The sequence below is a fragment of the Marinococcus sp. LNSP9103-4 genome (assembly GCF_056034345.1).
Genome location: NZ_JBQLIA010000002.1, coordinates 56,303 through 248,947, shown reverse-complemented (window position 1 = coordinate 248,947; position 192,645 = coordinate 56,303). Strand labels below are relative to the sequence as shown.

196 protein-coding genes, 17 tRNA genes, 1 other RNA gene and 2 other annotated features are annotated in these 192,645 nt (G+C 47.7%); of the genes, 164 read left to right on the top strand and 50 right to left on the bottom strand.

Features of this window, described 5'->3' with window-relative positions:
* Positions 1-86 precede the first annotated feature (86 nt).
* The 23 genes from ACTRXG_RS02775 to ACTRXG_RS02665 all read left to right on the top strand — a co-directional run bounded on the left by ACTRXG_RS02775 (position 87) and on the right by ACTRXG_RS02665 (position 14,334).
* Positions 87-163 (top strand) — tRNA-Met (locus ACTRXG_RS02775).
* A 3-nt stretch (positions 164-166) separates the two neighbouring features.
* Positions 167-242: transfer RNA gene (locus tag ACTRXG_RS02770), tRNA-Asp, on the top strand.
* Between the two features lie 91 nt (positions 243-333).
* A tRNA-Phe gene (locus ACTRXG_RS02765) sits at positions 334-409 on the top strand.
* A 10-nt stretch (positions 410-419) separates the two neighbouring features.
* Positions 420-495: transfer RNA gene (locus tag ACTRXG_RS02760), tRNA-Thr, on the top strand.
* Between the two features lie 3 nt (positions 496-498).
* Positions 499-583: transfer RNA gene (locus ACTRXG_RS02755), tRNA-Tyr, on the top strand.
* 7 nt (positions 584-590) lie between these two features.
* A tRNA-Trp gene (locus tag ACTRXG_RS02750) sits at positions 591-664 on the top strand.
* Positions 665-688: 24 nt separating this feature from the next.
* Positions 689-764, top strand: a tRNA-His gene (locus tag ACTRXG_RS02745).
* A gap of 10 nt (positions 765-774) precedes the next feature.
* Positions 775-849: transfer RNA gene (locus ACTRXG_RS02740), tRNA-Gln, on the top strand.
* 3 nt (positions 850-852) lie between these two features.
* A tRNA-Gly gene (locus ACTRXG_RS02735) sits at positions 853-927 on the top strand.
* A 34-nt stretch (positions 928-961) separates the two neighbouring features.
* Positions 962-1,036 (top strand) — tRNA-Cys (locus ACTRXG_RS02730).
* A 23-nt stretch (positions 1,037-1,059) separates the two neighbouring features.
* Positions 1,060-1,149 (top strand) — tRNA-Leu (locus ACTRXG_RS02725).
* 229 nt (positions 1,150-1,378) lie between these two features.
* Entirely contained in the window at positions 1,379-2,329 is a 951-nt protein-coding gene (locus ACTRXG_RS02720) for a tyrosine-type recombinase/integrase (protein ID WP_474283986.1), read from the top strand.
* 125 nt (positions 2,330-2,454) lie between these two features.
* Positions 2,455-3,081, top strand: coding sequence for a sigma-70 family RNA polymerase sigma factor (locus tag ACTRXG_RS02715; protein WP_474283984.1), 627 nt, complete (start codon positions 2,455-2,457; stop codon positions 3,079-3,081).
* A 170-nt stretch (positions 3,082-3,251) separates the two neighbouring features.
* Positions 3,252-3,680 carry a hypothetical protein gene (locus ACTRXG_RS02710; RefSeq protein WP_474283982.1) on the top strand — a complete coding sequence of 143 codons (429 nt, stop codon included), beginning with the start codon at positions 3,252-3,254 and terminating at the stop codon, positions 3,678-3,680.
* A 1,543-nt stretch (positions 3,681-5,223) separates the two neighbouring features.
* Complete coding sequence (locus ACTRXG_RS02705) at positions 5,224-5,706, top strand: GIY-YIG nuclease family protein (protein ID WP_474283980.1); 483 nt, start codon at positions 5,224-5,226, stop codon at positions 5,704-5,706.
* A 294-nt stretch (positions 5,707-6,000) separates the two neighbouring features.
* Positions 6,001-6,312: a helix-turn-helix domain-containing protein gene (locus tag ACTRXG_RS02700; protein WP_474283978.1), complete on the top strand. Its 312-nt coding sequence runs from the start codon at positions 6,001-6,003 to the stop codon at positions 6,310-6,312.
* A 276-nt stretch (positions 6,313-6,588) separates the two neighbouring features.
* Complete coding sequence (locus ACTRXG_RS02695) at positions 6,589-7,113, top strand: hypothetical protein (protein ID WP_474283976.1); 525 nt, start codon at positions 6,589-6,591, stop codon at positions 7,111-7,113.
* A 445-nt stretch (positions 7,114-7,558) separates the two neighbouring features.
* Entirely contained in the window at positions 7,559-7,855 is a 297-nt protein-coding gene (locus ACTRXG_RS02690; protein WP_474283974.1) for a hypothetical protein, read from the top strand.
* Positions 7,856-7,874: 19 nt separating this feature from the next.
* Positions 7,875-8,609 (top strand): hypothetical protein, encoded by a 735-nt coding sequence (locus ACTRXG_RS02685; RefSeq protein ID WP_474283972.1) that lies wholly within the window; start codon positions 7,875-7,877, stop codon positions 8,607-8,609.
* 1 nt (position 8,610) lies between these two features.
* Positions 8,611-8,862, top strand: coding sequence for a hypothetical protein (locus ACTRXG_RS02680; RefSeq protein WP_474283970.1), 252 nt, complete (start codon positions 8,611-8,613; stop codon positions 8,860-8,862).
* Positions 8,863-9,027: 165 nt separating this feature from the next.
* On the top strand, positions 9,028-9,450 hold the full coding sequence (locus ACTRXG_RS02675; RefSeq protein WP_474283968.1) for a hypothetical protein: 423 nt from the start codon (positions 9,028-9,030) through the stop codon (positions 9,448-9,450).
* 100 nt (positions 9,451-9,550) lie between these two features.
* Positions 9,551-9,928: a hypothetical protein gene (locus tag ACTRXG_RS02670; protein ID WP_474283966.1), complete on the top strand. Its 378-nt coding sequence runs from the start codon at positions 9,551-9,553 to the stop codon at positions 9,926-9,928.
* A gap of 95 nt (positions 9,929-10,023) precedes the next feature.
* Positions 10,024-14,334, top strand: a complete 4,311-nt coding sequence (locus ACTRXG_RS02665; RefSeq protein WP_474283964.1) for a phage tail tape measure protein — start codon at positions 10,024-10,026, stop codon at positions 14,332-14,334.
* Positions 14,335-14,379: 45 nt separating this feature from the next.
* Here ACTRXG_RS02665 and ACTRXG_RS02660 read toward each other — a convergent pair whose 3' ends face one another.
* Positions 14,380-14,604 carry a helix-turn-helix domain-containing protein gene (locus tag ACTRXG_RS02660; protein WP_474283962.1) on the bottom strand — a complete coding sequence of 75 codons (225 nt, stop codon included), beginning with the start codon at positions 14,602-14,604 and terminating at the stop codon, positions 14,380-14,382.
* 116 nt (positions 14,605-14,720) lie between these two features.
* Here ACTRXG_RS02660 and ACTRXG_RS02655 point away from each other — a divergent pair, with 116 nt between their 5' ends.
* The 3 genes from ACTRXG_RS02655 (at position 14,721) to ACTRXG_RS02645 (ending at position 16,175) form a co-directional block, all read left to right on the top strand.
* Positions 14,721-15,077: a hypothetical protein gene (locus tag ACTRXG_RS02655; RefSeq protein ID WP_474283960.1), complete on the top strand. Its 357-nt coding sequence runs from the start codon at positions 14,721-14,723 to the stop codon at positions 15,075-15,077.
* Between the two features lie 49 nt (positions 15,078-15,126).
* On the top strand, positions 15,127-15,933 hold the full coding sequence (locus tag ACTRXG_RS02650; RefSeq protein WP_474283958.1) for a hypothetical protein: 807 nt from the start codon (positions 15,127-15,129) through the stop codon (positions 15,931-15,933).
* A 156-nt stretch (positions 15,934-16,089) separates the two neighbouring features.
* A tRNA-Leu gene (locus ACTRXG_RS02645) sits at positions 16,090-16,175 on the top strand.
* A gap of 123 nt (positions 16,176-16,298) precedes the next feature.
* On the opposite strand, the gene ACTRXG_RS02640 is transcribed toward ACTRXG_RS02645, so the two are convergent.
* Positions 16,299-17,000, bottom strand: a complete 702-nt coding sequence (locus ACTRXG_RS02640) for a hypothetical protein (RefSeq protein WP_474283956.1) — start codon at positions 16,998-17,000, stop codon at positions 16,299-16,301.
* 85 nt (positions 17,001-17,085) lie between these two features.
* On the opposite strand from ACTRXG_RS02640, the gene queG reads away from it, so the two are divergent.
* Genes queG through ACTRXG_RS02615 form a run of 5 tightly spaced genes read left to right on the top strand, consistent with a single transcriptional unit; the run spans position 17,086 to position 20,177 of the window.
* Positions 17,086-18,231 carry a tRNA epoxyqueuosine(34) reductase QueG gene (gene queG / locus ACTRXG_RS02635; protein WP_474283954.1) on the top strand — a complete coding sequence of 382 codons (1,146 nt, stop codon included), beginning with the start codon at positions 17,086-17,088 and terminating at the stop codon, positions 18,229-18,231.
* 29 nt (positions 18,232-18,260) lie between these two features.
* The gene (locus ACTRXG_RS02630) at positions 18,261-18,788 is read left to right on the top strand and encodes a methylated-DNA--[protein]-cysteine S-methyltransferase (protein WP_474283952.1); all 528 of its coding nucleotides are present in this window, start codon (positions 18,261-18,263) and stop codon (positions 18,786-18,788) included.
* Positions 18,789-18,808: 20 nt separating this feature from the next.
* Complete coding sequence (gene trmL / locus ACTRXG_RS02625) at positions 18,809-19,282, top strand: tRNA (uridine(34)/cytosine(34)/5-carboxymethylaminomethyluridine(34)-2'-O)-methyltransferase TrmL (RefSeq protein ID WP_474261675.1); 474 nt, start codon at positions 18,809-18,811, stop codon at positions 19,280-19,282.
* Positions 19,283-19,298: 16 nt separating this feature from the next.
* Entirely contained in the window at positions 19,299-19,604 is a 306-nt protein-coding gene (locus ACTRXG_RS02620) for an antibiotic biosynthesis monooxygenase family protein (protein ID WP_474261677.1), read from the top strand.
* A gap of 15 nt (positions 19,605-19,619) precedes the next feature.
* Entirely contained in the window at positions 19,620-20,177 is a 558-nt protein-coding gene (locus tag ACTRXG_RS02615) for a DUF5366 family protein (RefSeq protein ID WP_474283950.1), read from the top strand.
* A gap of 13 nt (positions 20,178-20,190) precedes the next feature.
* Here the strand turns inward: ACTRXG_RS02615 and ACTRXG_RS02610 are convergent, their stop codons facing one another.
* Positions 20,191-22,062 carry a transglycosylase domain-containing protein gene (locus ACTRXG_RS02610; protein ID WP_474283948.1) on the bottom strand — a complete coding sequence of 624 codons (1,872 nt, stop codon included), beginning with the start codon at positions 22,060-22,062 and terminating at the stop codon, positions 20,191-20,193.
* Between the two features lie 185 nt (positions 22,063-22,247).
* Here ACTRXG_RS02610 and lepB point away from each other — a divergent pair, with 185 nt between their 5' ends.
* Positions 22,248-22,802 carry a signal peptidase I gene (gene lepB / locus ACTRXG_RS02605; RefSeq protein WP_474283946.1) on the top strand — a complete coding sequence of 185 codons (555 nt, stop codon included), beginning with the start codon at positions 22,248-22,250 and terminating at the stop codon, positions 22,800-22,802.
* Between the two features lie 57 nt (positions 22,803-22,859).
* Here lepB and msrA read toward each other — a convergent pair whose 3' ends face one another.
* On the bottom strand, positions 22,860-23,417 hold the full coding sequence (gene msrA / locus ACTRXG_RS02600; protein WP_474283944.1) for a peptide-methionine (S)-S-oxide reductase MsrA: 558 nt from the start codon (positions 23,415-23,417) through the stop codon (positions 22,860-22,862).
* A 118-nt stretch (positions 23,418-23,535) separates the two neighbouring features.
* Between msrA and ACTRXG_RS02595 the strand changes: the two genes are divergently transcribed.
* The 5 genes from ACTRXG_RS02595 to ACTRXG_RS02575 all read left to right on the top strand — a co-directional run bounded on the left by ACTRXG_RS02595 (position 23,536) and on the right by ACTRXG_RS02575 (position 30,252).
* Positions 23,536-24,081, top strand: coding sequence for a glycerol-3-phosphate responsive antiterminator (locus tag ACTRXG_RS02595; RefSeq protein WP_474261683.1), 546 nt, complete (start codon positions 23,536-23,538; stop codon positions 24,079-24,081).
* Positions 24,082-24,107: 26 nt separating this feature from the next.
* Positions 24,108-25,604: a glycerol kinase GlpK gene (gene glpK, locus ACTRXG_RS02590; RefSeq protein WP_474283942.1), complete on the top strand. Its 1,497-nt coding sequence runs from the start codon at positions 24,108-24,110 to the stop codon at positions 25,602-25,604.
* Between the two features lie 153 nt (positions 25,605-25,757).
* The gene (locus ACTRXG_RS02585; protein WP_474261685.1) at positions 25,758-27,446 is read left to right on the top strand and encodes a glycerol-3-phosphate dehydrogenase/oxidase; all 1,689 of its coding nucleotides are present in this window, start codon (positions 25,758-25,760) and stop codon (positions 27,444-27,446) included.
* 169 nt (positions 27,447-27,615) lie between these two features.
* Positions 27,616-29,355: a phospho-sugar mutase gene (locus ACTRXG_RS02580; protein WP_474283940.1), complete on the top strand. Its 1,740-nt coding sequence runs from the start codon at positions 27,616-27,618 to the stop codon at positions 29,353-29,355.
* Positions 29,356-29,427: 72 nt separating this feature from the next.
* The gene (locus ACTRXG_RS02575; RefSeq protein WP_474283938.1) at positions 29,428-30,252 is read left to right on the top strand and encodes an arylamine N-acetyltransferase; all 825 of its coding nucleotides are present in this window, start codon (positions 29,428-29,430) and stop codon (positions 30,250-30,252) included.
* A 48-nt stretch (positions 30,253-30,300) separates the two neighbouring features.
* On the opposite strand, the gene ACTRXG_RS02570 is transcribed toward ACTRXG_RS02575, so the two are convergent.
* From ACTRXG_RS02570 to ACTRXG_RS02545, 6 genes are all read right to left on the bottom strand, one after another.
* Positions 30,301-30,573, bottom strand: a complete 273-nt coding sequence (locus ACTRXG_RS02570) for an acylphosphatase (protein WP_022793755.1) — start codon at positions 30,571-30,573, stop codon at positions 30,301-30,303.
* 21 nt (positions 30,574-30,594) lie between these two features.
* Positions 30,595-30,822, bottom strand: a complete 228-nt coding sequence (locus tag ACTRXG_RS02565) for a hypothetical protein (protein WP_474261689.1) — start codon at positions 30,820-30,822, stop codon at positions 30,595-30,597.
* Between the two features lie 43 nt (positions 30,823-30,865).
* On the bottom strand, positions 30,866-31,684 hold the full coding sequence (gene pdxK, locus ACTRXG_RS02560; RefSeq protein WP_474283936.1) for a pyridoxine/pyridoxal/pyridoxamine kinase: 819 nt from the start codon (positions 31,682-31,684) through the stop codon (positions 30,866-30,868).
* A gap of 31 nt (positions 31,685-31,715) precedes the next feature.
* Positions 31,716-32,948, bottom strand: a complete 1,233-nt coding sequence (locus ACTRXG_RS02555) for an aminopeptidase (RefSeq protein ID WP_474283934.1) — start codon at positions 32,946-32,948, stop codon at positions 31,716-31,718.
* 340 nt (positions 32,949-33,288) lie between these two features.
* Positions 33,289-33,858: a LemA family protein gene (locus tag ACTRXG_RS02550; protein WP_474283932.1), complete on the bottom strand. Its 570-nt coding sequence runs from the start codon at positions 33,856-33,858 to the stop codon at positions 33,289-33,291.
* 81 nt (positions 33,859-33,939) lie between these two features.
* A complete protein-coding gene (locus ACTRXG_RS02545) occupies positions 33,940-34,563 on the bottom strand; it encodes an NAD(P)-dependent oxidoreductase (protein ID WP_474283930.1) in 624 nt (207 codons plus the stop codon).
* Positions 34,564-34,667: 104 nt separating this feature from the next.
* On the opposite strand from ACTRXG_RS02545, the gene ACTRXG_RS02540 reads away from it, so the two are divergent.
* The 8 genes from ACTRXG_RS02540 (at position 34,668) to ACTRXG_RS02505 (ending at position 42,190) form a co-directional block, all read left to right on the top strand.
* Positions 34,668-36,467 (top strand): AMP-binding protein, encoded by a 1,800-nt coding sequence (locus tag ACTRXG_RS02540; protein WP_474283928.1) that lies wholly within the window; start codon positions 34,668-34,670, stop codon positions 36,465-36,467.
* Between the two features lie 38 nt (positions 36,468-36,505).
* Positions 36,506-37,645 carry a DUF445 domain-containing protein gene (locus tag ACTRXG_RS02535; protein ID WP_474279317.1) on the top strand — a complete coding sequence of 380 codons (1,140 nt, stop codon included), beginning with the start codon at positions 36,506-36,508 and terminating at the stop codon, positions 37,643-37,645.
* Positions 37,646-37,738: 93 nt separating this feature from the next.
* Positions 37,739-38,104 carry a YlbF/YmcA family competence regulator gene (locus tag ACTRXG_RS02530; RefSeq protein ID WP_462867612.1) on the top strand — a complete coding sequence of 122 codons (366 nt, stop codon included), beginning with the start codon at positions 37,739-37,741 and terminating at the stop codon, positions 38,102-38,104.
* 133 nt (positions 38,105-38,237) lie between these two features.
* Positions 38,238-38,894, top strand: coding sequence for a lytic transglycosylase domain-containing protein (locus tag ACTRXG_RS02525; protein ID WP_474279315.1), 657 nt, complete (start codon positions 38,238-38,240; stop codon positions 38,892-38,894).
* Between the two features lies 1 nt (position 38,895).
* Entirely contained in the window at positions 38,896-39,165 is a 270-nt protein-coding gene (locus tag ACTRXG_RS02520; RefSeq protein WP_462867609.1) for a hypothetical protein, read from the top strand.
* 35 nt (positions 39,166-39,200) lie between these two features.
* Complete coding sequence (gene yidC, locus ACTRXG_RS02515; RefSeq protein ID WP_474261697.1) at positions 39,201-39,965, top strand: membrane protein insertase YidC; 765 nt, start codon at positions 39,201-39,203, stop codon at positions 39,963-39,965.
* Between the two features lie 159 nt (positions 39,966-40,124).
* Entirely contained in the window at positions 40,125-40,814 is a 690-nt protein-coding gene (locus ACTRXG_RS02510; RefSeq protein WP_474279311.1) for a response regulator transcription factor, read from the top strand.
* Positions 40,811-42,190, top strand: coding sequence for a sensor histidine kinase (locus tag ACTRXG_RS02505; protein ID WP_474261699.1), 1,380 nt, complete (start codon positions 40,811-40,813; stop codon positions 42,188-42,190). Before ACTRXG_RS02510 ends, ACTRXG_RS02505 begins: the two co-directional genes overlap by 4 nt.
* 27 nt (positions 42,191-42,217) lie before the next feature.
* Here ACTRXG_RS02505 and ACTRXG_RS02500 read toward each other — a convergent pair whose 3' ends face one another.
* Both ACTRXG_RS02500 and ACTRXG_RS02495 read right to left on the bottom strand, forming a co-directional pair.
* On the bottom strand, positions 42,218-43,141 hold the full coding sequence (locus tag ACTRXG_RS02500; protein WP_474279309.1) for a peptidylprolyl isomerase: 924 nt from the start codon (positions 43,139-43,141) through the stop codon (positions 42,218-42,220).
* A gap of 121 nt (positions 43,142-43,262) precedes the next feature.
* A complete protein-coding gene (locus ACTRXG_RS02495) occupies positions 43,263-43,448 on the bottom strand; it encodes a hypothetical protein (RefSeq protein WP_022793771.1) in 186 nt (61 codons plus the stop codon).
* Between the two features lie 161 nt (positions 43,449-43,609).
* Here ACTRXG_RS02495 and ACTRXG_RS02490 point away from each other — a divergent pair, with 161 nt between their 5' ends.
* Positions 43,610-44,179, top strand: a complete 570-nt coding sequence (locus tag ACTRXG_RS02490; RefSeq protein ID WP_474279307.1) for a YpmS family protein — start codon at positions 43,610-43,612, stop codon at positions 44,177-44,179.
* 41 nt (positions 44,180-44,220) lie between these two features.
* On the opposite strand, the gene ACTRXG_RS02485 is transcribed toward ACTRXG_RS02490, so the two are convergent.
* From ACTRXG_RS02485 to ACTRXG_RS02465, 5 genes are all read right to left on the bottom strand, one after another.
* The gene (locus ACTRXG_RS02485; RefSeq protein ID WP_474279305.1) at positions 44,221-44,769 is read right to left on the bottom strand and encodes a DUF3267 domain-containing protein; all 549 of its coding nucleotides are present in this window, start codon (positions 44,767-44,769) and stop codon (positions 44,221-44,223) included.
* A 184-nt stretch (positions 44,770-44,953) separates the two neighbouring features.
* Positions 44,954-45,517, bottom strand: coding sequence for an HTH-type transcriptional regulator Hpr (locus tag ACTRXG_RS02480; RefSeq protein WP_022793774.1), 564 nt, complete (start codon positions 45,515-45,517; stop codon positions 44,954-44,956).
* A 39-nt stretch (positions 45,518-45,556) separates the two neighbouring features.
* Positions 45,557-45,754 carry a hypothetical protein gene (locus tag ACTRXG_RS02475; RefSeq protein WP_322525682.1) on the bottom strand — a complete coding sequence of 66 codons (198 nt, stop codon included), beginning with the start codon at positions 45,752-45,754 and terminating at the stop codon, positions 45,557-45,559.
* A gap of 339 nt (positions 45,755-46,093) precedes the next feature.
* Positions 46,094-47,179 (bottom strand): 3-phosphoserine/phosphohydroxythreonine transaminase, encoded by a 1,086-nt coding sequence (gene serC, locus ACTRXG_RS02470; RefSeq protein ID WP_474283925.1) that lies wholly within the window; start codon positions 47,177-47,179, stop codon positions 46,094-46,096.
* A gap of 34 nt (positions 47,180-47,213) precedes the next feature.
* The gene (locus ACTRXG_RS02465; RefSeq protein ID WP_474279299.1) at positions 47,214-47,642 is read right to left on the bottom strand and encodes an HIT family protein; all 429 of its coding nucleotides are present in this window, start codon (positions 47,640-47,642) and stop codon (positions 47,214-47,216) included.
* A 176-nt stretch (positions 47,643-47,818) separates the two neighbouring features.
* On the opposite strand from ACTRXG_RS02465, the gene ACTRXG_RS02460 reads away from it, so the two are divergent.
* On the top strand, positions 47,819-48,565 hold the full coding sequence (locus ACTRXG_RS02460; protein WP_474279297.1) for an ABC transporter ATP-binding protein: 747 nt from the start codon (positions 47,819-47,821) through the stop codon (positions 48,563-48,565).
* Positions 48,562-49,773: an ABC transporter permease gene (locus ACTRXG_RS02455; RefSeq protein WP_474283922.1), complete on the top strand. Its 1,212-nt coding sequence runs from the start codon at positions 48,562-48,564 to the stop codon at positions 49,771-49,773. The genes ACTRXG_RS02460 and ACTRXG_RS02455 overlap by 4 nt, the downstream gene beginning before the upstream one ends.
* Positions 49,774-49,817: 44 nt before the next feature.
* On the opposite strand, the gene ACTRXG_RS02450 is transcribed toward ACTRXG_RS02455, so the two are convergent.
* Positions 49,818-50,954 carry a M20 family metallopeptidase gene (locus ACTRXG_RS02450; RefSeq protein WP_474261871.1) on the bottom strand — a complete coding sequence of 379 codons (1,137 nt, stop codon included), beginning with the start codon at positions 50,952-50,954 and terminating at the stop codon, positions 49,818-49,820.
* Between the two features lie 252 nt (positions 50,955-51,206).
* Between ACTRXG_RS02450 and liaF the strand changes: the two genes are divergently transcribed.
* The 4 genes from liaF to hemH all read left to right on the top strand — a co-directional run bounded on the left by liaF (position 51,207) and on the right by hemH (position 56,381).
* A complete protein-coding gene (liaF, locus tag ACTRXG_RS02445; protein WP_474283920.1) occupies positions 51,207-51,998 on the top strand; it encodes a cell wall-active antibiotics response protein LiaF in 792 nt (263 codons plus the stop codon).
* A 68-nt stretch (positions 51,999-52,066) separates the two neighbouring features.
* Positions 52,067-54,223: a transglycosylase domain-containing protein gene (locus ACTRXG_RS02440; RefSeq protein ID WP_474283918.1), complete on the top strand. Its 2,157-nt coding sequence runs from the start codon at positions 52,067-52,069 to the stop codon at positions 54,221-54,223.
* A 176-nt stretch (positions 54,224-54,399) separates the two neighbouring features.
* Positions 54,400-55,452, top strand: a complete 1,053-nt coding sequence (gene hemE / locus ACTRXG_RS02435; RefSeq protein ID WP_474279289.1) for a uroporphyrinogen decarboxylase — start codon at positions 54,400-54,402, stop codon at positions 55,450-55,452.
* Positions 55,449-56,381, top strand: a complete 933-nt coding sequence (hemH, locus tag ACTRXG_RS02430; RefSeq protein ID WP_474279287.1) for a ferrochelatase — start codon at positions 55,449-55,451, stop codon at positions 56,379-56,381. The genes hemE and hemH overlap by 4 nt, the downstream gene beginning before the upstream one ends.
* Positions 56,382-56,427: 46 nt before the next feature.
* Here hemH and ACTRXG_RS02425 read toward each other — a convergent pair whose 3' ends face one another.
* Positions 56,428-57,381 carry an agmatinase family protein gene (locus ACTRXG_RS02425; protein WP_474279285.1) on the bottom strand — a complete coding sequence of 318 codons (954 nt, stop codon included), beginning with the start codon at positions 57,379-57,381 and terminating at the stop codon, positions 56,428-56,430.
* A 185-nt stretch (positions 57,382-57,566) separates the two neighbouring features.
* Here ACTRXG_RS02425 and ACTRXG_RS02420 point away from each other — a divergent pair, with 185 nt between their 5' ends.
* The 4 genes from ACTRXG_RS02420 (at position 57,567) to pheA (ending at position 60,836) form a co-directional block, all read left to right on the top strand.
* A complete protein-coding gene (locus tag ACTRXG_RS02420; protein ID WP_474261714.1) occupies positions 57,567-58,109 on the top strand; it encodes a Spo0B C-terminal domain-containing protein in 543 nt (180 codons plus the stop codon).
* Between the two features lie 22 nt (positions 58,110-58,131).
* Positions 58,132-59,421, top strand: a complete 1,290-nt coding sequence (gene obgE / locus ACTRXG_RS02415) for a GTPase ObgE (protein WP_474283915.1) — start codon at positions 58,132-58,134, stop codon at positions 59,419-59,421.
* Positions 59,422-59,521: 100 nt separating this feature from the next.
* Positions 59,522-59,917, top strand: a complete 396-nt coding sequence (locus ACTRXG_RS02410) for an ACT domain-containing protein (protein WP_474261872.1) — start codon at positions 59,522-59,524, stop codon at positions 59,915-59,917.
* A gap of 28 nt (positions 59,918-59,945) precedes the next feature.
* Complete coding sequence (gene pheA / locus ACTRXG_RS02405; protein ID WP_474261716.1) at positions 59,946-60,836, top strand: prephenate dehydratase; 891 nt, start codon at positions 59,946-59,948, stop codon at positions 60,834-60,836.
* Here the strand turns inward: pheA and ACTRXG_RS02400 are convergent.
* Entirely contained in the window at positions 60,833-61,390 is a 558-nt protein-coding gene (locus ACTRXG_RS02400; protein ID WP_474283913.1) for a 3H domain-containing protein, read from the bottom strand. The two genes, pheA and ACTRXG_RS02400, sit on opposite strands and share 4 nt — an antisense overlap.
* 122 nt (positions 61,391-61,512) lie before the next feature.
* On the opposite strand from ACTRXG_RS02400, the gene ACTRXG_RS02395 reads away from it, so the two are divergent.
* From ACTRXG_RS02395 to aspS, 16 genes are all read left to right on the top strand, one after another.
* The gene (locus ACTRXG_RS02395; protein ID WP_474261718.1) at positions 61,513-62,271 is read left to right on the top strand and encodes a YebC/PmpR family DNA-binding transcriptional regulator; all 759 of its coding nucleotides are present in this window, start codon (positions 61,513-61,515) and stop codon (positions 62,269-62,271) included.
* 141 nt (positions 62,272-62,412) lie between these two features.
* Entirely contained in the window at positions 62,413-63,021 is a 609-nt protein-coding gene (gene ruvA / locus ACTRXG_RS02390) for a Holliday junction branch migration protein RuvA (protein WP_474261719.1), read from the top strand.
* A 24-nt stretch (positions 63,022-63,045) separates the two neighbouring features.
* Entirely contained in the window at positions 63,046-64,053 is a 1,008-nt protein-coding gene (gene ruvB / locus ACTRXG_RS02385) for a Holliday junction branch migration DNA helicase RuvB (protein WP_298788075.1), read from the top strand.
* Between the two features lie 115 nt (positions 64,054-64,168).
* Positions 64,169-65,212: a tRNA preQ1(34) S-adenosylmethionine ribosyltransferase-isomerase QueA gene (queA, locus tag ACTRXG_RS02380; protein ID WP_474279279.1), complete on the top strand. Its 1,044-nt coding sequence runs from the start codon at positions 64,169-64,171 to the stop codon at positions 65,210-65,212.
* The gene (gene tgt, locus ACTRXG_RS02375) at positions 65,209-66,348 is read left to right on the top strand and encodes a tRNA guanosine(34) transglycosylase Tgt (protein WP_022793795.1); all 1,140 of its coding nucleotides are present in this window, start codon (positions 65,209-65,211) and stop codon (positions 66,346-66,348) included. The genes queA and tgt overlap by 4 nt, the downstream gene beginning before the upstream one ends.
* Positions 66,349-66,381: 33 nt before the next feature.
* Positions 66,382-66,633, top strand: a complete 252-nt coding sequence (gene yajC, locus ACTRXG_RS02370; RefSeq protein ID WP_022793796.1) for a preprotein translocase subunit YajC — start codon at positions 66,382-66,384, stop codon at positions 66,631-66,633.
* A 110-nt stretch (positions 66,634-66,743) separates the two neighbouring features.
* Positions 66,744-67,064, top strand: a complete 321-nt coding sequence (locus ACTRXG_RS02365) for a post-transcriptional regulator (protein ID WP_474261722.1) — start codon at positions 66,744-66,746, stop codon at positions 67,062-67,064.
* 160 nt (positions 67,065-67,224) lie between these two features.
* Positions 67,225-68,526: a protein translocase subunit SecD gene (secD, locus tag ACTRXG_RS02360; RefSeq protein ID WP_474281952.1), complete on the top strand. Its 1,302-nt coding sequence runs from the start codon at positions 67,225-67,227 to the stop codon at positions 68,524-68,526.
* Positions 68,516-69,466, top strand: coding sequence for a protein translocase subunit SecF (gene secF / locus ACTRXG_RS02355; RefSeq protein ID WP_474279273.1), 951 nt, complete (start codon positions 68,516-68,518; stop codon positions 69,464-69,466). Before secD ends, secF begins: the two co-directional genes overlap by 11 nt.
* 99 nt (positions 69,467-69,565) lie before the next feature.
* Positions 69,566-69,886, top strand: a complete 321-nt coding sequence (locus tag ACTRXG_RS02350; protein ID WP_474261725.1) for a LapA family protein — start codon at positions 69,566-69,568, stop codon at positions 69,884-69,886.
* 163 nt (positions 69,887-70,049) lie between these two features.
* The gene (recJ, locus tag ACTRXG_RS02345; RefSeq protein WP_474281950.1) at positions 70,050-72,413 is read left to right on the top strand and encodes a single-stranded-DNA-specific exonuclease RecJ; all 2,364 of its coding nucleotides are present in this window, start codon (positions 70,050-70,052) and stop codon (positions 72,411-72,413) included.
* Positions 72,403-72,924: an adenine phosphoribosyltransferase gene (locus ACTRXG_RS02340; protein WP_474261727.1), complete on the top strand. Its 522-nt coding sequence runs from the start codon at positions 72,403-72,405 to the stop codon at positions 72,922-72,924. The genes recJ and ACTRXG_RS02340 overlap by 11 nt, the downstream gene beginning before the upstream one ends.
* A 200-nt stretch (positions 72,925-73,124) precedes the next feature.
* A complete protein-coding gene (locus tag ACTRXG_RS02335) occupies positions 73,125-75,305 on the top strand; it encodes a RelA/SpoT family protein (protein ID WP_322525709.1) in 2,181 nt (726 codons plus the stop codon).
* 30 nt (positions 75,306-75,335) lie between these two features.
* Positions 75,336-75,794: a D-aminoacyl-tRNA deacylase gene (gene dtd, locus ACTRXG_RS02330; protein ID WP_474279271.1), complete on the top strand. Its 459-nt coding sequence runs from the start codon at positions 75,336-75,338 to the stop codon at positions 75,792-75,794.
* A gap of 43 nt (positions 75,795-75,837) precedes the next feature.
* Positions 75,838-76,063 (top strand) — a binding site (T-box leader).
* Between the two features lie 60 nt (positions 76,064-76,123).
* Positions 76,124-77,407: a histidine--tRNA ligase gene (gene hisS / locus ACTRXG_RS02325; protein ID WP_474261730.1), complete on the top strand. Its 1,284-nt coding sequence runs from the start codon at positions 76,124-76,126 to the stop codon at positions 77,405-77,407.
* Positions 77,404-79,191 (top strand): aspartate--tRNA ligase, encoded by a 1,788-nt coding sequence (gene aspS / locus ACTRXG_RS02320; protein ID WP_474281947.1) that lies wholly within the window; start codon positions 77,404-77,406, stop codon positions 79,189-79,191. The genes hisS and aspS overlap by 4 nt, the downstream gene beginning before the upstream one ends.
* 4 nt (positions 79,192-79,195) lie before the next feature.
* On the opposite strand, the gene ACTRXG_RS02315 is transcribed toward aspS, so the two are convergent.
* On the bottom strand, positions 79,196-79,492 hold the full coding sequence (locus ACTRXG_RS02315) for a hypothetical protein (RefSeq protein WP_474261732.1): 297 nt from the start codon (positions 79,490-79,492) through the stop codon (positions 79,196-79,198).
* 97 nt (positions 79,493-79,589) lie between these two features.
* Here ACTRXG_RS02315 and ssrS point away from each other — a divergent pair.
* Positions 79,590-79,772, top strand: a non-coding RNA gene (gene ssrS, locus ACTRXG_RS02310) — 6S RNA.
* Positions 79,773-79,895: 123 nt separating this feature from the next.
* Entirely contained in the window at positions 79,896-82,079 is a 2,184-nt protein-coding gene (locus ACTRXG_RS02305) for an ATP-binding protein (protein ID WP_474281945.1), read from the top strand.
* A 66-nt stretch (positions 82,080-82,145) separates the two neighbouring features.
* Here the strand turns inward: ACTRXG_RS02305 and ACTRXG_RS02300 are convergent, their stop codons facing one another.
* Positions 82,146-83,429, bottom strand: coding sequence for a replication-associated recombination protein A (locus tag ACTRXG_RS02300; RefSeq protein ID WP_474283909.1), 1,284 nt, complete (start codon positions 83,427-83,429; stop codon positions 82,146-82,148).
* Between the two features lie 221 nt (positions 83,430-83,650).
* Between ACTRXG_RS02300 and cymR the strand changes: the two genes are divergently transcribed.
* Both cymR and ACTRXG_RS02290 read left to right on the top strand, forming a co-directional pair.
* The gene (gene cymR / locus ACTRXG_RS02295; protein WP_027847299.1) at positions 83,651-84,070 is read left to right on the top strand and encodes a cysteine metabolism transcriptional regulator CymR; all 420 of its coding nucleotides are present in this window, start codon (positions 83,651-83,653) and stop codon (positions 84,068-84,070) included.
* A 92-nt stretch (positions 84,071-84,162) separates the two neighbouring features.
* On the top strand, positions 84,163-84,885 hold the full coding sequence (locus tag ACTRXG_RS02290) for a hypothetical protein (RefSeq protein ID WP_474261735.1): 723 nt from the start codon (positions 84,163-84,165) through the stop codon (positions 84,883-84,885).
* A 34-nt stretch (positions 84,886-84,919) separates the two neighbouring features.
* Here the strand turns inward: ACTRXG_RS02290 and ACTRXG_RS02285 are convergent, their stop codons facing one another.
* Entirely contained in the window at positions 84,920-85,519 is a 600-nt protein-coding gene (locus tag ACTRXG_RS02285) for a hypothetical protein (protein WP_474261736.1), read from the bottom strand.
* A gap of 162 nt (positions 85,520-85,681) precedes the next feature.
* Between ACTRXG_RS02285 and ACTRXG_RS02280 the strand changes: the two genes are divergently transcribed.
* The 12 genes from ACTRXG_RS02280 (at position 85,682) to ACTRXG_RS02225 (ending at position 98,529) form a co-directional block, all read left to right on the top strand.
* Positions 85,682-86,836 carry a cysteine desulfurase family protein gene (locus ACTRXG_RS02280; protein ID WP_474283907.1) on the top strand — a complete coding sequence of 385 codons (1,155 nt, stop codon included), beginning with the start codon at positions 85,682-85,684 and terminating at the stop codon, positions 86,834-86,836.
* Positions 86,833-87,930 carry a tRNA 2-thiouridine(34) synthase MnmA gene (gene mnmA, locus ACTRXG_RS02275; protein WP_474283905.1) on the top strand — a complete coding sequence of 366 codons (1,098 nt, stop codon included), beginning with the start codon at positions 86,833-86,835 and terminating at the stop codon, positions 87,928-87,930. The genes ACTRXG_RS02280 and mnmA overlap by 4 nt, the downstream gene beginning before the upstream one ends.
* A 100-nt stretch (positions 87,931-88,030) precedes the next feature.
* Positions 88,031-88,693 (top strand): tetratricopeptide repeat protein, encoded by a 663-nt coding sequence (locus tag ACTRXG_RS02270; RefSeq protein WP_474261739.1) that lies wholly within the window; start codon positions 88,031-88,033, stop codon positions 88,691-88,693.
* 9 nt (positions 88,694-88,702) lie between these two features.
* A complete protein-coding gene (gene recD2, locus ACTRXG_RS02265) occupies positions 88,703-90,997 on the top strand; it encodes an SF1B family DNA helicase RecD2 (RefSeq protein WP_474281936.1) in 2,295 nt (764 codons plus the stop codon).
* Positions 90,998-91,034: 37 nt separating this feature from the next.
* Positions 91,035-91,239 (top strand) — a binding site (T-box leader).
* Between the two features lie 66 nt (positions 91,240-91,305).
* Positions 91,306-93,948: an alanine--tRNA ligase gene (alaS, locus tag ACTRXG_RS02260; RefSeq protein ID WP_474283903.1), complete on the top strand. Its 2,643-nt coding sequence runs from the start codon at positions 91,306-91,308 to the stop codon at positions 93,946-93,948.
* Between the two features lie 138 nt (positions 93,949-94,086).
* The gene (locus ACTRXG_RS02255) at positions 94,087-94,356 is read left to right on the top strand and encodes an IreB family regulatory phosphoprotein (RefSeq protein ID WP_322525937.1); all 270 of its coding nucleotides are present in this window, start codon (positions 94,087-94,089) and stop codon (positions 94,354-94,356) included.
* Positions 94,353-94,778: a Holliday junction resolvase RuvX gene (gene ruvX, locus ACTRXG_RS02250; protein WP_091611998.1), complete on the top strand. Its 426-nt coding sequence runs from the start codon at positions 94,353-94,355 to the stop codon at positions 94,776-94,778. Before ACTRXG_RS02255 ends, ruvX begins: the two co-directional genes overlap by 4 nt.
* A 17-nt stretch (positions 94,779-94,795) precedes the next feature.
* Complete coding sequence (locus tag ACTRXG_RS02245) at positions 94,796-95,086, top strand: DUF1292 domain-containing protein (RefSeq protein WP_091611995.1); 291 nt, start codon at positions 94,796-94,798, stop codon at positions 95,084-95,086.
* A 110-nt stretch (positions 95,087-95,196) separates the two neighbouring features.
* Entirely contained in the window at positions 95,197-96,297 is a 1,101-nt protein-coding gene (mltG, locus tag ACTRXG_RS02240) for an endolytic transglycosylase MltG (RefSeq protein ID WP_474283901.1), read from the top strand.
* 20 nt (positions 96,298-96,317) lie between these two features.
* Entirely contained in the window at positions 96,318-96,989 is a 672-nt protein-coding gene (locus ACTRXG_RS02235) for an O-methyltransferase (protein ID WP_474281925.1), read from the top strand.
* A 60-nt stretch (positions 96,990-97,049) separates the two neighbouring features.
* Complete coding sequence (greA, locus tag ACTRXG_RS02230) at positions 97,050-97,526, top strand: transcription elongation factor GreA (protein WP_474261746.1); 477 nt, start codon at positions 97,050-97,052, stop codon at positions 97,524-97,526.
* Between the two features lie 184 nt (positions 97,527-97,710).
* Positions 97,711-98,529 (top strand): YrrS family protein, encoded by an 819-nt coding sequence (locus ACTRXG_RS02225; RefSeq protein ID WP_474281923.1) that lies wholly within the window; start codon positions 97,711-97,713, stop codon positions 98,527-98,529.
* Between the two features lie 56 nt (positions 98,530-98,585).
* Here the strand turns inward: ACTRXG_RS02225 and ACTRXG_RS02220 are convergent, their stop codons facing one another.
* Positions 98,586-98,801 carry a DUF2536 family protein gene (locus ACTRXG_RS02220; RefSeq protein ID WP_322525725.1) on the bottom strand — a complete coding sequence of 72 codons (216 nt, stop codon included), beginning with the start codon at positions 98,799-98,801 and terminating at the stop codon, positions 98,586-98,588.
* Positions 98,802-98,881: 80 nt separating this feature from the next.
* On the opposite strand from ACTRXG_RS02220, the gene mtnN reads away from it, so the two are divergent.
* Positions 98,882-99,571 (top strand): 5'-methylthioadenosine/S-adenosylhomocysteine nucleosidase, encoded by a 690-nt coding sequence (gene mtnN / locus ACTRXG_RS02215; protein ID WP_474261748.1) that lies wholly within the window; start codon positions 98,882-98,884, stop codon positions 99,569-99,571.
* Between the two features lie 17 nt (positions 99,572-99,588).
* Here mtnN and ACTRXG_RS02210 read toward each other — a convergent pair whose 3' ends face one another.
* On the bottom strand, positions 99,589-100,206 hold the full coding sequence (locus ACTRXG_RS02210) for an NUDIX hydrolase (protein ID WP_474283898.1): 618 nt from the start codon (positions 100,204-100,206) through the stop codon (positions 99,589-99,591).
* An 88-nt stretch (positions 100,207-100,294) separates the two neighbouring features.
* Here ACTRXG_RS02210 and ACTRXG_RS02205 point away from each other — a divergent pair, with 88 nt between their 5' ends.
* Positions 100,295-100,492 carry a hypothetical protein gene (locus ACTRXG_RS02205; protein ID WP_462869288.1) on the top strand — a complete coding sequence of 66 codons (198 nt, stop codon included), beginning with the start codon at positions 100,295-100,297 and terminating at the stop codon, positions 100,490-100,492.
* Between the two features lie 81 nt (positions 100,493-100,573).
* Here the strand turns inward: ACTRXG_RS02205 and ACTRXG_RS02200 are convergent, their stop codons facing one another.
* The 10 genes from ACTRXG_RS02200 to ACTRXG_RS02155 form a co-directional block, all read right to left on the bottom strand.
* Complete coding sequence (locus tag ACTRXG_RS02200) at positions 100,574-102,556, bottom strand: S9 family peptidase (protein WP_474283990.1); 1,983 nt, start codon at positions 102,554-102,556, stop codon at positions 100,574-100,576.
* 448 nt (positions 102,557-103,004) lie between these two features.
* Entirely contained in the window at positions 103,005-103,310 is a 306-nt protein-coding gene (locus ACTRXG_RS02195) for a HesB/YadR/YfhF family protein (RefSeq protein WP_474283896.1), read from the bottom strand.
* A 121-nt stretch (positions 103,311-103,431) separates the two neighbouring features.
* Positions 103,432-103,704 (bottom strand): HU family DNA-binding protein, encoded by a 273-nt coding sequence (locus ACTRXG_RS02190; RefSeq protein ID WP_022793829.1) that lies wholly within the window; start codon positions 103,702-103,704, stop codon positions 103,432-103,434.
* A 268-nt stretch (positions 103,705-103,972) separates the two neighbouring features.
* A complete protein-coding gene (gene mnhG, locus ACTRXG_RS02185) occupies positions 103,973-104,356 on the bottom strand; it encodes a monovalent cation/H(+) antiporter subunit G (RefSeq protein WP_474283988.1) in 384 nt (127 codons plus the stop codon).
* Positions 104,340-104,564: a Na(+)/H(+) antiporter subunit F1 gene (locus ACTRXG_RS02180; RefSeq protein WP_474261874.1), complete on the bottom strand. Its 225-nt coding sequence runs from the start codon at positions 104,562-104,564 to the stop codon at positions 104,340-104,342. The genes mnhG and ACTRXG_RS02180 overlap by 17 nt, the downstream gene beginning before the upstream one ends.
* A gap of 62 nt (positions 104,565-104,626) precedes the next feature.
* Positions 104,627-105,103, bottom strand: a complete 477-nt coding sequence (locus tag ACTRXG_RS02175) for a Na+/H+ antiporter subunit E (RefSeq protein ID WP_474283894.1) — start codon at positions 105,101-105,103, stop codon at positions 104,627-104,629.
* A complete protein-coding gene (locus ACTRXG_RS02170; protein WP_474283892.1) occupies positions 105,103-106,590 on the bottom strand; it encodes a Na+/H+ antiporter subunit D in 1,488 nt (495 codons plus the stop codon). The genes ACTRXG_RS02175 and ACTRXG_RS02170 overlap by 1 nt, the downstream gene beginning before the upstream one ends.
* Positions 106,583-106,924, bottom strand: a complete 342-nt coding sequence (locus ACTRXG_RS02165; protein WP_022793834.1) for a Na(+)/H(+) antiporter subunit C — start codon at positions 106,922-106,924, stop codon at positions 106,583-106,585. The genes ACTRXG_RS02170 and ACTRXG_RS02165 overlap by 8 nt, the downstream gene beginning before the upstream one ends.
* Positions 106,924-107,346 carry a Na(+)/H(+) antiporter subunit B gene (locus ACTRXG_RS02160; RefSeq protein ID WP_474261754.1) on the bottom strand — a complete coding sequence of 141 codons (423 nt, stop codon included), beginning with the start codon at positions 107,344-107,346 and terminating at the stop codon, positions 106,924-106,926. The genes ACTRXG_RS02165 and ACTRXG_RS02160 overlap by 1 nt, the downstream gene beginning before the upstream one ends.
* Positions 107,343-109,748, bottom strand: a complete 2,406-nt coding sequence (locus tag ACTRXG_RS02155) for a Na+/H+ antiporter subunit A (protein ID WP_474283890.1) — start codon at positions 109,746-109,748, stop codon at positions 107,343-107,345. The genes ACTRXG_RS02160 and ACTRXG_RS02155 overlap by 4 nt, the downstream gene beginning before the upstream one ends.
* A 366-nt stretch (positions 109,749-110,114) precedes the next feature.
* On the opposite strand from ACTRXG_RS02155, the gene ACTRXG_RS02150 reads away from it, so the two are divergent.
* The 12 genes from ACTRXG_RS02150 to holA all read left to right on the top strand — a co-directional run bounded on the left by ACTRXG_RS02150 (position 110,115) and on the right by holA (position 120,834).
* Positions 110,115-110,633, top strand: a complete 519-nt coding sequence (locus tag ACTRXG_RS02150; protein WP_474279334.1) for a YqeG family HAD IIIA-type phosphatase — start codon at positions 110,115-110,117, stop codon at positions 110,631-110,633.
* Entirely contained in the window at positions 110,630-111,733 is a 1,104-nt protein-coding gene (gene yqeH, locus ACTRXG_RS02145) for a ribosome biogenesis GTPase YqeH (RefSeq protein WP_474261756.1), read from the top strand. The genes ACTRXG_RS02150 and yqeH overlap by 4 nt, the downstream gene beginning before the upstream one ends.
* Entirely contained in the window at positions 111,734-112,585 is an 852-nt protein-coding gene (gene aroE / locus ACTRXG_RS02140; protein ID WP_474261757.1) for a shikimate dehydrogenase, read from the top strand.
* Positions 112,578-112,871: a ribosome assembly RNA-binding protein YhbY gene (gene yhbY / locus ACTRXG_RS02135; protein ID WP_322525738.1), complete on the top strand. Its 294-nt coding sequence runs from the start codon at positions 112,578-112,580 to the stop codon at positions 112,869-112,871. Before aroE ends, yhbY begins: the two co-directional genes overlap by 8 nt.
* Positions 112,872-112,887: 16 nt before the next feature.
* The gene (locus tag ACTRXG_RS02130) at positions 112,888-113,463 is read left to right on the top strand and encodes a nicotinate-nucleotide adenylyltransferase (RefSeq protein WP_474261758.1); all 576 of its coding nucleotides are present in this window, start codon (positions 112,888-112,890) and stop codon (positions 113,461-113,463) included.
* Positions 113,450-114,013, top strand: coding sequence for a bis(5'-nucleosyl)-tetraphosphatase (symmetrical) YqeK (gene yqeK / locus ACTRXG_RS02125; RefSeq protein WP_474283888.1), 564 nt, complete (start codon positions 113,450-113,452; stop codon positions 114,011-114,013). Before ACTRXG_RS02130 ends, yqeK begins: the two co-directional genes overlap by 14 nt.
* A 13-nt stretch (positions 114,014-114,026) precedes the next feature.
* A complete protein-coding gene (gene rsfS, locus ACTRXG_RS02120; RefSeq protein WP_474261760.1) occupies positions 114,027-114,383 on the top strand; it encodes a ribosome silencing factor in 357 nt (118 codons plus the stop codon).
* A gap of 66 nt (positions 114,384-114,449) precedes the next feature.
* Complete coding sequence (locus ACTRXG_RS02115; RefSeq protein WP_474283886.1) at positions 114,450-115,199, top strand: class I SAM-dependent DNA methyltransferase; 750 nt, start codon at positions 114,450-114,452, stop codon at positions 115,197-115,199.
* Between the two features lie 127 nt (positions 115,200-115,326).
* Complete coding sequence (locus ACTRXG_RS02110) at positions 115,327-115,950, top strand: helix-hairpin-helix domain-containing protein (protein WP_474261762.1); 624 nt, start codon at positions 115,327-115,329, stop codon at positions 115,948-115,950.
* Positions 115,951-116,022: 72 nt separating this feature from the next.
* Positions 116,023-117,312 carry a homocysteine synthase gene (locus tag ACTRXG_RS02105; RefSeq protein ID WP_474283884.1) on the top strand — a complete coding sequence of 430 codons (1,290 nt, stop codon included), beginning with the start codon at positions 116,023-116,025 and terminating at the stop codon, positions 117,310-117,312.
* A gap of 114 nt (positions 117,313-117,426) precedes the next feature.
* Positions 117,427-119,724: a DNA internalization-related competence protein ComEC/Rec2 gene (locus tag ACTRXG_RS02100; RefSeq protein ID WP_474283882.1), complete on the top strand. Its 2,298-nt coding sequence runs from the start codon at positions 117,427-117,429 to the stop codon at positions 119,722-119,724.
* 90 nt (positions 119,725-119,814) lie between these two features.
* The gene (gene holA / locus ACTRXG_RS02095; protein WP_474283880.1) at positions 119,815-120,834 is read left to right on the top strand and encodes a DNA polymerase III subunit delta; all 1,020 of its coding nucleotides are present in this window, start codon (positions 119,815-119,817) and stop codon (positions 120,832-120,834) included.
* Positions 120,835-120,865: 31 nt separating this feature from the next.
* Here holA and rpsT read toward each other — a convergent pair whose 3' ends face one another.
* Positions 120,866-121,132 carry a 30S ribosomal protein S20 gene (gene rpsT / locus ACTRXG_RS02090; protein WP_091611924.1) on the bottom strand — a complete coding sequence of 89 codons (267 nt, stop codon included), beginning with the start codon at positions 121,130-121,132 and terminating at the stop codon, positions 120,866-120,868.
* 233 nt (positions 121,133-121,365) lie between these two features.
* Between rpsT and lepA the strand changes: the two genes are divergently transcribed.
* The 30 genes from lepA (at position 121,366) to ACTRXG_RS01940 (ending at position 151,576) form a co-directional block, all read left to right on the top strand.
* Positions 121,366-123,189, top strand: coding sequence for a translation elongation factor 4 (lepA, locus tag ACTRXG_RS02085; RefSeq protein ID WP_474261766.1), 1,824 nt, complete (start codon positions 121,366-121,368; stop codon positions 123,187-123,189).
* A 59-nt stretch (positions 123,190-123,248) separates the two neighbouring features.
* Complete coding sequence (hemW, locus tag ACTRXG_RS02080) at positions 123,249-124,391, top strand: radical SAM family heme chaperone HemW (RefSeq protein WP_474283878.1); 1,143 nt, start codon at positions 123,249-123,251, stop codon at positions 124,389-124,391.
* A 79-nt stretch (positions 124,392-124,470) separates the two neighbouring features.
* Positions 124,471-125,505 carry a heat-inducible transcriptional repressor HrcA gene (gene hrcA / locus ACTRXG_RS02075; RefSeq protein ID WP_474261768.1) on the top strand — a complete coding sequence of 345 codons (1,035 nt, stop codon included), beginning with the start codon at positions 124,471-124,473 and terminating at the stop codon, positions 125,503-125,505.
* A gap of 93 nt (positions 125,506-125,598) precedes the next feature.
* Positions 125,599-126,183 carry a nucleotide exchange factor GrpE gene (gene grpE / locus ACTRXG_RS02070; RefSeq protein WP_474283876.1) on the top strand — a complete coding sequence of 195 codons (585 nt, stop codon included), beginning with the start codon at positions 125,599-125,601 and terminating at the stop codon, positions 126,181-126,183.
* A gap of 37 nt (positions 126,184-126,220) precedes the next feature.
* On the top strand, positions 126,221-128,068 hold the full coding sequence (gene dnaK / locus ACTRXG_RS02065) for a molecular chaperone DnaK (protein WP_474283874.1): 1,848 nt from the start codon (positions 126,221-126,223) through the stop codon (positions 128,066-128,068).
* A gap of 171 nt (positions 128,069-128,239) precedes the next feature.
* Positions 128,240-129,364: a molecular chaperone DnaJ gene (gene dnaJ, locus ACTRXG_RS02060; RefSeq protein ID WP_322525752.1), complete on the top strand. Its 1,125-nt coding sequence runs from the start codon at positions 128,240-128,242 to the stop codon at positions 129,362-129,364.
* Positions 129,365-129,382: 18 nt separating this feature from the next.
* Complete coding sequence (gene prmA, locus ACTRXG_RS02055; RefSeq protein WP_474283872.1) at positions 129,383-130,327, top strand: 50S ribosomal protein L11 methyltransferase; 945 nt, start codon at positions 129,383-129,385, stop codon at positions 130,325-130,327.
* 11 nt (positions 130,328-130,338) lie between these two features.
* Positions 130,339-131,094, top strand: a complete 756-nt coding sequence (locus ACTRXG_RS02050; protein ID WP_474283870.1) for an RsmE family RNA methyltransferase — start codon at positions 130,339-130,341, stop codon at positions 131,092-131,094.
* The gene (mtaB, locus tag ACTRXG_RS02045) at positions 131,094-132,428 is read left to right on the top strand and encodes a tRNA (N(6)-L-threonylcarbamoyladenosine(37)-C(2))-methylthiotransferase MtaB (protein ID WP_322525755.1); all 1,335 of its coding nucleotides are present in this window, start codon (positions 131,094-131,096) and stop codon (positions 132,426-132,428) included. Before ACTRXG_RS02050 ends, mtaB begins: the two co-directional genes overlap by 1 nt.
* Positions 132,429-132,456: 28 nt before the next feature.
* Positions 132,457-133,125 carry a deoxyribose-phosphate aldolase gene (gene deoC, locus ACTRXG_RS02040; protein WP_474261773.1) on the top strand — a complete coding sequence of 223 codons (669 nt, stop codon included), beginning with the start codon at positions 132,457-132,459 and terminating at the stop codon, positions 133,123-133,125.
* A gap of 130 nt (positions 133,126-133,255) precedes the next feature.
* Entirely contained in the window at positions 133,256-133,429 is a 174-nt protein-coding gene (gene rpsU / locus ACTRXG_RS02035; protein ID WP_022794945.1) for a 30S ribosomal protein S21, read from the top strand.
* A 20-nt stretch (positions 133,430-133,449) separates the two neighbouring features.
* The gene (locus ACTRXG_RS02030) at positions 133,450-133,896 is read left to right on the top strand and encodes a GatB/YqeY domain-containing protein (protein ID WP_474283868.1); all 447 of its coding nucleotides are present in this window, start codon (positions 133,450-133,452) and stop codon (positions 133,894-133,896) included.
* A gap of 172 nt (positions 133,897-134,068) precedes the next feature.
* Positions 134,069-135,421, top strand: coding sequence for an NfeD family protein (locus ACTRXG_RS02025; protein WP_474283866.1), 1,353 nt, complete (start codon positions 134,069-134,071; stop codon positions 135,419-135,421).
* A 1-nt stretch (position 135,422) separates the two neighbouring features.
* Positions 135,423-136,433, top strand: a complete 1,011-nt coding sequence (gene floA, locus ACTRXG_RS02020; protein ID WP_022794948.1) for a flotillin-like protein FloA — start codon at positions 135,423-135,425, stop codon at positions 136,431-136,433.
* Between the two features lie 34 nt (positions 136,434-136,467).
* A complete protein-coding gene (locus ACTRXG_RS02015; RefSeq protein WP_474261775.1) occupies positions 136,468-137,094 on the top strand; it encodes a hypothetical protein in 627 nt (208 codons plus the stop codon).
* A 159-nt stretch (positions 137,095-137,253) separates the two neighbouring features.
* Positions 137,254-138,258, top strand: coding sequence for a PhoH family protein (locus tag ACTRXG_RS02010; protein ID WP_474283864.1), 1,005 nt, complete (start codon positions 137,254-137,256; stop codon positions 138,256-138,258).
* 16 nt (positions 138,259-138,274) lie between these two features.
* Positions 138,275-138,736 (top strand): rRNA maturation RNase YbeY, encoded by a 462-nt coding sequence (gene ybeY / locus ACTRXG_RS02005; protein ID WP_474261776.1) that lies wholly within the window; start codon positions 138,275-138,277, stop codon positions 138,734-138,736.
* Positions 138,720-139,103 (top strand): diacylglycerol kinase family protein, encoded by a 384-nt coding sequence (locus tag ACTRXG_RS02000; RefSeq protein WP_474261876.1) that lies wholly within the window; start codon positions 138,720-138,722, stop codon positions 139,101-139,103. The genes ybeY and ACTRXG_RS02000 overlap by 17 nt, the downstream gene beginning before the upstream one ends.
* Before the next feature lie 16 nt (positions 139,104-139,119).
* Positions 139,120-139,515 (top strand): cytidine deaminase, encoded by a 396-nt coding sequence (locus tag ACTRXG_RS01995; RefSeq protein ID WP_474261777.1) that lies wholly within the window; start codon positions 139,120-139,122, stop codon positions 139,513-139,515.
* 29 nt (positions 139,516-139,544) lie between these two features.
* Positions 139,545-140,447 carry a GTPase Era gene (era, locus tag ACTRXG_RS01990; RefSeq protein WP_091611883.1) on the top strand — a complete coding sequence of 301 codons (903 nt, stop codon included), beginning with the start codon at positions 139,545-139,547 and terminating at the stop codon, positions 140,445-140,447.
* 27 nt (positions 140,448-140,474) lie between these two features.
* Entirely contained in the window at positions 140,475-141,224 is a 750-nt protein-coding gene (recO, locus tag ACTRXG_RS01985; protein ID WP_474281895.1) for a DNA repair protein RecO, read from the top strand.
* A 299-nt stretch (positions 141,225-141,523) separates the two neighbouring features.
* Positions 141,524-142,414: a glycine--tRNA ligase subunit alpha gene (gene glyQ, locus ACTRXG_RS01980; RefSeq protein ID WP_474261877.1), complete on the top strand. Its 891-nt coding sequence runs from the start codon at positions 141,524-141,526 to the stop codon at positions 142,412-142,414.
* Positions 142,404-144,488 carry a glycine--tRNA ligase subunit beta gene (gene glyS / locus ACTRXG_RS01975; RefSeq protein WP_474283862.1) on the top strand — a complete coding sequence of 695 codons (2,085 nt, stop codon included), beginning with the start codon at positions 142,404-142,406 and terminating at the stop codon, positions 144,486-144,488. The genes glyQ and glyS overlap by 11 nt, the downstream gene beginning before the upstream one ends.
* Before the next feature lie 44 nt (positions 144,489-144,532).
* On the top strand, positions 144,533-145,165 hold the full coding sequence (ccpN, locus tag ACTRXG_RS01970) for a transcriptional regulator CcpN (protein ID WP_474281963.1): 633 nt from the start codon (positions 144,533-144,535) through the stop codon (positions 145,163-145,165).
* Positions 145,166-145,180: 15 nt separating this feature from the next.
* A complete protein-coding gene (locus ACTRXG_RS01965; RefSeq protein ID WP_322525764.1) occupies positions 145,181-145,996 on the top strand; it encodes a pyruvate, water dikinase regulatory protein in 816 nt (271 codons plus the stop codon).
* A gap of 12 nt (positions 145,997-146,008) precedes the next feature.
* The gene (locus ACTRXG_RS01960; protein WP_474281891.1) at positions 146,009-146,476 is read left to right on the top strand and encodes a DUF188 domain-containing protein; all 468 of its coding nucleotides are present in this window, start codon (positions 146,009-146,011) and stop codon (positions 146,474-146,476) included.
* Positions 146,477-146,500: 24 nt separating this feature from the next.
* A complete protein-coding gene (dnaG, locus tag ACTRXG_RS01955) occupies positions 146,501-148,327 on the top strand; it encodes a DNA primase (protein ID WP_474283859.1) in 1,827 nt (608 codons plus the stop codon).
* Between the two features lie 222 nt (positions 148,328-148,549).
* On the top strand, positions 148,550-149,665 hold the full coding sequence (gene rpoD / locus ACTRXG_RS01950) for an RNA polymerase sigma factor RpoD (RefSeq protein WP_022794962.1): 1,116 nt from the start codon (positions 148,550-148,552) through the stop codon (positions 149,663-149,665).
* An 85-nt stretch (positions 149,666-149,750) separates the two neighbouring features.
* A complete protein-coding gene (locus ACTRXG_RS01945; protein ID WP_474281887.1) occupies positions 149,751-150,470 on the top strand; it encodes a tRNA (adenine(22)-N(1))-methyltransferase in 720 nt (239 codons plus the stop codon).
* Positions 150,467-151,576: a Nif3-like dinuclear metal center hexameric protein gene (locus tag ACTRXG_RS01940; protein WP_474283857.1), complete on the top strand. Its 1,110-nt coding sequence runs from the start codon at positions 150,467-150,469 to the stop codon at positions 151,574-151,576. Before ACTRXG_RS01945 ends, ACTRXG_RS01940 begins: the two co-directional genes overlap by 4 nt.
* 38 nt (positions 151,577-151,614) lie before the next feature.
* Here ACTRXG_RS01940 and ACTRXG_RS01935 read toward each other — a convergent pair whose 3' ends face one another.
* Positions 151,615-152,559: a 4-hydroxy-3-methylbut-2-enyl diphosphate reductase gene (locus ACTRXG_RS01935; RefSeq protein WP_474261784.1), complete on the bottom strand. Its 945-nt coding sequence runs from the start codon at positions 152,557-152,559 to the stop codon at positions 151,615-151,617.
* A 248-nt stretch (positions 152,560-152,807) separates the two neighbouring features.
* On the opposite strand from ACTRXG_RS01935, the gene ACTRXG_RS01930 reads away from it, so the two are divergent.
* Complete coding sequence (locus tag ACTRXG_RS01930) at positions 152,808-154,106, top strand: DEAD/DEAH box helicase (RefSeq protein ID WP_474283855.1); 1,299 nt, start codon at positions 152,808-152,810, stop codon at positions 154,104-154,106.
* Positions 154,107-154,117: 11 nt separating this feature from the next.
* Positions 154,118-155,020, top strand: coding sequence for a deoxyribonuclease IV (locus ACTRXG_RS01925; protein WP_474281881.1), 903 nt, complete (start codon positions 154,118-154,120; stop codon positions 155,018-155,020).
* A gap of 128 nt (positions 155,021-155,148) precedes the next feature.
* Here ACTRXG_RS01925 and ACTRXG_RS01920 read toward each other — a convergent pair whose 3' ends face one another.
* Both ACTRXG_RS01920 and ppx read right to left on the bottom strand, forming a co-directional pair.
* Entirely contained in the window at positions 155,149-157,257 is a 2,109-nt protein-coding gene (locus tag ACTRXG_RS01920; RefSeq protein ID WP_474281878.1) for an RNA degradosome polyphosphate kinase, read from the bottom strand.
* Positions 157,258-157,353: 96 nt separating this feature from the next.
* Complete coding sequence (gene ppx, locus ACTRXG_RS01915; RefSeq protein ID WP_474281876.1) at positions 157,354-158,931, bottom strand: exopolyphosphatase; 1,578 nt, start codon at positions 158,929-158,931, stop codon at positions 157,354-157,356.
* A 192-nt stretch (positions 158,932-159,123) separates the two neighbouring features.
* Here ppx and ACTRXG_RS01910 point away from each other — a divergent pair, with 192 nt between their 5' ends.
* The 4 genes from ACTRXG_RS01910 to ACTRXG_RS01895 are packed head-to-tail and all read left to right on the top strand — an operon-like array spanning position 159,124 to position 162,108.
* Positions 159,124-159,900, top strand: a complete 777-nt coding sequence (locus tag ACTRXG_RS01910; protein ID WP_474281874.1) for a metal ABC transporter ATP-binding protein — start codon at positions 159,124-159,126, stop codon at positions 159,898-159,900.
* On the top strand, positions 159,900-160,778 hold the full coding sequence (locus ACTRXG_RS01905; protein WP_474283852.1) for a metal ABC transporter permease: 879 nt from the start codon (positions 159,900-159,902) through the stop codon (positions 160,776-160,778). Before ACTRXG_RS01910 ends, ACTRXG_RS01905 begins: the two co-directional genes overlap by 1 nt.
* A gap of 48 nt (positions 160,779-160,826) precedes the next feature.
* The gene (locus tag ACTRXG_RS01900; protein ID WP_474281870.1) at positions 160,827-161,687 is read left to right on the top strand and encodes a metal ABC transporter permease; all 861 of its coding nucleotides are present in this window, start codon (positions 160,827-160,829) and stop codon (positions 161,685-161,687) included.
* Entirely contained in the window at positions 161,665-162,108 is a 444-nt protein-coding gene (locus ACTRXG_RS01895) for a Fur family transcriptional regulator (protein WP_462868963.1), read from the top strand. Before ACTRXG_RS01900 ends, ACTRXG_RS01895 begins: the two co-directional genes overlap by 23 nt.
* A 76-nt stretch (positions 162,109-162,184) precedes the next feature.
* Here ACTRXG_RS01895 and ispG read toward each other — a convergent pair whose 3' ends face one another.
* Positions 162,185-163,312, bottom strand: coding sequence for a flavodoxin-dependent (E)-4-hydroxy-3-methylbut-2-enyl-diphosphate synthase (gene ispG / locus ACTRXG_RS01890; protein WP_079476828.1), 1,128 nt, complete (start codon positions 163,310-163,312; stop codon positions 162,185-162,187).
* Between the two features lie 315 nt (positions 163,313-163,627).
* Between ispG and ACTRXG_RS01885 the strand changes: the two genes are divergently transcribed.
* The 20 genes from ACTRXG_RS01885 to ACTRXG_RS01790 all read left to right on the top strand — a co-directional run bounded on the left by ACTRXG_RS01885 (position 163,628) and on the right by ACTRXG_RS01790 (position 179,016).
* Positions 163,628-164,527: a DUF1002 domain-containing protein gene (locus ACTRXG_RS01885; protein WP_474261793.1), complete on the top strand. Its 900-nt coding sequence runs from the start codon at positions 163,628-163,630 to the stop codon at positions 164,525-164,527.
* 194 nt (positions 164,528-164,721) lie between these two features.
* Positions 164,722-165,369, top strand: a complete 648-nt coding sequence (locus ACTRXG_RS01880) for an NfeD family protein (RefSeq protein ID WP_474281868.1) — start codon at positions 164,722-164,724, stop codon at positions 165,367-165,369.
* Between the two features lie 194 nt (positions 165,370-165,563).
* A complete protein-coding gene (locus ACTRXG_RS01875; protein WP_474261796.1) occupies positions 165,564-167,195 on the top strand; it encodes a Na/Pi cotransporter family protein in 1,632 nt (543 codons plus the stop codon).
* A gap of 94 nt (positions 167,196-167,289) precedes the next feature.
* Entirely contained in the window at positions 167,290-167,772 is a 483-nt protein-coding gene (locus ACTRXG_RS01870) for a DUF456 domain-containing protein (protein ID WP_474261797.1), read from the top strand.
* A gap of 78 nt (positions 167,773-167,850) precedes the next feature.
* Positions 167,851-167,925 (top strand) — tRNA-Asn (locus ACTRXG_RS01865).
* A 1-nt stretch (position 167,926) separates the two neighbouring features.
* Positions 167,927-168,003: transfer RNA gene (locus ACTRXG_RS01860), tRNA-Met, on the top strand.
* 21 nt (positions 168,004-168,024) lie between these two features.
* Positions 168,025-168,100 (top strand) — tRNA-His (locus tag ACTRXG_RS01855).
* A gap of 24 nt (positions 168,101-168,124) precedes the next feature.
* Positions 168,125-168,201, top strand: a tRNA-Ile gene (locus ACTRXG_RS01850).
* Between the two features lie 30 nt (positions 168,202-168,231).
* Positions 168,232-168,324: transfer RNA gene (locus ACTRXG_RS01845), tRNA-Ser, on the top strand.
* Positions 168,325-168,685: 361 nt separating this feature from the next.
* The gene (locus tag ACTRXG_RS01840; protein WP_091611828.1) at positions 168,686-169,297 is read left to right on the top strand and encodes a superoxide dismutase; all 612 of its coding nucleotides are present in this window, start codon (positions 168,686-168,688) and stop codon (positions 169,295-169,297) included.
* Positions 169,298-169,439: 142 nt separating this feature from the next.
* Positions 169,440-171,566, top strand: a complete 2,127-nt coding sequence (locus ACTRXG_RS01835; RefSeq protein ID WP_474283849.1) for a peptidoglycan D,D-transpeptidase FtsI family protein — start codon at positions 169,440-169,442, stop codon at positions 171,564-171,566.
* Positions 171,567-171,750: 184 nt separating this feature from the next.
* Positions 171,751-171,900 (top strand): 50S ribosomal protein L33, encoded by a 150-nt coding sequence (gene rpmG / locus ACTRXG_RS01830; RefSeq protein WP_298787882.1) that lies wholly within the window; start codon positions 171,751-171,753, stop codon positions 171,898-171,900.
* 83 nt (positions 171,901-171,983) lie between these two features.
* On the top strand, positions 171,984-172,547 hold the full coding sequence (locus ACTRXG_RS01825; RefSeq protein WP_474282428.1) for a 5-formyltetrahydrofolate cyclo-ligase: 564 nt from the start codon (positions 171,984-171,986) through the stop codon (positions 172,545-172,547).
* Positions 172,537-173,307, top strand: a complete 771-nt coding sequence (locus ACTRXG_RS01820) for a DUF92 domain-containing protein (RefSeq protein ID WP_474283846.1) — start codon at positions 172,537-172,539, stop codon at positions 173,305-173,307. Before ACTRXG_RS01825 ends, ACTRXG_RS01820 begins: the two co-directional genes overlap by 11 nt.
* Before the next feature lie 55 nt (positions 173,308-173,362).
* Entirely contained in the window at positions 173,363-174,118 is a 756-nt protein-coding gene (locus tag ACTRXG_RS01815) for an HAD family hydrolase (RefSeq protein ID WP_474282432.1), read from the top strand.
* A complete protein-coding gene (locus ACTRXG_RS01810) occupies positions 174,111-175,292 on the top strand; it encodes a rhomboid family intramembrane serine protease (protein ID WP_474261802.1) in 1,182 nt (393 codons plus the stop codon). Before ACTRXG_RS01815 ends, ACTRXG_RS01810 begins: the two co-directional genes overlap by 8 nt.
* Before the next feature lie 60 nt (positions 175,293-175,352).
* The gene (locus ACTRXG_RS01805) at positions 175,353-175,553 is read left to right on the top strand and encodes a YqgQ family protein (protein WP_298787873.1); all 201 of its coding nucleotides are present in this window, start codon (positions 175,353-175,355) and stop codon (positions 175,551-175,553) included.
* 4 nt (positions 175,554-175,557) lie between these two features.
* On the top strand, positions 175,558-176,529 hold the full coding sequence (locus tag ACTRXG_RS01800; protein ID WP_474261803.1) for an ROK family glucokinase: 972 nt from the start codon (positions 175,558-175,560) through the stop codon (positions 176,527-176,529).
* 36 nt (positions 176,530-176,565) lie between these two features.
* Positions 176,566-177,984 (top strand): aspartate ammonia-lyase, encoded by a 1,419-nt coding sequence (gene aspA / locus ACTRXG_RS01795; RefSeq protein WP_474279639.1) that lies wholly within the window; start codon positions 176,566-176,568, stop codon positions 177,982-177,984.
* Between the two features lie 9 nt (positions 177,985-177,993).
* Positions 177,994-179,016 (top strand): MTH1187 family thiamine-binding protein, encoded by a 1,023-nt coding sequence (locus ACTRXG_RS01790; protein WP_474282436.1) that lies wholly within the window; start codon positions 177,994-177,996, stop codon positions 179,014-179,016.
* A 37-nt stretch (positions 179,017-179,053) separates the two neighbouring features.
* Here ACTRXG_RS01790 and ACTRXG_RS01785 read toward each other — a convergent pair whose 3' ends face one another.
* The 8 genes from ACTRXG_RS01785 to comGA are packed head-to-tail and all read right to left on the bottom strand — an operon-like array spanning position 179,054 to position 183,081.
* Positions 179,054-179,470, bottom strand: a complete 417-nt coding sequence (locus ACTRXG_RS01785; protein WP_474282438.1) for a hypothetical protein — start codon at positions 179,468-179,470, stop codon at positions 179,054-179,056.
* Positions 179,403-179,915 (bottom strand): competence type IV pilus minor pilin ComGF, encoded by a 513-nt coding sequence (locus ACTRXG_RS01780; RefSeq protein WP_474282440.1) that lies wholly within the window; start codon positions 179,913-179,915, stop codon positions 179,403-179,405. Before ACTRXG_RS01780 ends, ACTRXG_RS01785 begins: the two co-directional genes overlap by 68 nt.
* Positions 179,818-180,144: a hypothetical protein gene (locus ACTRXG_RS01775; RefSeq protein WP_474261808.1), complete on the bottom strand. Its 327-nt coding sequence runs from the start codon at positions 180,142-180,144 to the stop codon at positions 179,818-179,820. Before ACTRXG_RS01775 ends, ACTRXG_RS01780 begins: the two co-directional genes overlap by 98 nt.
* Positions 180,128-180,580 (bottom strand): competence type IV pilus minor pilin ComGD, encoded by a 453-nt coding sequence (comGD, locus tag ACTRXG_RS01770; RefSeq protein WP_474261809.1) that lies wholly within the window; start codon positions 180,578-180,580, stop codon positions 180,128-180,130. The genes ACTRXG_RS01775 and comGD overlap by 17 nt, the downstream gene beginning before the upstream one ends.
* Complete coding sequence (gene comGC / locus ACTRXG_RS01765) at positions 180,580-180,879, bottom strand: competence type IV pilus major pilin ComGC (protein WP_091611794.1); 300 nt, start codon at positions 180,877-180,879, stop codon at positions 180,580-180,582. The genes comGD and comGC overlap by 1 nt, the downstream gene beginning before the upstream one ends.
* Positions 180,872-181,024, bottom strand: a complete 153-nt coding sequence (locus ACTRXG_RS01760) for a hypothetical protein (protein ID WP_474261811.1) — start codon at positions 181,022-181,024, stop codon at positions 180,872-180,874. Before ACTRXG_RS01760 ends, comGC begins: the two co-directional genes overlap by 8 nt.
* Positions 181,025-181,039: 15 nt before the next feature.
* Positions 181,040-182,080 (bottom strand): competence type IV pilus assembly protein ComGB, encoded by a 1,041-nt coding sequence (gene comGB, locus ACTRXG_RS01755; protein ID WP_474279637.1) that lies wholly within the window; start codon positions 182,078-182,080, stop codon positions 181,040-181,042.
* Entirely contained in the window at positions 182,077-183,081 is a 1,005-nt protein-coding gene (gene comGA, locus ACTRXG_RS01750; protein WP_474282444.1) for a competence type IV pilus ATPase ComGA, read from the bottom strand. The genes comGB and comGA overlap by 4 nt, the downstream gene beginning before the upstream one ends.
* A 307-nt stretch (positions 183,082-183,388) precedes the next feature.
* On the opposite strand from comGA, the gene ACTRXG_RS01745 reads away from it, so the two are divergent.
* The 5 genes from ACTRXG_RS01745 to ACTRXG_RS01725 all read left to right on the top strand — a co-directional run bounded on the left by ACTRXG_RS01745 (position 183,389) and on the right by ACTRXG_RS01725 (position 190,097).
* Entirely contained in the window at positions 183,389-185,242 is a 1,854-nt protein-coding gene (locus tag ACTRXG_RS01745; protein ID WP_474283843.1) for an assimilatory sulfite reductase (NADPH) flavoprotein subunit, read from the top strand.
* Between the two features lie 27 nt (positions 185,243-185,269).
* The gene (gene cysI / locus ACTRXG_RS01740) at positions 185,270-186,988 is read left to right on the top strand and encodes an assimilatory sulfite reductase (NADPH) hemoprotein subunit (RefSeq protein WP_474283841.1); all 1,719 of its coding nucleotides are present in this window, start codon (positions 185,270-185,272) and stop codon (positions 186,986-186,988) included.
* 171 nt (positions 186,989-187,159) lie between these two features.
* Complete coding sequence (locus ACTRXG_RS01735) at positions 187,160-187,612, top strand: N-acetyltransferase family protein (RefSeq protein ID WP_474261818.1); 453 nt, start codon at positions 187,160-187,162, stop codon at positions 187,610-187,612.
* A gap of 127 nt (positions 187,613-187,739) precedes the next feature.
* Positions 187,740-189,047 (top strand): Na+/H+ antiporter family protein, encoded by a 1,308-nt coding sequence (locus ACTRXG_RS01730; protein WP_474261819.1) that lies wholly within the window; start codon positions 187,740-187,742, stop codon positions 189,045-189,047.
* A gap of 354 nt (positions 189,048-189,401) precedes the next feature.
* Entirely contained in the window at positions 189,402-190,097 is a 696-nt protein-coding gene (locus ACTRXG_RS01725; protein ID WP_474279635.1) for a Na-translocating system protein MpsC family protein, read from the top strand.
* Between the two features lie 34 nt (positions 190,098-190,131).
* Here ACTRXG_RS01725 and ACTRXG_RS01720 read toward each other — a convergent pair whose 3' ends face one another.
* Positions 190,132-190,983, bottom strand: coding sequence for a glycosyltransferase family 8 protein (locus ACTRXG_RS01720; RefSeq protein WP_474283839.1), 852 nt, complete (start codon positions 190,981-190,983; stop codon positions 190,132-190,134).
* A gap of 384 nt (positions 190,984-191,367) precedes the next feature.
* Between ACTRXG_RS01720 and cynS the strand changes: the two genes are divergently transcribed.
* The gene (gene cynS / locus ACTRXG_RS01715) at positions 191,368-191,814 is read left to right on the top strand and encodes a cyanase (protein WP_462867746.1); all 447 of its coding nucleotides are present in this window, start codon (positions 191,368-191,370) and stop codon (positions 191,812-191,814) included.
* 75 nt (positions 191,815-191,889) lie between these two features.
* Here the strand turns inward: cynS and ACTRXG_RS01710 are convergent, their stop codons facing one another.
* The gene (locus ACTRXG_RS01710) at positions 191,890-192,597 is read right to left on the bottom strand and encodes a 3D domain-containing protein (protein ID WP_474283837.1); all 708 of its coding nucleotides are present in this window, start codon (positions 192,595-192,597) and stop codon (positions 191,890-191,892) included.
* Positions 192,598-192,645: the final 48 nt, after the last annotated feature.

Sequence of the window (192,645 nt, the reverse complement as noted above, 5' to 3'; positions counted from 1 at the left end):
AGGATTAGCTCAGCTGGGAGAGCACCTGCCTTACAAGCAGGGGGTCGGCAGTTCGATCCTGTCATCCTCCACCATTTATTATATATCGCGGGGTAGAGCAGTCTGGTAGCTCGTCGGGCTCATAACCCGGAGGTCGTCGGTTCAAATCCGTCCCCCGCAACCAATAGGGCCTGTGGTGTAGCGGTTAACATGCCTGCCTGTCACGCAGGAGATCGCGGGTTCAAATCCCGTCAGGCCCGCCACTTTACTTTTATTCATATTGACAAACAAAATGAATAAGGTATAATTTCATTCGAGTCGTAAACATTTCACTCGAAATCAATCATTCAATATGGCTCGATAGCTCAGTCGGTAGAGCAGTGGACTGAAAATCCTCGTGTCGGCGGTTCGATTCCGTCTCGAGCCACCATTTAAAAAACGCCGGTCTAGCTCAATTGGTAGAGCAACTGACTTGTAATCAGTAGGTTGGGGGTTCAAGTCCTCTGGCCGGCACCACGTGGAGGGGTAGCGAAGTTGGCCAAACGCGGCGGACTGTAAATCCGCTCCTTCGGGTTCGGCGGTTCGAATCCGTCCCCCTCCACCACTTATACAGGGGTATAGTTTAATGGCAAAACAGCGGTCTCCAAAACCGCCAATGTGGGTTCGATTCCTACTACCCCTGCCATTTTTAATGCGTTATGTTCATATGGCGGTTGTGGCGAAGTGGTTAACGCACCGGATTGTGGTTCCGGCACGCGTGGGTTCAATTCCCACCAATCGCCCCATATTGGATAATGGGCTATAGCCAAGCGGTAAGGCATCGGGTTTTGGTCCCGTGATGCGCTGGTTCGAATCCAGCTAGCCCAGCCAATTGCGGAAGTAGTTCAGTGGTAGAACACCACCTTGCCAAGGTGGGGGTCGCGGGTTCGAATCCCGTCTTCCGCTCCATTATTAACATAAGCATTGAGCCATTCTCTGGAATGGCGGTATAGCCAAGTGGTAAGGCACGGGTCTGCAAAACCCTTATCCCCCGGTTCGAATCCGGGTACCGCCTCCATTATTAAAGAGAAGCAAACGCCTGCCGGGGTGGTGGAATTGGTAGACACACAGGACTTAAAATCCTGCGGTTGGTCATCAACCGTGCCGGTTCGAGTCCGGCCCTCGGTACCATTTTTCAGTTAAACGGCGAAGTGGCGGAACCGGTAGACGCGCTTGACTCAAAAGAACACACGCCATATTTTCGCTATTAAATACTGTTGTGTCGGTAGATTGCCGAAATATAGACGATGGCCTAACCGCTGAAAAATAAAGCGAAGTCCACTCGTTGTCTAGCGACGCACTATTAATATTATTATTCCGTTTGCCCTTTTCGTTATAAATACGAAAGGGGTATTTTTGTATGGCACGAAGAAAACGGTTTATTGACGAAGGTAACGAAGGCTTTCATGCACTCACTTTAGACGAAGCTGTGGAGCGATTTATTGAGGACCGTCACATTATGAATTTGAAACCGGCAACTATTAGTTATTACGAAATTGAATTGCGTATGTTCAAACGCTATTTAGAAAAAGCGGACATTAAAACTGTTAATGACGTTACCCGCGACCATATTCGCACAAATGTTATTCGCCATATGCAGGAGTTGGGGCGGAAAGAATCGTCAATTAACGCAAAACTCCGCGCGCTGCGAGCGTTCTTTCATTACCTAGAGAACGAAAACTTAATCGAAGAAAATCCGATGGAAGGCGTTTCTTTACTGAAACAGCCGAAAAACTCTGTTGAAGCTTTCACTGCTGAGCAAGTGCGCGCATTATTGTCTATGAATGACAAGCGGACGTTTGTGGGCATGCGTGATTATACTATTATGCTGCTCATGCTTGAAACTGGCATGCGTCTGGGTGAAGTAATTAATTTAACGTTAGAAGACGTACAGCTAAGCGAAGGATTTATACGTATACGTGACACGAAGAACTATGAAGAAAGAAACGTACCAATTCAAGCAGAAATGAAAAAAGTATTTTCGAACTACTTGCGCATACGTGGTGAGCTGAACCACGGGACGGTTTTTGTAAACGTTGACGATGAACCATTAACGAAGCGCGCGTTACAAGACCGATTTACTCACGCCGGGGAACGAGCTGGCATTAAAAATGTACGAGTAAGTCCGCATACATTCAGGCACACATTTGCCAAGTTTTCGGTCATGAATGGCTGTAATATTTTTGAATTACAATACATGCTCGGGCATAAATCACTCGACATGGTGCGTGTGTACGTTAACTTATTCTCGAAAGATGTCGCCAAAGGGCATAAACGATTTAGTCCAGTAAGTGGGTTATTTAAAAAATAAATGACACACATGCCGGCCGGCAGTATTCAAAATTCACCTATAAAATTCCGCTAAACTCTAGGGGGAAATGGAAAATGGGTAAAGTCTATTATGAAGAAAACTCGGTACTACGTGACCAATCGCAAGTGTTAGCTATTCAGTACAAAGCAGGCAATACCGGAGTAGCCGGAGAGCTTTACGAATTGATTCACGTTAATTTTGCCGAAGGGTATGCCAAAGCCTTAGCAAACGGCGGTGCTAAACGACTTATTTCGGAAACCGATATTGTGAGCGAATTTGGTTATAAATTCATGCGGGCATTGGAAGTGTGGGACACCACGAAAGGGCCGTTTCTCTACTACGTAATGAGAACGTACCGTTTCGCATTTAACGATTTAATTCGGAAAGCGAAAATACAACGCAGATACGAATCGCTGCAAGACGACATTATTAACGGGTTAAAGCGCTACGCCAGTCGTACGCTAATAACGGAAGACACGTTCCGAATTGGCGAATTTCGCTCGGGCTTTCTTTTGCGCATGAGTGACGCAGAACGCACCGCCCAACAGCGCTACGTATTACGAAATATTTTTGAAAATTGCAACGATTTTGAGCGTAAATTGTTAGCAATGTATGCCGACGGCTCTAGCTACCGTGCCATTGGCGAAGAATTAGGAGTGTCGCATATGAAAGTGAAACGAACGCTGAACTCGCTCGCGCAATATTGCGACGTGAACGGCGTCGACGTTATTGCCGACCTGTTAGCGGGGTAACTACTTTAGAACTGTACGTCATGTTTCGCGAAGACCTTCGACTAAACGAGGGTCTTTTTTTTATTGGTTACAACATTCCGTGCGGTCGTCTTAACTTATGAAAGGGGGGAAACTTTTTACGTTACACGGGGCAAAATCTGCGTTTTAGGGGTAAAAGGGGGAATTACTATATGGATTTTCACGAAATCAAAGACCGCACTTTACGTGCAGAGCGTATTGATTTTTTCATTGATGTTTGCAAGAAACTTTGGGACACGAAAAAGCTACCTGCGTGGTTACTAGACGAGCTTGCCGATGAATTGTTGTACGAAGAACTTACAGACAAGAATCCGCACAAAATCGCACATACAGAATACCCGTTTTTATCGTCCCGGCAAATATTTTACCGGCTGCGACGGGAAGGTCCACTAAATGAAGACATTTCGGCTTCGGACGGTAAGAAACATACGCCGCCCCTAAGAAGGGTGCGTAGTGACTATGAAGAAGAGAAGCGCGGCGAAATTATTAGCCATAATGCAGAACGCCGCAGAAAATATGAGCAATCGGTAAAACCAAGCGAAGTCATAACGTATTATGTTAAAGTCTCTCCGGTTAAGTGAACGAATTACACCGCCCTTTGCTGTTATTTGCGAATAAAACGCTATGGGTAATACTAAGACAGCCCCTATTTTAATCGCTTCTCTATAGGGCGCACAGGGGGCAGTTTATACGCTACATTACAATAAGACCTTCGCATAAACGGGGGGTCTATTTTTATACCGTTTGTTCGCAAAAGTAATAGGGGGGCTTTTTGTGGAGGATTTCTGAAACCTTCGTATGCAGTTAGTTGAATTTCCCGCGCGTATAGCTATACGGTTATGCGCCCCTAGCTATTGCCATTTCAGCGGCAGGGTTTTAAGTAAATACCTGCGCAAATTAGTGTACTGTTCACTGCATTGAATACACGCTTATTTGACGTGCAATAATATATCAACTCATACGGGGAAATTAGCGCAAGCTACGCAGGAATAAAGCTCCGTAACTTGCCGATAACTTATGCGTATATAACGGCAGAATTTTACGTGAGTTTTACACGGGTATTTACGGGGGGAAAAGCGCAAAGTTTAAGCAGGGAAAACGTGCATAAAACGTCAGAGAAACCTATACGCATTTACGGGGAGAAATACGTACATTTATGTGGGGGAAAAGGGCAGGGAAACCACAGGGGAATTGTCCTCTTAAATTCGCTAGCAAGCCCAGGAATTTACGAGAGGGATTTTCTGCACAATTTCAGTGAATAATTGTGGTATTTTTACCGGCTATTTTAAAGTACATTGCAGTAGTATTCGTCTGAACTGCGAGTGGCAATACAATTTGTTACGCAACGTAAACGTTCGGGGTCGGAATAAACGAATTAACTTCGTATTAAACTTACGTTGGTTAAACGTTAATTAACGATGTTAACAAACAAGACTTACGTTCACGTTGCGATTGCTTTCGATTATTAAAACGTTTTGTTCGCGCAATGGCTTATTAACTTACTTCGTTACATTGTCGTTGTTAGTTACATTTATATTTCGCAATCACATCAGCCAAACACTTCGATTACTTTATTACGAATATGCTTCGGTTACACTCCGTAAGTTATGAAATTAAATAAATTATATTTGCGAATGAGTAACGATTAAAAAGAATTTACCTGCTTCGCGACCTGCGAGAGAGACCCCGCAAAACATCGACCCCCACGAATTTAAAACCACTTCGCTATATTATTATTTTATTCCGATTGTATTTCGAAAAGTATTAATGTCTTGTCGCTGTAGGTACGCGGTTGTTTCGCTTACTTCGCTAGATTGGCGGTATAGCGCAGCGATTGCGGACGACGGCGACGGCTGCGGATAACCGGCGAGGGGGCGGGGGAGGTCAGCGGAATTACCGCGGGCCGGACGTGTCCGACTTTGCGGCAAAATTTATAACTCGGAACCCTTTCGAAGCCCCACCGTTGCCCCTTCGAAGCCATACCGCTCCAAATTAACGCCAATATTCGTTTTAATGCGCTTTATTTCGCTAGAAATCGCCTATTGCCGCCCGCCCTCTTAACAAAGTCGCAGAAATAAGCTATACTAAACCCCGACTATTCTCGCAAAGGACGGTATTTTACATATGACAATCGAAATTGACCCGTCGTGGACGTTCACACGGTCGAAACGGGCGCACAAGCTGCGGTGGTACGACGCCAACGGCCGCGCCATAGCCGAATACTGCCCGGACTGCGGCGAGCCGTACCGACTGCGGGACGGTTGCTTCGAATGTTTAGACGACAATAACCCACATACCGGGGACTACCACGTTTACCGCGTCTTAGATTTTGCAGACAATGTTATTTATGTTGGTAGGAGTACAGAAATACGCCGCCGTATTTTTTGTCATTTGCGGGAAGTAACCCCGCGCAAAACACCGTTATTTCATGTGCGAAATACAATTAAAGGCGTGGACATTGCGAAGACAACTACATACGCTGACATGTGCCTATATGAAGTTTATTACATAGCGAAATACAAACCACGGTACAATAAAGAATTTGCCGGCAACGATTTGCCTAGCGTAGAACTGCCGGAGTTGAAATGGAATAGATTCGACATTTAAATAAGTTACACTTGCCCTCTTCTTCGTCTTAACTTACGAAGGGGGGCTTTTTTATGTAATGTAACATTTAAAATATTTGCTGTGGAATTTTCTGCTAACGCTGAAACCGTTGCTACATAAGGTTTTTGAATTGGGAAATTTTAGAGGGTTTCATTTTAGTGCTTTTCATGGTGATTGTTAGTAAGGAGTATTTTATAGTTTGTTTTTTGTTATTCAAAAAGGGCGTTTTATTTGTTCGTTATAACAAACAATATTGCCCCTCAACAATACTAAAAAAGTAAGGAGGTTCACGTAATGACAGAGCTTGAAAGTATTGTGACACCAATTGACGAAAGGTTAACCGGAACACAAGTTAAGACAATTCGAGAAGTTACGAAGAAATCGCAGAAGGCTTTCGCCCATTCTATCGGCACTGCACCAAATTATTTAGGAATGATTGAACGCGGTGAAAGGCGGTTAAGCGACGAGATTTATAATCGAATAAAAAAGCGGTACGGACTCAACAACCGCCAAATTTATACGTTTCTTTATACGCGAGGTCTGCTTAATGCCGACCAAATTAAATATATGCAACGGTCGGGTATGTTAGAACATGGCGGCGAATAAAAGCCGCTTATTACATAACCACTACGCAGAATAGCGGTTATGTTGTATAGCTTGCGGTTCTTTTCGAAAAAAGGTTCGCCGCCTTCCGGCCGCAAGCGACATATTTTTTAACGCACATACCGGTTTAGGGCAAGGCCGGGTGTGTGCGGCTACATAGCCCGGCTATAGCGACTAGCTACCGCTGAAACGGATTTTTTCGCTTCCTCCTAAAAATAAGCGAAAAGAACCGCCGGGCTTACTTTTTTAATATTGAAGGAGGAAAGGAGGAAAACAACCATGAAAATACACCTTAAAGAAAAACATTTTAAGAAAGTAGCGGCAACAAGGGAACTTGCGGAGCGTGCTTATGTAGAAGTAACGAAAGGGGGTAACTTTGTGCAAGTTCAAAAGTCAGTATTTTCACCAGAAATGGCTGCGAATATAACAGAAGCCTTAGAAAAGCGGGGTAAACCATGTCGGGCGGCAAATGTCTCAAATGTGCTACGTATTTATATGCACCTAGTTAGCCACACAAACGGTGACAGTAAAGGTGTTTTAAAAGGTTTTAATGACCATACTGTAAAACAAATAAGCGAATTTACTGGGCTTTCAGAAGAAGTTATAGGCACGGCAACAAATGTGCTTCACGAAATAGGTTTAATTGTGAAGCTAAGAGTAGAATTTACAGACGGAAAATGGCATAACATTTACCACCGAAATTGGAACGTTAAGTCCGCTAAAGTTTATATAAAAGAGCGCAACGACATCGACATTTACGAGAACATGTCGGTTGAAGAACTGCGAGAACTTGCAGTGAATTAGACAGCCCCTTCTATGTGGGTACAGACAGGCCCCAAATAAAGGGGGTTGTTAAGGGGGCGGAAATAGGTACTGTCTACCCCTGTAGTTAGGGGGACTCTATAATACCATGTAATACCGTAGTAATAACGAGTAATATAAAACATTACGCTACGCAATAAATAAATTTATTGCTTGCGTGCCTTTGAAAGAAAAAGAAAGAGCTTTTACGCAAAAGAATAACCGCAAAGGTAAATGAATTAAAGAGTGCGTATTCTCTTAAAAGAGAAAAGGTCTTTAGTAGTGAACGGGCCGCGCAACTAGTACGTCACATATTGCGGGAAAGGTTTAACACGCTCTAATAGGCCATTGTGTGACCCTTATAGCAACAATTTAAAAAGGGGCTGCCATAATATTACCACGGAAATTAATTTTCAAATTCGCTATATTACGCAGGGAGGGGAATAGAATGAGCCGAAAGTTTTCAAACAGCACCGGTATGACCACTGAAAGTCCGAATGACCGTCATGCCGCATGGATTATGAAGCTGACAAAAGCAACGCCTGAATTAAAAAACGCAGCGCCAGTTGCCGATAAGCGCCCGCCATTTGCAATTTCTTCGAGAGAATGGCAAGCGCACCGCGATAGAAATCGCCGCGAACAGTTGAACCGGTTACGGGCGCAGGTAGAAACGGCGAACGGCCACCGCAAAACGGCGTTAATTCAACACATCAAGCGTATCGAAAGCGAGTTGGAAACGAAATAAAACCGGAGGGAAAGCGATAATGGAAAATGAATATTATGTAACGAGTTCAACAGACGATGGACGCGGCGGGCAGTTAAGCGGCGGGTATGTGTACTCGCTTGAACCGGAAACAGCCGCGCGGCTAGAAGAAAAAGGGTTAGCCCAGAAGGTGGTACAGCCGGCATTACAATCGGTTGAACAAAAAATAGCGGGGGCGGTAGACGCTTACAAACGCGACATTGAAGCAATCGAAAACAGTCCATACGAAATGACGGCAGACGGAAAAGCGGCCCAGATTGCGGAAAAGAAGGCAGCGCTTGAAACGAAAATAAGTGAACTTGAACAACAGTACGCCGAAACCGTAGACAAATTGGAAATGCAGGCCGGAACGTTATTGCGTGAGGGCGGCCCGCCGCTGCCGTTGGAAACGAAAGAAAAAGTTACTGACTTCGCGGAAGGCGTGGAAACCCATCTGTTAATGGCGGACGATTATCGCCACGCCGATTTATTGCGTATGTATGCGTTACAGGCGGCAAGCATGAGCGAAGGCGAGAAAGACCATTTACGGAAGCACTTTGCAAAGGTTGCGAAAGCCGCCGGGCAGGACCGGGCTACAAAAGAAGAGCTGAACGGCTTTTACGACAGTTTACAGACGGCCACAAGCCGCAAGTATGAGAAAGAGCTTACGCATTTACAGGCGTTGCGCGGTAAGAGTATTACAGCTCCATACACGGTGCTAAAGACCACGCACGCCACATATAGGGGAGCGCGGTAACATGGCAAAGGAACCTAAAATTTATACGCAAGCTGACCTGAACCGCGTAATTAAAGCAGAATTAGCCGCGGCCCGCGCCGAAAGCGAACAGCGAATTGCGGCTATACAAAGAGAGTGGGAATGGAAACGCCGTCACCTTGAAGCGTGGTATAACCGTCAGATTGCGGAAGTGAAAGAAGAAATTGCAGCGTTTGAAGCAGCCACCGGTCAAAAAGTGAATGTTCCCGAAAAGGAAACCGGGGCCGGCGATTGATATGCACCAAATAGAAGACGGGTACAGCCGCGAGAAACGCCGCGAACTTGAAGAAGAGTTGCGGCGCAAGCTCCGGCTATTACGTTTCGAATACTCCTACGAACGAGCGAAATTAAAAGCGGAATACCATGAAAAGCTAAAGAAAATTAACAGGAGCTGAACGTTATGGACGAAAAGAAACCGGCCGTAAACCCGGATTACGAGACAGAACCGAAGCCGGCGGGCGGTAACGAGCCACCGGCAGCAGACGACAAGCAGACGGAAGAAACGCCGCCGGCCGCATTTTCGGAAGAAGAACGAGTCGAGCTAAAAAGCCACCGTATTAATAAAGAGGTTGCGAAATTACCAAAAGACGAGCAGGAGAAGGCGAAAGAATTTATTGAATCGGAATACCCGGACGCCTACGAGAAAGACGACATTGACGCCGCAGTCAGTGAATACCGCCGGCTTGCGTTGATTGAAGACGCTATGCGGCCCGTAGAGCCGTCACTACGAAACGGCCCACCTTCTCACAGCAACGGCGCCGGTCAAAAGAGCGCATACGAGCAGGGGCGCGAACTAGGCAAACGATTAAGCAAGCGACCATAAGACGACGACGCCGCAGGCCGCGGGGAGCTTGCGAAAATAATCGAAGTACACCGCCACTGGGGAAAACCTGGGGCGCGTATGTTTTATTAGGGGGCTGCCAATGAGCATAATAGAAGCTATGGGTTACTGTAGACAAGCGTTCAATGATGGGTTAATCGTAATTTCGTCACCGAAAAGAGAGATTACAGATTTACGAGTCACATTTAAAGCAATGAAGTTACTACGAAAAGACATTCAGCAAAGAGTGAAATGTAACTCTAAGAAAGAAATAGAAATTGCTAAAGCGTTGAATAACTGCCTTCATCACTTTGGTCGATTTTTAGAGATGGAGATGCGCCGTGTACAATTCGGCGTGAACGTTTCCGAAAAAACCTTACTAACGGAGTTAGAAAAAGCCCATGAAGCAGGCAAGCTAGCAAGCAAACTTTTTGAAGAAGAATACCCCATAGAAGCTGCCCGCATGAATATTGGTGTCTAATCAATTAAAAATAAGTAACCACGAAGAAGCAGGGGCGAACCCGCTTCTTTTTTTTATGCTCAAAAACATTTTATAAGAAAGGAGGGAAAGAAAGTATGGCGGACATTAGTTTTATAATAAAAGCCGTTGACCAGTTTAGCGGCGTTTTTAAAGACCTTCAATCAAAGCAGCAGGCAATCGGTCAAGGCATGCAGAACGTCGGTACAAAGATGATAGGCGCAGGCGCAGCAGTAGGCGCAGGTGTAGGTATGGCCGTAAAAACTTACGCTGACTTTGAAAGTAGCATGAACAGGGTGGGCGCACTTTCTGGTGCGAACGACAAACAAATGGGACGGTTAACCAAAACAGCGAAACAACTCGGAGCTGACACCGCCTTTAGCGCGAATGAAGCGGCAGAAGGCATGCAGTTTATGTCAATGAGCGGTTACAGCGTTAACGACACAATAGCAGCTATGCCGGGGGTGCTTGCTGCGGCGGCAGCCGGTCAAGTGGACGTAGCAACAAGCGCAGACATTGCGAGTAACGTTATGTCGGGCTTCGGTATGCAAGCGAAGGACACGTCGAAAATTGCCGACGTATTAACGAAAACATTCACCGGTTCGAATACGTCAATGGAAAGCGTGGGCGAAACCATGAAATACATTGCGCCTATTGCGAACGCGGCGGGGTTTTCACTGGAAGAAATGGCGGCAGCCACCGGTATTTTAGGGGACGCCGGTATACAAGGGTCACAAGCGGGTACAGCGCTTCGTGGCGTAATTAACCGCATGGCGGCACCAACGGGTGCGGCAGCGGAGTTAATGGACCAACTCGGAATAAGCGTAACGAACAGCGACGGGTCTATGAAGTCGTTTGCGCAAATTGTCGGACAGGTTACAAGTGCAACGGACGGCATGGGCGAAGCGCAAAAATTGTCGGCAGTAAAAACGCTCGTCGGGGAAGAAGCGGCAAGCTCATTCCTTGCGCTTATGGACGCCGGGCCGGGTAAGCTACACCAATTTACGGAATCACTCGAAACCGCCGGTGGAACCGCGGAACGAATTGCAAACCAACAACTAGAAGGGCTAAAGGGAGCTTTCGAGGAATTAATGGGGTCGGTCGAAACAGCCGCAATCACATTCGGCGAACAATTGGCCCCGGCGTTTGAAGGCGCGGCGAACGGAATTAAGTTGTTAGTAAACAAATTCACTGCATTACCGGCTCCTGTTCAACAGTTTATCGCGGTATTCACGGCGTTAAGCGCTGTTCTATTACTTGTAGGGGGCGGAATAATGCTCTTAGTCGGCCAATTAATGTTAGCGTGGCCGGCGTTTGTTGGAATTGCTGCGGCATTAAAAATTACCACGCTTGCCCTGTTCGGTTGGATTGCGGTTATTGCAGTTGTGATTGTCGCCGTTGTCGCGCTTGTAGCAGCTATTATTATGAATTGGGACCAAATTAAAGCGAAGACTGTTAGCATATGGAACGCGATTAAAGCCGGCCTGCTCGCGGCATGGAACGGTATTAAGTCCGCCGCAACATCGGCATGGAATGGTATAAAGGCGTTTTTCTCTACGGTGTGGGAAGGTATTAAAGGACCGGCATTAGCGGCGTGGAACGGTATTAAAGCCGGATTACTTGCGGCATGGAACGGTATTAAGTCCGCCGCATTGACCGCATGGAACGCCATTAAACAGGTATTCGTTTCCGCGTGGGAAGGCATTAAGGGCGTATTCGACCGATTTATGAAATCGGAAATCGGGCAAGAGCTGCTGAAAACGCTCAACGTATGGAAGCAGTATTTTGTCGATAAATGGAACGAAATTAAGACCGCGCTTGTGGCCGCATGGATTGCGATAAAAACACGGGCTACTACGACATGGAACGCTATTAAAGCCGTGTTTACGATGGTGTGGGACGCAGTAAAAACACGTTTCACAACGACATGGAACGCCATTAAAGCGGCGCTTATAACCGTGTGGACAGCGATTAAAACACGGGCTACTACGACATGGAACGCCATTAAAGCCGTATTTACGACGGTATGGGACGCGGTGAAAGCACGATTCTTGACGGTGTGGAACGCTATAAAGGTAGCATTACTTGCCGTGTGGAACTCGATTAAAGCGCCGGCAATGGCGATTTTTAACGGGTTGAAAACGTACTTTTCGACATTATGGTCCTCTACGAAAGCATTGTTTATGACGGTATGGAACGGAATTAAAACGTTTTTACTTTCAATATGGAACGGCATTAAATCGGCGGCTTCTACCGTTTGGAACGGAATAAAGCAGTATTTCGTGTCCCTGTGGGACGGTATACGTCAATATATTATAGGTGTATTACAAATGCTTCGCGGTGATTTTGCGCAGGGCTTCGCCAATATTGTTAACGGTATTATGACGGTGTGGAACGGCATAAAAGCATTTTTCGTGGCGCTATGGAACGGGATTAAAACCATATTCATGACCGGCGTTACCGCTGTATGGGCGTTTATTCGCACCGGTTTTCAAGGTATGGTTACGTTCATTACAAGCGTGTGGGGCGGCATACAAGCGTTTTTAACCGGCATATGGAACGGTATCAAAGCTGCCGCCATTGCGATATGGAACGGGCTGAAATCGTACTTTACGACGCTTTGGAACGTTATTAAAACGGTGTTCACCGCCGCATGGAACGGCATAAAAGCCGCTTTACTCGCCGTCTGGAACGGTATTAAGGCCGCAGCAATGGCGACATGGAACGCATTAAAGGCGTATTTCTCGACGCTATGGACATCGGTCCGCGCCGTCTTTACCGCCGCGTGGAACGGTATTCGTGCCGCACTCATGGCGGTGTGGAACGGTATTAAGTCTGCCGCAACTTCGGTGTGGAACGGTATTAAAACCGCGTTGCTTGCCGTATGGAACGGATTACGGGCCGCAGCGACGGCCGCGTTTAACGGTGTGCGCAACGCCATTATGACGATTTTTAACGGGCTGAGAAGCGGGGTCGTCTCCATATGGAACGGCATACGTTCGGCCCTCGTTGCGGTATGGAATGGACTAAAGAGCGCAGCCCTTGCCGCGTGGAACGGTATTAAGTCCGGGCTTACGTCCGCGTTTAATGCCATGCGCAACGTTGCGGTGAACGTGTGGAACGCCATACGGTCAAGGTTGGTTGCAATATGGAACGGCATTAAATCGGCGGCCACTTCCGTATGGAATGGCATACGCAACGCAATCAGAACCGCCATTAATGCGGTACGCAGCGTTATTCAAAACGGCATGAACCGCGCCCGTGCGATTGTACGAACGGTAATGAACGCTATACGCACGACGTTTACGACCGTGTGGAACGCGATTCGGAACACCGTCACGCGCGTCGTGAACGCGGTCCGCAATGCGATTCAGAACGGCATGAACCGCGCCCGTTCGGTCGTGCGTTCGGTGCTTAACGGCATTAAGAGCGTGTTTACGACTGTATGGAACGCCATTAAGAACACGGTCACTCGCGTTATTAACGCGGTGCGTAATGCGATTCAAAACGGCATGAACCGGGTGCGCTCGGTTGTTCAGCGCGTAATGAACGCAGTTAAGAACGTATTCCTGCGAGTATGGAACGCCATTAAGAACACCGTAACTCGCGTTATTAATGCGGTGAAAAACGCCATACAGAACGGCATGAACCGAGTACGTTCGGTTGTTCAGAACGTAATGAACCGGGTTAAGTCGGTCTTTCAAAACACGTGGAACCGCGTTAAAACAATCGTCACGAACGCCATTAACCGGGTTAAAACCGCAATAACAAACGGCATGAACCGGGCGCGGCAGGCGGTAGCGAACGCCATGTCCCGCATGATTAAAAGAGTACGCAGCTTTATCGGTAAATTCGTTAAAGCCGGCCGCGATTTAATCGCCGGCCTTGTGCGCGGTATTAAGAAAAAAATTAGCGGGGCGGTAACTGCGGTTAAAAAAGCCGGGGGCAAAATCGTTTCCGCGTTTAAGAAAGTAACGAAAATCGGTTCGCCGTCGAAGGTCTTCGACCAAATGGGCGGTTGGTTAATGGAAGGTGCGGAAGGCGGTATACACGACGCTATGAAGCTGCCAATTAGCGAAGTTATTCGCGCCGCGCAGTTAATGAGCGAAGCGTTTCGCGACAGCTTAAAACTCATCGTCCCACAACCGGACGACATCGAACCGGGCGGCGTGGGGCCATTCGCACCGGCCGGCACCGGTTACAGACCGGAACGGTTGGGCGGACCGAAGCCGCAGCGGTCGAACGAACGGCCGGCGACCACAACGGAAACACGCAGCGAACCGAAGCAATACGTGTTCGTAACGAACCTTGACGGTCGGGAGATTGCGAGAGAAATATACGAAGATGTGGACGGCCATATTAAACAGAAAGAAATTCGCGACAGACGCGCTCGCGGAGAGTTTTATTAACGAAAAAAGCCCTTACTCATTGCGAGTAGGGGCGATTTTTTTGTTTTACATAGAGTGATTACGGTTATTAGAAACACGGAATATACGCGCTGGGTCTGATTCACCTAAAGCAGCCGCGATTTTTTCGATTGTAGCTAAGTCGATTCGTCGTGACCGCCCGGCCACTATGTCTCTTACGGTATTATAGCGAAGCCCCGTAGTAACTGAAAGTTGGTGTGTATTCATTCCTTTTTCTTCTAATAATTTGTCGAAATTTAATTCTAAGCGCATTATATTTACCTCCAAAGGTGCGGCATATACGAACTCAAATAGGGTAAATTCCCTATTGCGGTTAAGCGCAATATAGCTGTATAATATGAATATACCATAAGAGAGGAGCAATAAAAATGACTGCCTTACAGGTGAACGGTATGAAAACTTCTTTTATGTTTCGTTATTTGCAAGGTGAAGACATTTCGGAAGACTTGAATATTATGGGTGTCAAAAGTGAAATGGTACGCGCGGAGCTTACGGGGATATTGACAGCGCTTCGACCGCAATTAGTTCATAAAGAGCAAGACATCGATTTATTGGAACGCACAGAATTTGAAAACGAGTATTTATGTTCAATCAGTGAAGAAGAAGAGAACGCCTATACGCAATTAGACAAAAAAGAACAAAATGAATTATTACGTGAGTTTGCGGACACTGTAAGGGAGGTTTATTACACGAAAGACTGCGAGTGGTTTGTTTGGGTAATTTAGTTACAGGCTCGGTATTTACTCGTAAGTAAATGCGAAAGGGGCGGCGAAAATGCGAAAACTATTTAAAATCGCATTATGGGCAATGGGCGGGGTAGTAGTGGCAGTTATATTGATGGTCATTGCGGGCGGTATATTAACGGCGATTTATGGGCCAGTAAAACAAACGACACCTGAACCGGTCGAAGAAACACAAACGGAAGAAGTCGAAGCCGAGCCGCAGACAAACGAACCACAAGAAGACAAAGCCACAGATGAACAAGAAAAAGAAGAACAAGCGAAGCAAGAGAAAGATATAAAGGCTAAGAAAGAACGTGAACAAACGGAACGTGAAGAGCAGAAACAAGCAGCGAAGCAAGAAGAGGAAAAAGAACATGAAGAAGCGGAGCAGCAAGAACGCCAAAATGAACAAGCGGCACAGGAACGTAAAGAATCGGAACAGGAGCTTAATAAGCAAAAGGAGGATTCGACAGTTAATAAGGAAGAATACCGCAAGCAGTCGGGCGAATACCTGTTGAATACTGGGGAAGCGTTAAGCGACCACGGCGCGGTACTAAACGACTTATTCGAAGACCCGACGAATTACGACACTTATGCCGATGTTCAATCGACACTGTTCGAATTGCGAGCCGCAGCGGTAGAAACGGATATGCCCGAAGCCCCCGAAGAGTACGCAGCATTTGACGAGAACTTAACCGACGTGCAAACTACGGTTATTGCCTACGTAGAAGAAGCACCGGTTATTTACGACGAAATTCATTTCGACGGCAATTACGAGAGTATGGACGTATTGGAACAGCACGTAACCGACATTAATGACGTTATGGTCGAACTTAACGACAGCATGCCGGAAAAATAAAATCGAGTAATTTTCAATTCATGGTTTACAACGACATGCCGGCGGTGCTAATATAAATAACGTTGGCGCGCTAGATTGTGAACGTTAGATTTCGAGAATATAACGAAGGGCAAACGAATATAGTGCGCACGTATACCGCATAAACGGTAGTTAAACGGCGAAGTGGCGGAACCGGTAGACGCGCTTGACTCAAAATCAAGTGTCCTCTGGACGTGTGGGTTCGAGTCCCACCTTCGCTACCATTTAACGAGTCAGGAAGACGTTTCTAAAGGGAAACGTTATTTTTATGTTTAATTTTAAATACCGAAGCTAACCATAAAGAAAAAGTCTTTCCTTTTCAAAAAAAGGAGAGACTTTTTTTATAATCATGAAGAGAACTCCCAAACAGGAGAAGCTGCCCGCAGCAGTCGGCTTTCTGAGGTGCCGCCATGTATTTGAGTAAACATGTCCCCGACCACCTGGGTGAGTTCAGCAGCAGACTCTTTGGAAAGCTGGGGCCGCATAAAGGTTAATTGTATTGCTGTCGTAGTTGAACGACTGGTCCGGCTGTAAAGACTTGGCCCGCTTAATGAGCCCAGTGTTTTCTTGCGGTCCTTGGCTATAATCTGTCCGTACATCGGATGGACATGGTTTTCACTAATCTTAAGCTCATCCTGTTCAACGCCGAAACCGATTTTCAAATAATCGAAGACAGAATCTGCATCGATTAATATAATCGGGGTTTCATACTGCAGGTTAAAAAAATGAATGAGGTCTTCCCCGGAATGCTCGGAGGGAGTGGTATTATTTTCCTGTAGGTTTTTGTACAGCTGCTCGTGAAGAGGTGGGAGAGACCGGTCGATAAGTCCTGCCTGTTCTAATATTTGTTGCCACTGCCGAACACCTGTATAGTCATAGATAGACTGGTCAAGCAGGTCCATCTGGATTTGTTTATGAAAGAAGTCCACCCGCCCCCGAAGCATCCCCGGGGAGTCATCAATAACGATGTCACGGTAGATGTTGACGCCGCATTGAAAAGAAGGAATAATTTTAAAAACAGAAGAAGAAATAGAAATGTCTTTGATCATATACATCCCCCTTTGTGTCTAGCTCATAGTGTATCATATCACTTTTACAGACTCCGGCGAAACGATTTATAAAGGAGGGCCGTCCATGCGAACGGCAGAGGAATTAAAAGAGGAGATTCAGGTGTTTGCAGAGTCTATCGGTATCGATAAAGTAGGCTTTGCTTCTGCTTCTCCCTTTGTGACTTTAAAAGCGAGGCTGAAAGAACAGCAGCGGCTGAACTACCAGTCGGGCTTTGAAGAAGACGACATTGAAAAAAGAACGCACCCCGAGCTGCTTCTGACTGAAGCAACAACGATTATCTCTATTGCCCTCGCATATCCGACGAAGCTTCCGGAGGCTCCAAAAAATCGTCCTGGAGCACGCAGGGGCCAATTTTGCAGGGCCTCCTGGGGTAAGGATTACCATGACGTTCTGCGGGATAAATTAAACCAGCTGGAGGCCTTTATACAAGAAACCGTGCCTGGGGCCGAATGCAAATCCATGGTTGATACCGGTGAACTATCGGACCGGGCGGTTGCAGAGCGCGCCGGGATTGGATGGAGTGGCAAAAACTGCGCCATTATCACTCCTGAGTTTGGTTCGTATGTATATTTAGGCGAAATGATTACGACGCTGTACCTGCCGGAGGATACACCCCTGATGGATCAATGCGGCACGTGCAACCGCTGTGTGGATTTATGTCCAACGGATGCTTTGATCCAGGGTGGGCAGCTTGACGCGAAAAAATGTATCGCTTATCTGACGCAGACGAAGGAATCCCTGCCGGAGCGCTACCGCCATAAACTAGGCAATAGATTATACGGCTGTGACACCTGTCAGCAGGTGTGCCCGGAAAATAAAGGTGTGGATTTTCATAATCATCCAGAGTTTGAACCCGACCCGGAAGTGGTCAAGCCACTGCTTGAGCCTTTACTAACCATTTCTAACAAAGAGTTCAAAGAAAAATTTGGGTATATTGCGGGCTCCTGGAGAGGAAAAAAACCAATTCAGCGTAATGCGCTGATCGCCCTCGGCCATATGAAAGAAAAATCCTCGATACCAACGATTATACAGCTTCTCCGTAACGATCCGCGGCCGGTCATTCGCGGTGCCTGTGCCTGGGCTTTGGGAGAAATGCCTACGCAGGAAGGGATGGAGGCCCTGCACAGTGCTAACAGCAGAGAAGAAGAGGCAGAAGTGCTTGAAGAGATTGCAAAAGCATTGGATAAAACCTCCCCGGAACGAGTATAATAGAAGAAAACGTAATAAGGAGGGTCTTCATGGAGGCTTGGGCTGCATCACAAGCAATTGGTGATATCGGTGAAGTGACCATAGTATTATATGAAGGTCGTATCTGTATGCTGAATTTCGGTTCCTTGGAAGAAAATGAAGACCGGATAAAGCTTTGGCTGAAGAAGCATATTGGTGCTTCCTGCGGACTGCGGAAAGAGCTGCACCCCGTGCACGCAGACGTGTTTCGGGAGCTCGAAGAATATGCAGCGGGTGAACGCACAACGTTTACCGTACCGCTCGATATGAGGGGAACGTCTTTTCAAACGAAAGTGTGGCAGGCACTTCAGAGCATTCCTTATGGAGCGACAAAATCATATGCAGAAATTGCTGAAGAGGCCGATTCCCCGAAAGCTTTTCGGGCAGTGGGAATGGCTAACAACAAAAATCCAGTTTCCATAATCGTGCCATGCCACCGGGTCATTGGGAAAGATGGAAAAATGGTAGGCTTCGGCAGCGGAGTACACTTAAAGGAAACCCTGCTCGAATTAGAAAAAGCGCAGGCAGTTTCGCGGTAGGAAAAGAAGGAGAGAGCGACTTGGCTTTACATGTAGTATTATTTCAACCAGAAATACCGGCGAACACCGGAAATATTGCAAGAACATGCGCAGGAACAGACACCCACCTGCACCTGATACGGCCGCTCGGTTTTTCCACGGAAGACCGGATGCTGAAGCGGGCAGGCTGTGATTACTGGCCAAATGTGCAGATTCACTATTATGATTCACTCGAAGAATGGATGGATACGTATCCGGAAGCGGAGTTCTTCTTTGTAGAAACAGTAGGCTCATCGTCGTATGCCGTTCATGACTATTCAGATCCTGTGAAAGACTATTTTTTTGTGTTTGGACGTGAAACAACCGGTCTGCCGGAATATGTGACAGAAAAGTTTCAGGAAAATTGCATCCGAATACCCCAGAATGATAAAGTCCGTTCCTTGAATTTGTCCAATACGGCCGCTATTTTAGTTTATGAAGCACTCCGCCAGCAGGCATTTCCACAATTACAATAATGAAAGAGGGATCAAGATGTACGTTGTTATAAATGAACTCGAGGTACCAGAAGAAGCAAAAGAACAAATCCAGGAACGCTTCGGTGCCAGCGCTGAAAAAATGAATCAGGTACCGGGATGTCTGGAATTTTTGTTTTTAGATGAAGCGACCGAAGATGGAAAACAGCTTGTTTTCACTAAATGGGAAACCAGGGAAGATTTTGAAAACTGGCTCGAAAGTGACTCATTTAAGTCCTCTCACCGTGCAGGAGGGCAGGAGAAAAGAGAGAGTGCAGCTACCGGTAACCAGATCCGACAGTTTCGCGTAGTCCATGCCAGTTAAACCCGGAGGCTCGTGGTGAAAAATGCATATTTAACCAGTCACTTTCCGATTCTTGCCATTTTATTTTTTTGTTTATCCTTTGGCATTTGGTCGCAGCAGTATATCGCCGCCTTTTTAGAATCAGCCGGCATTTATCAGGGAATGCTCGAATTTTTCTCAGACAGTGGCATTAAATTGACTATGCTTTTTGTGCTGATGCTTGCGTTTTTTATGATTATTGCTGCATTAAAATTAATTTCAGACACGATGATGGGGCTGTCACTGTTATTTTTTTTGAGTGAAGAAAAAGGGGATAGCCGCTCCTATCTTCAGAGCTGCGCCTGGATTTATTTAATGGCAGGGGGAGTGTCGCTGTTCCTTACTTCTCATCTCTATGTACTTGGAGGGCTTTTCATAGGAGCGACGCTTGTTTCCTTTGTCTATTTGATCATCCGACTGGCTCCTTCCCTTCGTTTTGCCGGAGTGGCTGGTTTTTTGCTTCTTCATCTATCCTTCTGGGGGCTTTTTATTTTTAGTACAGGGTACGCCGGTTTGCGGCTGTACAATAGTTTTCTACATAGTTTGCCAGTATAAAAAAAGCGGACGGCTAAGGCTGTCCGCTTTTTTCATATAGTAAGGGGTACATCGCTTTCCAGAAAGAGAGGGCGCTGTCTTCAGGATTTAAAGGACGGGGGTCGTCGTATCCGTGCCAGACTCCCATGGTATATCTGCTGTCATAGCCGGCAAACCAGCTGTCTTTAGTATTGTTTGATGTACCGGTTTTCCCGCTGACGTCTTCAAAATCTTTCAAGGTTGAAGCCGTGCCTGAAACGGCGGTGGTGCGAAGGGCTTCACGCATCTGGTCATTTGTTTCCGGAGACCATACAATTATTTCCTTCTTTTCCCACTCAAATAAAATTTCTCCATCTGCATCAGTAACAGAAGTGATAGCGCGCGGCGGCTCATACGTGCCATCGTTGGAAAATACGGTATAAGCACTCGTCAATTCTACCGGGGAGACCCCGTGTTCAATACCGCCGAGGGCGGCAGCGTATTGCCTGTCTTCCGTGGTTAATTTTTGCCACTCAAATTTTTCAAGATAGTGAAAGGAAGATTCCAGCCCGGTTTGATGCATGAGGCGAAGGGCGGAGGTATTGTAGGAAAAGGCAAGGGCATGTTCAATCGTTACCCTATCCTTTGCCGTTCCGCCTTCATTTGCGGGACAATAGGAGGCTGCGCAGTATTTCTTTGTGGAAACCAGGTCGTTAATAGAGCGCTCTTTTTCTTCAAGGTATGGCCCGTAGACGAGCAGCGGCTTCCACACCGAGCCTGGCTGCCGGTATGCCTGAAAGGCCCTGTTAAATTCATGTTCCCGATAATCTGCCCCGCTGCTTATGGCCGTAATAGCGCCGGCCTCGTGATCAGCAATGACAGCGGCTCCTTCAATGCCCCGCTGCTGCCAGTAGGAGCGGGATTTTTCTGTGAGCATGGTCTGGAGCTCAGAGTCCATGGCGGTATGGATAGTAATGCCGGATTGAAGGCGCTGTTCTGTTCGTGTGTTCAGCTCTTCGTAAAGAGCTTCTTTTTCGCTTTCCGATGCCTGACTGATCTGTTCAGTCCAGCCTTCATTTTGTGCAACGAGCTGCCTGAATTCATGTTTTACATAATCGGTGTAATCAGGATAAGGGTTGGCTTTGCTTTTTTGTAAGTCCACAGAGACAGTTTCCTGAACGGCCCGTGAATTTTCCTCAGCAGTTACAACACCGGTCTCTTCCATTTTATCCAGGATCCACTGCTGCCGCTCCCGCGTATGGTCCGGATGATCAATGGGGTGGTAGTAGGACGGATTGGCTGGAATTGCAGCGAGAAAAGCTGTTTGTGCTAGCGAGAGGTCACTGCTTGGTTTACCAAAATAAGAAAGACTCGCCGTTTCAAATCCGTAAATCCCTTCCCCAAAATAAATAGTATTCATATACATTTCCAGAATTTCATTTTTTGTATAGGTTTGTTCAAGCTGATAGGCAAACAGCACTTCGGCAACCTTTCGTTCATACGTCTGCTGATGGTTAAAATAAATATTTCTTGTCGCCTGCTGGGTAATCGTACTTGCGCCTTCTTCAATACCTCCGCTGCTGGTATTGCTTATAAGAGCCCGGACAACGCCTAAAGGGTCAATGCCCTGATGCTCGTAATACTTTTGGTCTTCCGTCGCAATAAAAGCAGCTCTTGCACGTTCAGGAAAATGGGGGAGAGATACGTATCTCCGGTTTTCCCCGGGCTGAAATTCAGCAATTTGACTGCCCTGCCGGTCGGTCACGTAGCTGTTCTGGGCAATGGGCACGCCGGAGACGTCAATCTGCTCTTCGAGGAAAGAAGAGAGAGCCTGGGTACTGCTCATCTCCTTTGCAAACAACCAGGAAACGATGGTCCCGCCGATGATAAACAACAGTATCCATAGAAGCCCTAAAATTTTTCTCATGTGTGTAATTCCTTCGCTTAAGGATATTTATTATATCGACAAAGAGAGCTTTAAGGTTTAAAAAGGAAAAGAAAGTATATGTATAAATATGATATAATGCCTCTAGTCTGCGCGGATTTTCGGTTTGCCCGCCTGCAGAAACCGTGCTAAAGTAAAAAGGCAGATAGAAACGGAGGAAGTCGGTAATGACGAATTGGTCAAAAGAAATATGGGATTGGATTAAAGTAATCGTCGTCGTCGTTTTAATCGTCGTCATTGTGCGCGGCTTCTTGTTTGCCAACTATGTTGTCAGTGGACCTTCCATGCTTCCGACAGTGGAAGACGGGCAGCGGATGATTATTAACAAGATCGGATATGCCTTTTCGGAGCCCGAACGCTCAGATATCATCGTTTTTCATGCGAATGAAAACAGTGACTATATTAAAAGAGTGATCGGCCTTCCAGGAGATACGGTGGAGTACAGGGACGATACGTTATATATTAACGGAGAAGCTCAGGATGAGCCGTACTTAGAAGAATTTCAAAAACAAACGAGCGGAGAGTTCACTCAGGATTTTACGCTTGAAGGAGTGACCGGTGAAACAACCGTGCCGGAAGACAGCTATTTTGTAATGGGCGACAACCGCCCTCGTAGTGAAGACAGCAGAGCCAGCGCTGTCGGTTTTGTAGATGAGGAACAAATTGTGGGAGAGGCGAGTATCAGGTACTGGCCGCTCGATGATTTCACCTTCAGTCCATAAAAAGAGCTTCAGCAGGTGCTGCCTGCTGAAGCTCTTTTTGATGGCTTATAATTTTTACTAATTTCCGGGAGAACTGTCCCAGTGCGCTTCAATAAATTCGTCCCGGCCGGAGAGGGCCCGGTCTTTTTTATATGCTTCCCTTTCCTTCTTATAAAAGTTCTGGTGGGATTCCTCAGCCGGATAAAAAGGTTCCGCCGGCCGGATCTCCGTAACTACGGGGGCACGGAACCGGTCGCTTTCTTCTACCTGCTGCCTCGATGCTTCCGCCAATCGGCGCTGTTCTTCGGTATGATAGAAAATGGCCGTCTGGTATTGAGGCCCGCGGTCGTGAAACTGACCATGGGGGTCTGTCGGATCAATTTGAGGCCAGTATAGATCGAGCAGCTGCTGATAGGAAAACAACGCAGGGTCAAACTCAATCTGAACTGCTTCTCTATGCCCTGTTGTTCCAGCTTTTACCTCATCGTACGAAGGATGCTCGACGCTGCCGCCGGTATAGCCGGAGGTAATGGATATAATGCCGGGAAGCTCGTCAAACGGCTGCACCATACACCAAAAACACCCGCCGGCAAAGGTTGCCAGTTCTTTATTTTTTGTCTCGTTTTGCTGGGTCATTGCGAACACCGTCCATCACCTGTATAGTATTTTTTGTATTTGTGTAAAGTATAGCACAGCAAAAAGAAGTCGTAATTCAAAAAGCCTGAACACGAAAGACAAATAAAGGAGGGAAGATATGCTTACCGGCCAAAAAATTCTGCCAGCAGCCCGTAATGAAAGGGAGTTTGAAAAAGCACTCAAAACCTCCGGGCAGTACGTGGTCATTTTGAATGTGCATCTGGCGAAGCTTAAAAGCCTGATGCAGTTAAGCAAACGGGCAGATAAAAAAGTACTGCTGCATGCAGATCTGGTCCAGGGTCTTGCTCATGATGACTCCGCGGCTCAGTTTTTATGCCAGAATATCCGCCCGGACGGATTAATCAGTACCCGCAGGCAGATTCTTACAACCGCTAAAAAAAACAATCTTATTACGGTGCAGCGTTTGTTTTTACTGGATTCCCTGGCACTTGAAACAAGTTTTAAGCTGCTTGAAGACATTAAACCGGATATGGTAGAGCTTCTGCCGGGTATTGTACCGTCCATGATTAAGGAAGTAGCCGAAAATAAAAATGTACCTGTTATTGCAGGTGGTCTGATTCGTTCGCAGGAAGAAGTTTCTGCCGCCTGGAACGCAGGAGCATCGGCCATATCGACGACGGAAAAATCATTATGGCCAATATAGAGAATAGAAAAGTGGAGGAAACAACGATGACTGAAAAGAAATACATTCTCGCAATCGACCAGGGAACAACCAGTTCAAGAGCTATATTGTTTGATCAGGAAGGCCAGATTGTAGGCAGCGAACAGCGTGAATTGGAGCAGTATTTCCCCCGTGCCGGCTGGGTGGAGCACAATGCCAATGAAATCTGGTCCGGGGTGCTCGGCTGCCTTGCCGGAGTGCTTGAAAACAATGAAGTTTCTCCAAAGCAGATCAGCGGCCTCGGTATTACTAATCAACGTGAAACTACAGTAGTGTGGGATAAGCACACGGGAAAACCGGTGTACCATGCCCTAGTATGGCAGTCCCGGCAGACCGCTTCGATCTGTGAGGAATTAAAGCAGCAGGGATATGAAAAAATGGTAAGAAGCAAAACGGGCCTGCTGCTTGATCCTTACTTTTCGGGAACGAAAGTAAAATGGATTCTCGATAATATTGAGGGAACAAAGGAAAAAGCAGAACAGGGAGAGCTGTTGTTTGGTACGATCGATACGTGGCTGATTTGGAGGTTAACCGGAGGAAAAGCTCACGTAACGGATTATTCCAATGCTTCACGCACGATGATGTTTAACATCTATGATTTAACCTGGGATGAGGAGCTTCTGAAAATGCTTGATATTCCGGAAACGATGCTTCCGGAAGTGAAGTCGTCGTCGGAAATATACGGCCATACCGTGGATTACCACTTCTTCGGTGAAGAAATACCAATCGCTTCGGCTGCGGGAGATCAGCATGCAGCGTTGTTCGGACAGACATGCTTTGATGAGGGCATGGTAAAAAATACTTACGGAACCGGCTGCTTTATGCTGATGCAGACAGGAGAGACTCCGATTCATTCTGACAATGGACTGCTTACCACCATCGCATGGGGACTCGACGGAAAAGTGAAATATGCCCTCGAGGGAAGTATATTTGTAGCAGGTTCAGCTGTACAGTGGCTGAAGGACGGGATGCGTCTGATTGACTCTTCCTCTGCTTCTGAAACCTATGCCCTGCGTGTGAACGACAGTGAGGGTGTGTACGTTGTGCCGGCCTTTACCGGCCTTGGGGCACCTTATTGGGACAGTGAGGTTCGGGGAGCTGTATTTGGCCTCACCCGCGGCACCGAAAAAGAACATTTTATCCGGGCGACCCTTGAAGCGCTCGCGTATCAGACGAAAGACGTGCTTGATGTTATGAGGGAGGACGCGGGCATGGAAGTAAAAACATTGCGTGTTGACGGCGGCGTTGTACCGAACAACTTCCTCATGCAGTTTCAGTGCGATATGGCTGAAGTACGGGTGGAGCGCCCGTACGTATTGGAAACGACGGCACTGGGGGCGGCTTATCTTGCAGGCCTTGCTACAGGCTTTTGGAAAAACAAAGAAGAGCTTATGGATAAATGGGAGCTCGAAAAATCGTTTGATGTGCATATGGAAGACGAAAAGCGGGAAGAACACTATGCAGGGTGGAAAAAAGCGGTTGATGCAGCACGTGCGTTTAAGTAAACATATCGGTTGCATTTGAATGAAAGAGCGATTACAATTAGGTTAAGTTAATAAATGGTCGGAGATGCAGAGAGACCGCAGATACCCTTCACCCTAGAAGAGGAGATCTGCGGTCTTTTTTACTCTCTGATATTGTAAAAGGGGATGAAATGAATGGCAGATCAGCATTTTTCAGCACTATCACGTAAATCACGTTTGAAAAATATGACAGAGACCCACCTCGACGTGCTCGTTATCGGAGGCGGCATTACCGGAGCGGGCATTACACTGGACGCCACAGCCCGTGGTCTTAACACGGCCTGCATTGAAATGCAGGACTTTGCAGCAGGTACTTCCAGCCGTTCCACTAAGCTTGTACACGGGGGACTGCGTTACCTTGAACAGTTTGAAATTAAACTTGTAGCCGAGGTAGGAAGAGAGCGGGCCATCGTGTATGAAAATGCGCCTCACGTAACCGAGCCGGAGTGGATGCTTCTCCCAATCGTAAAAGGTGGAAACCTTGGGAAAACCTCTACCTCGTTCGGCCTGCAGGTGTACGACCGTCTGGCTCAGGTAAACAAGCACGAGCGCCGCTACATGCTCAACAAAAAAAGAACTCTGGAAAAAGAACCACTACTCCGCGAAGAAAATCTTCTCGGCGGGGGCGTCTATGTTGAATACCGTACGGACGATGCAAGACTGACCCTGGAAGCAATGAAAAAAGCTGTGGAGCTCGGCGCAGACGCCGTTAACTATGCCAAAGCAACTGATCTTTTATATGACAATGGCAAGCTCGTCGGTGTCGAAGTGAAAGACTTGATTAATAACGAAACCCACCGCATTTATGCGGACCATGTTGTGAACGCTGCCGGCCCATGGGTGGATACGCTCAGAAAAGTAGACGGCTCCAACAAAGGCAAACTCCTGCATCATACAAAAGGGATCCATCTTGTGTTTGATCTCAGCCGCTTCCCGCTCCGCCAGGCTACGTATTTTGACGCTCCGGACGGACGGATGATCTTTGCGATTCCACGCGGAAATAAAGCGTACGTAGGCACGACAGATACGGATTACGGTGCAAACCTGGAAGAGCCGCGCGTGTCCAGGGAAGACCGCGACTATATTTTAGAAGTCACAAATTATGAATTCCCAACCCTGAAGCTGAAGGCAGAAGATGTGGAATCGAGCTGGTCCGGCATTCGTCCGCTCATTCAGGAGGAAGGAAAATCAGCCTCTGAAATCTCCCGTAAAGATGAAATTTTCATTTCGGATTCCGGACTGATTTCCATCGCAGGCGGTAAACTGACCGGCTACCGCAAAATGGCAGAGCGGATTGTCGACGTAGTAGTTGATAAGATGAATATTCACGCACCGTGCCCAACCCAGGACATCCGGCTTTCCGGCGGTGAAGTGGGCGGATCTTCCGGCTATGAAACCTTCGCCGTTAAAGAAGCGTACCGCGGCGAAGCGCTTGGAATGACCAGAGATGAAACAGAAGATCTGTTCCGCTTCTACGGGGCGAACGGCCTGAAAATGCTTGAGCTGCTCGAAGAGAACCTTGAAGAAGCGAAAAACAGCGGTATGCCGTTAAAGCTCGCTGCACGGCTGTTGTACGCGCTTGAGTATGAAATGGCAGTTACACCGCTTGACTTCCTGAACAGAAGAACGGCCTTCCTTTTCTTTGATATGCCGGAGCTGAAGCGCTGGAAAGAACCGGTAACGGCATTTATGAAGAAATCGTTGAACTGGTCCGAGGAAGAAACAAAAGCTTACACTGAAGAGCTTGAGTCCGAAATTGCCTATGCGACGAAGCCTTATGAAGACGTTGAGGATCAAAAAGCCAGGGAAAAACAAGCAAATTAAAGAAATAGCATAAAAACGCCTGCTCTTTAACCGGAGCGGGCGTTTTGTTTTGGAAAGGAGAAAAGAACGAATACCGGAAAACCATGGTAGAAATACGTGCTTTCTTATATACTGGTAACAGGCATATTTACTGAGAAATACAATAAACGCTTCAGGAGTGATTATACATATGAGTTGGACGGACCACTGGAATCGATGGAAAAACCATGCGTTTATAGAAGAAGCGTGGAAAGAAAAGCTTCACGAACTGGATGAAACAAATGCGGAGGATTACTTTTATCAATACCTGGCGTTTGGAACCGGGGGGATGCGCGGAGAAATCGGGCCTGGAACGAATAGAATGAATACATACACGATCCGCCGGGCAGCAGAAGGGCTTGCGCGTTATATTGAAAACGCCGGAGCTGAAGCAAAGTCCAGAGGGGTGGCTGTTGCGTTTGACCCGCGCCACTATTCAGAAAAGTTTGCGCTTGAAACAGCACAGACGCTCGGGGCACACGGTATCCAGGTATACTTGTTTGAAGATCTGCGCCCGACTCCGGAGCTCTCGTTTGCGGTGCGCAGAACCTATGCATTTGCCGGTGTAGTAATTACAGCAAGTCATAATCCGCCGGAATATAACGGGTTTAAAGTGTACGGTGAAGATGGGGGACAGTTCCCGCCGGGGCCTGCAGACGAGTTGATCACCTACGTGGAATCGGTCGAAAATGAGCTGGAAATCCGGGTGAAGGACAGCGGAGACATGCAGGAGGAAGGCCTGCTCGTGATGCTGGGCGAAGAAACTGATGCAGCTTATGACAAAGCGCTTCAGTCCATTCTGCTGCAGCCGGAGATGATCAAAGAAAACGGAAGCGATTTGAATGTAGTGTTTACCCCGCTGCACGGAACAGCGAAGGATCCGGTGCTGCGGGCACTCTCTGCAGCTGGTTTTCAAAACGTATCGACAGTGGAGGAGCAGTTAACGCCTGATCCGGAATTTTCCACCGTGCAGAGCCCGAACCCTGAAGAAAAAGAAGCTTTTGCAAAAGCTATCCAAGTAGGTGAAAACAGTAACGCGGATATACTGATTGGCACCGATCCTGACGCAGACCGGATTGGTCTGGCGGCAAAAGACAGCAGTGGAGAGTTTGCGGTGCTCACTGGAAACCAGACCGGGGCGCTTCTTCTTGATTATCTTCTTATGCAAAAGACAGAGGCAGGAGCCCTTCCGGCAAACGGCATAGTGATGAAAACGATCGTCACTTCTGAACTGGGAAGAGCTATAGCAGAGCATTACGGTCAGGCATGCGAGGATACGCTCACCGGGTTTAAATTCATTGGTGAAAAAATCAAAACCTATAATGAAACAGGAGAATACGCCTTTCAGTTTGGTTATGAGGAATCCTACGGATATTTGATCGGAGACTTTGTACGCGATAAAGATGCGGTGCAGGCGGCGCTTTTAATTGCGGAGATGGCCCTGTGGCATAAGAAGCAGGGGCGCACTGTGTATGAAGGGCTGATGGATATTTACAGTCGTTTTGGATATTTCATGGAAGGGCTGGATTCCTTAACGAAAAAAGGAAAAGAAGGCGCTGTGCAAATTGATCATCTGATCGAAACGTTCCGCACGGAGCCGCCTGAGCGGGTGAGTGACGCTTCTATTCAGAAGGTGGAGGATTACAAAACAGGAGAACGCACGTACTTGCTTGAAAATGGGAAAACAGAACCTATTCAGCTTCCGTCTTCAAATGTGCTGAAGTTTTTTACAGATGATGAATCCTGGTTCTGTCTCCGTCCTTCAGGCACAGAGCCGAAAGTGAAATTTTATTTCGGTGTTAAGGGAGAGACGTTCAAGCAGACAGAGGAAAAGCTACTTCAGCTGAAAATGGATGTTATGGCAATGGTGCATGAACGTCTCGAAGATTAAAAAACCCTGTAGAGCAAAAAGAAGGCGCCGCCTGTTTTTGCCTTCTGACGGATCAAAAGGAGGTCGCTTTGCATGCAGTCATGGGTAGAAGACTATTTACACATTTTGAAGCTGAAAATAGAACAGCCGGATGTTCGGTTTTTGACAAAATTGATTCGCTCCCATCTGCATCAGTTTCCATTTGAAAACGTAGGTAAATTAATTGAAGCAGGGGAGAATGCAGAAAATAGGGCACCGATGTCAGTTGATTCATTTTTGTACCGGCGCCAGGTCTACCAGATGGGGGGCACATGCTATACGTTGAATATTCACTTTCAACAGCTGCTGGAGGCACTGGGGTTCTCCACCCGGCTCATTTATTTGAATGAAGACCACGTGTCGGTCCGGGTGGAAACAAACCAGCCGGGGTCTCCCCCTTATTTTGTAGACGTAGGTACGACCGCTCCGTTATTTGAGCCGATCCCTCTTCGCAGGGGGATGGAGCGCTCAAAAAAGTTTGACGGCGAGCAGTTGATATTTCATTATCAGAAAGAAGCACGGCTGTACCGTTATATACGTATGAAAGACGGAAAGCAGGCGGATGAGTCGTGGGCGTTTGATCCTGACACAGAAGCAGGGGAGGCAGATCTGCGGGAGAAGGTCGGCAGGTCTTACGGCCCGGGCGCGCCGTATATGAACCAGCTGCGTCTGCAGCTTTGGGTCCCGGAAAAATATCTGCTGCTGTCTTTGAAAAACAATAAACTTATTGCCCGAAAAGCAAATGGCGCCACTGTGACAAAGTATATACATGATTTTCCGGCTCTTGAACGGGTGGTTCAGGAGGATTTTCGCCTGCATTATCTGCCGGTTCTTCAGGCAGCTTCACAGCTCGAAAAACGTATGTCCTGGGCGTTCTAATAAAAAATGCTCCAGCTGATCATTTCAGCCGGAGCATTTTTTATTTAATTAGAAGCGGACGTCAAAGGATTCATTATGGTCGACAGAATCAAGGTCGGACGTTTCGAGACGCTCCACCGTGGAAAAAGGGCTGCCTTCCTGTACTGCGACAAGAAAGCGGTCCATGTCCTGGGGTGTTCCTTCGGCTTCAATTTCAACAGCTCCGTTTGATTTGTTACGGACCCAGCCGTGAATGTTATGTTTAACTGCTTCTGACTGGGTGAACTGCCGGAAGCCAACGCCCTGGACGTTTCCGTGTACTTCTACATGATAGCGTTTCATTTGCATGCTCCTTTCTGCGGTTCATACTTTTTTAAAATGCTGCTGAAACCAGTGATCCTGTTCTGGCGAAGGATGCTCACTGATTACATGCATCACGTCTTCTTCGTCGGTAGCCATCCAGACCCCGCTGTCATCAAAAAATCCCGGGTATATATAGCCGTGACGAAAAAGCAGCTGGGGTGGATAAATTTCGACGACATCCATTTCGACGTGCTTATAAACACTTTTCGTGCATTGAAATAGTTCCAATTTGGTCACCTGCTTATTTTCGGCCTGGGAGCCGAAAACATATTTAAGACTGAGGAGCGCGGTGGCGGTAGGCAGTGTGGTTTACAGAACCAACATGTTCGTTCAGCTGGAAGGAATCCTGAATAGAAGCCTGAATGAACTGTTTTGCTGTATGAATTGCTTCCCGTACACTCTTTCCATTTGCAAGCTCCGCAGTAATAGCTGCAGAGAACGTACAGCCGGCACCGTGAGTATACTCCGTATTAATCTTTTCGGATTCGATATATTCAAAGCTGTTACCGTCATAAAGCACGTCAATTGACTTCTCTGCTCCGGTTTCTCCACCGCCTTTAATAATAACAAAGGACGGGCCGAGCTGATAAATTTTTTCGGCAGCTGCTTTCATGTCTTCAAGTGATTGCGGCAGGGACACCTGGGCAAGCTGGGAGGCTTCAAATAAATTAGGAGTCACAATAAATGCCTTTGGCACAAGCGTGTCACGCAAATAAGCATCCATTTCCGGATTGACTGGCTCATCGGCGCCTTTACATACCATCACCGGGTCCACCACCAGCTGTTCTATATGGTGCTCATCTAATTTTTTCGCTACCAGCTCGATGACTTCTTTTGAGCCGAGCATCCCTGTTTTTGCGGCTTGAACCCCAATCCCTTTTAACACTGTGTCCAGCTGTGCTTCGAGCGTGGCCGTATCGATAGGATAGACGCGGTGAAACCAGTCGTTATCAGGGTCCTGGGCCACAATGGTAGTAAGGGAAACTATTCCGTAGGTGCCGAGCTCCTGAAATGTTTTTAAATCTGCCTGGATGCCGGCGCCTCCACTTGTATCGGAGCCGGCTATCGTCAGCGTTTTAGGTAGACTCATAATAATCTCCTTTCAAAAAGTGATAAAAAAGCTATTCTGCCCATTCGCCGTTCCGGAATACGGGCTCTTTTGTACCGTCGGGAAGAATGCCGTCTATATTCATATTTTCATTTCCAATCATAAAATCAACATGGATGATGCTTGTGTTTAAACCAGCCTGTGCCTTCTCCTCTTTGTTCATTTCCGGGCCATTTTCCACATTAAAAGCATATGCACTGCCGAGCGCAATATGGTTGGAGGCATTTTCATCAAATAACGTGTTGAAAAATAAAATGCCGGACTGTGAGATAGGGGAGCTGTGCGGAACGAGGGCTACCTCCCCAAGACGGGCAGCACCTTCATCTGAATCGATCAGGTGACGGAGAGTTTCTTCCCCTTCGCCGGCTTCCATGTCCGTGACAGCACCGTCCTTGAAATGCAGCGTAAATCGGTCAATAACGCTGCCGCCGTAGTTCAATGGTTTAGTATTGGTTACGTGCCCGTTAACGAAATCCTTATGCGGAGCAGTAAATACTTCTTCTGTCGGCATATTTGGAATGAACGAAACGCCCGAGGTATTGGTGCTGCCGCCGCCGGCCCAAACGTGTCCTTCCGGCAGGCCGATTTCAAGGTCGGTGCCTGGAGCGGTATAATGAAGTGATTTATATTTTTTGGCATTAAGCCAGTCCACCTTGGCCCGCAGGGTACGGTTGTGGTCGTCCCACGCCTGTACCGGGTCTTCTGTGTCTGCCCGCACAGCGCTGAAGATCCGTTCCCAAAGCAGATCGATGGCCCGGTCTTCGGGCTCGTCCGGGAAAACTTTTTTTGCCCATCCTGCAGAAGGGGTGGAAATCACAAGCCAGCTGACGCGGTCAGCCTGAATATAATCCCGGAACCCTTCCATAGCAGCGCCGGCTGCGTTGTTCGCATTGGCAATTTTATCGGGGTCAACCCCCTTCAGGAGATCCGGATCGGTGGATTTGACCGTGATAAAAGCTGCACCTTCACGGGCCAGCTGTTCCCTGCTTTCAGCACGCCAGGAAGGGAATTCATGAAAGGCTTCTTCGGGCGCTTTTTCGTATTTAATTTTCGTCAATTCATCGTCTGCCCATTCAGGGTAAACATGTTTTGCACCGGCATCGTATGCTGCCTCGGCCAGTCTTCTGACAAAAGGAGCAGCATCAATCGGAGCTGCGATAACTAAAGTCTGCCCCGGCTGGATATTAACCCCTTTATCCACGGCAAGTTTTGCGTAATTGTGAAGTTTTTGTTCGAACGTTTTCATGTCTGAAGCTTCCTTTCTAATACAGTACTGGTTAGACGTAGACAGTGGTCTCAAATGTCTTTCATCATTATAACACGTGAGGATTCATCATTCTTTTGCCGTGTACTGCTTTTTTTAAACAGGCTGAAGGTATAAAAAAGCCCTGCCGGAAGATCCGGGCAGGGTACAAAAGGTATCGTACAGGTAAAGATGCATACATCTAAGGAGAACCTGCCTGTTCAGGGTAGCATAGAATGAATAATAGCCTAATGCCGATGAGAGCTTGTCTCCGCCTGTTTTCGGGAATAAGTGGAAAAGAAACAAACTCAAATCAAAAAATATAATTATATGCATATTTGGATTATACAGATGTTTCCGCCCTTGTTTCAGCACTGCTCCCGGGAGCAGAACTCTGTCCAGGAAGAGGACTGCGGGTTTTAAAATGATGCAGCTCTGCTACAAACTTGACCGGAAATGATGATATCTTGGTATTGTATTTATCTATCGTATTATTATAAACGCTTGAAGAATGAATGATTTTATTCTGCGCATCGTCAAACTGCTCACGCATCGACTTCAGCTCGGACTGCAGCTGCTTATCATCAGGCATGGAAGCGTCAAACACCTCGTGAAGAGTATCTTCAATGCGGGAGTTAATGTGCAGCTGTTCCTGTCTGCTCGATTCCGGGGATAACGCTTCGCTTCTGTATTGTACCAGCGTTTCCAGTTCATCCTGCTTGTGGCGCCATGCTTTTTGGGCAGATTCCACAAAGTCAGGAATTAAGTTCATCCGCCGGTGCAGTTGAAATTCCACCTGGGTCCAGGACTCTTCCACCCAGTTTAAATATTTTATTAAGGCATTGTAGCCGATAATCCAGCTTATAATAGCAGTAACAATAACAATACCGAGAATGATACCGAATATACTCATATCGCCGCCCTCCTTCTTTCGGGGTTTTTACTTAGATAATGGTAATTAGTATAGCATGTTTGTACCGTCAATTACACAGCCTTACTCACAAACACCTATCCTTTTTTTACAGAATTGAGAGTGATTTTCCAATACGTGTATTAAAAAATCAGCAGTGTTTCCTGTCGAGATCCGGGTGCCGTTTTCCGGCAGATAGTCAATTTCATAGCGCCAGGAAGCAGTACTTTCTCCCTCCGGCAGAAAAGTCGGGCAGACAACGGTCCAGCAATAGGACGTCTCCTTAATGTATTCATAGGCAGCCTTATGGTCCTCCGCGGCCATAGTGCTCCGGCGTTTGGATTCTGACGACTCGAACCGGTAAAGGTGCGGCTCTGTGCGCGACTGAAGAATTCCTGCAGTTCCTACGGTGATTAAACGGGTGATGCTTAGGTCGTTCATTTCTTTTAACAATAGCGGTGTAAAGCTGCTTAACACGTTCTGTTTGTCCGTGCCGAGGGCACTGACGACCGCATCCGCGCCCTGCAGTGTTTTTCTGATTTTCGCCTGATCAAGAGCATCGCCGTATATCTGCTCTGCAGAAGCAGGGAGGCTGCCTGCCTTTTCCGGTGAGCGGACAAGTATTTTTAATTCGTGTCCGGCAGCGTCAGCCATAGATGCAAATTGGGAACCGGTGCGGCCGGTGCCGCCAAATAAAGCTATTTTCATTTGAAGCACTCCTTTTTGTTTCACATATCTAAAAGCTATGTAAAAATAGATATACACCCCTATTCCCATTCTATAAAAGGAAAAACGTCGGGAGGCTATGAGAGATGCAGTGGACTACGTGGGAACCCCCTATTGTTCAATGGAGAACTAATGCGCTTTATCGCTGGACTAAAGCACTCGGACTGAGTGATACGGAAGAGCTGAAAACACATGCCGCAATTGATGTTTCCTGGTTTTGGCAGCAGGCTTCCAAACGACTTGAAACCCGTTGGTTCAAACGGTATAAAGATGTGGTGGAGCTTTCGCATGGAAGACGGAAGGCTGGCTGGTTTTACAAAGGTAAAATGAATGCTGCGGAGCAGCTGATAAATAAATCAAAAGAAGTAATGGAGCAGACTGCTTTCATTGATGAAGGCGGAGAGTGGACTTATGAGAGGCTGGCCAAAGAAGTGCAGGAAGCTGCTGGGAAACTGAGGAAAGCCGGGGTGCAAAAGGGCGGACGGGCAGCTGTGGTGGCCCGGGCCGATAAACAGTCGGCGGTGGTTTGCATGGCACTGCTGTATATCGGTGCTGTAGTTTGTCCGTATAACCCCCGCTGGACAACGGCCATAGATAACGAGGTTCATGTGCATTTCCAGCCGGAATGGCTCATTGCTGGTGCGGGAAGTTCTGCAGTTGAAGCTGAGAAAAGGTTCAGCGTGGAAGCTTCGCAAATTATTCAATTGGGGGGGGAGCCTTCCTCAAGACATAAGCAGTGGGAAACTATGCCGGCCGGAAAGAATAAGGAGAAGCCTGAAAAGACAGACGGTGCTGATGCTGCACTTGTCCTTTTTGGTGAGAGTCCGGGAGAACCTGTAAAGGGGTACGTCCTCAGTCATACTAGTTTATTTATGAAATCAGGAACCGAAATTGGTTTAGTATGGGACGTGCGTCCCGGCGACCGAGTCTGGTGGCTCGCCCGGGAGTGGGGATTCGAGCAGCTGTTTGCTATGGTTGGAACGCTTGCAAATGACGGACAATACTGCCTGTTTTCCTGGGACGACGAGAGCGCTGATGCCGGCAGTACGATTGAAGCATACGGAATTACACATATCGGCGTGAATTCACTGTCAGCCCAGATGGCTTCCTCCCAGACACAAAGTAAATGGAAGGAATACCATCTCCATTCGCTGCGGTACGTACTGACGTGGGAGGCAGATTGGATGCGGAGCGACCTGCAATGGGTAATGGATGTATTAACCCGGGGGAGAATTCCACTTTTGAAAGCCTTCGGGGGTGCTCACGCCTCCGGAATGATTACTGCAGATCTGGCGGACCGCAGGGTGCATCCTGAAAAATACAACAGCCGTCTTCCAGGGATGGTGATGGATACCTGGGACAGCGAAGGATATGCAATGCGTCACGCCCCCGGCAGAGTAGTGGTAAAAAAACCATGGCCGAACAGCCTGGAGGTAATGGTTGATGGACAGGTGCAGTACGACAGCTCTCCGTGGTCCTGGTGGAAAGACGTATGGGCCGGTGACGGATTTTTAATAGATGACGGAGAAGGGTATACGTATGCAGGGGAGTATTCAGACATTAATAAGGTGGAGCAGCAGAATGTTTCTTTGCTGCCGCTTGAAAAATGGCTTGAGGGCATGGACTCGGTGGAAACGGCGCTTTTGCGCTGGAACGGAGGAAGTGCAGAGGCGGTCATAGCTCCTGCTGAAGGATGGAGCGGTACTATAGGCTGGAGGCAGGATCTTTCGGAAAGGTGGCTCGAAGCGCAAAAGTTTCCTCTGAAAAGCATACAAATAGTTTCAACACCTCCGGATAATGTAAATAAACGAATGTGGAGAAGCGCATTTAAACGCGGGAAATTCATCATAGAACGTGAGGAATTTATTTTTACCGAAGAGAAATAACGTTTAACTAATAGACAACTGCCAAAGGAGCAATCATCATGAACGCAGTTATTACAATTATCATTATGATCGCTATTGGGGCAGCTATCGGGGGAGTAACGAATTCACTTGCGATCCGGATGCTGTTCAGGCCGTATAAGCCAGTGTACATAGGCTCTGTACGGGTGCCGTTCACCCCGGGGCTGATCCCAAAAAGACGTAATGAGCTCGCCGGGCAGCTCGGACGGGTCGTTACAGACCATCTGTTGACCCCGGAAGGCCTGCAGACAAAAATTCGCAGCGACATGTTTTCCCGCCAACTAAATGACTGGGTAACCTTGGAGATGAAAGAGTATCTTTATTCTGAGAAAAGCTTATCCGATTATGTGGAGAAATGGACAGGTCTGAGCGATGCTCGCGGTTTTCTCCGCGAAACATTAAGAGAAACGCTCGATATAAAATGGGAAGAGGCTAAGCACCGCCATGCTGATACTCCGATTAAAGAACTGCTGCCCTCAGGGGCGGTCCATCAATCGGAAGTGATGACCAAAGAGCTTACACAGCTAATAATGGTGAAGGCCGGTGATTATTTTCGGTCAAGCGCAGGTAAGCAGCAGCTGGCGCTTTTGCTCGAGCGTTTTTTAGAAGGAAAAGGCTCGATGATGAACTTCTTCGGTACAATGATCGGTAACGACCGGCTCGTTGACCGTATTCAACCAGAGGTGCTCCGTTTTTTTGAAGACCCTGGAACAGAAAAAATGATTTCCGGACTGCTGCAGCAGGAGCGAAAAGCGCTGTTTGAAAAACCGGCCGCGGCGGCTTTTGCCTATGTGGATTCCCGGGCCGCGGTGGATTACATTGTGGAAGCAGTTGATAAACATGTACCCGTGATGGAGAGGCTCGAGCAGCCTTTAAAGGAATGGGCTCCCGCATATGAGAAAAAATTGCTGGAGGAATGGGTTCCAAAAGCAGTAAAAAAAGGCCAGGGATCCATTGCGAAGAGGCTCCCGAATTTGTTTGAACAGCTTCATCTTCATGATGTAGTTAAAGAGCAGGTGGATACGTTTTCGACAGACCGGATGGAAGCTATGCTGCTTACGATTTCCGGAAGGGAGTTTAAGCTGATCACATATCTGGGTGCACTGATTGGCGGTTTCGTAGGCTGTGTACAGGGAATAGTTGTGCTGTGGATAATGTGAATAAAAAAATACCATTGATTCTTCCGGAATGGATGAATTCTGCTGGCGGTTCATGTTATGCTCATACAGACAATCTTAAAGGAGGACTTATATATGTCCAATATTCATGACAAGGCTTACGAATTATCAGGTGCGCTTCGTGAGAGCGAAGAATTCCAGCAACTTAAAGAGCTTCATAACGAAGTAGAGCAGGACGAAGTCGCAAAGCGTATGCTCGATAACTTCCGTAATGTACAGCTTGAACTGCAGCAAAAACAAATGCAGGGAGAGCAGCCTTCGGAAGAAGAAATTACTCAGGCTCAAAAACAGTTTGAAATGGTGCAGCAGCACGAAGTTATTTCGAAGCTGATGCAGCAGGAGCAGCAGCTCAGCACAGTCATTTCTGACTTGAATAAAATTATTACAGAGCCGCTTGAAGAACTCTACGGTGTACCGGAAGAAAATAACGGCCAGCAGTAATAACAAAAACTTTCCTCGCGACGGGGAAAGTTTTTTATTTGCCTTCACGTTATAGATTCTGGCTGAAACGTGCTACAATAAATATGGCGGTATTCGTCTTTAACCACGAGTTATGTTAACAGGAGGGGACGCTGTGCGCCCGCAGACCAAGCGTTATCGATACGTTTACTTAATTACAGCAGTGACAGCTCTACTCACAGCAGCTATTGTTTTTATTGCCTCATCAATGCAGGACGGGAGCACACCGACATACAATTCCCAGGAAGACTTTGCGGAAAATGAAGTTCCAAAAGAATATATTTCTGTTTACAAACAGGCGGGAGAAGATTATGATATTCCGTGGACCCTATTAGCGGCCGTTCACCGTGTAGAAACTGTCTTTTCAACGATGGAAACCCTGGAAAGCCCGGTTGGGGCGATAGGACATATGCAGTTTATGCCATGCACATTTGTAGGATGGAATTATCCAGGCTGTGGGGGAAATGGCAGTGCTGATATACCGGAACAGGAATTAACCGATCCGGAAACGATTAATGAATACGGCGGCTACGGTGTTGACGCTGACGGCGATGGCAGGGCCGATCCATATGCTCTTGAAGATGCCGTGTACTCGGCGGCGAACTTTCTTGCGTCTAACGGAGCAGCGGGTGGTGAGGTACGGCCGGCAATATACCAATATAACCAGGCGGACTGGTATGTAGACGATATTCTTAATTATTACAACACATATGATGAAGAAGTGGAACTGGTGAATCTTGAAGAAAATCGCTTAGCAGAGGAGGGGGGATAAGTTGTTTTTTATTGAAACATTCGCAGAAATTAACTGGGTGGAATGGCTGCTCCTTGTAAGCGTGCTCATTACGACACTTTGGATCGTCAGCCAGCACATTACGAATACGAATGCTTATTCCCTCCATCAGGAGGAAGCAAGGGTCTGCTATGACGATTACAGCCGGGTGCCGGAAATGGCTGCTCTTCGCTTTGTTACTGTACAAAAGAAGATACCGGACCGCTCGGACAGCAGACATGATGATGAAGACTCTTCTTATTTTTCATCATAATTTGGAAGCATGAAAAATAAGAAGGAGTGAATGTAGTGAATAGTAAGTGGAAATTAATAGCAATGCTAGGTGTTTTAATGCTGGTGCTTGCCGGTTGTGGCGGCGAACAGGAAGCTATATCGGCCGACAGTGAAGGAATTTGGAATCGTTTCTTTGTATACCCGTTTTCATGGCTTTTAATCACAATTGCCCAATTTTTTAATGGTGATTACGGCCTTTCAATTATTGTAGTGACGATTATCATCCGTATTGTGCTGCTTCCATTGTTTATAAAACAACAGAACAGCGCGGTGGCGATGAAGCGGCTGCAGCCGAGAATGAAAGAGCTGCAGGAAAAATACAGCTCGAAAAACCAGGCCGAAGCCCAGAAGCTTCAGCAGGAAATGATGAAGCTGTACCGGGATGAAGGCGTGAACCCAATGATGGGCTGTCTGCCTATTCTGCTGCAGATGCCGATTTTGATGGCCTTTTACTTTGCCATTCAGCGGACAGAAGAGCTCGCAGCCCACAGCTTCTTATGGGTAGACCTTGGAGAGCCGGATCCATTTTTCATTTTCCCAATCCTTGCCGGACTAATGATGTTTTTGCAAACGAGAATCACGGCGAAGGATATGCCGGAAAACATGAGACCAATTATGATGCTGATGCCGGTGATGATGATCGTAGCCGGAATCTTTCTGCCGTCCGCCCTTTCTCTTTACTGGGCGACAGGCGGTGTGTTTATGATTTTCCAGACTCTCGTGTTTACAAAGCGCAAAGAAAAAATGGAGCAGAGCCAGCAGGAAAAAACAACAACGTAACCATGAAAGAAAGCCGCCTGCAGGCAAGCAGTGCGGCTTTCTTTATAGAAACATTGAGGCGTTAATACCGTCTAACACAGAGGAAAGTGGAAACTGAGTAATAATACTGCTACGATAATAGCAGATGGACACGTATCTTCAGAGGAAGGAACGAGATAAATGACGACTGCATATACAATTTATTTAGTGGAAGATGAAGAAAACCTTTCCGGAGTATTGAAGCCCTATATGGAGAAGGAAGGTTGGGAAGTTACCGTCTTTGATAACGGTACGGACGCTCTGGAGGCCAAAGAAGAGCCGCCTCACCTGTGGGTGCTCGATATTATGCTGCCGGGAACGGATGGGTATCAGATATTAAAAGAAATTAGGTCTTCAAAAAAAGGGGAAGTGCCGGTAATTTTTATTTCCGCGAGAGACCAGGATCTTGACCGGGTGCTTGGTCTTGAAATGGGAAGCGATGACTACCTGGCGAAACCATTTCTTCCCCAGGAGCTGATTATCCGTGCTAAAAAACTGTTATCCCGGGTATACGGCGAATCGCAGACCGAAACAAAAAAAACAGAAGTAAATAATTACTACATTGACCCGGAAGCACGTACAGTAACGGATGCTGAAAATGATGACGCCCATATCGAACTGACGACAAAGGAGATGGATTTAATTCTGCTTTTGACCGAAGAGGTGGGCAAAGCCCTGTCGAGGGAAGATATCATTGAACATGTGTGGGGCGAAAACTATTTTGGTTCGGAGCGGGCCGTAGATGACGTTGTGCGGAGAGTCCGGAAAAAAATGCCCAGAATTCATCTGGAAACCCTGTATGGATACGGATATCGTGTTCTGCCGTCATGATGAAAGTGAATTTGACCCAGCGCATTTGGCTCTCTTTCATTGCCATCATTGTTCTGGTCGGTCTGACAGTCATTATCGTATATCCTATTTCGATTCGTGGAACGCTGACGGAAGAAACGTACCGGATTATTGAAGAAGAGCAGGCACAGCTCGTTAATCCGCTGAGTGATTATTTCACGCCGCCGGAGTCAGACGATCTGGATTTCATTGAACGACGGGAAGCAGAGCGTTCGGTTGGGCATGTTTTTGTTACTGAAAATGAAACGGTCAGCGGGGAGCCTCGTCCGCCGGCCGAGGTGGAAAAGGAAATGCTTGAAAATGCCGGCAATCAAAATGCGGAACGGGAGAGGTATGAGCTCACTTTTAATGATGCTACACTTTTTTATGTGATCACAAAAGTAGAGTCGGATGGAGAGGAAGCGTTCCAGATTTCCTACATGTGGGATACGTATAGAGACACAATGGTAAACCGTTTGTGGACCCGTCTGGTGTACATACTGCTCATCACAAGCGTCGTAAGCCTGTTGCCGGCGATCTGGCTGAAACGCTACCTGCGGCAGCCGCTGCGGGTGCTCGGCAACCGTTTTGAGCAAATTGCTGAGAGAAATTGGCGGGAGCCTGTCAATTGGAAAGGGGACCAGGACTTTCAGAAGCTGTCCGAGCAGTTTGAGCGGATGCGCCAAAACTTGATCCGTTACGACAATTCACAAAAAACATTTATCCAGCACGCCTCCCACGAGCTTAAGACACCAATTATGGTGGTTAAATCCTATGCGCAGTCCGTTAAAGATGGCATTCTGCCTAAAAAGGATATGGAAAAAACGATGGATGTCATCATAGATGAAGCGAATCGCATGGATAAAAGGGTCAGAGATATGCTCTATTACACAAAACTTGATTCGCTGAAAACAGAGGCGATTGAATACGAAGAAATCATTTTCGGTAAACTGGCTTATGCGATTGAAGAACGTTTTCGTCTGCAGCGCAGCGATATCCGTTTTTATATTGAAGGGGCAAGCGTACGCATGTATGCGGACGCTGAACATATGCGGGTGCTGCTTGAAAACCTGGTGGAAAATGCGCTGCGCTACGCAGAGGACAGTATTTGGATTAAGGCAGTAAAGCATCCGGACGGGCGGGTGGAAATTACTGTCGAAAACAACGGCGAAAACATTAATGAAGAAGAGCTTGAATACATTTTTACGCCGTTCAGAAAAGGGAATAAGGGCCAGTTCGGGCTTGGTCTTGCGATTGTAAGCCAAATTGCTGAACTGCACGAAGCGTCAAAAGAGGCGGCTAATACGGAGACAGGAGTTCGGTTTACGATCAGGCTCCCGGCAGAAAACGAAATAGAAACGAAAAAAACCGAGGCGTAACCGCCCCGGTTTTTTTGTATAAAAATGTCAGCTTCCTGAACTCTCTTCACTTGCCTCAGTGAATGTCTGCACCCAGTCCTCGTAATCTTCGTTTTCGACGTTAATGTCAGCATCCTGCATAAGTTCATTCAGCACCTGCTGGCCGTCCTGCTGTTCTTCAGCTTCAAGCGTCTGTTTAATATCGTCTTTTAATTCTTTATAGCTTTCTTTTTTGCCGGTGACATTAATAACGTGGAAGCCATGCTCCGTTTCGACAGGTTCTTCGGAAATGGAGTCCGTATCCATGTTAAAGGCAGCTTCTTCGAAAGCCTCTGTCATTTCACCTTTACCAAAATAACCAAGCTCTCCGCCGCTTTCACCAGAAGCAGTATCAATAGACTTTTCTTTCGCAAGCTCAGCGAAATCTGCGCCGCCTTCGAGTTCTTTGATTATTTCATCTGCTTCTTTTTCACTTTCAACAAGAATATGGCTTGCTTCAACCTGCATAAGATCTTCTTTATTTTCTTCGTAGTAATTTTTCATTTCTTTTTTGGTTACGTCAACATCCTGGGAGCCCAGCTCATCAACCACGATCTGCGGTTTTACATACTGCTCCTTGAAAGCTTTAACACTCTCGACCTGAACGCCCATATTTTCCTGTACAGTTTGAAGGAATTGATCATTATCATCTATGCCGTACTGCTCTTTCATAGATTTAAATTCCTGAGTGACCTGTTTATCTGAAATATCGAGGTCCTCGGCTTTATCGTTTAATACTTTTTGCTGAATGAGATTGTTTAAGGCACCTTCACCGTAGTTGTCCTTTAAATCATCCATCAAATCCTGCTCAGAGATACTTTCGCCATTTACTTCAACAATCGCATCGTCTCCCGCTGCGCTGCCTTCATTGCTGCAGGATGCAAGCAGAAGGGCTCCGCTGATCCCTGCGACTGTAAAAATATATTTTTTCATTTCTCCAGCTCCCTATGTATGTTCATGGTACCTTAATAGTATATCATATTAAAAAGTTTAAAAATGTCGATAAATGTAAAAAATCCTATTGCATTATACAATAGGATCGAAATTCTCAGCTTCAGGCTGCCAAAAGAAGTTCAACATACGATGAAATCAACAGGATGGTCACAAGTATATTGATGGTGTTAAAAACCTTCGGCTGTTTTTCATCCGGGACTTCCCGCTGGGTTACAAACTTATTGGTCATGGAGTTCATGATAAACAGATAAGCAACAGCGAATACAATAAAGAAAAGAATAAACATAAAATTCCCCCATTCCTAACGATACTACCATAACAAATCATAGGGGAAAAAGATAGGCAGAACCCGTAGGAGCAAAGAAAAAGATATTATATCTATAACGTTTTTGCCGAACATGATATAGTGAAAAAGCAGTTGTTACAAGAAAAAAGGAGTGGATCTGCTTGGCGCGGAACATATGGAAAATTTTATTCATTCTGCTTTTGGTTATCAACGTTATTATCATCGCTGCTGTAGTCTTCTGGTGGGCTTCTCTGGACCAGGAGAGTGGATCGAACGAAACAGAACCGCAGACTTCTGATGAGGAAGAATTTCAACCGTACTTTACAGGGGAAACAAATTCTGCCCAGGTGAATAATATTTTAGAAGCGGAAATGGAAAACGAAAGAGCCGACTTAGTGGTAGAAGACGGTCAGTTTAAAATTATTTCTGCGCTTGAGCTTCTCGGTCGTGAAATTGATATTGAGCTGAGCTTTGTGCCGGAGGCTTTGGAGAACGGAAATGTTGAACTGCAGAAGGATGATTTCTCTATTGCAGGGCTTCCGCTGCCGGGTCCGGAAGTGCTGACAGTCGTACAGAACCAGACGGAATTTCCGGAGTTTGTCCAGATTAATCCGGAGGAAGAAACGATCAGAATACGCCTTGATCAGTGGAGTGAAGATGAAGAGTACACTGTACGGGCGGAGAAAGTCAACCTGGAGGAAGACGATATTGTCTTTGTTGTAGGCAGATAAAAGAATCCCGGTGCCGAAGTGGCACCGGGATTCTTTTTTATTTAAGAAGGCTGTTTCAGTACAATATCCATGCCGTCAAGCTTGCGTTCCACTGTACAGTGTTTTGGAGCTTTAACCAGCTGACGGATAAAAGCAAAGTCTTTAAGGGCCATGCCGCTGTTTAATGAAAAAATAATAAGGAAGTAATGCATATAGCCTGGCATGAGTATGGCCCCTGCAATACTTGCGGCCCCAAGAACTATAAACGGACTGACCATAGCGATAACGTACATATTTCTCGATACGGGTTTACTGAAGCTGTATTTAATCACAGGAAGCTGCTTCCTGCGGTCTCTGTCGAATTTCCAGGTTGTGGCGATACCAATCATCCAAAGCGGTACGGCGTGCAAAATAGAATGCAGAGGGTAGATCATAAGCATTATTAAAAGAAGAACTTCCAGGCCGATACCTTTTAGCTGTGTTTCCGGCTGCAGCGAACTAAAGATTAAAAAAGTAAACATAAAAGTTAAAAAGGAAAATCCTACCGACATGATTGTCATTTTTGTTGTGTTGTTTTCTTTTCGTAGATTTACTGATTTCCAGCAATTCATGCGACGGCCTCCTCTCTCTCCAAACCCCAACTTTGAATAATGTAATACCAATAGAAGAAAAAATCAATAGGGTTATAAAAAAAATATATAGAACGAAATTTCTAACAATTCGCTCTACAGAAGAGAAAAGAAGCCAATATGCTGATGCAGGAAGCCTGAGTAGAGCAGGTGGTCTGTAAAAGGTTTATTTGGCAGATCTGTCCGCTGGAAGGAGGGTTCCGTCTTTATCCATAAAATCATTTTCAAAAGACTGGAGGGACTCTTCAAACAGATGCATAAATTCTTCTCCATAAATGTAGCGTACGATGGTCATAAGTTCAGAAAACTCGGGAAACTTTCCGTACAGCTCCTTAATGGGAAGGGCTCCTTCAGAAACCTGAAATGTTTCTTTTTCATAGGATTCGAGGATGGAGAGAAGCAGGCTTTCACCGTCTTCTGTCAGTTCGATATACGTATTGCGCTTATCATTCGTTTTCTTTGAAAATTTTAGCAGGCTGCGGTCTTCCAGCTTTTTCGAAAAATTAAAGGCTGTTGATACATGCATAACCCCGAACTTCGCAATCCCGGAAACAGAAGCGCCCTCTAATTGATGCGCGACCCATAGGATTTGAAATTCATTGATATTTAAATTATAAGGTTTAACCCATTCCTGCCAATCTTTTTCCACCGATTTCCATAATGCTTTAGACAGCTGTGCAGCACGGAGACTGAATAGTATCGACTGCTTGGCATCAAATGAAGAGTCCAATTAAAGAACCCCCTCTCTTATAAGCTGGGTCATCAGTGACTAGGAACGCCTGGTTTCTTTTTTAATCTGCTTATTTAATTGAGAAATGGAATCAGAAATTTCTTTTACCTGTTCCTGAATAGAGGCGACCTCGGGTTCAACTTCCTGCTTGTACCGCTTATAGGTTTTTTTCATTTCTTTGGTCAGCACATCAAATGCCTGGAAGCCTTCTGTAGCAGCATACTGCCAGTCTTCCATGGCTGATTTCTTTGTTGAGGATTTTAAGCCGGGGCGACTCCATTCCGAGTGCTTAATGGAATGTCGTAAAGCAGGACCAGAAGCAGGTGTAGTAAAAAGTATAATTAAACTGCTAGCTAACGATCCTGTGAATATACCGGCAAAAAGAGATTTCAAATCCATCCGCCTCATTCCTTCCTTGAAATACATTTTTAATATATTATTCTTTAATAGTAGTATAGGCGAATTCAGTGAAAAAATAAACAATTTCAAACAATTTCGGGTGCCTCGAACGAAGAGACGCTTATAAATTTTTATTTTATAAAAATAATCAGCGGATAACTCCGCTGATTAAAAAACCTATTGATGATTCTTTTGAAAGGTAAGCATAAAGTCCTGCAGAGCCTGGCAGCTCTCCTTAGAAACAGCGTTATAAATGGAAGCCCGGCATCCGCCGACAGAGCGGTGGCCGTTTAATCCGACAAAGCCGGCCTGCTTAGCTTCAGCTAAGAATTGTTTATTTAATTCTTCCGTAGGAAGATTAAAGGTGACGTTCATGGAGGATCGGCTGTCTGTTTCAGCATGGCCCCGGTAAAACCCATCGCTGCCGTCAATAGTGTCATACAGTAGAGCCGCTTTTTCCTTATTGCGCTGCTGCATGCCAAGGACGCCTCCGCGTTCTTCCACCCAGCCGAGCACTTCATTCAGAAGGTAAACAGCAAATGTCGGCGGGGTATGGAAAAGCGAATTCTTTTCCGCATGGGTGTCATAGCGGAGCATGGTCGGTGTGTGTTCAGGAGCCTGGCTGACCCAGTCTTTTTTGACGATAACGACAGTAACGCCGGACGGACCGAGGTTTTTTTGAGCGCCCGCGTAAATCGCTCCAAACGATGAGACCGGGACCGGACGGCTTAAAATGTCGCTCGACATATCGGCGACTACCGGGGAAAGCCAGTTATAATCAAGCTCCTGCCACTGTGTGCCGAAAATAGTGTTGTTTGTGGTGATGTGTACGTACTTGTCCCGGCTGTCGAGCTGAAGGGCGTCAACGTCAGGAATATGGGTGAAATTCTGCTCTTTTGCCGAAGCCCCGACCCGGGTCTGTCCGATCATCTGAGCTTCTTTTAACGCTTTTTCCGACCAGGAGCCTGTTAAAATATAGTTAGCCGTTTCCCCTGATTGGAGCACGTTCATCGGAAGCATCGAAAACTGCAGGCTTGCTCCTCCCTGCAGAAGCAATACGTCATAATCCTCCGGAATATCGAGCAGATGCCGGAGCCTTTCCTGGGCCTGGTTATGCACTTGTTCGTAATCAGAACTCCGGTGGCTGAGCTCCATGACGCTCATGCCTGTATCGTTGAAATTCAGCATTTCCTTCTGGGCTTTTTCCAAAACTTCGTCCGGCAGGGCGGCCGGCCCTGCGTTAAAATTATATGCGTGTGACATATGATCTCTCCTTTAGCCATCCATATTTATTTATCTATAAACGATCGGCAATCCCTTTAGCCATATCGGCTAAATCAGCGCTTGTGTACTGTTCATTATTATCGGTAAATGTAAAAGAGAAACCATCGTTTTCTGTGTAACGTGGAATGAAGTGAAGATGATAATGAAAAACGGATTGCGATGCCACGCTGTTATTATTGTTTAGAAGGTTCATACCTGCTGGTTGAAAAGCTTCTTTTATAGCGTTCGCAATTGCCGGGGCTTTTTTAAAAAGTGCCGCTGCAGTTTCGGGGCGCAGTTCATAAATGTTTTCCTGATGATCCTTCGGGATTAAGAGGGTGTGGCCTTTCGTGGTCTGGCCCAGATCCATAAATGCCAGAAGGTCGTCATCCTCGTAGACGACAGAAGCAGGAATCTCCCCGGCTGCTATCTTGCAGAAAATGCAGTCATCATTATGTGCCATAGTGTTGATCTCCTTTCTAAACGTAAGTATATCTACTATCCTATTATACGTAGTTACAGTTTAGAGTTAAATGGAAATGTAAGAAGAAATGAATTCCCTGCAAAAATATACAAAATACGATGAAACTGTGTAGAATATAAAAAGACTGTATTTTACTTAGCTGAAGGAGCGTTTGTATGACAGCATTACTTACTATCGAACATATTACCGGCGGTTACAATATCCATAAGCCGGTGCTCCATGAACTGGAATTTGATGTGGGCCCCGGGGAAATTGTCGGCTTAATCGGTTTGAACGGCGCGGGGAAAAGCACGACAATCAAGCATGTTCTCGGGCTAATGGAGCCTGCGGAGGGCGAAATTTATATTAACGGTAAAACCATTCATGAGGATGCGGAAGCTTACCGAAGACAGCTGGCATACATTCCTGAATCACCTATATTATACGAGGAAATGACGCTCTGGGAGCATTTGCGCCTGACAGCAATGGCTTACGGGGTTCCAGAAGGCGTCTGGGAAGAACGAAGTGAAAAGCTGATGGAAACCTATCAGATGGCCCGGCGGAAAAACTGGTTCCCCAATCATTTTTCCAAAGGAATGAGGCAGAAGGTGATGATCATGTGCGCCTTTTTGGTGGAGCCGAAGCTGTATGTCGTCGATGAACCGTTTGTCGGGCTCGACCCGGTAGCTATTAAATCACTGCTCGATATGATGGTGGAAATGAAAGAAAACGGAGCGGGAATTTTAATGTCGACGCATATTCTGGCGACCGCAGAACGCTATTGTGACCGTTTTGTACTGCTGCATGAAGGACGGGTCGCTTTGAAGGGAACTATGAAAGAAATCCAGGAGCAGGCAGGTATGCCGGGAGCGAACCTTGATGATTTGTATATTGAAGTAACCAAAGGAGAAATCACATCATGACCGGGCAATGGTGGAATGAGCGGGCAGGAGCTTTCTGGGGGAAGGCCGGCCGTTACCTGCGGTTAATCGGGAACAGCGGGTTTATGTTTGCTCTGTATATTCTCCTGTTTGCCGGAGCAGTATTTTACCCGGCTTTTTTGGACTGGCTCCCGCAGTCTCCGTGGGTGGTGATTGCTCTCTGGGTGATTTTTTCTGTATTAACGCTTCGCGGACCGATTCGGCCGTTTGTTCAGTCCGGAGACCTTGTATTTCTGCTTCCGCTTGAAAAACGGATGGCACCATTTTTTAAAAAGTCCATTCGCTACTCAGCGGCTCTGCAGGGAGTGGAAGTACTGGCTGTATATATCGTTCTCGGCCCGGTTATTCAGGAGCGTACCGCCGCCGGGGGCGCTGGTTATATCGGCATGCTGCTGCTTTTGCTCGTAATAACCTTTTTGACAACATTTATTAAATGGGAAGAATGGAAATGGCACAATCATACTCATCGTTACATATCCACAGCGGTACGCTGGGTCTGGCCGGCTCTTTTAATGCTCGCTGCCTGGTGGGGGAGCATTTTTCTGGCCGGCGCTGGTCTCCTTGGATTGATCGGGCACTGGCAACTGGTAAAGAGGCGTTCTGCTTCCCTGCTGCTGCGCTGGGAAGTGCTTCTCGAAGCCGAGAATCATCAGCTGGCGAAATTTTACCGGTTTGTTCAGTCGTTTGCGGAAGTCCCCCATATTGAAGTGAAAATTAAACGCCGGCGCTGGCTGGCATCACTTGTGGACAAATTTTCCCATAAGCAGGAAAATACGTATTTGTATTTGTACGGCAAAGCTTTTGTTCGTTCAGGAGAATATGCAGGTATGTTTATCCGTCTGCTCGTAGTCTGCGGGTTGATTATGTACGCCTTTGCTCCGGAATGGATGCGGCTTGGGATTGGCGGACTGTTTCTTTATATGACCGCTGTACAGCTGCAGGCTCTGAAAAGCCATTATGCCACCATTGACTGGCCGGATCTGTACCCTGTTCCTGTCAAATGGAAGGAACGGGCATTTATTACGTTTACGAGGGCACTTTTGACGGTGCAGGGAGCGGGAATCGTTCTGCTTCATGCCTGGATCGGGCAGTCGCTTTTGGTAACGGCAGCACTGGTTTTATTTGTGGCGCTTCTTCTTCTGTATTATCCCCGGTGGGTTACCCGGAGAAAGCAAAAAGAGATGGTATAAAAAACGACAGGCCCCCTTTCTCCTCGCGGAAAGGGGGCCTGTGATTATGAAGAAGTGCCGGGGTATTCCAAAACGGCTCTTCCGATGACCTGGGCTGCGGTAAGCATCGCCCGTTCATCAATATCGAATTTCGAATGGTGGTGCGGATACGTCGTTTCCCAGTCCGGATGGCCGGCTCCTGTGAAGAAATAGGTTCCTTTCACATGCTGGAGATAATGCGCATAATCCTCTCCAGCCATCGATGGGCTCATATATTCTGTCTTCTGGACCGAATTCGTTTTTTCAGCACATTCAGCAATAAACTGGGCTTCGTTACGGTGGTTGTCCACCGGGGGATAGCCGCGCAGGTATTCATAGTCGGCTTCGGCTCCGGCGGCTTCGCAAATGCCGTGAACAATTTTTCCGATTTCTTCTTCGAACACGTCCCGCACGTTTTCATCAAAGCAGCGGGTAGTGCCGGTAAGCTTCGCGCTGTCGGCGATCACGTTAAAGGCGTTGACAGCTTCAAAAGAGCCGACGGACAGTACTCCGGAATGAAGCGGATCGAGGCGGCGGCTCACAATCTGCTGTAGGCTGGTGACCACCTGGGAGCCGATTACGATGGCGTCTTTGGTAAGGTGCGGCTGAGCCCCGTGTCCGCCCTTTCCTCGAATCGTAATATGAAAACGATCTGAAGCAGCCATCATCGGCCCTTCACAGTACTGCACAGTTCCGTAGGGCACCGTCGCCCATAAGTGCGTGCCAAAGATAGCGTCCACTCCTTCAAGGCAGCCGTCCTGGATCATCTCAATCGCGCCGCCGGGAGCATATTCCTCCGCGTGCTGGTGGATGAAAACAACGGTGCCGCTTAAGCTGTGCTTCTCCTCCTGAAGGGCTTTAGCCAGGACAAGCAGATACGCGGTATGGCCGTCATGACCGCAGGCATGCATTACGCCGTCCGTCTTTGAAGCGAAAGGAAGACCTGTGTCCTCCTGGATGGGCAGGGCGTCAAAATCCGCCCGGAGAGCGATGACGGGACCGGGTTTGTCACCGCGGAGAACTGCGGTGACACCGCGCCCTCCTACATTGGTACGCACCTCATGCCCCAGCTTCCGGTGGTAATCGGCTATGTAGGCTGGCGTCTGTTCTTCCTCAAAGGAAAGCTCAGGGTACTGGTGCAGATATCTGCGAATCTCGACCATTTCCGGGTAAAGCTCTTCTAATCTGTTGAATAAATTATCCACAAAGGTTCACATCCTTTATTGAAACGTAATGAACAGAATGAAAATAGGTGTGTCTCCATTCAGGAGTAGCGTATAATGGAAATATAAGCTGTATAGTATTTTCTTATCATACATGATCCTTTCCGGAAAATAAAATAAGGAAATCTGGAACGGGAAGACGGCCTGCTGCGTATATTTATAAAATAAACAGAAGAAGGGCGGAAAGAAAGCATGAGTCAAAGAACCGGTTTTATAGGACTGGGTATTATTATTGCCGGCGTAAGTATCGTATCCTCCCAGCTCGGTTTTGACGCGAGTTTATTCATATGGCCTATCATAGCATTAAGCCTTGCCTGCTTTTTTGTCTACCAGCGTAATTACTGGCTCAGTGCCATGTTTGTCGGTCTCGCCCTGCTGCACGTATCCAACCGGGCGGATGTGCCTTTTATATTTACAGCGGTCATCACTGTGCTCTTCCTTGCGGGTATTATTCTGTTTTATTTCTGGTGGAGCAGCTCCCGCAGAGAAATAGATATCGATAAAGACCTGAATACGTCTGAGGGAGAAAGCCGGAACAAAAGAAGCACCTCCTACGCACATGAGGTGCGCCGGGCCGGGCAGGAACGCGAGCTTCCGACACAGCACCGCTTTTTGGCAGGGCAGTGTGTATATATAAAGAAGCCTTTCAGACTCCGCGAAGCCGCCGTCCAGTACGGAGCAGGCGAAGTGATTATAGATTTTTCGAAAGCTAAAACTGAGGAAGAGACAGTACCTGTACGAATCAGAGGCATGGCCGGGAGCATTAAGCTTTTTGTCCCGGAGAACTGGGACGTTAACGTCGACGCAAAAACACTTGTTGGCGAAACGAAGGTGCTTGGCTATAAGGAAGAGGGCCTGAAGGCAGCGATGAAGGTCGAGCATAAGGCGAAAGAGCAGACACAGGTGACATTAAATATCGAGGCAGAGCTTGTCGTCGGCAGCATTCAGGTGAAGTATGCAAAACATCCCGCTGTTTCCGTGTAACTTAACGAAATGTCTGCCGACTAAAGCAGGATAGAATATTTGTGTAAAAAGCGAGGGTGGCAGAGCTCATGAATAAACGGAAATGGGGAAAACGGCTGCTGATAGCTGCGGCGGCTTTTCTTCTGATTTTTGGCATATATTTATCCTCCGTTGTTATCGGCGCTGCTGCGATCAGTGAAAAGCAGCTGACGATGAATGAAACAACGACAATAGTTGATGACAGCGGGGAACAGCTAGCGGAGCTGTATTCAGAGGATAGGGAAGTTATCGAGGAAGAACAGATACCGGATCATGTAAAAGAAGCATTTATTTCCATTGAGGATATTAGGTTTTATGACCACCGCGGCATTGATCCGAGAGCGATTGCGCGTGCGCTGTACCGTGATATTTTAGCCGGTGGAATTGTGGAGGGCGGAAGTACGATCACCCAGCAGCTGGCGAAAAATGCTTTTCTCTCGAGCGACCAGACCTTCTTACGTAAAACGAAGGAAGTGCTGATCGCTATGGGGCTTGAAAAGAAATTCTCCAAGGATGAAGTAATGGGATACTATTTAAACCAGATTTACTTCGGTCACGGAGCTTACGGAATCCAGTCTGCCTCTCAGCAGTATTTCGGGAAAGACGCTTCCGAATTGAACGTTGAAGAAGGCGCTATGCTTGCGGCTATGGTAAAAGGGCCGAGCAACTATTCACCGGTGGATGAGCCGGAGGAGGCCAAAGAACGAAGAGATACTGTCATTGCTATTATGGAACGTGAAGGGTACATATCAGAAGAAGAAAAAGCGGCAGCAACTTCTTCGTCTCTTCCTTCCGGTCTTCAGGAGCAGCAGACCCATCCGGAATACTACACGTACGTGGATATGCTCATGAAGGAAGCCCAGGAAAAATACAACATTGAACCTGAAGAAATTTACAAAGGCGGCTATACGATCCAGGTGCCGATGAATGAAGATATGCAAAAAGCTTCCTATAGCCTGATGCAGGAAGGGACGTATTATCCGGACGGATCGGAGGATGCGGAAAGTGCCTTCTTTATGATGGATCACAGCAGCGGCGGAGTTGTCGCGGTGCAGGGCGGCAGGGATTACGAACGTCAGGGGATGAACCGGGCGGAAGTGCAGCGGCAGCCGGGGTCTGCGTTTAAGCCGCTTGCTGTATATGCACCAGCACTCGAATCCGGAGATTATGAGCCTTATTCGACGCTCCAGGATGAACAATTGGACTACGACGGCTATTCTCCGAAAAATAACAGCGGGGAATATCAGGGGGAAGTGACGATGAGCGAAGCGCTGGAGCAGTCCATCAATACTTCAGCAGTTTGGCTCTATGACAAGCTTGACCGCAGCGCCACGAATGATTTCTTAGAGAAAACAGGTATAGAGCCCCAGGGGAACGGGCTGGCGACGGCTCTTGGCGGTCTCGAAAACGGGGTTACCCCGGCACAGTTAACAGAAGCATATACGACGTTTTCAAATAATGGAACAAAAACAGAGCCGTACTTTATTACAAACATTAAAGATCGTAACGGAAATATTATTGTGGAAAATGAAAAAAAAGAGCAGGAGGTGATGGACCCGCAGAATGCATGGTACATGACCCGCATGCTCGAAAATGTAGTGGAAAACGGAACAGCATCAGCCGGAAGCACCTCCTACGATTTAGCCGGCAAAACAGGAACCACTTCATTTGAAGCGGTCGAAGACGGGGCGAGAGACGCGTGGTTCGCAGGCTATACACCGCAGTGGACGGGCACGCTTTGGATGGGGTATGACCAGACAACCGAAGATAATTATTTAACCGGCGGCAGCTCCCATGCGGTGGAGCTGTTTAAATCCATTTTGAACGAGACCCCTGCTGGAGGCAGTGCGGTAGAATTTGAAAAACCGGAAGGAGTACGTGATTTGGAAGAGCCTGTGGAGCTTCCGGAAATTGATTCACTTGAAGGGGATCTTACATTTGCCGGTGATGGTTTCTTAAACGTGGAGCTTACGTGGGAAGCATCTGAAGACGACCGCGTTAATTACACAATTTACGAAGTGACAGACGGAGAACGCGAAGAAATCGATCAGGTCCGCGGACAGGGGAGCTACACGATCCAAAATGCAAATCCATTTAATTTAAGAGAGTATATTGTTGTCCCTTCCTATGAACCGACAAACCAGGAGGGTGAGGAGTCGAACACAGCAGAGGTACAGGCCCGTTCTATTTTTGGAATAGGAGGGTGAGAGAGGATTGGAGGCAGCCTTGGCGGGCTGCCTTTTTTGTGCTGAACTTTCATGAATTTTTTATGAATGTTGTCGAAATGCACTATACATGACAGGATCGGGCAGGTTATGGTAAAAACAGAAAAGGTGATTGTGCGAACTTGAGTGGTGAGCAGGCAGAGAGGAAGTGCCCAAAAATGAAAGAAACCTTATACAATAATACTTTTTTAGAAGCAGCAGGAGGAAACTATACCGGACATGTGCCGGTGTGGTACATGCGTCAGGCAGGCAGGTCACAGCCTGAATACCGTAAATTAAAAGAGAAGTATTCGCTGGTGGAAATTACTCATGACCCCGAACTGTGTGCATATGTAACCCGGCTTCCAGTGGAGCAGTATCAAAACGACGCGGCTATTTTATATAAAGACATTATGACACCACTGCCGTCTATCGGCGTAGATGTAGAAATAAAACCAGGCATCGGGCCGGTGATTGACCGCCCGATTGAAACGCTGGCCGATGTAAAACAGCTTGGAACGCTTGAACCAGAAAAGGATATCGACTACGTGCTTGAAACAATCAAGCTTCTGCGTCAGCAGCTGAATGTACCGTTAATCAGCTTTAGCGGAGCCCCGTTTACCCTGGCGAGCTACATGATTGAAGGCGGCCCGTCGAAAAACTATCACCGGACGAAAAGCTTTATGTACTCGCAGCCGGACGCCTGGTTTGCATTGATGGAGACGCTTGGCGATATGGTGATTCGGTACGCCGGTGCCCAGATAGAGGCCGGGGCCCAGGCTATTCAAATCTTTGACTCCTGGGTTGGTGCTTTAAACGCCGCCGATTACCGGCAGTACGTGAAGCCGGTCATGAGCAGAATTTTTGCAGCTTTAGAAGAAAAGAATGTGCCGGTATCCATGTTTGGAGTCGGTGCCGGTCATCTGCTTGAAGACTGGAACGACCTGCCGCTTTCCATCATTGGACTGGACTGGCGGACCTCTATTCTTGAAGCAAGAAACCGTGGCGTCACTAAAACGCTTCAGGGCAACCTGGATCCGAGTTTACTTCTCGCTCCGTGGCCGGAAATAGAGAAAAGAGCTGCCGCTATTATTGATGAAGGCATTCAGCATCCCGGGTTTATTTTTAATTTGGGGCACGGTGTATTCCCGGATGTGGAGCCTGATACGTTGAAACGTTTAACAGCTTTCGTTCACGAATATTCGAAAGAACAGTTGGAGGGAAGACGATGAAAAAGAAAACCGGCCTTTTGGTGATGGCTTACGGGACTCCGAGAAGCCTCGACGAAGTAGAAAGCTACTACACCCATATCCGGCGAGGGAACAAACCGTCCGAAGAAGCTTTGGAGGATCTTGTCTCCCGCTATAAAGCAATCGGCGGGGTATCCCCGCTTGCAAAAATTACAGAGGATCAGGCCTATGGCCTGGGCGAGGTGATGAATGAACGTCATCCGGAACGGGAATTTCATGTTTATATCGGTTTAAAGCATATCGACCCGTTTATCGAGGATGCTGTTGCTGAAATGAAAGAGGACGGTATCGAAGAGGCGTACAGTATCGTCCTCGCGCCGCATTTTTCGACATTCAGCGTAAAGTCTTATAATGGACGGGCCCAGGAAGAATCCTCCCGCATTAATGGCCCGGCGATTCACAGTGTAGAAAGCTGGTACGACCAGCCGAAGTTTCTGCACTACTGGGCTGAACGGGTGCGTACTATGCTTGACGGGCTTGATGAAGAGAAAACGTGTGTTATTTTTTCTGCTCACAGCCTGCCGGAAAAAATCATCGCCAAAGGAGACCCGTATCCGGAACAGCTGAAAGAAACCGCCCAATGGATCGCAGAGCGTGCCAATGTTCAGCACTATGATATTGGCTGGCAAAGTGAAGGGAACACCCCGGACCCATGGCTCGGACCGGATGTGCAGGACTTAACAAAGAATTTGCACCATCAGTACGGCTATGAGTCATTCGTCTACTGTCCGGTAGGATTTGTAGCCGATCATCTTGAAGTATTGTTTGATAATGATGTTGAATGTAAAGATGCCTGCGACAGTGTAGGAGCGGCATATTACCGGCCGGAAATGCCAAATAGCCAGCGTGAATTTTTAGAGGCGCTCGGTGATGCGATTGATTCTTTAGTGGAACAGAGGGTTTCCTCATAATATAAAAAGGCGTCCTTTCAAAGGTGAAAGGACGTCTTTTGTATGGCTATGCTTTTCCTTCCTGCTTTAATCTGCCGGCAAGTACATAGAGTACAGCCAGTGTGACAAAGTGGGAGGAAAAATCATTATGGTCCTGCTGTGGATAGACTTCAACAAAATCCATACCGCAGACTCCATGTATACCGAATTCATGAATGAGAGTCAGCAGCTGCTCGGGGTGGAGACCGTTGGCATCCGCCGGGCCGCCCGGATTGTAGGCGTAATCTAAAATATCGCTGCAGATACTTAAATATACTTCGTCGGTCCCCTCAGAAGCGGTATCGTAGACTTCTCTGGCAAATGCCTTTAAATCCGGGGCATTGCGGATTTTATCGATGGTAATCGTAACGGCGCCCGCTTCTTTGGCGGATCTGCCATTGACAGCTTTATTGCGCGGACCATGAATGCCGAGGTGCACGAGGCTTTCATTTCTCACCTGTTCATATTCATACAGGCGTGCAAACGGGGAACCGCGTCCGAACTCATCGCCCATCGATTCGTCGTTATTATCAAAGTGGGCATCAATATGAATGATTCCTACTTTTTTTCCGGTAGTTTCACCAAGCGCCCGAACAATCGGGTAGGTGATGCCGTGATCGCCTCCGAGACCGACAGGGAAAGTGCCGGAAGCCCATAAAGAAGAAGCGAAGGACTCGATTGTTTCCATTGTGGCCGGAACGTCGGCCGGGGTGGTGGAAATATCACCGGCGTCTGCGAGGCTGTAGTGACTGAGTACATCGATGTCGCCGAGCTCGGGCAGGTAGCCGCTGTAGCGCTCGGAGCACTGGCGGATCACCTTCGGTCCAAGCTCACAGCCTGTGTACGCTCCCCAGGTTACCGCTCCTTCCCATGGCACACCGTAAATAGTTGCCTGATAGTTTGCTGCTTTCGATAAATCCTTTGCCACTGAAGAAGCGTGAAGGAAGGTCGGTGTATTTCCGTAAATGAGTGGTCGATTCATATGTCAGCACCCTCTCTGTGTATAATTTTCAATGTATAGGGAGTGAAGAAGTGTACATGCCCGGATACGTTTACCACGTGACATGTGATACAATAAAGTGTACCATATGTGAGTAGTTTTGCGTTCGAAGCAGTGGAACAAACTGTACGGCAGCGGCGCAGTGAAGTGGAAAGGCGGTAATTCCTATGAACGCTGAAGAGAAATTGGACGTATTGAAGCATTCCCGTCATGACTGGATGAATGTCCTGCAGCTTCTAAAAACACACGCTGCGCTTGGTAAAGTGGAAGAGCTTCAGAAAGTGATCGAAAAAACGACCTTTAAAGCTTCCCATGAAGCCAAGCTGTCAAATGTCCAGGCTCCGGCGTTCGCTGTCGAACTGATAACGTTCCACTGGAAGGAACACTGGTTTTCCATTGATTTTGAGGTGGAGGATACGTTCAGTGCCAAACCGGACGATCAAAAATGGACTGGTTTTTTTCAAGAACTGGCAGCGCGCATTGATGAACAGGCCAATCGAACGAGAGATAACCATCTCGAGATTTCCATCAACGAGAACGATGGCGGACTTCCGTGTCTGGAGCTCGATTTTGAAGGTGAATTAAAGAGTCCCGAGAGGCTTGAACAGTGGATACGAAAAGAGTCCGTAATGATAGATATGATTGAGTATATAGAAGTAAGCACAGAACACCTATATTGCGTCATTGTCGATCAAGCAGGCGGTCAGTAAGAATACTAATGAGGTGAAAGAGTTGTTTGTAGATCACGTAAATTTATATGTAAAAGGCGGCGATGGCGGAGATGGCATGGTCGCCTTTCGTCGGGAAAAGTATGTCCCGGACGGTGGACCGGCCGGAGGCGACGGAGGCAGAGGCGCAGATGTAGTTTTTGAAGTGGATGAAGGGCTTAGAACATTGATGGATTTCCGGTATCAGCGCCATTTTAAGGCAAAGCGCGGAGACAATGGAAGATCCAAAAACCAGCACGGCAGAGGCGGCGAAGATTTAATTGTCCGTGTACCGCCGGGTACTATTATCCGTGACCGCAGCTCCGAGGTTATGATTGCGGACTTAACAGAGCATAAACAACGCGTGGTAGTGGCAAAAGGAGGCCGTGGCGGCCGTGGTAACACACGATTTGCTTCTCCTTCCAACCCGGCCCCGGAAATCAGCGAAAAAGGCGAGCCTGCGGAGGAAAAAGACATTCAGCTTGAACTGAAGGTGCTGGCAGATGTTGGTCTCGTCGGTTTCCCGAGCGTTGGTAAATCCACGCTGCTTTCTATTGTATCAGCGGCACGGCCGAAAATTGCCGATTATCCATTTACTACACTAAAGCCGAACCTCGGCGTTGTGGATGCAGGAGAAGGAAAAAGCTTTGTCATGGCGGATCTCCCGGGACTTATTGCCGGAGCCCATGAAGGCGTTGGGCTCGGAGCCCAATTCTTACGGCATATTGAACGGACACGGGTGCTTGTGCATATCGTGGATATGGCCGGCGAGCTTGAAGGCCGGGACCCGTTTGAGGATTTCCAGCAGATCAATGCGGAGCTGCGGGAGCACAACCTTCGTCTGCTCGAACGTCCAATGATAGTAATGGCTAACAAGATGGATATGCCGGGCACAAAGGAACAGCTTGAGGAGTTTAAAAAGAAGCTCCCGGAAGGTATTGAAGTGTTTCCTGTATCGACACTTAGAAAGCAGGGCATTCAGCCGCTTTTGCAACGAGTAGCGGACCTTGTGGAAACGACCCCTGCCTTTCATTTATATGATGAAGAGGACCAGGAAGAAAAAGTGGTGTACACGCTCGATGAAAAAGAAGCTCCGTTTTACATCGGCCGTGCCGACGACGGTGCTTATGTACTGTATGGGCCGGATATCGAAAAACACTATAGAATGGCGGATCTCTCCCACGAGGATTCGATGCAGCGCTTTTCAAAAAAATTACGCAACATGGGTGTGGATGAAGCACTGCGCGAGCGCGGAGCTAAGCACGGCGATACAGTAAGGCTGCTGGACTTTGAGTTCGAATTTGTTGATGGGTAATCAGTCAGTATAAATCAGAGTATAAAAGAGTGTGGTGAAAGCAGTGGCAGACAGAATTGATCATTTCTATCTTGTACGGGAAGATCTGTTGACAGATGCAATGCAGAAAACGTTAGAAGCAAAAGCACTGCTCGAAAGCGGGAAAGTGCACAAAGTGGCAGAGGCGGTACAGCATGTGGATCTGAGCCGCAGCGCTTTTTATAAATACCGGGATGCTATATTCCCGTTCCATACGATGATACAGGAGCAGATTATTACATTATCGATCCAGCTTGCCGATCGTTCAGGCTCCCTTTCGGAGCTGCTGCGTATTGTAGCGGAAGCGAATTCAAATGTGCTGACTATTAATCAGACGATCCCGCTGCAGGGACGGGCAAATATCACGTTAACTGTTGATACATCGGTGCTAAGTCTGGAAATCCGTGACTTTGTGCGCAAAATTCAGGGAATGGAATTTGTGGAAAAAGCTGAAATAGTTGGCTCCGGATCGCTGTAAAGAGTAGGAAGGTAAAGGAGTGGAGAGAGTGAAGCGAGTAGGATATCTTGGCCCGAGGGGGACTTTCACAGAAATGGCAGCCCGGGTGCTGTTTCATGAGCAGGTGCTCGAGCCCTTTGATACGATTGCAGAAGGGATGAAGCTGACGGAGCAGCAGGAGATAGATATTGCTGTCGTACCGCTTGAAAATGCGATTGAAGGCTCGGTGAACGTGACCCTGGACTATTTGATTCATAAGCATGAACTGCCGATTATTGGGGAAGTGACCGTGCCGATTGAGCAGCACCTGCTGGCTCTTCCCGAGGAAAAGGAACAATGGCAGCAGGCGGAATTTGTACATTCGCACCCGCATGCCATCGCCCAGTGCCATGAATTTTTAAGCAGGTGGATGCCGGAGACAAAAGCACAATTCACGAATTCCACGAGCGCCGCTGCAAAAAAACTGAGTGAAGGTACTGCTGAAGGCGTGGTTATTGCGACGAGGCTTGCTGCGGAGCAGTATGGTCTCGAGATCGTAAAGGAAAACATTCATGACTATACGAATAACCATACCCGATTTGTGGTTCTTGCAGGCAGTGAAGAGCGAGCGGAAAGCCTTTCGGAAGAAAAAAAAATAACCGAAAGGACGACGATGGTCATAACGCTGCCGTCCGATTACCCGGGCGCTCTGCATCAAGTGCTCGCAGCCTTTTCATGGCGGAAATTAAATTTAACAAAAATTGAATCCCGTCCAATGAAGACCGGGATTGGAAACTACTTTTTTGTCATGGACGTGGAGCAGCCGGAAGACGATATTTTGATTCCAGGCGTTATTGCGGAGCTTGAAGCGCTCGGGTTCGGCGTCCGGGTTCTCGGGCATTATCCGTGCTTTGAACTTTCTACAGCCGAGGCGAAAGTAGACAGCCGGACCTCAGGCTAATTGTCTTCGTTAATCAGGTAGGCATGATTTTTCAAAGCTTCAAGCAGAACATCAAACTGGGTATGCGAAGGAATTTCAATGGTATGAAGATGAACGCCGGCAGTAAGCTCTGAGAGCATGGAGGCATTTGTGTTTTTCATATTCTCAATAAAGCGGTCCGCATCAATCCGGCTTTCAATCATTAAGGAGGCGGTGATGTCGCCATAGACGGGATGCTCGACGGAAACATCAATAATTTTCCCCCCGTGATCTACGATCAGGTACAGCTCCTCGAGGGTACTGTCCGGATCGGAAGGGTGGGAGACGGCTACGCGCTTTCGTACTGTCTGTCCCGTATCCTTATTTTTGATAATGATGTAGCCCTGGGACGTAGCGAGAATAGGGTGCCCCTGGGCTTTCAGTAAAGACATGTCCTGGACGATGACCTGGCGGCTGACGCTCGCCCTTGAAGCAAGAGAGCTCCCGGTCAGCGGCCGGGTGGAGATTTCAAGCCATTCGAGCAGCTGATTGCGCCGGTCGGCTCCAAGCATTTTTTTAGAAGGATGATTAGGCATAACAATACCTCACTTTGTTGGTTGCTACTCTATATCATAGCGGTAAAGTGTTTTTATTGTAAATTAAAAACTGCCGCCGTTTTATTCTATATCGGGCGGTGAAGACAGGAAGGGGAAACGTAATGGCAGGACATTCGAAATGGAATAATATTAAACGCCGCAAGGAAGCTCAGGATTCCAAGCGGGCAAAAATATTCACAAAATTGTCGAAGGAGATTTTCGCCGCTGTGCGGGAGGCAGGAGATGATCCCGACCAGAATCTTCGTTTGCGTATGGCGATTACAAAAGCACGGGCAGCGAATATTCCAAATGAAAATATTACGCGGACCATCAAAAAAGCAAAAGGACAGGGCGCGGAACTGCAGTATGAAGAAATGACGTACGAAGGCTACGGCCCTGGCGGAGCTGCTGTAATGGTAAAAACGTTAACGGACAATAAAAACCGGACTGTGGCGGATATCCGTGCCGCCTTTAACAAAAATGGAGGAAACCTCGGGGAGAATGGCTGCGTTTCTTTTCTTTTCAATAAAGAAGGCTTTCTGGCCGTGGACCGTGAAAATGTTGAAGCCGATGAAGACACGTTCATGCTTGAAGCGGTGGAAGCCGGAGCGAATGATGTGGAATACGATGACCACGGCTTTTACATTTACACGGAGCCCGATGATTTTGAAGCTGTAAAAGGGGCTATGGAGCATACGTATCATTTTTCTACAGCGGAGGTTACCATGATTCCGGAAACGAAAGCCCATTTAGAGGATGAGCATGCCCGGAAAATGCTCAAATTGATCGATACGCTTGAAGATAACGATGATGTGCAGAGCGTGTACCATAACTTTGAAGCAGAAGAAGAGCAGATGGAACGTCTGGAAGTTTCCTCGTAAACCTTTCACCCCGCCGGTGGAAGGTTTTTAATGCCCGGGCGTTTGGAAGACTGGGCGAATAGTCATTTTTCAACGGGGACGATCTTTGCTATGATATAGGAAAGCATGTTCGCATTTCAATAAGGCAAGGAGAGGACCACAGTGATCGAATTCGTAAAGGGACGCGTGGATCATATAAAGGGAGATACCGTCACGATTGAAAACAACGGCATCGGCTATTTAATCTATTGCTCCAATCCTTTTGTATTTAATGGCCAGCAGCCGGATGAAGAAACAGTAGTATATACATATCAGTATGTAAAAGAGGACGTGAACCGTCTGTACGGCTTCCGCTCAAGAAAAGAGCGCGAGCTGTTTGAACAGCTGCTGCAGGTGTCGGGGATAGGGCCAAAAGGTGCCCAGGCGATTCTTGCCTCCGGAGATCCGGGGCAGGTGGTAGGAGCTATTGAAAACGAAGACGAAACGTTTTTAACGAAATTTCCGGGAGTCGGTAAAAAAACGGCAAAGCAGATGATTATCGATTTGAAAGGAAAATTGACCGGTGTTTACGATGCGGTAACAGTAGCAGGAGCGCCGGTGTCTCTGCTTGACGAGCAGCAGCCGGGGGGAGACCTTGAGGAAGCACTTGAAGCACTGACGGCTCTCGGTTACGGGGAAAAAGAAATCAAAAAAGTACGCCCTCATCTGGAAAAAGAACAGCTGAGCGCGGATGAGTATGTAAGAAAAGCCCTGCAGTGGATGCTCACATAGCAGAAAATGGAGGAGGAAAAATTCTTGGAGGATAGAATTGTTTCTCAGGAAGCAGAATCAGGAGAAGATTTGGTGGAACAAAGTATTCGCCCGGATCGCCTCCGGGAATATATCGGCCAGCGGAAAGTAAAGGAAAACCTCGAAGTGTTTATTGAAGCGGCGAAGCTTCGGGAAGAGCCGCTTGATCATACGCTGCTTTACGGGCCCCCTGGGCTTGGGAAAACGACGCTCGCCATGATTATCGCCCGTGAGATGGATGTGAACATCCGGACGACGAGCGGCCCTGCTATTGAAAGGCCCGGAGATCTGGCCGCGGTCATGACAGCTCTTGAGCCCGGTGATGTACTTTTTATCGATGAGATACACCGGCTCCCACGGGCGGTGGAGGAAGTCCTCTACCCGGCGATGGAGGATTTTTGTATCGATATCGTAATTGGCAAGGACAGCTCTGCTCGTTCTGTCCGCCTTGATCTTCCCCCGTTCACGCTGATTGGAGCCACTACGAGGGCGGGCCTGCTCTCCGCTCCGCTCAGAGACCGTTTCGGGGTGCACGCGCGCCTGGAGTACTACGTGGAGGAGGACCTGGCTGAAATCGTCCGGCGTTCGGGGGATTTGTTCCAGCTCAATATTGATAAAGGAGCAGCCTACGAGCTCGCCAGAAGATCCCGTGGAACGCCCCGGGTGGTGAACCGGCTGCTGCGCCGGGTACGTGATTTTGCGCAGGTGCAGGGAGACGGAAGCATCACGATGGAGCTGGCGAATCATGCACTCGAGCGGCTGCAGGTGGATAAGCTCGGTCTTGACCACATTGACCACAAATACCTGCTCGGCTTGATTGAAACTTTCCGGGGCGGTCCGGCTGGCGTAGAGGCAATAGCGGCGAAGATCGGGGAGGAGGCCCATACGCTTGAAGACGTGTATGAGCCGTATTTAATGCAGATCGGATTTTTACAGCGGACCCCGCGAGGAAGAAAAGCAGCTCCGCTTGCGTACGAGCATTTCGGTTATCCGTATCAGGAAGAAAATACATGAGATTTTTTAAGGAGCCAGCACTCTGCGGTGCTGGATTTCTTTCGTGCATAAAACAGTAAACTCCTATATAATAGCTTTTGGTTTTACGTGATTGAACGAATAGGAAGGGTTAGTCATGAATATAAATGAATTTGATTTTGAACTGCCGGAAGAGCTGATTGCACAGCAGCCGCTGAAAGAACGGGATCAGTCGCGGCTGCTTGTGATGAATACGAAGGAAGAGACAATTGCGCATGAACGCTTTCATCAAATTGAAGATCACCTTGAGGCCGGGGACTGTTTAGTGCTCAATAACACAAAAGTATGGCCCGCAAGACTAATCGGGGAAAAGAAAGAGACCGGTGCCGGGATTGAAGTGCTGCTGCTGCAGCAGGAGGGTGACACGTGGGAGACGCTTGTGAAGCCGGCGAAACGAGTGAAGCCTGGAACCGTAGTCACCTTCGGGGACGGACGTTTGACTGCAGAATGCACGAAGGTGCTTGAGCACGGGGGCCGGGAGATGGTGTTTACCTATGACGGTATTTTTCTTGAGATTCTTCAGGAGCTTGGTGAAATGCCGCTGCCTCCGTATATCAAAGAAAGGCTTGAAGACCAGGATCGGTACCAGACTGTGTATGCCGAGCATTACGGATCCGCTGCAGCCCCTACGGCAGGTCTTCACTTTACGTCGGAGCTGCTTGAACGGCTGAAAGCAAGAGGTATTCGTACGGCGCATGTAACACTGCATGTCGGACTAGGGACGTTTCGCCCGGTATCCGCCGAAACGGTGGAGGAGCATGATATGCATGCGGAATTTTATCATCTGCCGCAGGAAACAGCCGAAATTTTAAATGAAACGAAATCAGCGGGCAAACGTATAGTTGCAGTGGGGACGACGTCAGCGCGTACGCTCGAAACCGTGGCAGGCAAACAGGAGAATAAATTTATGGAAGCGAGAGGCTGGACGGATATTTTCATTTATCCAGGCTACACGTTCCGGGGAATTGACGCGCTTTTGACGAATTTCCATCTGCCAAAATCTACACTGGTGATGCTTGTGAGCGCTCTTGCCGGGAAGGAATTTCTTTTCCGGGCCTACGGGGAAGCCATACGCGAAAGGTACCGCTTTTTCAGTTTTGGGGATGCAATGCTTATACACTCGGGAGGAAATAACGAATGACCGCAGTAACATACGAACATATTAAGACGTGCCGGCAGTCAGGAGCGCGGCTCGGCAAAGTGCACACACCGCACGGGTCGTTTGACACTCCTGCCTTTATGCCGGTGGGGACGCTTGCCACCGTAAAAACATTAAGCCCGGAGGAACTGGAGTCGATGGGTGCAGGGATGATTTTAAGCAACACGTATCATTTATGGATACGGCCCGGCGAAGATATTGTGGAAGAAGCCGGCGGCCTGCATAAATTCATGAACTGGAATAAGCCAATTCTCACCGATTCCGGAGGGTTTCAGGTCTTCAGTCTAAGCAAGCTGCGGGATATTAAAGAAGAAGGCGTTCATTTCCGGAACCATATTTCCGGAGCCAAATTATTTCTCTCCCCGGAAAAAGCGATGCAGATCCAAAATTCTCTTGGTGCCGACGTGATGATGGCATTTGACGAGTGCCCGCCTTATCCGGCCGAGGAAGAATACATGAAAGCATCTGTTGAGCGGACGACCAGATGGGCTGAACGGTGTCTTGAGGCACATGCCCGTCCAGAGGATCAGGCGTTATTTGGAATCGTGCAGGGCGGGGATTACCGGCATTTGCGTGAAAAATCTGCAAAAGAGTTGATTTCAATGGACTTTCCGGGTTACGCTATAGGCGGATTATCTGTTGGAGAGCCTAAGGAAACGATGAACCGAGTGCTGGAATATACGGCCCCGCTTCTCCCTCAAAACAAACCACGTTATTTGATGGGAGTCGGGTCGGCAGATGCGTTAATTGACGGATCTATCCGTGGGATAGACATGTTTGATTGCGTTCTTCCAACAAGAATCGGCCGAAACGGAACGTGTATGACAAGCAAAGGCAGACTGGTCGTAAGAAACGCTTCAAATGCCAGAGACTTCCGCCCGATCGATGAAGCGTGCGGGTGCTATACCTGCCGCAATTACTCGAGGGCTTACATCCGGCATCTGATCAAAAGTGAAGAAACGTTCGGCGTCCGGCTTACTTCGTACCATAACCTGTATTTCCTACTGTCTTTAATGCAGCAAGTACGCGAGGCTATCCAGCAAGATCGTCTGCTCGATTTTCGGGAAACTTTTTTTGAACAATACGGCTTTAACCGTCCGGATGCTAAAAATTTCTAGATCGGGGAAGCTAAAGGGACAAGGGGTGAAACAGTGAGTACAATTATCGTATTGGTTTTGATGTTTCTCATATTCTATTTCCTTTTGATTCGTCCGCAGCAAAAGCAGCAGAAGCGGATTAAGGAAATGCATGCGAATCTGCAGAAGGGTGACCGTATCGTTACTATCGGCGGTATACACGGCACCATCGATGCTATTGATGAAAACAAACTTATCGTGGACGTAGACGGCAACATGAAATTGACGTTTGACCGTAACGCGGTCCGCGAAACAGTAAATGAATAGTTTGTACAGAATTCCCGTTTATGAATAAACGGGGATTTTTTCATCCTGTGAAAAAAGTATGTTTGCCACATCTTCATGGTTAAGTATAATGAAAAGCAGGAGGTGCTCTAATGGAAAAAGCCTGGGAAGAATGGAAGCTTGTTGTTTATCCGGTACTTGAGAGCAAAGTGAAGGAGTTTGAAACTCTGGGATACAAAAACATACATATAGACGAAATCTGGGAAATGAGCATAAACCAAATGAAAAAGCGTCAGGCAGAGCCGGCATTACATACAATTGTGCAAACAATACTGCATATGAAAATGCACGATTACATGCAGCAGAAAACGATCGAATCGTATAAAAAGATTGAACAAAAGAAAAACTATGATGAAGCACTGGAGGAAATACTGGCCCAGGTCAGCGGTAATATAGCAGAAAAGGTCGATTGACATTTAATTCTGCGCATACGTATAATTGCTTTTGTTTGAGAAACACTGAACGGCACGGATACAAAAGAGATGGACCAGGCGGCACGCTCCGCTCTGGTTTATTTATGGGAGCGGAAGTATCATATAACGGCGGATCGAAGCACGGAAGGATGAACCTGTAATGGTAAAGAAATCAAGGATTGTTTATTTCTTTTTAATTATTTTTGCGCTGGCGGCATTAATGATCCCAACGTCGGAGAAAATTTTGAACGGTATCGACCTCGGGCTTGATCTTCAGGGCGGATTTGAAGTGCTCTATGAAGTGGAGCCTCAGGAAGAAGGACAGGAAATTACAGATGAAACTTTGCAGAACACGGTAGCTGCGCTGACGCAGCGGGTGGACATTTTAGGTGTCTCCGAGCCGAATATTACCATTGAAGGTGACAACCGTATACGGGTGCAGCTCGCTGGTGTTGAAGATCAGCAGTCCGCACGGGAGCTGCTTTCTACAGAAGCGAACCTGAGCATCAGGGACGTGGACGATAATGAACGGCTCTCCGGAAGTGACATCCAGGAAGAAAGTGCTTCAGTAAACTTTGACGATTCAAACAACCCAATCGTCACAGTTTCCTTAAGAGACGGGGACCAGTTTGGACAAGTAACGGAAAATATTATTAATGAATACCAGCCTCCAAACAACCGGCTGGTCATCTGGCTGGATTACGAAGAAGGGGATTCCTACGAAGAGGAAGCCATGAAGGATGATCCAAAATTCATCTCTGCTCCGGCAGTGAGCGAGCCACTGTATACACAGGACATCCAGATTGAAGGCGACTTTAGTGTCGAAGAAGCGGAAAATCTTGCGGATATTTTGAATTCGGGGTCGCTTCCTGTAGATCTCGAGGAAGTATATTCGAACTCGGTTGGTGCTTCGCTGGGTGAACAGGCCATGGATAAAACCATTTTTGCCACGTTTATTGGCGTTGGGCTGATTTTCTTATTCATGCTCGTGTTCTATCGTTTTACTGGGTTTATCGCTGTTTTAACGCTCAGTACATACATTTATTTTGTACTTGCGATGTTTAACTTTATCCAGGGAGTGCTCACACTCCCTGGCATAGCGGCACTTGTCCTTGGGGTCGGCATGGCTGTTGATGCGAATATTATTACGTATGAACGGATTAAAGAAGAGATCAAATACGGCAGATCCATTTTATCGGCGTACCGTTCAGGAGCAAGAAGGTCTCTTGGTACAATTATCGACGCGAACGTCACAACTCTGATTGCTGCCGGGGTGCTTTTCTACTTCGGAACAAGCTCGGTTCAGGGCTTTGCCTTGATGCTGATCGTGAGCATACTGGTAAGCTTCATTACGGCAGTGCTTGGTACAAGGCTGCTTCTCGGTCTATGGGTGAACAGCCGGATCTTTAATAAAAAACCAAAGGTGTTTGGCGTAAAGGAGCGTGACATCCATGAACCTTAATAACAGCAGGAAGATCTTAAAACGGGTGATTCCTTTCGTCAAGTTCCGGAATGTTTTTTTTCTGATTACTCTCGCCTATGTTCTTGCCGGAGCCATCCTTTTGTCAACGATCGGCTTGAACCTGGGCATCGACTTTCAAAGCGGATCAAGAGTAGAGGTCTCTGCAGATGAGCCATTAACTGAAGAACAGGTTCGCGCTGATTTTGAAGAGGTGGAAGGGAATTTGGAGCCGGACGATATTACACTTGGCGGAGATAATAATACAATTGCTTCCGCACGGTTTATCGGAGAGCTTTCCCAGGAGGAAATAGCTGCGGTGCAGACGTATTTTGAAGAAGAATACGGAAGCGTTCCAAATACGGGCACCGTTTCTCCTCAGGTCGGCCAGGAGCTGGCGCAGAATGCATTTATATCTGTGCTGATTGCTTCGCTCGGACTGATAATTTATATCACGATCCGCTTTCAGTTTTTATACGGAGTTGCTTCGATTATTGCCCTTCTTCACGATGCCTTCTTTATTATTGGCTTTTTCAGCCTGCTGCAGGTGGAAGTGAATGTGCCGTTTATTGCAGCGGTTCTCACGATTGTAGGTTATTCCATTAACGATACGATTGTGACGTTTGACCGGATCCGGGAAAACATGCCCCCGGCAGAGGAAATTGAATCGTTTGAAGATCTTGCAGAAGTAGTGGATGTCAGCCTGAACCAGACGCTCACCCGCTCCATCAATACTGTGCTGACAGTAGTATTTGCGGCAGCGGCACTGTTTATGTTCGGAGGCGAAGGCATACGGTCCTTTTCTCTGGCCCTGCTTGTCGGCCTGGTAGCTGGAACGTATTCCTCCATTTTCCTGGCTGCCCAGGTGTGGGTGATCTGGAACTGGAAAAAAATTAAACGGGCCCGTGAAAAGGCGCCGGCAGAGGAAGAGCCGGAGTCCTGAACAGAAAGCTTCCCTTTTTGAAGGGAGGCTTTTTATGGTTATTTTTGCAATTATACGGGTATAATAAAGGAGAACACAGATTGTGAAGGGAGTGAAAAAATGAAAGCACAAACAGGTTTAATCATGGGACTTATTTTAGCACTTATTATCGCTGTTTTTGCCGTGATTAATGTAAATAGTGTAGAAGTGAATTTATTGTTTGGCACAGGAGAATGGCCGCTGATTATTGTCATTTTGGTTTCTGTATTGCTTGGAGCGATGGTGGCAGGGTTTCTCAGCATGTTCCGTATCTATAAGCTGAAAGCAGAAGTGCGCCGGCTCCGAAAAGCTACGAATGATCACAGCGCTGCTGTCGGATCAAGAACAGCCGGCACCACGCATGAAGATAATGATAAAGACAAATCGAGCCGTTCATCATAAATGCAGTAAATTTCGCTTCTTTTCCCTTTCCCGGGAAAAGAAGCTTTTTTTATGGAAGGTGGTGCAGATAAAATAGCTTTTATCCCATGAATATTTTCGATACAATAGTGAATGCAGATTAGGATCGTTTGAAACGCTAAAGCAAGAAAAGAGGAAGAGATATATGCTGCAGTCACGAACAAGATGGCATCAGCCCGATGTGGACGAACGTCTTGCAGAACAGCTTAAAAAAGAGCTGAATGTAAGTGTAATATCTGCGCGGCTTCTTGCTGCAAGAGGATTTGAATCAGCTGAGAAAGTCCGGCAGATGATTCATAATGACTGGTCTATTGTACATAACCCGTATTTGCTTGATGGAATGGAAGAAGCTGTCCGCCGTATTCAGCAGGCGGTTGAAAATAAAGAACGTATTCTCGTTTTCGGAGATTACGATGCGGACGGAGTGTCGAGTACCACTATTATGATCCGGCTCTTAAGCGAGCTTGGAGCTTCGTTTGGCTGGTATATTCCTAACCGGTTTACGGAAGGATATGGACCGAACGTTCCGGCTTTTCAATCGGCTCATGACGAAGGAGCCTCACTTATTATTACCGTGGATACGGGCATCGCGGCGGTTAATGAAATCCAAGCCGCCAATGATTTAGGCATGGATGTTATTATTACCGACCACCACGAACCACCTCCGGAGCTGCCGCCTGCGTACGCGATTATTAACCCGAAGAAACCGGGCTGTGCGTATCCGTTTAAAGAGCTTGCGGGGGTCGGGGTCGCCTATAAGCTAGCGCATGCTCTTCTTCCCGAGGAGCCTGTTCACTGGCTCGATATTGTCACGCTTGGCACGATCAGTGACCTTGTGCCGCTTGTGGAGGAAAACCGGCTGTTCGTGCAGCGGGGACTCGACCTGTTAACGAACAGCAAACTCCCCGGCATTCAGGCGTTAAAACGAATATGCAGCATTGAAGGGGAGCAGCTTGAAGAAGACCATGTCGGCTTTGCAATGGGTCCGCGCTTGAATGCAGCGGGCCGTATGGAAGAAGCAGATCCCGCTGTGCATCTTCTGACTGCAGCTACGCTTGACGAAGCAGAATCGTGGGCGGAAATGATCGATGACCTGAATAATGAACGCAAATCGCTTGTTGAAAGTATGGCCAAAGAAGCGGTGGAAGAGGTGGAAACGAACTTTCCCGTGGAAGACAATCCATTCATTATTGTGGCAGGAGAAGGATGGAACGCCGGTGTAATTGGCATTGTGGCAAGTCGTCTGGTGGAGAGGTATTACCGCCCGGTAATCGTTATGAGTATTGATGCTGCAAGTGGGGAGGCCAAAGGCTCGGCAAGAAGCATTGAAGGCTTTGATATGTTCCAGGAGCTTTCGAAAAACCGCGACGTGCTCCAAAAGTTCGGAGGGCACCCAATGGCGGCGGGCATGTCTTTGGACCCTGCCGATATCGACACCCTGAGAACCCGCATGGTCAGCCAGGCAAAAGAAACGCTGAGCAGCGAACTGCTTGTTCCGGCGACGCACATTGACGTGCATGTTTCGGTAAGTGACATTACCATTGACGCGGTCGAAGACCTGCGGAACCTTGCGCCGTTTGGCGTTGGTAATCCAAAGCCGGTTTTCCGGATTGAAAAAACGGTTCTCGAATCAGTGAAAACGATAGGCGCATCGAAAAATCACTTGAAGATGGCACTAGCTGCTGGCGGGAAAAAACTTGATTGTGTCGGATTTCATCTCGGGTATTTATCGGAAAGCCTGACAGAAAATGAAGAGGTCTCCGTGGTGGGGGAGCTGAGTATTAATGAATGGAACGGCTTCCGCAAGCCTCAGCTATTTTTAAAGGATGCGAAGGTGGAGCAGATACAAATATTTGACCGCAGAAAAGAAAAGCGGGTGACGTTTGCGGACAATACAGATACGGCAGTTCTGGCTTTCACAGAAGAACAGCGGAAAGAGCTGGCGGCATCTGCGGGACATGCTGCCGTTCTTAACGGTACCGATATGGAAGGAAGAACTCATCACGCTGCGAATGTAGTGATAGCGGATATGCCGGCCTCTCTTGAAACACTGAAGCAGGCACTTGCGGTGTTCCCGCAGGCGGCGAACATTTATGTCTACTTTCAGGGAAGAGAAAAAGCGTATTTTCATTCGATGCCTTCAAGAGAGCAGTTTAAATGGTATTATGCTTTCCTGAAAAAGCGCGGTTCGTTTGATCTGAACAGTCAGGGCAGGAAACTGGCCGAACATAAACAGTGGAAGACGGAAGATTTGTTTTTTATGAGCCAAGTGTTTTTTGAATTAGGTTTTGTTAAAATGAAAGATGCGGTTGTCTCGGCAGAGGAAAAGCCTGCGAAAAAAGATTTAACTGACTCCTCCTCCTACCAGGAAAAAATGGAGGCTAGAAATGTCGAGCAGGAATTGATGTTTACTCCGTTTCCGCAATTAAAAAAACGGCTCCTTTCCTGGCTGCCGGAAAAGGAAGAAACTATATTAGATATTAGGAAGAAGGTAAACCATGGACTTTAAAGATTACATAACAGTGATCGAAGATTTTCCTGAACAGGGAATCCGGTTTAAAGATATTACAACTCTTATGCAGAACGGCCCGGTGTACCGGCAGGCGATCGACAACATGATCGAATTTGCCGGAAAGCATGATGTTGATGTAATTGTTGGACCGGAGGCAAGAGGGTTTGTAGTCGGGTGCCCGGTTGCTTATGCAATGGAAAAAGCATTTGTACCGATCCGCAAAGAAGGCAAGCTGCCACGGGAAACCATTACGGAAGATTACGGCCTGGAATACGGGGAAGCGAGCCTCTCGATTCATACAGACGCCATTAAGCCCGGCCAGCGTGTGCTTATCACCGATGACCTGCTTGCTACTGGAGGCACCGTAAGAGCTACTGTGCAGCTGGTGGAAAAGCTGGGGGGAGTTGTGGCCGGCCTCGCATTCTTTATTGAGCTTTCCTATCTGGATGCAAGAAACAACAAAGAATTGAATGACTACAATATCTATTCTCTAGTCACGTTTGATTAATAAGGATATTTGTCTTAAGCCCCCTGCCAACCAGTGGTTCGGGGGTTATTATTATACCTGGAAGAGTCTGCGGCGGAAAAAAGGCTTGAGGCTTGAAATTAGAGTCAATTAGCGTTATATTTCTTCATATTCAGATATTTATATCCGGTAGGTGTACCGTGTATCTATTATAAGGTGGAAAGGCGAATAAGGGTGATTCCATGACGATTGATGAAGTAATGGAAAAAGCGGGCGTTTATTTATCCGAAGCGAATGTCGCTTTTTTGGATAAAGCTTATCATTATGCAGAAAAAGCCCATCAGGAACAATACCGGAAGTCAGGCGAGCCTTATATCCTGCACCCTATTCAGGTAGCCGGTATTCTAATAGAACTGCAGTTGGATCCTGATACGATCGCAGCTGCTTTTATGCATGATGTGGTTGAAGACACAGAAGTGACCGTTGAAGATCTCGAACGGGAATTCAACAGCGAAGTTGCCATGCTTGTGGACGGCGTCACGAAGCTGAAAAAAATTAAATACAAATCGAAGGAACAGCAGCAGGCGGAAAACCACCGCAAGATGGTGGTCGCAATGGCCAAGGATATCCGGGTGATCCTGATTAAGCTTGCGGACCGCCTGCACAACATGCGGACCCTGAAGCATCTTCCACCGGAAAAACAGCGCCGCATTTCTAATGAAACATTGGAAATTTTTGCCCCGCTTGCTCATCGATTAGGTATTTCCACAATCAAATGGGAGCTTGAGGACACTGCGCTCCGTTACCTCGAGCCCCAGCAGTATTATCGCATTGTGAATTTGATGAAACAAAAGCGTGCCGAACGGGAAGAATACATTGACCAGGTGATTGATAACATTCAGGAAAACGTGAATGATTTAAAAATCAATGCCGAAATGTACGGGCGGCCTAAGCATATTTACAGCATTTACCGAAAAATGGTGAAGGATAAAAAGCAGTTTAATGAAATTTATGACCTGCTGGCTGTACGTATTATTGTTGACAGCATTAAAGACTGTTACGCCGTGCTTGGAATCATTCACACCTGTTGGAAGCCGATGCCGGGCCGGTTCAAGGACTATATCGCCATGCCGAAGGCTAATATGTACCAGTCCCTTCATACGACCGTCATCGGGCCGAACGGTGAGCCCCTTGAAGTACAGATACGCTCCAGGGAAATGCACCGTATCGCCGAATTTGGTGTAGCAGCCCATTGGGCGTATAAGGAAGGCAAAGACGCGCAGAACAAACAGTCCCTTGAAGACAAGCTCACCTGGTTCCGTGAAATTCTGGAATGGCAGGATGATACGCCGGACGCCCAGGAGTTTATGGAATCACTCAAGATCGACTTGTTTTCCGACATGGTATTTGTGTTCACGCCAAAGGGCGATGTCATTGAGCTTCCGAGAGGCTCAGTCCCGATTGATTTCGCCTACCGGATTCATACGGAGATCGGCAACCGGTCGATTGGGGCAAAGGTGAATGGCAAAATGGTGCCGCTCGATCATGAGCTGACTACCGGCGATATTGTGGAAATGCTTACGTCCAAGCATTCCTACGGCCCCAGCCAGGATTGGCTGAAGCTGACGAAGAGCTCTCATGCCAAAAACAAAATTAAGCAGTTTTTCAAAAAAGAACGGCGTGAAGAAAATATTCAAAAAGGCCGTGAAATGGTGGAGCGCGAGCTGCGGGCGCAAAACTACGAGCCAAAAGAGATATTAAACGAAGAGAACCGGCAGGAAACAGCTGACAAATTCAGCTTTTCCAACGATGAAGATATGTTTGCGGCAGTAGGATATAACGGGGTCAGTCCGAAGCAGATCGTTACAAGGCTGACTGACCGGGCCCGCCAGGAGCAGGAGCAGGCCGCTGAACAAAAGTCTGTAGCTGAAGCCGTTAAAGACGTACAGCCTGCAACGCCGACGAGAAAGACTGGTGCCGGAGTTAGAGTGAAAGGCGTCGATAATCTGCTCGTGCGCCTATCGCGGTGCTGTAACCCGGTTCCCGGCGATGAAATTGTAGGCTTTATTACAAAAGGCCGGGGTGTTTCCGTGCACCGTAGCGACTGTCCAAATATTAAAAACGAAGATTCAGAACCACGTCTGTTGTCTGTGGAATGGGAAGGCGCAGCTGAGAAATCGAAAAACTATAATGTAGATATTGAAGTGACTGGCTATGACCGGCGCGGGCTTTTAAACGCTGTACTGCAGGCGGTGACTGAAACGAAAACCAACATGAGTGCTGTCAGCGGCAAAGCAGATAAAAACAAAATGGCTATTATTCACGTAACAGTAAATATCAGCAATACCGATCATCTGCGCCGGGTCGTGGATAAAATTAAGGGACTTCCTGACATTTATTCCGTACGGCGGGTGATGCATTAACGATTTGCAGGAAAGAAAGGGTCGTTCAGCGTGAAAGTGGTACTGCAGAGAAGCAAAGAGGCGGCGTGCCGCGTCGGGGATGAAATAACAGGAGAAATATCTTCAGGACTGGTGCTTTTTGTAGGCATTCACGGAGAAGATACGGAAAAGGACCTGGCGTGGATGGCCGAGAAGGTGAGTAATCTCCGCGTATTTGAAGACGAAGCGGGGAAAATGAACCGGTCTGTGCTCGACGCGGGAGGCCGCGTGTTATCTATTCCTCAGTTTACGCTCTATGGTAATACGCAGAAAGGACGCCGGCCGAACTTTATGGAGGCGGCCCCGCCGGAGCAGGCCAAAGCGTACTACCTCCAGTTTAACGACCTTCTCGCAGAACAAAGTGTTCATGTGGAAACAGGAGTGTTCGGCGCGGATATGGATATATCTCTTACGAATGACGGCCCGGTGACACTCATCCTGGATTCCCCGAAAAGCCAGGGAAATGGTTGACAATCCCCGGGAAGATTCGTAAGATTGTTTTACAGAAGAACAGCTAAAGCCGATGATAAAGAAAGTAAACAGCGCGGCAGACTGCCAGAGAGGAAGGACCTGAGGCTGGAAGTCCTTCTCTTTCTCCCCTGTTGAAAGACACTTTGTAGGTTTTATTTCGAACGCTGCCAAGCAGCCGGTAGGAATAAACGTACGCCTTCGTTACAGGCATAAAGTGGAAACGAGTGTCGTTTCAATTAGGGTGGCAACGCGGATCAACCGTCCCTCATGATTCATGAGGGACGGTTTTTTTATGTGGAAAGAGTGAACATATTAAGGGAGGAAAGAGCATGGCTTATCGAATTCCAAGAGGGACCCAGGATATACTGCCGGGCGAGTCGGAAAAATGGCAGTTTATTGAACAAAAAATAGACGATATCTGCAGCCGGTTCAACTACAGTGAAATAAGAACCCCTGTTTTTGAACAAACCGAGCTGTTTGCACGGGGAGTGGGGGACTCCACGGATATTGTACAAAAAGAAATGTACACGTTCGAAGACAAAGGCGGAAGACAGCTCACACTCCGCCCGGAAAATACGGCTTCTATCGTGCGTTCCTACGTAGAAAACAAAATGTACGGATGGGCCGGACAACCGGTGAAACTGTATTACACCGGGCCGATGTTTCGCTATGAGCGTCCACAGTCCGGACGCATGAGGCAGTTTGTGCAATTCGGCGTGGAAGCGATCGGAAGTGCGGATCCTGCGATTGATGCAGAAGTTATCGGACTTGCCATGCAGTTTTATGAAGAAATGAATCTCAAGGGCCTTAAGCTGGTTGTCAACAGCCTTGGGGACAAGGAGAGCCGCACGGCTCACCGTGAGGCGCTTGTTTCTCATTTTGAGCCCCGTATCGGAGAATTCTGCAGTGACTGCCAGGAGCGCCTGCATACCAATCCGCTCCGGATTCTGGACTGCAAAAAGGATAAAGACCACCCGCTGATGGCAGATGCGCCTTCTATTCTTGATCACTTAAATGAAGAGTCAAGCAGCTATTTCAACCAGGTGAAAACAATGCTTGATGAAATGGGCATTCCTTACGAGGTGGATGCGAACCTTGTACGCGGTCTTGATTATTACACCCACACGGCCTTCGAAATTATGATTGAAGGAGAAGGCTTTGGCGCGATTACAACGCTTATGGGCGGTGGCCGCTACAATGGGCTGATTGAGGATATTGGCGGACCGGACACGCCTGGCATCGGCTTTGCGCTTAGCATTGAGCGGCTGCTGATGGCACTCAATACCCAGAACGTTGAATTGCCGGCAGAAAAAAACCTGGACTGCTACATTGTAGCAATGGGAGAAGAAGCCAAAAAACGCTCCGTTTCCCTGGTGCATGAGCTCCGGAGAGCAGGCGTCAAAGCCGATAAGGATTACATGGACCGTAAAACAAAAGCCCAGTTTAAAGCCGCGGACCGTACAAACAGTACCTTTACCGTGGTCATTGGCGACGATGAGCTGGAAGCAGAAGCAGTTAACATTAAAAATATGGAAACAGGCACGCAGGAAGAAGTGGCGCTGTCGGCATTTATTACTACTATGCAGGAACGTACAGGGAGGAAAGCACAATGATAGGACGGACGCATCATTGCGGAGACATTCAGGAAGCGCTGATAGGCGAAAAGGTAAGATTGAAGGGCTGGGCCCAGACCCGCCGGGACCTGGGCCAGGTGGTATTTATTGATCTCAGGGACCGTTCGGGGATCGTGCAGATAGTAGCGACTCCGGAACAGTCCCAGGAGGCACTGAACGCAGCGGAAAGGGTCCGCAGTGAATATGTGCTCGACGTAGAAGGAATTGTCGTACAGCGCGATGAAGAAACGTACAATGAAAAAATCCCGACCGGAAAGGTGGAAGTCCGGGTTGATAAGCTTTCAATTATGAATGCCTCAAAACCACTTCCGTTTCAGATTGAAGCAGATACTAACGTTTCTGAAGATGTCCGGCTCCGCTATCGCTACCTTGATCTTCGGCGTCCGGACATGCAGGAGACGTTCAAACTCCGTCATCAGACAACCAGGTTTATCCGCCGTTTTCTCGATGACCGTGATTTTTTCGATATGGAAACACCGATGCTCACCAAAAGCACCCCTGAAGGCGCAAGAGACTATCTGGTGCCAAGCCGGGTCCACCCCGGGGAATTTTATGCTCTGCCACAGTCCCCGCAGCTGTTTAAACAGCTTTTAATGGTCTCGGGATTTGAGCGTTATTACCAGATTGTACGTTGTTTCCGGGATGAGGACCTGCGGGCTGACCGGCAGCCAGAATTTACCCAGGTGGACATTGAGACGGCCTTTCTGGACACAGAGGACCTGTTCTCCATGATGGAAACAATGATGGCCGGGCTGTTAAAGGAAACGCGCGGTGTCGACATTGAAACACCATTCCCCCGTATGACGTATTATGAAGCGATGAACCGCTACGGATCCGACAAGCCGGAAACAAGATTTGGCATGGAGCTTATAGAGCTGACCGATGTTTTGAAGAACAGTGATTTTAAAGTATTCAAAAATGCTGCGGCTTCGGGAGGCATCATTAAAGGACTGAACGTCAAAGGCGTGGCTAACCAGATGTCGCGCAAGGAAATTGACGATCTGGCAGAATTTGTGGCTGCCTACGGGGCGAAAGGGCTTGCCTGGCTGAAGGTAGAGGAAGAGGAACTGAAAGGCCCGGTTGCGAAGTTCTTAAGCGATGAGGAAACAGCATCGCTCCGGGAAGCGATGGGAGCAGAAGCAGAAGATCTACTGTTCTTTGGAGCAGACAGCCACCAGGTGGTCTGGGATTCTCTTGGTGCCCTGCGCCTGAAATTCGGAAAAGAGCTCGACATGATTGACCGCAGCACCTTTAATTTCCTATGGGTCACAGAATTTCCGTTGATGGAATATAACAAAGACGAAGACCGCTATGTAGCGATGCACCATCCATTTACACGGCCGGTGGAGGACGATGCCCACCTGCTTGAAACAAAGCCGGAAGATATCAGAGCCGAGGCTTACGACCTCGTGTTGAATGGTTATGAAATTGGCGGGGGATCGCAGCGTATTTATGAAAAAGATCTGCAGGAGAGAATGTTTACGGCTCTTGGATTTAATAAAGAAGAGGCGAAAGAACAGTTCGATTTTCTTATGGAAGCCTTTGATTACGGTGCACCGCCACACGGTGGCATAGCGTTTGGCCTTGACCGGATTGTCATGATCCTCGCAGGCAGAAATAATCTGAGAGATACGATCGCCTTCCCGAAAACGGCGAGCGCAACCGATCCATTAACTCAGGCGCCTGGGAAAGTCAGCAGCAGACAGCTTGATGAACTTCATCTTAAGCTCGATGTGTTTGAAAAAGACGAGGAAGACGAATAAAAAGCTATAAATGGTCAAGCTGATGAAACTTTTCAACAAAAACACCGGGGTCTGAATTGATCTGAAAAGTGCGGATGCCTTGAATCGTGTGAATGTAAAGAAAACCTATTTTTCCAGGTTCATAGCGGTATGATACGTCGAGCACTTCCTTGAGAGGGTAAGAAATCTCCTGATCGTGGCCGTAGGCGATATGATCTTCTTTCAAGCAAAGAGGGATTTCCACAGGGACCCGTTTTTTCTGAAAATCCTCAATTACGTGTTCTGTATACGTTGCATTAAGCCTGGCTAGTGTTTCTGTCATCATCTGCTCCTTTTAAGGCTCTGGCCACCTTGGAATGTTGTAGTAACGTTCTTGACCGAATTATACGAAAGTGCTAATATATAATCAAACAATGTGAAGAGTCCTGAGGTGTTCGTGAAGCACTGATCGTTTTGAGCCAACACATTCACATTGGGAGCCTGTCGTCTTGTTCTGGAGTACAAGCCTCAATGTTTGGGGAAGTATGAACGAACAAGCAAGGCACCCACCTGCCATGAGCAGGTTCAAAAACAAGTTCGTTTGACGGCACATTGGGACTCTTCCTGTTTTATTTAAATTGTTATGCATCCTCCGGCGCGTGAACAGTGCACCGGAGGTTTTTTACATAAATCCGGCGAAACTGGTGAATTGTTACGGCAGTAAGAGAAACGCAGGTGAACATACATTGAGAAAACTCCGCTCTAAGCTTCTGGTAATCACCTTAATTATAACAGCGCTTCCGCTGTTAATCTTTGGGGTGGTTTTGTTCGAATCCCAGCGTTCAGAAATGGAATCCCAGCTTGAGGGTTCTTTATTTTCGTTGTCCAATAATCTGTCGTTAACGATGGAAAGTGTTCTGTCGGAACGAATGAATGATCTGGATATGATGACGATGAATCCCGTTTTGCAGGATGAGAATGCAGAGCCTTCCGATATACGAAACGAGCTTGAACAAATGGTGGAAGCGGAAAATTTATATATGGGCATTGTTTACATAGATACGAATGGAGATATTGTTACGTCCACCCGGGATGAAGTGATAGGCAAAAACGTCTCCGACCGCGTATGGTACCAGAAGGCACGCGAGGGAAATCCAACACTTGAAGAAGCGTTTATAGATCCAATTTTAAAGCAGCCAATTATTCCTCTCGCAGGACCGGTGAAAAATGATGCAGGAAATGTGATGGCTGTCATCTCCCCCTCAATTAATGAAAATGCGCTGTGGGAAGTGCTCTGGCAGCGCCTGAATAAAATGGGCGAGCATGAACGTTTTTCCGGTCAGGCCTTTGTCGTTAATAATGAAGGGGAATACATTGCTTACCCGAACTCGGGCTACGTGCTTGAGGAAAGCTTTCTTGAAGAGCAGGGAATGGAAGAAAATTCTATCGAAGAGCTGATCGCGGGGCAGGAGGATCAGCTGATTGAGCACGGAAATGATGTTTCCGTAGTTACCCCGGTGGAAAACGTAGGAAGTCTGGCAAATGAATGGTACGTCGGCTATACGGTACCAAAAAGCGGGTTCTACGCGAATCTCCGGCAGCTTGTCTACAGCTACTTGTTTGTTTTCAGCATTGTTTTGATTATTACGGTATTTGCCGTTTTTAAGCTCTCCAAATACATTGTGCATCCTGTCGAGCGCCTTGCAGAAGCGACAAGCCGTTTTGCAATAGGTAAAAAGGTGTTTCCGCTGCAGACCAATGCCTACGAAGAAGTGGACGTGCTGACTAATACATTTAATCATATGTCAGAACAGCTTGAAGAAAGAGAGCGGGGGCACCGCCAGTCCACGATGATTCTGGAAACGACAGATAACGGGGTAATAGCTGTTTCCAGAGATTTTACGAATATCACTACGTTTAATGCTATGTGTGAAAAGCTGTTTGGACTCGACCGGAAAGAGGCACTCGGACACTCCGTGCAGCAGGTAATGCAAAAATCTGAAGACTTCCGCATGTTCGCACAGGAAATAGAAGCACACCGCCTGAATGACATGCAGCTGGAAATGAAAGAAATCGAAGCCCCTATCAATGGAAAAAACCGTACTTTCTTAGTGAATATGACAGTTCTCCCTCCCGTGGATTCCCGGGAGTCCTCTGAGGGCATTGTACTTATATTTAACGATATTACAGAAAAGAAGGACATGGAAAATGAGCTTGTCCGAAGCGAAAAGCTGAAAATGGTAGGGCAGCTGTCTGCAGGTTTTGCACATGAAATCAGGAACCCACTCACCACTATCAAAGGATTCGTTCAGCTGTTCCGCCAGGCGGCGAAAAAAGAAAAGGATATTCAGCATTACGATTTAGTATTGAACGAAATTGACCGGATGAACAGCATTGTGGAAGATCTGCTTGGTCTTGCCAGACCTACCAGCTCCGGCGATGAACACAGTATTCAGGTGAACAGCCTGCTTGAAGAACTGCTCGAGCTTTACAGCCAGCAGGCTGTAAAAAACAAAACGTTCATTTATACGAATTTTGATGATCTTCCGGAAATCATCGGGGACCGCAAGAAATTATCCCAGGTGTTTGTGAATCTGATCAAAAACGGTCTGGAAGCGATGCCGGACGGAGGCGTGCTGCGGGTGGAAACATCCATGCACTGGACCGGAGAGCCATATTATGAAGTGAAAATAAAGGATACTGGAAGCGGTATGAGTGAAGAGCAGCTGCAGAAAATCGGAAATCCTTTTTATACGACCAAATCAAACGGAACCGGTCTCGGGCTGATGACCGTGTTTCAAATTGTGGAGGATTTTAAAGGAACGCTGGAGGTCGATTCCGCTCCTGGAAGCGGAACCGAATTTAACGTGCGGCTCCCGGCGCAGCTGGCCGGGGAAACGACGAGCAGTGAGAGCCAAAATGTAAATTAAAGACGCCTGTACTTAAGGCGTCTTTTTGGTGTAAACCCCGATTCGACAGGCGGCACAGCAGGCCGCTTATATTTTCTTCTTTGCTGGTTTGATCTGGTAGTACACGTCCGCCAGGGCTTTTTCAAATTTGCTGTTGTTTTTCGGTTCGTAATACTGCTCGTTTTTAAGCTTGTCCGGCAGGTATTGCTGCGGCACCCATCCCCGCTCGTCATTATGCGGGTACTCGTACTCGCTGCCGCGGCCAAGAGCACCGGCCCCTTTGTAATGGGAGTCCCGGAGATGGGAGGGAATGCCTGGCGTGCCTGTTTTCAGCATCGCCTCCCGCGCTGCATCAAGCGCTTTATAAGCGCTGTTTGATTTAGGGGAAAGGCAGAGCTCTATGACGGCATCCGCAAGCGGTATTCTTCCTTCCGGGAAGCCCAGCCGCTCGGCAGCTTCAACAGCAGCAAGGGCCCTCGGACCCGCCTGGGGGTTTGCCAGCCCGATGTCCTCATAGGCAGTGACGATAAGCCGGCGGCCGATGCTGATTAAGTCCCCGGCTTCAATTAAACGGGCGAGGTAATGAAGCGCGGCGTCAGGGTCACTGCCTCGAATGGATTTTTGGAAGGCGGAAAGCACATCGTAATGGTGGTCGCCGTCTTTATCGTGAGTGAAACGCTTCTGTTGAATGCATTCCTCCGCCACCCTTTGAGTAATGCGGATGATTCCGTCATCGTCCGGCTTCGTGCTGAGCACGGCAAGCTCAAGCGCGTTAAGCGCAGCACGCACATCGCCGCCGCCCGCTTCGGCCAGATGCGTGTGTGCCTCCGTGGTTATTTCTGTCTGGTACGCGCCCATCCCATTCTTTGGATCACGGAGACTGCGTTCGATCAGCTGCTTCATTTCTGGTATGGAAAGCGGCAGCACCTCAAATATATGTGTGCGGCTGCGTATTGCCGGGTTAATAGCGTGGTAGGGATTGGCAGTAGTAGCTCCAATCATGATAATCAATCCGCTCTCAAGGTAGGGAAGCAGAAAGTCCTGTTTCGTTTTATCGAGCCGGTGCACTTCGTCCATAATAACAATCAACTGGTCTGACATTTTGGCTTCCTGCACGGCGAGTTCCATATCCTTTTTATTGTTCATAACGGCGTTCATTTTTTTATAGGCAATATCTGTACTTCCTGCGATGGCAGAGGCGATCGATGTTTTTCCTGTGCCCGGCGGGCCGTATAAAATCATGGAGGAAAGTTTCTTTGTTTCCACCATACGCGCAATCATTTTGCCTTCCCCGAGAATATGCTCCTGGCCGGAGACTTCTTCGATAGAACCAGGACGCATCCGGTAGGCAAGAGGCTGTTTGGATGACATGTAGTTTCTCCTTTCGTAAACAGTTCACGTTGAAATTGTATCATGTTTTCTCTTATAGGAGGATGAACAGCACACCGCAGTTATGATATACTAACATTAATTCCAACTGTTTTTATCAGCATTAGAAGCTGGGCAGCCAAATGACAAAGCAACTAACCAATCAGCAGAATCATTGAAGATGTAACAGGTACTCACAGGCCTGACAGGAAGGGATGACGGCATTGAAAATTTCAACTAAAGGCAGATACGGACTGACGATTATGATGGCGCTTGCGAGAAAGCATGGGAGCGGCCCTACATCCCTGAAATCCATCGCACGGGATCATAATCTTTCCGAGCATTATTTGGAGCAGCTGATTGCTCCGCTTCGAAACGCCAGCCTCGTGAAGAGTGTGAGGGGGGCCTACGGTGGCTATATGCTTTCTAAAGAACCGGCTGACATAACGGCGGGCGATATTATCCGTGTCCTTGAAGGCCCAATCAGCCCGGTCGAGGTCCTCGATGACGAAGAGCCGGCTAAACGGGACCTATGGCTGAAAATCCGGGATGCTGTGAAGGATGTCCTCGATAGTACTACGCTTGATTATCTGGCGGAGTATCAGGGCGACGAAGAACAGGAAAATTATATGTTTTATATCTAACTCTTGAAGGTATGAAAAGTATACATGCGAAATCTCCACGCCGCATCCGGCATGGAGATTTTTTTATGATAAATTTTTCAGGGGGAATGGCCGTGGCCGTAGAAAATATTATCGTTGTTGTAATCTTTTTACTTATCCAGCTATTCGCAGATAAATTAATATCATCCGAAAAGATCGGTCGTTTCAGCTGGCTGTCATTTTCCGGAGGGGTGGCCGTCGCGTTTATTTTTGTGTACATACTTCCGTATCTGCATGATGAACAAAGCAAATATGGTGAAAGTTCTTTTCGGGGTTTGACGTTTGAGTCGGAATTTTATCTGCTCAGCCTGGTGGGACTTATCATTTACTTTGTTATTCACAATATTGCGGTGCGGGCCTATCATTCTACGAGCAGAGGGGAGGGGCAGTTTTTCTGGATTCAAATTGCCTTTTTTGCCCTGTATAATAGTATGGTCGCCTACACAGTGTTCGGATCCGACGTTCAGGGACTGCAGACAGTTTTTTACGGGGTGGCAATTGGGCTTCATTTTATGGCTATCTCGCATGATCTGCACCGGGAGGATGCGGGCCGGTATAAGCGAGGCAGATATTATCTGGCAGGAGGTATTTTATTTGGCTGGATATTTGCCATTGTGTTTACGCTGCCGGAAATTGTCCTGGCTATTACGTTTGCGGTCATTGCGGGCGCGATGATATTTAATGTGCTGAAAAAAGAAATGCCGACAGAAGAATCCGCTCATCTGCCGACCTTTTTATGGGCAGCATTCATCTATACTGTCGTAACAGAAATATTGAAGCTGCTGTTTAATTGGTAAGCGCGGCTGCGTATAAAAAAGCAAACATTTCTAATTAAAGATCGTATTTAAGCGCAAGCTCGGCCGCCCGTAGCCGGGTATCGACCGTTTGATGCTCTTCAAGCATCTCCCTGACCGTTTCAATCGCTTTGCCCTTCAGCACGCCGCCGCTGATAAACGCTACATCAAAAATGATTTCATTCAGCACATCGAGGTGATGGGTTAAGTCTGTGATGGTTTTTGGCGAGCGGAGGGAGGCCTGCAGCTCTTTACTGAAATCATTGCGGTTAAGCGGCTCTTTGTTGAAAAACCAGCTGACGGTCTTCTGATGGGGATAGCCGAGGCCCTTTTTCTGGTTATCAACGTTTGGGACATAAATGTACTGCGAGGTGACCGTGCAGAAATATACGTCACGGTTGTTGTCGTCCGGCACAATCACGAGGTCGTCCAGTTTCATCTGGGAAATAAAATTGTACACATTCGTGGCTCCCTCATCCATATCAAAGCGGGCCAGTTCCTTTTTGATTTTTTCATAGCTGAGGCCATTCAGGGATTTTCCGATGGAATATCCAATAGCGATAAAATCATACTCTAAAAAATTATGCAGCTGGTTGGTGCCGTTAGGTAAAGGCCGGAGCATCCAAACATTTTTCACTCACACATCCCGCACTTTCATAAAATAATAGGAAACAAAATACATATTACACGGGAAACGAAAGCGCAGGCAAGGAAATAGACAAAAAAACTCCTATTTGTTAATGTAAAAAATAATGTTATTCCGATTATATGAAATAACTCCATTAGGAGGAGAAGAAATATGCCCGCTATATATGCAGATCATGCGGCCACTACGCCGCTTCATCCAGAAGTGGCTGAAGCTATGATCGATTCTATGAAAAAGCCGGCAGGAAACCCTTCGAGTGTCCACGAGTACGGCCGCGGGGCCAGGAAAAGACTCGACGGGGCCCGCCGTACGGTAGCGTCATCTATAAATGCAAGTCCGAAGGAGATTGTATGGACGAGCGGAGGCACAGAAAGTAACAACCTGGCGCTCCGCGGTTTTATGCATGCCAACCAGGAAAAAGGAAACCACCTGGTGACAAGTGCCATTGAGCACCATGCTGTATTGCATACGGCTCAGGCGCTTGAGAAAGAAGGATTTCAGGTCACATACGTACGCCCCGACGAGCAGGGCATTGTTTCGGTGGAAAAAATTATGGCAGCAGTGACTGAGAAGACAATACTGGTTTCATTAATGTATGTGAACAATGAAACAGGAGTGGTCCAGCCTGTACATGAAGCTGCTGAAAAGCTTTCGGAAAAAGGTGTTGCCTTCCATACTGATATGGTGCAGGCCTATGGACAGCTGCTGTTTGACGTAAAAGAAACACCGGTAACGATGGCAACAATGACGGCTCATAAAATTAACGGCCCTGCAGGAGCAGGAGGTTTATTCGTTCGTCAGGGCACCAAAATTCGTCCGGAATTGACGGGCGGGGAACAGGAAAGAAAACGCCGGGCAGGCACGGAAAACGTAGCCGCCGTCGAAGGCTTTGCCAAAGCCGCTGAGCTGCAGATGAACAGTCTGGAGAAACGCCGGCAGGAGCTGGAATCGCTCAGTGCGGCATTTTTAGCTGAGCTTGACCGCAGCGGGGTCTTTTATCAAATTAACGGCGGGCATGCAGAAAAAAGTCCGCATATTTTGAATGTGTATTTCCCAGGAATTCAGCTCGAATCATTTCTTGTGCAGATGGATATGGAAGGCGTAGCCGTTTCAAGCGGTTCGGCATGCACTGCCGGCACTGTAGAACCGTCTCACGTCCTTGAAGCAATGTACGGCAAAGACGCACGTATCTATGAATCCGTCCGGTTCAGCTTTGGGTACGGAAACACCGTGGCAGATATGAAAACCACGGCGCAGGCAGCTGCGAAAATAAGCCGGAAAATGAAGGAAAAGGAGGCTTTGAAATGACCAATGAAGAGACACGGATTGTGGTAGGAATGTCCGGGGGAGTGGACTCCTCCGTTACGGCCGCTCTATTAAAAGAGCAGGGCTATGAAGTGATAGGTATTTTCATGAAAAACTGGGATGATACAGATGAATCGGGGATGTGTACGGCAACGGAAGACTATGAAGACGTAATTGCGGTATGCAACCAATTAGACATCCCCTATTACGCTGTGAATTTTGAAAAAGAATACTGGGACCGGGTCTTTACGTACTTTCTGGAAGAATACAAAGCTGGCCGTACCCCGAATCCTGACGTGATGTGCAACAAAGAAATTAAGTTCCGTGCGTTTATCGACCACGCATTTAATCTCGGGGCAGACTACGTCGCGACCGGGCACTATGCACGTGTTGAACACACCGAAAGCGGGACGTATCTTCTGCGCGGTGTGGACAGCAACAAGGACCAGACGTATTTTTTAAATCAGTTAAGCGAAGAACAGCTGAGCCGTGTGCTGTTTCCACTCGGAGAGTACGATAAATCCGAAGTCCGTAAAATGGCGGAAGAGCGGGACCTTGAAACGGCTGGAAAGAAAGACAGCACCGGGATCTGCTTCATTGGAGAGCGGAATTTCAAGGATTTCCTGCAGGAGTATCTTCCAGCCCAGCCGGGCGACATGGAAAGCCCTGAAGGAGAAGTGAAGGGCCGCCACGACGGGCTGATGTACTACACGCTCGGCCAGCGCCAGGGGCTTGGTATCGGCGGCTCCGGGGAACCATGGTTTGTCGTGGACAAAGACATGGAACGTAACGTTCTGATTGTCGGACAGGGCGGCAATCATAAGCGATTGTATTCCGAGCAGCTGACTGCCTCTGAGCCTAACTGGATTCATGAGCCGGAAGCCTTTCCATTTTCCTGCACTGCGAAATTCCGGTACCGCCAGAAAGACCAGGGCGTTACCGTCCATCAAAAAACAAATGGAGAACTGCTCGTAGAGTTTGATGAACCGCAGCGCGCAGTGACTCCGGGACAGGCTGTAGTCTTTTATGACGGGGATGTGTGTCTTGGAGGTGCAACAATAGAAGAAGCGATGATGAAGGAAAGCGTTGCAACGTAACGTTTTCCTTTTTCTTGGTTCTTGCTGTTTGCCGGTAAGGCTTTTCAATCACCCGGGATCGTGAAATAATACAGAAACAAGACATGAAAAGGATGATAGTATGGATAAAAATCAGCAGGCAATGGAGCATTTGCAAAACGGGGATTTTGAAGAAGCAGCAAGGCTTTTGAATGAGCAGATGGAATCGGAACCGAATGACCCTGTCGCGTACATAAACTTCGGTAATCTGCTTGCAGAAGCCGGTGAAGATGATAAAGCCATCCGTTTTTTCACGAAAGCACTGCAGATTGATGAAACAGCAGCCACAGCCTATTACGGGGCTGGGAATGTATTATATAACCGGGAAGAGTACGCTGAGGCCATTACGATGTACAAAGGAGCTCAGCAGCAGGGACTTGAAGACTCTAGTCTGTTTTTCATGCTCGGACTGAGCTATCTGCAGTCCGACCGTCTTCCGTATGCGATTGCTAATTTCAAGCGCTCGGTGGAGCTCGACGAATCGGATGCCGAAGCCAGATATTATTACGCCCTGTCGCTTGCCCAGCAGGAGGAAGTTGATCAGGCGGAAGCAGAATTTAAAAAAGTGGTGGAGCAGGATCCGGATCATGCCGATGCCCACTATAATCTGGGAGTGGCTGCTCTGTTTAATGAACGGGCGGAGGAAGCTCTCAGCTTCTTCGAGAAAGCACTTGAAGCAGAGCCTGAACACGCATTGGCAGAGAACGGCAGACAGCAGGTTCAACAGCTGCTAAGCGAAAAGTGAGGTTGTGCTATGGAGAACGGACACGATGAACAGGAACTGCTCGAGCCCTACGTCCTCGGAACGGTGCAGCACGTTATATTTCGGAATGAAGAAAATGGCTACACAGTAGCGAAAGTGAAAATTAAAGAATCGATACCTGCCTTTGAAGAAAGCACAACGACCATCGTCGGCATTCTTCCAACGGTGGAGGCAAATGAACGGTATCGTTTTAACGGCGAGATTAAACAGCATCCGCGGTTTGGCACCCAGTATCAGGTCATCTCTTATCAAAAGGAAATACCGACCGAACGCTCAGCGTTAATCGACTATTTATCGAGTGACCGCTTCCCGTACATCGGACCGAAGACAGCGGAAAAATTGGTCGACCGCTTTGGGGCCAAAGTAATTGATGAGGTTCTCGAGCGCCCGGAAGCCCTCGAAAAAATTCCCGGACTGAATGAAGAAAAACGCAGACAAATCCGCACCGCCATGCTCGAAAATCAGGGCATGGAGCATGCGATGACGCTTCTTGTACGATACGGATTCGGTACGGACCTTGGCGTGAAAATATACAATCAGTACCGCGAACGGACCCTTGATATTATTCAGCATGATCCCTACCAGCTCGTCTGGGATGTGGACGGGGTCGGCTTTACAAAAGCGGACCGGCTCGGAGAAAACACCGGCATCCAAAAAAATGACCCAAGCCGTCTGAAGGCGGGAGTGCTGTTTGAACTGTATGAACGCACGATGCAGGACGGCCATGTGTATATCCCGAAGCAGCAGCTTCTTGACAGCGCAGAGCAGCTGCTTGCCGACCCTGCCGTTACTATTGATCAGCAGGAGCTGAAGCTCGTCCTGCAGGAGCTTGTAAATGAAGAACGGGTGCGTATTGACGATGATCGTGTTTATATCGCCTCTTTATATTTTGCGGAAAAAGGGTTTGCTGGCAGGGTGCATAAACTGCAGGAAGAAGCGGAAGAAAAAGAATATTCCCAGGCGGACCTGCTGCAGGCTCTCGGAGAAGTAGAAGAAAAGTTTGATATTGAGTATGCCGAACAGCAGAAGGAAGCAATCCAAACGGCTATGGAAGAGCCGGTAATGCTGCTTACAGGCGGACCGGGGACCGGAAAGACCACGATCATCCGGGCTATTGTGGAAGTGTACGCCTCGCTCTATGATGTTTCTCTGGACCCTTCCGAATATTCAGGCAAGAAGCCCTTCCCTGTACTGCTTGCTGCCCCGACCGGCCGGGCGGCGAAGCGGATGAAGGAGTCCACCGGCCTGCGGGCAGTGACAATTCATAAGCTGCTTGGGTTTAGCGGGGAAGGAGAAAACGAGCTGTTTGAAAAGGATGAATATGAGCCTCTCGAAGGGGAGCTGCTGATTGTCGATGAAGTATCGATGGTGGACATGTGGCTGGCCAATCAGCTGATCCGTGCGGTCCCGAAAGGAATGAAGGTCGTGTTCGTTGGGGATGAGGATCAGCTTCCTTCGGTAGGACCGGGCCAGGTGCTTGGAGATTTGCTTGAAGCCGGTACTATACCGACTGTGAGCTTGTCGGTTGTGTACAGGCAGACGAATCAGTCCTCGATTGTAGAGCTGGCCCATGCAATGAAGGAGGGCGGGCTGCCGGACGATTTTGAACAGCCGTTTGAAGACCGGCGGTTTTTCCCATGCACGAAAACTCAGGTTGCCGATGTGGTGGAGAAAACGTGTGCCGGTGCCATTCGCAAGGGCTACGATCCGATGGATATTCAGGTGCTTGCCCCGATGTACCGGGGAGAGGCAGGAATTCACGCCTTGAATGAACGGCTGCAGGAAATGTTTAACCCCCGGACGCCTCAAAAACGAAGTGTAACCTTCGGAGACGCTGTTTACCAGAAGGATGATATCGTTCTTCAGCTTGTAAACAACGGCGAGGAAGGTATATATAACGGGGACAAAGGTGTACTCGAAACGGTCTTTGAAGCAAAAGAAACTGTTGATAAAGAAATGCAGATTGTGTTTTCCTTTGACGAAAAGGAAGTCAGCTACACACGCCAGGATCTTAAACAAATCACTCTTGCCTACTGCACTTCTATTCACAAGGCGCAGGGAAGTGAATTTCCCATCGTAGTCGTACCGATGCTGATGTCCTACCGGCGGATGCTGCGCCGTAATTTATTGTACACAGCGATCACACGGGCAAAGGACTATTTAATTCTCTGCGGGGAAAAAGAAGCATTTATGTATGCCGTAAAGCAGGAGTCAAAAAATGAACGCTATTCGCATCTTCGGGAACGCCTGAAGAACCGGGAGGAGGATCCGGAGGAGCAGGCTTGACAGAAAATACGGTTTCCTATATAACTGAAACAGAATAACAAAAACAGTGATGGAACGAGTACGGTGGATATATTCTCACAGAGACCGGCAGCAGCGGCTGAAACTGCCGGAGAACAACCCGCCCGAACGCTGCTCCGGAGTGCAGGCAAACCCTGCCGGATCATCCACGTTACGGATGCTGAGTTGGCCGTGTTTTTTTATGCGGCAACCAGGGTGGTAACGCGAGTACACTCGTCCCTGTTTTCAGGGGCGGGTTTTTTTATTGAGATTTAAACGAAATGAAAAAACTCACGGGAGGCTGATCAATAATGCCAGCATTAACATCTACTGAAGTCCGGCGGCGCTTTTTGGACTTTTTTGAGGAAAAAGGACATACAATTGAGCCGAGCGCCTCGCTCGTTCCGCATGAGGATCCGACGCTTTTATGGATCAACAGCGGGGTAGCTACGATGAAAAAATACTTTGATGGACGGGTGATTCCTGAAAATCCGAGACTTGCGAATGCGCAAAAGTCCATCCGGACCAACGATATTGAAAACGTTGGAAGAACGACGCGCCATCACACATTTTTTGAAATGCTCGGAAATTTCTCGATTGGCGACTATTTTAAAAAAGAAGCTATCGAATGGGCATGGGAATTTTTAACGTCAGAGCGCTGGATAGGCTTTGATGAAAATAGGCTGTCGGTTACCGTTCATCCGGAGGATGACGAAGCATACCAGTACTGGAGAGAAATTATCGGCCTTCCAGAAGAACGGGTTATCCGTCTCGAAGAAAACTTTTGGGATATCGGCCAGGGACCGAGCGGGCCAAATACGGAAATCTTTTATGACCGTGGAGACAGCTGGGGAGATGATCCCCGGGATCCTGAGATGTATCCGGGAGGAGAAAATGAGCGTTATTTAGAGGTGTGGAATCTCGTATTTTCCCAGTTTAATCATAACGCTGATGATACGTACACCCCTCTTCCAAAGAAAAACATTGATACTGGCATGGGGCTTGAACGGCTCGTCACCCTCGTTCAGGACGTGCCGACCAATTTTGACACCGATCTTTTCCGGCCGATAATCCGAAAGGTAGAAGAAGTATCCGGAAGAACGTACGGGGAAAATGAAGAGCAGGACATTGCTTTTCGTCTGATTGCCGATCACGTCCGGACTGTCAGTTTCTCCATCGGGGATGGGGCCCTCCCGTCCAATGAAGGACGCGGATACATTCTGCGCCGTCTGCTCCGCCGTGCGGTACGCTATGCCGGCTGGCTCGGTCAGGAGGAGCCGTTCATGCACAGACTGATAGGTGTCGTGGGCGAAATTATGGAAGACTATTATCCAGAAGTCCGCGAAAAGCAGTCCTTTATTGAACGTGTGGTAAAAACCGAAGAAGAACGTTTTCATGAAACGCTGACCGACGGGCTGAAAATGCTGAGGCAGGTAACAGAAAAAGCTCGTAATAAAGGTGAAACAGTGATTTCCGGTAAAGATGTATTCCGCCTGTATGATACGTACGGCTTCCCGCCTGATTTAACGGCAGAATACGTAGTAGACGAAGGATTCGCGGTAGACAATGAAGAATTCGAAGTGGAAATGGAGGCCCAGCGGAGCCGGGCCCGTGCGGCGAGAAAAGACAGCGGTTCGATGCAGACTCAGGAGTCACTTCTGACAGATATCGACACAGAGAGCACGTTTGTCGGCTACGAGCATTTTGACGTGGAAACAAGCGTTCAGACGCTGATTCACAATAAAGAACTCGTGGATACGGTCGGCGCCGGAGAACAGGTGCAGTTTATCCTGGAAAAAACCCCGTTTTATGCGGAAAGCGGCGGCCAGGTGGCAGACCGCGGCACGATCGTAAATGAAGCCGCAGGAATGGAAGCGGTAGTGGAAGATGTCCAGAAAGCTCCGAACGGCCAGCATCTTCATACGGCACGAATTGAAAAAGGCTCGCTTCGCAAGGGAATGCATGTAAGAGCGTCCATCGAAGAAAATACGAGAAGAAGTATTATTAAAAACCATACGGCGACCCACCTGCTGCATCAGGCTCTTAAAGATGTGCTGGGTGAGCATGTCAATCAGGCAGGGTCGATTGTGACAGATAACCGCCTCCGTTTTGACTTTTCCCATTTCGGACAGGTCACCGAGGAGGAAATAAAGCGGATCGAGCACCTTGTAAACGAAAAAGTGTGGTCCAACGTGTCGGTGCTGATTGAAGAAAAAGGAATCAATGAAGCGAAGCAGATGGGGGCCACTGCATTATTTGGTGAAAAATACGGGGAAAGAGTTCGCGTAGTACAGATCGGCGACTACAGCGTTGAACTGTGCGGCGGCTGCCATGTCGGCAGCACCTCTGAAGTCGGGGTGTTCAAGATTACAGGAGAATCCGGAATTGGCGCCGGTACCCGCCGCATCGAAGCTGTTACTGGCCAGTATGCGTATGAATACTTTGAAAGCAGAATGCAGCTGCTTGAAGAAACAGGCAGCATCGTCCGGGCCCGTGCCATCGAAGATATTCCGCAGCGTGCAGAAGCTCTGCAGGAGCAGATTAGAAGCCTTCAAAAGGAAAATGAATCGCTGTCGCAGAAGCTGAGTAATCTTGAGGCCGGGGATCTTGCAGACGCGGCAGAAGAAATAAACGGTATTCCGGTGATTGCCAAAGAACTTCCAGGAGCAGATAAAGATACACTGCGGCAGACGGTGGATGAACTCAAACAGAAGCTTGGAAGCGGTATTGTCGTGCTTGGAACGTCGGAAGGGGAAAAAGTACAGCTTATTGCCGGAGTAACGAAAGATCTTACTGAACGGTACAAAGCAGGAGATATTGTGAAAAAAGCAGCGGAAATATGCGGAGGCGGCGGAGGCGGCCGCCCGGATATGGCTCAGGCAGGAGGGAAACAGCCTGAGAAGCTTGGGGAAGCGTTAGAAGAAGCGAAGAACTTTATCTTAACCCTTTCCTAAACACCCCTATCTCATGTACAATATAATCGTCTATACAGTAATCGTATTAATTACCACAGTATAGGAAGGGAGCTTCTCCTCCCTTCTGCTTTTTATGAAATGACCTTTCGTGAAAAGTCATCCGAGGAGGTGGAGGAATTGGATACGAACGACCGGACCGTACGTTTTAACCGAGAAGAAGATTCTTCCGACCCGAAGGCCGAAGAAGTTCTGCTCAGCGTGTATGAAGCGCTTGAGGAAAAAGGGTATAATCCAATCAACCAAATCGTGGGATATTTGCTTTCAGGCGATCCGGCCTATATCCCCCGTCATAAAGAAGCAAGAACGATCATCCGCCAGCTCGAGCGGGATGAATTAATTGAAGAATTAATTCGACACTATTTGAAGGATCACCAATCATCCTCGTGAAAAGAGCGCTTGGTATCGATGTCGGAAAAAAAAGAATCGGGATTGCCATCTCCGACGCGCTGGGCTGGACAGCCCAGGGTGTAGAAACGATTCATTTAAAAACGACAGAGCCGGACGAAGCTTTTCCGCGTATTCTTGAACTGGTTAAAGAAAATGAAATCGAGCAGCTTGTAGTCGGCCTTCCTAAAAATATGGACGGAACGATTGGGGGCAGGGGGAAGGAATGTCAGGCATTCGCAGAGAATCTTGAAGAATTTTCCTCGCTGCCTGTAGCCATGTATGATGAGCGATTGACAACGAAGGCGGCAGAACGCACACTGTTACAAGCAGATGTCAGCAGAAAAAAGCGCAAAAAAGTCGTAGATAAAATGGCAGCTGTGATGATTTTGCAGAGTTATTTGGACCATCAATCAAACTTATAGCAAAGAGGTGAAATAAAATGGCTGAAGAAGAAGAAAAAGAAAGAATTGTCATACCCGATGAGGATGGCAATGAACATTTATTTGACATCCTGTTTACATTCGACGCAGATGAGAGTGAGCAGTCCTACATTGTAGTGGTTCCATCAAGTGAAGCTGACAATGACGAAGTGGAGGTTTTTGCTTTCCGCTATGAGGAAGAAGGCGAAGGGGACGAGTCGGATATAAACCTTTTCCCAATCGAATCTGACGAAGAATGGGAAATGGTCGAAGAAATGGTAAACACTTACAGTGCTAACGAGATGGAGTAGAACCTGTTCTAACCGTAAAGGAAGCACACCGGATCTTCTTCCGGTGTTTTTCTTTATCATTATATCTGCCCTGCAGCTAAGTGAGGCAGTTAAGAGGAGAACATCCATTCATGAAAACGCTCATATATTCATATGCCGGGCGCCGCACTTCTAAAAAGAAAAAAGGAAAGGCGGCACTTTATTTCCTGGGGGCAATATTTTTGATGAGTGCCGCTTCGGCTCTCATATATGTGCTGTACATGCTTTTTCCGGCAGCGGAAAATGACGGGGAAAAACAAACCGTCGTTATTGAACAGGGCGCCTCCACGGAAGCTGCGGCTGAGTATTTGGAAAAGCAGCAGCTGATCAGAAACTCTGTTGTGTTTCAATACTACAGTTACTTACGGCCGGACAGCCTGAAAGCCGGTACATACCGGCTATCTGCTTCGATGAGTGCCGTAGAAATTGCCCGTACGCTTGAAGCCGGGCAGCAGGCACAGGAACCGGTAGTTTCCATCACTATTCCGGAAGGCCGGTCTCTGGAGCAGATAGCACGAATCAGTGCGAAGAATGCTGATTTTTCAGAAGAAAAGTTTATGGAAACCGTCACCGATGACGCGTTCATTCGTTCCCTAAGTGAATCTTATTCATTTATCAGGGAGTCAAATAATGAAAATGGCGTGCGCTACACACTGGAAGGTTATTTATCCCCACAGACGTATGAATATTATGGTGACTCCCCGGGTACCGAAGCAGTAGTGAAGGATATGATTGAACGAACAAACGAAACTATGGTAGAATTTTCGAATCAAATCACTAACAGTCCATGGACTGCCCGTGAAATATGGACCATTGCTTCTATTGTAGAACGGGAGGCGGGACGGGCAGAGGACCGGGCTCCTATTGCCGGAGTGATCGAAAACCGGCTTGGGAAAAATATGCGTCTTGAGATGGATCCTACGGTGGCATATGCGCTCGGTGAACACAGGCTTCGTACTTCCTTCAATGATTTGCAGGTGACTTCGCCGTACAACACCTACCGAAACCGGGGCCTGCCGCCTGGGCCAATTGCAAGCCCGGGTATACAGTCGATCGAGGCAGCTTTGAATCCTGAAAATACGGAGGCGTTATATTTTTATGCCCGCCCGAACGGAGAAGTTATTTACAATGAAACGTACGAGCAGCATACACGCACCCAGAGAAAGTATGAAAGCGAATGGGAGAATCAATAGCTAAGAAAGCGGGCGAAAAAATGCCGGACATAAACAACCACTTTTATGAGTACCGGAAAGAGTTGGGTATCGGGCCGCCGACGTGGTTTGAAGAAATGATTGAAGAAGCGGAACGCGACCGTGTGCCGGTTATGGATGAAGAGGCCCTGCAGTTTATGATCGAACTTCTTCAGTTAAAAAGACCGGCATCGGTTCTCGAGATTGGAACGGCGATTGGTTATTCTGCTTTGCGAATGGCAGCTGCGCTTCCCGAAACGTCCATAGTATCGGTGGAAAAAGACGAAGAACGCTACAGGCGTGCAGCTTATTACCGGGCTAAAAGTCCTTGGCAGGAGCAGACTACGTTTGTTCTTGGTGATGCTTTAAACCTGCAGGAAGAATTTTCAGAAAAAACGACGTTTGATGCGGTATTTATAGACGCTTCCAAAGGCCAGTACCAGCGGTATTTTCAATTGTGCGAGCAACTGCTGGCTCCAGGAGGGCTTATTATTAGTGATAACGTTTTATTCCGCGGTTTGGTCGCTGACCCGAAAGCAGATATACCTGAACGATTACAGCCGATGGTGCAAAAAATTCGGGCGTACAACCGCTGGCTGGTGGAAAGAAAAGACTTTCGCACCAATATTTTCCCTGTTGGTGACGGCGTGGCAGTAAGTGTTCTGCTTCCGGAAGCAACCGGTAGTATAACGTAAAATACTATAAAAATAAGCCGAAATATGATACATTTTTATACTGAATAGAGGGGTGAAAATATGCCAGAAGAAAAACAGCATTTTATGACAGAAGAAGGCAGAAAGAAGCTTGAAGAGGAACTGGAATATTTAAAAACGGAGCGGCGCCAGGAAGTCGTAGAGCGCATAAAAATTGCAAGAAGCTTTGGCGATTTGTCCGAAAACTCGGAGTATGATGCTGCCAAAGATGAGCAGGCCTTTGTAGAAGGACGCGTAAGCCAGATTGAGCAGATGCTCAAAAATGCTGCTATCATTGAAGAAGACACAGGTAATAACTCCGTAGTGTCGCTCGGAAAATCAGTACGGTTTAAAGAACTGCCAAACGGCGATGAAGAAAGCTATACGATTGTTGGAAGTGCAGAATCTGATCCGCTGGAAGGAAAAATTTCCAACGATTCCCCAATGGCCCAAAGTCTGCTCGGACGCCAGATTGGTGAACAGGTGACGGTTTCGACACCGGGCGGGGACATTGAAGTCGAGATTATTGAAATCGCCTAAAAGCCGTTCGGCAGCAATGAAAACTTAAACACAGCGCCCTGCTTTGAGGATGTAAATCATAGGTCTATATTCCCTCGTTTTCCGAAAATATTTCCTTTATGATAAGACATGTTACGTTCTCTCTGCAGGGCGTGTTTTTGTACTACAAAAGCAATACATATGATAGGGGCAGGTGAATCATAAGATGTCGAACAACAATTATAACGACGACTCCGGCTCGCGCTTTCAAAAGAAAAGAAAAAAGCGGATGAATAATGTTTTAAATGCTGCTATTGGTATTGTAGCAGTCCTCATTCTGTTCTTCGGAATTCTGTTATTGTTTTTTAACAATAATAATGAACAGGCTGAAGATAACGGGGAAGAGATGGCAGATTCAACTAATACCGAAGAAGAGCAGAATGAAAGCGGACCGGAGGACAACCCGGACACTTCTTCTACAGAAGAAACCCCGGAAAACAATGCAGATGAAGAAGGTACAGAAGAAGAAACTTCAGAAGAAGCAGAAGAAACCTCTGAATCTGATTCTTCCTCTGAGTCCGATTCTTCTACAGAAGAAGATCCGGCTGCTTCTTCAAACGATGGAGCCGAAAATGACTCCTCTGAGGAAAGCACGACCAGTGAAGACTCGTCAGAAGAAGAGAACAGCAGTACTTCCGACTCGGAAGGCAGTGACAGTGCTGATACGGAAACGACTCAGGAAGACGGAGAATACGAACCGGTGGGCACTGAACAGGAAAGCTTTCAGGCTGACTTTACGCAAGGCGGTCAGAACTGGGAAGAAATGGAGAACGCTGTAGAAGCAGCCACTGGGCTTAGATCGACAGAAGGTAACAGCACAGTGCTCTGGAGACTCGAAAACGGAGGATCGCAGGATACGGCAAGAGCGGTTATCAGTGAGGACGCCAGCAGTGAAAACCCATACGAAGTACGCATGGAATGGGTGGACGGCGAAGGCTGGAAACCAACAAGCGTAGAGCGTCTTGACAGTAACCCGTACAACTAAAGAAAAACCGGCTTTCCTTGGGGAGGCCGGTTTTTCTTTATATTATTCTGATGAAATTAAGGGGTGGGGACAGCGCGGAAATGAACGACAGCGGTGTAAATTGAACGCCCGTTCTCTGAACGGGTGTGCACATGGTGCTGCACGTGATGAACCCCGAGCATCAGAGCTTCGTTTTGTTCGATCTTTTTTTGAATATCTGCTTCCAGCTGTTCAAGGGACGACGATTCAAAAAATTCGACCTTGTCCCGGATTGTTTGCAGGTTTAAGGACATATGTATTCTCCTTTGCGTTATAATGTACAGGGTAGTTTTACCAGTAATTATAATTGTAAATGATAAAGGTGGGTCCGCCAATGCGTTTAGGCATTATTGGAGCAATGGAAGAAGAAGTTGAATATTTAAAAAGCTTAATGGAAGATATAGAAGAAAAAGAAACCGGCGGCTGCTTTTTTTCTTTTGGGCGCTTAAACGGCCATGAGGTAATTCTTTTGCAGTCGGGTATTGGAAAAGTGAATGCAGCTATCGCCACCTCGCTTTTAATCGGGCTGTACAAGCCCGAAGCTGTAATTAACACAGGCTCAGCCGGAGGATTCAACCCGGACCTTTCTGTTGGCGATGTGGTGATATCCACAGAGGTGCGTTATAACGACGTGGATGCGACAGTGTTCGGATATGAATTCGGGCAGGTGCCAAATATGCCGGCAGCTTATCCTGCAAGCCGTGAATGGATAGAGAAAGCAGAAGCCGCCGCTTTGCAGGTGGACTTGAATACGCGGACGGGGCTGATTTTGTCCGGAGATTCGTTTATGAGTAAGACGGAGCAGGTGGACGCCTTAAAAGCTCACTTTGACGAACCTCAGTGTGCGGAAATGGAAGCAGGGGCAATTGCCCAGGTATGCTATCGGTTTTCCTGCCCATTTGTAGTTATCCGTTCGCTCAGCGATATTGCAGGCAAAGAAGCAAAGCAGTCCTACGATGAATTTTTAAAGCATGCTTCGAAGCAGTCAGCTGACATGGTGATTGCTCTTTTGGCCCAGGCATAAATCCATCGGAAAAGTGGTTAACGAAGAAGAGATACGGTGTGGCGGATAATTTGAGCCGTCAGCCCCCAAATAACAATATCCTGATAATGATACACAAACTGGGGCAGCGTTGTAGTGTTTGTCCGGTACGTTTCTTCATTTGGTATTAATGAAGTGGGAAACGTATCTGAAAAACGCATGCCCATGTATACATTATGCTTTTCGGGTTCGTTCTTTAAAAAGAAATTAAGTGGTACGGTGAACAGTTCATCCACCTCCGACGTATTAGGAGAAAAATCACCAGCATAGTCAACTTCTCCAATATAAGGATAGACTATTCGCTGAAACGGCTGGACAACAACGTCCAAAGCTCCCCATACATCCATCGCTTGAGAGGGAATACCGGTTTCTTCTTCGAATTCGCGAAGTCCTGCAGCAAGAGGAGTAGGATCAGAGGCATCGATTTTTCCGCCCGGAAAACATATTTCTCCCGGCTGGGACTGCAGCGACCATGCTCTGCGCTCAAACATTAAATGATATTCATCGTGCAATGAAAGCAGGGGTACTACTACCGCTGCTTTTCGCATATGCTCTTCGCCCATTATAGCGGCGGAACGGGTGCGAATTCTATTTTTCCAATAGCGGGCATTGTTCATAGTATCCTCCTTCTGGGGTATCATTGTTTTTTCTTCTTTCGAATGTGGTATATATATTTACAGGTACTATATTACAGGAGGGATCAAGATGTCAGAATCAGAACGTCTTAAAAATAAAGTAAAAAAAGAAAAAAAGCAGGAACCGGATAAAAAGCCGGGAAATGAAGAGCCGCCAACGAGCAGTGAAGATCCAATTCCGCTGGCAGATATGAAATACGAAGAAGAAGAAAACAGAAAAAAACACCATACTAAGAAGCGCTCCGGCAGTGAAGACAAAGATGGATGACGCTGGCCGGCGCGTAAATGAAATCCCGCTTCTACTGAAGCGGGATCATTTTATGCTGCACGGCGCCAAAAAACTGGAATATTATTTTTCGATATAATGATTAAACCAGTCGATCATATGAACCAGCCGTTCAATCCTCAGAGCGGGAGGGCCGGAGCGGCTCAGTTCATGATTGGCTCCTGGAAAACGGAGAAAGGAGACCGTTTTGTTTAAATATTTCATGTTAATAAACAATTGTTCCGCCTGTTCAATCGGACAGCGGTAATCGTTTTCGCTGTGCATGATCAGCAAAGGCGTATGGATATCTTTGACGTAGCGGAGAGGAGAATGGTGCCAAAGCTTTTCCGGATCCTGATGGAGCGGTACGCCGATCTCCCAGTCTGTAAAGAAAAAGCCGATATCACTCACCCCGTAAAAGCTGAGCCAGTTTGAAATGGAACGCTGGGTAACGGCTGCTTTAAAGCGGTCGGTGTGGCTGATCATCCAGTTTGTCATAAAGCCGCCATAGCTTCCACCGGTCACACCCAGCCGATTACGGTCGACGAACTCATAGCTGTCGACTGCATAGTCCAGAATCGCGAGCAGATCCCCGAAATCCTTCCCGCCATAGTCCCGGCGGCAGGCATCGGCGAAAGCCTGGCCATAGCCGTGGCTTCCCCGTGGATTGCTGAACAGGACACCGTAGCCCTCCGCGGCAAGCAGCTGAAATTCGTGAAAGAACGTGTGACCGTACATAGCGTGAGGTCCTCCGTGGATTTCCAGAATCAGCGGGAAGGTCTGTCCTTCTTCGTAATCAACAGGATACATAATCCATCCGTGTACATCCCAATGATCGCCTGTACGGACGGAAAGAGTTTCGGGGAGGGAAAGATCTACCTCCTTCAAAAAGCTGGCGTTTACGTCTGTGAGGCGGACACGGCGTTTATCCTCAAGTCGCCGGCTGTAGAAATCACCGGGGTTGGAGGGATCACTGATGCCGAGCACAAACTGCTCGTTTTTAGGGTGAAAGGAGAACGAAAAGACGTGGTTGTCCTCATCATGAACAGCGGTGATTTCATTATGCATATCCATTTGATACAAACCAACTTTTCCGTTCTCACTTGCCAAAAAGTAAATATGCTCCTGATCGCTCGACCATACTGGCTTATCAGAGGTATGGCCGGTTCTGATATCGCCGATCATGTAGTCACCTATTTGGACGTCCCACTTTAACGTCATTCCTTTTCGTTCTTTTGTTAATGGATTGACCAGCCAGATTTGATTAATCGTAGCGCTTTTGTATTCTAATTCGTGACCAGTGCATGCTATCCAGGAGCCGTCCGGTGACCAGCTGGCATTAGTAAACGTACCGGAAGAATCCGTCAGCCTGGAAATTTCTTTTGTCTCAATATTGAGTGTATACAGGTCCTGTACCGGAGAAATGTCTTCATCGCTGTTTCTGTTTGCTGTAAACACGATAAACTGACTGTCAGGAGACCAGTCAGGAGAGTGGTGATCGTAGCTGCCGTTTGTAAGCAGGGTAGTGTCTTCCCGGTCGAATCGGAACAAACCAATGTGGGCGCGTCTGCCATGGTGAAAGCCCCGGCTGTCTGATTTATAGCGGAGACGGTCGATTTTTACAACAGAAGAAGGCTTGGCCGAAGAGTCCACCTCCGTGGTGAAGATGTCTTCTTCGGCGGCCTGTTCCGTTTCAAACAGCAGTTTTTGGCTGTCCGGCGACCATACTGGATTGGAGGCACCGTGTTTAACAAAAGTAATCTGCTTTGGTTCTCCTCCTGAAGTACTCATCATCCAAATTTGGTTAAGGCCGGAGCGGTCAGACACAAAAGCAAGGCTGGAGCCGTCCGGGGACCACCGCGGCGAAAAATTTGTATAAGATCCAAACGTCCACTGAACAGGAACGTCGTCTGTTAAGTACTGCGTGTATATATTTGAATAGTAGCTGCCCGCATCGCTCTGAATAGACTTTTGTACAAATGCATACCGCTCGCCGTCTGAAGAAAGGCGGGCGTCATCAACAACGTGAATACGTTCTAAATCTGCTGCAGTTAAAGGTCTTTTCATAGACAAGGTAATGTCCTCCTCGTAGTATACCTGTGAGCCCGTTCGTTATGGAAAGGTTTCACGTATGTAGGGTGCTTTTTTAGTATAGTAAAACGTTTCGCAAAAAACAATCAAACCGCGGAAGGAAAGCTTCGGGAAAAAAGAGTGGAAGAACATCTGACATACATAATGAAAACCCTGCAGTAACTATGTACACTAATAAATAACAGGAGGCAGATGCTTCGTTCCAACATTTACATTGTTGCCTTTCGCAGGAACAATCGAAATGGATCAGCCGTTATGGCTTTTCATTTTGGAGCAAATCATTTCCTGTAAGCCGTGAATAACAGGCTCTCCTTTAGGCATCACTCTCTCTCCCTTTGAAGCTGCGGGCATTTATGCCTGCAGCCCTTTTTTTATGATCAGGGCCTTTTGTGGCAGGTAAGGATAAAAAAACGCAGAGTAGAAATTACTCTGCGTCATTGCTTTCGTTGTATTCAAATACAATCGTATCGTGTTTTCGGCTGAAACTGACATGCAGGTTATGCGAGCGCAAATACCAGCTGTCTGCATCCTCTACAAAAAAAGTGAGGCCTTCTTCCTCTGTCGATACTGCCGGTTTCTCCGGTTCATCAAGAGCGATACCCATAGAAAATCCGGGGTAGAGCTGCGGAGAACCGCCATAACGAACGTAAAATCTTACAGTATCGCCGCTCTCAATATTGAGTTCTTCCTTCATCCATTTAACCGCGGGACGGGTAATTGTTATATCCATACACAAGCTCCTTCAAAGAATGATATGTAATTGTTCCCTTATTCGCATTGGAAGAAACACTAAAGAACTCCAAGAAAAAACAGCCCTTCTAAATCAGAAAGGCTGTTTTTAAATATTTATGTTAGTTTACAGCGTCTTTCAGCTGCTTGCCTGGACGAAATGCAGGGTTTTTCGTGGAAGGAATCTTAATTTCTGCACCCGTTTGTGGATTACGTCCTTTACGAGCGGCACGCTCGCGTACTTCAAAGCTTCCAAATCCAACTAACTGGATTTTGTCGCCTTTTTTCAAAGTTTCTGTGATGCTGTCGAATACAGCGTCTACAGCTTTGGAAGCGTCTTTTTTCGAAAGCTCAGCCTGGTCTGAAACTGCGTTGATTAAATCCGTCTTGTTCATGAAAATACTCCCTTTCATTCCATAAATTTAGAGTCTTTCATACCAAATTAACTCATGAAAAGCCCGGTATGTCAACCCTTCCATTTATTTTTGTAGGTTTCTAAGAAGAAAAGCCAGAAAAAATGCAAATATATTTTAAAAATACTTCCATTATTCTGGTTTTTTTCTTAAACCCTATCATAACAAGGGTTTGATAAGAATTCCAGTATTTATGAGAAAAAGATTGAATATCAAAAAAACTGGACCAGATAAAAGGTCCAGTTTTTTCTTAATGGTCATTATCGGTTTTTTCTTTGTGGTAGAATCGGTTCTTTTCCCTGGAGCGGCTGAGAGCATCCTGCGAGCTCCCCTCCGCCAGCGGAACGCCGGCATTATACGCTGCTCTTGCGATCAAGTGGCCACCCACAGGTGCCGTCACAAATACAAATACAAGGGTCAGCACGAAGCGGAGACTGAAAGTTTGTGTGTGTACCATGAAAAACAAAAAGGCACCAAGAACAACGCACAGCACTCCTAAAGTAGCCGCCTTTGTGGCAGCGTGAGAGCGTGTGAAGATATCCGGCAGGCGAGTCAGACCGACAGCGCTTATGATGCTGAAGGCCGCTCCAAAAAGGGCGAGCAGTGCTACAATCCAGTCAACGATCTCGGTCATGCTCAATGACAACACCCTTTTCGATATATTTGGCGAAGGCTACCGTGCCGATGAAGGCCAGGATTGCAAGCAGCAGCATAACTTCGATAAACGCTGTCGTATTCAAAATAATGCAGAAGAGAGCTGTTAGACTAATCAGCTGAATGCCGATAACGTCGAGAGCAATAACGCGGTCCGGCATCGACGGCCCTTTAAACACCCGGTACATTGTGACCAGAATGGATATAGTGACGAGCGTTGCTGCTGTGATATAAATCGCATTTAATATCATTATCTGCTTACCTCCCTAATCGCTTTTTCGAATGAATTGCGGATTTCCTCTTGAGCCGCTTCCACACTCTGCAGATCCATCGCATGGATAAACAATGAACGGTTATCTGGAGCAACTTCGACTACCAGCGTTCCCGGCGTAAGCGTAATTAAAAGCGACAGCAGTGTTATTTCCCATTCGTGCTCCAGAGTGGTTTCCATTTCAAAGATCCCGGGACTGATGTTTAATTTAGGACTCAGGATCTGCCGGGCAACAGAGAAGCTGGACAGAATTAATTCTTTAAAAAAGATAAGCATCAGCACGAAGGCCGCATAGACCCGGTGGAAATACAGTCTCTCCCGGAAAAAGCCCCGCATGAAATACAGGACAAGAAGACCAAGAAAAAAGCCGCTGATAAAGGATGCAAACGACCATGCATCATTAATAATCATCCAAAGCAGAGCCATAACAATATTGATCATAATCTGAAACGACATTATGAATTCCCCCCTAACACAGCTTCAACATAAGCACGGGGATTGATCAGCGTTTCTGCGGCACTTTCCACAAAAGGATACATAATTTCGGCACCAAAGCCCATAAATGCAGACAGCGCTACGAGAAAGACGATTGGAGGCATCTGTGCTTTAATACTGCCGTACTGTTCTGCGTGGGTAAGCATTGGTTCTCCCAAAAAGCCCTGAAGGAAAATACGTATTACAGAATAAAGTACAAGCAGACTTGCAATCATCATAACTGCTACGACAATATAATGACCGGCTTCAGCACCACCGACAACAAGCATCAGCTTGCCGGGAAAGCCCCCAAGAGGAGGAACGCCGGCAAGAGCGAGAGCAGAGATGAAAAACATCCAGGTGAGAAGCGGGTGATGCTTAATAATTCCCCCCATGCCTGAAAGCTTACTGGTGCCGGCTGCAGTAATCAGCGCCCCAATAATCAGAAAGAGTGCTGCTTTAATAACGATATCGTGCAGCAGGTAGTATATGGCCCCTACAAACGCATCGCTGTTTAATGAAGCGACACCGAAGAGGATAAACCCGACAGCTACAATAACATTGTATACTAAAATCAATTTAACATCTCTGTAAGCAATTGCACCGATAACACCAATAATCATCGTTACTGCTGAAAGGACGAGAAGGATGGTATGTGTAATGGCCGTATCTTCAGTAAAGATAACAGAGTAGGTTCTAAAAATGCTGTAGATGCCGACCTTGGTCAAAAGAGCAGCAAATATCGCCCCGATGGCTGTTGGAGGTACTGAATATGATCCTGGCAGCCAGAAGTACAGAGGGAATAACGCTCCTTTTAATCCAAACACGATTAAAAACAAAATGGCAATAACCGTGATAATCGGTTCAGAGCCTGCTTCACTGACCCGCTCGCTGAGCTGGGCCATGTTCAGGGTGCCTGTTACGGCGTAAAGGTACGCCACGCCAATAACGAAAAAAGCGGAGGAAACGACGTTTACAATAACGTAGTTAAACGATTCCTTCAGCTGTGTTTTTGTACCGCCGTGGCCGATTAAAGCATAGGAGGCTAAAAGAAGAACCTCGAAACAGACAAACAGGTTGAAAATATCACCAGTCAGAAAAGCCCCGGACACTCCGGCGATTAAAAACTGGAAAAAGGCGTAGTAATAATATTTTTCCCGCTCCACTCCGATGGTGCTGAAGGAGAAATAAATAATGGGCAGCGCCACAAGTGCCGTAGTCGTCGTTAAAAGCACGGCTAACGAATCTCCTACCAGAACAATGCCAAACGGAGCTTCCCAGCCGCCGAGCTCAAGAGTCATGATTCCGTTGGCCAATATGTACGTAAGCAAAAAGATATTGACGCCAATCAGGATCAGGCTCGTAATAAATGCCCAGGTACGCTGGGCGGTGACATGCTTTGGAAAAAACAAAGCTATGATCCCTGCGATGAGAGGGATAAGGACCGGAAGGATCAGCCAATTACTCATCAGTATCAGTTCCTCTCAGTTGGTCAGTCTCAGCCGCCCCGGTCACTTTGTACGTACGGTATCCTAAAACGAGAATAAAAGACGTTACTCCAAAGCTGATAACGATAGCTGTCAGTATAAGAGCCTGGGGAAGCGGGTCTACATAAGTGTCAGCTTCAAGACCAAGCAGTGGGGGGGCCCCAGTCTTCAGCCCCGCCATGGTCAAAAGCAGCAAATGGGCTCCGTGGCTTAAAACTGAGCTGCCAATAATAATGCGGATTAAGTTTTTCGTCAGTATTAAATACAAACCGACAGTAAATAAGAAGCCGGCAAGGATAGACATAATTATTTCCACTATTTATCCTCTCCGATCGTTTGAATAATAGTCATAGCCGTTCCAATAACGACCAGATAAACACCCAGGTCGAAGGCGAGGGTCGTCGTCAGTTCCAGTTCACCCAGTACGGGAAAATGAAAATAACCGAAGGTTTGTGAAAGAAACGGTACCGAGAAGAAAAACGAGCCTACGCCGGTACCAACAGCAAATACAAGGCCGATGGCGGTCATAAGTTTGTAATCAATCGGCAGGGCCCGGCGGATTGTTTCCATATCGAAGGCGAGAAGCAGAAGAACTAGTGCAGCGCTTGTCATCAGTCCTCCGATAAAGCCGCCTCCGGGCTCCTGGTGGCCGTTGAAAAAGATATAGACTGCAAACAGAAAGATGAGAAATGAAATGAATTTCGTTACTGTCTGCAAAATGATGTCGTTGTACTTCATTTATTCTCACCTCCTGCCAGCCGTAATTTAATCAAGGAGTAAACTCCGAGGGAGGCGATAGCTAATACGAGAATCTCAAGCAGGGTATCAAATCCGCGGAAATCCACTAGGATAACGTTTACGACGTTATTGCCGCCTGCTTCTTTGTAGCTGTTTTCCAAAAAGTAATCAGATATTGCCGGAAACAGTCTGGTGCCACTGGCGGAAAGGCCGATTAATGTAACAGTGAGTCCGACTGCAGCTGAGATAACAAAGTTGACTGCATGAAATTTCGTTTCCTTCAGAGCATCGAAGATTTGAGGGAAATGATAGAAACAAAGTAAAAATAACGTCACCGAAACGGTCTCAATTGTCAGCTGCGTTAATGCCAGATCCGGTGCCCGGAATAATACAAAGAACAATGCCACCGTGTAGCCGAGCACGCCCAGGGAAATGACCGCCTTCAACCGGGACCGGGTAAACATAAGAATAAGGGAAGACCCTACCAGTACCAGAGAGAGAACGGCTTCATAAGGACTAACTGAAACCATATTTTCGAAATCGATAGTAAATGCTCCAGTACCGAAAAGCGAGAAAAGGAGCAGTACTACGGTGAAAGAGAAAATATATATAAAGTAATCTCTCACGAGCCCGGTCATATGCCAGGACATTAAGGCGTGAGAAGAGCGGTCAAGCCCTTCAAGAGAACGGTTGTACGCCTGATTAAACAGACGGTTTTCCGGAAAGATGGCGTGCATTTTATTCCATTTTTGCAGCGCCAGGAATATGGCCGTACCAAGCAGGACAACTCCGATAGTCATAAACAGTTCAAGGGAAAAGCCGTGCCAGAAGTAAATGTCCACCCCAAATGATCCTGTCTGGGCAAGCTCAGGCATAATAGACGCCATTGCTGGTTCGATAATCGTTGGCACGAGTGTGTTCGGGAAAAAGCCGATAAACAACACAAGAGCTACGAGAATGATGGGAGACAAAAGCATGCCAAGCGGAGCTTCATGTGGTTTGGTTGGAAGCTTTTCCTTCTGAAGCTTCCCGGTAAAGGTCCGGAAAATGATCATCATGGAGTAAACAAAAGTGAAAATACTCGCTGCCCAGGCGACGATTGGAAGTAGAATACCAATGGAATCTGCGCTGTACTGCGGGAAGTGAGTAATTTCAACCATGGACATGAAAAACATTTCTTTACTTAAAAATCCGTTGAATGGCGGCAGGCCAGCCATCGAAAATCCACCGATGACGGCAATGGTAAAGGAAATCGGCATTAATGTCATGAGACCGCCAAGCCGGCGGATGTCCCGTGTGCCTGTTTCGTGATCGATGATACCTACCATCATAAACAGGCTGCCTTTGTAGGTGGCATGGTTAATTAAGTGAAAAATGGCAGCTGCCACTGCAATCGTGTAGGCGTTGTTGTCGATACTGTCATAGTGAAGCGCTGCAGCCCCGGCGCCGAGCATCGACAAAATCATTCCGAGCTGACTGACCGTGGAGTACGCGAGGATGCCTTTTAAATCGGTCTGTCGTATTGCAGAAAGGGATCCCCAAATGAGAGTAAGAAGCCCGAAGCCAGTGACAAGCCAGAACCAATAGGCACTGACCGCAAACAGGGGGGTCATGCGGGCAACTAAATAAATGCCCGCTTTAACCATTGTCGCGGAGTGCAGGTAGGCACTAACCGGCGTCGGTGCCTCCATTGCGTCCGGCAGCCAGATGTGAAACGGAAACTGGGCCGACTTTGTAAATGCCCCAAGCAGAATCAAAAGCATTGCCGGCAGAAACAGCGGACTGCCGGCGAGCTGATCCGAAGCTTCCAGGATGCCGCGAATGCTGTAGGTGCCAGTTACAGAAGCGATCAGCACAAAACCAACTAAAAGGGCAAATCCGCCCATAACGGTGATAAGCAGTGATTTCAATGCCCCGTAGCGGGATTTTTCTTTTGTATACCAATAAGAAATCAGCAGAAATGATGAAATGCTCGTAATTTCCCAGAAAGTATATAAAACGATTAAATTATCTGACAACGTCAGGCCCAGCATGGCCCCCATAAAAAGCATCAAATATGTATAAAAATTATTTAGCTGCTCCTTATGCTTGTCCAGGTAATAGATGGAGTACAGAACTACGAGAGCCCCGATCCCTGTAATCAGCAGGGCAAATAAAAGGCCGAGACCGTCCACATAGGCAATATAATTAATGCCCAGGGAAGGGATCCATTCGAATGTTTTCATGACGGAGCCCGTGCCGGAAACGTCCGGAAGGTAGCTCAAAAAGTAGCTGAAAAGAATAATAGGAACAATAAGTACGAACCATCCTGTATGTATACGCGGAATAAATTTATACAGAAGAGGCACCAGCACAGCAGCCAGAAACGGTGCAATGATGGCAAGGTGTAAAATAGTAAACATGAAGAACCTCCTTGTTAGTTTCGGTCGCCACTGAATTCTTTTCACATTATAGCGTATATCTAAACGCCTTGCATTAGAAGCGAATCCCGGAAACAGCAATCATTTCAAACACATATATAGGAAGAGACGGGGGCGCTTTTCACAATTTTTTTTTCAATATTGCATGACGTCTCTAAAGAAAATTGAAAAAAAAGCTTCTGACGGTTATACTTGCTGTTTGTACGGCTTATGACGGAAAACAACGCCAGGTTATTGCGATATTTGAATAAGGGTTTGTTAAAATAGAAGAAATAAGTGCGTTTTATATTACAGTGAGCTGCAGGCCGGAAGTTAAAGCGGGCCTGCTTGAAGGGGGACGGGATTTTGATTAAGCGATTTATGCCGAATGAATACTTGCCGAGTGTTTTAGATCTCGATTTAGAACACCTGCGTGAAAACAATATTAAAGGTATTATCACTGATTTGGATAATACTCTGGTAGAATGGGACCGGCCGGATATAACAAACGAGCTTGATGATTGGTTTTTCTTTTTACAGGAGCAGGGTTTTCAGGTAACTATTGTTTCCAACAATTCGGAGCACCGTGTGCGCTCGTTTTCAGAGCCAAACGGCATTCATTTCATTCATTCGGCCAAAAAACCGATGGGCCGGGCGTTTCGAAAAGCGACCAGACGGATGGGACTTAAAAAGCGTGAAGTGGTTGTAGTCGGTGACCAGGTTCTGACGGATGTATTCGGAGGAAACCGGGCCGGATTTTACACGGTGTTAGTTGTGCCTGTGGCCCAAAGTGATGGCTTTCTGACAAAAATTAACCGGAAGATAGAACGCCGGTTAATGAAGCGCTTAAAAGACAGAGGATTAATTCAATGGGAGGATACACAATGACCGAAGAGCTGTACTGCGCCGGATGTGGGGCGCCTATTCAAAATGAGGATAAAAATAAAGCCGGGTACGTCCCGACATCAGCGCTAGTAGACAGAGCGACAGTGATCTGCCAGCGTTGTTTTCGTTTGAAGCATTATAATGAAGTTCAGGACGTGGACATGGAAGATCAGGATTTCCGTGATAAGCTGCATGAGCTCGGCAGAAAAAAAGCACTTATTGTAAAAATTGTTGATGTGTTTGATTTTGAAGGCAGCTGGATTCCGGGATTTCAAAGATATGTCGGAGATAACCCGGTGCTTTTAATGGTGAACAAAACGGATCTGCTGCCGCACTCTTTAAATGAAAACAAGCTTCTCCACTGGATTCGCCGTCAGGCAAAGCAGCAGGGATTAAAGCCAAAAGACGTTGTTTTGCTGAGTGCCAAAAATAAACACGGGATTAAAAAAGCTGCTTCAAGCATTGAAGAGCTAAGAAATGGCAGAGACGTGTACGTCACCGGGTGCACTAACGTTGGTAAATCTACATTTATTAATGCACTGATTGCTGAATTCGGCGAAAATGAAGAACAGGACATTACTACTTCTCATTTTCCGGGAACGACGCTTGACATGATTGAAGTCCCTTTAGATGAACAGGCGAGTCTTTACGATACTCCCGGACTTATCAACGATAAGCAGTTCGGGCGCACACGGAGTCTTAAGGAACGGAAAGAGTTTATTCCTGAAAAGGAATTAAAGCCGAAAGTGTACCAGCTTGAAAGCGGACAGACGATATTTATCGGCGGTTATGTGCGCATGGATTTTGTTGAAGGCGATCCTAATTCATTTGTTGTGTTTATGTCTAACCGGCTTCCGGTGCACCGCACCAAGCAGGATAACGCTGACCGCCTCCACCCGGACAGGGTCGGAGACGTATTAAAGCCTCCGTACAGTGTGGAAGATGCGCCGGAATTAACGAAGCACCGAATTGAAATTAAAGAGGAAAAAACAGATATTGTTGTGCAGGGCCTCGGATGGATTACGGTAACAAACGCCCGTGCTTCCGTGGATATTTACGTGCCGGTTGGTACAGGAGTATCAAAACGGGAGGCGGTGATTTAATTGCCAAAAACGCTGCTTGGCTTAATCGGCCATCCGCTCGGTCATTCGCTGTCGCCGCAAATGCATAATGAGCAATTCGGAAAACTAAGCATAGACGGGTACTACCATTTGTTCGATATGCCGGAAGAAGAGCTGCAAAAGGGTGTACAGGCGCTTCGGCAGCTAGGGGCTGCCGGCTTCAACATTACCATTCCCCACAAAGTACGGGTGATGGACTATATCGATAAGCTTGACCCCTCAGCCGAAAGAATCGGCGCGGTGAATACGGTCGTAAGAGAAAATGATGCGCTTGTCGGATATAATACGGACGGGGAAGGCTATCTGGAATCTTTACTGGCTGTACGTTCATTGGATCAAATCAAAAATGCAAACATTCTTGTGATTGGAGCGGGCGGGGCAGCGCGGGCCGTATGCTACGCGTTAAGCCTGCGGGGCCCTGAGAGCATTACTATTGTGAACCGCACGCAGGAAAAAGCAGAACAGCTGAAAAAGCATCTGGAAGATATAGCAGCTATCAAAGTAGCGGCTAAAGAGGAAGCGGAAAGCAGGAACCATGAGTACGACATACTAATTAACACTACTTCGATTGGGATGAGCCCTGAGATAAACAATTCCCCCTGGAGCCTCAAAAATGTAAAAGCCTCTGCATTATGCAGTGACCTTATCTATAACCCTTGGGAAACCAGGTGGTTAAAGGATGCCCGGCAGGCAGGGGTCGACACATTGAATGGAAGTGGAATGTTTGTTAATCAGGGAGCGCTTGCGTTCAAGTACTGGACGGGGACGGAACCGGACCGTAAAGCAATGCAGGCACTTGTCGAAGACCATCTAAAAGGAGAAAACAATGCTTAATAATAAACAAAAGCGTACTTTGCGAAGAGAAGCACATTCGTTAAAGCCACTTTTCCAAATTGGAAAAGAAGGTATGAATGAACAAATTATTACACACGTAGATGAAGCGATTGAAAAAAGGGAAATTCTGAAGGTGAACCTTCTGCAGAACTGCATGGAAGACAAGCATGAAGTGGCGTCTGAGCTTGCTGAAGGTACCGGCTCTGAAGTTGTACAGGTAATCGGAAATACGATCGTATTGTACCGGAGATCGAAAGACAATCCTGGGATTGAACTTCCAAAGTAAACAAGGAGAAGCTATTATGAATGAACGTATCGGCCTGTTCGGAGGCACATTTGATCCGCCGCATTTAGCTCATCTGATTATGGCGGAAGAGGCAAAAAATGCATTAAATCTGGATGAAGTCTGGTTTATCCCAGTCCACACACCGCCACATAAGCAGAGGGAGAAAATGATTTCCGGGGAAGAACGTCTAAGGCTTGTAGAAGCAGCGATTGAGGATAATCCCGGATTTCGAACGTCCTCCGTGGAGATCGAACGTGGCGGACCTTCGTATACAATTGATACAGTACGCTATTTTAAGCAGCAGGCGCCCGAAACGGAGTTCTTCTTTTTGATCGGCGGCGATATGGCAGACCAGATGGATAAATGGAAGGATATTGAAAAGCTTCGCAGGCTGGTTGAATTTGTATTTGTAAACCGGCCCGGCTACAACGGCCGCAAGCCTTCATGGCTGACCCAGGTGGAAGCTCCTGTGATGCACGTTTCTTCTTCGATGATACGCCGCCGGCTCAGGGACGGCGAAACCGTCCGCTATATTGTGCCGGGTAATGTATTAAAAGAGATTGAGAGGAAAAAACTGTATGGACAAAAATGAAGCTCTTCAAATCGTTAAAAAACAGTTGACGGAAAACAGATACAAGCACACACTCGGTGTCCGGGAGACCGCTTTATATTTGGCAGAACGGTTTGATATCGATTATAATAAAGTAGAGATAGCAGCTATTTTGCATGACTATGCTAAATACCGTCCTGTCGAAGAAATGCGTGAACTGCTCCGTGGAAAAGAAGAAGCCGGCAGGTTTATCGCCTACGGGGACGAATTGCTTCATGCCCCGGCCGGTGCTTATTTCATTCAGACAGAAGCCGGGATTGCAGACGTGGATATTGTTTCTTCTATTTACTGGCATACGACCGGAAAGCCCAATATGACAGCTTATGAAAAGGTGCTGTTTTTAGCGGATTATATAGAGCCAAACCGCACATTTCCTGGAGTGGAAAAAGTCCGGGAGGCGGCAGAAGCAGATATAGACGCTGCCATCATCATGGCTCTTGGAAACACGATTCAATTTTTAATTTCAAAAAATGTTCCTGTATTTCCAGATACGCTTGCCGCTTACAACGATCTGGTGATGGAACACAAATAATGGAGGCCTGTAGATGAACGAAAAGGAACTGCTTGAATTAGCGGTACAAACTGCTGACAGCAAAAATGCACACGATATCGTAGCACTTGATATGAGAGGGGTTTCACCGATTGCAGATTATTTTGTTATCGGGCACGGCACTTCTGAAAAGCAGGTGCAGGCGATTGCCACAGAATTGAAAAAGGCTGCGCACAAGCAGGGTCTAGACGTACAGAGACTTGAAGGCTATAACGAAGCCAAATGGGTGCTGATCGATCTCGGGGATGTCGTTGTACACATTTTTCATGAAGACGAAAGAAATTATTACAACCTTGAAAAATTATGGGGAGATGCCGCATACGTGGAACTCGAAACGGTGCTTTCCCAGTAACAATGTAAGCCAGAAAGGCCTGAAAAATCAGGCCTTTTTCTAATTTAAAATGAAGGGAAGTGCAGCATGGCCCACTCAATGTATAACGGCTTTGCCGAAGTGTATGACCGGCTGATGGCTGAAGCTCCGTATGACGCCTGGAAAGAAACCGTCATAAAAGAAGTCCCGGCCAATAATCCCAAAATGCTTGAACTTGGATGCGGAACCGGAGAGATCATGAAACGTCTCTATAACGAAGGATTTCATGCTGACGGCATGGATCTTTCAGCAGACATGCTTGCAGTGGCAGCGCAGAAATGGAGTGCTTCACGGGAAAGACCTGTATTGTTCCATCAGGATATGAGGTTTTTGGACGCGCCGGATACGTACCAGCTCATTTTTTGTTTTTGTGATTCCCTGAACTATTTAACAAAGCCGGAGGAGGTTAAAGCTACCTTTGCCGGTGTGTATAATCATCTTGAAGCTGGTGGTACCTTTATGTTCGACGTTCATTCCATTCACTACATAGAGGATATTTTGTCTGAGGTTTCCTTTGCAGACAATGATGAAGAGATTTCTTTTATATGGGATGTGTATCCTTCAGAACAAATCTGGGAGGTTGAGCATGAGCTGACTATTTTTTCGAAAAATGCTGACGGCACCTACAGCCGGTTTGATGAAGATCATGTACAGCGTACGTTTGCCGTTAATGAATACAAAGAGTGGCTCGAGGAAGCGGGTTTTTCGACTGTCCGTATCACAGCTGACTTCACAGCGAATTTTCCGGATGAAGAAAGCGAGCGTATATTCTTTTTAGCGAAAAAAACAGACAAATAGTGTAAAATATTGTAATATATAGAAGTGAACATTCTCCTCGTTAATATGGGGGCCCTGCTCCCTTCCCCTCCTAAATTTTCCCTTTACTAATTAAACAAATAAAAAGAATCTGGAGTTGATGCTTTCTTTGACGAGCCGTTGGAAATTAATTGCAGTCAGCGCCGGCGGAGCCGTGTGCCTTGGAATTATGTTTCTATTATTTTGGAGCGGACTACCCGGGAAACAGGCGGAAAAGCAGGAATCTGTTCCATGGGAAAATCAATCGGACGAAACAGTGCAGGAAGAGGCCTCTGGAAGTGGTTCTGAGCAGGAAGCTGAAGAGCCCGGTGGAGTGGTCCAGGTCGATGTGAAAGGGGAAGTGCATGCCCCGGGTGTTTATAAACTTCAGTCAGATGAGAGAGTCGAAGAAGCGATCCAGAAGGCGGGCGGAATTACGGACAAAGCGGATATGCTTCAGGTGAATCTTGCAGAAAGAGTAGAGGATGAGATGGTTATTCATATACCTGGGGAAGGGGAGGAAACAGTTACTGGCCCGCTCGAAGAAAGCAGTGAGGAAGGGTCTGTGGTTAATGTGAATGAGGCGGAGCAGGTGGATTTAGAAACTATACCTGGAATTGGCCCGGCAAAAGCCGCAGCTATTTTAAGCTACCGGGAAGAGAACGGTTCCTTTGAAACGATAGAAGACTTATCCAATGTGAGCGGAATAGGTGAAAAGACGGTGGAGCAGCTCCGGGATTACATTTCTCTCTAATATTTACTTTTCGAAATAGTCTGATAAAGTTAAGGAAGAAAAACTATTGCTTTGAGAGAAAGGAGCTTTCCTGTGGAAGAACATAAAGACTGGAAACTTGAAACACTTTCTGTGCATGCGGGCCAAACCCCCGATCCGGCCACTAACGCAAGAGCGGTGCCTATTTACCAGACAACATCCTATGAGTTTAATGATACCGACCATGCCGCTGATTTATTTGGCCTTCAGGAATTTGGGAACATTTACACCCGAATCATGAACCCGACCTCCGATGTTTTTGAAAAACGAATGGCTGCGTTGGATGGAGGTATCGGTGCGCTTGCTACTGCAAGCGGCAGCTCCGCTATTCATATTGCCGTATTGAATATTTGCAGCGCCGGAGATGAAATTGTCGCTTCGAGCGGCTTGTACGGCGGCACGTACAACATGTTTATGCATACGCTTCCGAAAATGGGTATCCAGGTTCATCTGGTGGATGGTACGGACCCGCGGGCGTACGAGGAAAAGATAAATGAAAATACAAAATTAATATTCAGCGAAATTATTGGAAATCCCAATGGCAATGTACTTGATATCGAAAAAATTGCCCGGGTGGCTCACGATAACGGGCTGCCTTTAATAGTGGACGCTACGACAGTTACGCCTATTCTGTGCCGGCCCATTGACCACGGCGCGGATATCGTCGTACATTCGGCAACAAAATTTATCGGCGGACACGGCACGACAATTGGCGGCGTGATTGTGGACAGCGGAAAATTCAACTGGGATAATGGCAAATTCCCAGGACTTACAGAGCCGGACCCGAGTTATCACGGTGTCGTATTTACCGAAGCGGTTGGAGAAATGGCCTATATTTTAAAGGCACGTGTGCAGCTGCTGCGTGATTTAGGACCAGCTATTTCTCCAATGAACTCATTTTTGCTTCTCCAGGGGCTTGAAACGCTTCATCTGCGAATGGAGCGCCACTGTGAAAACGCGGAAAAGACAGCGTCATTTCTAGAGCAGCATGAGCTGGTGGACTGGGTGAACTACCCCGGACTTTCTTCACATGAGACGCATGCTACAGCGGAAAAGTATCTGCCGAAAGGAAAAGGGGCCATTCTGACCTTTGGCATCAAAGGTGGTCTCGCCGAAGGGAAAAAATTTATCGAAGCCTGCAATCTGCATTCGCACGTAGCGAATGTCGGAGACGCAAAGTCGTTAGTTATTCATCCGGCAAGCACCACGCATCAGCAGCTCTCTGAGGAAGATCAGCGTGCGGCAGGGGTATCGGCAGACCTTATCCGGGTTTCCGTTGGCATCGAACATATAGACGACATTCTTCGCGATTTAGAAGAAGCCCTCCAGGAAAGCCAGAAATAAACCACGAACGACAAAGCCTGCCTCGCTGGGCAGGCCCTTTCTTTTTCTTTTTCCTATCTTAATATTTAACATTTGGGGGTGAACACGATCCCCGTCCTATGGATACTTATATCTATGACAGCCCCAGTCGGAATGCTGCTCCGTGGAGATTTCTGGATGTGGGGGATTATTTGGCTTTGCTTCGGCGCCGGTTTTATCATATTGCGGCGCTTTCGGGTATTTGCTGCCGGTGCAGTATTAACACTGATCTTTGCCGGAAGCTCCTGGTACTGGGTGGAACACAACGATTCATTTTTTAACGGCACCGAATCAGAAATTACTGGTACCGTAGCCTCGCCTCTAACGTATGACGGCGGAAGGGCCCGTTTTGAACTTCGTACGGATACGGGGGAGTTCATACCGGTCACATGGTGGTTTGACACTGAAGAAGAAATGCAGCAAAGCAAAAGTCTTCTTCCGGGAGAACAGTGCCGGTGGAACGGGGAAATGAAGGCACCGTCGGCCGCTGGTAATCCCGGCGGATTCAGCTACGAGACTTATCTGTACTGGGAAAAAATACATTGGCTGTTTACGGTGGATAATAGTCAGAACGTTGAATGCTTTGCACGCTCAACGGGAGCCGTTGACACCCTCCAGCGGATCCGGGCCCAGCAGATGCAGCGTATTGAAAGGTTCTTTCCTCAACAGGCCGCTGGTCTGGCGGGCTCTCTGCTGTTTGGAGACCGTGCGTCAATGGCCGGCGAGGTGGAGGAAGCATACCGCTCGCTTGGTCTCGTGCACGTGCTCGTCGTTTCCGGCATGCATGTTGCTATTATTAGTGGGGCTGTATTTTTTCTGCTGAAGCGAATCGGAGTGACGAAGGAACGCTCCTATACGGTGATCCTCTGCCTTTTGCCCGTATATGCTGTACTGACCGGTGGAGCTCCCTCGGTGCTTCGTGCGGCCCTTGCTGCAGGATTTTTCATCGGCTGGCAGAAATGGGGACCCCGCGGGCGGCATATGGATCCGGTAATTATTCTTTTGATGGTGATGGGGGTTATGCTTATTCTCAGTCCGGGCTATCTTTTTCACATCGGTTTTCAGCTCTCCTTTTTATTGAGCGCCCATCTGCTTCTGTGCAGAAAAAGAATGACAGCCGCCGGGAAATGGATGAATATGGTCTGGGTCGCCGGTTCGTCAATGCTCGTCTCTCTACCTGTAATACTATGGAACTTCTATCAATTTTCTCTATGGAATGTACTGATTAATTTTTTGTTCGCCCCGGTTCTTCTATTCCTCGTTCTCCCCTTTTTGTTTTTGAATTACCTTCTTTCCTTTTTTATTGCTTCTCCTCCCGAAATCTTTTCTTTGGTTTTTTCAGCAATTGATTGGATGCACGAACTTTTTATCTATCTTGCCGGTATGCCGTGGTCCACAATACTTCTCGGAAAGCCGGGTCCTGTTTTTATCGTTGTATATGCGGCAGGATGCATGATGTTTATTACAGCGTGGAACAAAAACATGCGAAAGACAGCTATGTTTCTATCAGCAGCAGTCATGCTCGCGGCAGCAGTCTGGCAGTGGACGGCCCCTTATACAGATGGTCGGGGAAGAGTGACCTACCTTGACGTCGGGCAGGGAGACAGCACAGTCATTGAAATGCCTTACAGGCAGGGCGTGATGGTTGTTGATGGGGGCGGAAGGGTAAGCTTTAACGACGAAGAGTGGAAGGAACAGGAGTCTCCCTTTGATCCCGGTGAGGCCGTCGTTGCTGAATATTTAAAATACCGGGGAATCCGCAAATTGGACACGGTAGTTGCAACGCACGGGGACGCTGACCACGTTGGCGGCCTGAAATACGTGGTGGAGCATGTGCCCACAGACGAACTATGGTATGGCAGAAGCGCCCAGTATGAGCCCGGGGAACGGGAGCTTTTGGCAGCGTTTGACAAACATACAGATATTAGGATCGTCGAAGGCGGGGAAAGTCACCATATTGAGAATACGCCTTTTTATGTTCTGCATCCCGGGGGTGAATCGAAGGATAAAAACGATCGTTCTGTTGTGTTGTATTTTGAGCTTGGCGGAAAGCGCTGGCTGCTGACCGGGGACATTTCCACCGAACAGGAAAAACAGATAGTGCAGGCTTATCCTGGGCTGCAGGTGGACGTTTTAAAAACGGGTCATCACGGCAGCAGAACATCCACGGCCAAAGATTTTGTGGCAGCGGTTCAGCCGGAGCATGCGGTTATATCAGCAGGCTACTGCAACCGTTTTGGCCACCCTCATCCGGAACCTCTCGAAATACTTGAAAAAGCGGGCGTAAATATATGGCGTACGGATCTTCAGGGAGCTGTCCAGTTCATCACTTCTTCCCGGGAGACGCCTGGTATACTTACGGCAAGAGAGGAAATGCTTCCGGTGTGCAATTAAGTCAGGGTTTCTCGTAGGAATAAAAAAGAAAATAAGATAAAATAGAAAGAGAATACGTTCGGAAAGTGTGAGCAGATGGATTATATAACGATGGAAAAGCAGATACAGCAGGAGGACGTACAGCCGTTTTACCTTTTGCAGGGTGAAGAAGGCTATATGATTCAGGATATTCAGCAGAAAATTATTGGAAAAGCACTGGCGGAAGAGGAGAGAGAATTCAATCTGTCTACGTTCGACATGCGTGAGACACCGGTGGAAATTGCTGTGGAGGAGGCGGAAACTCTCCCTTTTTTCGGAGAGCGGCGGGTGATCGTGCTTAAAAACTGCTACTTTTTAACGGGGGCAAAAGAGAAAGAGAAGGTGGAGCATAAAATCGAAGCGCTTGAAACATATGCCAGGAAGCCGAATCCTACTACTGTGTTAATACTGTCCGCGCCTTATGAAAAGCTCGACGCCCGGAAAAAGGTAGTTAAGGAAATTAAAAAACAGGCTGTGGTACTAGAAGCAGCAGCCGCCGGTGAAGAGACGATGAAAAAATGGATGCAGCAGTTTAATCAGGCCCACCAGCTTACAATGAGCCGCGAAGTCATGGATCGTTTTATTGTTCTTGCCGGGAAAGACCTTCTGATGCTTGCCGAAGAAGCGAAAAAACTGCAGCTTTATACGGGAAGCGGGGAAGTGACGATGGAAACAGTGGATAAACTGGTGCCGCGCTCGCTTGAGGACAACGTGTTTGAACTGGTGGACGCCGTAGTCAAAGGCCAGGCAAAGACGATGCTGCGCATATATTACGACCTGCTTAAGCAGGGAGAAGAGCCGATCAAGATTCTGGCGCTGCTTGCCCGTCAGATCCGTATTATTTATCATGTAAAAAACCTGAAGCAGCAGGGCTATTCGCGAAAACGCATGGCCGGTTCGATTAAAGTCCATCCGTATGCGGTACAGCTTGCTGAAAAGCCGGCGGCGGCATTTTCGCATTCGTACCTACAGAACGCTCTGAAGCTGCTTAGTACTACGGATTACCAGATGAAAGCCGGGAAAATGGATAAGCAGCTCGCCCTCGAGCTCTGTTTTATGAAGCTTGTCTCGGGCCAGAAAATTGGACAATAAAAAAACGACTCGGGCCCGAGTCGTTTTATCCTTATTGTGCTACTGCGCTTAGGCGCTTGTGCATTCTGGATTTAGCGCGGTTGGCCGCGTTTTTGTGAATCATGTTTTTGCTGGCTGCTTTGTCTACTTTCTTCATCGCGAGCGCGTAGGAATTCTTCGCAGCATCAACGTTGTTTGCATCGATGTTTTTGTCGAATTCTTTAATAGCCGAACGCATGGAAGAACGGAAAGCCTGCTGCTTCACGCGTTGATTTTCGTTAATAATCACGCGCTTTTTTGCGGATTTAATATTTGCCATGGTGGTCACCTCCTTTAGTTACCGGTCGTTTCTTTTATCAGCACAAAAGGATTCTATCAAAAATCACGACTGAGCGCAAGATTCAGCAGGAAAGAGTTAAATGGATGAAATTTTCAGAATTAAAGCGAAGCGAACGCGAACATTGAAGGAAGAGCGGGGCATTGCTATAATAGACGTTAGTCTCTGCGAACGGAACGCACGGCAAAGTAGTAATAACAGGAGTGATCGAATCAATGAAAGAGCAGGAAAAAATTGAGCGCCAGAAGCGCATTCGTAACTTTTCGATCATCGCCCATATTGATCACGGGAAATCGACGCTTGCTGACCGGATTTTAGAATCGACCAGTGCGTTGACCCAGCGTGAAATGAAAGACCAGATGCTGGATGCGATGGATTTAGAAAGAGAACGCGGTATTACGATTAAACTTAATTCTGTACAGCTGAAATATACACATACAGATGGAGTGGAGTACATTTTTCACTTGATTGACACTCCGGGACACGTCGACTTTTCCTATGAAGTGTCGCGGAGCCTGGCAGCCTGTGAGGGGGCCCTTTTGATTGTAGATGCCGCTCAGGGCATTGAAGCCCAGACGCTCGCCAATGTGTATCTTGCCCTTGATAACGATCTGGAAATTCTGCCTATTATTAATAAGGTGGATCTGCCGAGCGCAGAGCCTGAACGGGTGAAGCAGGAAGTCGAGGATGTTATCGGCCTGGACGCTTCGGAAGCAGTACTTGCCTCCGCGAAGGACGGAATAGGCACAGACGAAATTTTAAGGCAGATTGTTGAAAAGGTGCCGCCACCGCAGGGTGATCCTTCAGCTCCGCTGCAGGGCATGATTTTCGACTCTGTATATGATACGTACCGCGGAGTTATCGCCTATATCCGGATTAAAGAAGGAACGGTTAAGCCGGGGGAGAAAATCCGGATGATGCAGACTGGAAAAGAATTTGAAGTATCGGACGTCGGCGTATTTAATCCGAAGCCGGTCTCCTGCGATGAACTGACAGTGGGGGACGTTGGATTTATAATTGCCGGTATTAAAAACGTTGGCGATTCAAGAGTCGGCGATACAATTACAAACGCCCATAATCCGGCCGCCGAGCCGCTGCCGGGTTACAAACGCATGAATCCAATGGTTTTCTGCGGCCTGTTCCCGACAGATGCAAGCAAGTATAACGCGCTCCGGGACGCACTTGAACGGCTGGAGCTTAACGACAGCTCACTGCAGTTTGAAGCAGAAACCTCCCAGGCACTCGGCTTCGGTTTCCGCTGCGGGTTCCTCGGCCTGCTGCATATGGAAATTATACAGGAGCGCATTGAGCGCGAGTATAATATCGAGCTGATCACCACTGCACCGAGCGTTATTTATCACGTGCAGATGGTGGACGGGGAAATGAAAGAGATCGATAACCCTTCCAACATGCCGGATGCCCAGCAGGTGGAATGGGTGGAGGAGCCGTTCGTAAAAGCGACCGTCATGGTGCCAAATGATTACGTAGGCGCCGTTATGGAGCTGTGCCAGGCTAAACGCGGCGAATTTAAAGACATGAAGTATATGGATGATACGCGTGTGAATATCGTCTACGACCTTCCGTTAACCGAAATTGTCTATGACTTTTTCGATCAGCTGAAGTCCCAGACAAAAGGTTATGCTTCATTTGATTATGAGTTTATCGGCTTTAAAGAAAGCAATCTCGTGAAGATGGATATTTTGTTAAACGGGGAAAGTGTGGATGCGCTGTCCGTTATTGTCCACCGGGACGTGGCCTATGAACGCGGGAAAGCTATCGTTGAAAAATTAAAAGATTTAATTCCACGCCAACAGTTTGAAGTGCCGGTTCAGGCGACAATTGGGAAAAGCGTCATCGCCCGTTCGACCATCAAAGCCATGAGGAAAAACGTTTTGTCCAAATGCTACGGCGGCGACATTACGCGGAAGCGTAAGCTGCTTGAAAAGCAGAAGGAAGGTAAAAAACGCATGAAAAGCGTTGGCAAAGTAGATGTTCCGCAGGAAGCATTTATGTCTGTATTAAAGATGGATAAAGACTAAGCAAAGCGGGCTGCCTTCCGGGCGGCCTTTGCTTTTTCCATAAAGAAGGAGAGAAAAGCGTGGCAAAAGGATTGTACGTCCACATCCCTTTTTGCGAATACATTTGTTATTACTGCGATTTTAATAAATTTCTCATTAACAACCAGCCGGTCGATGAGTATTTAGAAGCACTGGACCAGGAACTCGCCTCCTACACGATGGACCAGCTGCAGACGGTTTATATCGGAGGGGGGACGCCGACAGCTCTTTCGGCTGTACAGGTGGAGAAGCTGATGCAGATCATGAACCGGCACGTTCCGGTGACCCAGCTCAAGGAATATACGGTAGAGGTGAATCCGGGAGATGTAGGTGAGCAGAAGCTGTCGCTGCTGAAGACAGGCGGAGTGGACCGGCTGAGTATTGGTGTTCAGACGTTTCACGATTCCCAGTTAAGCAGTATCGGCCGGGGACATTCTGCAGACGAAGCGAAAGAAACAGTCCAGGCAGCCAGACAGGCCGGCTTTGATAACATTTCAATTGATTTAATGTTTGGGCTGCCGGGCCAGACGATGAAGGACTGGGAAGAAACGCTTGATGAAGCAATGGCGCTTGCTCCTCCGCACGTGTCGGCTTATTCATTGAAGATCGAAAAGCAGACCCGGTTTTATAATTGGTGGCGTGAAGGAAAAATAGCTCCGCTGCCGGAGGAAGAGGAGGCGGATATGTATGAGCGGCTTGTGGATCGTCTCGAAAGCCACGGGCTTGATGCTTATGAGATCAGCAACTTTGCACGTGCCGGGTACAGCAGCCGTCACAACCGGATATACTGGCAGAATGAAGAATATATTGGTGCCGGTGCGGGCGCTCACGGCTACACCGACGGCGTGCGGTACGCCAACATTAAACCGTTGAACCATTATATCCAGGCAGTTCAGGAAAAAGGCAGCCCAGTACAAACGACGCATCCGGTAACGATAAAAGAACAGATCGAAGAGGAAATGTTTCTCGGGCTTCGGTTATATGAAGGTGTATCTACGGAGCGTTTTTATCAGAAATACGGCTGTGCCGTGGAAGACATATATCCGGAAAGCATTCAGGAAGCGAAGCGGAAGGAGTGGCTCACAGAAGCAGACGGCCGTTTGTTTTTAACAGAAGAAGGAAAGCTGCTCGGTAATGAAGTGTTTGCTTTATTTTTATTGGACGATGAGCCTGAAAATAATTGACAAAGCAAAAATCCTTTGATAGCTTATAAAATAGATTTAGCACTCGGATAAAACGAGTGCTAACAGAGGAGAATGTGTAATGCTTACCGATCGACAATTACTCATTTTGCAATCGATCATTGAAGATTATATTCAATCGGCCGAACCTGTAGGTTCAAGAAGCATCTCCAAAAAAAACAGCATTACGTTCAGTCCGGCCACCATCCGTAACGATATGGCGGATTTGGAAGAGCTCGGTTTTTTGGAAAAAACCCACAGCTCGTCCGGACGCATTCCTTCCCAAAAAGCTTACCGGCTGTATGTGGACCGCCTGCTGCTGCCGTACCGTTTCAGTGAACCTGAGATGAACAACATTCAATCGCTTTTTGCCGGTAAAATACTCGAAGCTGAAGAAGCAGTAAAGGAAACAGCCGGCATTTTGTCTGAATTGACGAGCTATGCCTCTATTGTGCTTGGCCCGGAAATGTTTGAATCGAGACTCAGGCAGATTCAGATTGTTCCTATTGGAAAAGAAGCAGCTGTTGCTGTCATCGTGACAGATACAGGATATGTGGAAAACCATACGGTAGCTCTTCCCCCAACGCTTGAAGCAGGGGAGCTCGAACAAATTACGAACATTTTAAACGAGCGGCTGCGGGGAATTCCGCTTTATCAGCTGCAGCGGGCGCTGTTTTCTGAAGTGAGAGACGTTTTAAAGAGGTACGTGCTCAACTACGAAGCAGCTCTTTCGTTTACGGAAGAGGCTCTCCGGAAATCGAGGCATGAAAAGATCTTTTACGGAGGCAAAACCAACCTGCTCAACCAGCCGGAATTCAAAGACGTAGACCGTGTGCGGGCGCTGCTCGAATTAATGGAGGAAGAGCATCTGATTCACGAGCTCTTAAAACCAACCATTAACGGTATGACGATTAGAATTGGGCAGGAAAACCCCAATGAAGCGTTTGAGCACTGCAGCATCATCTCTGCCACGTATTCCCTCGCTGGGAAGCCGGTTGGAACCATTGGTATTGTAGGGCCAACGAGAATGGAATATCAAAAAGTTATCAGCCTAATTAATCATCTTTCTTACGGCCTTTCAAATGTGTTGGATGACTTGTACCGGAGAGACTCTTAATGATAGTATTTGTTATTGGTTGATGAACTTAATAAAGAGTCGGATATAGTATGGCTTTGAACGATAGCAACAGCATTAATGGAGGTGGCGCAGGTGAGCGAAAAGAACAAGCAGCAGGAAGAGGAAAAAAAAGATCAGGAAACACCAAATGAAGAAGAAGTAACCGAAGAAGACGTCGAAATCCTCGAGCCGGAAGATGTTGAAGAGGATGAACTTGAAGAGGAATCCGGTTCGCGTGAAGCAGAACTCGAAAAAGAAATAAACGAATGGAAAGACCGTGCTCTTCGTGCTCAGGCAGATTTAGAGAATGTGCGCCGCAGAGCAAAAGCGGAAAAAGAGGAAGACGCCAAATACCGGGTCCAGCCTCTGGCAGAGGAGCTTCTGCCGGTAATGGACAATTTTGAAAGAGCGATGCAGACCAAGCCCGATAACGAAAGTGCCCAGTCATTTATTGACGGCATGGCCATGGTCTACAATCAATTCAGATCTGCACTCGAACAGCAGGGTGTGGAAGAAATCCCGGCACAGGGAGAATACTTTGACCCAACCATTCACCAGGCTGTCATGCAGGCTGATGAAGAAGGGTTTGAGTCTAATCAGATTGTGGAAGAAATGCAAAAGGGATACAGACTGAAAGATCGTGTGCTACGCCCTTCAATGGTAAAAGTGAACAACTAATAATTCAGATATAGAGTACTGTATAGGAGGAAGAAAAATGAGTAGAACAATTGGCATTGACTTAGGTACAACAAACTCTTGTGTAGCCGTTATGGAAGGCGGGGAAGCGCAGGTTATTCCGAACCCGGAAGGCAACCGCACAACTCCTTCCGTTGTAGCATTCAAGGACGGAGAACGTCAGGTAGGGGAAGTGGCTAAGCGCCAGTCCATCACAAACCCTAACACGATCAGTTCCATCAAGCGTCACATGGGTACAGATTACAAGGTGGAAATCGAAGGCAAAGAATACAATCCGCAGGAAGTTTCTGCGATTATTCTTCAGAAATTAAAGTCGGACGCTGAAAGCTATCTTGGCGAGACTGTTACAAACGCAGTTATCACAGTACCTGCGTACTTTAACGACTCCCAGCGTCAGGCAACAAAAGACGCCGGTCGTGTTGCAGGTCTTGAAGTAGACCGTATCGTAAACGAGCCGACAGCTGCAGCACTTGCCTACGGCCTGGAAAAAGAAGAGGACCAGACTATCCTCGTATTTGACCTCGGCGGCGGTACATTTGACGTATCCATTCTTGAGCTTGGCGAAGGCTTTTTCGAAGTTCGTTCCACGTCCGGCGACAATAAGCTTGGCGGTGACGACTTTGACCAGGTGATTATCGACCATTTAGTGGATGAGTTCCGCAAAGAAAACGGTATTGACCTTTCCCAGGATAAAATGGCTGTGCAGCGCTTGAAGGATGCAGCAGAAAAAGCGAAAAAAGATCTTTCCGGCGTTACGCAGACACAGATTTCCCTGCCGTTTATCACAGCAGATCAGAGCGGACCGAAACACCTTGAGCTTACACTGACACGTGCTAAGTTTGATGAGCTTTCCTCGAAGCTAGTTGAACGCACAATGGGGCCTACAAGACAAGCAATGAAAGACGCTGGTCTCAGTGCTTCCGAAGTGGATAAAGTCATCCTTGTTGGTGGTTCCACACGTATTCCTGCTGTACAGGAAGGCATTAAAAACTTAACTGGTAAAGAACCACACAAAGGTGTTAACCCGGATGAAGTGGTAGCCGTAGGTGCTGCTGTTCAGGCAGGCGTACTAACCGGTGATGTAAAAGACGTTGTACTGCTCGACGTTACACCACTCTCCCTCGGTATCGAAACGATGGGCGGAGTAACAACGAAATTAATCGACCGGAATACTACAATTCCGACAAGCAAATCCCAGACGTTCTCAACAGCAGCTGACAATCAGCCTTCTGTGGATATTCATGTGCTTCAGGGTGAGCGTGAAATGGCCGCAGACAACAAAACGCTTGGCCGTTTTCAGCTGACCGATATTCCGCCAGCTCCGCGCGGCGTACCTCAAATCGAAGTTACCTTCGATATTGATGCTAACGGTATTGTGAACGTACGTGCGAAGGATCTTGGCACAAACAAAGAACAGTCTATTACCATCACTTCTTCCTCCGGTCTTTCCGAAGAAGAGATTGAACAAATGGTAAAAGATGCTGAAGAAAATGCAGAAGAGGACAAAAAGCGTAAAGAAGAAGTAGAAGTGCGCAACGAAGCGGACCAGCTCGTCTTCACGACAGAAAAAACATTGAATGACCTCGGCGAAAACGTAACAGAAGACGAAAAACAGCAGGCTGAGAACGCAAAAGAAAAAGTAAAAACTGCGCTTGAAGGCGAAGATATTGAAGCCATCCGCACAGCGAAGGACGAGCTTCAGGAAATCGTTCAGCAGCTGACAACGAAAATGTATGAACAGGCAGCGCAGCAGGCTCAGCAGGAGCAGGGCGAAGCCGGCGGTGAAAGCAGTGACGACACTGTAGACGCTGACTACGAAGACGTTAAAGATGACAATGATAACAGTGATAACAACAAAAACAGCTAACGATCTGTAGCGCTGATGAATGGGGCTGTCCCGAATAGTGGTCACTTGACTGCTTCTATTCAAGGGGATGGCCCCTTCTTTCTGTAATGAATATGTTTTTCAGATTGAAGCGTCTTCTTGTAGAATGGTAAGATAACACGTATGGACAAGAGCGAGGAGTGAAGATGAACGATGAGTAAACGCGATTATTACGACGTGCTTGGCGTCAGCAAAGACGCAGACGAGCAGGAAATAAAGAAAGCATATAGAAAACTGGCACGCCAGTATCACCCGGACGTCAACAAGGAAGACGACGCCGAAGAAAAATTTATTGAAATCAAAGATGCCTATGATACATTAAGCGATCCCCAGAAGCGTTCGAATTACGATCGTTTCGGCCATGAAGATCCGAACCAGGGCTTTGGCGGCGGCGGAGCCGGAGCAGGCGGCTTCGGCGGCGGCTTTGGCGACATTTTCGATATGTTTTTCGGCGGCGGTGCTTCAAGAGATCCAAATGCTCCACGGCAGGGGGCGGATCTGCAGTATACGATGACGCTCACCTTTAAGGAAGCAGCCTTCGGCAAAGATACAGAGATCGAAATTCCAAAAGAAGAAAATTGTGAAACGTGCGGCGGCGACGGCGCAAAGCCAGGCACAGAAAAAAGAACGTGCCGCCAGTGCGGCGGGCAGGGTCAGATGAACGTAGAACAGAATACGCCGTTTGGCCGTGTCGTGAACCGTCGTGTGTGTGACCGCTGCAGCGGCTCAGGCGTTGAAGTCGAAGAAAAATGTCCTACATGTAACGGAAACGGCCGCATCCGCCGGAACAAAAAGATCAATATTCATATTCCGGAGGGCGTCGACCACGGCCAGCAGATCCGCGTGAGCGGTCAGGGCGAGCCGGGCGCAAATGGTGGACCACCGGGCGACCTGTTTGTCGTTTTCAACGTACAGCCGCATGAATTCTTTGAACGTGACGGAGATGACGTCTACTGCGAAATGCCGCTGACATTTGTTCAGGTAACGCTTGGCGATGAAATCGAAGTGCCGACACTGCGCGGTAAAGTTAAATTGAAAATACCGGCTGGCACCCAATCGGGAACAAAATTCCGTCTCCGGAATAAAGGCATTAATAACGTGCATGGACGCGGCCAGGGCGATCAGCATGTGAAAGTCCAGGTAGTGACACCGAAGAAACTGACGGACCGGCAGAAGGAACTGCTGCGGGAATTCGCAGAAATCAGCGGCGATGAAGAAACCGATGAACAGCACGGAAATTTCTTTGATCGTGTGAAACGGGCGTTTCGCGGAGAGTAAAAAGGGAGGAGCAGACATATGAATTGGATTGAAATTTCTGTCCACACTACCCAGGAGGCCATTGACCCTGTATCGTTTGTGCTTCAGGAAGCAGGAGCAAGCGGGGTCGTGATTGAAGATTCGGCCGACCTGGAGCGGGAATGGGAAGAGGCAGAAGACGAATGGTTCATGCTTTCTGAAGATAATTATCCGGATGAAGGCACGCTTGTGAAAGCCTATCTTCCGATGACAAGCTACGTCACCGATACTGTGGAGGAAATTAAGCAATCCATTAATGAACTGCTCCTTTACGATATTAATTTAGGACGAAACCAGGTAGTGCTCAAAGAAATCGCCGAGGAAGACTGGGCAGAGGCCTGGAAAAAGTATTACAAGCCTGTCCAGATCACGAATAAAGTTACTATTGTGCCTTCCTGGGAAGAGTATGAAAAAAAGAGCTGGGAAAAAATCATTATGCTGGATCCGGGCATGGCGTTTGGCACCGGCACCCACCCGACAACCGTGCTGAGTATGCAGGCGCTTGAAGAGTACACACGTCCGGGTAATGCAGTGCTGGACGTCGGCACTGGGTCCGGCGTGCTCGCTATAGGCGCATGCTTATTCGAAGCAGGAGAAATTCTTGCGCTCGATCTTGATGAAGTAGCCGTCAGGAGTGCTGAAGAAAATATCAGCCGAAACGGGATGGCAGATAAAATCACTGTGGCCCAATCGGATTTGCTGGAATACCGGTCGATGCAGGCAGATATCATTGTGGCTAATATTTTGGCACCTATCATTATCCGCCTTGCAGAGGATGCGTTTAGTTCCCTTCAGCCGGATGGTGTGTTTATTACTTCAGGCATCATTGAAAGCAAACGTACGGATGTCGAACAGGCTCTGACGGAAGCGGGTTTTGTTATTGAAGATGTGCGGGCAGTCGAAGACTGGCTGTGCATTATCGCCCGCCGGCCGCAGACACTGTAAAGGAGAGGAATATGCAGCATTATTTTGTGGATCCCTCCTCCATACAGCATGAATATATACAAATCACGGGTAATGATGCAAAGCACATTGCCCGTGTTATGCGTATGGGCCCGGGAGAAAAAATTGTATGTAAAGACAATCAGGGACATGCCTTTGTGACTGAAATTGAAAGCGTGGAAGAAAAAAGTGTCCACGCAAAAATAATCAGCGAGTGGACAGGAGGAGCAGAGCTTCCTGTAAATATTATCGCTGCCCAGGCTCTGATTAAAGGAGAAAAAATGGACACTGTCGTGCAAAAAGCAACAGAGCTTGGAGCCTCGGCGATTTATTTTTATGAAGGGGACCATTCTGTGGTAAAATGGGATGCGAATAAACGGCAAAAGAAAATTGATCGTTTAAACCGAATTGCTAAAGAAGCAGCAGAGCAGTCAGAGCGGATGTATATACCGGAAATTGTTTATTTTTCCTCGGCACTTAAGGTTATAGAAAACACGGCTTCTGTCGGGAGCCGGATCGTTTTATCAGAAGCAGAAGCGAGAGCAGAACTGCCCGCAAAGCTTCCTGAGGTGTTTGCCGGGCATCCGGAAACGCTGCTTGCATTTATCGGGCCGGAGGGCGGATTTTCCCGTAGCGAGCTTGCCCTGTTTGAGGAACAGCACATTCCTGCGACGTCCCTGGGGAAGAGAATTGTTCGAAGCGAAACCGCTTCTTTGCTGCTGCTTGGAGCAGTGACATATTATTATGAAATTCAGGAGGGGAACATATAATGAGATCAGTGGCGTTTCATACTCTTGGCTGTAAAGTAAACCATTACGAAACGGAAGCCATATGGCAGCTGTTTAAAAACGACGGCTATGAAAAAAAGGAATTTGATCAGACCGCGGATGTCTATGTTATCAACACCTGTACGGTAACAAACACCGGAGATAAAAAAAGCCGCCAGGTAATCCGGCGCGCAGTACGTAAAAATCCGGAAGCCATTATATGCGTCACCGGCTGTTATGCCCAGACCTCTCCGGGAGAGATTATGGATATTCCCGGCGTCGATATTGTCGTTGGCACACAGGACCGCAAAAAAATGCTCGACTATATTGAAGAGTACACGGTGTCCCGGGAACCAATTAACGGTGTAAGCAATATTATGAAAAACCGTGTGTACGAAGAACTCGATGTACCGGAGTTTACCGACCGCACGAGAGCGTCGCTGAAGATTCAGGAAGGGTGCAATAACTTCTGTACCTTCTGTATCATCCCGTGGGCCCGTGGTCTGCTCCGTTCGAGAAACCCGGAAGAGGTTATGCATCAGGCTGAACAGCTGGTTAACAAAGGCTACAAGGAACTGGTGCTGACAGGCATTCATACAGGAGGCTACGGTGAAGACCTGAAAGACTATAATCTCGCAGGACTGCTCCGGGATCTTGAAACCATCGATGGGCTAAAACGGATCCGTATTTCTTCCATAGAAGCAAGTCAGATCACCGATGAAGTGATTGATGTGCTCCGCAGGTCAAACAAAGTAGTAAATCATCTGCATGTGCCGCTTCAGGCTGGCTCAAACACCGTGCTTAAAAGAATGAGAAGAAAATACAGTGTGGAATTTTATGCGGACCGCCTCGAAAAACTGCGCGAAGCGCTTCCGGAATGCGCCATCACCACAGATGTGATTGTAGGCTTCCCGGGGGAAACGAAAGAAGAATTTCAGCAGACGTACGACTTTATCCGGGACCAGCGTTTCTCAGAACTGCACGTATTTCCATATTCGAAGAGAACCGGTACCCCGGCTGCTAAAATGAGCGATCAGGTTGAGGATGAAGAAAAAAATGACCGGGTGCACCGTCTGATTGAACTATCCAATCAACTGGCAAAAGAGTATGCTTCGCGTTTTGAAAATGAAGTCGTGGAAGTAATTCCGGAAGAAGAAGATAAAGAAAAACCAGGTTACTTTGTCGGCTACTCGACAAATTATATAAAGGTACGTTTCCCTGCGAACCCGGAATGGCGTGGTGAAATTGTGCGCGTGAAAATTACGAATGCAGGCTATCCATTGAATGAAGGGGAATTTGTACGCGTGCTTGACCATGATACAGCAACGCTTGTATAACTATAACAGCTAAACTGGAGGAGAAAGTATGGCAGATCTCGCGCAATATATTGATCACACACTGCTGAAGCCGGAAACCACATTTGAAGATATAAAACGTATCACAGCGGAAGCGAAAGACAATCATTTCAAATCTGTATGCATTAATCCGGCGATGGTTCCTTTTGCAGCGGAAGAACTAAAAGGCTCCGGCGTGCTTGTCTGTACAGTGATCGGTTTTCCACTCGGTGCCACAAATCCGGAAACAAAAGCATTTGAAGTGAAAAATGCCATCGCCAACGGAGCGAAGGAAGTTGATATGGTTATCAATATCGGCGCCTTAAAAAGTGGGGAAGACGATCTGGTCCGCGCGGACATTGAAGCGGTTGTGCAGGCTGCAAATCAGGAGGCACTGGTGAAAGTGATAATAGAAACAGCGCTGTTAACTGATGAAGAGAAGAAGAAGGCCTGCAGTCTTGCAGTTGAAGCTGGAGCGGATTTTGTAAAAACATCCACCGGGTTTAACGGAGGAGGAGCAACGATCGAAGATGTGCGTCTGATGAAAGAGACGGTGGGCGACCGTGCCGGCGTAAAAGCGAGCGGCGGGGTCAAAGACCGTCAGACTGCTCTTGCATTAATTGAAGCCGGAGCGTCCAGGCTCGGTGCAAGCTCTGGCGTGAAAATACTGCAGGGTGAAACCTCAAGCGAAAACTACTAACAATCTCTGCCTGCCAGCTCGTTGATTTTTTGGCACAGATGCTTTATACTATTTACCAAATGGCTAGTATTTGAGTAATAGTCTTTATTCATATATTAGTTAGATTGGTTGTTCGGAGGGAGGGAATCACATGGCAGAGACAAGAAAGAAAAAGAATGAAGATATTGATGCCGCTCTTCGCCGTTTTAAGCGTAGCCTTTCCAAAGAAGGAACAATGGCTGAAGTGAAAAAACGCAAACACTACGAAAAACCTAGTGTTCGTCGTAAGAAGAAAAGCGAAGAAGCTAGAAAACGTAAGTTTTAAGTAAAGAAGGTGCTGCATCCTTGGAACTCATGGACCGTTTAAGCAGTGACATGAAGTCAGCAATGAAAAACAAGGAAAAACAGCGTTTAAATGTTATCAGAGGCCTGCGGGCTTCGATGCAGAATGAAGCTATCAAGCTCAATAAAGAGCTTGATGAAAGTGAAGCAACAGCGGTTTTAAACCGCGAAATGAAACAAAGAAAAGATTCCCTCCATGAGTTTGAAAACGCAGGACGGGAAGATTTAGCAGAACAGACTAGGTTTGAAATGGACGTCATATCTGAATATCTTCCTGCTCCTTTATCGAATGAAGAATTGGAATCAATTGTGAAAGAAACTATTCAGGAGGAGAATGCCTCTTCGATGAAAGATATGGGAACAGTGATGTCTGCGGTGATGCCTAAAGTCAGCGGAAAAGCGGACGGTTCCCAGGTAAATCAATTAGTGAAAAAGCATTTATCTTCTTGATAATAAGAAAGCTAGAGATCGAATCAGGGTTCAGTTCCGGTTCGGTCTCTTTTTTTAAAACATATGCCAGTCTTCCTCCCGAAATAAACGGGAAAAAATTGAAACGCTTTTATCTTTATCCTCGTACATAAGAGTATAGACATATAACTAATGAACGGGAGGGGGGATAGAGGTGGAGCAGAGAAAAAGCAGATGGCTGTCCGTTCTTCTTGCCATACTTTTCATGACAGCCGCCTGGCTTCCGGCATCTGTACAGGGGGCCGGTGAAAATCAGACCGTATATGTTATCCCGGTTGAACAGACCGTTGAACAGGGAATGGCTGCATTTTTGGAACGATCGGTGGAAGAAGCGGAAGAAGCTGATGCCGACAGGATTATTTTTGAACTGGACACGCCCGGAGGCGCGGTGGATGCCGCAGGTGAGATTGCCTCGATTATCAATGGTACATCTATTCCAACTACCGCATATGTAACGGACCAGGCTATGTCAGCAGGAGCGTTTCTGGCTTTGAGCGCTGACGAAATTGCCATGGCGCCTGAAACAGAAATGGGAGCAGCCCAGGTTATTGACGGCTCGGGCAATGCAGCATCTGACAAGGCTCAGTCAGCCTGGGTGTCTAATATGGTCAATGCAGCTGAATCCAATGACAGAGATCCAGTGTATGCAGAAGCAATGGCTGACCCTGGAGTTGAACTGCCGGATTATCGTGCCGGAGAAGGTGAACTGTTAACGCTTACGGCGTCGGAAGCAGCTTCTGAAGAAGTGGGCTATGCAGAATACATTGCCGACAGCAGAGATGATCTTCTCAGTCAGATGAACCTGGGCAATGCTGCAGTGGAAGAAGCAGATATCAGCGCAGCCGAGCAGATCGCAAGATGGGTGACCAGTCCGTATGTGATTCCTATTTTATTGAGCGTCGGCATGATTGGCCTAATACTTGAAGTATTTTCACCGGGATTTGGAATTTTTGGAGGCATCGGTCTCGCATCCTTAGGACTATTCTTTTTCGGTCATATGATTGCCGGGTTTGCCGGCTTCGAAGGGCTGCTGCTGTTTGGCGTCGGCTTAATATTACTGCTGATAGAATTCTTTGTTCCTGGTTTTGGAATTTTTGGTATATTAGGTATAGGGGCAGTCGTTGGCAGCCTGTTTATGTCGTCGTTTTCTGTTTCCGTTATGGCGATCTCCGTCGTTCTGGCAGCGGTAGCCGCCATCGTCGCAGCAGTAGTTATGGTGGTTGGGTTCGGAAAACGGGGGCCAATGAAAAAGCTGGTGCTTCAGGATACGTTTTCTTCGAAGGAAGGATATGTGTCAAATGAAGGAAGAACGGACTTATTAGGCAGAGAAGGAACGGCATTGACTCCGCTGCATCCGACCGGTGCAGTAGATATTGACGGGGAAAAAATCGATGTCGTTTCAGACGGCCGCTATCTCGACCGCGGAGACGCTGTGCAGGTAGTGCGTGTAGAAGGCACGCGTGTTGTAGTAAAGCCATACTCTAACAAAGAAAGAAGGGAATCATGACATGGGAATTGATATAGGTCTCGTTATTGTATTAGCTATTATTTTAATAGCGCTCGTCATTTTATTCACTTTTGTACCAGTTGCGCTTTGGATTTCGGCGCTTGCTGCAGGGGTGAAAGTAGGTATTTTCCAGCTGGTCGGTATGCGGCTCCGGAGGGTTATTCCGTCGAGAGTAGTAAACCCGATGATCAAGGCAGAAAAAGCTGGTCTTGATATTGAACTGAACAAGCTTGAAGGCCACTATCTGGCTGGCGGTAATGTGGACCGGGTGGTCAATGCACTAATCGCCGCCCAGCGTGCAAATATTGAACTTACATTTGAACGTTGTGCTGCTATCGACCTTGCCGGCCGTGACGTATTGGAAGCCGTACAGATGAGTGTTAACCCGAAAGTTATTGAAACACCATTTATTGCCGGTGTCGCAATGGACGGTATTGAAGTGAAAGCAAAAGCAAGAATCACCGTACGCGCAAACATAGACCGTCTGGTCGGGGGTGCCGGTGAAGATACCGTTATCGCCCGTGTTGGTGAAGGTATTGTTTCGACGATCGGTTCTTCGCAGAATCATAAAAAAGTATTGGAAAACCCGGACAGCATCTCACAGACTGTTCTTTCCAAAGGGCTGGATTCAGGTACGGCTTTTGAGATTTTATCCATTGATATAGCCGATATTGACATTGGCAAAAACATTGGTGCAGAACTGCAGACAGACCAGGCGGAAGCAGATAAAAACATCGCCCAGGCGAAAGCCGAAGAACGTCGCGCCATGGCTGTTGCTCAGGAGCAGGAAATGAAAGCACGCGTAGAAGAAATGCGTGCGAAAGTTACCGAGTCCGAAGCAGAAGTGCCAATGGCAATGGCAGAAGCCCTGCGTTCCGGAAACCTTGGCGTCATGGATTATATGAATATCCAGAACGTTATGTCTGATACGGATATGCGTGAATCCATCAGTAAATCCGGTAAAGACGACGACCAAAACGGTCCATATAACCGCCCGCACACCGATAAATAAGGGACTTTGTCCGTAGAAGAAGGTGAATGAAGCGATGGAGCAGCTGTTTGAACTAGTGTTTGAAAATCTGTGGATTTTACTGCTGCTCTTCGGCGGTTTGATTACGTTTATGGGCCGGGGAGACAGCAGCCAGCAGCAGGACAGCGGTGACGGTGATTCAAGGCGGCGCGGGGCTTTTGGAAAACTCGAAGACATATTCGAAGAGTTTGAAAATGCCCGCAAAGAAAATACGCCGAACCGTCCTCAGAATGATCCTTCTGGAAGTCCCGGCAATCATCCAACGCGCCGGGTGCCGGAAGCTGAGGCAGAGCTGTACAAAGAAGAGACAGATAATCCTCAGAATAAAAGCAGTGCTTTAAAAGAATACGAAAAACGCCGCGAAGAGCTTCAGCAGCAAAAGAAAAATGCAAGCCAGCGTCTTGAGCGTGCTTCGCGCCAGTCTGCTGAACGCGGAGGCGTGATGTCAGACGGGGAAATCGGCGGAGCGCGGAGAAATCCACGGTCGATAAATAAAAAAGAAGCAGCAAACGGACTCGTGTGGGCGGAGGTCCTCAGCCCGCCGGTCACCAGGCGCAGTGGTTATCCTTACCAGCGGCAGTCAACAATGTCACGTGAAAAAGTGACGCCGCACCGTTCCGCTAAAAAAAGCAGTAATGAGTGAGCCTGATCCTCGGATCAGGTTCTTTTTTTTCTGAAAATCGTAAAATGTCTGCTATTTTTTGCAACACCCTCAGCGTGGTGGTAGAGTAGAGTTAGCATACTAACGAAAAAACTGATAACAGCAAGGATATGATATTATACTCAAGGAGACTGAGCTATATTGACCGAAAAGAAAACGTTAGAATTACAAGTGAATGAAATGAACGACATCCAGCAGCTGTTTGGTCCAAACGATGTGCACATTGAGCGGCTTGAAGAAAAGCTGGGCGTTTCGATTATTACCCGGGGCGGCTCGCTGATCGTAGAAGGAAACGAAAAGCAGGCAGCGCTGGTCGAAGAAGTGATTGAAGCTTTGGCAAGGCTGCTGAAAAAACGGGTGCGGATTTCAGAACGGGACGTTGTCTATGCCGCGCAGCTTGCCGAGGAAGGAAAGCTTGAAAAGCTTGAAGATCTTTTCCAGGAGCAGATTGCTGTAAATGCTGAAGGCAAGCCAGTGATGATAAAAACCTTGGGGCAAAAGGAATATATTGATCAGATCCGTCGTAAAGACATGATATTTGGCGTTGGCCCGGCTGGTACAGGCAAAACCTATCTGGCGGTCGTAATGGCGATAAATGCTTTAAAAGAGGGGCGGGTGAAGCGGATTGTACTAACCCGTCCGGCGGTGGAGGCTGGAGAAAGCCTCGGATTTCTTCCGGGAGACCTGAAAGAAAAGGTGGATCCATATCTGCGTCCGCTGTATGACGCCCTGCATAATATCTTTGGAGCGGAGCATACACAGCGGTTAATGGAGAGAGGGACGATCGAAGTAGCTCCCCTCGCGTATATGAGAGGCCGGACGCTGGACGATGCTTTTGTTATTCTCGATGAAGCCCAGAACACCACGAAAGAACAAATCAAAATGTTTTTAACGCGGCTCGGCTTTGGCTCAAAAATGATCGTTAACGGGGACCTCACCCAGATTGATCTTCCCAAAGGCCAGCAGTCAGGGCTGAAGGTGGCGGCACGCATTTTAAAAAACATCGATCATATTGGGTTCGTTTACCTTGAAGCCACGGATGTCGTACGGCATACACTCGTGCAGCAGATTCTTGATGCTTACGAACAGGAGGAAGGCGATCCAAAGCGTACGCTGAACCGGCCGGACAAACCAACAAACAACTAGTCAGGGGTGGACAGGTGTGAGTATTGAAGTAGATATGGTGGATGAAACGGAACGAGTAGAACCGAAGCACTGGGAGCTGGTGAAAAACATCCTGCAGTTCGCATGTGAAAAAGAAGGAGTTGTAGACGGCTCGGAGGTCTCTGTAAGTTTTGTGGATAATGAAATGATTCAGGCGGTCAACAGAGAATACAGGGAGATCGACCGGCCGACTGATGTAATTTCATTTGCGCTGAATGACGACGAAATTCAGCCCCAGGCTGAAGGCATACCGAACCTGCTCGGAGACATTATTATCAGCGTTCCCAAGGCGCAGGAGCAGGCTGGGGAATACGGTCACTCGTTTGAAAGAGAACTGGGCTTTTTGGCCGTTCACGGCCTGCTTCATTTGCTTGGATACGATCATATGGACAAAGAGGAAGAAGATAAAATGTTTTCGCGTCAGGAAAGGATTCTTGAAGCGTATGGATTACCGCGATAAATCGGTGCCTAAACGCTGGAAGGACGGCTTTATATTTGCTGGAAAAGGTATCCTCCTTGCCTTCCGGGAAGAGCGTCACATGCGCTTTCATGTCTTTTTCGGTCTGGCAGCCGTTCTTTTGGGATGGGTGTGCGGCATCGCTTTATGGCAGTGGGCTGTTCTTTTGCTGGCAATTGCCGGCATGCTTGTGCTCGAAATGGTTAATTCAGCGCTGGAGCGCCTGGTAAATTTAGTATCGCCGGAATGGAATAAAACCGCGGGAGATGTCAAAGACATTGCTGCCGGTGCGGTACTCATTTACGCTGTATTTGCTGTCATCATCGGTGTAATGATTTTTATGCCTTCCATATGGGAATGGCTGAACTGACAAAGGGGGAAGAACATTGGCTATAGAAAACGAACTGCTTGAACGGGCTAAACAGGCAAGAGAGCAGGCGTACGTCCCGTATTCCAAATTTCCGGTAGGAGCGGTTTTTGTAGGAGAGGACGACGAGTGGTACGAAGGGTGTAATATTGAAAACTCGTCGTACGGATTAAGCAACTGTGCAGAACGGACAGCCGTGTTCAGCGCGTTGCGTACGGGTATACGAAGCGGGAAAATGGTAGCTGTCATCGCTGATACGAAAGGGCCGGTCGCTCCATGTGGTGCCTGCCGGCAGGTGCTTTCTGAGTTTCTGCCGAAGGATGCCCGGATTGTATTGGGCAACCTGCAGGGTGAAATGAAAGTAACAACGATGGAAGAACTGCTCCCGGGAGCATTCGGTCCGGAAGATTTATAGTATGAAAGCAGGAAAGAAGAGGGAAAATAATGAGTGAATCGTATCATTCCGGATTTGCCGCTTTAATCGGGCGCCCCAATGCGGGAAAATCCACATTAATGAATCAGGTGCTTGGCCAAAAGATTGCGATCATGAGTGATAAAGCACAAACAACAAGAAATAAAATCCAGGGCGTTTACACGACGGAAGACTCCCAGATTGTTTTTATCGATACCCCTGGCATTCACAAGCCAAAGCACAAGCTGGGCGATTTTATGGTTCGTGCGGCTCTGCAGACGCTGAACGACGTTGATATCATTTTATATCTGATCGATGCGTCAGAGTCATACGGCCCCGGCGAGGAATATATTATCGAAAAACTGAAGCGGACAGACACGCCGGTATTTTTAATCGTTAATAAGATCGATAAAGTTCATCCCGACGAACTGCTCAAAGTGATTGCCAGCTATTCCGAACGGTATGATTTTGCCGAGGTAGTACCGGTTTCTGCGTTGAACGGCAATAATGTGACGACGCTTCTCGAAGAGCTTACCAAATATCTCGAGGAAGGCCCGCAGTTTTATCCGGAAGATCAGGTCACTGATCACCCGGAACGGTTTATCGTGAGTGAACTGATACGTGAAAAAGCGCTGCAGCTTACTCGCGAAGAAGTTCCGCATTCGCTCGCCGTTGTTATCGATGAAATGAAAGAACGGGAAAACGGGGCGGTGTATGTGGCAGCTACGATTGTTGTTGAACGCCCGACCCAAAAAGGCATTATTATCGGTAAGCAGGGCTCAATGCTCAAGGAAATCGGACAGCGGGCCCGGGCAGATATTGAGTCGATGCTCGGCTCGAAGGTGTTCGTGGAGCTTTGGGTGAAGGTGGAAAAGGACTGGAGAAACAGCGCATATCTGCTTCGTGAGAACGGGTACCGCGAAGACGAATATTAAGAAATCGCCTGGGAGCGGAGGAACAGCATGATTCAGAAAACAGAAGGAATTGTTTTGCGGACTGCTTCCTACGGGGAATCCAATGTAGTGTTAACGGTTTATACAAGAGAGCACGGGAAAATGGCGATGATGGCCAAAGGGGCAAAGAAGCCAAGCAGTCGTCTGCGCTCGATCTCCCAGCCGTTTGTCTACGGAACGTTTGTGTACTATCCGGGCAAAGGAATGAGAACGCTCAGTCAGGGAGACGTAACGGATTCATTTCGCAGCGTGCGTGAAGACATCGTTCTTACTTCCTACGCTTCCTATTTGTCCGAACTTCTTGATAAAGTTACCGTGGATCAGGAGCGAAATCCTTATCTATTTGAGCTGTTTTGGCAGCTTCTGCGGCGTATCGATGAAGGCGAAGATGCCGAAGTGCTTATCCGTCTGTTTGAAGTGAAAATGACCGCAGTGGCAGGCATCCAGCCCGTGATCGACCGCTGTGTGAACTGCGGGCGGCAGGAGGGAACATTTCATTTTTCCATCCGGGAAGCGGGCTTTCTCTGTCATCTTTGCTGGGAGATCGATCCGTACCGTTTCCGCATTCAGCCGAAAACGGTGAGGCTTTTGCGGACGTTTTTCTACATTGATGTGCACCGGGTAGGCTCTGTTTCTGTATCGGCCGAAACGAAAAAAGAGCTGAAGGATGTGCTGAACAGCTATTATGATGCGTATGCAGGTATTCATTTAAAGGCAAGGCGTTTTCTGGAACAGATGGAAAAGTGGAACGTTGAATGAGTGCTTGACACACTCGTAAATGTTAAGTACTATTTCAATACAATCATAATGATGCGCAGGGAAAGAAAGTAGTAGCAATCTTCTTCAGTTTTAGCGAGTGCAGGATAGTGAAAGCTGCACGCTGACCGGTTGTGAAGGCGTTCTGGAGCGTAGAATGGATAAAGCGGCTTTTCGGCTGTAATGCCGAAATAGCAAGTAGGGTGGAACCGCGGTAATAACCGTCCCTATACCTGAGTGACAGGTATAGGGGCTTTTTTAATGAAAATAACCGAAAAACAAAAGGGGTGTTTAACATGGCAATGAATATTCAGGAAATGATTTTAACATTGCAGAACTACTGGGCGGACCAGAATTGCATTATTATGCAGGCCTACGATGTGGAAAAAGGAGCGGGGACGATGAACCCGATGACATTTCTGCGCAGTATCGGACCAGAGCCGTGGAACGCAGCATATGTAGAACCGTCAAGACGGCCGGGCGACGGACGCTACGGGGAGAATCCGAACCGTTTGTATCAGCATCATCAGTTTCAGGTAGTCATGAAGCCTTCGCCGGACAACATCCAGGAGCTGTATTTAAAAAGCCTGGAAGCAATTGGTATTGACCCGCTTGCCCATGATATCCGCTTTGTGGAGGACAACTGGGAGGCTCCGACGCTGAGTGCCTGGGGCCTTGGATGGGAAGTCTGGATCGACGGCATGGAAATTACCCAGTTTACGTATTTCCAGCATGTTGGCGGCATGGATGCCCACCCGGTGACAGCTGAAATTACATACGGCATTGAACGGCTGGCGTCGTATATTCAGGATAAGGAAAACGTATTTGACCTGGAATGGGTGCAGGGCGTTTCATACGGAGATATGTTTTTGCAGGCGGAATACGAGCATTCAAAGTATTCGTTTGAAATTGCGGATAAAGAGCTTCTTTTGAATCAGTTTGCCGCAAGTGAAAAGGAAGCAGAGCGGGCTATTGAGGAAAAGCTGGTGCTCCCTGCCTACGATCACGTGCTGAAATGCTCGCATTTGTTTAACCTGCTCGATGCCCGCGGGGCGATTTCAGTGACGGAGAGAACCGGATATATTGCACGTGTGCGCAATCTGGCAAGAAAGTGCGGAAAAGCGTATTACGACGAACGGGAAAAACTAGGATTTCCGCTACGGAAGCAGGAGGCGATGAACGATGACAACTAATCATTTTTTACTCGAAATCGGCGTGGAAGAAATGCCCGCCCGCTTTGTGGAGGGTGCGGTCAAGCAGCTGAAGGAAAAAACGGAAACCTGGCTGCAGGAGCAGCGGCTCAGCTATAGCACTGTTCACATGTTTTCTACTCCGAGACGGCTAGCGCTCCGGATTGAAGACCTGGCTGATTATCAGGAGGATATGGTCGAAGAGGCCCGTGGACCGGCCAAAAAGATCGCTCTCACAGAAGACGGGGAATGGAGCAAGGCTGCTTTAGGCTTTGCCAGAGGCCAGCAGGTCGATACGGAGGATCTGTACTTTAAAGAGGTAAAAGGCACTGAGTACGTTTTTGTGGAAAAAGAACACAAGGGCCGGCCGACCTCAGAGCTGCTGCAGGAGATGGAAACAATTATTACGTCTCTCGCTTTTCCGAAAAATATGCGCTGGGGAAGTCACGAACTCCGCTTTGTGCGCCCGGTTCAATGGCTCGTGGCGTTGTACGGAGAGACAGTGATCCCATTTACGATTACAGACCGCACAGCCGGCAATATTTCTTACGGACACCGGTTTTTGGGGGATGCCATTACTATTCATAAGCCGGAAACGTACGAGCAGCAACTGAAAGAGGAGTATGTGATTGCGGATGCGTCTGAAAGAGCAGAATTGATTCGCAGCCAGATCGAAGAGATTGAAGCGGAAAACAGCTGGCACATTCCGATAGATGATGAGCTGCTTGCCGAAGTGAATCAGCTCGTGGAATACCCGACCGCACTGCACGGCTCATTCGATGAAGCGTATTTGGACATTCCGCGGGAGGTGCTCGTTACATCCATGAAAGAACACCAGCGGTATTTTCCGGTAGAAAATGATGAAGGCAGTCTCCTTTCGTATTTCATTACAGTACGAAACGGTAATGCTGAGCACCTTGACCAGGTCCGGAAAGGAAATGAGAAGGTACTCCGGGCGCGTCTGGCTGATGCCCAGTTTTTCTATGACGAAGATCAGAAAATGTCGCCGGAGGAAGCGGTGGAAAAATTAAACCACGTAATTTATCAGGAAAATCTGGGTACAGTCGGTGAAAAGGTAATGAGAGTGGAGGCTGTCAGCACCCGACTCGCAGAATACCTGCAGCTGGACAGCACGAAGGTGCAAAATGTTAAGCGTGCCGCTCATATTTCCAAATTTGACCTCGTAACGTTAATGGTGGACGAGTTCACTGAGCTCCAGGGGATTATGGGAAGAGAATATGCCCGGATGGCAGGAGAAAACACCGCAGTTGCCGAAGCTATTGCAGAACATTATAAACCAAAGTCCGCCGGAGATGCTCTCCCGAAAAATGTCGAAGGCGCGGTTATCAGCGTGGTGGATAAAATGGACACTATTGTTTCGAGCTTTGGTGTAGGGATGGTGCCGACCGGGTCCCAGGACCCTCACGGGCTGAGAAGACAGGCAGCAGGTATTGTCCAGACAATCACCGGGCACCGGTTTCCGCTCACAGTTCAGCAGCTGATCGTTCTGGTGATGGATGAAATCAAAGAGCGTTCTCTTCTTCAGCGGGAAGAAGCGGATGTTCTGAAGGATCTCGAAGAATTCTTTACCCAGCGTGTCCGCCAAAAGCTGCTTGATGAGGGTGTCCGCCATGATATTGCGGATGCTGTGCTGCTTCATCTTGGCGAAAGAATTGATGTAGTGACAGAAAAAGCTGGATTTATTCAAGCGCGTGCTGAAGAAGCAGACTTCAAAGAAACGGTGGAAGCACTCAGCCGGGTGACCAATATCGCAAAAAACACAGACCGTGGTTCGGATATTCAAACAGAGCTGTTCGAGGCTGAAGAGGAAAGAGAGCTTTACGAAAAAAGCAAAACCTTAAATCAGCAGCTCGATAAAACGCTTGGGCAGGCGGATGTCGCAGGTGCGTATCAAGCGCTACAGGCAGTTACGCCGGCGATTAACGCCTACTTTGATCATGTTATGGTTATGGCTGAAGACGAACAGGTAAAGCAGAACAGACTGCAGCAGATGGCACTGTTATCCAGGGAAATTGAACGGTTCGCCCGCTTTCGGAGCATTGTTTTTTCATCGTAAAGCAATGCGTCCGTGCGAAGCGCCGATGAAGGTGGGGAGTCACTATCGAATTAACAGAGCGTCAGGAAACCATCCTGCAGATTGTTAAAGACAATGGGCCGATCACCGGGGAGCATATCGCAGACAGGCTTTCACTGACGAGAGCCACTCTGCGCCCGGATCTGGCCATTCTCACAATGTCAGGATTTTTAGAAGCAAGACCAAGAGTAGGATATTATTATACTGGGAAAACAGACACCGAAGAACTGAATAATCAGCTGCAGAAGTTAACCGTCAAACATTATCAGTCGATCGCAGTGGTCGTCTCGGAATCAGACAGTGTGTACGATGCTATCTGCACTATGTTCCTTGAAGATGTCGGCACTCTCTTTGTGGTGGATAAACAAGGCTATCTGGCCGGCGTCCTTTCAAGAAAAGATCTGCTGCGGGCGAGTCTCGGCCGCCAGGATACGGAAGCAATCCCTGTAAGTATTATTATGACAAGGATGCCCAACATCACGATCTGCAAAAAAGAAGATTTGGTCGTTTATGCAGCAACCAAGCTGATCGAGCGTCAGATTGACGCTCTGCCGGTAGTAAAAGACGCCGGCGGTGGAAAGTATGAAGTGGTCGGCAGAGTTACGAAAACAAATATAACTAAAGTATTGGTGGATCTGGCCAATAACCAATTATTTTAACCCGAGGAGGCAGACATGACCACAAAACAAGAGCGTCCAGTAGTATACGTAGTGTCCGATTCGGTAGGAGAAACGGCTGAACTGGTAGTAAAAGCCGCTGCGAGTCAGTTCGGGGAAGACGGAATGGAAGTACGCCGTATTCCGTACGTTGAAGACGAGGGCACGGTGGAAGAGGTCATTCAGCTTGCCAAGGAAGCCAGGGCAATGATTGCGTTCACGCTGGTGATTCCAGAGATCAATCAGTACCTCCGGGAGCACGCGGAAGAGGCCGGGGTAGACACCGTTGACATTATGGGCCCGGTACTCGATAAAATGGTGACGCTCACGAATCAGCAGCCAAGATATGAGCCTGGTCTCGTATATCGTCTGGACGAAGACTATTTCCGTAAGGTGGAGGCAATCGAATTTGCGGTCAAATATGATGACGGCCGTGACCCGCGGGGCATTGTCCGGGCAGACATTGTGCTGATAGGCGTTTCACGAACCTCAAAAACGCCTCTTTCCCAGTATCTGGCCCATAAACGTCTGAAGGTGGCAAATGTGCCGCTGGTTCCGGAGGTGGATCCGCCGGAGGAATTGTTTAATATTCCTAGTGAAAAGTGCATCGGGCTTCGGATCAGCGCCGATAAATTGAACCGGATCCGTTCGGAACGCCTGAAGGCGCTTGGACTGAGACCGGAAGCAAACTATGCGAGTATGGAGCGTATCCAGGAAGAGCTCGACTACTCGGAAGCGCTGATGAATAAAATCGGCTGTACGGTGATTGATGTGTCCAACAAAGCTGTGGAAGAAACAGCCAATATTATCTCCAATATGTTTCAGCAGCGCTAGGAGAGAATCAGCATGACGAAAAAGGAACCCACAGTGTATGTGGACGCTGACGCATGCCCGCATAAAGAAACGATCGACACGTGGGGAGCGGGCAAAAGCATGCGGATCGTTTTTGTGGCGAGCAGCGCCCACGCCTCAAATAAAGTGTATGAAGCAGAAACCGTGATGGTGGAAAACGAGCCCGAAGCGGCGGATATGTATATTTGGAACCATGTCTCTGCCGGCGATCTGGTGATTGCCGATGATCATGGCCTGGCAGCAATTGCTCTTGAAAAAGGAGCGGCGGTTCTCTCTTTTCGGGGGAAGCGCTGGAAAAAGGGTGACGAAGAATGGCTGCTTGCCGGCCGGTATGCCGGCGTGCTGGCCAAACAGGGAAAGCACAGAGTTAAAGGGCCTAAAGCAATATCGCTTGAAGAACGCCAGCGTTTTTTTGAGGGCCTGGAGATCTTTGAAGCAGGCGGCAGTGAGTCCAAATGGTAATAGGCTCATCGGGGAGGAAACAAATTGGCAGCGTTTATTCCAGAAGAAAAAGTTGCTGAAATTCGGGAAAAAATCGATATTGTCGAAGTCATCAATGATTACGTACAGCTAAAAAAACAGGGCAGGCATTATCTCGGCCTGTGTCCTTTTCATGGGGAAAACACCCCGTCATTTTCTGTTTCGCCGGAGCGGCAGCTGTATCACTGTTTTGGCTGCGGCGCAGGCGGCAATGCCATAACTTTTTTGATGGAGCACGATGGCCTGACATTTGTGGAAGCTATTCAATCCCTTGCAACCAAAACGGGTACCGAGCTGCCCGAGCTTGAAGATCAATACCCCGGGGAACGGGAACAGCACCAGGCTAAAAAAGATGCGCATCAAATGGCGGCCAAGTTTTATCATCATCTGCTGATGAATACAGAACAAGGGAAAGAAGCCTATGACTATTTAACGGCGCGGGGAATCAGTGAAGAGATTATTGAAGAGTTTCAGCTCGGCTATGCACCGGAGCGAAATAATATGCTTGTACAGCTGCTTGAAAAAAGAGATTATGACCTGGAAGAAATGGAAGAAGCCGGACTGATTCTCCGCCAGGAATCCAGCTGGCAGTGGAATGACCGTTTTCGCGGGCGGGTCATGTTTCCTATTCATAACCAGCGCGGGCAGGTTATCGCCTTTGGCGGCCGCGCACTCGGAGAAGGTGCGCCGAAATACTTAAACAGTCCGGAAACGCCCATCTTTTTAAAGCATGAAACGCTCTACTCGTTTTCCAAAGCCCGCCAGGCAGTCCGCAAACAGGATGAAGCCGTTCTGTTTGAAGGCTATATGGACGTTATTGCTGCCTGGAAAGCGGGAGTGAAAAACGGGGTTGCGGGTCTTGGCACGGCTTTCTCTAAACGACAGGCCGAGCAGATCCGAAAAGCAACAGACAAAGCGGTAATTGCTTATGACGGTGACAGCGCCGGACGGGCAGCGGCGTGGAAAACCGGAGATATTCTTGAAAAGCAGGACATCAATGTACGGGTGGCGCTGTTTCCGGCAGAGATGGACCCGGACGACTATATACAGGCGTACGGGGCAGAAGCATTCAAGGTACAGCTGTCGGAGCGTGCGGTACCTTTTATGTCCTTTAAGGTTCAGGAGCTGCGTAAAAATAAAAACCTTCAAAATGAAGGAGACCGTCTTGCCTATATCGAAGAAGTACTCCGGGAAACATCTGTGATCAGCAGTGCTGTAGAACGTGAATTCTACATGAAGCAGCTGGCAGAAGAATTTGACCTGTCGATGGACGCTCTCCGGGAAGAAGAACGTAAAGTACAAAAAAAGGAACAGAAGGAAAAGGCAGCAAAGGCTCCTTCGTCTGTGGAAACAGGCAAACGGTGGCGGAGCGGAGCGCTTCCGAAAAAACAGGTGTCGATGCGATCGGCCTATGAGAATGCTGAACGGTCGCTCCTCGCCTTTATGCTTCAGAACCGGGAGGTCGCCGGGGAGGTTAAAGAGCGTATTGGAGGAGAATTCAACATTGATGCCCATACAGCGCTCGCGGCATATTTATATGCTTATTATGATGACGGCCATGATCCTGATGTAAGCCGGTTTATGGAATACGTTGAAGAGCAGGAGCTTGTGAACCTGGTATCTGAGCTGATGCACCTTGACATTCCGGCAGAAATATCAGATAATGAAATGTCTGACTATGTTGAACAGATTAAAATTCGACCAAAACGGGAAGAATTACTGCAAAGGCAGAAACAGCTTAAAGACGCTGAAAGAAATGGTGATTCAGAAACAAATCAGCGACAGTTGCTGACAAGAATCATGGAATTGATGATGCAGCTGAAGAAAAACTAGCCTGAAGCAATTTGCTTGCGCTTTTCCTTTGTGGTTGATAAGATATGATCACGATAGAAGGAAAGCGTGCCAGTTTGATGTGCACGCTCTTTCTATGTGCCTGCCGTCCTTTCAACCAGCTAAGAAAATACCAGGAAAAGAAATCGTCGGCACAGACAATTGCGGGCATGTAAAGAGACAGGGTAGGATTCAAGGTGTGAAGCTTGGAAGGAGGGAGATCGAATGGCGGAAAAACCAAGCCGTCCGCTGGCGGAAGGTGAAATGTCGGTCGATCAGGTAAAAGAACAATTGCTCGAAACGGGCAAAAAACGTGGAACGTTAACGTATGCAGAAATAACAGAAAAACTCTCCAGTTACGACCAGGATTCTGAGCAAATGGATGAGTTTTTTGAATACCTTGGTGAACAAGGCGTTGATATTATCAACGAGGGAGAAGAAGTTCCAAGCATGGAACAGGTGGAAAAAGAAGACACCCTCGACTTGAATGATTTAAGCGTCCCTCCAGGCATTAAAATTAACGATCCAGTCCGGATGTATTTAAAAGAAATCGGCCGTGTGCCGCTTCTTTCTGCGGAAGAAGAAATTAATCTTGCCACTAAAATTGAAGAAGGCGACGAAGAAGCAAAACGCCGTCTCGCAGAGGCCAACCTTCGTCTGGTTGTTTCGATCGCAAAACGTTACGTCGGACGCGGCATGCTTTTCCTCGACTTAATTCAGGAAGGCAATATGGGTCTGATCAAAGCGGTGGAAAAGTTTGATCACAGCAAAGGGTTCAAGTTCAGTACGTACGCTACGTGGTGGATCCGCCAGGCAATCACCCGTGCTATTGCCGACCAGGCGAGAACGATCCGTATTCCGGTGCACATGGTGGAGACGATCAACAAGCTGATCCGCGTGCAGCGTCAGCTGCTGCAGGACCTTGGCCGTGAGCCGCTTCCGGAAGAAGTTGCCAAAGAAATGGATCTGACTCCGGATAAAGTAAGGGAGATTCTTAAAATCGCCCAGGAGCCGGTGTCGCTGGAAACTCCTATCGGTGAAGAAGATGACTCTCATCTTGGTGACTTTATTGAAGACCAGGAAGCGATGGCACCGTCGGATGCAGCTGCTTATGAACTGCTGAAAGAGCAGCTCGAAGATGTGCTTGATACGCTTACGGACCGCGAAGAAAACGTTCTCCGTCTCCGGTTTGGCCTTGATGACGGACGCACCCGCACCCTCGAAGAAGTGGGTAAAGTGTTTGGCGTCACAAGAGAGCGTATCCGTCAGATTGAAGCCAAAGCGTTAAGAAAGCTTCGTCACCCGAGCCGCAGCAAACGATTAAAAGATTTCATGGACTAATGAATTCATCATAGATACAAGGGGACGCATGCTTTAAATAAGCAGGTGTCCCCTTTTTTATTTTACATAGAAGAGAGAGGAAAACATGAAAAAAGCTGTATTGCCGGACAGACTGGCAGTTATCGTGGAACAAATTGACCAGGGAGCGGTGGTCGCAGATATTGGCACGGATCACGGGCTGGTTCCGGTCGAAGCAGTGGTGCACCGGAAGGCGGAGCATGCAGTAGCAGCTGATGTGAATGCAGGTCCGCTTCAGGCTGCATCAGACTACATTGCCTCCTGTGGATTAACAGATAAAATTGATACCCGCCTCGGGAGTGGACTCACTGTCCTGAGAGAAACTGATCGTATTGATACAGTAGTTATCGCGGGAATGGGCGGCACGCTGATCAAAGAGATTTTAGAGGAGGGAAAGACACATCTCCGCCCGGTGCAGAAGCTGATCCTGCAGCCTAACATCTCCGCGGGCCGAATTCGCCAGTGGCTGTTTGACAATGGCTGGAAGCTTACCGATGAGCGAATCCTGAAGGAGGACCGCCATGTGTATGAAGTACTGACGGCAGTGCCGGGGGAAGCGGAAGCGCCGTACCGGGAAAACCAGGAGCCGTTTGAAAAACAGCTGTTGTTCGGTCCGTATTTGCTCAAGGAGCGGAACAATGCTTTTAAGGATAAATGGATGAGGGAAAAAGATAACTGGCAGCAGATTTTACAACAGCTGGCAAACGCCGTTCCGACAGAACAGACAACGGCAAAGAAGCAAAAATTAAACCAATACATTGCATGGGCTGAGGAGGTTATTACATGAATACTGTACGTGACGTTATCCGGGTATTTGAAGAATGGGCACCGCCATCGCTTGCTGTGGAAGGCGACCGGGTGGGCCTGATGATCGGGGACTGGAACCAACCGGTCACAAAGGTGCTTACCACCCTTGATGTATCCGAAGAGGTGGTGGATGAAGCTGTCAAAACAGGGGCGGAGTTAATCATTGCCCACCACCCGCTGCTGTTTCGTCCAATAACGTCGCTCGATGTGGCACATGGACAGGGGCCGGTAATTGAAAAGTGCATTAAGCATGATTTAACCGTCTATGCCGCGCACACAAACCTCGATATTGCTCCCGGGGGTGTGAATGACATGATGGCAGAGGCGCTCGGTTTAACGAACACGGAGGTACTGGCTGCGACAGGTGAAGACGAGCTGTATAAGCTAGTGGCCTTTGTACCGGAGTCCCACGCTGAAGAAGTAAGAAAGGCAGTGGGGGATGCGGGGGCCGGCTATATCGGCGGATACAGTCATTGCACATTTTCTGCTTCGGGTACTGGCACGTTTATCCCCGGCGATGACACAAATCCTTTTTTAGGCGAGCAGGGAAAGATGGAGTTCGCGGACGAAAAGCGGATGGAAACGATTGTACCGGCCTCTCTCCGGCAAACTGTAGAAGCCGCTTTGACCGCTGCTCATCCGTATGAAGAACCGGCTTATGATGTGTATCCGCTCGCTATTCCTGGTGAGCCTTACGGGCTTGGGAGAGTGGGAGAGCTCCCGGAGGAAATGACGCTTGAAGCGTTTGTGGAGCAGGTGAAAAAAAGCTATGACGTACCGTTTGTCCGTGTGGTGGATGGAAAAACCGAGCGGGTTAAACGCGTGGCCCTGCTCGGGGGCGACGGCAATAAATACTGGAAGCAGGCACTTTCCAGGCAGGCGGATGTGTACATTACCGGCGATATTTATTTCCATACAGCCCAGGACGCGGCGATGGATGGCCTTACGATGATAGATCCCGGTCATCACGTGGAAAAAATTATGAAAAAAGGCGTGCAGAAGGAAATGCAGCACCGCAGCCAGGGCCGGCTGCAGGTGGAATGGCTGGCTTCTGCTTTGTCTACCGAACCGTTTCGGCTGGCATAATAGAAAAAATCCCTCCGCGGTCAAGCGGAGGGATTTGTTTATGATTTTGCTTTGATTTTTGGGAGGATTTTTGATTTATCGATATGAGATTCGGTATCCCATGTGGATGAATCGTTTGGATCGTACTGGTCGATAAACAGGATGACTTCCTTTGTGATTAACGTTGGTGTGGAAGCACCTGCTGTCACACCTACAGAGTTGACATTTTCAAGCCAGCTTAAATCCAGCTCGGTTAAGTTGCTGATCCGGTAAGCTGTTGTGCCCGCGACCTGTTCAGACACCTGGGCAAGCCGGTTGGAGTTGTTGCTTTTCGGGTCGCCGACAACGAGAACGAGATCTACATCCTTCGCCTGTTCAGCTACCGCTTCCTGGCGTACCTGGGTGGCGTTGCAGATTTCATTATGGATTTCTGCATGCGGATAAATTTCTCTCGCCCGGTCCATAATGTCGGAAACGTCCCACTGGCTCATGGTCGTCTGGTTAGTCATGATAATCCGTTCCGACTTAATGTTTAAGCTTTCAAGATCGTCGAGCGTTTCCACTAAATGCACAATGTCCGGAGCGACACCGACAGCGCCTTCCGGCTCCGGGTGTCCCTTCTTGCCGACATAGATAAATTCATAGCCCTGGTCCCGTTTTTCCCGTATTAAGTCGTGCGTGACGGTAACATCGGGGCAGGTGGCGTCAATGGTGGTCAGTCCTTTTTCTTCAGCAAGTTGACGTACTTCCGGAGAAACGCCGTGAGCTGTATATACGACTGTCCCTTTATCTACCTGCCGGAGTATTTCAAGCCGGTTGGGCCCGTCGAGGGAAATGACACCTTCTTCTTCAAATGCGTCAGTCACGTGCTTATTGTGTACGATCATGCCTAAAATATAGATTGGACGCGGAAGCTCCTGGTTACCGGCGGCTTTTTTCGCCATTACCATCGCATCGACAACGCCGTAGCAGTATCCACGTGGTGAAATTTTTGTTACTTCCATAAAGGCCTCCTGTTTCATAATTTGAACCGTGAGGTCTTGCGTGTACGCGCTGACTTTACGTATGCAGTCATGTAAAACGATTCTGGATTCATTATACTACCTAAGTGTCTGGTTGAAAAGAAAGGACGGCTGAAGGGATGTATTCCTTTAATATTTTGTGAATAGAAGCAGAGGAGAAGCTATGGTTTCTATTTTAACTATGATAAAATATGGAGATGCAAAAAATGCGTAAATGAAAAGAGAGTTAGGTGAACAGCGTGGAAAACCGCTTTAAACAATACAATATTCCGGCATATGCCCTCAGGCTGCTGGATAAAAAACGAATTCAAAAACCAACGGATATTCAGGAACGGCTGATGCCCGCCGCGATTAATGGCAAGGATGTTATCGGCCAGTCTCAGACCGGATCAGGGAAAACACTTGCGTATCTGCTGCCAATTCTGAGCAGAATCGACACCTCCAAAGCGGAAGTGCAGGCAGTCATTACAGCGCCTACCCGGGAGCTCGCCGGCCAGATTTTCGGTGTTCTGAAGGAAATTACGGATGAAGATGAAACCTCTTCGGTACGTGCCAAGCAGGTATCCGGGGGAACGGACCGCTCCAGAGTGATGGAGCAGCTCCGTAACCCACCGCACATTATTGTAGCCACGCCAGGGCGGCTGAAGGACATGGTCGGAGAAAATGTTATCAATGTACACACGGTCAGCATGCTTGTCATTGACGAAGCAGACCAGATGCTTGATATGGGCTTCCTGGAAGAAATTGATCCGGTGGCCGGAAAAATGGCAGATAACCTGCAGATGATGGTATTTTCGGCAACAGTACCGGAAAGCCTGCAGCCGTTTCTGCGCAAATATATGAACAATCCCAAGCATGTGCACGTAAAGCCGGAGCATGCGACGCCAAAAGAAATGACGCATTACGGCATCGCGCTCAGACACCGCAGCCGTCTTGAGGTGACAATGGAGCTTGTGGACCGGCTGCAGCCATTTCTAGCTATCATATTTGCAAGTACGAAAGAGGAAGCGGACGAACTGGCCGGAGAAATGTTCAAAAAACAATATCCGGTAGAAGTGCTGCACGGCGGTCTGCCTTCGCGGCAGCGTAAACAGGTTATGAAACGGATTCAAAATCTTGAGGTTCAGTATCTGGTAGCTACCGACCTTGCTGCCCGCGGTATGGATATTCCGGGTATTTCCCACATTATTAACTACAGCCTGCCGGAGGAACTGGAATACTTTATTCACCGGACGGGCCGTGCCGGGAGAGCCGGACTGACAGGAGAGTCATACACTCTGATGGGAGAAGACGACCGGAAAGCCGTTCTTTCTCTTCAAAAGCAGGGTATCCGCTTTACGTTCATGGACTTTCGCAAAGGAACATGGACCGAGCTCTCCAAGCCGCTGTTTGCCTCCAAGCAGACAAAACGGAAGCCTGCGCCTGCTCCTGACGCTATGCCGGTGAAAAAACCGAAAAAAGTGAAGCCGGGCTATAAGAAGAAAGCGATGGCAGACCAGACGGCGTCCCGCCGCCGCAAACGAAAATAACAACTGAGGTGATGACTGTGCTTTTAGGCTCGCATGTATCGATGAACGGGAAAAAAATGCTTCTTGGTTCAAGTGAAGAAGCGGCTTCGTACGGAGCGACAGCGATGATGATTTATACAGGAGCGCCACAGAACACCCGGCGCAAACCTATCGAAGAATTAAATATCGAAGACGGGCACGCCCACATGAAAGAAAACGGCATTGAAGAGGTAGTGGTTCATGCGCCTTATATTATCAATATCGGCAATACGACCAAGCCGGAAACATTTCAGCTTGGTGTGGATTTTCTGCGCAATGAAATCAGCAGATCCGAGTCGCTCGGGGCAAAGCAGATTGTTCTTCACCCGGGGGCGCACGTCGGGGCCGGCACAGAAGCAGGCATTAAAAAAATTATCGAGGGCTTAAATGAGGTTATTTATCCGGATCAGAAGGTGCAGATCGCGCTTGAAACAATGGCGGGTAAAGGCTCGGAGTGCGGAATAAGCTTTGAAGAGCTTTCGGAGATTATCAGTGGAGTAACTCACAACGATAAGCTGAGTGTCTGCTTTGATACGTGCCACACGCATGATGCAGGCTACGATATCGTAGGGGATCTGGACGGCGTGCTGGAGTCGTTCGACCATTATGTCGGCCTCGACCGGCTGAAGGTGCTTCATATTAATGACAGTAAAAACGAACGCGGGGCAGGCAAAGACCGCCACGAAAATATTGGTTACGGCTATATCGGCTACAGTACGTTAGCAGAAATTGTGCATCACGAGGCGTTTGCTTCTGTGCCGAAAATACTGGAAACACCTTATGTCGGCACAGACAAGAAAAACAAAAAACCACCGTATAAGCACGAAATTGCGATGCTCAGACAAAAAGAATGGAAGCCGGACTGGCGGGATGAATTAATGCCGGCAGAGGTGTAAATGTCTTCTGCATGAATGCGCGTCACGCATTCATGCTCTTTTATTTCTGGAAGCCCAGGAAAAGGAACCAGAAACAAGGACAGCAAAAAGCACGCCCCGCATGAATGCTTGCGGAAGGCGTGCTTGTTTTATTCGTTGTTCATATCAAGAAATCTCGATGCCCACTCAAACAATACCAGCTGGCTGTTAACGGCGGGCTCTCCGGGCGCAGGCTCAACGTAATGATAATAACCGCTGCTGTCCTGCTCCCTTGCCTTCACATTATCCTGCAGGATCAGCTCCAAAATGGCATTGAGCCGCTTTTTTAAAATAGGTTCGTAGACAGGAAACATGATTTCGATTCGTTTTTCCATGTTTCTGGTCATCCAGTCAGCCGAGGACAAATAATAGTCGTCACGGGCGCTGTTGGCAAAATAAAAAATACGGGTATGCTCAAGGAAACGGCCGACGATGCTGCGGACGGTGATGCTTTCGCTCACTCCTGGGATGCCTGGCTTCAGGCAGCAGATACCACGAACAATAAGTTCAATGCGGACACCGGCCCGGGAAGCTTCATACAGTTTAATAATGAGTTCTTTATCTGTTAAAGAATTCATTTTGGCGATAATATGCCCGCTTCCGTCCTGGCGATGGCAGTCAATTTCCCGCTGGATTAAATGAATCAGCTCCTCGCGTATTCCTTCCGGAGAAGTGCTGATTTCATTCCAGTACGGCTGCTGGGAAAAGCCGCTTAAATGATTAAAAAAGTTAGTGGCGTCCTCACCGAAGGAGGGACGGGTCGTAATCATGCCCATATCGGTGTACACTTTAGCGGTGGAATCGTTGTAGTTGCCGGTGCCAAGATGCACATACCTCTTGATGCCATCTGCTGTCTTCTTGACGATCAGCACAATTTTACTGTGGGTTTTTAATGATGTAATCCCGTAAATGACGTGAACGCCGGATTTCTCAAGGGTTTTCGCCCATTGGATATTATTTTCTTCATCAAAGCGTGCCTTCAGCTCGACGAGGACCGTCACCTGTTTCCCCTGTTCCGCCGCTCTTGCCAGTGCGGCAATAATAGGGGAGTCCCCACTGACCCGGTAGAGAGTCTGCTTAATCGCTAAAACGTCCGGATCGTCGGCCGCTGTGGAAATAAAGTCGATAACGGGCTGGAACGATTCATAAGGATGGTGAAGTAAAATGTCCCGGTCATCGGAAGCATTAAACACATCGGACTCAGTAATCAAATCCTCCGGCGGCTGGGGAATAAGCGTCTCATACACAAGATGCTCCCATTCCGGGGCAAGCTCCTCACAGAGCGGAAATAAGAAAGTTAAATCGATCGGCCCCTTCAGTGTATAAACGTCGTCTGGGTGAATCTCGAGGGCTTCGAGCAGAAACTCAAGAATATAGTCATCCATCATGCCGTGCTGGCATTCCAAACGAACAGCGGCGCCCCATTTGCGTTTTTTTAATTCCTTTTCAATCTCGCGGAGGAGATCGCGGGCACCCTCCTCATGAATGGTTAAATCCGCGTTGCGGGTGATCCGGAACGGAGAAGCACTTAAGACAGTAAACCCCTTGAAGAGCATATGGATAAATTCTGCCAGTACCTGTTCAAGCAAAATGTACTCCCGGCTGCCGTCGGATGACGGAAGCACAAGGAAGCGGGGGAGCACCCCGGGTACCTGGACAATGGCAATGCTCTCTTTTTCATCACCGGCTTCTTTCTGGAGCCGGACGGCCAGGTTCAGGGACTTGTTTAAAAGCATGGGAAACGGGCGGTAGGCATCCACAGCCATCGGTGTGAGAACCGGCATAATACTCGCCATGAAATACTCCTGGATATATTGATACTGGCCGCTGTCTAATTCAAGCGTCGAAAGAAAGCGGATGTTTTCCGAGGCTAACAGCGGAACAGCCGTTTCCGTAAAAAAATGATCCTGCAGCCGCACGAGCTCCGAATTTTTTTCGGTGATGGCCGAGAGCTGCTGCTTCGGCGTGAGCCCGGCTTTGTTTTCAGGTTTATTGAACCCTGCTTTTACCTGATCTTTTAACCCTGCGACCCGGACCATGAAAAATTCATCCAGGTTGGAGCTGAAAATGCCTAAAAAACGCAGGCGTTCAAGGAGCGGATTGGTCTCGTCGAGGGCTTCTTCGAGCACCCGCTCATTAAACGCAAGCCAGCTGATCTCACGGTTGTTATAATATGCCGGATTTTCAAGGTCAATATGTGTCTGAGTCGTTTCGGTCATTGTAGAATCCGCCTTTCTTTACACCCTGGTCACTCCTGGGCCAATTGTATCAACGAAATGTTAAGCGCATGTAAAGATTCACGAAAAAAGCATTGTTCAGCTGGAAAAAGCAGAAACCGGCGACTGTTCGTGGAAGTGAAGCACAATCTCGCGGTTGATCATTTTTTCCAGGTGTTTTTTATACTTATCTGCTTTGGCTTCTTCAAAAGTGGAATGCATCCCCTCGCGGCAGTATATATGGAAATGAAGCTCTTTGCCTTCTTTTTCAATGCCAAGCCCCGAAACGATATTGCGGCGCGTGCGGTTAAGCGAATAAGAGAATTTTAAAATGCTGCCAAGGAATTCCAGCCGTTTCAGGCTGTTTTTCTGCATATACGGCCGGAACGGTTTCGCAAACTGTTTAAACATCGATTTAGATTTGAAGGAAGACACAAGTGACATGGCGATCCGCTCTTCATGCGTAATGCCATCGATGGAACGGTTGGTTAAAATATAGAAGGTGTGCTGGCTGCTTGCCTCCGAGCTGATGTACTCCCCGATATAAAGAACCTGGGCTGCGCGGTTCAGAAGGCGGTGGTTGTCTTCATGCAGATAGGATTTTGGAATATACGGCTCCAAGCTGTTGTACATGGAAGAAGCAATGTTTCCGACTTCATCCACATAGTCCGGGTTAATCTCGAATTCCCGGTTCAGCTGATAAAAGCTTTCCTCGATCACGTCCGGAAAATGGGGATATATTTTATCCCGGAGCAGTTCTTCAAACAACAGTCCGTCGCGGAGGCCCTTGTTGCTGATTAAATAGTAGGAGGCATCGATATGCTTATAAAGCTGGGAAATAATCCGCACCGCCGGAATAATGACGTCCGCCCGGTCTTTGGAAAGCCCTTCGATGTTTTCGCGTTCTGATAAGCTTGATTTTTCAAGAAGCTCCATTGTTTCAGCGATATCGTCACCGCTCATGGAATACTGATGCAGGCCGGCCAGGGGATAATTGATGGAAGCCTGGTGCACCAGCACCATGTTCCGGGAACTGCCGCCGATACCGACGACCGGAAGATTTTCCCCTTCTTCTCGCAGCCAGGACACTTTTTGAAATTGTTTTTCGATCCATTTATTCATCTGCTTCAGGTTGCTCGAAGTGATTTTGTCATCGTTTGGAAGAAACTTCTGCTTTAATGTCAGAGCGCCGAAGGGGAAGCTGTGGGTGCGCACGAGTTCCCTGTTTTTAAACATGGTTACCTCTGTACTGCCGCCCCCGATATCAATGGTAATTCCCTCCGGAAGGCTGGTGGAATTCACTACGGCAAGATACCCATAGGAGGCTTCTTCTTCCCCGGAAAGAACGCGGATGGGAAAATCGATGCGTTCTTCAATATACTGCAAAACCTCTTCGCGGTTGGAGGCGCCCCGCACAGCTGCGGTGGCTACAGCATGAATAGTCTGAACGTCGTGAAAACGGAGAACTTCTTCAAACTGCTGCAGAGTATGCAGCAAAATATCTCTCCCCTCTTCGGTGAGTGCGTTCTGGTCGTCGATATGGTTGCTCAGACGGGCGACGATTTTTAAGTTATGAAGCTCGCGGTACCCGCGCTTTTCGTCCACTTCATTAATTACCAGGCGGATCGAGTTGGAACCTATATCAATAACGGCGACTTTTTCTTTCGCTTGAAACATTCTCATCATTCCTTAGAAATGGATTTGATTTCGTTTAACTGCTTTACTACTAACTATCATACAAAGAATAACCATGAATTGTATACACGATTAAGCAAAGAAGATTTACAGAAGCAAAAAGGTTTTGTATACTTTTCCTATCAATAAATCGTAACGATTCTTAATTGTTTTTGGAAAGAAGGAGGCTTCTCGGTGGAAGATTCAACAAATACGCTGCTTGAAGTGAATCATCTTTCGTTTCGCTACGAGTCAGAGCTCGTGCTGGACGATATCAATATGAATATAAATCGCGGAGATTTCGTAGGTCTGGTCGGGCCGAACGGCTCGGGAAAATCTACGCTCGTCCGGATTCTTTTAGGGCTGCACAAGCATTACAGAGGAGAAGTACGATGGTTTGGAACGCCCGTACGCCAATTTCATCAATGGCCGAAGATCGGCTATGTTTCTCAAAAAGCGAATCGTTTTAATGCCGGCTTCCCGGTGACCGTGTATGAAGTCGTAGCTATGGGACTTTACGGTAAAAAGGGGCTGCTCCGTTTTTTGAATCGTAAAGACAAGCAGCGTATTCACGAAGCGCTCGAGCAGGTGGATATGCTCGGCTATAAAAAGAAGAATATGGGCCGGCTTTCCGGGGGGCAGCAGCAGCGGGTGTTTATTGCACGTGCCCTTGTGAGCGACCCGGAGGTGCTGATTTTGGACGAACCGACCGTCGGGGTGGATGCTGCATCCGCTCAGGCATTTTATGAACGGCTGAGCCACTGGAACAGAGAGAAGGGTATTACTCTTATCCTTGTTACCCATGATGTAGGAGCGATGACCAAATACGTGACAAAAGTAGCCTGCCTGAACCAGCAGCTTCATTTTCACGGAACGACACGGGAGTTTGAAGAAAGTGATCTTGCCGGCGCTTACGGACACGAGGTGCATATTATCCACCATGAGCACGATCACCATGCAGGAGGAGCCTGATGATTTTTCTGGAATTTGACTTTTTAAGATATGCGCTCATCATCGGTCTCATGATCGGCGCGGTTGCTCCGGCTGCAGGTGTGTTCGTAGTAGTCAGAAAAACGCCGATGATCGCCGATGCGATGTCGCATACAGCGCTGACCGGCATCGCCTTTCATCTTTGGCTCGCTTCATTCTGGGTATGGCTCAGCGAATGGAACCCGCTTTATACCGGTATTTTATTTACGTTCATCGTATCGTTTGTGATTGAGTATCTGCGTCGGCGGTTTCAAACGTTTCAGGAGCTTTCCATACCGGTAGTGATGGCTTCAGCCATTGGGCTCGGAGTCGTTTTTATTTCTCTGGCGGATGGCTTTAATAATGATTTGTTTAACTATTTATTTGGAAGCATTCTTACGGTGAATGCCACAGACGCAGTGGTGATTGGTGCTATTTCTGCCGTATCACTCCTGTTGTTTCTGCTGTTTTATAAAGAATTATTATTCCTGGCTTTCGATGAAGAGCAGGCTGCCGTAAACGGGATCCCGGTGCAGAGAGTGAATTTATTATTTGCCGGTATCGCAGCGGTCATAGTTGCTTCTTCCATATCTATTTTGGGAGTGCTGCTCGTTTCCGCTTTAATTACCCTGCCGGCAGCAGCGGCGCTCCGGGTTGCTTCCACCTTCAAGAGCATGTTTTTATACGCGGTGCTTTTCGGGGAAACAGCCGTTCTGGCCGGCTTTTTTGCTTCATATTATTATGATCTGAGCTCAGGCGGCACAATCGCAGTCATTTCATTTCTTATATGGACATTCGTTGTACTGGCTGAAAAAGCCACTGGGCGAATACGTCAGCGTCCGTGGGAAGAGACGAAATGGACGGACAAAGCAAATCAATAGCACAGAAAAGCAATCCTTGTGTAAAATAAAGAATAGAGAGTGACGGCTATGTTTGATATTAATTTTGTGGAACGAAGCATTATAGCAGCGGTGCTGATCGGCTTGACAGCCCCTTTGATCGGCTCATTTTTAGTCGTGCGCCGGTCCTCGCTGATAGCAGATTCCCTCGCTCACGTTACCCTTGCCGGAGTGACGGCAGGAGTGCTCGCCGGTAATCTGCAGGCTTTTTGGGATATCAATCCGTTATACAGCGGCTTTGTATTTGCATTTGCCGGCTCGTTGATCATTGAACGGGTACGTCACACCTACGGGGGCTTCCAGGAGCTTGCCGCCCCGATTTTAATGGCGGCAGCGGTCGGACTGAGCGCCGTATTTATGTCTATATCCGCTGACGGGGTGACGGAGTGGTACGGCTATCTGTTTGGAAGTGTAGTCTCCGTACAGATGGAAGATCTTTGGTTTATCGGAGTAATGACAATCGCTGCCCTCGGGCTGCTTGCAGCGTTTGGCAGAGAATTGATGTTTCTTTCCTTCGATGAAGAAATGGCAGCTGCTGCTGGAATACCAGTTAAGATGTTCAATGTACTGCTTGCTGTACTGCTTGCGATTGTTATTTCTGCATCGATGCAGGTGGTCGGCGTGCTGCTTGCCGGAGCGCTGATTACGCTGCCGGCAGCGGCCGCAATGCAGTGGGCCTCCGGCTTTAAACGAATGCTTCTGATTGCTGTTATTATCGGAGAAGCCTCTGTGGCGGCCGGTGTGACTGGATCCATATTTTTTGGCATTGCGTCGGGAGGCGGCACTGTAGTGACCGCTGCTTTTATACTTTTTGCCACTTTAGTTCTCAGAGCATGGATCAACTGGAAAAGAAACAGGAGGCTTAAATATGAACGTCACCAAAGCGCTTAATATTATGAAGGATCAGGGATTTAAATATACAGCCAAGCGTGAAGAACTGCTCCAGCTTTTTTCAGATGAAAAACGCTATTTGACAGCGAAGGAAGTACTGCATTCCCTGCAGAAAAATTATCCGGGAATGAGTGTGGATACTGTCTATCGCAACCTCTCCATATTCGAGGAAATGGATATTCTCGAGATGACAGAGCTTGAAGGAGAAATGCATTTTCGTTTTTCCTGTTCAACAACGGCCCATCATCACCACCTTATCTGTCTCGAGTGCGGAAAAACGAGAGAAATTGAGACGTGCCCGATGGACTGGCTGAATGAAAACGTTGACGGCGGCTTTGAAGTGACCGGGCATAAGTTTGAAATTTACGGACTTTGTGCCGAATGCAAAAAAGCGAAACAAAAGGAAGCAGCACCGGCATAACCATAGGTGCTGCAGCAATAACAGGTGAAACAAAAAAGCTCCGCCCTTAATGGGTGGAGCTTTTTGCGTCGAGAGTTTAATTTGTCAGTTCTTTTTCTTTAGCTTCCCGTTCTTTTTCTGCTTCTTTAGCGTAGTGCTCTTCAGCAATTTTATCAACTTCGATCTTTAGCTCTTCCACCATGGTTTCTTCCGGAACCTTCCGGATGATTTCTCCGTGGCGGAATAGAAGACCTTCGCCTTTTGCACCGGCAATACCGATATCGGCTTCTCGTGCTTCGCCGGGGCCGTTAACAGCGCAGCCGAGCACGGCTACTTTAATCGGAGCTTTAATGGTGGAAATATATTCTTCCACGTCATTGGCGATGCTGATCAAATCGATTTCAATACGTCCGCAGGTAGGACATGAGATAAGTGTAGCTGCGTTGGATGCGAGGCCGAATGTTTTCAGCAGTTCGCGTCCGACTTTTACTTCCTCTACCGGATCGGCACTGAGAGAAATACGCAGTGTGCTTCCGATTCCTTTACTTAGAATAGCTCCGAGTCCGGCAGAACTTTTGACTGTGCCTGCGAATTGAGTGCCTGATTCAGTAATCCCCAGGTGAAGTGGGTAGCTGAATGCCTGAGCCGCTTTTTCATAAGCTTCAATAGCCAAGTGGACGTCTGAAGCTTTCATCGAAACGATGATATCGTAAAAGCCGAGCTCTTCAAGGATAGAAATATGGTAGAGAGCACTCTCGACCATTCCGTCTGCAGTTGGGTATCCGTATTTATCAAGGATCCGTTTTTCGAGGGAGCCGGCGTTTACACCGATACGGATTGGAATGCCTTTGGCTTTGGCGGCCTCAACAACCTCTTCCACTTTTTCCCGTTTCCCGATATTGCCCGGATTGATCCGGATTTTATCAGCGCCGCCTTCAATAGCTTTCAAGGCCATATTATAGTCGAAGTGGATATCGACAACGAGCGGAATATTGATGCGCTGTTTAATTTTCGGAATTGCTTCAGCATCCTTCATTTGTGGGCATGCGACGCGGACAATCTGGCATCCGGCCTCTTCAAGGCGGTGAATTTCTGCGACGGTCGCTTCCACATCGTGAGTTTTTGTTGTGGTCATGCTTTGTACTACTACTTCATTACTGCCACCGATCGTCACATTACCTACTTTGACTGCTCGGGTTTCGCTGCGGTGGGTTATTTGGCTCATGTATCCATTCGCCCCTTTATATTGGTGAATTTATTTCGTGCCTCGTCTAGTGCAACAACAATAGTTAATAGTGGTCTATAACACATCGTAATTGTATCAGTGGGTGTGTACTCTTGGCAAGCAGTTGCTTCCAGAGAGCGGAAATCGGAAGTGTAAAAGACGGTATTTTGTAAAATGATGAGAAACTAACGAAAGAATGCGGGTGATGTAACTTTTTCCCCGGGCTTACGACTATAGATGCGACGAATATAAAAATATTGGTCATCAAAGTACGGGATTGGAAATGAAAGGGCATAAGAAGGAGAGTTGAACATAATGAAGTGGTGGCAGCAGACATTAGCAGCCGGGGTAGTTACGTTAGGGGTTCTTGGGGTAAGTCAGCAGGCGTCAGCGGACGCTGCAGCTGGGGATGTAACAGTGACACTCGGCCAGGATCTGTCTTCAGATCAAAGAAGTTCTCTGCTTGAAGAGATGGATGTGACTGAAGGGGAAGTACCGGTTGTAGAGGTCACAAATGAAGAAGAGTACCAGTACCTCGGAGATTATTTAAGCAGCTCTGAAATTGGCTCGCGCGCGTTATCTTCTGCAAGGATTACTGCAGCTGAAGACGGAGAAGGCATCGATATTGAAACGAACAAAATAGATACAGTTACAGAAGGAATGTATGCAAACGCGCTGGCAACAGCGGGTGTGGAGGATGCAGAGGTTTACGTGACAGCTCCGTTTGAGGTATCTGGAACGGCAGCACTGACCGGGATCTTAAAAGCCTACGAACAGCAGAACAATGTCAATATATCCGAGGATCAAAAACAGGTGGCAAACGAAGAGATTGCCAAAACTTCTGAGCTTGGCGAAGATATCGGCAAAGAAGAAGCAACAACACTGATTACACAGATTAAGCAGGAAATAAACAATACGGAGATTAATAATACGGAAGATATCCGGGTCATTGTGCAAAATGTGTCAGGCGATATGAATATTGAACTGAGCGAAGAGCAGACAGATGAGCTCGTTTCCTTATTTGACCGGATGCAGAATTTAAATATCGACTGGTCGCAGATGGAGAGTCAGCTTGATAAAGCTTCGGAAAACATCGACAGCTTTGTAAACAGTGAAGATACGCAGAATTTCCTTTCGCGCATCGTTGCTTTCCTCGAACAAATGCTTGATTCCGTGCAGGGGTGGTTTAACAGCGACTCTGAAGAATCAGCATAATATTAGTAAAAAGAGAAGAGGCCGCGGGGCCTCTTTTTTATGCGAAGAAGACGCTTACAGCTGACAACTGGCAGGAAGAAGAGTTACAATAATTGTGAAACGATTACGGGTGTTTACGCGTATATATGATTACCAAGCTTTTACGAGTCGTATTAGTCAGTGATTACAGAAGTTTATGGAAGGGAGTATATACAATGGAATGGTTAGCGAACCCGAGTGTCGGCTTTATTGTCGTTTTTCTTGGAACGATGTTTTTAATCTCAGAGTTTCTAGTTAAGTCCAAAAGCTTATTTTTTATTCTGGGAACAGCCTTTATGGTCTTATTCTTTTCCTATCATCTTGAAGGGGCAGCCGGTATCTGGGTGCTTGTATTATATGCAGCCGGTCTTGGGCTGATCCTGCTTGACGGGAAGCTTATTGGAGACGGAACTGTCTCTATTGTAGGTCTTTTGCTAATGGGAGTATCGATCGCTGTGCCGACTCCTACTATCATATACGGAGTACTCGTTATTTTCGGCTTTTTGGCCGGAGCCATTTCAGCGATGTTTTTCCTGAAGGTTTTTCCCCGCCGGGATCTATGGTCGAAGCTGATGCTTAAGGACAGTTTGACAAGCGAACAGGGCTATAACTCTATGAATCAGACGTATGAAGGACTGGTCGGCAAAACGGGGACCACCGTTACTCCTTTCCGCCCGACAGGTACGATTGATATTGAGGGAGAGCGTTACAGTGCTACCAGCGGCGATCAGTGGCTGAATGCTGAAGAAGAAATAGAGGTAACATCTGTGGATGGGACGCGCATCCGTGTCAAGCGTCTTGAGACAGCTGTAAAAGAACAGTAATTACCATATTAATGGTTAATCATGAAAAAAGAGGAAGCTGCGGCTTGCTCTTTTTTTTTAAGAAAAAAACAAAAGCTAAATAACTTTGGGAAAAAGTAATATTTCCTTTACAAACCATTCAATTTACTTTAAAAATAGATTGGGTGTGGCAAAAAAGGACAGAATACATAAAGTGATTAAGGGGATGAGGGAGTTTGGATATTCAAACGCTGATATTTACGTTTCTCGGCGGCCTGGGGATTTTCCTGTTCGGGATCAAATACATGGGCGACGGCCTGCAGAAGATCGCGGGCGACAAGCTGAGGGACCTGCTCGATAAATTTACGACCAACCCGTTCATGGGCGTGCTGGTCGGGATTATCGTCACCATCCTGATCCAGACGAGCACCGGCACCACCGTGCTCGTCGTCGGCCTGGTCAGCGCCGGGTTCATGACGCTGCGCCAGGCGATCGGGGTGATCATGGGGGCCAACATCGGGACGACGGCCACCGCCTTTATCATCGGGATCAAAATCGAGGAGTTCGCCCTGCCGATCCTGTTTGCGGGGACGATCCTGATCTTCTTCTTTAAAAACAAAAAAGTCAGCAACATCGGCCAGTCGGTGTTCGGGTTCGGGGCCATCTTTTTCGGCCTGACGCTGATGGGCGACGGGGTCGCCCCGCTCGAAGACCTGCCGGCCTTCCGGGAGCTGACGATCAGCATGAGCGAGAACCCGCTGCTCGGCCTCGCGATCGGGATCATTTTCACGATCGGGCTGCAGAGCTCGTCGGCGACGATCGGGCTGCTGCAGGAGCTCTACAACCAGGGGGCGATGCCGCTCGACGCGGCCCTGCCGGTGCTGTTCGGTGACAACATCGGGACGACCATCACCGCAGTGCTCGCCGCGATCGGGGCGTCGGTGGCGGCCAAGCGGGCGGCGCTCACCCACGTGATCTTCAACCTGATCGGCGCCACGATCATCCTGATCCTGCTCGTGCCATACACGCTGTTTATCGGCAACCTGCAGGAGTGGCTGAACCTGAATCCGCCGATGACGATCGCGTTTGCGCACGGGATTTTCAACGTGTCCAACACCCTGATCCAGCTGCCGTTTGTCGGGGCGCTGGCCTACCTGGTCACGAAGCTCGTGCCGGGCAAAGGGGACGAAATCGAGTACAAAGCCAAGCACCTCGATCCGGCCTTTATCCAGCAGTCCCCGGCGATCGCGCTCGACCAGGCGAAGCTCGAAACCCTGCGGATGGCGGAATATGCAGGTAAAGGCCTCCAGAAGAGCGAAAGTTACCTGGAGACCAAAAATAAAAAGGACGCGGAAAACATCGTCCGGTACGAAGAAGCGATCAACAATCTGGACAAAAATATTACGGATTATTTGATCGGTATTTCCGCCCGCTCTTTGTCTAAGGAAAATTCGCGGAAACACTCAGTTGTGATGGATACTGTCCGCGACATTGAACGTGTCGGCGATCACATGGAAAATGTGATGGAGCTTGTGGACTATCAGCTGACCAATAAAGTGACGCTTTCAGAAGAAGCGTACAAAGACTTAAATGAAATGTTCACGCTGACGATCAGCACATTTAACCGTGCTGTCGAAGCACTTGAAAAAGATGATTATGAGATTGCCCAGCAGGTTGCCAGACAGGAAGAAGATATTGATAAGATGGAGCGGAAGCTGCGTAAAAAACACATCCTGCGTCTGAATGAAGGCAGATGCTCTGGTTCTGCCGGTATCGTGTTTGTCGACATGATCAGTAATTTAGAGCGTATCGGCGACCATTCTGTAAATATTGCCGAAACGGTACTGGATGACCGGGAGGTTTCATAAGAAAAAGAAGGAGGATCGCCTCCTTCTTTTTTATTGATTATATAGAGAGAAAAGCGGCTATAGAATAATCATACATCTGCAAAGGGAGGTACGTATGGAACTGATATGGTATTTACTGGGGATTGCGTGCTACACACTGGCGCTTGTCGCGGTTGTTTATCCGATTCTGCCGGGTGGTATTTTTCACGCAGCTGCTGCCCTTATGTTTGCACTGGGCTATGGGTTTGCAGATATCGGTGTAGTTTACTGGGTGATTCAGGCAGTTATTGCGGTGCTGCTGTTTGTAATTGATTACGCGGCTAATTATTATGGTATCCAGCGGAGTGGAGGTACGAAATACGGCATCTGGGGGAGCCTGATCGGTCTGGTTGTCGGTCCGTTTATCATTCCGGTCGCCGGCATTCTGATTGGCGCACTTGCCGGAGCTGTTATTGGAGAGTTAATCGGAGGCCAGAAATCGTGGAAGCAGCTTGGTAAAATTGGTGTAGGGTCTGTCGGCGGGTTTGTCGCAAGCGTTGTTATAAAGGGCGGTATATTGCTAGTGAATGCCATTTATATTATAATAATTCTTGTTTAAAGAAATACAAAAATCTGTTTGACGCGTTTTTAAGGAAATGATATAGTAATTACTGTCGTAAAAACGGCAGTAACACATTCCGCAGTAGCTCAGTGGTAGAGCAATCGGCTGTTAACCGATTGGTCGCAGGTTCGAATCCTGCCTGCGGAGCCATGGCGGCGTAGCTCAGCTGGCTAGAGCGTACGGTTCATACCCGTGAGGTCGGGGGTTCGATCCCCTCCGCCGCTACCAATATATTTACATACTCATACGGCGGTTGTGGCGAAGTGGTTAACGCACCGGATTGTGGTTCCGGCATTCGTGGGTTCAATTCCCATCAACCGCCCCATTTTTTTGTCTGCAATGCTTTTAAGGACCCTTAGCTCAGTTGGTTAGAGCAGACGGCTCATAACCGTCCGGTCGTAGGTTCGAGTCCTACAGGGTCCACCACTTTAAGAAGCAGTGGGTAAATATGCATCTGGAGGAATACCCAAGTACGGCTGAAGGGGACGGTCTCGAAAACCGTTAGGAGCTTTACGGCTCGCGAGGGTTCGAATCCCTCTTCCTCCGCCATTATTATGTTAAATACTCATTTTTATATAACTGGACAGCTAACTTTTCCGCAAAGGCCGGAGAAGTTTTTTTATTTTGAAGACAGCTCTGGGCGGGACGTGGCAAATTGGGAATATAGACGCTTTTGAGGGGCTGGTTTTTCCATGTGCAGCGAAAGCTGGTTAGATTTTTATGTTTAAAGAAGAAGTATAAGGGAATAATCAACTTTGGCAGGCTTTCTAGTTGATTACAGCAGAAAGCCGATTTGAAAAATAAGAATTGTTTTGGTAAAGTAAAAGTAGACTAAGTGTAATTTTGTATACTAAATTAACGCAAAGTCACTTTGAACAAATCACCAGAACTTTCAAGGAGGGCATTTTGTATGAGTACACATCAACTACCAGATCTACCTTATGCACCAAACGCATTGGAGCCTCATATTGATGAGCAGACAATGAATATTCACCATGATAAACACCACAACACGTATGTGACAAAATTAAATTCAGCCTTGGAAAATCACAGCGATCTTCAAAACAAGAGCGTTGATGAACTGATCAGCGATTTGAACGCTGTACCTGAAGATATCCGTACCGCAGTAAGAAATAACGGCGGCGGCCACTCCAACCACTCCATCTTCTGGAAGCTTCTCAGCCCTAATGGCGGCGGCGAACCAAAAGGCGAAGTGGCAGATGCCATTAAGAGCAAATGGGGAAGCTTTGACAAGTTCAAAGAAGAATTCGGCGCAACAGCAGTTGGACGTTTTGGTTCCGGCTGGGCTTGGCTCGTATTAAACAACGGCGAGCTTGAGCTTATGGATACGCTCAACCAGGATTCACCGATCATGGAAGGTAAAACTCCACTTCTCGGCCTTGATGTCTGGGAGCACGCGTATTACCTGAAGTATCAAAACCGTCGTCCGGATTATGTAGCAGCATTCTGGAATGTTGTAAACTGGGACGAAGTTGAAAAGAACTATCAGGCAGCTAAATAATATATTTAAAGAGTCCGTTCCCGGTTTCCGGGAACGGACTTTTTCTGTTTAGGAAGAGAGCAGAAGTTCGGCAGCGGCTTTTTTCTATGCTATACTTAACTGGAAACAAGCAAACTTACATATATTAAGAGAGGGATTGCGTGTGGCTTCCAGAAAAAATAAAAAACCTTCCATTCCTTTTCGGCTGAACGTACTTTTTTTCGCTGTTTTTATATTGTTTTCAATATTGATCCTGCGGCTTGGATACGTACAGATCGTTGAAGGTGATACGTATGAAGAGGACGTGAATGAAACGGCCTCCACATCGGCGAGCCGGGTCGATGCTCCGCGCGGAATTATGTACGACCGCAATGGAACCGAGCTGGTGGATAATAATCTTATTCTGACTTTAACGTATACGAACCAGAGAAGCTATGAGGATGAAGAACGCCTCCAGACGGCTGAAGAACTGGCTGAACTGATTGAATTTGATGAAGAGGAAACAGACCGTGAGAGCATGCCGGAAAGAAACTTGCAGGACTACTGGCTGTTAACTCGTGAAAGTGAAGCGGAGGAGCTTGTCTCAGACAAAGAAGAAGAGCGCCTGATGGAAAATGATAAAGATCCATATGAAGTACAGCTCGACCGGATTACTGATGAACAACTGAATGATATCAGTGACGAAGAGCTGGAAGTTGTAGCTATCTGGAGTGAAATGATTTCGGGGTACTATGACTCCCCGCAGCGCGTTAAACGGGATTTGACAGAAGGAGAGGCCACGGCGATCAGCGCACGTCTCGATGAACTCGAAGGCGTGGATGTAACGAGAGACTTCCGGCGTGACTATCAGTATACGCAGGCCTTCCAGAGCCTTTACGGGAAGGTGGGGTCTATCCCTGAAGAAACCGTATCCGAGTTTCTTGCTAAAGGGTATCAGCGCTCCGACGAGGTTGGCCAGAGCTTTCTCGAGGAATACTATGAAGACACGCTGAGGGGCAAAAAGGGAACTGTCAGCGGTGAGGATGATGACGCCGAGGAGACGAATAACGGAAGCCGTGGCAATGACCTCGTGTTGTCGATTGACATGGATCTGCAGCAGGAAGTACAGACGATACTTGATAATCAGATGGGGCAGTCGGAGGGGTCGTTTCCAAACGATCAGCAGGCCTATGTGACTGCAATCGATCCGAATACAGGGGAAATACTTGCTATGAACGGTTATGATGATCAACTCGGGAACGTAACGAATACGTACGAGATGGGGTCGACAATCAAACCGGCAACAGGCATGATCGGCCTCCAAGAGGAAGTTATCACGGAAGATACAAAAATTAATGACAGGCCGATTGACCTTCCAGGCCCAGGAGGAGAAGTCGAATCTTCTCACGAAATCGGCACAATAGATATTGTCGGTGCTATCCAGGAATCATCCAACATATTTATGTCCGAAATTGCGATGCGGCTGATGGACTATGAGTATGGAAGCGGCGATGGTTTCAACGATCAAAAGGTGGACGAGGCATATGCGACAATGAGAGACTATTATCATCAGTTCGGGCTTGGGGTGGAAACTAGCATCGATCTGCCATCAGAAGCTACTGGTTTAAATGCTGGGAGGCAGGTGCCAGGCAGCTTGTTGTTCTTCTCCTTCGGCCAGCTTGACACGTACACACCGCTGCAGCTGGCGCAGTATTCCGCGACTATTGCTTCCGACGGTAAACGGATGGAGCCTCACCTCGTGAAAGAAATTCGTGAACCAAACCGTAATACGGACGAAATGGGTGCAGTGCTTCACCAGTTTGAACCAGAAATGCTGAACCGGGTTAATATTGACAAAGAATACTTTGATATTGCCCAGGAAGGTATGTACGATGTGGTAAACACGGATTTGGGAACCGCGGACAGCTATTTCACGGACGTAAATATGGAAATTGCCGGGAAAACAGGGACGGCCCAGCGCAGTGTCCGCAGAGAAAGCGACAATGAAGTAGTAGAGGTAAACAACCAGACCTTTATCGCCTACGGGCCGTATGAAGACCCGGAGATAGCGATTGCGGTAGTGGTTCCTAACGCTTATTCGAGTGATGAGGGTGGACGCTCGGGTATCGCCAACAGCATTGCCGCTGATACGATGCAGGCATATGTGAATCTTAAGGAAGAACGTCCGGGAGCCGGAAACAGCGAAGACGAAGCTGAAGGTGAAAATGAAGAAAATGGCGAAACCACGGACGACAATGAAGAAAACGCAGGAGACGAAGAAAACTCCGGCGGCGACGGGGAAGAACAGTAATCCTGCTGGAATAAAAGACTGCAGCAAGTTGTTTTGTTCTTAACACTTTTTACTGATTTGCCGCTTTTACAAAAAATATTCTTAACTTTCCTGAGAAAAACTAACATCACAGACTTGAAGCACAAATAGGAATCTGATAGTATTACTAAGTATGAAAAATGTACGAAAGTAGGGAGGGAATCACATGCGTGTACAAGTAACGCTTGCCTGCACAGAGACTGGTGACCGTAATTACATCACCAGCAAAAATAAACGCACAAACCCTGAGCGTATTGAGTTGAACAAATATTCTCCTCGTTTAGGAAAGCACACTCTTCATCGCGAAACGAAATAAGCAGCAGGAGATTACATCTCCCAGCTGCTTTTTCTTTTGTCTTTAAAGCATGGTCCAATGAAAAGACATGGGAGGGCAAATAATTGAATAAACATATGCTCCGGCAGCAGGTAAACAGCGCCTATCAAAATCTTTCCGGAAGTGATCGCCTGGCGGCAGAAAAAAAGATTTATGAGTACTTATTCCAATGGAGCGGATGGAAACAGGCGGAGACGATTGCTGTAACTGTTTCGCTCAAAAATGAAATAAATACCGGGCCGATTATTGAAACGGGATGGCAGCAGGGAAAGCGGATGTGTGTACCTAAAATTGAACCTGAGCAACGCGGAATGGATTTTTATGAAATACAGGAATTCGGTGAGCTCGAGCGCTCGATCGGTCAGATATATGAGCCTAAAAAAAGTGTCTGTCCCCTGGTGCCTCCGGAGCAGCTGGATCTTGTTCTTGTGCCTGGTCTTGTATTTAACAGGCAGGGCTACCGCGTTGGGTTCGGGGGCGGATACTATGACCGCTTTTTAAACCGGGCGGATTTTGCTACGGCCTCCCTGATTCATCCTTTTCAGCTTCAGGAGTGTATTCCGGTGGAAGCGCACGACGTGCCGGTCCAAACCCTTATCAGCAGCGAAGGCCTTATTCATGTGGGGTGAAACGGCACTCGGTTTAGTATTCGTGCTGTTTTTAATGATGATTTGGCAAAAAGGATCATTAACGTTTACCGCAACGGTATCAGCCGGAGTGCTCGGCACGCTTATATACACATGGACAGGAGGGCTGGGGGCAGCAGCGCTGCTTACTTTTTTTGTAAGTTCGACAGCTCTGTCACGTTTAAATAAACAGGAAAAGGAACAGCGGGACAGCGGGCAGGTATGGGCGAATGGAGGACCGATGCTTATATTTGCTGCTTTGTCCAGCGCCGCTTCTTGGGAAGGGTTTTTGGCTGCTGCTGCAGGTGCAGCGGCGGCAGCAAATGCGGATACGTGGGCGTCAGAGCTTGGCCGCCGGTTTGGTGGCCGGCCGTTTCACGTGCGCAGCCGAAAACGAATAGAAAACGGTTTTTCCGGAGCGGTTTCCGGAGCAGGAACGCTGGGAGCTTTTGGCGGTGCTTTGCTTGTGGGAGGGGTAGTTTATTTTATTTCTTCGGAGCCGAATGTCTTTATGCTTATTGTTGTAAGTGCTGCTGGCGTATGCGGCTGCTTTATTGATACATTTCTCGGAGCCTATACAGAACGGATGAATCGCTGCAGCGTATGTGGGTCCTATACGGAAGCTGCAGTCCATCATGGAAGGGAAACCATTCACGCCTCGGGCATTTCATGGATGACAAACAACGCTGTGAATGCGTTAAGCTCCTTTGGAGGCGGTGTGGTGGTTGTGGTGCTGTACATTGTTTCTTTCTTTTCCTTTTGATTTCGCCTTTAGCGGGAGGTTGCTATAATAGAAGGAAGAAAGGTGGCACAAGTACATGCGCTGGACAACGATTTGTTTCGATCTGGACAATACCCTCTACGATCACGAAAAAGCTTTTCAAAAAACAATCAAAGCTGTGTTTGTTTCCATCAGACAGCAGATGAATAAAGAAGCTCCGTTCGTTCATGAAGATAAGTGGTTCGAGGTGTTTAAATATCACTGTGATTTGTTTTGGCGGGAATACGAGGAAGGCACTCTTACGCAGGAGCAGTACCGGGTAAAGCGGTATGCAGAAACGATGCACGTGTTTGGGCTCCCGGCGTCACGCCGGGAAGCACTCGAGTTTCATCAGGAGTATGAGCAGCGGCTGCCGGAATTCAGCGAACTGTTTGAGAGTGTACCTGGTTTGTTGGAATCGCTCACAAAAAGCAGCGTCCGCCTCGGTATTATTACAAATGGGTCAGAGAAACTGCAGAAAGAAAAGTTTTATCAGCTTGAGCTTGATCGCTGGATCGACCACCGTCATCTTTTTATTTCTGAAATGGCCGAAGCTCCGAAGCCGAAAGCGGCAATTTTTGATGAAGCGCTGCAGCTTATGGATAGCCGGAAAAAACGGGCGCTGTTTGTCGGTGACTCGTGGGCCCACGATATAAGGGGAGCGGAAAATGCAGGATGGGAAGCTATCTATGTGAACACCCGCGGGGAGAAAGCAGGACCTTCGGCAAATACAGTAAAAGAGTTTAGCGAATTCAATCAGGCAGCATCATATTTAAGAGAAATAGTGGAAGAAGGACGGCGTTCGGATGTCTAAACGGGAAGCTCACCAGTTTTGGAAATTTACAGAGCAGCTTATGGAGGAAGAATCCTTCCGCCTGATTGACGTCGGTCCGGACCGGAAGCGCGTATGGCTTCAGGGGGATGTGGACGGACAGCCCTGGATTGTGCGCATGGCACGGGTGGAATATGAACGTCTCGGGCGGCTGGAAGAAGACAGGCATGAAGCGGAAAAAAGCTTTCACGGGTGGAAACGGCGGCTCGCCTTAAGGAAAGCAAAATTTGCGAACGTATATATTACTTCTTATCCTCCGGCAGATATGACAGAGCCGATGGAGAGCGGAGACCGCGAAGCCCGCTCCTTTTTGTTCGCCGATGACAACGGGCGGGGCCTGGCGGATGCGCCCCCTTCTGTCAGTACGTATCTAAAAACCAATGAATGGGCATGGGGCGGCCTGGAAGAAGAGCTCGAACCCGAAGAGCATGAACAAAGAGCCTCCTTTTACCGCCGGCAGGCGGAAAAAAAGCAGCGGGAGCTTGAAGAGCAGGACATGTCCTTTTTTTCAAGCGGGAAGCCGATTGTGACCTATATTGTGCTGGCACTGCTTGCCATGATTTTTTTAGTGCTGGAGCAATCGGGAAGCAGTATGAACGTCAACACTCTCATCGAGCTTGGAGCGAAATACAATCCGGGAATTGTAGACGGAGAATGGTGGCGCCTGGTTACTGCTATGTTCCTTCATATCGGTTTTCTGCATTTGTTTATGAACAGCCTGGCGTTGTTTTTTATTGGCGGCATCACAGAACGTATTTACGGCACAACGCGCTTTATTATCATTTATTTTGCCGCAGGTGTATTTGCATCGACGGTCAGCTTTGCTATGAATGAACAGGTGTCAGCCGGAGCCAGTGGTGCTATCTTTGGCTGTTTCGGGGCCCTTTTATATCTGGGACTTGCCCATCAACGGCTGTTTTTCCGTACACTTGGCATGAACGTGCTTGTCATACTCGGGATTAACCTGATATTTGGGTTTACCGTGCAGGCAGTGGATAACGGGGCCCATATTGGCGGTCTTGTCGGTGGATTTATAGCCTCCGTTCTTGTGCATCTTCCGGGACACCGATGGCAGTTTGTGCGTGTAGGAGCGTTTGCGTTTTTTGTTTTGGCGTTTGCCATCTTTTTTGCGATCGGTATGTACCGGTGGAATTAATCAAAATACGTAGTAGAAAAACGCCTTTCGCTTGCTATAATGAAAGGAAGCAGGATAACTATGGAATCCATGACAGAAATCCGGATGTGGCTGCGCACGGTCGGGGCCTTCATCTATACGAAAAATCGTTTAATGGATTTAGACTTAATGGAAGAAGAAATCAGAGAAGCCTATAAAAACGGACTTTTGGATGTCAGGATGTATCAGACTGCTTTATTAACGATAAAAAGAGAACGACGAATCGAGCAGGAAAAGGGGTAGACAAATGGCTGAAAATTACGTGATCGGAATCGATATCGGCGGCACCGCGGTAAAAATGGCGCTTTTTGACCAGGACGGGGGCATGCAGCATAAATGGAGCATCACGACCAGCAAGGAAGAAAACGGAAAATACGTGCTCGATGAAATTGCCGCATCGATCGAGCATGAACTGAATGAAAAGCAAATTCCACTGACGAAAATCGCCGGCGCCGGTGCGGGGCTTCCCGGCTTTATCGACATAGAAAATGGCATTATCGAATTCGCAACAAACATAGGGTGGAAGGATTACCCGGTCGCTCGTATTCTCGAAGAAAAGCTCGGTTTTCCCGTGGCGCTCGATAACGATGCCAATCTTGCAGCGGCGGGCGAATACTGGAAAGGGGCCGGGACAGACGTCCGGGATATGATTTTTATCACGCTCGGCACGGGCGTCGGAGGAGGAATTGTGCTTAACGGGGATTTGGTGAACGGCAAAGATAATATGGCTGGGGAAATCGGCCATATTACCGTGAAACCGGAGGGAGGCCGGCTTTGTAACTGCGGCAAACGCGGCTGTCTGGAAACCATCTCTTCAGCAACAGGCATGGTGCGCGGGGCCCTGGAGCATATCGACGAAGCCGAAGGTTCTCCGATTTATGATGTGCACCAGCGTGGGGAAGAGATTACGACTAAGGATTTGTTCGCCTATGCCACATCCGCTGACCCGTATTGTGCCGGCGTGATTGACCACGCCATGTATTACCTGGGACTTGCCGTCGGCAATATGGCCAACACCCTGAATCCGGAGCGAATCGTGATCGGCGGCGGTGTGGCTGCTGCCGGAGATGACTTACTGCAGACGCTGCGCGCTCATTTTGATATGTTTGCGCTCGACAAAGTCAAAAGAGGAACAGATTTTGTTATTGCCGATCTTGGGAACGACGCGGGGGTGGCAGGAGCCGCGTGGCTGGCTAAAAATCATTACTTGAACGGATAAAATAGAAAAAATGATCGTTAAAAAGGGGCTAAAAACATGGAAAACTACCGTGTGGAACGTGACTTTTTAGGAGAAAAGAGAGTACCTAAAGATGCTTATTACGGAATTCAGACACTGAGGGCAAAAGAAAACTTTCCAATAACCGGCTATCCGCCGCACACGGAATTGATTAAAGGATTCGGCTACGTAAAAAAAGCAGCGGCAACTGCCAACGCGGAAGTGGGCTTTTTGAATGAATCAATTGCTCAGGCGGTCACAGAAGCAGCAGACGAAGTGATCGAAGGTAAATTTGATGATCAATTTATCGTGGACTCTATTCAGGGAGGGGCGGGGACCTCCTTTAACATGAACGCAAACGAAGTTATTGCTAACCGCGCCATTGAATTACTGGGCGGTGAAAAAGGGGATTACCTTCGGGTGAGTCCGAATTCCCACGTAAACATGGCTCAGTCCACCAACGACTCATTTCCTACAGCTATTCACATTTCGGCTCTTCGTCTTTCACAGGGTCTTGTAACTGCGCTCGATAATTTGATCGAAGCGATGGGCGAAAAAGAAGAAGAGTTTGACAATGTTATCAAAATGGGACGTACGCATCTGCAGGACGCCGTGCCGATCCGCCTTGGTCAGGAATTTGGTGCCTACCGACGGGTGCTGACAAGAGACCTGCGCCGCATTAAGCGGTCAGTGGATCATTTGTATGAAATTAACCTCGGGGCCACAGCTGTGGGCACAGGGCTCAATGCGATGCCCGAATACATTGACCGTGTAGCAGAAATTCTTGCTGAGCAGACAGGGATGCCATTTTACAGTGCAACTGACCTTGTGGACGCAACGCAAAATACGGATTCCTACACCGAACTGTCAGCGGCACTCAAAGTACATGCGATTAACCTGTCCAAGATGGCAAACGATCTCCGGCTGATGAGCTCCGGGCCCAGAACCGGCCTGAATGAAATTAACCTCCCGTCCCGACAGCCGGGTTCCTCCATTATGCCGGGGAAGGTGAACCCAGTCATGTGCGAACTAATTAATCAGATCTCATTTCAGGTCATTGGCAATGACCATACGATCAGCCATGCTTCGGAAGCCGGTCAGCTCGAACTGAATGTAATGGAGCCGGTGCTCGTATTTAATCTGCTTCAATCCCTTTCAGTGCTGCAGAATGGTCTGAAAGTGTTCCGGGAATTTACTATTGAAGGAATAACAGCCAATATTGAACACTGCCGGAGCATGGTAGAACGAAGCGTAGGCATTATTACAGCCATCAACCCGCACGTTGGGTATGAAACAGCTGCGAGAATCGCAAGAGAAGCGATTGAAACGGATCAGAGCGTACGCTCGATCTGCATCGAACGGGGAATATTGTCTGAAGAAGAACTCGATGAAATTTTAGATGCCAAGGAAATGACCAAGCCGGGGATCGCAGGTTCACGATTCATGTACGGCGAGTAACAGCCGTACATGAAAATTCGCGGGCTTTCCTATCAGCGCGGCGTGTTTTTCTTTGGAGCTTCTTTTATCAGCAGAGCCTATGTTGGCAGTGAAGGAAAGATACATGCCGAACTGCTTCCCCTTTCCATGCGGTCTTACTTAAAAGTGGCGGCAGTGGTTATAGGGGCGATGCCCGTCTGGTACAAGCTCACAGCTGCGGCCTGGCTCACAGCGGTCTTATTTCAACTGCTTCCTTTGTATTCGTTTTTACTATTTATCATGGGGACTCACTTTATTTTTCCGCAGCAGCTCAAAAAGTTTCACGGCGCAGAGCATAAGGTTTTCAGCTTTACCGGCGTCCCTAAAAAAAGCTCGTGGAAAAGAGTGGGGAGGGCATCGATCACAAACCGTCACTGCTCCACGAACATTGTTTTTATATACTTCGTTTTGTTTCTTGTCATGGCGTCTCCGGTTTACATTGTTTCTTCTCCGGGAAATGTTTTTATAGCTGTCAGCGCTTATATATCACTGCCAATGGCTTTTGCGGCAGAAGAAGTGCTCCAGCGGCATTTTGCCGGCAGCAGAAACACATGGCTGAAGCCTTCGTATTGGCTTCAACGAAATATTACATGTTCCGTGCCGGAGAAGGTACACGTTCAAACTGCGATTACAGCGTTTCGGATGCTTGCTGAACGTGAATTTCCGGGCCGGCTTGGAAGAAAACGAAAGGAGCAGTTATCTATGGCAATTGTTGATGTGACAGTCTCTCCTATAGACAAACAGGGAACCGGGATGTCGGACACAGTAGCAAAAATTCAGGACGTGCTTGAAAAACACAATGATAAAATTGATATTGAAATGACGCCAATGAGTACACTTCTCGAAGGAAATATTGACGATCTGCTTCAGGCCGTCAGAGAAATACACGAAATTCCTTTTGAAGAAGGCTATCAGCGTGTATCAACAAATATTCGCATTGACGACCGCCGTGATGCAGAAGGCAAGCAGATGAAAAAGAAAATGGAATCAGTACGGAATGCACGAAAGCAGTAACCAATACTGAAAGCCGGCAGAATTAACTCTGCCGGCTTTATCTATGTTCTGGGTAAGAAAGAGCTTTATAAACAGAGGCTTTCCAATCTGCGGTGTAAGTTACCTGCTTGGAAAATCCCAGGCGGTGACGGGCAGTGAATTTGATTTCGCCGCTCCTGGATTCTTTCCATTCGACGGTGCCATCCGGCATCGATACGGTGCCGGATTCAGAAGGTGCTTCAATATAAATATTTTCGGCATTCCGGATCATCCATTTTGCATCCAGGGATCCAAACTCCTCATTTTGCTGCAGAAGCTGAAGCTTCAAAAGTCCGGCAGCCAGTACCATAAACAAGAAAATGAATAAAAGAAAGAAAATAGTGGAGGGAAGAACAAAGCCTTCACGTTTATAAAGGGAAGAGCTTCTTCGTAGCTGCATGATAGGAAAGAAACGACTGAAGATGCTGCCCATCATTTAAAATCACCTCCACGTCTGCGCCGTAGTCTCCTGTCTCTACAAAAAAAGCAGAAGCTCCCTGGAGCATAATTTCAAATCCTTCGTTATCCACCCGGCGTACGATCCGCCCGTTAGACATAAAATATTCGTACGTATTTTGTCTGGATTCAATATAAAACCGTTGCTTCTCATACGTTAATGACTGAGCAATTTGCATATCTTCTTCCATTTGCTGAACGAATAAACGTGCTTCGGTATCGGGAGCCGGGACATCAGTTAAAAGAAGGCTGCTGAATTTAGCAGCGGCCAGTGCCCACAGGCTGAACAGCAAAAGAGTTATAATCATTTCAGGAAGTGTGACCCCTTTATTGCTTCGGAAGGACGTAAACGCACTGTTTGTTCCGGCTCCCTTCGATCGAAGTACACACTTTGTATCCTTCCTCGTATTCTTTAATGTGAACATGAATCCTTCCTTTCGAATAGGAAGCAGCATTGACGGCGGGAGAGGCAGACTGGTGAATGCGCCCTGCTTCCTTTTCCATCACATACAGCTGCTCGTAGTACAGCTGCTGGCTGCTCCAGGTCTGATAAGTCTGATGAAGAAGAGGGAGCATAAATAAAGTGACAGCGAACAGAAGCGAGAGGGCACTGACGGCTTCGATCAGCGTGAATCCATTACGAAGATGTCTCAACCCGGAGCCGCCCCCTTCCAATTTGAAATATAAACCGGTATGACCGTGACGGGCCGTGAAGGGCTACAGTACCAGCTTTTTTAATATTTCCTTTCTCCGTATAAGACAATGTATGGAACTGCAGCTTAGAGGCAGTAGGAGCAAAAAAGCCCTCGGGGATGTCACGCTGGATCAAAGGTTCACTGCGGTCGTTGCCTATAAGGGCGTAGTAGCCCTCATCTTCCTTCCAATCGAGACGGGTGGATATATGGTGAGTATAAGCATAGTGCTGGCTGTAAACGAGATCAGCCTGTAGCTGCTGGACGAAATGCTCTTCACGTGCGCTTTCATAGGCCGAAGAGAAATGAATAAATGGCACAGCAGCAAGCACACTAAACACAAGCAGTACTACGACAGCCTCAGGAAAGGTGTAGCCCTTCGAACTGAAAAGAGGCATCAGGATCCTTTACTTACGGCTCCGTTGTTATATACAAGCGGAGTGTTGTCCGGGCAGGTGGTCGTTTCAACATAGTCAGCTTCAACGAGATCCTGAAGAGAAGACGGCTCGCTGCCGTATTCAACTTCATAAGCAGCAGCCTGGGTTTCTAAAAGCTGGATGGTGGCGTCGCATCCTTTGGACTGGGCGACCTGGTTGTTTGTACCGATGTTCGGGATAGCAATTAAAAGAAGCACAGTAATAATGAGCAGCACAATCAGCATTTCCACCATAGTAAAACCTTTATTGTTTTTAAGCATATGTTTTTTCCTTTCTGGAAGAGCGGGATTGGCGAAGCATCTTTAATAAAGAAGCAATGTCTTCTTCTTTCTGCGTTTCAAGATCCGTCAAGCGTTTTTCAAGTACCGAGAGTCGTTCAGAAAAATAATCGTGAGGGGTTTGCATGGATGGTCACTCCTTTTACTGTATGGAAGTAATCATGTGATACATAGGTAAAAATACTGCAGCGAAAAGACTTAAAATCAGAATGCCGACTGAAAAGAAAAGAATAGGCTGGGCAGTCATGGTCATCCGCTGGATGTCTGTTTCGAGTTTATGCTGCGTCTGGCTGCTGTATTGCACAAGCACCTGGCCGAGCGCTCCAATAGACTGGCCGTACTGCACCGCCTGTCCGAGGCTTTCAAGGTACCATGACTGCCGGAATGTTTCCGGCAGAGGAGTCCCGGCAGCGAGCATCTGTTCAATACGCGCACCTTCTTCCTGTATTAACTGGGAATGCTTTTGATTTTTTAACACCAGACAGCTTTCGGAAAGAGACAATCCATTTAAGAGCAGGTAGCCGAACTGTTCGGCGAAAGAAGCGGTAGTTCTCATAGTAATAAAAGGATGGAGAAACGGCAGCCTGGTCCAAAAAAGAGTCCGATGAGAGGCAGGTTTCGGGCGGACAGCTAAAACATAAAATACTCCGAGGCCAGCGAGCAGAATAAAAACAAAGGCAAAGAAAAAAGGAGCGGCGGAAATCATTTTCATCACCATCCGGGTGTAAAAAGGGAGCTCCATGCTCAGCTGTTCAAACAGCTCGAGAAACTGGGGAAAAAGGTAGCGGACAAACACATAAGCGAGAATTATCAGCAGCCACAGAAGAAATAACGGGTAGTACAGAACTTTACGGAAGCTGCTCCAGGCCTCGAGGCGGCTCATATAATGATTACCCGCTGCAGTTAATCCTTCAGAGAGACGGCCGGACTGCTCCGCAAAATAAACAAAAGCAGCAATGTCCGAGGGGAAATGGTGTTCAAGTAAAAGCTCATGCAGCTCCCGGCCGCTGCGGAGATGTCTTCGTATGCTGCGCAGGGAAGCAGTGACGAAAGCGGGCTGTTCCCAGGAAAGCATCTGTATGGATTGATCCAGATGATATCCGCTGCCGAGCAGCTCGCCCAGCTGTTGAAGAAATAGTGCTTTAGCCTCCGGCTTCCAGCTTCTTTTTAACAGCTTGCTCATACCCTGGTCTCCGCAAAGGCTTCCTTGTCGAACAAGCCGAGCGCATAACCCCGCTTCAGCTGCTCATTTATCCGGGGTGACTCGAGTGGTTTATTGGAATCAAGCATGGAATGGATATCCTGTCGGGTGGAAAAATCAAATAGCGCTAAGCGTCCGGGGGTGGAAAGAGAAGTGGTGGAAATAAGCCGTTGGTGGGCAATGAAGGTGGTGGTTTCAAGGAGGTCCGTTTTTGAAAGGCCAAGGTCCAGCAGTCTGCGGAGGACCCCAAAGGTACTGCCAGCATGCAGCGTAGTGAGCACCAGATGGCCGGTAAGTGCTGCCCGCAGTGCCAGCTTTGCTGTTTCAGTGTCACGTATTTCTCCGATCATAATAACGTCTGGATCATGTCTCATAGAAGCCTTCAGAAGTGATGCGTAGGTAAGCCCCGCTTTTTCGTTGACCTCGGTTTGAATGCAGCCGGGTATCCGGAGCTCTACAGGGTCTTCGATTGTAATAATGCGCTGCGTGTGGGAGGTGAGCAGGTGCTCGAGCATGGCGTAAAGGGTGGTGGATTTTCCAGACCCGGTGGCGCCAGTCAAAAGAACCAGTCCTTTACGGGAGGCAAGAACGTCTTCGAACGAGCGTGTAGTGGTGGAAGTTAAAAACAGCTGCGGGAGGGTGAATTGAAAAGTCTGTGGAAGCAGCCGGATAGAAAAGCTTTCCATACGTTCTGAAGGCATGGTGGAAAAACGGAGATGGACAGGGGGATGAAGCGAGCGGTAAGTAAGTGAACCATCCTGCGGACGCCTTCGTTCGCCGATATCCATACCGGCTCTGAACTTTAAGTGCGTAATAAGCCTGTGAGCAAAAGCCGAGGAATACGTATCTGAAAGCTCAAGGCGTCCATGGATACGAAAATAGAGAGAGGCTTCTGAATAAGACGGCAGCAGATGAATATCTGATGCGCCGGCGGCCGCTGCCTGATGGATCAATTGCCGTGTAAATGATTCGATGTTGGTCAAGGCCTCACCTTCTTTCTGAAAAGTAATTTTATTATATGGTAAAACAAAGGAATAATCTACCATTTTTTTCAATGTATTAATTTTTTAAGGAAAGCGTAACGGAAGCAGTGGTGTGATAAAATATAAAGGGCTTCGCAATATTCCGTCAGGAATTTAAAACCAACTTGACACATAAGAATTATACGGATAAAATTGACCATAATAAAATGACCAGTTTATATACATGGATAAAATAAAGCTAAAGAGAAAATTATTTTGTCCTTAGAACGATTAGATTGCAGTTAAATTTATTTGTGAGGTGGAGAGAGTGCAATTGCAGGTTACGAATAGTCCTTTTAGCCAGGAGCAGGTAGATTTACTGAACCAGCTCCTGCCGACATTAACAGAAAATCAGAAAATTTGGTTAAGCGGATATTTAGCTTCCCAGGCAGCTTCGGGTGCTGCGCCGGCAGCAGCTGAAGCGCCAGCTGTCCAGGAAGCAGCTGTACCCCAGACATCCCAGGCAGACGAGGCTTCCAAAGAAGTGACCATTTTATTTGGCTCCCAGACCGGTAACGGTCAAATGATTGCAGAAGACAGCTCAAGAAGACTGAAAGATCAGGGCTACAATGTAACTGTAAGTTCGATGGACGATTTTAAGACGAAAAACATGAAAAAGGTGGGAAACCTATTAGTCATCGTAAGTACGCATGGAGAAGGGGATCCTCCGGATAACGCTATTTCCTTCCATGAGTTTCTGAACGGGCGTAAGGCTCCGAAACTCGAAGATGCACGTTTTTCCGTACTTGCGCTTGGAGACACCTCCTACGAATATTTCTGCCAGACAGGCAAGGATTTTGATCAGCGGCTAGAAGAGCTTGGAGGCACCCGTCTGTATCCAAGAGTAGACTGCGATGTTGATTTTGACGACGACGCCGAAGAATGGATCCAGGGTGTTCTTTCGAGCCTGAATGAGCTCCAGGAAGAAACGGTGCAGACGGCAGCAGCCCCTGCAGGAGCGGCCGCGCCAGCTGCCCCTGCCACGGAACAGCCGGCATATTCAAGAACTAATCCGTTCCGGGCGGAAATATTGGAAAATATTAATTTAAATGGCCGGGGCTCAGCAAAGGAAACCCGTCATGTAGAGCTTTCACTTGAAGGGTCAGGCCTGACTTTTGAGCCTGGGGACAGCCTCGGCATGTTCCCGGAAAATGATCCGCTTCTGGTTGACCAGCTGATTCGCGAAATGGACTGGAATCCGGAAGAAACAGTAGTATTAAACAAGCAGGGTGATATCCGGTCGCTTCGTGAAGCACTCCTCTCTCATTTTGAAATTACGGTTTTAACGAAACCGCTGCTTGAAAAAATGAGCAAGCTGACAAACAACGAAAAACTCCCGGAGCTTTTGGAAACAGAACAGGCGGATGACCTGCGCTCATACCTTGAAGGGCGTGACCTTCTGGATCTGTTGAAGGACTATGGGCCATGGCAGGGAGGAGCTGCAGACGTGGTCGGTAATTTAAGGAAAATACCGCCGCGCCTGTACTCGATTGCAAGCAGCCCATCCGCCAATCCTGATGAAGTGCATTTAACCGTAGGGGCTGTCCGCTACGATGCGCATGGCAGACCACGTACAGGTGTCTGCTCCGGACAGTGTGCAGAACGTACGGAACCGGGAGATACGCTGCCTATTTATATTCAGCACAACCCGAATTTCAAACTTCCGGATAATCCGTCTGCCCCTGTTATTATGGTAGGGCCGGGTACTGGCATTGCACCTTTCCGTTCATTTGTTGAAGAACGTGAAGAAGTGGAAGCGGACGGAAAATCATGGCTGTTCTTCGGAGACCAGCATTTCCGGACGGACTTTTTGTATCAGACTGAATGGCAGCAATGGCTTGACGAGGGCTCGTTATCAAAAATGGATGTAGCCTTTTCACGGGATAACGAAGAAAAGGTATATGTCCAGCACCGGATTCTCGAAAATAGCGGAGAAGTTTATCAATGGCTGCAGGACGGGGCGTTTCTGTACATCTGTGGAGATGAAAAACGGATGGCCCATGACGTTCATGAAGCCCTGGTGACGGTGCTTGAAAAAGAAGGAAATATGACACATGAAGAAGCTGAATCGTACATGCTCGATCTGCAGCAGCAAAAACGCTACCAGCGTGATGTATATTAATAACTACCGGGGAGGAACCAAACGCATATGTCAGAATACAGCAGCTTAAAAAACATTCAGGATGCCCCGTTAGATGGAATGGAGCACTTGAAAAAAGACAGTAACTTCTTACGCGGTACGCTTGTTAAAACGATGGCAAACCCTATTACTGCGAGCATTCCTGAAGCAGATGGAAAGCTGATGAAGTTTCACGGCAGCTACATGCAGGACGACCGGGACCTGCGCAACGAACGCCGCCAGCAAAAGCTTGAACCAGCCTATCAGTTTATGCTCCGTGTCCGCCTGCCGGCCGGCGTTATTACGCCGGAGCAGTGGCTCACAATGGATGAAGTGTCGCATAAATACGGAAATGGTACTCTCCGGCTGACTACACGCCAGACGTTTCAAATGCACGGGATTCTCAAATGGAATATGAAAAAAAATCTGCAGGAAATTAATGCAGCCATGATGGACTCCATCGCCGCCTGTGGGGACGTGAACAGAAACGTTATGTGCAATGTGAACCCGAATCAATCCGATGTGCACGGGGAAGTTTATGAGTATTCCAAACAAATTAGCGACCATCTGCTGCCGCGCACAACGGCTTACCATGAAATATGGCTTGATGAAGAGAAAGTAGCAGACAGCAAAGAAGAAGTGGAGCCCATTTACGGCGAAACGTATCTCCCAAGAAAATTCAAGATCGGGGTGGCTGTTCCGCCGTCCAACGATATTGACGTTTTCTCCCAGGACATCGGCTACATTGCCATTGTGGAAAACGGGGAGCTGCAGGGTTTTAACGTATCAGTCGGCGGCGGCATGGGAATGACGCACGGAGAGCCGGATACTTATCCGCAGCTTGGACGCGTTATTGGCTATGTGCCAAAAGATGAAGCGGTAAATACAGCGGAAAAACTGCTGACGATTCAGCGCGATTACGGCAACCGCTCCAACCGGAAAAACGCTCGTTTCAAATATACGATTGACCGCTACGGGGTCGAATGGCTGAAAAGCGAATTAAATGAACGGCTCGGCTATGAAATAGAGGCTGCCCGTCCGTATGAATTTGAAAGCAACGGAGACGAATATGGATGGATCAAAGGCAACGATGGTAAGTGGCACTTTACTCTCTTTATTGAAAATGGACGAATCAAGGATGAAGAAAATTATCAATTGATGACCGGACTGCGGGAAATAGCCAAAATTCATACCGGCGACTTTCGGATGACGCCGAACCAGAACGTGGTCATATCCGATATTACAAGCTATAAAAAACGACAGATCAGCAAATTGATCGAGGATTACGGTCTGACAGACGGAAAGCATTATTCCGCTCTCCGCCGCAATTCCATGGCCTGTGTTTCCTTTCCGACCTGTGGACTCGCCATGGCGGAAGCAGAGCGCTATCTTCCGTCTATGGTCGATAAACTTGAAGTAATGCTTGAAGAGCAGGGCCTGCGGGATGAGGATATTATTATCCGTATGACGGGCTGTCCAAATGGATGTGCCCGTTCAGCGCTCGGAGAGATCGGCTTTATCGGAAAAGCACCCGGAAAATACAATATGTATCTAGGTGCAAGCTTTACCGGCGACCGCCTGAGCAAGCTTTACCGGGAAAACATCGGGGAAGAGGAAATTTTAAGTGAACTTGAACCGATGATTGCCCGTTTTGCGAAGGAGCGTCACGAGGGAGAGCACTTTGGGGACTTTGTCATCCGTGCAGACTACGTTAAAGCAACTACAGACGGAATAAATTTTCATGACTGATAACAACGGGGGCGCGCTTAGGCGGCTCCCGTTTTTCTATGAATATAAAAGGAATATTTTTTCTTCAGTGCTTTTTTTCAGGGTTGTATCCTGTTTCCATGTGCCATAAGATGAAATATAGTGCGTTAAAACAATTATACGCAAGGTAATAGAACTATGCAGGAGGCCGTCATGAGTATAAGAATACGAACCGTAGAAGCAGAAGACATTCCCAGTCTAGCAGCAGTCATGCAGACTTATATTGTGGATCATTACGAGCATCCGGATCCCGGCATCAGCAAATTAAAAACGTTAATCAAAAAGCTTTTGGCCCAGCCGGAAATCGGCATCCAGTTTATTGTGGAACATTACGGCGACTTGATCGGTTTTGCTACCTTATATCAGACATTCAGCACCCTTCAGGTTAAAAAAACAGCGATTTTAAACGATCTGTATATTTCTCCCGAATTCCAGGGGCAGCATTACGGGAAAGAGCTTCTCGAATTTGTCCTTTCTTACGTGCAGTCGGAGGATTTTGCCGGCATGGTGCTTGAAACAGACCGGACCAACAAAAAAGCACGGAGACTTTACGAATCGCTCGGCGGAGCTAAAAGCGCATGGACGCATTACGAGTGGGAATTTTAAATAAAGCAAAACATTTTACTCTGATAAAGTTTGAGCAGACTAAAGGATCTATGCTAAAATCTTCTTTGTGCGTTTAATTTACATAGTTGTACGTAAACGATAAAAGAAGAGAAACGAGGGAAACAAAGTGGAGTACGCAGTTATAGTTTCAGTCCTGGTATTGATTGTACTCAGCCTCTTCCGGCTGAATGTCATTCTGGCACTGATGGGAGCAGCAGTGGCGGCAGGACTGCTGGCCGGCCTGTCATTCACTGATACCATTGAAATGCTCGTATCCGGCATGGGCGGGAGGGCTGACACCGCTCTCAGCTACATTCTGCTCGGTGTTTTTGCAGTTATGATTGGCTATTCGGGTATTACAGGATTTTTAGTGACGAATCTGGTAAAGCTGTTAAAAAATAAACGGGCTGCTTTGCTTCTGACAATTGCAGGAGTGGCATGTTTATCACAAAACCTTATTCCGGTACATATTGCTTTTATTCCAATACTTATACCGCCGCTTCTGCATTTGTTTGATCATATGAAAATCAACCGGCGGGCCGTAGCCGTGAGTTTGACCTTCGGCTTAAAGGCGCCGTATATCCTGATTCCTGCAGGATACGGGTTAATTTTTCACGATATTATTTTTGAAAGCATGAACGAAAATGGCATGGATATTGATTTCGGTCAGATCTGGCAGGCAATGATTATTCCAGTAGGCGGAATGGTGGTCGGTCTGCTGATAGCTGTGTTCGTGACGTACCGCAAAGACAAAGAAATGAACACCGGAAGCATAGATGTTACGGAAGCAGAAGCTTCCCTGAAGGATACGAAAAAATTTCAGCTGTCGCACCTGTTAACGCTGATAGCGATTGTATTGGCGCTATTAGTACAGGTATGGACAGAGTCCCTGGTGATTGGTGCATTGATGGGTATTGCAGCTATGTTTATCTTCCGGATCGTTCCGGTGAAAGAGGCCGACCAGACGGTGAACGATGGAGTTCGCATGATGGGAATGATCGCCTTTGTGATGCTGCTTGCTTCCGGATATGCAACTGTGCTGCAGGAGACCGGAGCAGTAGAGCAGTTAGTGGCAGTTACATCGGACGTTCTTGGAGGCAGCCAGATGCTCGGGGCTTTGGTGATGCTTTTAACTGGACTGCTGATTACCATGGGTATTGGCTCTTCATTCGGGACGATTCCGATTCTTGCGGCGTTGTTTGTGCCACTGAGTGCCACGCTCGGCTTCTCTCCGCTTGCCACTGCAGCTTTAATTGGCACCGCGGGGGCGATTGGGGATGCAGGCTCACCGGCTTCTGACAGTACGCTCGGGCCAACTGCAGGCTTAAATGCCGATGGACGCCATGATCATATATGGGACACATGTGTACCGACATTTCTACACTTCAACATTCCGTTGTTTATCTGCGGGTTGGCTGCAGCGTTTCTTCTGTAGCATCACCGCAGCAAATGGATTGCAAAATTAGTCCAAAACAGGTAAAGTAAAACATGAATAAATAATGTATGTTTTATATGAACGATAGAAATTTTTAGACAATAGGGCTGAAAATAAGTCGTTACACTGCCAGGAAATGAACCCCGGGAGTCGTCTCTGGCGACTCCCTGTAAAATTTAATACACAGTAAATGATGCAGGATCGTTAGACAGTTGAGCTAAACGGTAAGCTACAAAGGATATTTTTCCTCTGTGGCTTTTTTTATGCTTTTATAAGCCTGCGTTTCTTCTGTGAAGACCGCGCAAGAGCAAAAGCAAAACAAAATGAGGTTTGGAAGAAAAGGAGAAGAATGTGATGTCAGAAATAAAGGAAGTACAATCAGCGATAGCTGGATATATTGGAAAGGTTTTGAGGGAAAGCTTTGGAAAAGGTCCGATCTCAGTACATACTACGTGGGCTCCGCCTTATTTTTGTGTCCATATCCGTGATTTTTTGGTACCGATGGAACAAATTTTAATCCAAAAAAATGAGGGCAGGAAAGTGGAAGAATTGAGAGAGATGCTGATGAGCGTTCTTTATGCAGATATAAAATCAGAACTCGAAGCGGTCACAGGGAAGGAAATACTTGATATTTATACAAACTGGAATCTCGATCAACGCTCTGGAGTAATTTTCGGTACAGTTGATGCGCCTGCGGAATCCGGGATCGTGGAAAAGTGGCAGGAAGAGTTAAACAGCGTCGTAAAAAAAGCAGGAGAAAACAAAGAAGGTCTGTCTGCTTCGGTAAATACAAAACCTTTAAATCACCGTGTAGTGCTGATTGAACGAACCAATGTATTGACCCCGGTAGAACGCCAGCTTCTTGAAGAAGGATATGCAGAGAAAGTGGAAGAAGCAAAAACCTCCCTCGTAAAAGGTATCATTGAAGAAACAGATTTACTGACACGGATGCCGCGGGAAGTGATCGATCCATTTATTATCTGGGACGTGGATAAAGACATTAATTATTTAATATTTGTCTGCAGCAGCAAGGAGTCTGAAACAAAATAAAGCCGCTCTTTTGATTAAAAGAGCGGCACTGGTATTAAAGGGAAGTAGGCTTTACGACAATTTCATCTTTTTGGGCAGCGTATTCATGATACAAATGCTTTAAAGGGTGTTTAGTGTTTGGCTGCCAGGGTTTTTCCGGGCCGGTAAAATGAATAACAGCCGGCTTTTCGGCAGCGCTCATCACCTTTTTCCCCTGACGGGTATCAGGCACAGCCTTCAAAAACATATCGGTCATTGTATTCCATTTAGGATGAAGCTCAAACCAATGATTGTAAAGCACAGCGTTTAAGCCGTCCTGATCGTGATAAAGCATCCGGCTCTCATGCTTTTGGATAAACTGTACGACCTGATCGGTCACCTGGTGTTTTTTCCAATTCGGCACGTGAATCATCATGACACCGGAATTGAAATATTTAGCTTCCGGCGGCATGAACAAATCGTCGTTACGGTAAAATCCGCCGAAGTTTTCTGCTGCAGCAATAACCTGGCGCCGCAAAGGAATCTTCCATAAAATTGTAATGTCTTCCTGAATGATAGTATCGCAGTCGATATACAATACTTTGTCTGCATCCGTAAACAAGTACGGTATGGACAACCGGTAATAGGCAGCATTGGTAATATGATAAGAATATTTGTGATTCGCCTGAAAAAGGTTTTTATATTTGTTTGTGTCGATGGCGTGAAACACGACACGGGATTTAAAATGGGCTCCGAGCTGCTCGAGCATTTGCTTTTGATAGCTGCTCCAGCCGGTTTCAATAATGTGAAATTCGATTCTCTCCGGCATCGTAGTGTTCGTGAGCAGAGAGGTAAAAGAAACGGCTGTGTGTTCTGCATAGTTGGCGTCAGCTACAGTCGTAACAATATAGGGAGAATAATAAGACATAACAAGCACTCCTTCGTGGGGTAATAGTAATAATCTGTTTTAGTCACAGAAGCACCCGGTGCATGCCTGGAACTAAAAAGAATCAGCTGTCAGGCTTTTTCTTTTCAGCTTATGATTAGCTCCCAATGGTCTAACTCATTGCTGCTGAAGCAGGTTTTATTCACTTTTAAAAACAGCATAAAAATATGCAGGTAACTATACATATATCCTTCATGCATCTTTTTGAAACAAAATGATAGCGAATGAATAAAAAATAAGCTTTTGGAACTAGGGTTAAAGCAGGTGGAATGGAAGATGTCTAAAAGAAGATGGCAAAAAGCATGTATCAGAGGAATGGCTGCATGTTAAAGTGAAGGAGAACAGAATAAGGAAGGGGACAAAATAATGGAAATGAGTGAAGTCACCGCCAAGCTGATAGAAGCAAAAAACAGGAAGCGAGCTACTTATCAGGATCTAGCTGAAGCTGTGGGCCGCAATAAAACCTGGGTTGCTGCTGTTATTCAGGGACAGGCATCAATGGACGAAAAAGAAGCAGACGCGCTCATTAACTACCTCGAAGTTCCTTATGAAGAAATCAAGCATGAACTGATGGCTGTACCTTACAAAGGTTCTTTAAGTGAAGGTGTTCCAACAGACCCGCTTATTTACCGTTTTCACGAAATTACTCAGGTATACGGAACGACATTAAAGGAAATCATTCATGAGGAGTTTGGTGATGGTATTATGAGCGCCATCGATTTTAAAATGGATGTAGAACGCGAGGAAGACCCAAAAGGAGACCGGGTGGTTGTCACATTGAACGGCAAATTTCTACCATATACTAAGTGGTAAACGAGTAAATACAATAGAGCCGCCTTTCCATCAAAATGGTAAGGCGGCTCTATATTTATAAAGCTTATAAGTAGATTAATCTATTACAGTTACTTCCACGCTTCGGCGGCCGAAGGAATAAGCTTCGGACTTGCTTGGAACGTGAACGTCAATACGGTTTCCGTTTATCGCTCCGCCGGTATCCGCTGCGGTATAAGTACCCATACCTTCAATTTGTACTTCAGAGCCAAGTGGAATAACGTCAGGGTCTACAGCGATTACTTTCGCATAGCGGTTGGTATTTAGGTTTACACCGGTAGCTGTAATACCGCTGCAGCCTGCGCAGTCTGCTGTATAAGCAGTGGCTTCGACTGTCATGGACTCTCCGCCGGAGGTATCTTCAGAACTGCTGCTTTCGGAAGTGGAGGCAGATTCTACTGCTTCATTATCACTGTCGTCTGCTTCAGAGCTTTCTTCAACATCGTTTTCACTTGAGCTGCCGGAGCTTTCTCCGTACAGCGCTGCTTTTGTATTTGGCCCGATGATGCCGTCGACCGTAAGACCTTCATCAGCCTGAAAATCACGTACAGCTGCTGCAGTAATCGAACCAAAAATCCCGTCTACTTCATAATCGTAATATCCTTTATCATCGAGTACAGATTGGGCTTCGGATACAGAGTCATTGGAGTCCCCCTGGACTAGCAGGCTGTCTGATGCGTCACTTACCGCTGGTGCTGCAAAAGCTAGAGCTGTACCAAGAACTGCGCCGCCGATCCAATGTGAAGCTTTCGTAGATTTCATCATGGTTGAAAAATTCCTCCTCGGAGAGTATAAAAATTTTTTTATTTAGTA

What these genes read in the sequence shown, in the direction of transcription:
- hemE (WP_474279289.1), top strand. Translation starts at nt 54,400, where the DNA reads ATGAAAGAAACCTTATACAATAATACTTTTTTAGAAGCAGCAGGAGGA.
- ACTRXG_RS01815 (WP_474282432.1), top strand. Translation starts at nt 173,363, where the DNA reads ATGCGCTGGACAACGATTTGTTTCGATCTGGACAATACCCTCTACGAT.
- comGD (WP_474261809.1), bottom strand. Translation starts at nt 180,580, where the DNA reads ATGCCTCTTTTCAGTTCGAAGGGCTACACCTTTCCTGAGGCTGTCGTA.
- ACTRXG_RS02690 (WP_474283974.1), top strand. Translation starts at nt 7,559, where the DNA reads ATGAGCCGAAAGTTTTCAAACAGCACCGGTATGACCACTGAAAGTCCG.
- hemH (WP_474279287.1), top strand. Translation starts at nt 55,449, where the DNA reads ATGAAAAAGAAAACCGGCCTTTTGGTGATGGCTTACGGGACTCCGAGA.
- ACTRXG_RS02530 (WP_462867612.1), top strand. Translation starts at nt 37,739, where the DNA reads ATGTCCAATATTCATGACAAGGCTTACGAATTATCAGGTGCGCTTCGT.
- cynS (WP_462867746.1), top strand. Translation starts at nt 191,368, where the DNA reads ATGGAAATGAGTGAAGTCACCGCCAAGCTGATAGAAGCAAAAAACAGG.
- ACTRXG_RS01790 (WP_474282436.1), top strand. Translation starts at nt 177,994, where the DNA reads ATGAAAATTCGCGGGCTTTCCTATCAGCGCGGCGTGTTTTTCTTTGGA.
- ACTRXG_RS02540 (WP_474283928.1), top strand. Translation starts at nt 34,668, where the DNA reads ATGCAGTGGACTACGTGGGAACCCCCTATTGTTCAATGGAGAACTAAT.
- ACTRXG_RS01785 (WP_474282438.1), bottom strand. Translation starts at nt 179,470, where the DNA reads ATGATGGGCAGCATCTTCAGTCGTTTCTTTCCTATCATGCAGCTACGA.
- ACTRXG_RS02180 (WP_474261874.1), bottom strand. Translation starts at nt 104,564, where the DNA reads ATGTACCGGGTGTTTAAAGGGCCGTCGATGCCGGACCGCGTTATTGCT.
- ACTRXG_RS01710 (WP_474283837.1), bottom strand. Translation starts at nt 192,597, where the DNA reads ATGATGAAATCTACGAAAGCTTCACATTGGATCGGCGGCGCAGTTCTT.
- holA (WP_474283880.1), top strand. Translation starts at nt 119,815, where the DNA reads ATGGAAAAGCAGATACAGCAGGAGGACGTACAGCCGTTTTACCTTTTG.
- ACTRXG_RS02100 (WP_474283882.1), top strand. Translation starts at nt 117,427, where the DNA reads ATGACAGCCCCAGTCGGAATGCTGCTCCGTGGAGATTTCTGGATGTGG.
- pdxK (WP_474283936.1), bottom strand. Translation starts at nt 31,684, where the DNA reads ATGAGTCTACCTAAAACGCTGACGATAGCCGGCTCCGATACAAGTGGA.
- ACTRXG_RS02545 (WP_474283930.1), bottom strand. Translation starts at nt 34,563, where the DNA reads ATGAAAATAGCTTTATTTGGCGGCACCGGCCGCACCGGTTCCCAATTT.
- glyQ (WP_474261877.1), top strand. Translation starts at nt 141,524, where the DNA reads ATGAATATTCAGGAAATGATTTTAACATTGCAGAACTACTGGGCGGAC.
- yqeK (WP_474283888.1), top strand. Translation starts at nt 113,450, where the DNA reads ATGGACAAAAATGAAGCTCTTCAAATCGTTAAAAAACAGTTGACGGAA.
- cysI (WP_474283841.1), top strand. Translation starts at nt 185,270, where the DNA reads ATGTCAGAATACAGCAGCTTAAAAAACATTCAGGATGCCCCGTTAGAT.
- serC (WP_474283925.1), bottom strand. Translation starts at nt 47,179, where the DNA reads ATGTCACACGCATATAATTTTAACGCAGGGCCGGCCGCCCTGCCGGAC.
- secD (WP_474281952.1), top strand. Translation starts at nt 67,225, where the DNA reads ATGGTAAAGAAATCAAGGATTGTTTATTTCTTTTTAATTATTTTTGCG.
- ACTRXG_RS02535 (WP_474279317.1), top strand. Translation starts at nt 36,506, where the DNA reads ATGAACGCAGTTATTACAATTATCATTATGATCGCTATTGGGGCAGCT.
- ACTRXG_RS01925 (WP_474281881.1), top strand. Translation starts at nt 154,118, where the DNA reads ATGACTGTGCTTTTAGGCTCGCATGTATCGATGAACGGGAAAAAAATG.
- dnaK (WP_474283874.1), top strand. Translation starts at nt 126,221, where the DNA reads ATGAGTAGAACAATTGGCATTGACTTAGGTACAACAAACTCTTGTGTA.
- ACTRXG_RS02550 (WP_474283932.1), bottom strand. Translation starts at nt 33,858, where the DNA reads ATGAGTATATTCGGTATCATTCTCGGTATTGTTATTGTTACTGCTATT.
- ACTRXG_RS02235 (WP_474281925.1), top strand. Translation starts at nt 96,318, where the DNA reads ATGCCGGACATAAACAACCACTTTTATGAGTACCGGAAAGAGTTGGGT.
- secF (WP_474279273.1), top strand. Translation starts at nt 68,516, where the DNA reads ATGAACCTTAATAACAGCAGGAAGATCTTAAAACGGGTGATTCCTTTC.
- ACTRXG_RS02170 (WP_474283892.1), bottom strand. Translation starts at nt 106,590, where the DNA reads ATGAGTAATTGGCTGATCCTTCCGGTCCTTATCCCTCTCATCGCAGGG.
- ACTRXG_RS01905 (WP_474283852.1), top strand. Translation starts at nt 159,900, where the DNA reads ATGATTTTTCTGGAATTTGACTTTTTAAGATATGCGCTCATCATCGGT.
- ACTRXG_RS02000 (WP_474261876.1), top strand. Translation starts at nt 138,720, where the DNA reads ATGGATTACCGCGATAAATCGGTGCCTAAACGCTGGAAGGACGGCTTT.
- ACTRXG_RS02675 (WP_474283968.1), top strand. Translation starts at nt 9,028, where the DNA reads ATGGACGAAAAGAAACCGGCCGTAAACCCGGATTACGAGACAGAACCG.
- ACTRXG_RS02460 (WP_474279297.1), top strand. Translation starts at nt 47,819, where the DNA reads ATGACAGCATTACTTACTATCGAACATATTACCGGCGGTTACAATATC.
- ACTRXG_RS02280 (WP_474283907.1), top strand. Translation starts at nt 85,682, where the DNA reads ATGCCCGCTATATATGCAGATCATGCGGCCACTACGCCGCTTCATCCA.
- ACTRXG_RS02570 (WP_022793755.1), bottom strand. Translation starts at nt 30,573, where the DNA reads ATGAAACGCTATCATGTAGAAGTACACGGAAACGTCCAGGGCGTTGGC.
- glpK (WP_474283942.1), top strand. Translation starts at nt 24,108, where the DNA reads ATGACTGAAAAGAAATACATTCTCGCAATCGACCAGGGAACAACCAGT.
- ACTRXG_RS01895 (WP_462868963.1), top strand. Translation starts at nt 161,665, where the DNA reads ATGAACGTCACCAAAGCGCTTAATATTATGAAGGATCAGGGATTTAAA.
- ACTRXG_RS01735 (WP_474261818.1), top strand. Translation starts at nt 187,160, where the DNA reads ATGAGTATAAGAATACGAACCGTAGAAGCAGAAGACATTCCCAGTCTA.
- ACTRXG_RS01965 (WP_322525764.1), top strand. Translation starts at nt 145,181, where the DNA reads ATGACCACAAAACAAGAGCGTCCAGTAGTATACGTAGTGTCCGATTCG.
- ACTRXG_RS01810 (WP_474261802.1), top strand. Translation starts at nt 174,111, where the DNA reads ATGTCTAAACGGGAAGCTCACCAGTTTTGGAAATTTACAGAGCAGCTT.
- ACTRXG_RS02210 (WP_474283898.1), bottom strand. Translation starts at nt 100,206, where the DNA reads ATGAACAATGCCCGCTATTGGAAAAATAGAATTCGCACCCGTTCCGCC.
- deoC (WP_474261773.1), top strand. Translation starts at nt 132,457, where the DNA reads ATGGCAGATCTCGCGCAATATATTGATCACACACTGCTGAAGCCGGAA.
- lepA (WP_474261766.1), top strand. Translation starts at nt 121,366, where the DNA reads ATGAAAGAGCAGGAAAAAATTGAGCGCCAGAAGCGCATTCGTAACTTT.
- ispG (WP_079476828.1), bottom strand. Translation starts at nt 163,312, where the DNA reads ATGAGCCAAATAACCCACCGCAGCGAAACCCGAGCAGTCAAAGTAGGT.
- recJ (WP_474281950.1), top strand. Translation starts at nt 70,050, where the DNA reads ATGCTGCAGTCACGAACAAGATGGCATCAGCCCGATGTGGACGAACGT.
- ACTRXG_RS02650 (WP_474283958.1), top strand. Translation starts at nt 15,127, where the DNA reads ATGCGAAAACTATTTAAAATCGCATTATGGGCAATGGGCGGGGTAGTA.
- rpoD (WP_022794962.1), top strand. Translation starts at nt 148,550, where the DNA reads ATGGCGGAAAAACCAAGCCGTCCGCTGGCGGAAGGTGAAATGTCGGTC.
- ACTRXG_RS02365 (WP_474261722.1), top strand. Translation starts at nt 66,744, where the DNA reads ATGGAAAAAGCCTGGGAAGAATGGAAGCTTGTTGTTTATCCGGTACTT.
- ACTRXG_RS01840 (WP_091611828.1), top strand. Translation starts at nt 168,686, where the DNA reads ATGAGTACACATCAACTACCAGATCTACCTTATGCACCAAACGCATTG.
- ACTRXG_RS02015 (WP_474261775.1), top strand. Translation starts at nt 136,468, where the DNA reads ATGGAGCAGCTGTTTGAACTAGTGTTTGAAAATCTGTGGATTTTACTG.
- prmA (WP_474283872.1), top strand. Translation starts at nt 129,383, where the DNA reads ATGAATTGGATTGAAATTTCTGTCCACACTACCCAGGAGGCCATTGAC.
- ACTRXG_RS02205 (WP_462869288.1), top strand. Translation starts at nt 100,295, where the DNA reads ATGTCAGAATCAGAACGTCTTAAAAATAAAGTAAAAAAAGAAAAAAAG.
- floA (WP_022794948.1), top strand. Translation starts at nt 135,423, where the DNA reads ATGGGAATTGATATAGGTCTCGTTATTGTATTAGCTATTATTTTAATA.
- ACTRXG_RS02340 (WP_474261727.1), top strand. Translation starts at nt 72,403, where the DNA reads ATGGACTTTAAAGATTACATAACAGTGATCGAAGATTTTCCTGAACAG.
- glyS (WP_474283862.1), top strand. Translation starts at nt 142,404, where the DNA reads ATGACAACTAATCATTTTTTACTCGAAATCGGCGTGGAAGAAATGCCC.
- ACTRXG_RS02580 (WP_474283940.1), top strand. Translation starts at nt 27,616, where the DNA reads ATGAGTTGGACGGACCACTGGAATCGATGGAAAAACCATGCGTTTATA.
- rpsT (WP_091611924.1), bottom strand. Translation starts at nt 121,132, where the DNA reads ATGGCAAATATTAAATCCGCAAAAAAGCGCGTGATTATTAACGAAAAT.
- rpmG (WP_298787882.1), top strand. Translation starts at nt 171,751, where the DNA reads ATGCGTGTACAAGTAACGCTTGCCTGCACAGAGACTGGTGACCGTAAT.
- ACTRXG_RS02425 (WP_474279285.1), bottom strand. Translation starts at nt 57,381, where the DNA reads ATGAATCGACCACTCATTTACGGAAATACACCGACCTTCCTTCACGCT.
- aspS (WP_474281947.1), top strand. Translation starts at nt 77,404, where the DNA reads ATGATAGGACGGACGCATCATTGCGGAGACATTCAGGAAGCGCTGATA.
- ppx (WP_474281876.1), bottom strand. Translation starts at nt 158,931, where the DNA reads ATGTTTCAAGCGAAAGAAAAAGTCGCCGTTATTGATATAGGTTCCAAC.
- ACTRXG_RS02510 (WP_474279311.1), top strand. Translation starts at nt 40,125, where the DNA reads ATGACGACTGCATATACAATTTATTTAGTGGAAGATGAAGAAAACCTT.
- ACTRXG_RS02620 (WP_474261677.1), top strand. Translation starts at nt 19,299, where the DNA reads ATGTACGTTGTTATAAATGAACTCGAGGTACCAGAAGAAGCAAAAGAA.
- ACTRXG_RS02595 (WP_474261683.1), top strand. Translation starts at nt 23,536, where the DNA reads ATGCTTACCGGCCAAAAAATTCTGCCAGCAGCCCGTAATGAAAGGGAG.
- greA (WP_474261746.1), top strand. Translation starts at nt 97,050, where the DNA reads ATGCCAGAAGAAAAACAGCATTTTATGACAGAAGAAGGCAGAAAGAAG.
- ACTRXG_RS01800 (WP_474261803.1), top strand. Translation starts at nt 175,558, where the DNA reads ATGGCTGAAAATTACGTGATCGGAATCGATATCGGCGGCACCGCGGTA.
- mtnN (WP_474261748.1), top strand. Translation starts at nt 98,882, where the DNA reads ATGCGTTTAGGCATTATTGGAGCAATGGAAGAAGAAGTTGAATATTTA.
- ACTRXG_RS01885 (WP_474261793.1), top strand. Translation starts at nt 163,628, where the DNA reads ATGAAGTGGTGGCAGCAGACATTAGCAGCCGGGGTAGTTACGTTAGGG.
- ACTRXG_RS02220 (WP_322525725.1), bottom strand. Translation starts at nt 98,801, where the DNA reads ATGTCCTTAAACCTGCAAACAATCCGGGACAAGGTCGAATTTTTTGAA.
- ACTRXG_RS02410 (WP_474261872.1), top strand. Translation starts at nt 59,522, where the DNA reads ATGCAGAAAACGTTAGAAGCAAAAGCACTGCTCGAAAGCGGGAAAGTG.
- ACTRXG_RS01920 (WP_474281878.1), bottom strand. Translation starts at nt 157,257, where the DNA reads ATGACCGAAACGACTCAGACACATATTGACCTTGAAAATCCGGCATAT.
- ACTRXG_RS01945 (WP_474281887.1), top strand. Translation starts at nt 149,751, where the DNA reads ATGAAAAAAGCTGTATTGCCGGACAGACTGGCAGTTATCGTGGAACAA.
- ACTRXG_RS02640 (WP_474283956.1), bottom strand. Translation starts at nt 17,000, where the DNA reads ATGATCAAAGACATTTCTATTTCTTCTTCTGTTTTTAAAATTATTCCT.
- ACTRXG_RS02450 (WP_474261871.1), bottom strand. Translation starts at nt 50,954, where the DNA reads ATGGTCGAGATTCGCAGATATCTGCACCAGTACCCTGAGCTTTCCTTT.
- dnaJ (WP_322525752.1), top strand. Translation starts at nt 128,240, where the DNA reads ATGAGTAAACGCGATTATTACGACGTGCTTGGCGTCAGCAAAGACGCA.
- ACTRXG_RS02335 (WP_322525709.1), top strand. Translation starts at nt 73,125, where the DNA reads ATGACGATTGATGAAGTAATGGAAAAAGCGGGCGTTTATTTATCCGAA.
- ACTRXG_RS02610 (WP_474283948.1), bottom strand. Translation starts at nt 22,062, where the DNA reads ATGAGAAAAATTTTAGGGCTTCTATGGATACTGTTGTTTATCATCGGC.
- queG (WP_474283954.1), top strand. Translation starts at nt 17,086, where the DNA reads ATGCGAACGGCAGAGGAATTAAAAGAGGAGATTCAGGTGTTTGCAGAG.
- ACTRXG_RS02400 (WP_474283913.1), bottom strand. Translation starts at nt 61,390, where the DNA reads ATGCCTAATCATCCTTCTAAAAAAATGCTTGGAGCCGACCGGCGCAAT.
- ACTRXG_RS02455 (WP_474283922.1), top strand. Translation starts at nt 48,562, where the DNA reads ATGACCGGGCAATGGTGGAATGAGCGGGCAGGAGCTTTCTGGGGGAAG.
- ACTRXG_RS02475 (WP_322525682.1), bottom strand. Translation starts at nt 45,754, where the DNA reads ATGGAAGACTGGCAGTATGCTGCTACAGAAGGCTTCCAGGCATTTGAT.
- ACTRXG_RS02115 (WP_474283886.1), top strand. Translation starts at nt 114,450, where the DNA reads ATGGCCCACTCAATGTATAACGGCTTTGCCGAAGTGTATGACCGGCTG.
- ACTRXG_RS01935 (WP_474261784.1), bottom strand. Translation starts at nt 152,559, where the DNA reads ATGGAAGTAACAAAAATTTCACCACGTGGATACTGCTACGGCGTTGTC.
- ACTRXG_RS02485 (WP_474279305.1), bottom strand. Translation starts at nt 44,769, where the DNA reads ATGAATTGCTGGAAATCAGTAAATCTACGAAAAGAAAACAACACAACA.
- comGB (WP_474279637.1), bottom strand. Translation starts at nt 182,080, where the DNA reads ATGAGCAAGCTGTTAAAAAGAAGCTGGAAGCCGGAGGCTAAAGCACTA.
- ACTRXG_RS02195 (WP_474283896.1), bottom strand. Translation starts at nt 103,310, where the DNA reads ATGGATATAACAATTACCCGTCCCGCGGTTAAATGGATGAAGGAAGAA.
- ACTRXG_RS02695 (WP_474283976.1), top strand. Translation starts at nt 6,589, where the DNA reads ATGAAAATACACCTTAAAGAAAAACATTTTAAGAAAGTAGCGGCAACA.
- ACTRXG_RS02175 (WP_474283894.1), bottom strand. Translation starts at nt 105,103, where the DNA reads ATGTCGTTTCAGATTATGATCAATATTGTTATGGCTCTGCTTTGGATG.
- ACTRXG_RS02395 (WP_474261718.1), top strand. Translation starts at nt 61,513, where the DNA reads ATGGCAGGACATTCGAAATGGAATAATATTAAACGCCGCAAGGAAGCT.
- ACTRXG_RS02270 (WP_474261739.1), top strand. Translation starts at nt 88,031, where the DNA reads ATGGATAAAAATCAGCAGGCAATGGAGCATTTGCAAAACGGGGATTTT.
- lepB (WP_474283946.1), top strand. Translation starts at nt 22,248, where the DNA reads ATGACGAATTGGTCAAAAGAAATATGGGATTGGATTAAAGTAATCGTC.
- mtaB (WP_322525755.1), top strand. Translation starts at nt 131,094, where the DNA reads ATGAGATCAGTGGCGTTTCATACTCTTGGCTGTAAAGTAAACCATTAC.
- hisS (WP_474261730.1), top strand. Translation starts at nt 76,124, where the DNA reads ATGGCTTATCGAATTCCAAGAGGGACCCAGGATATACTGCCGGGCGAG.
- ACTRXG_RS02630 (WP_474283952.1), top strand. Translation starts at nt 18,261, where the DNA reads ATGGAGGCTTGGGCTGCATCACAAGCAATTGGTGATATCGGTGAAGTG.
- ACTRXG_RS02685 (WP_474283972.1), top strand. Translation starts at nt 7,875, where the DNA reads ATGGAAAATGAATATTATGTAACGAGTTCAACAGACGATGGACGCGGC.
- ACTRXG_RS01720 (WP_474283839.1), bottom strand. Translation starts at nt 190,983, where the DNA reads ATGTCTTATTATTCTCCCTATATTGTTACGACTGTAGCTGACGCCAAC.
- ACTRXG_RS01820 (WP_474283846.1), top strand. Translation starts at nt 172,537, where the DNA reads ATGTGGGGTGAAACGGCACTCGGTTTAGTATTCGTGCTGTTTTTAATG.
- ACTRXG_RS02720 (WP_474283986.1), top strand. Translation starts at nt 1,379, where the DNA reads ATGGCACGAAGAAAACGGTTTATTGACGAAGGTAACGAAGGCTTTCAT.
- recO (WP_474281895.1), top strand. Translation starts at nt 140,475, where the DNA reads ATGATTCAGAAAACAGAAGGAATTGTTTTGCGGACTGCTTCCTACGGG.
- ACTRXG_RS02350 (WP_474261725.1), top strand. Translation starts at nt 69,566, where the DNA reads ATGAAAGCACAAACAGGTTTAATCATGGGACTTATTTTAGCACTTATT.
- ACTRXG_RS01960 (WP_474281891.1), top strand. Translation starts at nt 146,009, where the DNA reads ATGACGAAAAAGGAACCCACAGTGTATGTGGACGCTGACGCATGCCCG.
- msrA (WP_474283944.1), bottom strand. Translation starts at nt 23,417, where the DNA reads ATGACCCAGCAAAACGAGACAAAAAATAAAGAACTGGCAACCTTTGCC.
- ACTRXG_RS02680 (WP_474283970.1), top strand. Translation starts at nt 8,611, where the DNA reads ATGGCAAAGGAACCTAAAATTTATACGCAAGCTGACCTGAACCGCGTA.
- ACTRXG_RS02200 (WP_474283990.1), bottom strand. Translation starts at nt 102,556, where the DNA reads ATGAAAAGACCTTTAACTGCAGCAGATTTAGAACGTATTCACGTTGTT.
- ACTRXG_RS02155 (WP_474283890.1), bottom strand. Translation starts at nt 109,748, where the DNA reads ATGTTTACTATTTTACACCTTGCCATCATTGCACCGTTTCTGGCTGCT.
- ACTRXG_RS02555 (WP_474283934.1), bottom strand. Translation starts at nt 32,948, where the DNA reads ATGAAAACGTTCGAACAAAAACTTCACAATTACGCAAAACTTGCCGTG.
- ACTRXG_RS01805 (WP_298787873.1), top strand. Translation starts at nt 175,353, where the DNA reads ATGGAATCCATGACAGAAATCCGGATGTGGCTGCGCACGGTCGGGGCC.
- ACTRXG_RS01725 (WP_474279635.1), top strand. Translation starts at nt 189,402, where the DNA reads ATGTCAGAAATAAAGGAAGTACAATCAGCGATAGCTGGATATATTGGA.
- yhbY (WP_322525738.1), top strand. Translation starts at nt 112,578, where the DNA reads ATGCTTAATAATAAACAAAAGCGTACTTTGCGAAGAGAAGCACATTCG.
- tgt (WP_022793795.1), top strand. Translation starts at nt 65,209, where the DNA reads ATGACCGCAGTAACATACGAACATATTAAGACGTGCCGGCAGTCAGGA.
- ACTRXG_RS01900 (WP_474281870.1), top strand. Translation starts at nt 160,827, where the DNA reads ATGTTTGATATTAATTTTGTGGAACGAAGCATTATAGCAGCGGTGCTG.
- ACTRXG_RS01940 (WP_474283857.1), top strand. Translation starts at nt 150,467, where the DNA reads ATGAATACTGTACGTGACGTTATCCGGGTATTTGAAGAATGGGCACCG.
- ACTRXG_RS02160 (WP_474261754.1), bottom strand. Translation starts at nt 107,346, where the DNA reads ATGAAGTACAACGACATCATTTTGCAGACAGTAACGAAATTCATTTCA.
- ACTRXG_RS02665 (WP_474283964.1), top strand. Translation starts at nt 10,024, where the DNA reads ATGGCGGACATTAGTTTTATAATAAAAGCCGTTGACCAGTTTAGCGGC.
- liaF (WP_474283920.1), top strand. Translation starts at nt 51,207, where the DNA reads ATGAGTCAAAGAACCGGTTTTATAGGACTGGGTATTATTATTGCCGGC.
- ACTRXG_RS02505 (WP_474261699.1), top strand. Translation starts at nt 40,811, where the DNA reads ATGATGAAAGTGAATTTGACCCAGCGCATTTGGCTCTCTTTCATTGCC.
- ACTRXG_RS02225 (WP_474281923.1), top strand. Translation starts at nt 97,711, where the DNA reads ATGTCGAACAACAATTATAACGACGACTCCGGCTCGCGCTTTCAAAAG.
- ACTRXG_RS02190 (WP_022793829.1), bottom strand. Translation starts at nt 103,704, where the DNA reads ATGAACAAGACGGATTTAATCAACGCAGTTTCAGACCAGGCTGAGCTT.
- ACTRXG_RS02500 (WP_474279309.1), bottom strand. Translation starts at nt 43,141, where the DNA reads ATGAAAAAATATATTTTTACAGTCGCAGGGATCAGCGGAGCCCTTCTG.
- ACTRXG_RS02655 (WP_474283960.1), top strand. Translation starts at nt 14,721, where the DNA reads ATGACTGCCTTACAGGTGAACGGTATGAAAACTTCTTTTATGTTTCGT.
- queA (WP_474279279.1), top strand. Translation starts at nt 64,169, where the DNA reads ATGAATATAAATGAATTTGATTTTGAACTGCCGGAAGAGCTGATTGCA.
- mltG (WP_474283901.1), top strand. Translation starts at nt 95,197, where the DNA reads ATGAAAACGCTCATATATTCATATGCCGGGCGCCGCACTTCTAAAAAG.
- ACTRXG_RS02300 (WP_474283909.1), bottom strand. Translation starts at nt 83,429, where the DNA reads ATGTCATCCAAACAGCCTCTTGCCTACCGGATGCGTCCTGGTTCTATC.
- ACTRXG_RS01760 (WP_474261811.1), bottom strand. Translation starts at nt 181,024, where the DNA reads ATGCAAACCCCTCACGATTATTTTTCTGAACGACTCTCGGTACTTGAA.
- ACTRXG_RS01780 (WP_474282440.1), bottom strand. Translation starts at nt 179,915, where the DNA reads ATGTTCACATTAAAGAATACGAGGAAGGATACAAAGTGTGTACTTCGA.
- ACTRXG_RS02670 (WP_474283966.1), top strand. Translation starts at nt 9,551, where the DNA reads ATGAGCATAATAGAAGCTATGGGTTACTGTAGACAAGCGTTCAATGAT.
- ACTRXG_RS02130 (WP_474261758.1), top strand. Translation starts at nt 112,888, where the DNA reads ATGAATGAACGTATCGGCCTGTTCGGAGGCACATTTGATCCGCCGCAT.
- ACTRXG_RS02700 (WP_474283978.1), top strand. Translation starts at nt 6,001, where the DNA reads ATGACAGAGCTTGAAAGTATTGTGACACCAATTGACGAAAGGTTAACC.
- ACTRXG_RS02315 (WP_474261732.1), bottom strand. Translation starts at nt 79,492, where the DNA reads ATGACAGAAACACTAGCCAGGCTTAATGCAACGTATACAGAACACGTA.
- ACTRXG_RS02585 (WP_474261685.1), top strand. Translation starts at nt 25,758, where the DNA reads ATGGCAGATCAGCATTTTTCAGCACTATCACGTAAATCACGTTTGAAA.
- ACTRXG_RS02495 (WP_022793771.1), bottom strand. Translation starts at nt 43,448, where the DNA reads ATGTTTATTCTTTTCTTTATTGTATTCGCTGTTGCTTATCTGTTTATC.
- hrcA (WP_474261768.1), top strand. Translation starts at nt 124,471, where the DNA reads ATGCTTACCGATCGACAATTACTCATTTTGCAATCGATCATTGAAGAT.
- rsfS (WP_474261760.1), top strand. Translation starts at nt 114,027, where the DNA reads ATGAACGAAAAGGAACTGCTTGAATTAGCGGTACAAACTGCTGACAGC.
- ACTRXG_RS02575 (WP_474283938.1), top strand. Translation starts at nt 29,428, where the DNA reads ATGCAGTCATGGGTAGAAGACTATTTACACATTTTGAAGCTGAAAATA.
- mnmA (WP_474283905.1), top strand. Translation starts at nt 86,833, where the DNA reads ATGACCAATGAAGAGACACGGATTGTGGTAGGAATGTCCGGGGGAGTG.
- ACTRXG_RS02660 (WP_474283962.1), bottom strand. Translation starts at nt 14,604, where the DNA reads ATGCGCTTAGAATTAAATTTCGACAAATTATTAGAAGAAAAAGGAATG.
- ACTRXG_RS02705 (WP_474283980.1), top strand. Translation starts at nt 5,224, where the DNA reads ATGACAATCGAAATTGACCCGTCGTGGACGTTCACACGGTCGAAACGG.
- mnhG (WP_474283988.1), bottom strand. Translation starts at nt 104,356, where the DNA reads ATGACCGAGATCGTTGACTGGATTGTAGCACTGCTCGCCCTTTTTGGA.
- yqeH (WP_474261756.1), top strand. Translation starts at nt 110,630, where the DNA reads ATGACCGAAGAGCTGTACTGCGCCGGATGTGGGGCGCCTATTCAAAAT.
- rpsU (WP_022794945.1), top strand. Translation starts at nt 133,256, where the DNA reads ATGGCAGAGACAAGAAAGAAAAAGAATGAAGATATTGATGCCGCTCTT.
- ACTRXG_RS01870 (WP_474261797.1), top strand. Translation starts at nt 167,290, where the DNA reads ATGGAACTGATATGGTATTTACTGGGGATTGCGTGCTACACACTGGCG.
- alaS (WP_474283903.1), top strand. Translation starts at nt 91,306, where the DNA reads ATGCCAGCATTAACATCTACTGAAGTCCGGCGGCGCTTTTTGGACTTT.
- ACTRXG_RS02050 (WP_474283870.1), top strand. Translation starts at nt 130,339, where the DNA reads ATGCAGCATTATTTTGTGGATCCCTCCTCCATACAGCATGAATATATA.
- ACTRXG_RS01880 (WP_474281868.1), top strand. Translation starts at nt 164,722, where the DNA reads ATGGAATGGTTAGCGAACCCGAGTGTCGGCTTTATTGTCGTTTTTCTT.
- era (WP_091611883.1), top strand. Translation starts at nt 139,545, where the DNA reads ATGAGTGAATCGTATCATTCCGGATTTGCCGCTTTAATCGGGCGCCCC.
- aspA (WP_474279639.1), top strand. Translation starts at nt 176,566, where the DNA reads ATGGAAAACTACCGTGTGGAACGTGACTTTTTAGGAGAAAAGAGAGTA.
- ACTRXG_RS02465 (WP_474279299.1), bottom strand. Translation starts at nt 47,642, where the DNA reads ATGGCACATAATGATGACTGCATTTTCTGCAAGATAGCAGCCGGGGAG.
- ACTRXG_RS02710 (WP_474283982.1), top strand. Translation starts at nt 3,252, where the DNA reads ATGGATTTTCACGAAATCAAAGACCGCACTTTACGTGCAGAGCGTATT.
- comGC (WP_091611794.1), bottom strand. Translation starts at nt 180,879, where the DNA reads ATGCTTAAAAACAATAAAGGTTTTACTATGGTGGAAATGCTGATTGTG.
- ACTRXG_RS02245 (WP_091611995.1), top strand. Translation starts at nt 94,796, where the DNA reads ATGGCTGAAGAAGAAGAAAAAGAAAGAATTGTCATACCCGATGAGGAT.
- ACTRXG_RS02440 (WP_474283918.1), top strand. Translation starts at nt 52,067, where the DNA reads ATGAATAAACGGAAATGGGGAAAACGGCTGCTGATAGCTGCGGCGGCT.
- ACTRXG_RS02420 (WP_474261714.1), top strand. Translation starts at nt 57,567, where the DNA reads ATGAACGCTGAAGAGAAATTGGACGTATTGAAGCATTCCCGTCATGAC.
- recD2 (WP_474281936.1), top strand. Translation starts at nt 88,703, where the DNA reads ATGGAGAACGGACACGATGAACAGGAACTGCTCGAGCCCTACGTCCTC.